The organism is Pseudomonas sp. FFPRI_1, assembly GCF_055384485.1.
Window position 1 is genome coordinate 6665078 of sequence record NZ_AP029168.1, and the last position, 225391, is coordinate 6890468.

Consider the following 225391-nt stretch of genomic DNA (forward strand, 5'->3'; position numbering starts at 1 on the left):
TGGTGGTATCGACGCCCACCAGTTTCGACTCGGCCCCCAGGGCCGCCACCCACTCGGACAAGGCTCCACCAGCACTGACCCAACGCTGCGGCAACTCATCGGCGGTGGCCCATTGGCTCACCAGCAATCCGGCACAGAACGCAATGGCGCTGGCTCTCAGGCGCATAAGAACATTTCCTTGATAGAGGTGAAGCCCGCAAGGCAGCTGTCCATGTGACATGCCAGGCAGAGCAGGCATCGAAATGAGCAAGTGCCCCATGACGAGCGAGGCGGCCATTTGATAATTGTTTTCATTTGGCCGTCAAGCGTCGACATGTTTCATTCTGCAGTCACGGAAAAACTGTGACAGCCTGAGCGCAGAGCCGTTGGAACCTGAGGATAGCCATGAAATTTCTTTGCGCCGCAAGTGATCTGCCCGAGGCCGGCAGCCGCGGTTTCCAGCTCGGTGGGGTGAAGCTGTTTGCCGTACGCCGCGAACATCAGGCCTATGTGTATGCCAATCGCTGTCCACACCGCGGCGTCTCCCTGGAGTGGCAACCCGACCAGTTCCTCGATCCCAGCGCCAGCCTGATCCAGTGCGCCACCCACGGCGCGCTGTTTCTGATTGAAAGTGGCGAGTGCGTGGCCGGCCCCTGCGCCGGCCAGTTCCTGGAAGCCATCGACTGTCGCGAAGACAGCCAGGGAATCTGGGTCGACCTCTAGCCTTCGAGCAACACCTCAAGACGTCGGTCGATGCAGACCTCTTGTGCGGTCAGGCGAACGCCGTAGGCCAGCACTTCGACTCCCGCCGCCACAGCCTCCCGCAAGGCAGCCGCATACCCCGGGTCGATTTCCTGCGCCGGACGCACTGCCTCGATCCCCGAAAGGTTGACGCAATACAGCTGCACCGCGCGTACGCCGTCCCGGGCCAAGCTCGCCAACTCGCGCAAGTGCTTGGCTCCGCGCTGGGTCACGGCATCGGGAAACGCCGCCACCGCCGAGCCATCGAACCCCAGGGTGACGCTCTTGACCTCGACATAGGCCGGCCCTTCCGGGTAATCCAGGCGAAAATCGATGCGACTGTTCTCTTGCCCATAGGGCACTTCGCGCTTGAGCCCGCTGAACCCGTTCAATTCGCTGATCAGCCCGGCCCGCAGCGCCTCCTCAACCAGCGAATTGGCCCGCGCGGTATTCACGCAAGCCAGCCGCCCCTGAGGCGTCTCACTGATTTCCCAAGTGCCCGGCAGCTTGCGCTTGGGATCATTGGAACGGCTGAACCAGACCTGGCCGCCTTCGACCATGCAGTTGAACATCGAGCCGGTATTGGGGCAGTGGATGGTCAACTGTTCGCCGCCAAGGGTTTCAATATCAGCCAGGAAACGTTTGTAGCGACGCAGCAGACGCCCTTCTTCCAGGGGAGGATCGAAGCGCATCAGCCTTGCCAACTCTGCAGGCCGCGGGCAATGCGCTCCACGGCTTCCTGCAGGCGCTCCAGGCTCTGGGTGTAGGCAAATCGCACATGATGGCCGGCTTGATGGCGACCAAAATCCAGCCCCGGCGTGAAGGCCAGATGCTCGGTCTCCAGGAAGTGCCGGCAGAAGGCAAAGGCATCGCCGCCAAAGGCACTGATATCGGCGTACAGGTAAAACGCCCCCTCGGGTTCTACGGCAATGCCGAACCCCAGCTCGCGCAAGGCGGGCAGAAGGAAATCGCGACGCCGGCCGAATTCGGCACGACGCTCTTCCAGAATGCTGATGGTTTCCGGCTCGAAACAGGCCAGGGCGGCATACTGGGCCATGCTCGGCGCGCTGATGTAGAGGTTCTGCGCCAGCTTCTCCAGCTCACCGATGGCCGCCGGCGGCGCCACCAGCCAACCCAGGCGCCAGCCGGTCATGCCGAAATACTTGGAGAAACTGTTCAGGACAAAGGCACTGTCATCGACTTCCAGCACGCTGGCAGCATCCGTGCCATAGGTCAGGCCGTGATAGATCTCGTCCACCACCAAATGCCCATTGCGCGCCTTGACTGCAGCGGACAGGCCAGCCAGCTCGTCGCGACTGAGCAGGGTGCCCGTCGGGTTCGCCGGTGAGGCCACCAGGGCGCCGACGCTGTCTTGATCCCAATAGCGCTCCACCAGGTCCGGTGTCAGTTGGTAACGCACGTCCGGCCCCACCGGAACCAGTTGCGCAGCCCCCTCCACCAGACGCAGAAAGTGCCGGTTGCACGGATAGCCCGGGTCTGCCAGCAGCCAATGCTTGCCCGGGTCCACCAGCAGGCTGCTGGCCAACAGCAAGGCGCCGGAACCACCGGGGGTGATCATGATCCGCTCGGGGTCGATATCCAGGCCATAACGCTGTTGATAGAAGCCGGAGATCGCCCGCCGCAACTCGGGAATTCCGCGCGCCGCGGTATAGCGGGTCTTGCCCGCACTCAATGCCGCCTGCCCGGCCTTGATGATCGGCTCGGCCGTGGTGAAGTCCGGTTCGCCGATCTCCAGGTGAATCACATCATGCCCGGCGGCCTGCAACTCATTGGCGCGGGCCAGCAGGGCCATGACATGGAAAGGTTCGATAGCGCGACTGCGCGCACTGTAGGGCAGAGCCATTAGCCTTCCTTCAATTCGAGTGGGGAGCAAAAGTCCGATTCTACCCATCTGGCGAAGTCCGGGAGAACCCGAGGCCATATGAGCGGTCTGTTGCCTTGCGCCAACAGGTGCCCACATAACCTGCAGACTTGACTAAAATCAATGATTGAACGAACCGATCAGCAAGCCGCGTCGGACTTTTCCCGTCCTTGTGAGCCAGGCAGCACATAGGCTCGACAACCGGGAGTAGCGCGCTCTGGTTTGATCTGGTAAGTTCGCCCGCTTGCAGCCGCAGGGCCGGCAAGTGTCGGAGATGGAGCAATCCTGCGCAATGGATTACAAGAGTAGAGGCGGTCCATTCATGCCCACCCAAGCAAAGCAACAGATTCAATCGATCAGCGGTTTTGAACCTTATGTTGAAACTGCGGGCGAAGAGTACATGGGCAAGCCCATGCGCGAGCACTTCACCAAGATCCTGAACAAGTGGAAACAGGACTTGATGCAGGAAGTCGACCGCACTGTTGATCACATGAAAGACGAAGCAGCCAACTTCCCCGACCCGGCCGACCGCGCCAGCCAGGAAGAAGAGTTCAGCCTTGAACTGCGTGCTCGCGATCGTGAGCGCAAGTTGATCAAGAAGATCGACAAGACCCTGCAGTTGATCGAAGACGAAGAGTACGGCTGGTGTGAATCCTGCGGAGTCGAGATCGGTATCCGCCGCCTGGAAGCCCGCCCAACCGCCGACATGTGCGTCGACTGTAAGACCCTGGCGGAAATCAAGGAAAAACAGGTCGGCAAGTAATCGCCAGCCTGAACCTGAAACGGAGCGTATACACGCTCCGTTTTCGTTTCTGCCTTCCCCCGCCTCCCTGACAGCATCGTCACCACGGGGCCAGACGAAGTAACATCCGCTCCATGACTGCCTCCACATCCTCTGCATATATCGGGCGCTTCGCGCCTACTCCCAGCGGCTACCTGCACTTCGGCTCGCTGGTCGCCGCCCTGGCCTCCTATCTGGACGCCCGCGCCGCCGGCGGGCGCTGGCTGCTGCGCATGGAAGATCTCGATCCGCCCCGGGAGGAACCCGGCGCCCAGGCAGCCATTCTCAAGGCCCTGGAAAGCTACGGTTTCGAGTGGGATGGCGAAATGATCCGCCAGAGCGATCGCCACGATGCCTACGCTGCAGTTCTCAACCGCCTGTTCAACCAGGGGCTCGCCTACGCCTGCACCTGTTCGCGCAAGCAACTGGAGCCCTACCAGGGCATTTATCCCGGGCTGTGCCGCAACCTCGGCCACGCCCAGGACAACGCGGCGATCCGCCTGCGGGTACCGGAGCTTGAATACCGCTTCATCGACCGGGTTCAGGGCGAGTACCGCCAGCATCTGGGTCGGGAAGTCGGGGACTTCGTGATCCGTCGTCGGGACGGCCTCTATGCCTATCAACTGGCCGTGGTGCTCGATGACGCCTGGCAGGGCATCACCGATATCGTTCGTGGCGCCGACCTGCTGGACTCCACACCACGCCAGCTGTACCTGCAGGAGCTGCTGGGACTGCCACAGCCACGCTATTTGCACGTGCCCCTGATCACCCAGCCGGACGGCCACAAGCTGGGCAAGTCCTATCGTTCGCCGCCCCTGACCGAGGACCGGGCACCGCCTCTGCTGCTGCGGGCCCTGCGAGCACTGGGCCAGAAACCGGGCAACGAACTCGAGGGAGCCCCCGTGACACAGATCATGAGCTGGGGCGTCGCCCACTGGGATGCGAGCCTGATTCCACGCACACTGAGCGTGCCGGAAGCGCAATTAAGCTGACGCCCCTTGCAGCTTGGCGCCCATCCGTTACCATCGCCGCACGTTTTCGGGCACGCACACAATAAAGAGAGGCCGAGATGTACATCTATCGCTTGGTCCTGCTCCTGGTAGTGGGGATCTATCTGTTCTCCCCCGCCATCATGGATTGGTGGATCGATGCTACTGGCGCCTGGTATCGCCCGTATCTGCTCTGGCTGATTCTGATCGTCGTGACCTTCATCCTGCAGAGCCAAAAAGATGCCGATGAGCTTTAGCCTGACCCAGATGATCCTGATCAGCGCCGCCTACTTGCTGGTGCTGTTCGGGGTGGCCTGGATCAGTGAGCGCGGCATGATTCCACGCTCGATCATTCGCCACCCGCTGACCTACACCCTGTCCTTGGGGGTCTACGCCAGCGCCTGGGCGTTTTACGGCACCGTGGGCCTGGCCTATCAGTACGGCTATGGCTTCCTCTCCAGCTACCTGGGGGTGTCCGGGGCCTTTCTGCTGGCACCGGTGCTGCTGTATCCGATCCTCAAGATCACCCGTACCTATCAGCTGTCGTCCCTGGCGGACCTGTTTGCCTTCCGCTTTCGCAGCACCTGGGCCGGCGCGCTGACCACCATCTTCATGCTGGTAGGGGTCCTGCCCCTGCTGGCCCTGCAGATCCAGGCCGTGGCCGACTCCATCGGCATCCTCACCCATGAACCGGTACAGCATCGCGTGGCGCTGAGCTTTTGCGCCCTGATAACCCTGTTCACGATTTTCTTCGGCTCGCGACACATTGCCACCCGGGAAAAACATGAAGGCCTGGTATTCGCCATCGCCTTCGAGTCGGTGATCAAGCTGATCGCCATCGGCGGCGTCGGTCTCTATGCGCTGTACGGGGTGTTCGATGGCCCGCAGCAACTCGAGCTCTGGCTGCTGCAGAACCAGACCGCCCTCGCTGCGCTGCACACCCCGCTGCAGGAAGGCCCATGGCGCACCTTGCTGCTGGTGTTCTTCGCCTCGGCGATCGTGATGCCGCACATGTATCACATGACCTTTACCGAGAATCTCAACCCCCGCGCGCTGGTCAGCGCCAGCTGGGGACTGCCGTTGTTCCTGCTGCTGATGAGCCTGGCAGTGCCATTGATTCTCTGGGCCGGGCTCAAGCTCGGCGCCACTACCAACCCGGAATACTTCACCCTGGGCATCGGCATCGCCGCCAACAGTCCGGCGCTGGCCTTGCTGGCCTATGTCGGCGGCTTGTCGGCCGCCAGCGGCCTGATCATCGTCACAACCCTCGCGCTCTCGGGAATGGCCCTGAACCACCTGGTGCTGCCGCTTTATCAGCCACCTGCGGAGGGCAACATCTACCGCTGGCTGAAATGGACCCGCCGCGCCCTGATCGTCGCCATCATCATGGCCGGCTACGCCTTCTACCTGCTGCTGGGGGCCGAACAGGACCTGGCCAACCTGGGGATCGTGGCCTTCGTCGCCACCTTGCAATTCCTTCCTGGCGTGCTGTCGGTGCTGTATTGGCCAACCGCCAACCGCCGCGGCTTCATCGCCGGGCTGCTGGCCGGGATTCTGGTATGGCTGGTGACCATGTTGCTGCCGTTGATCGGCAATCTGCAGGGCTTCTATATCCCGCTGCTGAACATGATCTACGTCCTCGACGACACCAGTTGGCACATGGCAGCCATCGCCTCCCTGGCGGCCAACGTGCTGATGTTCACCCTGATCTCGCTCTTCACCAACGCCAGCAGCGAAGAAGCCAGCGCCGCCGAAGCCTGCGCGGTAGACAACGTACGTCGCCCGCAACGCCGGGAGCTGCATGCCGCCTCGCCCCAGGAGTTCGCCACGCAACTGGCCAAGCCGTTGGGCGCCAAGGCCGCGCAAAAGGAAGTGGAACAGGCCCTGCGCGACCTCTACCTGCCCTTCGATGAACGCCGGCCCTATGCGCTGCGGCGCCTGCGGGACCGTATCGAAGCCAACCTGTCCGGCCTGATGGGGCCGAGCGTTGCCCAGGACATGGTCGAAACCTTCCTGCCCTACAAGGCTGGCGGTGAAAACTACGTTACCGAAGACATTCACTTCATCGAAAGCCGGCTTGAAGACTACCACTCGCGCCTGACCGGTCTGGCCGCCGAGCTCGATGCCCTGCGCCGCTATCACCGGCAGACCCTGCAAGAGCTGCCGATGGGCGTCTGCTCCCTGGCCAAGGACCAAGAGATCCTGATGTGGAACAAGGCCATGGAAGAGCTCACCGGCATACCGGCCCAGCACGTGGTGGGCTCGCGCCTGAGCACTATCAGCAATCCGTGGAAAGACCTGCTGCAAGGCTTCATCAACCTGCCGGACGAACACCTGCACAAGCAGCACCTGGCCCTCGATGGCCAGACCCGCTGGCTGAACCTGCACAAGGCGGCCATCGACGAGCCCCTGGCCCCGGGCAACAGCGGCCTGGTGCTGCTGGTGGAGGACCTGACCGAAACCCAGACCCTGGAAGACAAGCTGGTGCACTCCGAACGCCTGGCCAGCATCGGACGCCTGGCCGCTGGGGTCGCCCACGAAATCGGCAACCCGATCACCGGTATCGCCTGCCTGGCGCAGAACCTGCGGGAAGAACGTGAGGAAGATGGCGAGCTGACGGAAATCAGCGAGCAGATCCTCGAGCAGACCAAGCGCATATCGCGCATCGTCCAATCGCTGATGAGCTTTGCCCATGCTGGCAGCCATCAGCACAACGACGAAGCAGTGTGCCTGGCCGAAGTCGCCCAGGACGCCATCGGCCTGCTGGCGCTGAACCGGCGCAATTTCGAAGTGCAGTTCTTCAACCTGTGCGATCCCGACCACTGGGTCGACGGGGATCCGCAACGGCTTGCCCAGGTCTTGATCAACCTTCTTTCCAACGCCCGCGACGCCTCCCCTCCCGGCAGCGCCGTACGCGTCAAGAGCGAGGCTTTCGAGCACACGGTCGACCTGATCGTGGAGGACGAAGGCAGCGGTATTCCTAAGAACATCATGGACCGATTGTTCGAACCGTTTTTCACCACAAAGGACCCTGGGGAAGGCACCGGTCTGGGCCTTGCGCTGGTCTATTCCATCGTTGAAGAGCATTATGGACAAATCACCATCGACAGCCCGGCCGATCCTCAAAGCCAACGCGGTACCCGTATTCGGGTGACTTTGCCGCGTCATGTCGAAGCGACGTCCGCTGTGAACTGAGACCGTCGAGAGAATTGAATCAATGCCGCATATTCTGATCGTCGAAGACGAAACCATCATCCGCTCCGCCCTGCGCCGCCTGTTGGAACGCAACCAGTACCAGGTCAGCGAAGCCGGCTCAGTGCAGGAAGCCCAGGAACGCTTCAGCATCCCCACGTTCGACCTGATCGTCAGTGACCTGCGCCTGCCAGGCGCCCCGGGCACCGAACTGATCAAGCTCGGCCAGGGCACACCGGTGCTGATCATGACCAGCTACGCCAGTCTGCGCTCGGCCGTGGACTCGATGAAGATGGGCGCGGTGGACTATATCGCCAAGCCTTTCGATCACGATGAAATGCTCCAGGCAGTGGCCCGCATCCTGCGAGATCGGCAAAGCGCCGAGAGCGCGCCAGCGGAACGCCCTGTGGGCAAGGCCGGTGCGGTCGCAGACAAGGTGGGTGCCAGCAACAGCAACGGTGAAATCGGCATCATCGGCTCCTGCGCGCCCATGCAGGATCTGTACAGCAAGATCCGCAAGGTCGCGCCCACGGACTCCAATGTGTTGATCCAGGGCGAGTCCGGCACCGGCAAGGAATTGGTGGCACGGGCGCTGCACAATCTGTCCAAGCGCGCCAAGGCGCCGATGATCTCGGTGAACTGTGCGGCCATTCCGGAAACCCTGATCGAGTCCGAGCTGTTCGGCCACGAGAAGGGCGCGTTCACCGGCGCCAGCGCTGGCCGGGCCGGCCTGGTAGAGGCCGCGGACGGCGGTACGCTGTTCCTCGACGAGATCGGCGAACTGCCACTGGAAGCCCAGGCACGCCTGCTGCGGGTTTTGCAGGAAGGCGAGATCCGCCGCGTGGGCTCGGTGCAATCGCAAAAGGTCGATGTGCGCCTGATCGCGGCAACCCACCGTGACCTGAAGAGCTTGTCAAAGATCGGCCAATTCCGTGAAGACCTGTATTACCGCCTGCACGTGATAGCCCTGAAGTTGCCAGCCCTGCGCGAACGCGGCGCCGACGTGAATGAAATCGCCCAAGCCTTCCTGGACCGTCAAAGCGCGCGTGTTGGTCGCTCGGACCTGAAGTTCGCCGCCGACGCCGAACAGGCCATCCGTCATTACTCCTGGCCGGGCAACGTGCGCGAGTTGGAGAACGCCGTCGAGCGCGCGGTGATCCTGTGTGAAAGCCCGGAAATCTCTGCCGACCTGCTGGGGATCGATATCGAGCTGAGCGATCTGGAGGACGATGACTTCGTCGGCCTCGCGCCACAGTCAGGCAGCACCAGCCACGAGCCAACCGAAGACCTGTCTCTGGAAGACTATTTCCAGCATTTCGTCCTCGAACACCAGGACCACATGACCGAGACCGAACTGGCTCGCAAACTGGGCGTCAGCCGCAAATGCCTCTGGGAACGCCGTCAGCGCCTGGGCATCCCCCGCCGCAAAAGCGGAGTCGCCAGCGAAAGCTGAACCGAGGCTGTCGAATCCACGAGTAGATTCGACAAAATGAAAAAAACTGTTACCGCTGCAATTCCACGTAACAAAAGCCGGGACTAAAGGTAACGAAGCCCCGGTTTTTTTTGCCCTGAAAAACACCTCGACTCGCACCTAACCCCTTGTTTTATTGGGGATCACAAAAGTTGGCACGACACCTGCTATATGCTTAGTACAAGAACAATAACAAGCAATGCACAAGACAATAAAAATAAGACGAATCGACTCACGCATAATAAAAACAACACGGCGGAGGCGCAGCTAACTGATTCTTTTGGAGAGGCGTTGTATTTGGGGCGTGCCCCACAACCAGGCCGAGAACAACAAAAACTGCCCTAAGGCAGAGCCTGAACTGGTTGGATCGAAAGGTCATTGCAACTCAGCGATCAAAGCAATCCGTTTGCTCTTGGCTCCCGATTGGGAGGGTCACACTGGGTTAACCAGGTGACAAGGGCGTTTAACAAAAACAAGAAGCCCGAAACCAATAATAAAAATAGAGCACGCAACTATTCTGGGGGAGCTTCGGCTCCCCTTGTGGTTTCCGCCATTCGCATTTTTGCCTTCATGCCCCCCGCCAACCGCCCTAGACCAAGGCTTGGCGCCGACCTACACAAGTAACGGCAGCTTCCTACACCATCCTTCGACTAAATGCTAGAATCCCCGCCCATCATGCGGTCATTCTTCGTTTTGGCCGAACATTCCTTCAAACAGTGCATCCCATGCTGAAGAAGCTGTTCCAGTCATTCCGTTCTCCCTTGCGTCGTACGCAACACAAACGCAGCACGCCTGAAGTGCTCAACAGCAGCCAACATTCGCTGCAACGTGCCCAGTTCAGCCGGTATGCGGTGAATATCGTCGAGCGCCTGCAGAACGCCGGCTACCAGGCCTACCTGGTGGGTGGTTGCGTGCGCGACATGCTGCTCAATATCACCCCCAAAGACTTCGATGTCGCCACCAGCGCCACACCGGAACAGGTCAGGGCCGAGTTTCGTAACGCGCGGATCATTGGCCGCCGGTTCAAACTGGTGCACATCCACTTCGGTCGCGAAATCATCGAGGTCGCGACCTTCCGCGCCAACCACCCGCAAAACGAAGACGACGAGGACAGCAACCAATCCTCGCGCAACGAAAGCGGGCGGATCCTGCGGGACAACGTCTACGGCACCCTGGAAGATGACGCGCAACGCCGCGACTTCACCATCAATGCCCTGTATTACGACCCGGTCAGCGAGCGCATCCTCGATTACGCCAATGGCGTACACGACATTCGCAACAACCTGATCCGCCTGATCGGCGACCCTCGGCAGCGTTACCAGGAAGACCCGGTGCGGATGCTGCGGGCCGTACGTTTCGCAGCGAAACTGAACTTCGGCATCGAGAAGCACACGGCCTCGCCGATTCGCGAGTTGGCGCCCATGCTGCGGGAAATCCCTTCGGCGCGCCTGTTCGAGGAAGTGCTCAAGCTGTTCCTTTCCGGCTACGCGGCCGACACTTTCGAAATGCTGGTGGACCTGCAACTGTTCGACCCGTTGTTCCCAGCCAGCGCCGAAGCCCTGGAGCACAACCCGACCTACACCCACACGCTGATCAGCGAAGCCCTGATCAACACCGACCTGCGGATCAAGCAGAACAAGCCGGTGACCCCGGCCTTCCTGTTCGCTGCCCTGCTCTGGCCAGCCTTGCCGGCCCGAGTGCTGCGCCTGCAGGATCGAGGCATGCCACCGATCCCGGCCATGCAGGAAGCGGCTCACGAGCTGATCGCCGAACAGTGCCAGCGCATCGCCATTCCCAAGCGCTTCACCATGCCCATCCGCGAGATCTGGGACATGCAGGAACGCCTGCCACGGCGCAGCGGCAAACGCGCCGACCAGTTGCTGGACAATCCACGCTTCCGGGCCGGTTACGACTTCTTGCTGCTACGTGAAAGCGCTGGCGAGCAGACCGACGGGCTGGGTGAATGGTGGACCGACTACCAGGACGCCAACGACGCCGAGCGCCGCGAGATGATCCGCGACCTGAGCGGCAAGGATGACGCCAGCGGTGCGCCACGCAAGCGCCGGCGCAGCAGCGGTGCCAAACGCAAGCGTGCGGGCACCTCAAGCGCCTCCGGCGAGTAATAGATGGAACAGATCTATATCGGCATGGGCAGCAACCTGGCGGCCCCTGAAGAACAACTGCGCAGTGCCATCGAGGCCCTGGCGCAGTTGCCCGACAGCCAACTGCGCGGGGTATCGGCGTTTTATCAAAGCGACTCCCTGCTTCCTGGCCAACCGCGCTACACCAACGCGGTGGCGGCGCTGGCCAGCAGCCTGCAGCCGCTGGCCCTGCTCGATGCCTTGCAGGCCATCGAAAACCAGCAAGGCCGCGAGCGCAATGAGCGCTGGGGGCCGCGAACTCTGGATCTGGACATCCTTCTGTTCGGAGATCGACTGATCGACGAACCCCGGCTCAAAGTCCCTCATTACCACATGCAAGCCCGCCCCTTTGTCCTCTACCCGCTGGCTGAACTTGCCCCCGCCGACCTGCAACTGGCCGACGGGCGCAGCCTGCAGGAACTGCTCGCCGCCTGTCCTTTTGTCGGGCTCGAACGCCTGGCCTGACCGCTGAAACGCATCAGTAACGGCGGTAACACTCGCAGCGTAACAATGCGGTAACACATCTAATTGACTTCCCGAGTTCTCCTCACGACTATAGGCGTCCCGTTGCCGCCATCACGGCGTTAAAGGGCGCAATTCAAGCGAGGCTTGTTCGCGGTGACCCCAGGAAACGCAGGCAGAGACAGCTGTGCGGCAGCGGTGACAGCCGCTGGCCTAGCCCCTCTTCTGAGCACAGAATGATGTGCCCGCCCTCCAGGCGCGATCCCGGAACCGTCTTCAAGTCCCTTGGAACCAGGCTGTATAAGCACGACAAAAGACCGTGCGCCTGAATAACGAAGAATCACGCGCGTTACTCGCAGTAGTTTCCAAAGCGCCTGAATGAGGACCCCTTTTCATGCCAGACATCACTCTGACCACCCTGCAAAGCCTCAAGCAGAAAGGTGAAAAAATCACCATGCTGACCTGCTATGACGCAACCTTCGCCCACACCTGCTGCGAAGCCGGTGTCGAAGTCCTGCTGGTAGGCGACTCCCTGGGCATGGTGTTGCAAGGACACGACAGCACATTGCCGGTCAGCAACGCCGACATGGCCTATCACGTCGCAGCGGTGAAACGCGGCAACAATGGGGCGCTGATCCTCGCCGACCTGCCTTTCATGTCCTATGCCACCACCGAGCAGGCGCTGAGCAGCTCGGCGCAACTGATGCAGGCTGGCGCGCACATGCTCAAGATCGAAGGCGCGGCCTGGTTGGCAGACTCTGTCCGCCTGCTGCACGAGCGTGGCGTACCGGTCTGCGTGCACATGGGGCTGACGCCACAGACCGTGAATGTGCTGGGTGGCTATAAAGTGCAAGGCCGCAACGAAAGCCAGGCCCGGCAAATGCGCGCAGACGCCATAGCCCTGGAACAGGCGGGTGCGGCCATGCTGCTGCTGGAATGCGTCCCCAGTGAGCTGGCGGCGGAAATCACCCAGGCGGTGAAGATCCCGGTAATCGGCATCGGTGCCGGCAGCGCCACCGACGGCCAGGTCCTGGTGATCCACGACATGCTGGGCCTGTCCCTCAGCGGCCGCTCACCCAAGTTCGTGAAGAACTTCATGGCGGGCAAAGACAGCATCCAGGCCGCACTGCGCGCCTATGTCGAAGAAGTCAAAGCCGTAACCTTCCCAGGTGCCGAACACGGGTTCTCTGCATGAATACAGTCAAGACCGTACGCGAGCTGCGGGCCGCAGTCGCCCGCGCTCGCAGCGAAGGCAAACGGATCGGCTTCGTGCCGACCATGGGCAACCTGCACAGCGGCCATGCCGCACTGGTGGCCAAAGCCGCCCAGCGGGTGGACTTCGTGGTGGCCAGTATCTTCGTCAATCCGTTGCAGTTCGGTGCTGGCGAGGATCTGGACAAGTACCCTCGCACCCTCGCCGCCGACCAGGAAAAGCTGCTCCAGGCCGGTTGCCATCTACTGTTCGCCCCCAGCGTCGAGGAGATGTACCCCGACGGCATGGCCGGGCAGACCCGGGTCAGCGTTCCACAGCTCTGCGAAGGCTTGTGCGGCGCCAGCCGTCCCGGGCACTTTGAAGGTGTAGCGACGGTGGTCAGCAAGCTGTTCAACATGGTGCAGCCGGATCTTGCGGTGTTCGGCCAGAAGGACTACCAGCAACTGGCGGTCATTCGCGCCCTGGTGCATGACCTGAACATGCCGATCCAGATCATTGGCGAGCCAACCGTACGGGCTGCCGACGGCCTGGCCTTGTCTTCGCGCAATGGCTACCTGAGTGAAGAACAGCGCGCCATCGCCCCGGTGCTGTACCGCAGCCTGAGCCAGATCGCCCAGGCCATCCGCGACGGCGAACGCGACTATCCGAAGCTTTTGGCCGAACACCAGCAACTGCTCGAAGCGGCAGGCCTGCGCCACGACTACCTGGAGATCCGCCAGGCTCAGAACCTGCGGCCAGCCGTTGCCGAAGACCGTGACCTGGTGATTCTGGTAGCCGCCTACCTGGGCGCTACCCGGCTGATCGACAACCTGCATCTGAACCTCGACACAGCGGCCTAACCCCTGATTGCCCGAACGCAGAGCTTCGGGCAAACTGCCGCCGGCTGGGGCCCGCAGCCGTTACCGCGAGCCCCGGTCGAAAACCTGATCAAGGGAAAGTCCCATGCCAGCCCACCTGTTCAAGGCCAAGCGGCATCGCGCAGCAATCCCGGCTCAGGTTGCCTGGATCCATCCCCCGACTTCTCTACACTGAAAACGCCATGCTGAGCTGTTCTGCCTCACAGGTACAAAATAGTACCGGCCACAGGTCGGACAAAGCCAAGACAGAACGGCACGCTGGAGTTACTGTTATCGCCCTGACTGATTAATCGTATCAGCACCGGGCTGACCGAACCGGGTCCTTGGGACCGAGCAGGACGTTCCGGGCTTTTCAGTGTCCAAAAGGCAGTTCAAGCAAAAGGAAAACCGCAGCGATGGCGTACTACCGCACTCCTCACGACGTTACCGCTCTGCCCGCCTGGCAAGCGTTGCAAGACCACCGCCAAGCCATGCAGGATTTCAGCATGCGCGAGGCGTTCAATAGCGACCCACAGCGCTTCAGCCAATTCACCCTGAGCAGCTGCGGCCTGTTTCTCGACTACTCGAAGAACCTGATCACCGGTGAGACCCGCGACCTGCTGGTCAACCTGGCCAAGGAAGTGGGCCTGGCCGATGCCATCAAGTCCATGGTTACCGGCGAGTTGGTCAATGCTTCCGAAGGGCGTCCAGCCCTGCACACCGCGCTGCGCCGGCCAGTGGGCGACAAACTGTCGGTCAACGGCGTCAACGTGATGCCGGAAGTGCACAAGGTGCTGAACCAGATCACCGAGCTGGTGGGACGCATCCATGACGGCCTGTGGCGCGGCTACACCGAGAAGCCCATCACTGATGTGGTGAACATCGGCATCGGCGGCTCCTTCCTCGGCCCGGAACTGGTGTCCGAAGCCCTGCTGTCCTACGCCCAGAAAGGCGTGCGCTGCCACTACCTGGCCAATATCGACGGCAGTGAGTTCCATGAACTTTCGGCGAAGATCCGTGCTGAAACCACACTGTTCATTGTCTCGTCCAAATCCTTCAACACCCTCGAGACCCTGAAGAACGCCCAAGCGGCACGGGCCTGGTACCTGGCTCAGGGCGGCTCCGAGGCCGAACTGCACCGACACTTCATCGCGGTGTCGAGCAACAACGCAGCGGCGGTAGCCTTCGGTATTCGTGAAGAGAACATCTTCCCGATGTGGGACTGGGTCGGCGGACGCTACTCGCTGTGGTCCGCCATTGGCCTGCCAATCGCCCTGGCCATCGGCATGTCCAACTTCAAGGAGCTGCTGTCCGGTGCCTACACCATGGACCAGCACTTCCAGAGCGCGCCATTCGAACAGAACATGCCGGTGCTGCTGGCTCTGCTAGGCGTGTGGTACGGCAATTTCTGGGGTTCGCAGAGCCATGCGATCCTGCCGTACGATCACTACCTGCGCAACATCACCAAGCACCTGCAGCAACTGGACATGGAATCCAATGGCAAGAGCGTGCGCCAGGACGGCACCCCGGTTGACACCGATACCGGGCCAGTGATCTGGGGTGGTGTCGGCTGCAACGGGCAGCACGCCTACCACCAGTTGCTGCACCAGGGCACCCAGCTGATTCCGGCCGACTTCATCGTGCCGATCGTCAGTTTCAACCCGGTGGCCGACCACCACCAGTGGCTGTACGCCAACTGCTTGTCCCAGAGCCAGGCCCTGATGCTGGGCAAGACCCGCGCCGAAGCCGAAAGCGAGCTGCGGGAAAAGGGCATGAGTGAGGCCGAGGTGGCCAAGCTCGCGCCGCACAAAGTCATTCCTGGCAACCGCCCGAGCAACACCCTGGTGGTGGAGCGCATCAGCCCGCGGCGCCTTGGCGCTCTGGTGGCGCTGTACGAACACAAGGTCTTCGTGCAAAGCGTGATCTGGGGCATCAATGCCTTCGACCAGTGGGGCGTGGAGCTTGGCAAGGAACTGGGCAAGGGCGTCTACAACCGCCTGACCGGCAGCGACGAAAGCCTCGCTGACGATGCCTCGACCCAAGGCCTGATCAACTACTTCCGCGGTCGTCACCGCGGCTGATCGACCTTGTCTGTCCCGGGAGCCGGTACACCGGCTCCTGTCAGGGCCCTGCCCTGCCCCCCTTGAACCTTCCTGACACTTGTGCGCACCCTTATGACTTGTCGCAAAACAAGAATAAGGATCCGTCATGTTCGATATCAGCACTTTTCCGAAAGCCGATGCCGTCCGCCGGGCGGCGCAAATGAGTCAGGACGACTACCAGCACCTCTACCGTCAATCCATTGAACAGCCCGATGCGTTCTGGGCTGAACAAGCCCGGCGCTTCCTGCACTGGAGCAGCCCCTGGGACAGCGTGCACAGCCACGACATGCGCACCGGCGAGGCCAGCTGGTTCCGCGGAGGCAAACTCAATGTCAGTGAGAACTGCATCGATCGTCATCTGGAAAAACGCGGCGATCAGGTGGCGATCATCTGGGAAGGTGATAACCCCGACGAGGCTATCCGCATCACCTACCAGCAACTCCACGACCATGTCTGCCGCCTGGCCAACCTGCTGAAAGGCCGTGGCGTGAAGAAAGGCGACCGGGTCTGCATCTACATGCCGATGATTCCCGAGGCGGCCTACGCCATGCTCGCTTGTACCCGGATCGGTGCCGTGCATTCGGTGGTATTCGGCGGTTTCTCGCCGGAAGCCCTGCGCGACCGGATTCTCAATGCCGATTGCCACACCGTGATCACAGCCGACGAAGGCGTGCGCGGTGGCAAGCTGGTACCGCTGAAGAACAACGTCGACAAGGCCTTGCTCAGCTGCCCGGACGTCAGCAGCGTGGTGGTGGTCCAGCGCACCGGCACGCCGGTGAACTGGGTGCAGGGCCGCGATATCCACTACCAGCAGGCCATGGTCACCGCCAGCACCGAGTGCGCGCCCGAGCCGATGGACGCCGAGGACCCGCTGTTCATCCTCTACACCTCCGGCAGCACCGGCAAACCCAAGGGCGTGCTGCACACCACCGGCGGTTACCTGTTGCAAGCCGCCCTGACGTTCAAGTACGTGCTGGACTACCGCGACGGCGAGGTCTTCTGGTGCACCGCGGACGTCGGCTGGGTGACCGGCCACAGCTACATCCTCTACGGACCACTGGCCAACGGCGCCACCACCCTGATGTTCGAAGGCGTGCCCAACTACCCCACCACCTCGCGTTTCTGGGAGGTGGTCGACAAGCATCAGGTGAACATTTTCTACACCGCGCCCACTGCCTTGCGGGCCTTGATGCGCGAAGGCAACGAACCGGTGCAGCGCACCTCCCGCAGCAGCCTGCGCCTGCTGGGCAGCGTCGGCGAGCCGATCAACCCGGAAGCCTGGGAGTGGTATTTCAATGTCGTGGGCGAGCAGCGCTGCCCGATTGTCGACACCTGGTGGCAGACCGAGACCGGCGGCATCATGCTCAGCCCCCTGGTCAGTGCCCAGCAGATCAAGCCCGGCTGCGCCTCGACCCCGATGTTCGGCGTGCAACCGGTACTGCTGGACGACCAGGGCAAGGAAATCCACGGTGCCGGCAGCGGCATTCTGGCGATCAAGGCCAGTTGGCCGGCACAGATCCGCAGCGTCTACGGCGATCCCAAGCGCATGGTCGAAACCTACTTCGCCCCCTACCCCGGGTACTATTTCACCGGCGATGGTGCACGTCGCGACGAGGACGGCAGCTACTGGATCACCGGGCGTATCGATGACGTGATCAACGTTTCCGGGCACCGCATCGGCACCGCCGAGGTGGAAAGCGCCCTGGTACTCCACGACAGCATCGCCGAAGCGGCGGTGGTGGGTTACCCCCATGACCTCAAGGGGCAAGGGATCTACGCCTTTGTCACCCCCATGCAGGGGGTCGAACCCGACGAGGCTCTGCAAAAGGAACTGCTGGCCCTGGTCAGCCGCGAGATCGGCAGTTTTGCCAAGCCGGAGCTGATCCAGTGGGCACCGGCCTTGCCGAAAACCCGTTCCGGCAAGATCATGCGGCGTATCCTGCGCAAGATTGCCTGCAACGAACTCGACACCCTGGGCGATACCTCGACCCTGGCAGACCCCAGCGTAGTGGACGGTCTGATCGACAAGCGCCTGAACGCTTGAAACCGGCGCGGCCCAGGCCGCGCCCCCTTTTCAATTCCTGTGCCGAGTTGTCATGGAATTCATTCGCAGCCGTATCGAAAGCCAGGTCATGAGTTTGTCCGGCCTCTCCCTGGGCCAGCTCGACCTGGAAAATCCCAAGGGTGATCCCGGCCTGTTCGGGCCGGGCTCCGTCAGTTGGCAAGTGCACGCCGACTTCGGCAGCATGCTGATCGGCGGCATCAGCGCCCTGCTGATGCAGGCCCTGCACCCTCTGGCCCTGGCCGGCGTCTGGGACCACTCGAACTTTCGCCAGGACATGATCGGCCGCCTGCGCCGTACAGGGCAGTTCATCTCCGGCACCACCTTCGGCGCCCGTCAGGACGCCGAGTGGCTGATCGACAAAGTACGCACCATTCACCTGCAGGTCGTGGGCACGGCGCCCGATGGTCGCCCCTATGCCGCCAGCGATCCCGACCTGCTGACCTGGGTGCACGTGGCTGAGGTCAGCAGCTTTCTGGCCGCCCACTTGCGCTACCTCAATCCCCACCTCTCGGGGGCCGACCAGGACCGCTACTACGACGAGATCGCCCTGATTGCCGAGCGCCTCGGCGCCCGGGACGTGCCTCGCTCACGGCGCGCCATCGCCGATTACCTGCAGGCCATGCGCCCGCAACTGCTCTGCGACCAACGCAGCCGCGAAGTGCTGCGCCTGCTGCTCGCCGCGCCGGCGCCCAGCCGCCTGGCCAAGCCCTTTGGTGCCTTGATGATGCAGGCCGGGATCGACCTGCTGCCGGACTGGGCCAGCCACATGCTCGAGGTCAATCAGAACCCGCTGCAACGCCAACTGATCCGTGCCAGCGTCAAGCGCAGCACCCCCATGCTGCGCTGGGCCGTGCGCGACAGCTCGGTGCACAGGGCGAGACGGCGCATGGGCCTGTAACTCGCCGACCGGCCATGCACAACACGACCGACCGGTTCGCGATTGGCCGGCCCTTAGCGTTGTGTGCAACCATGATTTCCCCTACTTCGTGCACCTGCGCAGGACGGCAAGCCCAGCTCGACGCAGGTCCCCGTCACCGAGAACAAGGCCCCCATCATGCAAGACGTCGTCATCGTTGCCGCCACCCGCACCGCCGTGGGCAGTTTCCAGGGCTCCCTGGCAAACATTCCCGCCGTTGACCTGGGCGCCGCGGTCATTCGCCAACTGCTGGCCCAGACCGGCATCGACCCGGCCCAGGTCGACGAAGTGATCATGGGCCAGGTGCTCACCGCCGGCGCCGGGCAGAACCCCGCCCGCCAGGCCGCGATCAAGGCCGGCCTGCCCCACGCCGTGCCCGCCATGACCCTGAACAAGGTCTGCGGCTCTGGTCTCAAGGCCCTGCACCTGGGCGCTCAGGCGATCCGCTGCGGCGATGCCGAAGTGATCATCGCCGGCGGCCAGGAAAACATGAGCCTGTCCAACTACGTGCTGCCCGGCGCCCGCACCGGCCTGCGCATGGGCCACAGCCAGATGGTCGACAGCATGATCAGCGACGGCCTGTGGGACGCCTTCAACGACTACCACATGGGCATCACCGCCGAGAACCTGGTGGAGAAATACGGCATCAGCCGTGAAGCCCAGGACGCCTTCGCCGCCGCCTCCCAGCACAAAGCCGCCGCGGCCATCGAGGCCGGGCGCTTTGTCGACGAGATCACCCCGATCCAGATTCCCCAGCGCAAGGGCCAGCCGCTGACCTTCGCCACCGACGAACAACCGCGCCCCGGCACCACCGCCGAGGCCCTGGCCAAGCTCAAGCCGGCGTTCAAGAAAGACGGCAGCGTCACCGCCGGCAACGCCTCGGCGCTGAACGACGGCGCCGCCGCGGTGATGCTGATGAGCGCCAGCAAGGCCCGGGCCCTGGGCCTGCCGGTACTGGCGACAATCGCCGCCTACGCCAACGCCGGCGTCGACCCGGCGATCATGGGCATCGGCCCGGTCTCGGCCACCCGCCGCTGCCTGGACAAGGCCGGCTGGACCCTGGACCAGCTGGACCTGATCGAAGCCAACGAAGCCTTCGCCGCCCAATCGCTGTCGGTGGCCAAGGAACTTGAGTGGGATGCGAACAAGGTCAACGTCAATGGCGGCGCGATTGCCATCGGCCACCCGATCGGCGCCTCGGGCTGCCGGGTGCTGGTGACCCTGCTGCACGAGATGATCAAGCGCGATGCCAAGAAAGGCCTGGCGACCCTGTGCATCGGCGGCGGCCAGGGCGTGGCATTGGCAATCGAACGCTAACCTGCAAAACCCGCCCCCTGTAGGAGCTGGCTTGCCAGCGAAGGCGTCCGTGAGATCGCTTTTGCCAGCAAGCTGGCTCCTACAGGCAAGGCATCCGTGAGACCGCTTTCGCCAGCAAGCTGGCTCCTACAGGCAAGGCGTCCGTGAGACCGCCTTCGCCAACAAGCTGGCTCCTACAGGCAAGGCGTCCGTGAGACCGCTTTCGCCAGCAAGCTGGCTCCTACAGGCAAGGCGTCCGTGAGACCGCCTTCGCCAGCAAGCTGGCTCCTACAGGCAAGGCGTCCGTGAGATCGCTTTCGCCAGCAAGCTGGCTCCTACAACAGGCGGGACGCTGGTAAACTGCCGCGCCTCACTCCTCAGCTCCAAGGCGCCTCGCATGTCCTCCTTGAATCAGGCGCTGCGCGCCGCCCTCGATCACCGCCAGGACCTGCTCGCCGAGCTGCATCAGCAAGGCACCGACTGCTATCGCCTGTTCCATGGCAGCCAGGAAGGCGCCGCAGGCCTGACCATCGACCGCTATGGCCCGCAATTGCTGGTACAGAGCTTTCACCAGCCCCTGGAGCGCGATGACCTGCTGCAACTGCATGAGACCATCAATCAGCGGCTGAACCTGCCGACCCTGCTGGTCTACAACGATCGCTCCCGGGGCAACTCGCGCATCGACCGTGAAGACCAGGTATACCGTGCTGAAGATCCAGCCCTGGCAGACCTGGTCGGCCACGAATGGGGCCTGAACTATCGGGTTCGCGGCCGTCACGCCGGGCAGGACCCCCTGCTGTTTCTCGATCTGCGCAACGCTCGTGGCTGGGTCAAGCAGCACAGTGCCGGGAAAAGTGTGCTCAACCTCTTCGCCTATACCTGCGGCGTCGGCCTCAGTGCCGCGGCCGGAGGCGCCCGGGAGGTCTGCAACCTGGACTTCGCCGAAGGCAACCTCGCGGTAGGACGGGAAAACGGTCGGCTCAATCCGCAGTTGCCCGAGATGCAGTTCGTGCAATCGGACTATTTCCCGGCGATTCGCCAACTGGCCGGCCTGCCCATCAGCCAGCGACGCGGGCAGAAGCTGCCCAGCTATCCACGCCTGGAACAACGCCAGTACGATCTGGTGCTGCTCGATCCGCCCGCCTGGGCCAAGAGCGCCTTCGGCACCGTCGACCTGCTGCGCGATTACCAGAGCCTGCTGAAACCGGCGCTGCTGGCGACCGCAGAAGGTGGCGTACTGATCTGTTGTAACAACCTGGCCAAGGTGGGGATGCAGGACTGGCGTGAACAGGTGCTGCGCTGCGCCGAGAAAGCCGGGCGGCCGGTGCGTGAGTGCCAGGTCCTGGCTCCGGCTGCGGACTTCCCTTCCCGGGACGGACAGCCACCGCTGAAAACCCTGATCCTGCAACTTTGATCAAGAGCAGGAAATCTGAACAATCCTGAAGTCTGCAAGGGTTTCGGAACCGTAAACGCGTGCCATACTCCAAGACACTTCCGATTCAGATAGATGAAGCCTCGCATGACCAAAGGATTGATTCGCGCCGTTGGCGCCTTGTTGACCGCTCTCGCCCTTTACAGTCTGCTGGGTTTCCTGATTTTGCCGGGCATTGCCTTGCGAGTGGCCAATCAGCAATTGGCCAACTACGCCACGACCCCGGCCCATATCCAGCGGATTGAACTCAACCCCTTCAGCCTGGAGCTGACCCTCTGGGGCCTGAACATCGGTGAACCGGGCAAGGAGCAGGTGGCCTTCGAGCGCCTCTACGCCAATCTGCAACTGGACAGCCTGTGGACCCGCGCCCTGCACCTGGCAGACGTCGAGCTGGATCAGCCCAAGACCGAAATCCTCTTCGACAAGGAAGGCAAGCTCAACCTGCTGGCCCTGTTCAAGCTGCCCGCCAGCGAACCGACCCCGAGCGACCCCGATGCCAAGCCGTTCCCGGTGCGTATCGAACGCATCAAACTGGCCGGTGGCTACCTGCACTTCCAGGACCTGCGCCCGAGCGAACCCATCGAGTTCATCTACAACAAGCTCGATTTCGAATTGAAGAACCTCAGCACCCTGCCCGACGACAGCGCCGACATGACCCTGGTGGCCACCGGCCCCGAGGGCGGCCAGATCGACTGGAGCGGCAACTTCAGCGTAACGCCGCTGACTTCCGAGGGCACACTGAAGGTCACCGACGGCAAGATGAAAGCCTGGTGGCCCTATGTCCGTGACGCCGTGCCCCTGGTCCTTGAAAACGGTGTGGTGAATCTCAGCACTCACTATAAATTCAGCCTGGCCAAGGAAACCGAACTGCTGCTGGACAACACCTCGCTGAGCATTGCGCCATTCGCCATCCAGGCCCCGGATGGCCGTCCGCTGGCTCGCCTGGAGCGCCTGGATGTCAGCGAAACCACAGTGGACCTGGCCAAGCAGCAAGTGATCGTCGGCAAGATCCGCAGCCAGAAGTTGGAGACCTGGGCCGCCCGTGAAGCTGACGGTCAACTGGACTGGCAGAAACTCTTCGCCAGTCAGCCCGCCAAGCCGGCCCCCAAGCCCGAGCCAGCCACCGCCGAACCACCCAAGGAGCCGGCGCCGCCCAGCAAGCCTTGGCAGGTATTGCTCAAGGACGTCGAACTGCGCAATTACCAGGTGCACCTGGCCGACCGCCAGGTCAAGCCGGCGGTCGCCCTGGAGCTGGGTCCGCTGAACCTGGACCTGAAGAATTTCGACAGCCTCAACCAGTCGCCCTTCAGCCTCAAGCTCGATACCGGCCTGGGCAAGCAAGGCAGGATCAGCGCCAATGGCGAGGTCAACCTCAACCCGATCACGGCCAAGCTCAAGGTCCAGACCAAGGATATCGACCTGCGCGTCGCCCAGTCCTACATCAGCCCCTTCATTCGCCTGGAACTGCGCAGCGGCATGCTCGGCAGCGACCTGGCAGTGGACCTGAAGAAAGTCGAACCGCTGACCTTCAGCGTCACCGGACGGGCCGAGGTGGAGCAACTGCACACCCTCGACACCCTGAAGAACCGGGACTTCGTGAAGTGGCAGAAAGTCGTGGTCGAAGGCCTCAACTATCAGCATGACGACAGCCTTTCGATCACCCGTATCAACCTGACCCAGCCCTATGCGCGCTTCATCATCAACGATGACCGCACCACCAACGTCGACGACCTGCTGATTCCCCAACCGGCCAGTAACGCCCCCAAGAGCACGGCCAAGGCCCCCGCCAGCCAGGGCAAGGCGCTGGGCATCCATATCGGCGGCATTGCCATCAACGACGGCTCGGCCAACTTCGCCGACCTGACCCTGACCCCGAACTTCGCCACGGCCATCCAACAACTCAACGGCCAGATCGGCACCATCGACAGCCGCCAGTCCAAACCCGCCGACGTGGACGTCAAGGGCAAGGTCGACCGCTATGCACCCGTGACCATCAAGGGCAGCGTCAACCCGTTCGACCCCATGGCCGCCCTGGATATCGCCACCAGTTTCAAGCGTGTGGAACTGACCACCCTGACCCCTTACTCCGGGAAGTTCGCCGGCTACCGTATTCGCAAGGGGCGCCTCAACCTCGACCTGCACTACATGATCACCAAGGGCCAGCTCAAGGCCGAGAACAAACTGGTGGTGGAGCAATTGCAGTTGGGTGAGAAAGTCGACAGCCCGGATGCCGTGGACCTGCCGATCCGCCTGGCGGTGGCCCTGCTCAAGGACACCGACGGCAAGATCTCCATCGAGCTGCCGATTTCCGGCGACCTGAACAACCCGCAGTTCAGCGTGATGCCGATTGTCTGGCAGACCTTGCGCAACCTGGTATTGCGCGCGGCAGAAGCGCCCTTCAAGTTCATCGGTGGCCTGATCAGTGGCGGTGGCTCGGAAGACTTGAGCAGTGTTTCCTTTGCGCCGGGCTCCAGTGAATTGAGCAAGGAATCGGAGTCGGCACTGACCACCCTGGCCAAGGCCCTCAAGGAGCGCCCGGCCCTGCGCCTGGAAATCGAAGGCACCAGCGCCCAGAGCAGCGACGGTCCGTTGATTGCCCAGCAGCGTCTCGAGCGTGAATACCAGTACAACTACTACAAGATCCTCCAGCGCCGTGGCGACAAGGTGCCAGCCCAGGCCTCCCTGCTGCAGGTGCCGGACGGCGAAAAAGCTCCGCTTCTGGAAGGCATCTACCGCACCCGCCTGAAGCAGCAGCCGCCCGCCGAATGGGCTCAGCTGAGCCGTGACGAACGCAGCGCCAAACTGCGTGAAGGCCTGATCAAGTTCTGGGGCGCCAGCGATGTGCTGCTGCGCCAACTGGGCCAGGAGCGTGCCAGCAGCATCAAGGACTTCCTGGTGGACAAGGGCCAGTTGGCCGATGACCGGGTCTACTTCATCGATGCCAACCTGGGCCAGGCCGAGAGTGACGGCCGAGTGATCACGCCCCTGCACCTGGACAGCGAATAAGACCAGCGCCGAGCCGGACCAAAGGCTTTCCCGCGCCCAATAGAACAGGCCCCGGCACAATGTACCGGGGCCTGTAATGATCACGTCCCTGTGATCTTCCGCATGAACCCTTGAAAGAGGCGGCAGACGTATTACCTGGCTCGTCTGCCGCCCCCTCTCCCTGTCCAGGCGAGAAGCTTGCGCCTTATTCGGCTTTCAGGCCGTCAGCGGAAACCGCCTTGACGCCTTTGATTTTCTTGGTGATAGCCACGGCGGTTGCCTTTTGTGCTTCGGTGACCGCCACGGTGGACGACAGCGACACGACGCCCTTGTTGGTTTCGACCTTGATGTCAGTGCCAGGAATGCCTTTCTCGGTTACCAGATCGCTTTTCACTTTGGTGGTGATCCAGGTATCGGAGGTGGCCTCTTTGGCCTTGGTCACTTCACCGGCAGCCACAACCATCGGCGACTGGGTGCTTTGAGTGGTCTGCGCAAAAGCCACGTTGGCCATGGTCAGGGTCAGAGCGGTAGCAGTTGCAGCAGCGATAGCGAACTTCTTCATACGAGTAACTCCTGTTCTTTTAGAAAGCCTGCGCCGTGTCCTGGCAACAGGGTTATCAGGGATGTTGCAGGGGCTATGCCAAGTTTTGATCGATAAAAATATTCATATAAATCAATAAGTTATGAATATTTTAAATTTCCTGAATCATGCAAATTGCATGACCACCCACCAATCTGCATGCAAGTTGCGGGTTTTGCCGTTGCTGTCGAACCGCTCCGTTGCCCTCACCTGCGGGTGCTCCCTCAAGCGCCATCTGCGCCACAGCCCTTGGGCGCGTAGTCCGCCTCCACCGTGGTGCTGCAGGTCCAGCCGGATGTCGCTGAGCGGGTCAGGGTCAGGTTCTTGTTCAGCACCGGGCCCGGTGCATTGAGAATGGTGCAGGCAATGCTGCCTTCGCCGGTGGCGGCGGTCCCCTCGGCACTCATCCGGCAATTGGACGTCAGCGCCGTGCCGCCGGCCAGGACCAGGGTCGGATCGGTCCCCTGGTTCAGCAGGTCCTCGACATTGACCTTGAGGGCCGAGGCCTCGGCCAGCGCGGCGATCACCTTGGCTCGTGCCTGATACTTGGAATACAGCGGCATGGCCACGGTTGCCAGAATGCCGATGATGGCCACCACCACCAGCAGTTCGATCAGGGTAAATCCGCATTGCTTTTTCATGGGCTGCCTCCTGGCATGAACGAAAGTTGCATGAACAGTCAGCTCAAAGCACGCCCTGTGCCAGGGCACAGCCCTTGTAATCCGGGCCCTGGAGAGGCGATAGCCGATGGCCTTGAGCGCAAGGAGTTGCACAAACTGACAAATTTCGTCACCCAGTGCCCCTCTCCGGCAGGTACCCGGCAGCTAGGCTTGAGCAGGTGCCCGGCAGTCAGGCCTGTACCCCGGCAAGGAACGTACGGGGACATTGGCGATCTATCACCCGCTCGATGACCCAGGGGCATCCCGGCCCGCAATCCACAGTTTCTACAAGGATCGAACCATGGCGGTAAAAGCACCTGCAGCCAGTGTCTATCTCTGGCAAGGCACCGACAGCCAGGGCCACACCACTAGCGGTGAGCTGAGCGCCACGAACCCGGCCCTGATCAGGGCGCAATTGCGGCGACAAGGCATCACCCCTGCCTGGGTCCGTCGCAAGCCCAGGGGCTGGCCCCGCCTGGGCCAACGGATCAAGGCTCGGGATATCGCGCTGCTCACCCGGCAGCTGGCAACCCTGATGCAGGCGGGCGTGCCGCTGCTGCAATCCTTCGACATCATCGCCGAGAGCTTCGAACAGCCCCTGATGCGGCAGTTGCTGAGCAGCCTCAAGCGCGACATCGAAGCAGGGTCCAGCCTGGCCACTGCGCTGCGCAGGCATCCGCGCCATTTCGACGAGCTGTATTGCAACCTGGTGGATGCCGGCGAACAGGCCGGGGCCCTGGACACCCTGTTGGAGCGAGTTGCGAGCTACAAGGAAAAGAGCGAGAACCTCAAGGCTCGCCTGAAGAAAGCCATGGTCTATCCCCTGGCGGTGATCGGTGTGGCCATCGTGGTCAGCAGCATCCTGTTGCTCAAGGTGGTTCCCCAGTTCCAGAGCCTGTTCGCCGGGTTCAATGCCGAGTTGCCATGGCTGACCCAGCGGGTCATTGCCCTCTCGCAGAGCCTCCAGCGCCAGGGTGGCCTGCTACTGCTGGGCAGCCTGCTGGCCGGGTTCGGGGCGCGCCTGGCCTATCGGCGCTCTGCGCGCCTGCGCGACATCCTGGATGCGCGCCTGCTGCAATTACCCCTGGCCGGCCCGCTGCTGCACAAGTCCGCGGTGGCCCGCTACGCCCGCACCCTGGCCACCACCTTCGCTGCCGGCGTGCCCCTGGTGCAAGCCCTGGAGTCGGTGGCCGGGGCCAGTGGCAACAAGGTCTACAAGCAAGCGGTGGAGCGCATTCGCCAACAGGTCGCGAGCGGCATGCAATTGAACTTTGCCATGCGCACCAGCGGCGTCTTCCCTACTATGGCGATCCAGATGACCGCCATCGGAGAGGAATCCGGGACCCTGGATCATCTGCTGGAAAAGGTCGCGGTGCATTATGAGGCCGAGGTGGACAACCTGGTGGACAGCCTGACCAGCCTCATGGAGCCTTTGATCATGGTCATCCTGGGCGGTATCGTCGGCGCCCTGGTGGTTGCCATGTACCTGCCCATCTTTCAACTTGGTACAGCGATCTGAACATGTCCCTGACTGAAGTCCTGACCCTTTACCCCATGGCATTCGTGGCGTCGGCCCTGGTGCTGGGGCTGATCGTCGGCAGTTTTCTCAATGTGCTGGTCTGGCGCCTGCCGAAGATGCTCGAGCGTGATTGGCGCGCCCAGGCCCTCGAAGTACTGGGCCTGGCGCCTGAACCGCCGAGCGCGCCCTACAACCTGATGCAGCCCCACTCCCAGTGCCCCCACTGCGCGCAGCCGATTCGCCCCTGGGAGAACATTCCACTGCTCAGTTACCTGTGGTTGCGTGGCCGTTGCGCGCACTGCAAGGCCGGCATCAGCCCGCGCTATCCGCTGACCGAACTGGCCTGCGGCCTGATCTCGGCATTAGTGGCCTGGCATTTCGGCTTCGGCTGGCCCGCAGGCCTGTTGCTGGTGCTGAGTTGGGGGCTGCTGGCCATGAGCCTGATCGACGCCGATCACCAACTGTTGCCGGACGTGCTGGTCTTGCCGCTGCTCTGGCTGGGGTTGATCGTCAACAGTTTCGGTTTGTTGGCCAGCCTTGGCGACGCCTTGTGGGGAGCAGTGCTCGGCTACCTGTTCCTGTGGTCGGTGTTCTGGCTGTTCAAGCTGCTGACCGGCAAGGACGGCATGGGCCACGGCGACTTCAAGCTGCTGGCGTTGCTCGGCGCCTGGGGCGGCTGGCAGATTCTGCCGCTGACCTTGCTCCTGTCGTCCCTGGTGGGCGCCATCCTCGGCACCGTCATGCTGCGCCTGCGCCAGGAAAAGACCTCGACCCCGATCCCCTTTGGGCCCTTTCTGGCTATTGCCGGCTGGATTGCCATGCTCTGGGGTGGTCAAATAACCGACTTCTATTTGCAGTTTGTCGGTTTCCAATGACTCGCTCCGTTGTTACACCCTGGACCCTCGGCCTCACTGGCGGCATTGGCAGCGGCAAAAGCGCTGCCGCCCAGCACTTCATCGACCTTGGGGTGCATGTGATCGATGCCGATCACGCTGCCCGCTGGGTGGTGGAACCTGGCCGCCCGGCCCTGGAGCAGATTGCCCGGCACTTCGGTGACGGCGTGCTGCAAGCCAATGGTCAGCTGGACCGTGCGGCCTTGCGCAAGCTGATCTTCGAAGTCCCCGAGCAGCGCCGCTGGCTGGAGGCCCTGCTGCATCCGTTGATTGCCGAAGAAATTGTCAACCACCTGGCCCGCGCCGAGTCGCCCTACGCGATCCTGGTGTCGCCCCTGCTGATCGAATCCGGCCAGTCGCGCATGACCCAGCGGATCCTGGTGATCGATGTGCCGCAACAATTGCAGATCGAGCGTACCCTGCAACGCGACCAGATCAGCGAACAGCAGGTCCAGGCCATTCTCCAGGCCCAGGCCAGCCGAGAAGAGCGCCTGCGCCATGCCGACGATGTGCTGGTCAACGACCGCGACCACGCCTGGTTGCGCAGCGAGGTCGAACGCCTGCATCACTTTTACCTAACTTTGCGTGGAGGCCAGTCATGAGCCAACCCTTGACCGTCGAATGCCCAACCTGTGGCGCCCCTGTGGAATGGAATGCAGCCAACCTCAACCGGCCGTTCTGCTCAGACCGCTGCAAGCTGATCGACCTGGGGGCCTGGGCCGCCGAGGAACACAAGATTCCGGTAAGCCCGGATGCCGAGGATGACCTGTTCTCGGAAGAACTGCCGCCCCGCGCCCACTAAGGGCGTCACCCGGCGCCGGTCAGGGCCGCATGAAGCTGTAGTCCTGATCGTCGTCGAGGTTCTCCGCAAGAAACTGCAACTCGTCCGCCAAGTCCTCGATGCTGCGTACACTCTTGCTCTGCTGCACCACCGCGCTGAGCAGGGCACGCAGGCTCAACCCCGGCTCAAACCCTTCCTGCTGGGCGTTATGCAGGCTGTCGCGCACTTCCTGTCGAGCCCACTGGTAGACACTCATGACCGCACTCCCAAGATTTTTGCCGAGCATGCAGCGCGCTCGAAAGCTCGGGATTGATATGGATCAAGGACGCCGATCCTCGTCTTTCCAGGGTGCCGAGAGGTAGCGGGTGCGATTGAAGGTTTCCAGCCATTCCGGGCAGAACACCACCAGCGCGCTGATCACCATGCCGTTGATGAACGCCTCGGGGAAAATGATCATCCACAGGTAGCCGACAAAATCCTCCAGCCATTCGGGCATGGCAAAGCGCTCGTCGATCCACAGCAACCCCAGGCCGCAAAGCAGGCACAGCAGTGCCGACAGTGCCGCGGCAAAGAACCCGGAACAGAAGATGTACACGAAGGGGTTGCGCGGCTGTGCCCGCTCCACCAGCCAGGCACAGCCCTCGGTCACCGCCACCGGCAACAGGATCAGCAACACGCCATTGACCCCCAACGCCGCCAGATCCTGGCGTCCCAGCGCCAGCAGCCCCAGTTGTGCCGTCAGCCCGCCAACGATTGCCAGCGGCCAGTCCAGCAGCAGGGTCACTGCGGTCATGCCAATGAAGTGATAAGACACCCCGGTATCGAAGTCCCGCCGCACCAGCCATAGCAGAAACAGGGCGAACACGGTCCCGAACAGCAAGTGTTGCCGGCGACTGTCGGTGAACAGCTCGACCCAGGGCGCCCGCAGCACCGCCCAGATCAGCACCGGCACATAGAGCAACCAGCCGATGCTCAGGCTTTGCGGCGACAGCAACGCCGAGCTGATCATGGCTGAAGCCGCTCCAGCGCCTCGGCCAGTTGCCCGGCGGTGGAATACTCCTGCCGAGAGACCAGGCGGCCTTCCTGCAGTTGCAACCACAGGACCTTGTCATCGGCTGCGGGGTAACGCGGGGCCACACGGCCGTCGCGATCGAGCATCACCCGGTAGGGATAGTCGCGCATGGCCGGTACCGCGAAGAGCTTGGCAATCAGTGTCGGCATGCGCTGGATATCCGCGACAAAGACTCCGTGGCGCCCCTGCAGATAGCCTTCGGGCTGGTCCTTGAGTGCGGCATTCACCACCTTGGCCGCGTCCATGCTGCGTGCCACCAACAGCACCTGGATCTGGGAGTCGAGGCTGTAGGCCTGGTCGAACTGATCCAGCAAGGTCCAGGGCGCCAGACGCTCGCCAACCTCGAGGGCCTGGACCCACAACGGCAACAGGCCCAGCAACAGAATTGACCAGCGCTTCACGGCACACTCCTTATTGATCGATTGGACGGCGAACAGTCTACACCGCCCGTTGGCAGGCTCCAGCAAGGGGGACCAGGAGTCCCTGGAAGGTTTTTCCTGGCCCGTGGTATTTAAGGTCATATTTGAGCGCTAAGATGGATCGTATGGATGACTCAGATTTTTTGCGCCTGCTTACCATCCAGGCCGAACAAGCCAACGCGTTTCTGTCCAATGCCCGCAAATGGGAGCGTGAGCGTTGGGTCTGCCAGCGCCTGCTGCAAGGGCTGAACATCCCCTACCGCAATGACGAGTTCACCGCCGCCGGCCAGGAGCCGCCGGATGTGTTGTTCCGCGACGCCAGCTTCGAAGTGTTTTTTGTTCTCGATGAAGGCCGACGCCTCAACGATGAATGGCGCGACGAACTGCAACGCAGGCGCAGTGCGTTCTCCCTGAGCCAGTTGGTGCGGCGCGAGGCCAAGCCCAAGCGCATCCCGGCCAACGAACTGCTCCTGCGCCTGGCGCCGACCCTGCGCAAGAAGGCCCATAACTACAAGGAGCGGGGCATGAACCTAGGCGAGCTGGACATCATCGCCTTTGCCGCCCTCAAACGCGAAGTGCTGGACCTCAACAGCCACTTCCCGCCCCCTACCGAGTACCTGCGCCAGGGCTGGCGCTCGCTGTCCCTGGTGGGACCGACCTTCGCCCGCGTGCTGTTCGCCCATCCGGATGCGCCGGAGTTCCTGCGCAGCAACCTGGGGCGCAGCATCCTCTTCGACGTGGGCATCAGCCTGTAGACACGCACCATTCCCCTTTCGTGGGCATGGCGCAATCGGTCCGGCAATGGTAAAAAAGCGCTTGCCTGCCAACATCCGGAGCTCATCAGCGAGCGCCACGCGGCAGCGGCTATGCTGCGTTGCAAGTGCAGACAATACTGCGCTGTAACATTCCTTCGAGTTGCAACGTCTACCTGACGAGGCCTTTTATGAGCAGCCGCCTGAACCCCGACGACCAACGCCATGTCGAAGAATACCTGCAACTGCCCCAGCACCGAGTCGAGCGCCGGCCCTTCCGGCCGTGGATGCTCCTTGTGGTGGTGGTCGTGGTGACGGTCGCCTTGGGCCTGTTGAGCCGTTTTATCAGTTACCTGACGCTATGAGCTGCTTCGCGCTCGCTCGGTTGACTGCCCCGATTTCTTTTAGCCTTGCGAGATATCCCCATGACTCATCGTATTGTCATCGTTGGCGGCGGCGCCGGCGGCCTGGAGTTGGCGACCCGCCTGGGTAAGACCCTGGGCAAGCGCGGCACCGCCAGTGTGATGCTGGTGGACGCCAACCTGACCCACATCTGGAAACCGCTGCTGCATGAAGTGGCTGCCGGCTCACTGAACTCCTCCGAAGACGAACTCAACTACGTCGCCCAGGCAAAATGGAACCACTTCGAGTTCCAACTGGGCCGGATGAGCGGGCTCGATCGTCAACAGAAGAAGATCCAGCTGGCTGCCACCTACGACGAAGAAGGCGTGGAACTGTTGCCGGCTCGCGAGCTGGGCTACGACACCCTGGTGATCGCCGTGGGCAGCACCACCAACGACTTCGGCACCCAGGGCGCGGCCCAGCACTGCCTGTTCCTCGACACCCGCAAGCAGGCCGAGCGTTTCCATCAGCAACTGCTCAACCACTACCTGCGCGCTCACGCCGGGCAGAGCGATGCGGTGGAGCAGATCAGCGTGGCCATCGTCGGCGCCGGTGCCACCGGTGTGGAACTGGCAGCGGAGCTGCACAACGCAGCCCACGAACTGGCCGCCTACGGCCTGGACCGGATCCTCCCGGAGAACATGCACATCACCCTCATCGAAGCCGGGCCCCGGGTGTTGCCAGCACTGCCCGAGCGCATCAGCGGGCCAGTGCACAAGACCCTGGAAAAGCTTGGGGTCAAGGTCCTGACCAACGCCTCGGTCAGCGAAGTGACCGCTGACAGCCTGATTACCGCCGATGGCCAGACCATCCCCGCCAGCCTCAAGGTGTGGGCCGCGGGTATCCGCGCGCCGGGCTTTCTCAAGGATATCGACGGCCTGGAAACCAACCGCATCAACCAGCTCCAGGTATTGCCGACCCTGCAGACTACCCGCGATGAAAGCATCTTCGCCTTCGGCGACTGCGCCGCGTGCCCGCAACCGGGCAGCGATCGCAACGTGCCGCCACGGGCCCAGGCCGCGCATCAGCAAGCCTCGCTGCTGGCCAAGTCACTGAAGCTGCGTATCGAAGGCAAGGACCTGCCGACCTACAAGTACACCGACTACGGGTCCTTGATCTCGCTGTCGCGCTTCTCGGCGGTGGGCAACCTGATGGGCAACCTCACCGGCAGCGTGATGCTCGAAGGCTGGCTGGCGCGGATGTTCTACATCTCCCTGTACCGCATGCACCAGATGGCGCTGTATGGGGTGTTCCGCACGGCCATGCTGATGCTCGGCAGCCGGATCGGGCGAGGCACCGACCCACGCCTGAAGCTGCACTAAGCACCTGAAACCAGTACGCCCCGGCAACCAGGGTCACGCGGGGCGTATTGGCCGTCGAGCGAAATCGCCGAGAGATGCACCTACAGGCAATCGTCCAGGAAGCCCACCACGGTGCCCATGCAGGCAACCCGTTCCTCGACATGAGGCATGTGGCTTGAATGTTCGAACAGCGCCCAGCGGATATCCGGTATTTTTTCCAGATAGGGCCTGAGCACTGTTGGGGTCGCCTCATCGTAGCGTCCGGAGATCAGCAGAGTCGGCACCTTGATGCGTTGCAGGCGCTCGACAATGCTCCAGTCCTCCAGGTTGGCCAACAGCGGGAAACTCTCGGCCCGATGGGCCACATCGCCCCTCTCACCGGCGCCCTGTCCTCTGGCGAACATGCGCGCCACCTCCTCAGGCCATGGCCGAAGCCTGCAGACGTGCCGCTCGAAATAGACCTGCACCGCCTGCACATACTCCGCACTGCGCAGCGTTCCCGCCTGTTCATGGCGAACCAGCGTCTGCTGGACCTCTTCCGGTAAGGCCTCACGCAATCCTTGGGTCTGCTCGGTCCAGGTGCGCCAATCGGCAGGTGCATTGGCAATGATCAGGGCACGCAGGCCAGCGGGAGCCAATACTGCATGCTCACTGGCCAACGCGCCTCCCCAGGAATGCCCGAGCAGTGCGTAATCGTCACTGATGCGCAAGTGATCCAGGAGATTGTCCAACTCCTCGAGAAACAGCCCGACCGTCCAGAAATCCGCGGACCTATCCAGCGGATGAGTGGAATAACCGCTACCCAGGTGATCGAACTGAATGATTGCCCGCCCACTGGCGGCCACATCCTTGAAGGCATCCACCGTGTCATACGTGCAGCCCGGACCACCGTGGAGAATCACCAGAGGCGTGAGGCCGTTTTGCAGGTCTCCCGTGACCCGGTACCAGGTCCTGTAGGCGCCGAAGGAGGCATAGCCGTCCTTTGGTGGTTTGCTTGGATTCATTGCACATCGCTCCCTGATTGCGATCACCCTGTGTCGTTCGATCTTTTGTCCTGTGCCCAGCATTCCCTTGGGGAGCGCCGGCGGTGCTTGCCTCAGTTGTCCAGCAAGCGATAGTGGACCGCCCGAACCACGGCCTGGACCCGGTTCTTTGCGCCCAGCTTGTGCATCGCGGATGTCAGATGCAGATTGATCGTGGCCACCGAACGCTGCAGACGTTCGGCAATGTGTGCTGAGGTCATGCCCTCGGCAGCCCATTTCAGGCATTCGCGCTCACGCCGGGTCAGATGAACCGGATAGCCGCGAAGGCTTTTACTGAGCTGTGGATAGAGGTGTTCCTGCAGCGCATGCGAAAGAAGTGTGAAGTGGCTCAGAGCCTGTTGCAGGTCACCCAGGGCGACCCGGGTACTGCCTGAACGCAAGCCGGTCAGGCTGGCAAAACCACCCCGAGGCAGGTGGATCGGCACCGTCATCCCGTGAGCCATCTGGTGATGCTGCAGGTAACTCGATACAGGATCGTGTTGCTGCCCCATGACCTGACGCAAGACCGTGGGCGCTTTGGGTTTATAGGACCAGATAAAGGGTGAAGTGCTGTCCAGCGCGACCTGCTGAACCGGGTCGATATGGTAATAGCCCTCATCGCACCAGAGCTCCAGCCAGTCCCTGGGGGTATTGCAGACCATGGCGCTGGGAATGATCAGCTCGCCCTCATGATCGAAGGGCACCGGGCTGTAGTCGTAGACCAAGGCATCGAACCCCAACTCCGAGGCCAGTGCCATGGTCCCCGTCATCCGTTCGTGCACGGTGTTTCCGAGAATCAGCTGGGCGTTTACGTCCGCGAGCCTGCTCTGCATCCTTTGCGTTTCCTTACTGTCCGATCCTTAACAGTTGGCGCCTAGAATGCCACGCTCACCGGCAACGGGCCAGGCAAAACCTATAAGAACTACTAGGTTTGGCGACACCCCCATCTCGACGCTGGCCGCGGGACACCTCTTGGCACAGCATCGCCCCTTCCCCGCTTGCCCCGTCCCTGCCCCTGTCCAATCGCTCGGCACAAACAGCGCTGCTGGCCATCCGAAGGTCGGTAGCACATATGCCTGCCTGTCCCTGATCTGCTCGAATGCAGTGTCATGCCCCGCCCATGTGCGGCGCCGTGCATCGCTCATTGCAGACAAGGACACATGCCATGCAGATGCCCCAGACCCTACAGATCCGCAACGGTGAAAAAGCCCCTCTTTCCTTCTCCCCCGAGGAATACGCACGACGCCTGAAGGCTCTGCGCGACTACATGGCCGAACAGGAGATCGATGCTGCGTTGTTCACCTCGTACCACAACATCAACTACTACGCCGGCTTCCTGTATTGCTCCTTCGGTCGTCAGTACGCCTTGGTGGTGACCCAGGACCGAACGGTGCTGATCAGCGCCAATATCGATGGCGGCCAACCCGGGCGGCGGGCAGTCTGCGATGCCCAGGTGGTCTACACCGATTGGCAACGGGGCAACTTCCTGGTTGCGGTCAAGCAGGCCCTGCCCCAGGTCACACGACTGGGGCTGGAGTTCGATCACCTGACCCTGCCCAGCCACCAGGCCTTCGCCGAACTCTTTCCCCAGGCCCATCTACTGGACATCGCCGCCCCTTGCATGACCATGCGCATGCTCAAGTCCACTGAAGAGCAGGTGCTGATCCGCCACGGTGCGCGCATCGCCGACATCGGAGGCAGCGCCGCCATCGACGCCCTGCAGGACCAGGTACCGGAATACGAAGTCGCGCTGCATGCCACCCAGGCCATGGTGCGAGAGATTGCCCGGACTTTCCCCGCAGCCGAACTGATGGACACCTGGACCTGGTTTCAATCGGCAATCAATACCGATGGCGCCCACAACCCAGTGACCTCGAGACGGGTCAGCCCGGGCGAGATCCTCAGCCTCAACTGCTTTCCGATGATCGCCGGCTACTACACCGCCCTGGAGCGCACGCTGTTTCTCGGCCATTGTCCGGACGACTACCTGCGGTTCTGGGAAATCAACGTCAAGGTGCATGAGGCCGGGCTGCGGTTGGTGCGCCCTGGGATGCGCTGCTGCGACATCGCCCGGCAGTTGAACCAGATCTATCTCGAGCATGACCTGCTGCAATACCGCACCTTCGGCTACGGCCACTCGTTCGGCATCCTCAACCACTACTACGGTCGGGAAACCGGCCTGGAGTTTCGCGAGGACGTGGAGACGGTACTGGAGCCCGGCATGGTGGTGTCCATCGAGCCCATGATCAGGTTGCCCGAAGGCCAGCCCGGGGCCGGCGGCTATCGAGAGCACGATATTCTCATCGTGCATCCCGCAGGCGCGGAAAACATCACTCGGCTGCCCTATGGCCCGCAGCACAATATTATCCGCCGCTGATCGGCGCCCCTGGCTCCGGGTCGCGACCAACGCTGTTGCAAGGCCGGTAGGCCACTCACTGCCGGCCTCTCTGACAACGGTCATCGACACCACCGCACAACGATCCTGCGTCTGGCGAGTGGCCCTGCCCCTTGCATCTCCTGGGGTATTCAGCCACCGAGTGCAACACAGAGAAACGGGCTCAGCCGGACCGCTTCACTCATACGTCAGCTTGAACGTCATCGCAGCCATGAAACTGCCCACGCCTATCGTGCGCTCCTTCAAGGCTTCGGGTTCCCCCTGAAGGTAGGCCAGGAAGGAGATCTCGTTGCTGCCGTCCTTCATCAGTACACCGGCAGGGTGAGTCTGGTACAGCGGCAACGGCGTTCCGTCCGCTCGCTCCAGGCCAATGGCCACGCCTGTGGCCAGCTCGGCAGTGCCGTCCATGGAGACTGTACTGCTGAGTTTCAGCAATCCTGGCAGCCCCGAACTTTCTGTGCCGTCGAAATAGAGACTGACCTGGTTCTTGCCCAGTGTCGTGTCGCAGCCCTCCAGATGCAGCACCACCGGCTGCCCCTGGGTGCGGGTCCGCCGATACAGGTCGCGAGTGGCCACACTGGGAAACTCCAGCCTGACCAAGGCATCGGCAGCCCTGAGGGTGCAGGGCTCGGCCACCAGCCTGCCAGCAAAGAACATGTTTTTCGGTTCTGCTTTCGCAGGCACCGCCAAGACCAGGACAACGGCCCCCACGACCAGCCAAGCCATGGCACGCAGGTATGGATTCAGGCTGTACATGGCCGCTCCTAATAGACTTCGGCGATCAGCAGCGCGCTGGCGCTGAAGGCGTCATCGATCAGCTCGGCGCCGCTCTTTTTCACTGGCACAGCCGCCAGTTCCAGAGGTTGACCAATGCTGTCGATATCGATTTTCTGCGCCACGTTCAAGGGGAAGATCCTGTCCCCCAGCATTATCTTGATGCCCAGCCCGGGTATCGAAGTCTCGATCGCGTTTTCATCGAATTCGACTTTAGCGACGATGGTCAACTGCATCTTCCAGACCACTCCAGACGCACGCTCCTCGCACTGGATCTGAAAGGGCACCGGTTCCCGATAGTTGCTGCCATCGATCTTGCTGATGGCGATATTGCCCTTGAACTGGACATCGATACGTTTGTCGTCGCTGATGGTGCAGGGCGGAGCCTCGACCAGATTGCCCTTGAACAACAGGTTCTCCTGCGCCGCCGCCTGCTGCGGCAGGATCGCCAGCAACAGCCACAGCGTCCATCCGCCAAGCTGCTGCCCGATCAGTCGATAGCCGTTCATTGATACTCCATCACCAAGGTTGCCCCCAGGCTGAAAGGCTTCGCCAGGACCTGGCTGCCGGCGCGCTTCACCAGCACGGCGGTCAGCTCCGGCGGTGCATTGGCCGGGAAGTCGAACCAAGTGTTGATGGGGAAATTGTTGCTGCCGCGCCTGACGGCCACTCCCAGGTTTTCATTGCCGGGGACGCCCAGGACCGTACTGTCGAAAACCGCCCCGCCACCGACTTTCCGTACCTGCATGCGCAGGCCATAACCCGCGGCTTTTTTGCAATCCGGCTTGTAGTCGATCGCTATCGGGTTGTTCTTGCCATCGACATCACGGGTCTTCATGGTGCCGAAATCCACACCGACCGGGCTGCCATTGTTTATGGTGCAAGGAATCGCCGCGCGGATAGCGCCCTTGACCGTCAGCGTAACGTCGGCCATGGCCGCAGTGCTCCCCTGCAGCGCCAAGAGGGCTGCTGCCAGCCATCGGCGATCAGTGATCATGCGCGCTCCTCAGTCATAGCTCAGATGGAAATTCAGGCTGGCGTGAAAATGCCCGGGGACCAGAGGCTCGGCCGTGCGCTCGGGAATCACGTAGTAGGTCAGCAGGTCGCTGCCAGGTGAGACAAACCAGCTATGCCGCGGACCTGCGAGGCGGATGTGCCGCTTGCGCTGATCGGTAACTCGCAGGCCAAAGCCCCCCGCCCCCGATACCTTGACCAGCTGCGGATTGGCCGAGTCGGCCACGGCCGTCAGCCTCAATCCCATCACCGGCTCGATGGTGCTCCAGACCAGGGTGCCACCCGGCCCCTCGCGGCTGCCGCCCTGGGTTCTGAGGCAGCCACGCAGCCTCAGGTGCACTGCCACCGGCGTGCCCTGGTCACCGAGCCTTTGCAGGCTGGCGGTACCCAGTGCTCCCAGCCAGACCTCCTGATACGCCGAGCTCATGTCCAGGTGACACGCGCTTTCCATCAACGCACCACTGACCTGCAGCAACGCCTGGCGATCATCGACCGAACCCTCATCGGCACGGCCCGACGCTGTCGTTCCGGCCAGCAGCAGGAACAACAAGGCTGCAGTTGTGCCCGGCCCCATCCTTGCTGAATCCATCAGGGAGCCTGCCTCTTGTCGGTTAGTCGGGGTCATGGTGGCTAGTCTGAATTCTTCACCGGATGAGCCGTGCAATGCCCTGCACGACACTCAAACTCCAGCAGCGGCCGACCGCCGTAGTCGTTGACGTAGGTCAGCACCGGCTTGGCCCCCAGGCTCTTGGCGCTCACCCCCAGCATCATCTGGCCCTTGGGTTCGATCATCAGCGGCTGAAAGCCTTCGGCGGTCTTGCCGTTACGGCGGCTGCTGGCGTCGATCAGGGTGACGAAATAGGGCGTCGGGTTGCTCACTTGATAGCGGTCGCCCTGCAGTGTCAGGGTGATCTGCTCCTGCCAGGGCGCCGTGCCGGAACCGATGCCACGGGCAATGGGCGCCGGGCGATAGAACAGCTTGATCCGGGTTTGCAGGGCAATTTGCAGCGTGTTGGATTTATCGCTGCGCGGCGGGACCTCCCGCAGGTTGAAATAGAACAGCGACTCGCGGTCCTGGGGCAACTGGTTCAATTGCGGCAGCCCCTGGATCTTGACCTGGCTGTTGGCGCCCGCCTCCAAGCGCTGAATGGGCGGCAACACCACCAGCGGGCTGGTGATCTTTTCTTCCTGTGCATTCTCGATCCAGGCTTGCGCCAGGTACGGCAATTGATTGTTCTGATTGCTGATGCTGAGACTGACGGATTTCTCCTCCCCGGAAAAAACCACCCGGGTCCGGTCCAGGGACACGGCGGCCTGAACCGAGGGCATAGCCCACAGCATCAGCCAGGCCAGCAGTAACGGCTTGTTCGAATAAATCCTGTTCATGGTAGGCATCTCTTGGTTATCCGTTGAGTGGAGAGGAGGAGGCAGACGAGGCCGATGGCAGGCACAGCAGCTGGATTTCGGACTCTGCGCGGGGGTCCAGTTCCGGCAGGGTGAATGCGCACTGGGCAACTCCGTTCCAGTGCAGGGCCATGGTTTCGCCGGCCTTCATGCCACTGAGGTACACCTGGCCATCCTCCCCCATGATTCCGGTGTCCTGGCCGCGGCGATTCTTCACCGTCGCACCGAACGGTGGCGCGCTCTGGTCAGCCAGATGCACCATGACCATGGCCTTGGCACCGGCGATGATGTCGAAACTGCGATAGCCGATGGCCCCTTCGGTCAGGGTGATCTGGGTGACCGACTGGGTGGCTTCCACGTCGTCCGCCAACTGGTCCAGATCGATGCTTGCCTGATTGCGGTAATAGCTGTTGAGGTCGGTGATGACCGCACTGCCAAAACCATTGGTACGGGTCGAGGCGCCGTTGCCGCGCACCGGCACATTGGCCACGCCCTGGGTGTCCACCAGCAGGCGAGTACCTCCCGGCATGCCGGTGCGATGCAGTGCGCCCCCCTGCGCAGTGAGGGTTGCGCCGCCCTGGAGCGACAGCCCGGCAGAGCGGTATTGCCCGGTCTGGTAGCTGGCACTGGCCACGACCTGGGCCTGGCTGCCCTCGTGGGTCAGGTAACCGCTGGCGGTCTTGCCCGAACGAGCAGTACCGGCACTGAGCGAATAGCTGTTGCGCTCATCCACGCGGTCGTAATAACTCAGGTTGTGGGTGGTTTCGGTACGACTGGTAGCGGCGCTATAGCTGTAGGAAGCCCCATCCCCCCAGGGCATGCTCAGGGACAGATACGCCCCATCATCGACCCGGCCATAGGTCTGGTTGCGATAGGCCGTCAACGACAGGCTCAGGTTCTTGACCCAGCCCAGATCGAAATAACGTGATACCGACAGGCTGTAGCGGTCGCTTGGCGCACTGCTCCAGTAGGTCTGATGGTTGTAGTCCAGGTACAGGCTCAGGTTCTGGTCGCGGAAATTCTTGTTGAGCGAAACCTTGTACATTTCCTTGCTCTGGTTGATGGGCCGACCGCTGCGCCGGGCATCGATGAACTCGTTCATGCTCATGAAGTTCTCTTCGGAAAAGCGATAGCCAGCGAAGGTCACCTGGCTGTCGTACTCTTCGAAACGCTTCGAGTAGCTGACGCGATAGGACTTGCCCGATAGGCTGCTGGCCTGGGGCAAGTTTGCGTTGGACTGGGTCACGTCCACGGAGATCGCCCCCAGTACGCTCAGGTCGCGACCGAGGCCCAAGGCCAGTGAGGTGTAGTCCTGGGCACCCAGGCCACCGCCATACAGCGACCAGCCGTTACTGACGCCCCAGGAAAACTCGCCGGAGGCGAAGCTGGGGCCGTCCATGCTGTGATCCCAGTCCGAAGGTTTGCCGAACGCCATCTTGTAGCGCACCGTGCCTGGCCGGGTCAGATAGGGAATGCTCGCCGTATCGACCTGAAACTCCTGGAGACTGCCGTCCTGCTCCTCGACCCGCACATCCAGCTTGCCGCTCACGGCGTTATTCAGGTCCTGGATACGGAAGGGGCCTTGGGGCACTTGGGTGTCATACAGAACCCGCCCCTGTTGCTTGACCAGGACCCGGGCGTTGGTTCGGGCCACACCGCGGATCTCCGGCGCATAACCTCGCAGGTTGGGCGGCAGCATCCCTTCGTTGGTCCCCAGGCTCGCGCCGGTGTAGCGGAAGCTGCCAAACAGGTTCGAGTTCAGGTAGCCCTCCCCCAGGGTCAAGTCTGCCCCCAACCCGGGAATCGCCCGCAAGGCATAGAAACGACTCCAGTCGAAAGTTCGCGTGGATGGCTGTCCGGCCCCCCGCTGCATTTGCATTTGCCAGTCAGCACGCATGCGCCAGGCCCCGAGGTTGAAACCCGCGGTGCCATTGCCGGACAGTTCATGGCTGGAACCTTGGGAGCCACGGCGCTCGGTGGTCAGGGCGTTGAAGTTGTAATCCAGCAAGATCCCGGGAATGCCGTTGTCCCAGCGCGAAGGCGGATCCCAGTTGGCTGCCGTGTATTCCAGGGCCTCCTGGGGAACGCTGAGATACAAGACGCCACGTCCAAGATCGCCACGCACCAGCATGCCGGGGATGCTGCCAATATCCAGGCAAGCACCTTGGTGCGACCATTTCAGGGCCGGGAGCAACCTGGGCTTGAGCCCCAGATCCTGTACCAGATCCGGCGTGAGGCAAGCCACGCTGCCTTGGGGATCATCTTCGGGGGCAATGAACTGCACTGGACTTTCCGGCAACGACTCCTGATTGACTTGAAGCACCAGGCGATACTGCCCCGGCATGATGAAGTTGGCCTTGGAAAACAGCCCAAGATCAATATGCTGTTGATCCTGAAGATCCAGAACATCAGTATTGAATTGAAACTCTTCGGCGGCACTAGCCACGCCGGTAACACACCACAAAGTAGCGGCAACCAATACCCTGTGTTGGCCCACGAGACTAACTTCCTTCGTGACTTCAAATAAAACCGGCACTCACGATCAGAAGTGGTGAATTCTGAGTCTGATCGTGGCGTGATAATCACCAGCATTGAGCGCACTGCCACTACCGGCCAGCGTCAGCGAATAGTTGAGCGCCCTGTTTCTGGCAATCACTTCATTGCCCTTAAGTGGAACGCCAGGAATAACCAGGTTTCCGAATTGATCTTTTATCTGTATGGCAATGCCCTTGGCCGTGCCTTGAGTAATGAAGTACTGACCATTACCGTCACCTTCAAACACCAGGGCGAAAGATTTGAATACCGAGTCGTTGACCCGAGCATTGCTCGAACCACAATTGATGATTGAAATAGTCAGCGGCTGTTGAGTCGAAGCCTCACCATTGACCAACCCATGGATCGGCGTTGGCATCATGCGGATGGCCTGATATTGATTGTCTATACGTATGGCACAGGCCGCATCGAAGATTGAGCCAGACATATGCATCCGCCCCTTGAGCCACTCTTCACCTTCAACAGCAGACGCCTGGGGCTGGGCGCAAAGACCCAGGAACACGGCGATCCCCGGAACTATCATCGAGCGACTCATAAAATCTCCCGGGCGCATCCGAGGCCCTCATGCGTAGAGGGCCTCAGGACCTAGCTGGGCCGCTGCAACTTACTGATAGGCCAACTTGAAGCTGGCCGTCGCATCGAAGTCGCCGACGCCGATTTCAGCAGGCTTGGCGGGATCCTCTCCCTTCACGGGTTGCATATCACCCTGCAGGTAAGCAGTGAAACGCAGTTCGCTGCTACCGTTGGCCAACGCCTGAGCGTCCGAGGCAGTACCCAGTTTGATCAGCACGCCTTGCTGGTTGGCGATCGCCAGGCTGGCCCCCGAAGCACTTCCCTTGAGCGCCAGCAGGCCATCAGTAATCGAGTTCGGGCCGTCAAAAGTGGCGGTGGCGCTTTTCAGGGACTCCAGGTCACAGCCACTCAACTTGATGGAGAATGGCTGCGGCGCAGACTTGCCTCCATCTTTCAGATCTCGGGCAGAGATGGGCTGCAACTGGAAAGACTGGGAGCCGCTTTCACCCGCCACAATAGAGCAAGGCGCATCGTGAATGCTGCCGGAAAACTCTATGACGCCACTCCTTCCATCATTTGCCATGCTGAAGCCTGAAACAGAACCAAGAACAATTGCGGCAACAGCAGCCGCCATCTTGCTGAATGTCATTATGAGGTCCTTAACGAATACCCTTTAAGTTGAATGGCAACAAAAAAACAACCACAGGCGTTAGGGCAAACCAAGTAAAACCAAACTTGATCACCCGCGAGTTAGTTCATCTTTAGTGCTGGTTATTATTCTATTTTTATCAAAATGAAATTAAGATAAGACAAATTCGATAGGAGACTAGGAAATTTCCTAGTCCCGACTTCGCCCACCTTAAACATGCTTCAGCCACCCTCCGCCCACCTGCGACACGGTGGTCGAACAAGAAGGAAACAGGTGGCAAGCAGCGATGAGGCGCCAGGTCCCAATAGGCCCAGCAACGATAAGGCCAGGCGGCCTCTAGATCAGTCGTCGATCAACAGCAGGTCGACTGCCCGCACAACCTGCCGTGACCAGGACTCAGGGAATCAGTGAGTTGCGCTTGGCGAACTCCGCCAGGCCGACCTGCGATCCCAACCCGAGCTTTTGCAGCAACCGGGTCTTGTAAGTGCTGACGGTTTTGTTGCTGAGAAACAGCTTTTCACCGATCGCCTTGTTGGAGTAACCCTGAGCCAGGTATTGCAGCACGATCATTTCCCGATCGGTCAACAAACCGATCTGTTCAACCTCGGACTTCTGCTGCATCGGCGGAGCGGACACATCCTGGGCCATTGACGGATAGAAAGTGTATCCGGCCAATACGGCATTCAATGCCACCACCAGATTGCTCAGGTCCTCTTCCTTGTTGACGAAACCACGGGCGCCCAACTGAATGCAGCGCCTGCAGAAACTTTCCACCGACTGCGAGGTGAGCACCAGTACTTCAGTGCGCAACTCCAGGGCCTTGATGCGGGCAAGCACCTTGAGCCCATCGAGCTTGGGAATACCGATGTCGAGGATTACCACATCCGGCACATGCTCACGCACGAGTTCGAGGGCATCCAGGCCATTATCCGTTTCGGCCACCACACACATATCGTTCTTTTCCAACAAGACCTTAACGGCAAGCCGAACAACAGGGTGGTCGTCAACTATCAATACGCTGTGCATACAGTGTTTTCACCTTAATAGCTTGGCTCTCGGCCAAGTGTTGCTGCTGGTAGAAATATACTTTATCGGACACCACCCAGATTAAACTTTCATACCCACTCAAACATGAGTACAGCAGGTGTTGTGTCAGCAAAATGCGTGACTTCCACCATAAAGTTCAGCACCTGTGGCTCAAACTCCGAAGGCTACTGCTGATATGCCATTCCGTCCCTGAGGCGCAGATTCTCGACAAACTCACTAGGACACAAGCGGTTATCGATTCTCACCTAACGAATCAGACGGTCTGATTTTTCACTAAGAAATTTCCTGCGACATATGGGGATACTCCTAATGGACCTTGCTCGGGAGCCTTAAGCAAGATGGCCGGTAAACAACGAAGTGAGCCGGCCATGCAAGACCTTGTAGTTCTGGTGCTGGAAGATGAACCGCTGCAGCGACTGGTCACCGTTACCGCCCTGAAAAAAGTCATGTCCGGGCAGATCCATGAAGCCGCAGACGGTCAAGAAGCCCTGGCGCTGCTGGAGGCGTGCACCAAGGTGGACATCGCCATCTGCGACTTGAAAATGCCGGGAATGGATGGCCTGGCCTTTCTGCGCCACGCCAGCCATAGCGGCAAGTTGCACTCGGTGATCCTGTGCAGCCAGGTCGACCCGCTGCTGCGTCAGACCACAGTGTCGATGATCGACCGCCTGGGCCTGAATTTCCTCGGCGACCTGGGCAAGCCCTTCGACCTGGAGCGCATCACCCGCTTGCTCACCTGTTACCAGGCACAGCGCAACGATAGGGCCAAGCCCCTGGAAAAGGCCGAACTGCCGAGCCTGGCCGACATGATCCGCGGCCTGGATAACGGTGAATTCGAGGCCTACTACCAGCCCAGAGTCGCGCTCGACAGCGCTACGCTGCTGGGTGCGGAAGCCCTCGCCCGATGGAACCACCCACAACTGGGAGTGCTGCCCCCCTCACACTTTCTCTACATCATGGAGCATCACAACCTGCTCGAGCGGCTGTTCTGGCAACTCTTCGATCAAGGCCTGTCCTTGCGGCGCGAACTGGCAGACAAAGGCATTTCCCTGAACATGTCCTTCAACCTGCACCCCTCACAACTGGCCTCCCAGACCCTGACCGAGTCGATTGCCTCCCTGCTTGAACTGTTCCAGGTCCCTGCCGGCAGCATCACCTTCGAAATCACCGAGACCAGCTTGCTCAGCGCCCCGGCCAGCAGCCTGGAGAACCTGGTACGCCTGCGCATCATGGGCTGCGGGCTGGCCATGGATGATTTCGGCGCCGGCTACTCCTCCCTCTATCGCCTGTGCGAGTTGCCCTTCAGCCAGATCAAGCTGGACGGGACCTTTGTACGTAAGATGCATCAGCCAAGGAGCAGCGCAGTCATCAGCTACACCGTGGCCCTGGCCCGTGCCTTGGGGATGACCCTGGTTATCGAAGGAGTGGAAACGCGAGAACAGCAAGAGCGCCTGATAAAGCTCGGTTGCTCGATGGCCCAGGGTTTTCTGTTCGCACGGCCCATGCCAGAAGGGCACTTCAGCGCCTATTGCCTCAACTGAAGCGGTCTCGACGAGGGCTGACAGTTTACAACCGACCGGTCAGGCGATAACACAGGGCCATTGTCGGCACATCGCCTACTCGGTGCGCCTGGCTCTTTGACTTCTGATCATTCTTTCCTGACAAACATCTGAAGCGCTCATGCATTTACGACTTATCTGGCTCTTTATCTGCCTGGCGATCACCGGCGCTCAACTGGCTGCGGCCGACACACCTTCGCAGCCCAAGACGCTTTACAGCCCGCTGCTTCTCGACCAGAAAGATCTGGCTATCGAAGACAAGGACTGGCGCTGGCTACGCCATAAGTCCGAGCTGAAAATTGCGGTGGCTGCCACAGGAACGGCGCCACTCTATGTGAGCTACCACGACAGCAACTACGAGGGTATTACCGCCGACGTCACGGCCCTGATTGGGCAGATGCTCGGCCTGCGCATCAAGGTCGTGCCCTTTCGCACCCAGGAGGACGCCCGGCTAGCCCTGCTGGCCGGTGATATCGATGTCATCGCCAGCTACCACTCGGGGGCGACAACCGATCCCATCAGCTACACCCGGCCCTTCGCCGAAAGCCCCTTGGCGCTGTTCAAGCGCAACGACGAGCAGCGTAACTCTCCCGCTGATCTGGCCGGCCTGCGCATTGCCGTCACCCTGGAACACAGCGTCGAGATGCAGGAGCGCTTTCCCCACGCGCGATTCACCATCTACCCCAGCCACGACGAAGCGATAGCTGCAACAGCGTTCGGCCACACCGATCTGTACGCCGGTGACCTGCTCAGCGCCTATTTTCGACTCAACCGGTCCTACTACGGCTATCTCAAGTTCGAGCGTTTCGCCGGTTTGAAGAAAGCCGGCTACGCCTACGCCTTGAAAGGCAGCAACCTGCGCCTGCAACGAATACTCGATCAAAGCATCAACGCCCTGGGCAAGGACAAGCTCAGAAGCCTGAGCCGACGCTGGGTAGGCAGAGGCTTCCTGCCAACGGATGAAAAAGTACCGCTCAGCACAGACGAATCGCGCTGGATCGCACGCCACCCGGTGGTACGGCTGATGATCAACGATGACCTGGCCCCCGTGGCATTCTTCGATGCCAACGGGGTCTTCTCAGGTATCACCGCCGAGCTGCTGGAAGTGATTGCCCAGCGTACGGGCCTGCATTTCCAGGTCACCGCCCGCAACGGTGCGTACCCCCAGCAAATAAAGGCATTGCAGGACTCGGAGGCGGACCTGGCGATCATGACCAACAGTGCGCAACGACAGGAAAACCTGCGTTTCACTCGCCCCTTTCTCACCAGCCCGTTCGTCATGGTCACAGCAGCCGACAACAACGGTAAGGCATTGCCACCCGGGGACCTGGTCGGCAAGCGTCTGGCGATTCCCTCCGGGCACGTTACCTTGCAATACGTACGCGATCTCTATCCCGACACCGAGGTGATTGAAGCCGGCGCCTCATTGGACGCGATGAACATGGTGTACGAAGGCAAGGCTGCAGCCGCCGTGGTAGCGATGCCCACTGCCCGCTACTACATTGTCCGGCTGTTTCAAAACCGCCTGGCCATTGCCGACCTGATCCATAGCAACCCGGCAAACGCCAGTTTCGCCTTGCGTCGCAGCGATCCGGAACTGCAGTCCATTCTCGACAAGGCCCTGCTCAGCCTGCCCGCCGACGACCTGAATGCGATCGCCAGTCACTGGCGCTCGCCACCGGGCATGAGTGGCGAAACCTGGCGTGACTATCAACTGATGATCACCGAAATCATTACTGGTGCGGCGCTGCTGCTCCTGCTGACGATGACCTGGGTGCTGTACCTGCACCGCCGGATCAAGACCGAGAAACTGCTCAATGACCAGTTGCGCTTTGTCGAGGCCCTGACTGAAAGCATGCCCCCCGCCCTCTATGTCCGCGACATCGAAGGGCACATGCTGTCCTGCAACCTCAGCTACCTGCAAAGCATCGGCCTGACTGCCGAGCAGGTCCTGAACAAGACAGTGCAAGCGCTACCCAAGGAGAATTTCTCGGCAGAGTCCGACCTGCACCAGAGCTACTTGAAGGCAATCAATGAAGGCACGACCGTCAAGTCGGTGTACGCGATCCAACTGCAGGGCAAGGATGTCTGGATCGATCACTGGATCCAGCCATTCCAGGACTCCCACGGCATCACCAAAGGGGTGATCTGTGGCTGGCTGGACATTACCGAGCATCGCCATCTGGTTCAGGAACTGAAGAAGGCAAAAAACCTCGCCGACCAGGCCAGCCGGGCCAAGACCACATTCCTGGCGACCATGAGCCATGAAATTCGCACGCCGATGAATGCGATCATCGGCATTCTGGAACTGGCACTCAAACGTGCCGACGATGACCAGATCGAACGCTCCAGCATCGAAATTGCCTACAGCTCCGCCAGGAGCCTGCTGGAACTGATCGGTGACATTCTCGATATCGCCCGCATCGAATCCGGACGGCTCAGCCTCTCGCCCAAGCGCGCCAACCTGCGCGAGCTGGTGGAGTCGGTTGTCCGTGTCTTCGAAGGCCTGGCGCGACAGAAGCGCCTGAACCTGATCCTCGAGATCGACGCCACCATCAACGGTGATGTGCTGGTGGACGGGATGCGCTTCAAGCAGATCCTTTCCAACCTTATCAGTAACGCGATCAAGTTCACCGAAGAGGGCTTCATCAAGGTGGCCCTCACCGGAGATCTGCTGGAGGATGCCTTGTTGCAGGTCAGGCTCAGTGTCGAGGACTCCGGGATCGGCATCTCCCCAGCCGACCAGGAGTGCCTGTTCCAACCCTTCGCCCAGGTCGAGCGCAATGTGCAGAATGCAGACGGCACCGGCCTGGGCCTGGTGATCTGCCGCTCGCTGTGCGCGATGATGGGCGGCCAGGTGACCATGACCAGCTCGCTGGGACAAGGCACCTGCATTGATGTCGAACTGCGCCTGCAGACACTGGAGCGCATCGCCCCATCCGAACGCCCGAACCCGAGCAAGATCCGGCACATGTACCGCCTGCAGATCCTGATAGTCGACGACCATTCGGTGAACCGTGAGGTGCTGCAACAGCAATTGAGCTTCCTCGGCCATGATACCGTCGAGGCAGCCAACGGTCGGGATGCCCTGGAGCTCTGGCGCCAGCAGGCGTTCGATCTGATCATCACCGACTGCCACATGCCCATCATGAATGGGGCTGATCTGACCCAGGCGATTCGCCACGACGAGCGCCAGAGCGCCTGCGCACCGACAATGATCATCGGCCTGACCGCCGATGCCCAGCCCGAAGAAGTGGAGCGCTGCATCCTGGCCGGGATGAACGAATGCCTGATCAAGCCCATCAGCCTGGATGAGCTGGAACGGCGCCTGCAAACCATAAGCCTTGCTGACGACGAACAGGAGGAGCTGCCAACGTTGCCGGCACCGCCAAAGAAAGGCTTTGGCGCGCCTCGGGTGTTCGACCTGGAGTCGCTGCACTCGCTGGTGGGCGGCGAACCGACGATGCTGCACCACATCCTGAGTGAACTGCTCACCAACAATCGCTTGGATTTGCAAAGCCTCACGACCCTGCTCGAGGAGCAGGCAACGGCGGAGCTTGCAGAGTTGGCCCACCGCATCAAAGGCGCCGCGCGGGTGGTGAAAGGCGAGCAGTTGGTAGAAAGCTGTCGCCAACTGGAAGATGCCTGCCTGAGTCCCGAGCTTTCCCTGGGCATGATCACGGAATGCGTGGCACAGGTAGTACAGGCAATCGAGACCCTGGAGCAACGCCTTCTGGAGCAACAGGAAATCTGGGCGGAACCGTCCATCCCATGAACGACACGGAAACTGGCTCGCCCTGCAGCGTCCAACCTGCTCATCGCCACGAGGCATTTTTTGCGGGCAAACGAAAAAGGGCACCTCGAGAGGTGCCCTTTTTCGTGAATATGGTCGGGGTAAGGGGATTCGAACTCCTGACATCCTGCTCCCAAAGCAGGCGCGCTACCGGACTGCGCTATACCCCGGTAAAAAAAAGGCACCTTCGAGAGGCGCCTTCTTCGAACAGCGCTTTTGGCCTCTGTTCTTAAGATTCAATCCCAGCGAACTGGTTTCAAAAATGGTGGGTCGTGTGGGATTCGAACCTACGACCAATTGGTTAAAAGCCAACTGCTCTACCAACTGAGCTAACGACCCAAAAATGGTCGGGGTAAGGGGATTCGAACTCCTGACATCCTGCTCCCAAAGCAGGCGCGCTACCGGACTGCGCTATACCCCGGTTTGAAATTGGCTCCGTGACCAGGACTCGAACCTGGGACCCAATGATTAACAGTCATTTGCTCTACCGACTGAGCTATCACGGAACTACATATTTCAAGTTACAACTTCTTGCTTCCATCCTCTTCGACTTGTCCGTATCGCTACGTTCATGTCTCTGAGGCGCGCTATTTTACAATCTTAAAACTACCTGTCAACCCCTTAAATTGCTTTTAAGACAATGATTTGCGACTTCATTGCCGGTTTCTTCTAGATCAGAAAAAACCTCGGGGGTGACTGACTGCGGGGCGCACTTTACAAGCCTTTTCCTTACAGTTCAACGCCCTAGTGAAAAAAAAAGGCCTCGCAATGCGAGGCCTCTTTATCAATGCACCGTTTCCGGCTCAGGCGAAGACGATTTCGTCGTCCTGTACTGAAGCGGTGACCGTGGCTCCGGGCAGGAACCCACCGGAGAGGATCATCTGCGCCAACGGGTTCTCGATCCAGCGCTGAATCGCCCGTTTCAGCGGCCGAGCGCCATACACCGGGTCGTAACCCACGGCGATCAGCTTGTCCAAGGCCTCGTCGCTCAGTTCCAGGCTCAGCTCGCGCTCCGCCAGACGACTGCGCAGGCGACCCAACTGGATCTGGGTGATGCCGGCGATCTGATCCCGCGCCAGAGGCTCGAAGATCACCACTTCGTCGACCCGGTTGATGAACTCCGGCCGGAAGTGGGTGGACACCGCGTCCATCACCGCTGCCCGTTGTGCCTCGCGATCCCCTACCAGCTCCTGGATCTGCGCCGAGCCCAGGTTGGAGGTCATGACGATCACCGTGTTGCGGAAATCCACGGTGCGCCCGTGGCTGTCCGTCAGCCGGCCATCTTCCAGGACCTGCAGCAGGATGTTGAACACATCCGGGTGCGCCTTCTCGACTTCGTCCAGGAGGATCACCGAGTACGGCTTGCGACGCACGGCTTCGGTCAGGTAGCCGCCCTCTTCATAACCGACATAGCCTGGTGGCGCACCGATCAGACGAGCCACGGAATGTTTCTCCATGAACTCGGACATGTCGATCCGCACCATGGCCTCTTCGGTATCGAAGAGGAATTCCGCCAGGGCCTTGCACAGCTCGGTCTTACCCACGCCGGTCGGGCCGAGGAACATGAACGAACCGCTGGGCCGGTTCGGGTCGGACAACCCGGCCCGGGAACGGCGCACAGCGTTGGCCACCGCCACCACGGCTTCGTTCTGGCCAATCACCCGCTCGTGCAGCAGGCTTTCCATCTTCAACAGCTTGTCGCGCTCGCCTTCGAGCATTTTCGACACCGGGATGCCGGTCCACTTGGACACCACTTCGGCAATCTCTTCCTCGGTGACCTTGCTGCGCAGCAACTGGTTCTCGCTGTGGCCGTGCTGGTCGACCATCTGCAGGCTGCGCTCCAGATCGGGGATGACCCCGTACTGCAGCTCGGCCATGCGGTTGAGGTCGCCCTTACGCCGCGCGGATTCCAACTCCTGCCGCGACTGCTCGATCTTCTGCTGGATCTGCGCCGAGCCCTGCACTTCGGCTTTTTCCGAGGTCCAGATTTCTTCCAGGTCAGCGTACTCACGCTCCAGGCGCACAATCTCTTCCTGGAGTTTCTCCAGGCGCTTGAGTGCCGCCTCGTCATCCTCTTTCTTCAGTGCCTGAGATTCGACCTTCAGTTGAATCAGGCGCCGCTCCAGGCGATCCAGCACTTCCGGCTTGGAGTCGATCTCCATGCGGATGCGGCTGGCGGCCTCGTCGATCAGGTCGATGGCCTTGTCCGGCAATTGCCGGTCAGTGATGTAGCGATGGCTGAGCTTGGCAGCAGCGATGATCGCGCCATCAGTGATCGCCACCTTGTGGTGCACCTCGTAACGCTCTTTGAGGCCACGCAGGATCGCGATGGTGTCTTCTTCGCTGGGCTCGTCCACCAGCACTTTCTGGAAGCGCCGCTCGAGGGCCGCGTCCTTCTCTATATATTGGCGGTACTCGTTGAGCGTGGTGGCACCGACGCAGTGCAACTCGCCACGGGCCAGGGCCGGCTTGAGCATGTTGCCTGCATCCATCGAGCCTTCGCCCTTGCCGGCGCCGACCATGGTGTGCAGTTCGTCGATGAACAGAATGATCTGCCCTTCCTGTTTCGACAGCTCGTTGAGCAGAGACTTCAGGCGCTCTTCGAACTCACCACGGTATTTGGCACCGGCAATCAATGCCCCCATGTCCAGGGACAGCAGGCGCTTGCCTTTCAGGCCATCGGGCACTTCACCGTTGATGATCCGCTGGGCCAAGCCTTCGGCGATGGCGGTCTTACCCACGCCAGGCTCACCGATCAGCACCGGGTTGTTCTTGGTCCGGCGTTGCAGCACCTGGATGGTCCGACGGATTTCGTCGTCACGGCCAATCACCGGATCAAGCTTGCCGTCTTCGGCGCGCTTGGTCAGGTCGACGGTGTACTTGTCCAGGGCCTGACGCGACTCTTCGACGTTGGCGTCATTCACCGCCTCGCCGCCGCGCAGGTTGTTGATGGCGTTTTCCAGGGCCTTCTTGCTCACGCCCTGGCCCAGCAGCAACTTGCCGAGCTTGCTGTTTTCATCCATGGCCGCCAGCAACACCAGTTCGCTGGAGATGAACTGGTCACCTTTCTGCTGCGCCAGGCGATCGGCCTGGTTGAGCAGGCGTGCCAGGTCCTGGGACATGTTCACGTCGCCAGTGGGGTTCTGGATTTTCGGCAATTGGTCGAGCTCTTTGCTCAACTCCTTGCGCAGGCTGTTGACGTCAAAGCCCACTTGCATCAGCAAGGGCTTGATCGAGCCACCCTGCTGTTCCAGCAGCGCCTGCATCAGGTGTGCAGGTTCAATGGCCGGATGATCAAGACCAACCGCCAGAGATTGAGAATCGGATAAGGCCAGCTGTAACTTGCTGGTTAATCGGTCTATACGCATTAGTCACCTTCCTTTTGAGCAGGCCGGAGCGATGGACACACCTAAATAGAGAAACCTGCCAGATGCTTCTCTAGATGCGGTCGATTCTGGGAGATTCAAGCACCAGTTGCTTGACACAGGTCAGATGAGTCTAGCGCTCAAGCCAGATAAGGGAGGCAAAGCGCCCCGTGCGCGGGCTGCGCCGATAGGAAAAGAAGCGCGGATCGCTCACCGTGCAGTAGCCGCCGCCATAGACCGCAGTCACCCCGCGGGCGGCCAGGCGCAGGCGCGCCAACTGATAGATGTCAGCCATGAAACGCCCGGCATTGCTGCTCGGCACAAAGGCCTGTTCGGCGGCCGGCAGTTGGCCGACGAAGGCTTCACGCACCTCGGCCCCCACTTCAAAGCGCTCGGGCCCAATGGCCGGCCCCAGCCACACCAGGACCTCGGCGGGAGGTGTATCCAGGCTGTCGAGGGTGGCCTCCAGCACGCCCGCCGCCAACCCGCGCCAACCAGCATGGGCCGCAGCGACTCGGGTACCGGCGCGATTGCAGAACAGTGCCGGCAGGCAGTCGGCGGTCATTACCGCACACGCCACGTCCGGGGTGGCGGTCCAACTGGCATCTGCTGTAGCGACTGTGGAGGGATCGGCATGGGCCACGGCAATTCCGTGGACCTGCTGCAACCAGGCCGGGGTGATGGCGAAATGCTCGGTCAGGCGCCGACGGTTCTCGGCCACTGCTTGCGGATCGTCCTCAACATGGTCACCCAGGTTGAGGCTATCGAACGGCGCCAGGCTGACGCCGCCCGTTCGGGTGGTGACACAGGCCTTGACCCCGGCCGGCGCGGGCCAGTCTGGAGTCAGCCAGTCATTCATCCGATAAACGCCTCACGGTCCTGCTTGAGCAACGACAGCAGCCAGACGAAATCGTCTGGCAGCGGCGATTCCCAGCTCATGCGGATACCGGTGGTCGGATGATCCAGCTCCAGGAAGCGTGCATGCAGCGCCTGGCGCGGGAAGTTCTTCAACGACTCGACCATGGTCTGGCTGGCCGCCGGCGGAATGCGGAAACGACCGCCGTACGCAGGGTCGCCCACCAACGGGAAGTTGATGTGGGCCATGTGCACCCGGATCTGGTGGGTACGGCCGGTTTCCAGCTTGACCCGCACATGGGTATGGGAACGGAAGCGCTCCAGCACCCGATAGTGGCTGACAGCCTGCTTGCCACCTTCCATCACCGCCATGCGCTGGCGCTGCTGGCCGTGACGACCGATCGGGGCATTGATCTTGCCCCCGGCGGTCACTACGCCAATCACGATGCACTCGTAGATGCGGCTGACGCTGCGGCTCTGCAGCTGGGCTACCAGTTGGGTCTGCGCCTGGATGGTCTTGGCCACCACCATCAAACCGGTGGTGTCCTTGTCCAGACGGTGGACGATACCGGCCCGCGGTACATTGACGATGTCGGGGACATGGTGCAGCAGGGCGTTGAGCAAGGTGCCATCGGCGTGGCCGGCAGCCGGGTGCACCACCAGGCCCGCAGGCTTGTTGATCACCAGGATCTCATCGTCCTCGTAGACGATGTCCAGCTCGATGTCCTGGGCGATCCACTCGCCCTGGGCCTCCTGCTCGGCAGTCAGTTCGAGAATGGCGCCGCCGTGGACGATGTCTCGCGGGCGAATGACCGCCCCGTCCACCGTCAGGCGGCCGTCCTTGATCCAGGCGGAAAGGCGCGAGCGCGAATGCTCAGCGAATAGTTGGGCGGCGACTTGATCGAGGCGTTGACCGCCCAGTTCGGACGGCACCTCTGCGCGAAGTTCAATTTTATCGGACATGCTCGGACTGGGCGTCGGCACAGCCTTTGGTTTCGGCTGCGCGCTTGTGGTTAAATACGGCGTCTTTTGCCCCGAGGCTTTCAACGGGGCGCTCATCATAACAGGACGGCCCCGCCCAAGACAGCGGCCGTCATAGGGACGCAAGCCGCCATGCAAGTGAAACACCTGCTGCTGATCGCCATCCTCGCACTGACCGCTGCTTGCTCATCGAAGGAAGTCGTTGACGAAAACCTGAGCGAAGTCGAGTTGTACCAGCAGGCGCAGACCGACCTGGACAACCACAGCTATACCAGCGCCACTGCCAAGCTCAAGGCCCTGGAATCGCGCTATCCCTTTGGTCGCTACGCCGATCAGGCACAGCTCGAGCTGATCTATGCCAACTACAAGAACGCCGAGCCGGAAGCTGCCAAGTCCGCCGCCGAGCGCTTCATTCGCCTGCACCCCCAGCATCCGAACGTGGACTACGCCTATTACCTCAAGGGCCTGACCTCGTTCGACCAGGACGTCGGCCTGCTGGCGCGCTTCCTGCCACTGGACATGACCAAGCGTGACCCGGGCGCGGCCCGCGACTCCTACAACGAGTTCGCCCAGCTCACCAGCCGCTTCCCCAACAGCCGCTACGCGCCAGACGCCAAGCAGCGCATGATCTACCTGCGCAACCTGCTGGCGGCCTACGAAATCCACGTGGCCGACTATTACCTGACCCGCCAGGCCTATGTCGCCGCCGCCAACCGTGGCCGCTATGTCGTGGAAAACTTCCAGGAAACCCCTTCCGTGGGTGACGGCCTGGCGGTGATGACCGAGGCCTACCAGCGTCTGCACCTGGACGAGTTGGCCGCCACCAGCCTGGAAACCCTGAAACTCAACTACCCGAACCACCCAAGCCTGGTGGACGGTCAGTTCGTGCCAAGCGTGGCCGAGGCGGACAACCGCTCCTGGCTGAGCAAGGCCACCCTGGGCCTGATCGAATCCCGTCCACCGCTGCCGCCGGGAGAAACCCGCGCCAACCAGGACGTGATGAAGCAATACCAGGATGCCAAGGATGCGATTCCCTCGGAGCTCAAGCCTAAAGACAGCAATGGCGACGCCATCGAAGAGGAAGAACACGAAGCTGCCGGCAACAACAGCGACCGCTCCTGGTTCAGCTACATGACCTTCGGCGTGTTCGACTGATACCGACCGCAGGCATGAAAAAGGGAGACTTGAGGTCTCCCTTTTTCATGCCTGGACCTTTCATGGGCCTGTGCGACCGACGGGCGCTTGGCTAAACTGCCGGATCTTTCACCACAAAGCTGGTTGCCATGGTTCGTCTACTGTTCTGGATCGCTCTGATTGCCGCTGCGGTATGGTTCTGGCGCAAGTTCAAGCGCCCTGCCTCGCCCCCCCGCACCTCCCACGAACCGGCCAGCACCCCCATGGTGCGCTGCGCCCATTGTGGCGTGCACCTGCCGCAAGACCGGGCATTGGGCCTGTCACAGCAATGGTATTGCAGCCAGGCGCACTTGGAGCAAGGCCCGACCAACCAGGATCGCTGATGCCTGGGGCAAGGAACTCAAGGGTGAAAAACAGCGTCTGACACGGACCATCCACGGCCTTGGTCAGCGCATGAACCGGCTCGTCGCCCGTCTTCTCCCCTTGCCCTCCCCGCCACAGGACCTGTCCTGTGGTCCCGGGACACCTGAAAGACCACTCCTCGCGCACAATTGGCTACACAATAACCAGCACCGTCTATACACCCCTCCACCATTGAACCGGCCAGCTTCGAGCCCATGCGCAGCTGCTTCGCCCTGCCCCAACGGCACATGCGGGCGCCAATACCCGGGCCGCCCCCAGTACCTGGCGTCCAGCGCAATCGCCCCGGCGAGCCTAGACTTCAACTCTCGCGCACAAGACCGGCGTCGTTCCCCGCCGCTCATTCACGGATGAAGATTGCTGCCACCATGAATCCACTGCAGACGGTGCTGGTGGTCGATGAGGCCACGGAAATCCGCGCCCTAGTGGAAATCACCCTCGGCCGGATGCGCCTGCTCACCCAGAGTGCACGCACCCTGCAGGAGGCCCGGGCGCGCCTGGCTCAGGAGCGCTTCGATCTGTGCCTGACCGACCTGCAACTGCCGGACGGCAGCGGGCTGGAGTTGCTGCAACACATCCGCCAGTGCCATCCCGGCCTGCCCGTGGCGGTGCTGAGCAGCAGCGCCAACGATGAAATCACCGCCAGCGCCCTGCAAGCCGGGGCCTGCGACCTGCTGCACAAGCCTCTGGATCTCAAGCACCTGCGGGAACTGGTGGGCGATACCCTGAAACGACGGCCATGCTCCACGACCGCCCCACAACTGCTGGGAAGCTCGCCCCCCATGGAGGCTCTGCGCCAGCATATCGACAAGCTGGCCCGCAGCCAGGCGGCGGTCTATATCAGCGGCGAGTCCGGCAGCGGCAAGGAGCGCGTGGCCCGTCTGCTCCACCAGCTGGGCCCCAGGGCCCGGCAGCCGTTCATTCCGGTCAACTGTGGCGCCATTCCTGGCGAACTGATGGAGAGCGAGTTCTTCGGGCACTGCAAAGGCAGCTTCAGCGGCGCCATCGCGGATCAGCCGGGGCTGTTCCAGGCGGCTCACGGGGGCACTCTGTTTCTCGACGAGGTCGCCGACCTGCCCCTGGGCATGCAGGTAAAACTGCTGCGGGCACTGCAGGAAAAGTCGGTGCGCGCCGTGGGCAGCCAGCAGGAAAAAGCGGTCGACGTGCGGGTTCTGTCAGCCACCCACAAGGACCTGAAGCACGAGGTCGCGGCCGGACGTTTTCGCCAGGACCTCTATTACCGTTTGAATGTCATCGAACTGCAGGTGCCGGCCTTGCGTGAACGCCGAGGAGACATCGGGATACTGGCGCGGCATATTCTCCAGCGCCTGGCCCGCGACAGCGGTAGCCCGGCTGTCCAACTGCGCCCCGAAGCACTGCAAGCCCTGGAGCAATACGGATTTCCCGGCAACGTGCGGGAGCTGGAGAACCTGCTGGAGCGGGCCCAGACCCTCTGCGAAGGCCCCTGGATAGAGCGCGACGATCTGCATTTGCCAACGCCGGAAAGCCCCGGCACCAGCGCCTCGTCAACCGCCCCCAGGCTCGACCTGGCACTGCACCTGCAGCAGGTGGAGCGCCAGTTGCTGCTCCAGGCCCTGGAGCAGACCCGCTGGAACCGCACAGCGGCGGCTCAGCGCTTGAGCCTGTCGTTTCGTTCAATGCGCTATCGCATGAAGAAGCTCGGGCTGGATTAGAGCCGGCCCTCGGGCGCATAGGGCGCAGGGTCGATAATCGGCGGGCGCCCCAGCAGCAGGTCGCAAAACAGCTGGCAAGAAGCGGGCGCCAGTACCAGGCCGTTGCGGTAATGCCCGCAATTGAGCCACAGGCCGGAAAACCCCGGTACTGGCCCGATATAGGGAATGCCTTCCGGAGAGCCCGGGCGCAAACCGGCCCAGTGCCCCACCACCTCGGCCTGGGCCAGGGCCGGAATCAGCTCCACGGCGGATGCCTTGAGGCTGTCCAGGGCCGATTCGGTCGGAGTCTTGTCGAACCCCTCATGCTCTAGGGTACTGCCCACCAGGATGTGACCATCGCGCCGGGGAATCGCATAGCGCCCCTTGGCCAAAACCATGCAGGAAAGGAAGTCGGCGGCGCATTTGTAGAGGATCATCTGCCCCTTGACCGGTTCCACCGGTAGCTCCAGCCCCAGACTGCCCAGCAATTCGCCGCTCCAGGCGCCGGCACAGAGCACCACCTGATCGGCATGAATCTCGCCCAGCGAGCTGTGTACGCCGATGACTCGCTGACCGTCACGGATGAAACCGCTGACCGTGCATTGCTCGTCAATATGCACATTGGGCAAGGCCATCAAGGCGGCCTTGAGGGATTTGACCAGTCGCGGATTGCGCACATTGGCCACGTCAGCCATGTAGATCGCCTGCTGGTAACCGCGCCCCAGCACCGGCACCGCATCATGCACGGCACAGATATCCACGCTACTCAGAGGGCGGCCTTCACGCTGCGCCCACTCCAGGGCCTGGGCCTGGTCCTCCAGGTCCAGCCAGTAGAGCCCGGTGGTATGCACCTCTGGATCAACCCCGGTGGCACTGAACAGCTGCGCCGCCAGCTGTGGATAAAAATCCTGGGACCAATGGGCCAGGGCGGTGACCGCCGGGCTATAGCGCCATGGATAGAGAGGCGACACAATCCCGCCTCCCGCCCAGGACGACTCGCGTCCCAGCCCCGCACGCTCCAGGAGCCGCACCTGCAGGCCCTGTGAGGCCAGATTGAAGGCGCTGAGCAGGCCGATGACCCCGCCGCCCACCACCAGCACTTGCTGTTGTTTAGCCATAGTCCGATCCAATCATGAGAAAGACAGAGGGCGCCGCAGCCCCCGAACAGATAATCAGCGCCCCCAGCAATCCTTCGCCGTCACACCTTCGGCCTGGCCGCTGACGCCAATGGCGCCGGTCTGGTCGAGGGTGAAGCTGCCGCACTTGTCAGCGGCCATCAGCCCATCGGCCTTCGGCGTCGCGGTCAGCGAGAAGCCTGTGTCGGTCAAGGTCGGGGTGATGCTGTAGTACTCGTTGCCGGCACTCAGGTCCGCAGCCCCGGTATAGACCCCGGCCTTGGAGTAGTGACGCTCGAGCTGCTGGGCCTGCTCGGTGAGCAGCACTGCGATCTCGCTGCGATGGGGCTTCTTCAGGTATTCGGTGAGGCTGGGGAGGCTCAAGGTAAGGACCAGACCGATGATCGCAATCACGATCATGATTTCGATCAGGGTAAAACCTTGGTTGGATCTGCGCATGGTCAAGAATCTCGCTTACTGGATTTGTCGCCACAGGATGCGCCGGCTACCACCGCCGGGCCTTTCCACCAGGGTGCTGATGCCGCCACTGGAGTCACTGATGATCTTGCGGGCGCCATTGCTGGCAACGCCGCCGAGGCTGGGCACGGAGCCGATGAACCGTACCCCGCTGGAGGGCTGGTCCTGGTCATCCACGACACCGTCGCCATTGGTGTCGAGCACCGCGGCGTCGAGCATCTTACCGCTGAACGCCTCCAGCTCGATCAATTTCCCGCTTGCGGTGCTTGAACAAGGGTCATCGGCCTCCAGTTGCACAGTGCTGAACACCAGCCGCCCCGCCACCAGGGTTGCTTCCCTCAGCACCCGCTCCCCGGTGAACAGGTTGTCCTGCGCCAGGGGCAGGTACCAGCCGCGCTGCACCGGATAATTCACTTCGTTGCGGGTACTGCGCAAAAAGTTGCCGGCCGGCGCACTGAAACCGGCCTCGAGGCCCTGAACCTGCAACTGCCCTTCGGTTATCCCGCCCGAACTGCCCTCGGCATCCCACACCCCATAGAACCCCTGCCGCGCCCGGCTTTGCTTGTCCCCTGTCTCGTTGAGCTTGCCGGTGCCGAACAGCAGCAGCTTGCCGCCCCGGGGATGGTCCAGCAGCTGCGGCGCCACACTGATCGGCTGGCGGGCTCCGCCGGGGGTGCTGAACAATGGTTGCCCGGCAAATGCCAGGCCCCAGTGGGCGCTATCGGCGCTTCCCAGTTCGAACTTCCACATCCGCCCCTTGAGATCACCCGCGTACGCCGCCTGCACTTCGTTACGCGCATTGACCCGGAGACTGACGGACGACAAACCATTGTCCGGTTGATCGTCGATGACGATCTCGCGAATCAGCGAGCCGTCTCGCAGGTCCAGTACATACAGCGCAGCCACCCCGGAGTGGCTGCCGTAACCATTGCCGATAAAGGCCGCCCAGCGGCCGTCGGCCAGGCGTGCCACCTGGGCACTGGCGTAGGCATAACCCAGGTCATTGAAAGGATGATTGGCCTGCGCCTGGGCCGGAGCACTGACTTCCCACAAGGCGTCGGGACGGTTGCCGTGGAGCACGTCGAACAAGCGCACGGCAAACACACTCTTGCCGCCCGCGCCGGCGCCTGCAAGAGCCAAGGTTTGCCAAGCTCCGTCTAGCTGCGCGTCAAATACCGCCACGGGGCCATCCACCAGAAACCGGTGCCGCTCGCCCTGGCGATACCTCTCATCGGCCACCTGGGCCAGACCGCCGAGCGCACTGGATGGCATATAGGCATAAAGACGTGCGCCGCTCTCAGGATCCAGCACATTGAAGAAGCCGTCGTTGGCATTCACCAGCAGGCGGCTGGCCATTTCCGTGAGCTTGTGCGCCAGGTAACGGCTGTAATCAGCGTCGGCCGCAGAATCAGCGGCATTGCGCTGGCTCGGGGATGCCAGCACCAGTGGTGAATGAACGATGTCGCCCAGCACTTGGCGCCGCAACCTGAGCCCGGCAATGGGTTGCCCCTGACTCCAGCGCAGGATGTCGGCGCCGCCGACTCCTGGCGGCAACGACAGGTCAAGTTCAGCACGCTGGGCCGCCGACAGCTCGCCATGGGCCAGGCGCACCGGACGACGGCTGGCGTTGTTCCAGGTTTGAAAGGTTCCCGGCGCCGCCTCGGCAATCAAGGTGGTATCGGTGCTCCACAAGGGCAAGCGGCTATCCACCGCCCCCTTGGAGTCGATCCCGTAGGCGCGGATCGTGCCATGCCAGTCACTCGGATCGTACTGGCTCTGGTAATAGCGTCCGGCAGCACTGTCCAGCACACCGCCGCCCGCGCTCACTCCATGGGCAACGCCCTCCCCCAGAACCCCTGCCAGCCTCTGCTCGAGGTTGGCCCGGGCCTGGAAATACTCACCCTCGCCGTAATTCGCGGCGTCCATCAGCAACGGGCTGCGAGGGGAGAAACCCACGGTAAAGGTGTTCAGGTACTGCCGAGGAAAATCCACGGCCGCCCAACTCTTGCCGGCCTTATCCACCCCGCTGCCGCGCAGGTCGATATCGAAGGCGAACTTCGCCAGGTCATCGAGCAGCAGCGCCTGGCCTTCACGCTCGACGCCATCGTTGCCAATCCCGTCCCAGTTGGGCAGGCGCCCTTGCCCCTGGGGATCGTTGAGAGGGAACTGCCGATCATGATCAGCGATGCCGGCACTGATCACTACGCCGTAGTTTTTCTGACAACGGTACTGGATAGGGCTGCTGTAGAGCGCAGGCGAAAGGTTGTAGTAAGGCACCATGCCCCGCAGGTAGCGGGTGATTTCGTAGTAGGTTTCCGCCAGGGGCGTATGGCCGCCAGCCTTGAGGCCGATGATGGCGGCCAGCAGCGCCTGGTAGTTGGCCTCGGCCTGGGCAGTACTCAGCCCCCCGGCGTTGGCGGACAGGTCACTGACAGGGCGCGCGATGTAGCCTCCAGGCCCGGGATCGCCGGCAATTGGCGGATTGAAGGTCGCCAGTCCAAGGCGCAGCGAGCGATGCCGGGTCACCAGGGCCGTTGCCAGCTTGCGCGCAACGCTCATCCGGTCATCGCCGGGTATGGAGCCGTCGGTGAAGTCTCGTTCACGGCCCTGGGCCCGCTCCAGCAACCAGGCCAGGTAATCTGCGGAATAAAGAGTCTTGCCCCCGCCCACCGGATCGGGAAGCTGCAAACAGCGGAGCCCACGCTGCGGGTCATGGAAACTGTGGAAGCCCGCCCGGCAGCCCGACTCGCTGAGTGCGGACAAGGGAATGTCCGCCCCCTCGAGTCGCTGCCCCTGGCGGCACTCGCCCGGCTCTCCCCCGCAGCGCCAGACCGGAGACCGTGCCTGGGTCGGATCGAACTCCCGCGCATAGACAATGCTGTTCATGCCCTGGGAATCATCCAGCACCAACATCACATTCGGCGCCACCGCTGCCGCCCCCAGCAGCGGGGTGCTGGAGGGACTGAAAGCCTGGACCGGCAACCCCGCACCAAGGCTCAACAGCGCGCCCACCACCCCCTTGAGGACGATCCGCAGCCAATCGGGAATCGCCTCAATACTTGGCATAGATACTTTCCAGCACGGCGCGTGAATGCCCGGCCAAGCCAACGGCAGTCACTCGATACAAGGTCGCCGGGGTATTGCTGGGCACGTTGACCGCGTCCAGCGAGGTGCCAAGATTCTGCACCCCATAAAACCCCTCACCCGTAGCAACCCAGAGCACCCCGGACACCCCGTTCACCCCCTCGGCACTGACCAGCGTGGATTCGGCAGGCGGAGCACACCGGGGCGCTCCAGCACACGCCGCCAGATGAAAGTTCTCCTGCTGGACCGCTCCCTCTCCCACTCGCAGCGCCGCCTCCGCAGCCTGGAATGCGCGATGCTGCAAGGTCAGACTGGCCGCCATCTTTTCCTGCAAGCTGGCGTTCTGCATGGAGGAAAGGCCGATCATCGTCAGCAGCAACAGAAATACCAGGCTGACCAGCAATGCCATGCCGCCTTCCCTCGCACCTGCCAAACCGGATGGGCAACTCATCAGGGCAACCTGTTGCGCAAGGCTGCCGCCACCGTGAAACTCTGTGGCCGTACGCGGCCTTCGGGGTCGGCCAGGGTCAGGTGCAAGCGCACGCTGCGTATGCGTGCCGGGTCCCCCGGATTGCGGCTGTAATGGGAGGCAGCAATGTCCGTTGCGCTACGGGCCATGCCGAAACTCACCTCGAACGTCTCGACGTTATCGAGCAGCACCGCCTGCTGCTTGCCCAGACCGCTGCCCAAAAGCAGTTGATGGTTCTTGAAGCTATAGAAAAGCCGGCGCAGCGCGAACACCTGCTCGGCCCCCGTAGCACCATGGGCACCCGAGTAAACGACGGCGCCCCGCTGACAATCGGTAACCAGGCTCCAGGTCGGGATGCCACCCTCCTCGCCAATATCGGCAGTGACCAGGGTCAGCTTCTGTTCGCCTTGGTCCCACTGAACCGGGGTCATCCCAAAGCGGGAGAACTCCTTTGCCGTACTGGCATCGGTAATGGTTCGCATGCAACCGGCCAGGCCCGCCATGCGAATCTCCTGGAGCATCTTGCTGAGCACAAAGCGAGCATCTTCCTGCAGGACGGCCGAGGCATTCTGGCTGAGGTAGGTGTTCTTCGCCGCGATGAATACCTGGGCCACCCCGAGCACCACTACCAGGCTCAAGGCCAGCGCCAGCATCATCTCCACCAGACCGAAGCCCTTGCTGCCAGGATTCATGGCCCTCCTCCCGGCTCCGCCGCCACCCGGCTACTGAGTTCCAGGCTACGCGGGTTGCCCGCGCGGCCTTCGGCACGGGAGTCATCCCAGGTGATGCGCACGGTGTAGACCCGCTGGCTGAAGCTGATGCTGCCCTTGGCATCGGGGCCGCCAAAATTCGCCACATTGCGGGCGAAGTCCTGCAGGTCCTGGTCGCGAATGTTGCCAGGATTGCCGTCGGTGGGGGCCTCTGCCGTGTAGTCGGCCGCCGCATTGGCACGGATCCGGTCCAGCATGTCATAGGCAATGAAACTGGCCTGGGTGCTCATCCGCGCGCTATCGGTGAACTGCAATGCCTTGATCTGCACGGCCGCCGCTCCCAGCAGCCCCACGGCGAGAATCAGCAATGCCACCAGCACCTCGATCAGGGTCATGCCGTCCTGTGCATGCCGCTCCTTCATTCGCAGCCCCCCACCACGACCACCCGCCCATTGAGACAGACATTGATCACCCGACGCTGCTGATCCAGCTCATAGACGATGTGCAATGCGCGCTCTGCCGCCAGTCCGCCGTGGCGATTGAAATCAATGCTGTCGAGTCTTGAGGTTAGCGTCAGAGTCGCCCCAGGGCTGATGGCCGGAACAACCCGCAATACATTGCCCGCGGGCTCGCGACCGGTGTACACCGTCAACCCGCGGCTCCAGTCCCCACTTTCAGCAACGGGGCGAATCCGGGTGGCCTGGCCACGGCTGATCGCCTCCAGGCGCGCATAACTCAGGGCCTGGCGCAGCTGCTGGGCTTCGCTATCGGCGCGGTTACGCTGCACGGTGGTGCGATAGGCCGGCAGCGACAGCCCGAGCAGCAGGCCCGCAACGGCCAGGGCGATGAGCAACTCCAGCAAGGTGAAACCCTTTGTACGCAAATTCATGGCCGGCCTTGAAAGCGTCTTCGGCTATAACAGGCAAGCGCCTCGATCAGTCATAGACCGGCACTTCGGCAATTTGCTCAATGCTCACGCACGGATCGCGTGAAAGCGCCATTCCCAGGGAGGGGAGGACCATGCATGAAAAGGGCTTCAGCCTGATTGAACTACTGACCGCAATGGCACTGCTGATGCTGTTGCTGCCGCCAGCCAGCGCGGCCTTCAGCGAACTGCTGCATTCCCAGCGCCAACAGGACAGCGCCCAGATGCTCGCCAGCGGCCTGCGCAGCGCCAGGGCCGCAGCGATCCTGCATCAGCGCACGGCACTGATCCACAGCCTGGAAGGCGACTGGAGCCGCGGCTGGCGAATCGTTCTGGATATCAGCGGCAAGGGCGCACAAGACCCGGAGAACCCGCTGCTGATCGAACGCCAGAGCGGTGGGCAAGTGATGATAGTGGGCAACCGCCCGGTGCAGGATTTTGTACGCTTCAGCGCCCAGGGCAACCCGTTGCTGCCCGGTGGGGCCTTCCAGGCCGGCACGCTGCATGTCTGCCAGGCCGACCAGGAATACAGCCGTCATCAGGTGGTGCTATCACGCAGTGGCCGGGTCAGCCTGCGCAGCGAGTTCGCCGAGCAGGCCCTGTGCGCGGGATCGGGCTGATCAGAGCAAGGAACGAACCCGCAACTCCTTGGGCATGGAGAAGGTGATGTTCTCTTCACGACCGGCCAGTTCATCGGCGCCGGTGGCGCCCCAGGCCTGCAACTGCTGGATCACCCCGCGCACCAGGACTTCCGGGGCCGAAGCCCCTGCGGTAATGCCGATGCGCTCGACACCGTCGAACCAGCTGCGTTGCAGGTCTTCGGCGCCGTCGATGAGGTAGGCCGGGGTGGCCATGCGTTCGGCCAGCTCACGCAGGCGGTTGGAGTTGGAACTGTTGGGGCTGCCCACCACCAGCACCACATCGCACTCGTCGGCCAGTTGCTTGACCGCATCCTGGCGGTTTTGCGTGGCATAGCAGATGTCATCCTTGCGCGGCCCGCCGATGGCCGGGAAACGCGCACGCAAGGCGTCGATCACCCGGCTGGTGTCATCCATGGACAAGGTGGTCTGGGTCACGAACGCCAGGCGCTCGGGGTTGCGGACCTGCAGGTCGGCCACGTCCTTTTCATCTTCCACCAGGTAGATGGCGCCACCGTTGCTGGCGTCGTACTGGCCCATGGTGCCCTCGACCTCGGGGTGGCCGGCGTGACCGATGAGGATGCACTCACGACCGTCGCGGCTGTAGCGCGCCACTTCGATATGCACCTTGGTCACCAGCGGGCAAGTGGCGTCGAAGACCTTGAGGCCACGACCTGCCGCTTCACTGCGTACCGCCTGGGAAACGCCGTGGGCACTGAAGATGACGATGACGTCATCCGGTACCTGGTCCAGCTCTTCGACGAAGATCGCCCCACGATTGCGCAGGTCTTCGACGACAAATTTGTTGTGCACCACTTCATGGCGCACATAGATCGGCGGCCCGAAGACCTCCAGGGCACGATTGACGATTTCGATCGCCCGGTCCACACCGGCGCAGAAGCCACGGGGGTTGGCGAGTTTGATTTGCATGCTGTGCCTCGTGTCTTGCGCGCAAGAAGTAACGAAAACGGTAGAAAACTACATGTCGGAGCGAGCGTATCGACGATGCTGCCTGGCCAGTCGGCGTTGAAGCCAACGCCTGGCACACATCGCGAGCCAGCTCGCTCCTACAGGATCAAAGCGCCTTGACGTCGATGATCTCGACATCGAAGGTCAAGGTCTTGCCCGCCAACGGGTGGTTGAAGTCGACGGTGACCTGAGCGTCATCGAAGGCTTTGACCACGCCAGGCAATTCAGTGTTCGCCGCGTCGTTGAAGATCACCAGCAAGCCTTCCGACAGTTCCATGTCCTGGAACTGCGAGCGCGGGATGACCTGCACGTTCTGCGGGTTGGGCTGGCCAAAGGCGTTTTCCGGCTCGATGGTCAGGGTGCGCTGGTCACCGGCCTTGAAACCGAACAGCGCCGCTTCGAACCCGGGAAGCAGGTTGCCATCGCCGACCTTGAAGGTCGCCGGAGCCTTGTCGAACGTGCTGTCCACGGTGTCGCCGTTTTCCAGGCGCAGTGCGAAATGCAAAGTGACTTCCGTGTTCTGACCGATGCGTTGTTCAGCCAATACCTGTTCAGTCATGAACGGTTTCTCCGGTTTTCTTGCTCTTGAACATATCCAGGGCCAGCATCACCGCGCCGACGGTGATGGCACTGTCGGCGAAATTGAATGCCGGGAAGTACCAGCGGTTCTGCCAGTGCACCAGGATGAAATCGATCACATGGCCCAGGGCGATGCGGTCATACAAGTTGCCCAGGGCACCGCCCAGCACCAGGGCCAGGGCGATGGCCAGCCAGGTCTCGTTGCGCCCCAGGCGCTTGAGCCAGACCACCAGCACCGCACTGACCACGATCGCGATCAAGGCGAACAGCCAGCGCTGCCAGCCGGAGCTGTCAGCCAGGAAGCTGAAGGCCGCGCCGGTGTTGTAGGCCAGGGTCCAGCTGAAGTAATCAGGAATGATCACGATCTGCTGGTACATCTCAAGCTTGCCTTCGAAGTAGAACTTGCTGGCCTGGTCGATGACCAGAACCAGCAAACTCAACCAGAGCCAGCTCAACCGTCCGAAACGGCCAACGGCATTAGGCATAGTGACGGACCTCGCCAGTGCCGCTGATGTTGTCGACACAACGACCGCAGATTTCCGGATGCTCCGGGTTCACGCCGACGTCTTCGCGGCAATGCCAGCAACGGGCGCATTTCGGGAAGGCCGACTTGACGATCTTCAGCTTCAGGCCACTGACTTCGGTGACCACCGCATCCGCCGGCGCCTGCTGCAAAGGTGCAACGCTTGCAGTGGAGGTGATCAGGACAAAGCGCAGCTCGTTGCTCAGCTTGGCCAGGTCGGCGCTCAGCGCCTCTTCGGCAAACAACGTCACTTCGGCTTGCAGGTTGCCACCGACGGCTTTGGCCGCACGCTGGATCTCCATCTCTTTGTTGACCGCCACTTTCACTTCCATGATGCGGTCCCAGTAGGCACGACCCAGCTCGAAGCCTTCCGGCAGCTCGGTCAGACCTTCGTACCAGGTGTTGAGCATGACCGATTCGTTACGCTCGCCCGGCAGGTACTGCCACAGTTCGTCGGCGGTGAAGGCAAGGATCGGCGCGATCCAGCGCACCAGCGCTTCGGAGATGTGGAACAGCGCGGTCTGGCAGGAACGGCGCGCCTTGCTGTCGGCGCCAGTGGTGTATTGGCGGTCCTTGATGATGTCGAGGTAGAAACCACCCAGCTCCTGCACGCAGAAGTTGTGGACCTTGGAGTAGACGTTCCAGAAGCGGTATTCGCCGTAATGCTCTTGCAACTCGCGTTGCAGCAGCAGGGTACGGTCCACTGCCCAGCGATCCAGGGCGAGCATTTCGTCAGCCGGCAGCAGGTCGGTGGCCGGGTTGAAACCGGTCAGGTTGGAAAGCAGGAAACGTGCGGTGTTACGGATACGCCGATAGGCGTCCGCACTGCGCTGCAGGATCTGCTCGGACACGGCCATTTCGCCGGAGTAGTCGGTCGAGGCGACCCACAGACGCATGATGTCGGCGCCCAGGGTGTCGTTGACCTTCTGCGGCGCGATCACGTTGCCCAGGGATTTGGACATCTTGCGGCCGGACTCATCGACGGTGAAGCCGTGGGTCAGCAGCTCACGGTATGGCGCGTGATTGTCGATGGCGCAACCGGTCAGCAGGGACGAGTGGAACCAGCCGCGATGCTGGTCCGAACCTTCCAGGTACAGGTCGGCACGCGGGCCGGTTTCGTGGCCCATCGGGTGCGAACCGCGCAGGACGTGCCAATGCGTGGTCCCCGAGTCGAACCAGACGTCGAGGGTATCGCTGATCTTGTCGTACAGCGGCGCTTCGTCGCCCAGCAGTTCGGCGGCGTCCATCTTGAACCACGCCTCGATGCCTTCGACTTCAACGCGCTTGGCAACTTCTTCCATCAGTTCGACGGTACGTGGGTGCAGCTCGCCGCTTTCCTTGTTCAGGAAGAACGGGATCGGCACGCCCCAGTTGCGCTGACGGGAGATGCACCAGTCTGGACGGTTGGCGATCATCGAGTGCAGACGTGCCTGGCCCCAGGCCGGAACGAACTTGGTGTCTTCGATGGCTTTGAGCGAGCGCACCCGCAGGGTGTCGCCACTGGCCGGCTCTTTGTCCATGCCGATGAACCACTGCGCGGTGGCGCGGTAGATCAGCGGAGTCTTGTGGCGCCAGCAGTGCATGTAGCTGTGGCTGATGGTCTCGGTGTGCATCAGCGCACCGACTTCAGTCAGCTTTTCAACGATGGCCGGGTTGGCCTTCCAGATGAACTGGCCGCCGAAGAACTCCAGCGACGGCGCGTAGACACCGTTGCTCTGCACCGGGTTGAGGATGTCGTCGTTGACCATGCCGTACTTCTTGCAGGTCACGAAGTCGTCCACACCGTAGGCCGGGGCGGAGTGAACCACGCCAGTGCCGGCGCCCAGTTCCACGTAGTCAGCCAGGTAGATCGGCGACAGGCGGTCGTAGAACGGGTGACGGAAGTTGATCAGGTCCAGTTCTTGACCGGTGGTGGTCGCGATGACCGAGCCTTCAACGCCATAGCGCGACAGGCAAGACTCGACCAGCTCTTCAGCCAACACCAGCAGCTTGTCGCCGATATCGACCAGTGCGTAAGTGAATTCCGGGTGAACGTTCAGCGCCTGGTTGGCCGGGATGGTCCACGGGGTGGTGGTCCAGATCACGATCGAGGCAGGCTTGCTCAGCGACGGCAGGCCGAACGCGGCAGCCAGTTTGGCCTCGTCGGCGATCGGGAAGGCAACGTCGATGGTCGGGGACTTCTTGTTCTCGTACTCGACTTCCGCTTCGGCCAGTGCCGAACCGCAGTCGAAGCACCAGTTCACAGGCTTCAAGCCCTTGAACACGAAACCGCCCTTGACGATTTCAGCGAGGGCGCGGATTTCGCCGGCCTCGTTCTTGAAGTCCATGGTCTTGTAAGGATTGGCGAAGTCGCCGAGCACGCCGAGGCGGATGAACTCGGTCTTCTGCCCTTCGATCTGCTCGGTGGCGTAGGCACGGCACAGTTCGCGGGTCTTGTCCGCGCCCAGGTTCTTGCCGTGGGTCACTTCAACCTTGTGCTCGATCGGCAGACCGTGGCAGTCCCAGCCCGGAACGTAGGGTGCGTCGAAACCCGAAAGGGTTTTCGAGCGGATGATCATGTCCTTGAGAATCTTGTTCAGCGCGTGACCGATATGGATCGTGCCGTTGGCGTACGGAGGGCCGTCGTGCAAAACGAACTTCGGACGATCCTTGCCAATTTCGCGCAACTTTCCGTACAGGCCAATGCTGTCCCAACGCTGCAGAATCTGTGGTTCGCGCTGGGGCAGGCCGGCCTTCATTGGGAAGGCGGTGTCCGGAAGGTTTAGCGTGGCTTTATAGTCGGTCATTTAAGGCTCTTCATTAGCGATTGGCGCTATGGATACGTGCCACTTGGGCACGGGCGGCGGCAACATCCGCATTGATCGCCGTCTTCAACGCCTCCAGGGAGGCGAAACGCTGCTCTTCACGCAGCTTATGGTGGAAAACCACCGTCAAACGCCGGTCATACAGATCGCCGGCAAAATCTAAAAGATGAACTTCCAGGTGGGCCTTGCCATCACCTGCGACCGTAGGCCGGACGCCGATATTGGCGACTCCCGGCCAGATCTTGCCGCCGATCTCGACACTCACCAGGTACACCCCGGAAAGCGGCACGCGACGGCGTTTCAATTGCACATTGGCAGTGGGCGTGCCCAATTGGCGCGCCAGCTTCTGCCCATGCAGGACCCGCCCGGCAATCCGGTACGGACGACCGAGCAGACGCTCGGCCAGAGCAAAATCGGCGGCGGCCAGCGCATTGCGGACCTGGGTACTGCTGACCCGCAGGCCATCGAGCTCTACCGTTTGCGCAGCCTCGACGGTGAACCCGTGGGCGATGCCGGCCTGCTGCAGGAACTCGAAGTCGCCGACCCGGTCGCAACCGAAGCGGAAGTCGTCACCCACCTCCAGGTGCTGCACCCCCAGGCCGTTCACCAGAATCCGCTCGACGAACTCGGTGGCGCTGAGCTTGCTCAGGCGCTGGTTGAACGCCAGGCACAGGACCCGGTCAACGCCCTCCTCGGCCAGCAACTGCAACTTGTCCCGCAGGCGGGCCAGGCGGGCCGGCGCGGTCTCGGGGGCAAAGAATTCACGCGGCTGCGGCTCGAAAATCACCACGCAGCTGGGCACGCCCAACTCGAGCGCACGTTCACGCAGCCGGCCCAGGATAGCCTGGTGACCACGGTGAACACCGTCAAAGTTGCCAATAGTGGCGACGCAGCCCCGATGCTGGGGGCGCAGATTGTGGAGGCCTCGAACCAGCTGCATAACGCGCTTCTTGCTCATAAAGTGGTCGATTATAACCACACCCGGCGGTCAACGACAGGCAGCACCGTCACCCGAAGTGATCGAACCGACAAAACCAGTGCCTGCCTGGTGCCAACGACTCAAGAGTCGTCAGTTCAAGGCCTTGCGATTGAAGTGCCGCAGGCGGAAGCCCAACAGCGCCAGCATGCCGAAATAGGCCACTACTCCCGCGACTACCAGTCCCCCCAGGCGCAGGAAGCGTTGCAGCATGTGCCCCTGATCCCAGGCCGGCATGAAGTGCATCAGGCCCAGCAGTACCGCCGACATCACCGCCACCGCCACCAGAAGCTTCAGGGTAAACAGCCCCCAACCCGGTTGCGGCTGGAACATCTGCTGCTTGCGCAACTGATAGAACAACAGCCCGGCATTGATGCAGGCCCCGGCGCTGATGGCCAGGGCCAGCCCGGCATGCTTGAAAGGCCCAATAAATGCCAGGTTGAGCAACTGAGTGACGATCAAAGTGAAGATGGCGATTTTCACCGGAGTGCGGATGTTCTGTTGCGCATAGAAGCCCGGCGCCAGCACCTTGATCACGATGATGCCCAGCAGGCCCACGGCGTAGGCCACCAGGGCCCGCTGGGTCATGGCGGCATCGAAGGCGCTGAACTCGCCGTACTGGAACAGCGACACAGTCAGCGGCTCGGCAAGAATACCCAGCGCCAGGGAGCAGGGCAGCACCAGGATGAAGCACAGGCGCAGGCCCCAATCGAGGATCCGCGAATACTCGTGGCGATCCTTGCTGGCGTAGGTCTTGGCCAGGGTCGGCAACAGGATGGTCCCCAACGCGACACCCAGCACGCCGGAGGGCAGTTCCATGAGGCGGTCGGCGTAATACATCCAGGACACCGAACCCGCCACCAGGAACGAGGCGAAGATGGTGTTGATGATCAAGGATATCTGGCTCACGGAAACCCCGAGGATCGCCGGCAGCATCTGCTTGAGCACCCGCCAGACCCCGGTATCCCGCAGGTTCAGGCGCGGCAGTACCAGCATGCCGATCTTCTTCAGGTGCGGCAGCTGATAGAGCAGTTGCGCCAGGCCGCCGGCCAGCACCGCCCAGCCCAGGGCCATCACCGGCGGATCGAAATACGGCGTCAGCCACACCGCGAAGATGATCATGCTGACGTTGAGCAGGGTCGGTACGAAGGCCGGCACCGAGAAACGGTTCCAGGTATTGAGGATCGCTCCGGCCAGGGAAGACAGCGAGATCAGCAATATATAAGGAAAGGTCACCCGTAGCAGGTCAGTGGTGAGGCTGAACTTTTCCGGCGAGTCGACAAAGCCCGGGGCCGTAGCCCAGATGACCCAGGGCGCGGCGACGATGCCCAGGGTCGTGACCAGCGCCAGCACCAGGGTCAACAGGCCCGAGACATAGGCAATGAAAGTGCGCGTGGCCTCCTCCCCCTGCTGGCTCTTGTACTCCGCGAGGATCGGCACAAAGGCCTGGGAAAAAGCCCCTTCGGCGAAGATCCGCCGCAGCAGATTGGGCAGCTTGAAGGCGATGAAAAAGGCGTCCGTGGCCATGCCGGCACCGAAGGTGCGGGCAATGATGGTGTCACGTACAAACCCCAGGACCCGGGAAAGCATCGTGATGGAACTGACGGCGGCCAATGACTTGAGCAGGTTCATGAAAAGGTTTTGCGCCTTGTAGATAAACAGCAGGCGAACAGACACCTACTTATGCGATACTCCGCGCCGCAACAGCACAGAGCCAAAGCTCGCGAGTTTACAGGTCAAGCGCCGGAAATAAATATCCCGCCTCTTCAGATCGACCACTCAGCGGAACGCATCACCCGCCCTTGACAAGACTTCAACTCATCGGCATGATTCGCGGCCTATTTTGTTTGCTATTTCCCAAAAAGTCTTTCGAGGAGCTCGACGGTGGCCAACACACCTTCCGCCAAAAAACGTGCAAAACAGGCTGAGAAGCGTCGCAGCCACAACGCCAGCCTGCGTTCCATGGTTCGTACCTACATCAAGAATGTAGTTAAAGCCATCGACGCAAAAGACGCTGAAAAAGCTCAAGCTGCTTACGTTCTGGCCGTGCCAGTTATCGACCGCATGGCCGATAAAGGCATCATCCACAAGAACAAAGCTGCTCGCCATAAAGGTCGTCTGAATGGCCACATCAAGGCTCTGAACCTTGCTGCTGCAGCCTAAGCGACACGCTTGTTAAAAAACCGACCCAAGGGTCGGTTTTTTATTGCCTGCCATTTGACCACCCCAACAAGCCAGCCCCACTACCACCGAGACCGGCCCGCCAACACTCAGATGATCACTGATGAGGCCACGGTAGGATTGGGATCGCCGTCACCGCATTCTGCGGGCTGCCCTCGATCAGCCGATCGCTATAGACCAGGTACACCAGGGTATTGCGCTTCTTGTCGAGAAAACGCACCACCTGCATGGTCTTGAATACCAGCGACGTGCGCTCCTTGAACACCTCATCGCCATCCTTGAGCTCACCCTTGAAGGCAATCGGCCCCACCTGGCGACAGGCAATGGAAGCCTCGGCGCGATCCTCCGCCAAGCCCAGGCCACCCTTGAGCCCACCCGTCTTGGCCCGCGACAGATAACAGGTCACACCCTCGACCTTGGGATCATCGAACGCCTCGACCACGATCCGGTCATTTGGCCCGACAAACTTGAACACCGTGGATACCTGGCCAATCTCTTCAGCCGACACCATGAACGGCATCGCCAGGAACAAACCCAACAATCCTTTTGCTACGCGCATTCGCTTTTCCTTACGCCACTTACACCAGAATCAGATTATCGCGGTGAACCAGCTCCGGCTCAGCCATGTAACCCAGGACAGCGACGATCGCATCAGACGGCCGCCCCATGATCTTTTGCGCCTCGAGCGCACTGTAGTTGGCCAGGCCACGAGCGATTTCGCGACCATCAGGCGCCACACAAACCACCATTTCGCCGCGACGGAAGCCACCCTGGACCTGCTTGACCCCCACCGGCAGCAAACTCTTGTTGCCCTGGGACAGGGCCGATACCGCCCCGGCATCCAGCACCAGGGTGCCACGAGTCTGCAGATGCCCGGCCAGCCACTGCTTGCGCGCCGCCAGCATGCCGCGCTCCGGCGACAGCAGGGTCCCCAGACGCTCGCCAGCCTTGAGCCGATCCAGCACCCGCTCCAGACGCCCACCCACAATGATGGTATGGGCCCCGGAACGCGCCGCCAGCCGCGCCGCGCGCAATTTGGTCTGCATACCGCCACGCCCCAGAGCGCCGCCCGTACCACCCGCCACCGCATCCAGCGCCGGATCATCCGCCCGCGCCTCGTAAATCAGCTGGGCATCGGGATTGCTGCGCGGATCAGCATCGAACATGCCATCGCGATCCGTGAGAATCACCAGCAGGTCAGCCTCCACCAGGTTGGCCACCAGCGCCGCAAGCGTGTCGTTATCGCCAAAGCGGATCTCATCGGTTACCACGGTGTCATTCTCATTGATCACCGGGACGACCTTGAGATCCACCAGCGCCCGAAGAGTACTGCGGGCATTGAGGTAACGCTTGCGGTCCGAGAGATCGTCATGGGTCAGCAGAATCTGCGCGGTATGCCGGCCATGCTCGGCAAAGCTCGACTCCCAGGCCTGCACCAGGCCCATCTGGCCAATAGCCGCGGCCGCCTGCAGCTCATGCATCGCACTCGGTCGTGCGGTCCAGCCCAGGCGACTCATACCGGCCGCCACTGCACCAGAGGAAACCAGCACCAACTCAACGCCAGCCTCATGCAAGGCCACCATCTGCTCGACCCACACGCCCATTGCCGCGCGATCCAGCCCCTTGCCATCCGCCGTCAGCAGTGCGCTGCCGATCTTCACGACCCAGCGTTGCGCACCCGTCACCTTGCTCCGCATCTTATTCAACCTTTGCCAGCGAGCGACGCGACCGAGCGCCACTCATGGGGTTATTCGTATTTAGACCTGCAGACACCAAAACGCCGCTCAGATGAGCGGCGCCTTGAAAGCTGGCTGACAGCGATGATAACACCGCATCAAACCAGATAAACCGTCTTCGCAGGCCTGCCTGCGCCCACAGAATCAGTCGCGAACGTAGATGATTTCCGGACCATCCTCATCATCCACATCTTCTTCATCCCAATCGTCGTCACCGATGTCATGAACGCTCTTCACGCCGCTGCGGCGCAGGGCACGCTGGTCGTCCAGAGCCTGCAACTGTGCACGAGCCTCGTCTTCGATGCGCTGATCCAGCTCGGCCAGTTCGTCCGCGAAGACCGGGTCGGCCGCCAGGCGATCAGCACGATCTTCCAGGTAGCGCATGATGTCGCGACTCAGGCGCTCGGTGCCGTCCTTGGAGATGGCCGAGATCACATACACCGGCCCCGTCCACTCCAGGCGATCAACGATTTCCTTGACCCGCTCTTCATGCTCTTCCTCAAGGATCTGATCGCACTTGTTCAGCACCAGCCAGCGCTCACGCTCAGCCAGGGACGGGCTGAACTTGACCAGCTCATTGACAATCACCTCTGCCGCATCCGCCGGGCTGCTTTCATCCAGCGGAGCCATGTCTACCAGGTGCAGCAGGATACGCGTGCGCGCCAAGTGCTTGAGGAAGCGAATCCCCAGACCCGCACCATCGGACGCACCCTCGATCAGACCCGGGATATCGGCAATTACAAAGCTTTTCCAACGATCGACACTGACCACACCCAGGTTCGGCACCAGGGTGGTGAATGGATAATCCGCCACCTTCGGCTTGGCCGCAGAAACCGAACGAATAAAGGTACTCTTGCCGGCATTCGGCAAGCCCAGCAGACCTACGTCGGCCAACACCTTCAATTCCAGCTTGAGATCACGCTGCTCGCCCGGCTTGCCCGGCGTCGTCTGACGCGGAGCACGGTTGGTACTGGATTTGAAACGGGTGTTGCCCAGCCCGTGCCAGCCGCCCTGCACCACCATCAGGCGCTGACCCGCCTTGGTCAGGTCGCCAATGACTTCCTGAGTCCCGGCATCGATGATCGTGGTACCCACCGGTACCCGCAGTTCCAGGTCTTCACCCTTCTTGCCGGTGCAGTCAGTGCTGCCGCCGTTGGAGCCACGCTCGGCATCGAAGTGCCGGGTGTAACGGTAATCCACCAGGGTATTGAGGTTTTCGTCGGCGATCATGTAGATCGAACCGCCATCACCCCCATCACCACCGTTGGGTCCACCGTTCTCGATGAATTTTTCCCGACGGAAACTCATGCAGCCATTGCCGCCGTCGCCAGCTTTTACTCGGATCGAAACTTCATCAACAAACTTCATAATCAAACGCCTCTCGCCGCACGGACGAGCTGAAAAAAATCAAGACATAAGACTCTTGCAAAAATGAGCGCAGCGACCTCAATCAACGACCGAAACATCCAACGCTGGCAGCCCATACAAACAGTTTTGCAAGAGACTCATCCCACAAACGAAAAAGCCCCGTCGCGAGACAGGGCTTTTCCAGCGATCGCGCAATTAAGCTGCGACGACGCTCACGTAACGGCGGTTGAACGCGCCCTTTACTTCAAACTTGATCACGCCTTCGATTTTCGCGAAGAGGGTGTGATCCTTACCCATGCCAACGCCGTAGCCAGCGTGGAATTGGGTGCCGCGCTGACGCACGATGATGTTGCCCGGAATGATTTTCTGGCCGCCATACATCTTCACGCCAAGGCGTTTGGCTTCTGAGTCGCGACCGTTACGGGTACTACCACCAGCTTTTTTGTGTGCCATGAGTTCAATTCTCCTAGTGAGGAATTAGGCTGTAATTAAGCCTGAATACCGGTGATTTTGATCTCGGTGAACCACTGGCGGTGGCCCATACGCTTCATGTGGTGCTTACGGCGACGGAACTTGATGATGCGGACTTTATCGTGACGACCTTGGGAGATCACTTCAGCCTTGACGGTTGCGCCAGCAACAACAGGTGCGCCGATGTTCACGTCGTCGCCATTGGCAACCAACAGAACGCGGTCAAAAGTCACGGATTCGCCGGTGGCGATTTCCAGTTTTTCGATCTTCAGGTATTCACCTTCAGCGACCTTGTATTGCTTACCACCGGTAACGATTACTGCGTACATGGTATTTCTCCGATAATCCTGCTCACCCAGCTCTTTATAAGAAGAGGTATTGGCTGGCATGGCTGCATGGGGCTGGAACGGCCCAAGTGCAATTGCGTAAGGCAGGTGCTGCCCAGGAAGTTCAGGGTGCGCGATTGTACGCAAGGCACAATAGCGATGCAAGTGCCGTTCAGGCGGCGCGAGGCGGTGCCCAGGTCAGTGCCGGGGAGGTTAATGGTGCACTGAAACCAGACTTAAACAGCCATGAATGACTATATCCCAGTGTTTTACCCTGGCAAATTCAGGCCGGCCGGGGCCTTGACCAGCCCGGACCGCGCCTTGACACCTGCCAACGCGGGTCCTAGCATGCCGCGCAACCCTTCTGGAGCACCTGTCGCTGATGCAACCCCAAGCTTTCTACCGCGCGGTGGCGGACGATTTTAGCGCCGTCGACGGCATCATCAAGAAACAGCTGACTTCCCGAGTACCGCTGGTATCGAAAATCGGCGACTACATCACCTCGGCCGGAGGCAAGCGCCTGCGTCCTCTGTTGGTGTTGTTGTGTGGCAAAGCCCTGGGTCGCGAAGGCGATGACCTGCGCCTGCTGGCCGCCACCATCGAATTCCTGCACACCGCCACCCTGCTGCACGATGACGTGGTCGACATGTCCGGCATGCGCCGTGGCCGCTCGACCGCCAACGCCATGTGGGGCAACGCTCCCAGCGTGCTGGTGGGTGATTTCCTGTACTCGCGCTCCTTCGAGATGATGGTCGAACTGGGCTCCATGCCGGTCATGCGCATCCTTTCCCAGGCCACGCGGATCATCGCCGAAGGCGAAGTCCTGCAGCTGTCCAAGGTGCGTGACGCCAGCACCACCGAAGAAACCTATATGGAAGTCATCCGCGGCAAGACCGCGATGCTCTTCGAAGCCTCGACCCACAGTGCTGCGGCCCTCGCCGGCGCCACCGAGGAACAGGCGCAAGCCCTGCGCACCTTTGGCGACCACCTGGGCGTGGCCTTCCAACTGGTCGACGACTTGCTGGACTACCGCGGCGACGCCGAGACCCTGGGCAAGAACGTCGGCGACGACCTGGCGGAGGGTAAACCGACACTCCCGCTGATCTACACCATGCGCGAAGGCACCCCGGAACAGGCCGCCCTGGTTCGCCAGGCGATTCAGAAAGGCGGTATCGAGGACCTGGAAAGCATTCGCGAGGCGGTTGAAGCCTCAGGCTCCCTGGAATACACCGCGCAGTTGGCCCGGGACTATGTCGCCCGCGCCATCACTTGCCTGCAAGCCCTGCCACCCAGCGAATACCGCGACGCCCTGGTAGAGCTGAGCGAGTTCGCCGTCGCCCGTACTCACTGATCCCGCCTCGGCTCCTGCCCAGTGCAGGAGCCGGCCAGCCGGGCAGCTCCCCGCCCCCCCTCCCGTGCAAAACCCTATATAATGTGCGCTTTTAGCCATCCTGACTTTGAGGAGCTTAAGTGAGCACTTTGCCACCCTGCCCAAAATGCAATTCCGAATACACCTACGAGGACGGCACCCAGCTGATCTGCCCTGAGTGCGCCCACGAGTGGTCCGCCAGCGGCGAAGCCGAGGCCGCATCCGATGAAGCCGTGAAGAAAGATTCGGTCGGCAATGTGCTGCAAGATGGCGACACCATCACCGTGATCAAGGACCTCAAGGTCAAGGGCACCTCCCTGGTGGTCAAGGTCGGAACCAAGGTCAAGAACATCCGCCTGTGCGATGGCGACCACGACATCGACTGCAAGATCGACGGCATCGGCCCGATGAAACTCAAGTCCGAGTTCGTCCGCAAGGTCTGAAGCCGCTTCCCTCCCGCGCCTGGCGTGGGAGGGCTCCCCTACGCTGCCCCCCTCCCCCATTGCGACACTCCCCCAGCCCTTGCTAGCAAAAAGCCAGGCGGTTTGATCGAAAACAATTTCTGCACAGAAAAAAGCAGAAACTGCCAATAGGCACTTGCTATTCATTGAATAAGAATTATTCTCATTGAACCCCCATTCAAGGAGATGACCCCATGACTTATTTGATTGATGCCTGGCTGGACCGGCCACACCCTTACCTGCGGATCCTGCATCGGGAAACCGGTGAAGTCTGTGCGGTATTGGAAGAGGAAGCCCTGAGCGAGCTGCAGGACCAGGGAGATCTGGACCTGAATGGTTTGAGCTCCAGCGAGCCACTGGTGCTCAAGGAGCTGGTGCGCAATCTGTTTTTGTTCTGCTACGCCAGAGCCTTGCGGCCGACCGGCACTGATGGCCAGGGCCTGAGCGCCAAAATTCGCCTATGAAACCGAAACCGACCAAGGGGCCAGCTTGCTGGCGATGAATCGACCACGGACGCGGTCCCTCCATCACCAGCAAGTTGGCTCCTGCACGAATTACAGAACGTCCAGCAGCTCGACGTCGAACACCAGAACGCTGTGCGGCGGGATGCTGCCCACACCCTGTGCGCCGTAAGCCAGTTCGCTCGGCACATACAGACGCCATTTGCTACCGGCGTTCATCAATTGCAGAGCTTCGGTCCAGCCAGCGATCACGCCGCCTACCGGGAATTCAGCAGGCTGGCCGCGATCGTAGGAACTGTCGAAGACAGTACCGTCGATCAGGGTGCCGTGGTAGTGAGTGCGCACGCTGTCTTCACGGGATGGCTTGGCACCTTCGCCCTGGGTCAGCACTTCAAACTGCAGGCCGGAAGCCAGAGTGGTGATGCCTTCACGCTTGGCGTTTTCAGCCAGGAATGCCAGGCCGGCACCAGCCGCCGCTTCGGCCTTGGCCGCTGCTTCAGCTTGCATGATCTCGCGGATGACCTTGAAGCTGGCGGACATTTCGTCCTGGCCCACACGGCTTGGCTTACCGGCGAAAGCGTCGGTCAGGCCGGCCAGAATCGCGTCCAGGCTCACGCCCGGTGGCGGGTTGTCGCGCAGCTGGTCGCCCAGCTGGCGGCCGATGCCGTAGCTGACGCGGGTTTCGTCGGTGGACAGATTTACTTCGGACATGACACTGCTCCGCTGTGCGGACGGCTCGAGAAAGGCCGTGGGTACACAGCGCCTTCCGGAGCGCCCGGAACCAAAAGGGCGAGCAGACTAGCACAGAAGCCCGGCACGGTTCACCGCACGCGGGCTTCAGCCGCCCGAGTGCAGGGCAATGGGCACTTTCAGGCTTTCTTCGGCGCTGGCGGACAAACCGCACATCTCGTCGTGCACCGAGGTGTGGATCAGGTTGAACGGCAGCTTGGGAAAGGATTGCAGCACTTCCCGGGCATGCTCCACCGAGCGCAGGTGGAAGGTCTGGCCACGTGCATCATTCAGTGGGTACGCCGCGCCATGCATGCGTGCCTCGAGCAGGTAGATCCCGCCTTCCAGGGAGATCAAGTTCAGTTCATCGACCTTTCCGGCAATCGCATAGGCATTCATTTCCTGCAGGTTCATGAGTGCACCTCGTGCATGTTGAGCCCCTGACCGTTACAGGGATATGCCCCGGCCAGGAAAAGCACAAGCCACAAACAACACCGCCCGTCCGTTTCGCAACGGCCGGGCGGACTGCAGTCGACCGGCGAGGACGGTCAGTGCTTGGTCAGCTTGTCCAGATACCCCATGGCAAATGCCGAAATCACGAAAGTCATGTGGATCACCACGTACCACAGCAGGTACTCGGTCGGAGTATTCTTGGCATCCATAAACACTCGCAGCAGATGGATCGACGAGATCGCCACAATGGACGCCGCCACCTTCATCTTCAACGACGAAGAATCCATCTTGCCCAGCCAGCTGAGCTTTTCCTTGTCCTCGTCGATGTCCAGCTGCGATACGAAGTTCTCGTAGCCGGAGATCATCACCATCACCAGCAGGCCACCCACCAGCGCCATGTCGATCAATGACAGCAGGACCAGGATCAGCTCGGACTCGGCCATGGCGAATACGTTGGGGATAACGTGAAAGACCTCCTGGAAGAACTTCAATGCCAACGCCAACAGGCCCAGGGACAAACCGAAGTAGATCGGCGCCAGCAGCCAGCGTGAGGCATACATCGCATTTTCGATAAAACGTTCCATTGAATCTCGCACCTGGTAAAAAACGGCGGCGAGTATATCAGCGCTCCCAAAGCCCATAAACCACAGGAAATCCCCCGCAACACGGGTTTTTCCGGACGTTTTTTCTGCTAGTGTCCAAGGCGTTCCTACCGCTCACCGATATTGGACAGGAAGACCGGAAAATGGATTTGCGATTGCCTTTGGCCAGCGTCGGCCTGGCTGTGGCGCTGCTGCTCAGCGGCGGCTGTTCGCCCAGCGATGAAAAGCAACAGGCCAGCCTGGAAGAGAGAACCAGTGCCTTCGAGAAATCCCTGGACGCCATCCAGGATCCCAAGCTCAAGGACGCCGTGGCCGACCTGGGCGGCTCACTGCTTCTCCTGGAACGGGCGCAACTCAAGCTCGCCAGCAAGCCGATCGAGACCGAGTACGGCGAGGACAGCCTGGCCCTGCTCAAGCACTACCCCACGCCACAAGCCCTGGTGGACACCTACGTCAATGGCCTGTTCGTGCTGCGCAAGTCCTCCAACTCGGACTACCTGACCGACCTGCAACCGGTTTTCCCCTTCAGCTTCAACATGCCGGCGCAGTTCCCCTTTCCCCATGGCCTGGAGTGGCAGTCAGTCACCCTGAGCAACAAGAAAGTCATCGCGTTTCAACCCGAATGGTCGGAAACCGACCCGGGGATCCAACTGAGCCCTTCCAGCTCCAACCTGACCAATCCAGATGACTTGACCGTGACCTATCCCTTTATCGAGGGCCTGGAGGTCGAGAACAAGAACCAGCCCCAGCCGCTCTCTCTGCAGGGCAAGCTGGAGGTGATCGCCCCCGGTCGTGTGCTCGACTTCGAGCTGACCAAGGCCGACATCGGCAAGCCCCGTCAGGACGGCAACATCAGCCTGACCTTGCTGTCGCTGGACAAGAACGTCGCCGAAATCGAGCTGAGCAACAGCGCGCCGCTGCCCGAAGAGGCCAATGATGCCTCGCTCAACCCGCTGCTGGCACAAGCCCGCGACAGTAGCGGGCAGATCCTTTCCCGCTCCGGTTCAATCAACGAAGACGCACCGCAGATTGCGTTCTACCGGCAACAATTGGCGCAGATGCAGAAACAGAAAAGCTGGAGCGATGCCTTCGAGAAACAACTGGAGGACGAGCAGAAGGCGTTCGACCAGCAACACACCCATCATTACGCCAAGGTCTATTTCAATGGCTTGATCGACAAGCTGGAGGTCGCCGTACTCGATTTTTCCCAGGCCAGCGTCACTCGCAAGGACCTGGACCTGCCCGTACGGCGTTTCGACCGCAGCACCACAGACAAGAACCTTCAGCTGTTGCCAGTGCCCGTGGTGGTGTATGACGACCAGGCCGCCAGTTATCTCAAGGGCGCGGAGCTCGACGAAGAGGCACTGAAAGACTCCGTGACCATCAGCCAGTCAGTGGACGACGCCAGCGCGGCACGCATTGAATTCAGTCACCCGCGAACCTTCAATGACGAGCTGCTGGGCTCGGAGTTCAGTAGCGGTGACACACCGCTGACGTTCTTCACCCAGGATGACAAAGGCCAGCGCAGCAAGCCGATCGAGCTACCGGACGAAGCCTTTGAAATCGACCCTATGCGCGGCGTCATCACCTACGACCTGAACCTGTTCCCGGAAACCCCGGCGTATGCCGTCGGCTCCATTCCGCTGTACCTGGCCAGCATCGAGAAAAAGACCCTCAGCGCCCAGCAGTTGCCCAAGGGCCTCGAGCTCAAGGGCAACGCCCTGATCGTCGACCAGAAACTCTTCCCCGCCGACGCCTGGCGCTTTTACGCCAAGGATGCCAGCGGCCAGTACCTGAAGGAGATTCTGGCGGTCAGCCACAACGCGCCGAACGGCGGCCCGGCGCTGTTCGATGTGCACTACTTCTATGGCCAGCCCAGCCAACTGGAGACCTACGAACGCAGCGAACTCAACACCGTGGAATATGGCTTCGAGGTCAAGCTGGACAAGCTTGAACCACAAAGCCCTGCCCCATAGGCCTCAATGCTCGGGTTGGAACTGGAAGCTGCGACCGCGTTCGCCATTGATCTGCCGCAACTGGGCCTGCAGATGCAGGCACCAGATCTGCGGATCATCGGCCAGCTGATAGCCGTGGGTGGTCAGGCTTTCAACGATCGAATCGAGGATCGACTCAGCCACCACCGGCCCACAGAACGGCCCTTGGGATTTGATTGCGGAGGGTTGCTCACCTGCCATTCCGGCGGCGAAGAGAAGGGTCCACATCCCGTTTTCTCCCGCCAGGGGGCGGACGCAGCATTCGATACGGGTGACCAGGCCAAGGCATTGGCGAGTGAGACAAAGGTTGCGCGACATGGCGGCGACCCTCGGTAGATCCACTGTTCAGCCTTCAGCAGAGGGCTGTTTCGATCCAGCGACGACTGTCGTTCTCCTTGCCCTGAGAATAGAAGAAAAGCCTGATAAACAAAGTTGACCGATCCAACAGGCGCCGAATGGTCTATTTTGAAAAATTGGCGTCAGCACGCTGGCGCCAACGGCGAGGGACCAGGCCCTCGCCGTTGGCCAGACTCAAGCCGGCTTGGTGTCCGCCAGCGCTTCTTGCGCCTGCTCCTTTTCCGCTTCCTTGAGCTCCTCTTCGCTGATCATCTCGGCAATTACCCGCAAGCGCTCCACCACTCGCGCGTTGACACTGCCCTCGGGGAACTGCCCTTCGGCGTCCGGCTCGCCGGCCGGTTCGCCCACCAGCAGGCTCAGCGCCTCATCGGCCTGACGCACCGCATACACATGGAATTGCCCGGCACGCACGGCCTGCAGCACCTTCTCGTCGAGCATCAGGGTGGCGACGTTGGCCTGAGGAATGATCGCGCCCTGCTCCCCAGTCAGGCCCCGAGCTTCGCATAGACGGAAGAAGCCCTCGATCTTCTCGTTGACCCCGCCAACAGCCTGCACTTCACCGAACTGGTTGATCGAGCCGGTAATGGCAAAGCACTGCTTGAGCGGTGTCTTCGACAGCGCCGAGATCAGCGTGCAGGCCTCGCCCAGCGACGCACTGTCGCCGTCCACATAACCGTAGGACTGCTCCAGGGCAATGCTTGCGGAAATCGCCAGGGGGAATTCCTGGGCATAACGACTGCCCAGGTACCCGGTGAGGATCATCACCCCCTTGGAGTGGATCGGCTGGCCAAGGTTGACCTCGCGCTCGATGTCGACAATGCCGCTGCCGCCGGGATAGACCGTGGCGGAAATCCGCGCCGGCACGCCGAACGCCGAATCCCCCACCTCCAGCACCGTCAGGCCGTTGCATTTGCCGACCGCGGCACCATCGGTGTCGATCAGGATGATGCCCGCCAGCATGTCATCGAGAATCCGTGCCGAGACCCGCCCGGTGCGGGTGGCCTTGGCCTTCAGCGCACGCTCGATATGCCCGGCGTCGGTCATTGCATCCGAGGCCAGGTGACGAATGAAGTCAGCCTCGCTGACCAGTTGGAACAGGTCGCCGATACGCGCCGACAAACGCCCCTGATGCTCCGCCAGGCGCGCGCTGTAGGTAGCCAGTCGCGCCACTGCATCCGCCGTCAGTGGCGCCATGCCCTCCTCCGAGGTGCGGGTCTTGAGCAACTGGGCGAACTGCTCCAGGCTCTCGTCCACCATCGGGATGTCTTCATCGAAATCCACCAGCACCCGGAACATCTCCTGAAAGTCCGGATCCAGGTCCTGCAGCGTGTAGTACAGCTGGCGGGCACCGATGATGATGACCTTGACCTGCAGCGGAATCATCTGCGGCGTCAGGGTCACGGTGGCCAAGCGGCCCATCTCGCCCAGGGGCGACTCCATCTTCAGCTTGCGTGATTGCAACGCACGCTTGAGGGCATCCCAGACAAAGGGTTCGCTGAGCATCTTCTCGGCTTCCAGGATCAGGAAGCCGCCGTTGGCTCGGTGCAGCGCCCCCGGGCGCAGCTGGCGGTAAGTGGTGTAGAGCGCGCCCTGGTCGGTGCTGTATTCGATCCGGCCGAACAGGTTGTCGTAAGTCGGGTGGGGTTCGAACACCACCGGAGCGCCACCGCTGGCCGGGTGCCCAACCACCAGGCTCGGGCAATACTGCTCTTCAAGCAGCTTGCGCGCCACGGCATCGGTCTTGCTGTCGTCCACCAGTTGCTCGACCACGGTCTTGAGCAGGTAGACCTGCATCGCCTGCAAGTAGCCGCAGACGGCCGCGTTCTCTGCGTATTTCTCGGACAGCGGCGCGAGCAGCGGCTGCAAGGCCAGGGTGATGGTTTCCTCGTTGAGCTGGCGCAACTGGTTGCTCGACTCGCGCTTCCATTGCGGCAGGCTCGCCAACTCTTCGTTGAGGCGCTCCTCCAGGGCGGAAATGTCTTCGTGGAAACGCTCGCGATCAGCCTCCGGCAACTGGGCGAACTCGGCTTCATCCAGGGCCTTGCCTTCGAACATCGGGGTGAAGGCGATGTTGCTGCTGTCACGGTACAGCGCCACGTCCTTTTCCAGGGCCAGGCGCTCGATCACATCCAGGGCACGGTCGTAACGCTGGTTGAAGGCGCGGTCGATGGCGCTCTTCTTCTGCTGATAGGACGGGTGCTCGAAAACCGCGGGAAAGGTCGCCAGCAGGTTGTCGATCAGGCCGTTGATGTCGGTGATGAAACTGCCCGCAGCACCGGCCGGCAGCTCCAGTGCCCGGGGTTCCCGGGGCTCGTCGAAGTTATTGACGTAGACCCAGTCGGACGGTGTCTGCAGGCGCTTGCCTTCGGCCTTCAGGTAGCGTTTGACGAAGGAGAAGCGGCCAGTGCCCGGCTCGCCCATGACAAATACGTTGTAACCGGGGCGCGGCATGGCCACGCCGAATTGCAAGGCCTCGACCGCGCGTTCCTGGCCGAGCACACCGCGAAAGGGCTCCAGATCATTGGTGGTCGAGAAGCTGAACTGTTCAGCAGAGAAAGGACGGGTCAGCGCTTCAGGCGCTAGACGCAAGCTGGCAGCAACAGGATCAGGCATCGGGCTTCCTTACATCAGGCGGGGCGAATGACGGCATTCTGGCGCCGGGTATGCCCGGCTGGCAAGGCACGCCTCGGGGGAAAGCATAGCCAAGGTGGAGGACGCCACCGATGCCAAGTAAAACCGGCTGTTTCATGCATTGTTTTGTAAATAGTTACGGAACCCAAGGAACCTGCCTAAACTCCAAACTGCGCGGCTGGATAGATAACCGGCCCACTGGTGCCGGCATGGGCCAGTCTCCCTGTCCATTGGTATGCACACAAAGAGAACAACGCTATGAAACGGATTCTTCTCGGTACTCTTTTCACCGCTGTATCCCTCAACGCCATGGCCCAGGCCCCAGGCGGCCCGGATTGCGGCTGGGGCAACATGCTGTTCGAAGGCCAGCGAGGCACTCCGGCGCACTTCCTGGCATCCACCACCAACGGCACTTCCGGCAACGCCACCTTCGGCATGACCTCCGGCACCAACGGCTGCTCGACCAACTCCGCGCTGACCTACGGCGGTAAATCCTGGTTCGCCATGAACGGCATGATGAACGAGCTCTCCGAAGACATGGCCAAGGGTCAAGGCGAAGCCCTGACCACCTATGCCGTGGTTCTCGGCGTGGCGCCTGAAGACCGTGAGCACTTTGCCGCGGTAACCCACGAGCACTTCCAGCAGATCTTCAGCAAGGCTGACGTGACCGCGGAAGATGTGCACACCAATACCCTGGCCGTGCTCAAGAGCGATGCGCGCCTGGCCAAGTACGCAACCCCCGCTTAAGCTCGACCCACCCGCTCCTCACGAGGAGCGGGTTTTGTTTTCCGGACCTTGCCCATCTTGGGTCTTTGTATTTCCGACTTAAGTTGCCCACCATGCTCAAACGCCTTGCCTACCTGGCGCTCTGTGTCTGCGCCCCGTTGTATGCCGCGCCCCAGATCGATCCTCAACGTTTGCAGCAACTGGCCAATGACCCCTTCTGGATCTCCATAGGTCATTACGAAACAGCCAAGCTCGGTGGCTGGCGCAGTTACGTCAGCGACCCGAAGTTCTTCCTCGCTCCCGACGGCGCCCATCATCCCGACGCGGAGCTCGCAGCGACGCTGAAAGCCCTCTACGCTCCCGCCGATGCAGGCGACCGACATGCGCAGTGCGTCTACCCATCGCGCACCCGCTGGTTGAAGGCGCAACTGGGCCTGAACGATGTGCCCCAGGTGGAATGCGCCGAGTTCAAGCAGTGGTTCAAGGATGTCTCGCCCCACAGCACGGTGATGATCTTTCCCGCGGCCTATCTGAACAGCCCCTCGTCGATGTTCGGCCACACCCTGCTGCGCATCGACCAGGCCGACGTGCAAAGCAACAACACCGCCTTGCTCAGCTACGCGATCAACTTCGGTGCCTACATCGAAGGCTCGGACAACAGCATCCTCTACGCCTGGAAAGGCCTGATGGGCGGCTACCCCGGGCTGTTCGCCCTGGTGCCCTACCAGGAGAAACTCTCGGAATACCGCAGCCTGGAAAACCGTGACCTATGGGAGTACCGCCTGAACCTGACCCAGGCCGAAACCGAGCGCATGGTGGAGCACGTCTGGGAATTGAAGCAGATCAAATTCGACTACTTCTTCTTCGATGAGAACTGCTCCTACCGCCTGCTTGAACTGTTGCAGGTGGCCAGGCCCAGCCTGCGCCTGACCGAGCAGTTCCCGCTGACTGCGATTCCCACCGACACGGTCAAGGCGGTCAAGGACGCCGGGCTGGTGGAGCGCATCGACTATCGCCCGTCCCGGGAGCGGGAGCTGCTCAGTCGCGCCCAGCCCCTCAACCCGGAGGAACAGCAATGGGTGCTCAAGGTCAGCGCCGATCAGAAGCAGCTGCAGGCCCCTGAACTCAAGGCCCTGCCCCGGGATCGCCAGGCGCTGATCGTCGACGCCGCCTACCGCCTCGAACGCTACCGGGCCAACGGCCTGGAGCGCGACCCGCAGCGCTCGCAGCGCAGCTTCGAGCTGCTGCGGGCGATCAACCAGAACCCGGCGCCGGAGCTGCAGATCGAACGGCCCGGCCTGCCGGAAGACGGCCATCAGTCGCGCACCTGGCAACTGGGGGTCGGCACCCGGGACGACAAGGCCTTTGCCGAGTACGGCCTGCGCATGGCCTACCACGACCTCAATGACAACGCCGAAGGTTTCCCCCTCGGGGCGCAGATCGAGATCCTGCAGATGAAGCTGCGCCAGTACGAAGGCAACCACTGGCAGTTGCAGCAACTGGATCTGGCGACCATCCGCTCCCTGACGCCGCGCAACGAGCTGCTGCAGCCCTGGTCCTGGCAGGTGACCGGCGGCTTGGAGCGAGTGCCGGGCAAGCATGACGATGAAACCCTGGTCAGCCATGTGAACGGCGGTGCCGGCGGCACCTGGCAACTGGGCGAGGACACCCTGGGTTTTGTCCTGGGCACGGTGCGGGTCGAGCACAACGCTGACTTCGCCGGTTTCATCGCGCCGGCAGCCGGCTTCAACTCCGGGTTGCTGTGGAAAAACCCGCTGGGCAACTTCAGCCTTGAAGCCAAGGGCGACTACTTCACCAATGGCGAGGTACGCCGCAGCCTGAGCCTCAACCAGCAGTGGGAACTGTCGCGCAATCTGGGCCTGCGCCTGAGCGCCCAACGGGAATTCAGCCAGCTGGCCAGCCCGGTCAACGAAGTGATGCTTGAGCTCAAGTGGTATCACTATTAACGGCAGCTGCGAGGGTCAAGCTGCTAGCGACAAGGTTTTCACGCGTCACCGACAATCGCCCTTCTAGACTTCACGCATGTGAAGTCTGGGAGTTCCTCGATGTGGCGTTACGCTTGGGCATTGCTGGCACTGGCCCTGATCGGTGGTTGTGAGTCGAACCACGAGTATTTGCTCAAGCAAGGCTATCCGCCGGCCTTTGCCGACGGCTTCGATGCCGGTTGTGTCAGTGGACGCCAGGCGGCGGGGTCCATGAGCGGGGAGTTTCGCAAGGACGTGCCGCGCTACCTCAAGGATCCGCAATACGCCGAAGGCTGGGACGATGGTTTCCGCCAATGCCAGGCAATGCTGGAGAATCAGGACCGCAACGACTATCGAGAACGGCACTGGGACGAACGCGAACGAGCCTGGCAACAGGAAAAGGACCGCGACGCGGCCCGCGCCTATCGCTCGCAGTAGGTCGTTTTCAGGTATCCGTCCGGGGCCCAAGCCTGCAACCATGGTCCGCCCTCCCTGCAAGGAGCACCACCATGAGCCGAGCCTTCGTCAATGAGGATCAGGCCGCTGACCAGGTCGAGCAGCCCGTGGAGCGGCAGATCAGCAGCCATCCCAATTACGTCACGCCCCAGGGGCTCGCCGAGCTCCAGGCCAAAGTCGCCCAGTTGCATGAACAGCACGGGCAGCAAAGCGATTTGGCAGACAATGCCGACAAGCAGCGCCTGGCGGAACTGGAACGCGACCTGCGTTACTTCTCCCAGCGCCTGCACAGTGCCCAGGTGGTGACTGCGGCCACCCGCACCGACAAGGTGCAGATCGGCAGCCGGGTGACCTTCGCCGATGAGCAGGATCAGCAACAGCGGGTGCAATTGGTCGGGGAGGATCAGGCAGATGCAGCCAGGGGGCTGATCAACTGGGCTTCGCCCCTGGGTCGCGCCCTGCTGGGGGCACAACCCGGTGACGAAGTGCTATGGCAGCGGCCGGTCGGGGATCAGGTGATTGAAATCATCCGTATCGAGCCGGCCTGAAGCACCTCAGACCACGCCCTGGGCGAGCATGGCATCGGCGACCTTGACGAAACCGGCGATGTTCGCGCCCTTCACGTAGTTGATCCGGCCGTTCTCTTCACCGTAGTGAACACAGGCGTGATGGATCGACTGCATGATGTTGTGCAGCTTGCTGTCCACTTCACCGGCAGTCCACAGCAAGCGCATGGCGTTCTGCGACATTTCCAGCCCGCTCACCGCCACGCCACCCGCGTTGGACGCCTTGCCCGGGGCGAACAGAATGCCGGCATCGATGAAGATATCCACAGCCTCCAATGTAGTAGGCATGTTGGCGCCCTCGGCGACACAGGTGCAGCCGTTGCGCAGCAGGGTACGGGCCGCCTCCGCGTCCAGTTCGTTCTGCGTGGCGCAGGGCAGTGCGATATCGCAGGCCAGGTCCCATGGGGTCTTGCCGGCACGGAACTCCAGGCCGAAGCGGCCCGCCAGTTCGCTGATGCGCCCACGGGTGACGTTCTTGAGCTCCAGCACCGCCAGCCATTGCTCTTCGCTCAGGCCGGACTCGCAGTACAGGGTGCCTTCGGAGTCCGACAGGGAAATCACCTTGCCTCCCAGGTCCATGACCTTGCGGGCAGCGTACTGCGCCACGTTGCCGGAACCGGAGATCGCCACGCGCTTGCCTTCAACCCGGTCACCACGGCGCTTGAGCATTTCCTCGGCAAAGTACACACAGCCGAAACCGGTGGCCTCTGGACGAATCAGGCTGCCGCCGTAGCTGATGCCCTTGCCGGTCAACACTGAGGTGAACTGGTTGCTCAGGCGCTTGTACTGACCGAAGAGGAAGCCGATTTCCCGGGCGCCAACACCGATATCGCCGGCTGGCACATCCACATCAGCACCGATATGGCGGTACAGCTCGGTCATGAACGCCTGGCAGAAGCGCATCACTTCAGCGTCGCTCTTGCCCTTGGGGTTGAAGTCCGAACCGCCCTTGCCACCGCCCATGGGCAGGGAGGTCAGGGAGTTCTTGAAGGTCTGCTCGAAGGCGAGGAATTTCAGCACGCCCATGTTAACCGAGGGATGGAAGCGCAGGCCGCCCTTGTAGGGGCCAATGGCGCTGTTCATCTGGATGCGGAAGCCACGGTTGACCCGAACCTTGCCCTGATCGTCGACCCAGGACACGCGAAACACCACGGTGCGTTCCGGCTCGCAGATCCGCTCGAGAATGCCGGAGCTCAGGTAATGCGGATTGGCTTCGAGAAACGGCCAGAGGCTGCGCAGTACCTCTTCCACCGCCTGATGGAATTCAGGCTGGTCCGGGTCGCGCTTTTTCAGGCGGGCGAGGAAGTCTTCGACGGATTCGATCATGGGAAGTCTCGGCAAATTTATTGTCGTTAAAGGGAGATTTGCCCGGGACTTTATCAATTCAACCCGCACCGCGACAGCGCAAAATGTCGCAGATATGAATTTAAATGGTGCAATAAATATAAATAGCCCGGTTTTGCAGGTGTTTTACGCACTGAATTGGTGACAAAAATTGACTGTTTTGCACTCACTTTGAACGTTGCCCCGCGCTGGAAAATTAACCGTCGAGGCTTCTGCCAGGCATAAAAAAACGGAGCCCGAAGGCTCCGTTTCTTTCAAGCAGCGACCCGATCAGGCCAGCTTTTTGTGCCGTACCCGGTGCGGTTGCGCGGCGGCTTCGCCCAGGCGTTTCTTGCGATCGGCTTCGTACTCGGTGTAGTTGCCTTCGAAGAACACCGCTTGGGAATCGTCTTCATAGGCCAGGATGTGAGTGGCCACGCGGTCCAGGAACCACCGATCGTGAGAGATCACAATGGCGGCGCCCGGGAAGTCCAGCAGGGCTTCCTCCAGGGAACGCAGGGTTTCAACGTCGAGGTCGTTGGACGGTTCGTCGAGCAGCAGGACGTTGCCGCCCTCCTTCAGGGTCAGGGCCAGGTGCAGGCGGCCACGCTCACCACCGGACAGGTCCTTGACGAACTTCTGCTGGTCGCCGCCCTTGAAGTTGAAGCGACCGACATAGGTACGCGACGGGATCTCGTAGTTGCCGATGCGGATCTGGTCGGAACCATCGGAGATCTGCTGGAACACGGTCTTGCTGCCGTCCAGGTCTTCGCGGCTCTGGTCCACGCACGCCAGTTGCACGGTTTCACCGACTTCGATGCTGCCCGAATCCGGTTGTTCCTTGCCCATCAGCATGCGGAACAGGGTCGACTTACCGGCACCGTTACCGCCGATCACGCCGACGATGGCGCCCTTGGGCATGGAGAACGACAGGTTGTCGATCAGCACGCGATCGCCATAACCCTTGGTGACGTTCTTGAACTCGATGACCTTGTCGCCCAGGCGCGGACCGGCCGGGATGTAGATCTCGTTGGTTTCGCTGCGCTTCTGGAATTCCTGGGATTGCATTTCCTCGAAGCGCTGCAGGCGAGCCTTGGATTTCGACTGGCGGGCCTTGGCGCCTTTGCGCACCCACTCCAGCTCTTCCTTCATGGCCTTCTCATGGGCCGACTGCTGCTTGGACTCCTGGGCCAGACGATCGGACTTGGCTTCCAGCCAACCCGAATAGTTGCCCTCGTAAGGAATGCCCGCGCCGCGGTCGAGCTCGAGAATCCAGCCGGCCACATTGTCCAGGAAGTAACGGTCGTGCGTGATCGCAACCACGGTGCCCGGGAAGTCGTGGAGGAAGTGTTCCAGCCAGGCGACGGAGTCGGCGTCCAGGTGGTTGGTCGGTTCGTCGAGCAGCAGCATGTCGGGGGCCGACAGCAGCAGGCGGCACAGGGCCACACGGCGCTTCTCGCCACCGGACAGGTGCTCGACCTTGGCGTCCCAGGCCGGCAGGCGCAGGGCGTCAGCCGCGACTTCCAGCTGGCGCTCCAGGTTATGGCCATCGCTGGCCTGCAGGATGGCTTCCAGCTTGGCCTGTTCGGCCGCCAGCTTGTCAAAGTCGGCATCCGGGTCGGCATAGGCCGCGTAGACCTCGTCCAGGCGAGCCTGGGCGTCCTTGATCACGCTGACGGCTTCCTCGACCACTTCACGCACGGTCTTGGACGGATCCAGTTGCGGCTCCTGGGGCAGGTAGCCGATGTTCAGGTCCGGCATCGGGCGGGCTTCGCCCTCGAACTCGGTGTCGACGCCAGCCATGATTTTCAGCAGCGTGGATTTACCCGAACCGTTGAGGCCGAGCACGCCGATCTTGGCGCCGGGGAAAAATGACAGGGAGATGTTTTTCAGGATTTCCCGCTTCGGCGGAACAACTTTTCCCAGCCGATGCATGGTGAAGACGTATTGAGCCATGGTGAACCTAGCGTCAGTGACTGATGAATAGAACGGGCCGGGCCCGGGCCAGGCCATGCGCTGCGCCGACATTGACCATGATCAATACCGGCGGGCGGAAAAAGCCTGATTGTCTGGAGCTGGAACGCTCCCGCGTAACCGGCAAAACTACCTCAATGCACGATCCAGGTCCAGCCAAGCAGGACTGGCACTTTGCCACAACTCAAGGCATGCTAGCCGCCCTTCGGGCGTCCGGCTTATAGTGCACGTCGCGCCAGCCCAGCCAAACCGCAGGATCACAGCTTGTTCAACGTCATTCCGCCACAGCCCGCGCGCGCCACAGCCCCTGGGCCGGCCTATCCTTTGCGCGGCACACTCAAAGGCGCACTGGCAACGCTGGTGCTGTTGCTCCTGGCCCTGTTGTTCTGGCAGTTGCTGGATCAACTGCAGCAAACCCGCAAGGACCAATATCAACATGCCATCGACTACAGCGCCGACCTGGCCGACCACCTGAGCCTGAACCTGGCGCTCAATGCCCAGATTGCCCTCAACCTGCTGCCCATAGTCGAAGCCCCCCAGGATGCCCAGCAACAGCAGCAACTGCTGCACAAGCTTCAGCGCTCCCTGCCGGACGTGCGCAGCTTTGCCCTGCTGGACGCCAAGGGCCAGATCCTCGGCGACAGCGCTACCGACAGCCAGGATGCTCCCTGGCTCGCTGATCTGGTCCAGCGCAGCCGTTCCCAACGTTATTACTACAGCAACCCGGCCGACGGCTCGGTGGTGCATGTGCTGCTGCGGCAGGCCAGTGGCGCGAGCCACGGCTTCTGGGTCCTGCGCATGGCCCCCAGTTTCCTGCAGACCCTGGTGCGCCAGAGCGAGGAAGGCTTCAAGCCGACCTGGGTGATCGAGAATCGCCTGAGCCGCCAGGTGATCAAGCGTGACGAGCGCAGTACCCCCACTCCGGGCATGCTGGACCCCGACGAAGTGGCCAGCAGCGTCCTGCTGGTCCCCCTGAGCAACAGCGACTGGCAGCTGCGCGGCCTGTTCGACGAGCGCGCGGTGATCGAGGAACTGCTGCCGGCCTTTATCGGCAAGTGCCTGCTGGGCCTGGCCTTCTCCCTGCTGCCGGTGATTGCCCTGCTGAACATGCGGCGCCGCCAGCGCCAATTGCATGAGGGCCGGCGGCGCTACCAGGACATTTTCGAAGGCACCGGCGTAGCCCTGTGCGTCCTGGACATCGCCGGGTTGCCGGGGGTTCTCGAAAAACATCACCTGCACAACAGCGACCAGCTCAAGCAGTGGCAGAACGACCACCCGGACCACCGCCGCCAGTTGCTGCAGGAACTGCGCATCACCGAAGTCAACCAGGTGGCCCTGCGCCTGCTCAATGTCGAATCCAGCGACCAGGCCTGGCAACTGTTGATCGAGGGCTGCCCGAACAATGGCAACGCCATCGGCAGCCAGTTGCTGGAAGCCGTGGTCAGCCAGCAGAAACAGCTGGAGCTGGAAATCAAGCTCGGCGACGCCCAGGGCCACGACCAGCACCTGTGGCTGGTACTGCGCCTGCCGGAAGACTTGGCCGACTACAACGCAGTGATCCTCAGCATCAGCGACATCACCAGCCGCAAGCTGATCGAGCTGTCACTGCTGGAGCGCGAAGGCTTCTGGTCGGATGTGGTGCGCACCGTACCCGATCACCTGTACGTGCAGGACGTGATCAGCCAGCGGATGATCTTCAGCAACCACCACCTGGGCCAGACCCTGGGCTACAACAAGACCGAACTGCACCAGATGGGCGAGTACTTCTGGGAGATCCTCCTGCACCCGGAGGACGCCGATCTCTATCACCGCCTGCGCCAGGAACAACGACATTCGGCCTATGCCCAACTGCTGCAATGCCAACTGCGCTTTCGCCATCGCAGCGGTCAATGGCGACGCTTCGAAATCCGTGAACAGGCCCTGGCCCGGGATCGCTACAACCAGGTGACGCGGATCATCGGTGTAGCCAAGGACATCACCGACCAGATCGAGGCCAGCGAATCCCTGCGTGACAGCGAGCAACGCTACCGCATGCTCGCCGAAAGCATCAGCGACGTGATCTTCTCCACCGACAGCAAGCTCTCGCTGAACTACGTCAGCCCTTCGGTGCACGCGGTGCTTGGCTACGACGTGGAGTGGATTTTCCAGAACGGCTGGCAGTCGACCATTGCCAACCCGCAGCAGTTGACCGGCATCTATACCCTGATGGACCGAGTCAGCAAGGCTCTGGACAAACCCGAGCAACTGGCGCAACTGCGCAGCCAGGTGCAGACCCAGCTGTTCCTGTTCGACTGCCTGCGGGCCGACGGTCGCAAGATCCCCATCGAACTGCGCCTGGTGCTGGTCTGGGACGAACATGGCGCCTTCGAGGGCGTGCTCGGCGTGGGTCGCGACATCAGCCAGCAGCGCCGAGCAGAGAAAGACCTGCGCATGGCGGCCACGGTATTCGAGCATTCGACCTCGGCGATCCTGATCACCGACCCCGCCGGCTACATTGTCCAGGCCAACGAAGCCTTCAGCCGGGTCAGCGGGTACGCGGTTTCCCAAGTGCTCGACCAGCTGCCGAACATGCTCACCGTGGATGACCAGCAGGAAGCCCACCTGCGCTATGTGCTCAAGCAGTTGAACCAGCACAGCACCTGGGAAGGCGAAGTCTGGCTCAAGCGCCGCAATGGCGAGCACTACCCGGCCTGGGTCGGGATCACCGCAGTGCTCGACGACGAAGGCGACCTGGCCAGCTACGTGTGCTTCTTCAGCGACATCAGCGAGCGCAAAGCCAGCGAACAGCGCATCCACCGCCTGGCCTACTACGACGCCCTGACTCACCTGCCCAACCGCACCCTGTTCCAGGATCGCCTGCACACCGCCCTGCAATCGGCCGAACGGCAGAAGTCCTGGGTGGTGCTGATGTTCCTCGACCTGGACCGTTTCAAGCCGATCAACGACTCCCTGGGCCATGCCGCCGGCGACCGCATGCTCAAGGAAATGGCCACTCGCCTGCTGGGCTGCGTCGACGATGACGACACCGTGGCGCGCATGGGCGGCGACGAGTTCACCTTGCTCCTGCAACCGCGCGCCAGCCGCGACATAGCCCTGAACCGGGCAATCCACGTGGCCGAGCAGATCCTTGCCAGCCTGGTGACGCCATTCGTCCTGGAAGGCCGCGAGTTCTTCGTCACCGCCAGTATCGGCATCGCCCTGAGCCCTCAGGACGGCAACGAACTGAGCCAGTTGATGAAGAACGCCGACACCGCGATGTACCACGCCAAGGAGCGCGGCAAGAACAATTTCCAGTTCTACCAGGCCGACATGAACGCCAGCGCCCTGGAGCGCCTGGAACTGGAAAGCGACCTGCGCCATGCCCTGGAACAGGAAGAGTTCGTGCTGTATTACCAGCCACAGTTCAGCGGCGACGGCAAACGCCTGACCGGCGCCGAGGCGCTGCTGCGCTGGCGCCATCCGCGGCGTGGGCTGGTGCCGCCGGGAGATTTCATCCCGGTCCTCGAAGAACTGGGGCTGGTGGTGGATGTCGGCGACTGGGTGATCAGCGAAGCCTGCCGCCAGCTCAAGGCCTGGCACCAGGCCAAGGTGCGGGTGCCAAAGGTTTCGGTGAACATCTCGGCCCGGCAATTCTCCGACGGCCACCTGGGCATGCGCATCGCCACCATCCTCAAGGACACCGGCCTGCCGCCTGCCTGCCTGGAGCTGGAGCTGACCGAGAGCATCCTGATGCGCGAAGTCAGCGAAGCGATGCAGATCCTCGACGGCCTGAAGAACCTCGGCTTGAGCATCGCGGTGGACGACTTCGGCACCGGCTACTCCTCGCTGAACTACCTCAAGCAGTTCCCCATCGACGTGCTGAAGATCGACCGCACCTTCGTCGATGGCCTGCCGTCCGGCGAGCAGGACGCGCAGATCGCCCGGGCCATCATCGCCATGGCCCACAGCCTGAACCTGGCGGTGATCGCCGAAGGCGTGGAGACCCATGAACAACTGGATTTCCTCCGCGAGCACGGTTGCGACGAAGTCCAGGGCTACCTGTTCGGCCGCCCGATGCCGGCCAACCGCTTCGAAGCCCAGTTCAGCAACGACGCCCTGTTCATGTTCGATTGACCCCGACCCTCTGTAGGAGCCGGTTAGCCGGCGAAGGCGCTCTCAGGGGCCTCTTCGCTGGCAAGCCAGCTCCTACGGAAGCTAAGCCGTGACGTGAAGGCCACTTGTCTGCGACATGATGTCCTTTCATATGCCATCTAAAACCCATTGGGTTAGAATGCCTCCCTTTTCTGCCCCCGATCCTTGAGGACCGCCATGTTCAGCCGTGATTTGACTATTGCCAAGTACGACGCCGATCTCTTTGCCGCCATGGAGCAAGAAGCTCAGCGTCAGGAAGAGCACATTGAGCTGATCGCTTCGGAAAACTACACCAGCCCTGCGGTGATGGAAGCTCAAGGCTCGGTGCTGACCAACAAGTACGCCGAAGGTTATCCGGGCAAGCGCTACTACGGCGGCTGCGAATACGTCGACGTGGTTGAACAGCTGGCCATCGACCGCGCCAAGGAGCTGTTCGGCGCCGACTACGCCAACGTCCAGCCTCACGCCGGTTCCCAGGCCAACGCGGCCGTGTACCTGGCCCTGCTGCAAGGCGGTGACACCATCCTGGGCATGAGCCTGGCCCACGGCGGCCACCTGACCCACGGTGCCAGCGTTTCCTCCTCCGGCAAGCTGTACAACGCCGTTCAATACGGCATCGACGCCAACGGCCTGATCGACTACGACGAAGTCGAGCGCCTGGCCGTCGAGCACAAGCCGCAAATGATCGTGGCCGGCTTCTCCGCCTACTCGCAGATCCTCGACTTCCCGCGTTTCCGCGAGATCGCCGACAAGGTCGGTGCCTACCTGTTCGTCGACATGGCCCACGTGGCCGGTCTGGTCGCCGCTGGCGTCTACCCGAACCCGGTGCCATTCGCCGACGTGGTGACCACCACCACCCACAAGACCCTGCGCGGTCCACGTGGCGGCCTGATCCTGGCTCGCGCCAACGCCGACATCGAGAAGAAGCTCAACTCCGCCGTATTCCCGGGTGCCCAGGGCGGCCCACTGGAGCACGTGATCGCCGCCAAGGCCATCTGCTTCAAGGAAGCACTGCAGCCTGAGTTCAAGGCTTACCAGGAACAAGTGGTGAAGAACGCCCAGGCCATGGCCGAAGTGTTCATCGAGCGCGGTTTCGACGTGGTGTCCGGTGGTACCAAGAACCACCTGTTCCTGCTGTCGCTGATCAAGCAGGACATCTCCGGTAAAGACGCTGACGCCGCTCTGGGCAAAGCCTTCATCACCGTGAACAAGAACTCCGTGCCAAACGACCCACGCTCGCCGTTCGTCACTTCCGGCCTGCGCTTCGGTACTCCGGCCGTGACCACCCGCGGCTTCAAGGAAGCCGAGTGCAAGGAACTGGCCGGCTGGATCTGCGACATCCTGGCAGACCTCTCCAACGAAGCGGTGATCGACGCCGTACGTGAAAAGGTCAAGGCCATCTGCAAGAAGCTGCCGGTATACGGCGCTTAATCAGCCCGCAGATCGCAGCCCCAAAAAAGCCCGGCCCCGTGCCGGGCTTTTTCATGCCCGCAAGACCACCACCAGCCGCAACCACCCGCTCGCGCCTGAAACGAGCCACGGCCCCGGAACAGACGCAACCCTGGCTACTCGCAACAGGCTTGCAACCCGAGCGCCCAATCTGCCGGGGCAATGGCCTGGATTTACCGGACAGGCGCCAAAGGTCGAACAACTGGTAAGACCGGTCATGCCAATTTTTATATTTCCTCTTGTAAACCCGCAAAACCCGAGCGTAGACTGCGCCTGCACTGGACATACCGGTAAGACCACAATAATTAAGTCCTCCATCCGCAATGCCTCCCAGGCTCGCGGCAGACAGGACACCGACCAGGATTCCTCCCCATGCTCAGATGGTGCTCGCGTTCGATTTTCCTCCAGGTTGTTCTCGGACTGATGCTCGGCATCGTTTGCGGACTCACCCTTCCCGAATACTCCTCACAGCTCAAACCGCTGGGCGACGGCTTTATCAAGCTGATCAAGATGCTGATCGGCCTGATCGTGTTCTGCGTGGTGGTCAGCGGCATTTCCGGTGCCGGCGACCTGAAGAAAGTCGGCCGCATCGGCCTGAAATCGGTGATCTACTTCGAGATTCTCACCACCATCGCCCTGGTGATCGGCCTGATCATGGCCTTCAGCACCGGCATCGGCAGCGGCGCCAACATCCACCTGGAGCAGTTGTCCACGGCGGACATGGGCGACATCGCCCAGCGCGGCCAGCACATGCACACCACCACCCAGTTCCTCATGGACCTGATTCCCACCTCGGTGATCGGCGCCTTCGCCGAGAACAACATCCTCCAGGTGCTGCTGTTCTCGGTGCTGTTCGGCAGCGCCCTGAACCTGGTGGGCGAGGCGGCTTCCGGCATCTCGCGCCTGATCAATGAGTTGAGCCACGTGATCTTCCGCATCATGGGCATGATCGTGCGCCTGGCGCCCATCGGTGTGTTCGGCGCCATCGCCTTCACCACCAGCAAATACGGCCTGGATTCGCTGCAGCACCTGGGCAGCCTGGTGGGCCTGTTCTACCTGACCTGCTTCGCCTTCGTCGCGGTGATCCTGGGCATTGTCATGCGCGTCTCGGGCCTGCGCATGCTGCCCTTCCTCAAGTACCTGCGCGAAGAACTGCTGATCGTCCTCGGCACCGCCTCTTCCGATGCCGTGCTGCCGCAGATCATGCGCAAGCTGGAGCACCTGGGGATCGGCAGCTCCACCGTGGGCCTGGTGATTCCCACCGGCTACTCGTTCAACCTGGACGGCTTCTCCATCTACCTGACCCTGGCCATTGTCTTCATTGCCAACGCCACCGGTACGCCGCTGTCGATGTCGGACCTGCTGACCATCCTCCTGGTGTCGCTGATCACCTCCAAGGGTGCCCACGGCATTCCCGGTTCGGCCCTGGTGATCCTGGCGGCGACCCTGACCGCGATCCCGGCGATTCCGGTGGTGGGCCTGGTGCTGGTGCTGGCAGTGGACTGGTTCATGGGCATCGGCCGCGCCCTGACCAACCTGATCGGCAACTGCGTGGCGACCGTCGCCATCGCCCGCTGGGAGAAGGACATCGATGTGCAGCGCGCCAACAAGGTCCTGAGCGGTCAGCAAGGCTATGCCTTCCAGCCGCGTAAACCCCTGGCAGCCGCCCACCAGCAGGAATTTTGATCCAACCTTGTGCCTGCCCCGGGCAGGCACAACAATCAGCGCGCACACTTCGCGCTACCGACAGTTCATGGAGTCAACAGTGATCAGCTCGTCAACGGTTGTGAATTCAGTGGTAGAAAAGCTCCGGGCCGCCCTGGCCCGTGGCCAGTGGCGCTCCGGCGACATGCTGCCTGGGCAACGTGAATTGGCCGAGCAACTGGGCATCAGCCGTCCCAGCCTGCGCGAAGCGGTGATCGTCCTGGAAACCCTGGGCCTGGTGCGCTCCATGCCCGGCAAGGGCGTGGTGGTGCTGGAAGCGCCCCTGGACGAAGCACAGAGCAGCGACTCGGTGGCCGGCGCCAGCCTCGAAGATGTGCTGCAACTGCGCTACACCCTGGAGCCCTTTATCGTCGGGCTGGTGGCGCAATCCATCAGCAGCAAGGAAGTCGGCCAGTTGCGCCTGACCCTGATGGACATGCGCGAAGCCCTGGAGGCCGGCGACAGCGAGGCTGGGGTCAACGCCTACATCGCCTTCCACGAAGAGCTGTTCACCCTGACTTCCAACCCGATCTTCCAGAACGTGGTGCAGCAGACCAGCAATGCCCTCAAGCAAAGTGCGCAGATCCTGCGTAACTCGCCGGAGCACCTGGCCGAGCGCCTGGAGGAAAATGAAGCGGTGGTGCGGGCGATCCGCAACAAGAACAGTGCCCTGGCCAGCGCCGAGATGCGTCGGCACATCCTCCAGGAAGGCCAGCGCATGGGCATCGAACTGAATATTCCGGACGATCACCTGGGCCCCAACGCCTCGTAATCACCCCCGTGTCAGCAACTGGACTGGAGACAGGCCATGGTCAGCTACGCCCTGAAAAACAACCCCTTCACCCGGGTGGCCAGCCTGCCCCGGCGGCCGTGCGGCGAAAAGAAACTGCTGGTCGATGACGTCTACCCGCAGATCTTCGACGCCATTCTCGAACTGCGCATCGCCCCCGGCAGCCGCTTCACCGAGGACAGCCTGGGCCAGGCCTTCGGCGTCAGCCGCAGCATCATCCGCCAGGTGCTGGCACGCCTGTCGCACCAGCAGGTGATCATCCTGCGGCCCAATCATCGGCCCCAGGTAGCGGCGCCGGATCAGGAGCAGACCCGGCAGATCCTGCACGCCCGGCGCCTCACGGAAATCACCTTGGTACACCTGGCCTGCCAGCAACCCCGGCAGCAGCTGCAGCCCCTGCGTCAGTTGATCGCCCGGGAGCGCGAGGCCATCGAGCGTGATCAGCGCGGACCGGCGATCCGGCTTTCCGGGGAGTTTCACTTGCAACTGGCACAGATCGCCGGCAACGGGCCCCTGGCCCAGTTCCTCGGCAGCCTGGTGCCGCTGACCTCCCTGGCCATCGCCCAGTTCGGAGGCCTGGCCCGCCACTCCTGTGCCTGGCAGGAGCACTCAGCCCTGGTCGACGCGTTGCAGGCGGCTGACGCCAGCAAGGCCGAGAGCCTGATGAACCAGCACCTGGATCATCTGCAGCTGCGATTGCTGGGCGACCTGTAGCAGCCGGCTGGCTGGCGCAACCTACTGCGCCAGCATCCGGGCGAACCCTTCGCGGATCTTTGCTTCCGGCAGGTCATCGGCGATGAACACCATTACGCTCTCTCGCCCCTCCTCTGCAGCCCACTCGGTGTCCCAATCGAAACCGTAGAGCTTGAGCACGCCCTGGAACACCATGCGCCGGGGTTCATCGATGATGTTCAGTACGCCCTTGTAGCGCAGCAACTGCTTGCCGTGGTCTTCCAGCAGCTCATTCATGAATTCGCTGAGGCGGTCCAGGTCCAGGGGCTGCTCGGTGCGCAGCACCAGGCTGGAAATCCGATCCACCGAGGGAGCCTTGCTCACTGGTCGCAGGCTGATGCCGCCGCCCAGATCGGCATTGAGGTTGAAGCCGCGGACATCCAGCAGCTCGGCCAGGTCGATCCTGCCGTGCTCCACCACCCGGATAGGCGCCCGGCGGTTGATCCGGGTCAGGCGCTGGCTGAGGGCTTCGAACGTTGCCTCGTCCACCAGGTCGCGCTTGCTCACCAGCAGCCGGTCGGCAAAGCCGATCTGTGCCTGGGCAATGGTCTGAGTCAGGTGGAACTCGGCGTGCTTGGCGTCCACCAGGGTGATGATGCCGTCGAGGAGGTAGCGCTCGCGCAGCTCTTCATCGATGAAGAAGGTCTGGGCCACCGGCGCCGGATCGGCCAGCCCGGTGCACTCGATCACCAACCGGTCGAAGGCGATCTCGCCGCTGTCCAGGCGCTCCAGCAGCAAGTACAGGGCCTTGGTCAGGTCAGTGTGGATGGTGCAGCAGACGCAACCATTGGACAGGGTCATGACCTGTACCGGCTCGTCCCCCAGCAACTGGGTATCGATACCGGCGTCGCTGAATTCGTTTTCGATCACGGCGATTTTCAGGCCGTGCTCGGCCTTGAGCAGGTGGCGCAGCAAGGTGGTCTTGCCGGCGCCGAGAAAACCGCTGAGCACGGTGACGGGAATAGGATTTTGCAAAACAGGATCTCCCACGCATAAAACGCAGGAGCCGGCTTGTCGGCGATGGCGTCCGAAGAATCGCTATCGCCGGCAAGCCGGCTCCTACCTGGGTGTGGCTCAAACGCTGTGTTTCAACAGCACTTCGGACCGCCCTTGCCGCCGTACCGGGCTTCCTGGCGTTCACGGAAGAACGCCTCGTACGACATCACCGGCTTGTCCGGGTGCTTGGTTTGCATATGCTCGACGTAGTTGTCGTAGTCGGGCATGCCGACCATCAGGCGCGCGGCCTGACCGAGGTATTTACCGAGGCGACTCAGGTCATTGAACATGCTTGCAATCCTCTCTTACGCGTCCGGCACGGCCTGATAGGGCGCTTCTTTATCCGTACGCTCCTTGCTGCCCCAGGCCGCAATACCGACCTTGAGCGCATAGAACAGGATGCTGAACACCACCAGCAGGAACAGCGCGGTCAGGGTCGCGTTGGTGTAGGCGTTGAAGATCACGTGCTGCATCTGCGTGATGTCCTTGGCCGGCGCGAGGATCTGTCCATTGGCCAGGGCGTCGCTGTATTTCTTCGCCAGCGACAGGAAGCCGATCGCCGGGTTGGCGTCGAACAGCTTGATGAAGCCCGCGGTGGTGGTGCAGATCAGCAGCCAGACGGCCGGTAGCAGGGTCACCCAGATGTAGCGCTGGCGCTTCATCTTGATCAGGACCACGGTGCCGAGCATCAGGGCAATACCGGCGAGCATCTGGTTGGAGATGCCGAACAGTGGCCACAGGGTGTTGATGCCGCCCAGCGGATCGATCACGCCCTGATACAGCAGGTAGCCCCACATGGCCACGCAGCCGGCAGTGGCGATCAGGTTGGCGGTCCAGGACTCGGTGCGCTTGAGCGCCGGAACGAAGGAGCCCAGCAGGTCCTGCAGCATGAACCGTCCGGCACGGGTGCCGGCGTCCACTGCGGTGAGGATGAACAGCGCTTCGAACAGGATCGCGAAGTGGTACCAGAACGCCATGGTGTTCTCGCCCGGCAGGACGTGGTGAAGGATCTGCGCGATCCCCACCGCCAGGGTCGGGGCACCACCGGCACGGGCCAGGATGGTGTTTTCGCCGATGTCCCGGGCCACCGCCTGCAACTGCTCGGGGCTGATGACGAAGCCCCAACTGCTGACGGTCTGGGCCACTGACACCACGTCAGAGCCGACAATCGCCGCCGGGCTGTTCATGGCGAAGTACACGCCCGGCTCGATCACCGAGGCCGCGACCATGGCCATGATCGCCACGAAGGACTCCATGAGCATGCCGCCGTAGCCGATGTAGCGGGCGTTGGATTCGTTATCCAGCAGCTTGGGCGTGGTCCCCGAGGAGATCAGCGCATGGAAGCCGGACACCGCGCCACAGGCAATGGTAATGAACAGGAACGGGAACAGACCGCCCTTCCACACCGGGCCGGTGCCGTCGGTGAACTGGGTCAGGGCCGGCATTTTCAGCTCGGGCATGGTGATCAGGATGCCGATCGCCAGGGCGATGATGGTGCCGATCTTGAGGAAGGTCGACAGGTAGTCGCGGGGCGCCAGGATCAGCCACACCGGCAGCACCGCAGCGACGAAACCGTAGCCGATCAGCATCCAGGTGATCTCGATGCCGGTGAAGGTGAACATCTTGCCCCATACCGGATCGGCCGCGACCTGGCCCCCCAGCCAGATCGAGCCCAGCAGCAGCACCACGCCGATCAGCGAGATCTCGCCGATGCGCCCCGGGCGGATGTAGCGCATGTAGACGCCCATGAACACCGCGATCGGGATGGTCGCCATCACCGTGAAGATGCCCCACGGGCTCTCGGCCAGGGCCTTGACCACGATCAACGCCAGCACCGCGAGGATGATGATCATGATCAGGAAGCAGCCGAACAACGCAATGGTCCCCGGAACGCGGCCCATTTCCTCACGGACCATGTCGCCCAGGGAACGGCCATTGCGCCGGGTGGAAAGGAACAGCACCATGAAGTCCTGTACCGCACCGGCCAGGACCACCCCGGCAATCAGCCACAGGGTGCCGGGCAGGTAGCCCATCTGCGCCGCCAGGACCGGGCCCACCAGGGGACCTGCGCCAGCAATGGCCGCGAAATGGTGACCGAAGAGGATGTGCTTGTTGGTCGGTACATAGTCCAGACCGTCGTTGTTGACCACCGCAGGCGTGGCCCGACGCGGGTCCAGCTGCATCACGTTGGTGGCGATGAACAGACTGTAATACCGGTACGCCACCAGATAGATGGCCACAGCAGCCACCACAATCCACAAGGCGTTGATCGCCTCGCCACGACGCAATGCAACGACGCCGAGGGCGCACGCTCCCACGATTGCCAGCAGTAGCCAGGGTATATGGCGTGCCAGGCTATTATTGTTTTTCATTTTTATATTCCAGCCAGGTTGGACACAAAGATCGCGTTCCGAGTGTAGCGCTACTGCTACCAAAGACCACCCCCCACGTTGGTCTAGAGCCTTCTTTTAGCTGATGAGGCGGTTTTTTCTCGGAACGAATTCAGTTGAAGACAGGGCGTGATGAATACCCGGGACCGCGTTGGCAGAAAATCAGTGCGGCCGTGAACAAGGCGCCGCGAGGATCCTCTCGCCCATGCCCAGGCCCGGTGTTGTTCGGACCGCCTGAACGTGCCTCCCGTCCCAGCTCCGGCGCTGGCGGTAGCGACAGCGATAAACCGGGGTCTATAGTCAGTGCACCACGCAGAGGGCCAGCCCATGAGCGAACAACACGCCGACCGTCGACGTTTCAAGCGCATCGCCTTCGATGCGCAGACCGAACTCAGCCAAGGCACCCACCGCTGGCCGGTGCGGTTGCTGGACCTGTCCCTCAAGGGGCTGCTGATCGAACGACCCGATCCCTGGCCGGGCGACCCAGGGCGTCCTTTCGAAGCTGACATCCACCTCAGCCCCGACGCCGATGTGCGCATGGACGTGCAATTGGCCCATGACGACAACGGCCAGTTGGGTTTTGTCTGCCTGCACATTGGCCTGGAGTCGATCGAGCATCTCAGGCGGCTGATCGAGCTGAACCTCGGGGACCCGGAAGAACTGGAGCGCGAGCTGGGGGCGTTGATCGATATCTGATCAACCCCCTGTCGCGTGCGTCTCAGGGAAACAGTGACGGATCGGGAAAATCGCTTTCCGTGTCCCAGTAGCCGGCTTGCTGGCGCGAGGCCTCCGTCCACTGGCCGTCGACGAAACGGAAGGTGCGATAGGTGGTGATGAATTCCTCGTTCTGCGCCGAGGACGCGGACGACACCTGCTGGATGCTCTCGGTGCCCCCGTCGCGCGCTGGAACGATCTGCCAGGCGGCCTTGCCGGTCTGCGCCAGGATCAGTGGCAGCCGCTCGCCGTTCTCCCCCTGACACAACACCGGATCAAGCTGGCGCTGCTCGGGCATCAGCACTTCGCTTGCCGGGCCGCTGTAGCTGCCCATCGGCGCGGTCTGGTCGATGGTCAGGAAGAACGCCGGGGATGGCAAGCCGTTGAGTGGTGCCTTCTCCACCGTTGCCATGGGATAGCCCAGGGATTTCTCCGCCAGCACCTCACCGCTGTCGGACACCCAACGCGCCTGAGCCCCCAACGGGGCGACCGGAGGATCCTCCCCGGGCTCGGCAAAAGCGTCGACATCCAGCCCGCTGCCCCAACTGTCGGCGTGCAACTGCGGGGTGATGCGCAAGTCCTCCAGCACCTCCAGCACCGAGCCGTCCCCCACCAGCACCTGCTGCGCCACCCGGTAGCCCTCAGGCACCTCGGCCTGCTGCGCCAGGGCCAGCCCGGCACTGCAGAACAACCCCATCCCCAGTGTCCAGCCTTTCAATCGGCTCATGCTCATCATCTGCTTCCTTTCCTGAGGGCCCGGCGTGATTATTCGAAAAGCGCATCCAACGCCTGTTCCAGGCGGGTCACGGCAATGATCTTCAAGCCCGGCGGCGACTCCTTGGGGGCGTTGCCCTTGGGCACGATAGCCCGTTTGAAGCCGTGCTTGGCCGCCTCTTTCAAGCGCTCCTGGCCACTGGGCACCGGGCGCACCTCGCCGGACAGCCCCACCTCGCCGAACACCAGCAAATCATGGGGCAGCGGACGGTTGCGCAGGCTCGACATCACTGCCGCCATCAACGCCAGGTCGGAAGCGGTCTCCAGCACCTTGACCCCGCCCACCACGTTGAGGAACACATCCTGGTCATGGGTGGGAATGCCGCCATGGCGGTGCAGCACCGCCAGCAGCATGGCCAGGCGGTTCTGGTCCAGGCCCAGGGTGACCCGGCGCGGGTTGGCCAGGTGACTGTCATCCACCAGCGCCTGGACTTCCACCAGCATCGGCCGGGTGCCTTCCCAGGTGGCCATCACCACACTGCCCGGCACCTCTTCCTGGGCACGTGTGAGGAAAATCGCCGAAGGATTGGAAACCTCCTTCAAACCACGGTCGGTCATGCCGAATACACCCAGCTCGTTGACCGCGCCGAAACGGTTCTTCACCGCCCGCAGCAAACGCAGGCGCCCGTCGGACTCGCCCTCGAAATACAGCACGGTGTCCACCATGTGCTCCAGCACTCGCGGCCCGGCCAGGGCGCCTTCCTTGGTCACGTGGCCGACGAGGAAGATCGCCGTGCCGCTCTGCTTGGCATAGCGCACCAGCAAGGCGGCGCTCTCGCGTACCTGGGACACACCGCCCGGGGCCGATTGCAGTTGCTCGGTGAAAATGGTCTGGATCGAGTCGATCACCATGACCTTGGGTTTTTCCACCCGGGCCGTGGCGATGATGGTTTCGATGCAGGTTTCGGTCATCACCCGCAGTTGATCCTGGGGCAGGCCCAGGCGCCGGGCGCGCATCGCTACCTGCTGCTGGGATTCCTCACCGGTGACGTACAGCGCCGGCATGCGCGTGGCGATGTTGCACAGGGTCTGCAACAGGATGGTCGACTTGCCGATCCCCGGGTCGCCGCCGATCAGCACCACCGAACCGTCCACCAGGCCACCGCCCAGCACCCGGTCGAGTTCGCCGGACGCGGTAGAGAAACGCGGAATTTCCTCGACGCTGACTTCCGCCAGGGTCTTGATCTGCGCCTGCTGCCCGGCCCAGCCGGTGCGCCCGGCAGGCGCCGCGGCGCCGCCGCTTTCGATCATGGTCTCGGTCAGGGTGTTCCAGGCCCCGCACTCGCCGCATTGCCCGGCCCATTTGGGAAAGGTGGAGCCGCACTCGGTGCAGCCGTACATGCGCTTGGCCTTGGCCATCTGAACCCCCGGCAAAAACCGCGATGATAGCGCAGACAGGACGGATCAGTGCGGCGCGACGGTGCGTATCTGCCCGCTGGCCAGGCGCGTGGCGCTATTGCCCAGGGGATCCTCGGCATTCAGGTCGGCGCCTTTGGCCGCCAGTGCGTCCAGCAGCTCGGCGCGCTTGAACAGGCCGGCGTACATGGCCGCCGTCTGCCCGGCACCATTGCGCTGGTCGGGGCTGCAATCGGCGGCCAGCAGGCGTCGGGCAATCTGCACCTCGCCCTTGAAGATCGCCCCCATCAAGGCCGTGTTGCCGCGCTTGTCCTGGGCGCAGGCGTTGGCCCCGGCGGCCAGCAGGCGCTCCACCGCCAGGCCCTGGCCGTGATAGGCGGCGAGAATCAGCGCGGTGTAGCCCTTTTCATCCTGGGTATCGAGGGAGTAACCGGCCTCGATAAAGGTGTTGAGCATTTCCACATCGCCACGGCGGGCGGCATCGAAATAGTAGTTTTCCAGCTGGACCTTGACCGCCACCGGGTCGGCGGGCTGGGCCTGGACAGCCAGGGCCCAGGCCAAGGTCAGCAGCGCAATGAACAGGCGCATGGCGCACCTCCGTCTGTCTTGAAAGCGTAGGAGCCGGCTTGCCGGCGAAGGGGCCGCCCGATACCGCGCGGTGTCCGTGTTCGCCGGCAAGCCAGCTCCTACAAGGGGTGAAACATCAGTCGTTGAGTTTGGCCGCCAGCGCCTTGACCCGGCCCAGGTCACCCTTGGCCACCTTGGTCACGCCGGTGCCGTATTCAGGGTCGGCCTTATAAAGGAAGGACAGCATGATGTGCTTGCTCTCGTCATCGGTGGTGGCCAGGGAGCCGCCGAAGCTGTCGATCAGGTCCTGGCGTTCCTTCTTGCTGAGGGAGCGGTACAGATCACCGGCCTGCTTGAAGTTCTGCTCGCGCTGGATCTTCGCCTGCTGGGTGCTGCCCGACAGAGCCATCTGGCTGTAGCGCGCAGTCTGCGGCTCTTCGCGCGGCATCAGGCGGCTTGGCTGGTAGTTGACCCCGGTGCTGGTGTGGCCCAGGTTCATCGCGCCGTCCTGGTTGCCGTTGTTCACCGGGTTCTTCGGTGCGTTGATCGGCAGTTGCAGGGCATTGGCGCCGATGCGGTACATCTGGGTATCGGCATAGGAGAACACCCGGCCTTGCAGCAGGCGGTCTTCCGACGGCTCGATGCCCGGCACCAGGTTGGCCGGGGCCATGGCCACTTGCTCGGTTTCCTGGAAGACGTTGGCCGGGTTGCGGTTCAACACCATCTGCCCGACTTTGCGCTCGGGCACATCCGGCCAGATCTTGGTGGCATCCAGCGGGTCGAAATCAAACTTGGCCAGGTCTTCGGGTTTCAATACCTGGACATACAAGTCCCACTTGGGAAAGTCCCCTTTATTAATGTGGGTTACCAAGTCATTAGTCATATGGCTGTAATCGCGGCCCTGGACCTCTACCACTTGTTTCGGGTCGAGATTCTTCAGACCTTGCAGGCTCTTCCAGTGAAACTTCACGTAGTGCACTTCGCCCTTGGCGTTGATCAACTTGTAGGCGTGCACACCATTACCGTCCATTTCCCGGTAACTGGCCGGAGTGCCGGAGTTGGAATACAGCTCGGTCAAAGTACGGGTGGCTTCGGGAACATGGGAGAAGAAATCGAAACGCCGCGAGTCATCGTCAAGGTTGGTGCGCGGGTCCGGTTTGAATGCGTGCACCATGTCCGGGAACTTGATGGCATCACGAATGAAGAAGGTCGGAAAGTTGTTGCCCACCAGGTCCCAGTTACCGTCTGCGGTATAGAACTTGGTGGCAAAGCCGCGCGGATCACGCAGGGTTTCCGGGGAGTGGTTGCCATGCACCACTGCCGAGAACCGCACGAACACCGGGGTTACTTCTCCGGCGGCGAAGACCTTGGCACGGGTCAGGTCGCTGAGGTTGTCGGTCACGGTGAAGGTGCCGTGGGCGCCGGTGCCGCGAGCATGCACCACCCGCTCTGGAATGCGCTCGCGGTCAAACCGCTGGAGTTTCTGGATCAGTTGCACATCCTGCAGCAGCACCGGGCCGGTGGCGCCCGCGGTCTGTGAATTCTGGTTATCGCCCACTGCCGCGCCGTTGTCGCGGGTCAGCGTGGCGGCCTGTACGGAAAGGGAAAGCATACTGGCGGCAAGCACGCCGAGTACGCGTCGCTGGGCAAGATTCCCAAGGCCAAGAGAAGCGGTCATGTTGTATTCCTCTAGTTATATAAGGCGCATCTCGATGCGCCTGCTAGAGGCTAGTGGCTAAATATTTGAAAGATAAATAGAAAGGCCGTAACCGCTCGATTGAGAGAATGTTCTGGTTATATCGTTGGATGCGGGGTATATCGCGCGCGATCTGATGGCACTTTAATAAACTATTTGCCTCTTTGTCGGTCGATAACCCCGCGAGCTGTAAAAAGTTGTTTCGGCAAAATGCTTTTTGCTGAATTACACTGCCGTAACCAACCTCATCTGTAGCAAGGAATAACCTATGGGCGTGTTAAGTGAATTCAAGGCCTTCGCGGTCAAAGGTAATGTGGTCGACATGGCCGTCGGTATCATCATCGGCGCCGCCTTCGGCAAGATCGTTTCGTCCTTTGTCGGCGACGTGGTCATGCCGCCAATCGGCCTGCTGATCGGTGGGGTGAACTTCGCGGACCTGGCGGTCACGCTCAAGGCGGCTGCGGGCGATGCGCCGGCAGTGGTCTTGGCGTACGGCAAGTTCATCCAGAGCATCATCGACTTCATCATCATTGCCTTCGCCATCTTCATGGGGGTCAAGGTGATCAACCGTCTCAAGCGCGAAGAGGCCGTGGCCCCGACGCTGCCGCCGGTGCCGACCAAGGAAGAAGAGCTGCTGGGAGAGATCCGCGATCTGCTCAAGGCTCAGAACAACAAGCCCTGAGGCTGATCCTGCAATACAACAACGGCGCCCTGAAGGCGCCGTTTTCATTACCAGTAGTTTTCCACCGCCACCTGCCCCGGGCGCCGGGTCAGGCTCAGGCTCATGCCCCGCTGCTTGAGCAGCGCGCGGGTGTCGTCGATCATCTGCGGGTTGCCGCAGAGCATCACCCGGGAGTGCTCGGGGCTCAGCTCCACACCGGCGGCACGCTCCAGTTCACCGTTGTCGATCAACTGGGTGATGCGCCCGTTGAGGCTGCCCGGATGCTGCTCGCGGGTCACGGTGCTGATGAATTGCAGCTTGTGGGCAAATTCCGCCAGGTATTCGCGCTGGGGCAACTCGGCGAGCAGTTGCTGATAGGCCAGCTCCCTGGCCTCGCGCACGCTGTAGACCAGGATGATGCGCTCGAACTTCTCCCACACCTCGAAGTCCTGGAGGATCGACAGGAACGGCGCAATCCCGGTGCCTGTGGATAACAACCAGAGGTCGCGGCCATCGACGAAACGGTCCAGGGTCAGGTAGCCGAAAGCCTGGCGATCCACCAGCAGGCTGTCCCCCACTTCCAGGCGGCTCAGCTCGCTGGTGAACTCGCCACCGGGCACCACGATGGAAAAGAACTCGAGAAACTCATCGAACGGCGACGACACCATGGAATAGGCGCGCCACACCGTGCTGCCATCGGCCTTGGTCACCCCGAGGCGGGCGAACTGCCCGGCACGAAAGCGAAAACCCGCATCCCGGGTGGTGCGCAGGGTGAACAGGCTGGAGGTCAGGGGCTGGACCTCGAGCAGGGTCTGGCGGGTGTACTTTTCTTCACTGGCAGTCATGACAGGCTCCACAAAACCGATGCGCTAGTGTCCCGCAAAGCGCCGCGCAGAAACACCGGCGGTTTGTAGTGGCATACAGCGCGGGCAATCAGCGACAAAAAAACGTACCATTTAGCCCCGCTTCGAACAGCCCGCGCCGCCGCTGTCCGAGGGTTCCCGTGCGCTCGACAGCCCCCACCGCCGGGACATTCACCGATTACCTAGAGTCCGCCCCATGCCCCTGCTTGCAAGCCCCTTCGCCCAGCTCGACCTGATCCGCCAGCCCGAACAGCAGAACGAGCCGCTGCAAGCCTTCGATGCGGCGGACGAATACCTGCTCAACCACCTGGCCGAGCAGCAACCGACCAGCGACACCCGGGTGCTGGTGCTCAACGACAGCTTCGGCGCCCTGGCCGCAAGCCTTTTGGGCAAGGTCCAGGTCTGCAGCAGCGGCGATTCCTACCTCGGCGCCCTGGCCCTGGAAAAGAACCTGGTGCGCAATGGCCTGCCCTTCGACGCCCTGCGCGTGGTGCCGGCCAGCGAAACCTTGAGCGGGCCGTTCGACCGGGTACTGATTCGCGTACCCAAGACCCTGGCCTTGCTGGAAGAGCAACTGATCCGCCTGCAGGGGCAACTGGCCCCCGGCGCCCAGGTGGTGGCGGCGGCCATGGTCAAGCACCTGCCCCGTGCGGCTGGTGATTTGCTGGAGCGCTACATCGGCCCGGTCCAGGCTTCGCTGGCGGTGAAAAAGGCTCGCCTGCTGATTGCCACGCCGCAAGACAAACAGCCCGTCGTGTCGCCCTACCCGACCCGCTATCGCCTGGAACAGCCGGCCATCGAACTGCTCAACCACGCCAACGTGTTCTGCCGTGAAGGCCTGGACATCGGCACCCGCGCCTTCCTCCCGCACCTGCCGCAGAACCTGGGCAACGCCCGGGTCGCGGACCTGGGCTGCGGCAACGGCGTGCTGGCCATTGCCAGCGCCCTGGACAACCCCCAGGCCCATTACACCCTGGTGGACGAATCCTTCATGGCGGTGCAGTCGGCCCGGGAAAACTGGCAGGCCGTGCTGGGCGAGCGCGAAGCCGAGATGCGCGCCGGCGACGGCCTGGCCGGGCAAGCGCCACAGTCCCTGGACGTGGTGCTGTGCAACCCGCCGTTCCACCAGCAGCAGGTGGTGGGCGACTTCCTCGCCTGGCGCATGTTCCAGCAGGCCCGGGAAGCCCTGGTGGTGGGCGGCGCGCTGTACATCGTCGGCAACCGCCACCTGGGTTACCACAGCAAGCTGGCGCGGCTGTTCCGCGGCGTCGAGCAAGTGGCGGCAACCCCCAAGTTCGTGATCCTCAAGGCCCGCAAGTAAGGGTTCGCCGAAACACCGCGGCCTTCTCCACAGGCAAAAAAAACCCTCCACCAGGGAGGGTTGAAACCGTGCCGCAAGGCAACGGGATGGGATGATCAGTGGGTGCTAAGGCCGGCGGCGCTCATGAACATGCGCATCAGGCTGGCCACCACGAACAGGGCCAGGACACTGCCGCCCCAGATCATTGCCAGCCAGCCCAGGCGTTGCCACAGCGGCTTCTTTTCCGCCTGTTCGATTTCCTGCAAAGAGTGTTTACCGCTCATGATTTCACCTCCTGCCTAACCCGAATTCCCGTAGCAGCTGGCTTGCCAGCGAAAGCGACGGCAAGCCGGGCACAAGGCTCAAGGGCCTGTTCGCCGGCAAGCCGGCTCCTACCTAGTGATAACCGTCTTCGTGGGTGACCTTGCCGCGGAACACGTAGTAGCTCCAGAAGGTGTAGCCCAGGATGAACGGGATGATGAACAAGGTACCCACCAGCATGAAGCCCTGGCTCTGCGGCGGCGCGGCGGCGTCCCAGATGGAGATCGACGGCGGCACGATGTTCGGCCACAGGCTGATGCCCAGGCCGCTGTAGCCGAGGAAGATCAGCACCAGGGTCAGCAGGAACGGCGTGTAGTGGGCATTGCGGGCCACGGCGCGCAACAGACCGTACATGGTCACCAGCACCAGGATCGGCACCGGCAGGAACCAGAACAGATTCGGCAAGGTGAACCAGCGTGCAGCGATCTCGGCGTGGGCCAGCGGGGTCCAGATACTGACGATGCCGATCACGGCCAGCACGACATAGGCCAGGGGCCGAGCGATGTCATGCATTTGCTGCTGCAGCTTGCCCTCGGTCTTCATGATCAGCCAGGTGCAGCCGAGCAAGGCATAGGCCACCACCAGCGCCAGGCCGCAGAACAGGGTGAAGGGGGTCAGCCAGTCCAGGGAGCCGCCGGCGAACTGACGGTTGACCACCGGCAGGCCATCGATGAACGCCCCCAGGGCCACGCCCTGGAAGAAGGTCGCTGCCACCGAGCCGCCGATGAAGGCCTTGTCCCAGATGTGGCGCTTGTCTTCCTTGGCCTTGAAGCGGAACTCGAAGGCCACACCGCGGAAGATCAGGCCCACCAGCATCAGGATCAGCGGCAGGTACAACGCCGAGAGCACCACCGAGTAGGCCAGCGGGAAGGCGCCGAACAATGCCGCGCCGCCCAGTACCAGCCAGGTTTCGTTGCCGTCCCAGACCGGGGCGACGGTGTTCATCATCACGTCACGGTCGCGGTCGTCCTTGACGAACGGGAAGAGAATCCCGATCCCCAGGTCGAAGCCGTCCATGACCACGTACATCATGATGCCGAAGATGATAATCACGGCCCAGAGCAGCGGAAGATCAATACCCATGACTCAGTTCCCCTTGTTCAGGCGGGTGCCGTGGTCGGCATCGTGGTCATCGTCGGCTGCGGACAGCGGACGGGCCGGGGTACGTTTCTGCCCGGGACCACCGTGGCTGGTTTCGGCACCTTCGTTGGTGACCGGGCCTTTGCGCACCAGGCGCATCATGTAGCCGATCCCCACGCCGAACAGCGAGAAGTACACCACCACGAACAGCGCCAGGGTGATGCTCATCTGCACAAAGCTGTGCCCGGAAGAGGCGTCCGCCGTGCGCATCAGGCCGTAGACCACCCACGGCTGACGGCCGATCTCGGTGGTGAACCAGCCCGCCAGGATCGCGATCAGCCCGGACGGGCCCATCCACAAGGTCAGGTACAGGAACGGCCGCGAGGTGTAGAGGGTGTCGCGCTTGCGCAGCCAGACGCTCCACAGGCCGGTGAAGATCATCAGCATGCCCAGGCCCACCATGATCCGGAACGACCAGAAGACGATGGTCGAGTTGGGCCGGTCCTCGGGCGGGAACTCCTTGAGCGCCGGCACCTGCTTGTCCAGGGAGTGGGTGAGGATCAAGCTGCCCAGGTAGGGGATTTCCACCGCGAAGCGGGTTTTCTCGGCCTTCATGTCCGGCCAGCCGAAGAGAATCAGCGGGGTCGGTTCGTTGCCGACGTTTTCCCAGTGACCTTCGATGGCGGCGATTTTCGCCGGCTGGTGCTTGAGGGTATTGAGGCCGTGGAAGTCGCCGATCACCGCCTGCACCGGCGCCACGATCAGGGCCATCCACATGGCCATCGACAGCATGCGACGAATGGCCGGGTTGTCCCGCCCGCGCAGCAAGTGCCAGGCTGCGGACGAGCCGACGAAGAACGCCGTGGCAACGAACGCGGCTACAGCCATGTGCGCCAGGCGGTAGGGGAATGACGGGTTGAAGATCACCGCCAGCCAATCCACCGGGATCACCTGGCCGTTGACGATTTCATAGCCTTGGGGGGTCTGCATCCAGCTGTTGGACGAGAGGATCCAGAAGGTCGAGATCAGGGTGCCGATGGCCACCATGATCGTGGAGAAGAAGTGCAACCGGCGCCCGACCTTGTTCCAGCCGAACAGCATGACCCCGAGGAAACCGGCTTCCAGGAAGAAGGCCGTGAGCACTTCATAGGTGAGCAAGGGGCCGGTGACGGAGCCGGCAAAGTCCGAGAAGCGGCTCCAGTTGGTGCCGAACTGGTAGGCCATCACCAGGCCGGAGACCACGCCCATGCCGAAGTTGACGGCGAAGATCTTCGACCAGAAGTGGTAGAGATCGCGGTAGGTGTCGTCGCGGGTCTTCAGCCAGAGGCCTTCGAGCACCGCCAGGTAGCTCGCCAGGCCGATGGTGATCGCCGGGAACAGGATGTGGAACGAGATGGTGAACGCGAACTGAATTCGGGCGAGATCTAGAGCCTCTAAACCGAACATAAGCTTTCCTCTGTCAGGTAATACCGGCTGCCGGCCAGAGGCCTGCACCCACTGCCCCCACGGATATGGAGTGCGGCGAATTCGGATTCGTTCTTTTTTAAACCATCGCTACGCAGGGATTCTGGCACTTGGGCCACCATATCAACCTTTGCAAAAGGTTTTGATCTGGATCAAGCAACGTTGAAAGAGTAGTCCTAAATTCGCCGCGCAACTCTGTGGTTATTTGCCGCGTGACAGCTTGCCTCACCCTGTCAAAACCGGGCTTTTCCCGGACATTTCCGCCTTAATGCGCAGGATCGCCGCCACCTTGGTGTCCATCGCGAGCGGCGATGGCGGGCACCGCCAAGGACCCGGCAAGATTTCCCCGGAAAACCGAGATAGATGCGCGGCTAACGAATTTTCCGCCAGCTGCAACCATTGGTTACATCTTGGTGATAATCTCGTTTCACTCCCCGCTCAGATTTGCCTCCAGATGCCCAGCCAAGACCCTCTGCTGCTCCGTCACCATCGTCCGTTCATCGCGTTCTGGCTGGCGCGGATCTTCACCGCCAGCGGCTTCCAGATGCTCACCGTGGCCATTGGCTGGAACCTCTATCAGCTCACCGGCAACGTGCTCGACCTTGGCCTGGTGGGGTTGGTGGAATTCGCCCCGCGGGTGCTGTTCATGCTGCACACCGGGCATGTGGCCGACCGCTACAACCGGCGCCGGGTGGCGGCCATCTGCCAGTCGCTGCAGGCCTTGATCGCCCTGGCCCTGGCCATCGGCAGCCTGACCGACAACGTCACCCGGGAAATGATCTTCATCCTGGCCTTCCTCCTCGGCGGCGCCCGCTCCTTCGAAATGCCCACCACCCAGGCCCTGTTGCCGAGCATCGTGCCCAGCGCGCTGTTTCCCCGGGCGGTGGCCGCCGCGCAATCGGCGCAACAGTCGGCGACCATCGTCGCCCCGGCCCTGGGCGGCTTGCTGTATGCCTTCGGCAGCGTCTGGGTCTACGGCCCCACGGTGGTTCTGTACCTGATCGCCTGCCTGCTGATGCTCAACCTGCCGGCTCGGCAGACCCCATTGAACAAGGGCAAGGCCACCCTCGACTCGCTGCTGGCGGGCATCCGCTTCATCCGCAGCCGCCCGGATATCCTCGGCGCCATTTCCCTGGACCTGTTCGCCGTGCTGCTGGGCGGTGCCACCGCGCTGTTGCCGGTGTTCGCCAAGGACATCCTGCTGACCGGCCCCTGGGGCCTGGGACTGTTGCGTTCGGCGCCAGCGGTGGGGGCCTTGCTGATGTCGCTGTGGCTGGCGCGTTTTAGCGTCGAGCGTAAGGTCGGGCGGGTGATGTTCACCGCGGTCGGGGTATTCGGCGTGGCCACCATCGCCTTCGGCCTCTCGACTTCGTTCTGGTTTTCCCTGGCGGTACTGGTGGTGCTGGGAGCGGCGGACATGATCAGCATGGTGATCCGCGCCTCCTTCGTGCAGCTGGAAACCCCGGACGAAATGCGCGGCCGGGTCAGCGCGGTGAACGGCCTGTTCATCGGCGCCTCGAATCAGCTGGGGGAATTCGAATCCGGAGTCACCGCCCACTGGTTCGGCACGGTGCCGGCGGTGGTGCTGGGCGGGGTCGGCACGCTGCTGGTGACCGGGGTCTGGATCAAGCTGTTCCCGACCCTGGCCCAGCGGGACCGGATGATCGAGCGGGTCGAGCAATCCAAGGCCTGAAGCCGCGCCGGGCTGGCGCGGCCAGGTTCAAGCCTCAGTGGCTGGGCTGAGCCTCAGCAGCGGCTCGCCATTTCGCCGCCTCCAGCAGGTCGCAACCATCCTGGGTCAGGACATAGAGCACGTCGATGATGTGCGGGATGTCCTTCACATCGCCGTGGCTGAAGTTCAGGCAGCAGAGGGTTTCCAGCAGATTGGCAGCCGTGCGCATGCGTTGCTCGGCGGCTTCGTGCAGCGCCTCAGGGGAGGCATTGGCGTTGATAAAAAACACACCTGGCCGGCTTATGTTGGATTTAAGCGGCACATAGTGAGCAGCAGTTTCCGGGGTATTCATCATTAGATCCTTCTTTATGAATGACCGCCCCAATCGTGACCAAACGATGGGTGGCGGACTGTGCACAGGTTGGTCAACCGGGAAGAAGGCACCCGGCACACCCGAAGGTGTCCCGCGCACAGCCCACCATTAAGCGTGCGGACACGAAAAAGTGCCTGCAAACCAGGGTGGCGCGTGCGCCTTCTAATTTCGGGTGACCAAACCCGGCCGCTGAATTGGCAGCGACGGCGCGAACTATAGGGGTGATGGGACGGGCGGTGCAAGAAGCGGCTGGTTAGCCTTTGTTACCCGCTCACAAGCCCCGCGCCCGACTCCTTGCCGAACCGAGCTGCGACAGAGAAACGCCCCGTAGGGGGCCTCGTAACAGGTTGTTGATCATTCTCTGCAATACAAAACCGCTACGACACGTGTAAGGTATCGCCTTACACTCGCACCCCATGATCAAGTCCTTTCAGCACAAAGGCCTGCGCGCCTTCTATGAAACCGGATCGACTCGTGGAATACGGGCTGAGCATGCACGCCGGCTGGCCCGCCAGCTGTCGTTCATGGATCACGCCAGCGAACCGGCCGGGCTCGACCTGCCGGGCTGGCGGCTGCACCCACTCAAGGGCGACCTGCACGGCTATTGGTCCCTGGTGGTGTCCGGCAACTGGCGAGTGATCTTTCGTTTCGTAGGTTCGGATATCGAACTGGTCGATTATCTGGACTACCACTGAACAGGAGGCAGGATCATGCCCATCCACAACCCGCCCCACCCCGGTGACACCCTGCGCCTGGATGTCTTGCCCGAACTGGGCATCAGCGTGACGGAGCTGGCGCGGCATATCGGCTACGCCCGCCCGCACCTGTCCAAGGTGTTGAACGGCCATGCGCCGATCCGTGCGGAACTGGCGGTCCGCCTGGAACGTGCCGGGATCGGCAAGGCCAAGGTCTGGCTGGCGGTGCAGGCCGATTACGACATCTGGCACACCGAGCAGGAACTGCAACCGCTGATCGAGCCCATCGCGGCCCATGTCGACTGAGCCCTAGACCAGCAACTCCGCCGCCACCTGGGCGCGCTTGGCGCGCCCGCACAGCGCTTCCACCAGGGCCAGGGCAAACGCCAGGGCGGCGGCGGAACCCTGGGCGGTGATGCAGTTGCCGTCCACCACCACCGGCTGATCGACAAAGGTGCAGCTCAGCAGCTGATGGCTGGCGCTGGGCAGGCAGGTCATGCGCCTTTGGCGCAGCACGCCGAAGGCTTGCAAGGCCAGGGCGGGGGCTTCGGCGATGCCGGCGAACAGGCGCCCCACTGCCGCCTGATCCTTGACCAGTTGCTGCAGCGGTTGATGGGCCGCCAGGTGCTGGGCGCCCACCGCGCCGCCGGGCAATACGATCAGGTCGAAGTTCTGGGCCAGCACATCCACCAGCATGGCGTCGGCGGTCAATCGGGTGCCCCGGGCGCAGGTGAGCATGCGCCGGCCTTCGACGCTGGCCGCCAGCACTTCGACTTCGGCACGGCGCAGTACGTCGATCAGGGTCACGCTTTGCAGGTCGTCGATGCCTTCGGCAAGGGTGACCAGGGCTCTGAAGGTCATGGGGATGACTCCGCGTGGAGGTCTTTAGAGCTTAGTCAGCTTTGCCGGCTGCCGTTCAGGGCGCCATCACTTGATATAGATCTGTGCGCCCAGGCTGTTGCCCGGGGCGTTGAGCGAGGTGTTGCGGAAGCTGAAGGTGCCCTCCTGCTTGCCCGCCAGGTCGAAGACATAGATATAGCCGACGGTGGTCCCCGAGTTGCCGCAGGGCACATAGCTGGAGCCGTCCTCGCACACCGGCGAGCGGGTGCCATCGACCTCGAAACCGTCCAGGTTCACATGGGGCTCGCGGCCGTAGCCGATCTCCAGCACATAGACCTTGATGTTCGGGCCGTTGTGATCGCACTCGGTCCGTTCACGGCCGTCGGAAACATCCTCCAGGCCGCAGGAAGGTGACAACACCTTGAGAATCTCCACCCGGCTCAACGGCGCCGCCGAGCGCGCCATGGCCGGGGCCGCCAGCCAGCAGGCTGTTGCGCCGAGCAATGCCAGGGCTGTCATTTTCATTGTGCTGCGCATAAATCCCCCCTAAAACCAGGGCGCAGTATGCGCTACTTGCCAGCGGTGCAAAACATCGCCGACGATCGCAGCCATTGGCCCACGCTGCTGGTATGATGCGCGGCTTTTTCCGACCCAGAGCAAATCCGCAGGCACCTTATAAAGTCTGTGCTTTGCTGTTGGAGTCGATACATTCACGGCGCCCGGCGGCGCCACGGGGAGCAGACATGCTGGAAAGGCTGTTTCAACTCAAGGCACACAACACCAACGTGCGCACCGAGATTCTTGCGGGCGTGACCACCTTCCTGGCCATGGCCTACATCCTTTTCGTCAACCCGAGCATTCTCGGCGAGACGGGCATGGACAAGGGCGCGATCTTCGTTGCCACCTGTCTGGCGGCGGCCATCGGTTCCACCGTCATGGGCCTGATCGCCAACTACCCGATCGCCCTGGCGCCGGGCATGGGCCTGAACGCCTTCTTCACCTACACCGTGGTCCTGCACATGGGCCACACCTGGCAGGTGGCCCTGGGTGCGGTATTCATCTCGGCGGTGCTGTTTTTCATACTGTCGATCTTCAAGATCCGCGAATGGATCATCAACAGCATCCCCCTGCCGCTGCGCTCGGCGATTGCCGCCGGTATCGGCCTGTTCCTAGCGCTGATCGCCCTGCATAACGCCCAGATCGTGGTGGGCAACGAGTCGACCCTGGTCGGCCTGGGCGACCTGAGCAAACCGGCGCCTATCCTCGCGGCCCTGGGCTTTGCCCTGATCGTCGCCCTGGAAGCCTTGAAAGTGCGCGGCGCGGTGCTGATCGGTATTCTCGCGGTGACCATCGTCTCGATTCTCATGGGCGTCACACCGTTCGGCGGCGTGACCTCGATGCCACCGTCCCTGGCCCCGACCTTCCTGCAACTGGACATCAAGGGCGCCCTGGATATCGGCCTGATCAGCGTGATCTTCGCCTTCCTGTTCGTCGACCTGTTCGACAACTCCGGCACCCTGATCGGCGTCGCCAAGCGCGCCGGGCTGATGGGCAAGGACGGCCACATGCCGAAAATGGGCCGGGCGCTGATCGCCGACAGCACCGCCGCCATGGCCGGTTCCCTGCTGGGCACCTCGACCACCACCAGCTACATCGAATCCGCGGCGGGCGTGAGCGCCGGCGGCCGCACCGGCCTGACCGCCATCGTGGTGGCGATCATGTTCCTGCTGGCGCTGTTCTTCTCGCCACTGGCGGCCAGCGTGCCGGCCTTCGCCACCGCACCAGCCCTGCTGTTCGTCGCCGTGCTGATGACCTCGGGCCTGGCGGAAATCGACTGGGAAGACATCACCGTCGCCGCTCCCGTAGTGGTCACCGCCCTGGCCATGCCGTTCACCTATTCCATCGCCAACGGCATCGCCTTCGGCTTCATCGCCTGGACCGTGATCAAGCTGCTGTCGGGCCGTGCCCGTGAGCTGAACGCGCCCCTGGTGATCCTGTCGATCCTGTTCGTGATCAAGCTCGGTTACCCCGCATGACTTTTGACGCCGCAAGCTACACCACCCAGTTGAATGACAAGGTCACGCGCTTGCGTGACCTGCTGGCCCCGTTCGATGCGCCCGAGCCCCAGGTCTTCGACTCGCCCCTGCAAAACTTCCGCCTGCGGGCAGAGTTCCGCCTGTGGCGCGAAGCCGGTGAACGGCACTACGCGATGTTCTCCCAGGACGACAAACGCACGCCGATCCTGATCGAGGAATTCCCCATCGCCAGCCAGCGCATCAACCAGTTGATGCCCCAGCTCAAGGCCGCCTGGCAAGCCAGCGCGCCCCTGAGCCACAAGCTGTTCCAGGTGGAGTTCCTCACCACCCTGGCCGGCGACGCGATGATCACCCTGTGCTACCACCGCCCCCTGGACGAGCATTGGCACAAGGCCGCGAGCCAGCTGGCAGCCGACCTCAAAGTCAGCGTGATCGGCCGCTCCAAGGGCAAGCGCGAAGTCATCGGCCAGGACTACGTAGTGGAAAAGCTCGACGTTGGCGGGCGCACCTTCAGCTACCGCCAGCCCGAAGGCGCCTTCACCCAGCCCAACGGCACGGTGAACCAGAAGATGCTCAACTGGGCCTATGAAGCCCTGGGCGAGCGCCAGGACGACCTGCTGGAGCTGTATTGCGGCAACGGCAACTTCACCCTGCCCCTGGCCACCCGGGTGCGCAAGGTATTGGCCACCGAGATCAGCAAGACCTCGGTAAACGCCGCCTTGAGCAACCTCAGCGAAAACGCGGTGGATAACGTCACCCTGGTGCGTTTGTCGGCCGAAGAGCTGACCGAGGCCCTGAACGAAGTTCGGCCGTTCCGCCGCCTGCAGGGCGTTGACCTGAAGAGCTACGAGTTCGGCAGCGTGTTCGTCGACCCGCCCCGGGCCGGCATGGACCCGGACACCTGCGAACTGACCCGGCGCTTCGACAATATCCTGTACATCTCCTGCAACCCGGAGACCCTGGCGGCCAACATCGCCCAGCTGCACGACAGCCACCGCATCACCCGGTGCGCGCTGTTCGACCAGTTCCCCTGGACCCACCATATGGAATCCGGGGTTTTGCTGACCCGCCGCTGATTTGCCGTGCAATAGCCAACAGCCGTCCTCGTGACGGCTGTTTGCATTCTGCCGCTCTCCCCCTCCGTAGGAGCCGGCTTGCCGGCGAAGGAGCCCTTGAGTCTTGCGCTAATCTGGCCGACGCCTTCGCTGGCAAGCCAGCTCCTACAAGGCCAAACCAGACGCCACGCCCCTCTCCGTAGGAGCCGGCTTGCCGGCGAAGAGGCCCTTGAGCCTTGCGCCAATCTGGCCGACGCCTTCGCTGGCAAGCCAGCTCCTACAGGGCCAAACCAGACGCCACGCCCCTCTCCGTAGGAGCCGGCTTGCCGGCGAAGGGGCCCCTGAGCCTTGCGCTAATCTGGCGGGCGCCTTCGCTGGCAAGCCAGCTCCTACAGGGCTAAACCCGACGCCACGCCCCCTCCGTAGGAGCCGGCTTGCCGGCGAAGGGCCCTTGAGTCTTGCGCCAATCTGGCCGACGCCTTCGCTGGCAAGCCAGCTCCTACAGGGTTAAACCCGACGCCACGCCCCCCTCCGTAGGAGCCGGCTTGCCGGCGAAGAGGCCCTTGAGCCTTGCGCTAATCTGGCGGGCGCTTTCGCTGGCAAGCCAGCTCCTACAGGGGGCGGTACGGCAATGGGGTTCAGCCCAGGGGGCGGAAGTAACCGGCCAGTTGCTGCAGGTCCTGTTCGTTGAGCAGGCCGGCGTAGTACTTGAGCTGGATACGCGCCAACAGGTAGGCGTGCCGGGCATCCGCCAGGTCGCGGCGGGCGGTGAACAGTTGTTGCTCGGCGTCCAGTACATCCAGGTTGACCCGCTCGCCGCCGTGCACGCTTTTCTGGGTCGCGGTCACCAGGGCCTCGGCGGAGCTGACGGCCATTTCATAAGCCCGGACCTTAGCCGCGGCGCTGGTATTGAGGTTGAACTGCTTGCGCAGTTCGTTGAGGGTGGTGGCGGTCTTGGCATCCAGTTCGAACTGGGCCTGGGACAGCTGGCTGGCCGCCTGGCGGGTCGAGGCCGATACCGAGCCACCGGCAAACAGCGGCAGGCTGACCTGGATGCCCACGGTGTTGGTGTCGTACTTCTGGTTGTAGGAGCTTTCCGAATCGGAGCTGGTCTGCCGGCTGCTGGCGTACAAACTCACCTTGGGCAGGTGCCCGGCGCGCTTGCGCTCCACTTCGTACTCCGCCACTCGCAGTGCCTGCTGTTGGGACGCCAGGTCCGGGTTGTTGGCCATGGCCAGGTCGCGCCAGCTGTCGAAGCGATTGGGCAGCAGCGGCTGGATCTGGAACTGCCGGGTCAGCGGGTCCAGTTCGTCGATCTGCAACGGTTCGCCGACTATGGCTTGCAGCTCGCGCAGGGCCGCGTCCTGCTGGTCCTGGGCCTCGATCTCCTGCGCCAGGGCCAGGCTCAGCCGAGCCTGGGTCTCCAGCACATCGGTGCGGGTGCCCTCGCCGCCCTTGAGCAGGCGTTGGTTGAGCTGCAAGCGTTCGGCGTAGGCACGCTTCTGCGCCCGGCTCAGTTCGATGCGCTCCTCGGCCAGCAACGCCTGGCTGTAGGCACTGAGCAGGCGCACCGCCAGTTCCTGGCTCTTGCCGCGAAAGCGTTCGTCGGAAAACAGCGCCTGGGCCGAGCCCTGGCGGTAGCGCGCATAGGCTTCATAGTCCAGCAGCGGTTGCTGCAGGGTCAGGGTCGAGGCGTAGCTGCGGTAGTCCCGATCATTGGTGACATCACCGCGAACGGTCTCCTGGGTCACTTCGGACTGGTTGCGCGAATTGTTGTAGCTCCAGGACAGGTTCGGCAGCAGCCCGGCACGGCCGATGGCGCGGTTCTCTTCCCCGGCATCGCGTTCCTTGATCGCCGCCTGGAAGGTCGGGTCATTGCGCAAGGCCAGGTCATAGGCATCGAGCAAGCCCAGGGCCTGGACCGACGGGCTGCCCAACAGGCACAGCAGGGGCAGGTAGCACCAGGCTCGAATCATTCTTCCACCAACGCCATGTGAGTCCGGTCCAGCAGGGGCTTGAACAGGTAATTGAGCATCGAGCGTTCGCCGGTACGGACAAAGGCTTCCACCGGCATCCCCGGGCGGATCTGCAAGCCCTGCAACTGCTGCATGCCCTGGGCGCTGACCGTGGCGCGCAAGGTGTAGTAAGGCTCCTCGGTGCGCTCGTCCACCTGCCGGTCGGCGGACACCAGGGTCACCTCCCCCGGCACCCTGGGCGTGGTGCTCTGGTTGAAGGCCGAGAACATCAGCTCCACCGGCAGCCCCGGGTGCACCTTGTCCACCAGTTGCACCGGCACCCGCGCCTCCACCAGCAGCGGTTCGTCCTGGGGCACGATATCCATCAGCGGCTGGCCCGGCTTGATCACCCCACCTTCGGTGTAGACCTCCAGCCCCACCACCACCCCGGCGGCCGGGGCGCGCACCTGGCTGTTGGCCAGTTCGAACTCGGCGGACGCCAGGCGATTGCGCAGGTCTTCGGTACGGATCCGGGTATCGGCCAGCTGGCTGCGCAGGTCTTTCTGGAAATCCTCGGTGGACTGGCGGATGCGCAGGCGCAGTTCGAGGATCTGCCGCTGCAACTGGCCGATGCGGCCGAAGTCCTCGGCGATCGAGCCGTCGATCTGCGCGTACAGGCGCTCGCTGTCCAGCAGCCGGTTGCGCGGGATGTAGCCGTCCCGCGCCAGTTCCCGCAGGCCTTGCAGCTGTTCGTTCAAGGCACTGCGCTGTTGCCGCTTGCTGGCCTGGGAATCCCGAGTACCGCGCAACTGCGCCTCGGAGCCGGCGATGGTCTCGGCGATCCCCTGTTGCTCCATGCTCAGAGCCTGGCGCCGGCTGCTGAACAGTTGCCGCTGCAGGGCCAGGCTGGCGGCCACGTCCGGCTCGCTGGCCAGGGCCTGGAGCTGCGGGTCGAAGACGATATCGCTGGCGCCATCGCGCTCGGCATTCAGCCGCGCTTCGCTGGCCAGGGAACCCAGGTACTGGCTGCGCAGGGATTGCATCTGGGTGCGCAGCGGCGTCTCGTTGAGGCGCAGCAGCACCTGCCCGGCGCTGACCCGGTCACCTTCCTTGACCTCGATCCGCTCGACGATGCCGCCGCTCTGATGCTGCACGGTCTTGCGATGGCCCGAGACCATGACCTTGCCCGACACCGCCACGCCCTTGTCCAGTGGCGCCAGGGCGGCCCAGCCGATGAACCCGGCAAAGCCCCCCAGCACCAGGATCCAGCCCAGCCGTGAATACTTCCTGTCGTCCAGAGACAGCACATTGCTGGCGGCCGGCCCGGTGACCGGCGCCGCAGGGGCTGTGGATAAACTCGCCTTCATGCTTTTTTCCCTTCGCCGCCGGCCACGCCCAGGCGGTAGTTCATGTTCAGACTGGTTACCGGGTTGCTCGCCGGATTGCTCATCGGTACAGCCGGCGGCGGCGCGGCCTTGGCCTTCTGGTTCGCTTCCAGCACCCGCGCCGTCGGGCCGTAGGCCTGCAACTGGCCGTCGCGCAGGATCATCAACTGGTCGGTCAGGGTCAGCACGTTGGGCTTGTGGGTGATCAGCACCAGGGTCCGCTGCCGTTGCTTGAGCTGGCTGATGGCCTGCAACAAAGCCTGCTCACCGGCTTCATCGAGGTTGGAATTGGGCTCGTCGAGGACGATCAGCGCCGGCAGGCCGTACAGCGCCCGGGCCAGGCCGATGCGCTGGCGCTGGCCACCGGACAACCCGGCACCGCCCTCGCCAAGACGCGTGTCATAACCCTGGGGCAGTTGCAGGATCAGCTCATGCACCCCGGCCATTTGCGCGGCCTGCAGTACCTGATCCGAATCCAGTTGGCCAAACCGCGCGATGTTCTCGGCGATGCTGCCAGCGAACAGCTGGATGTCCTGGGGCAGGTAGCCGATATGCGGGCCCAGTTGCTGCTTGTCCCACTGGGCCAGGTCGGCGCCATCCAGGCGCACCTTTCCCGTCAGGGGCGTCCAGGCACCCACCAGCAGCCGGGCCAGGGTCGACTTGCCACAACCGGAAGGGCCGATCACCCCCAGCACCTGGCCGGCCTCCAGGGTGAAACCCAGGTTGCTCAGGGCCGGGCGCCGGCTGCCCGGGGCACAGGCGCTCAACTGCTCGACGCTCAACTTGCCCTTGGGCGTCGGCAGGCTCATGCGCGCCGGGCGCGGCGGGTTGGCCTGTAACAACTCGGACAAACGCTCGTAGGCCAAACGCGCCGAGCTCCATTGCTTCCATACCGCAATCAACTGGTCGATGGGGCTGAGCACCCGGCCCATGAGGATCGAGCCGGCGATCATCATCCCCGGGGTGATCTGGCCCTGCACCGCCAGCCAGGCGCCCAGGCCCAGGACCAGGGACTGCAAGGCCATGCGCACGCCTTTGGACCAGGCGCTGATAGTGGCGGTCTTTTCGCTGGCCAGGTTCTGCTGGGCCAGAAAGCCCTGGTGGCCGACAAACCAGCGCTCGCGCAGGGCGCCGAGCATGCCCATGGCTTCGATCGCATCGGCATTGCGCAGGTTGGCCGTGGCCTGCTGGCTGGTGATGATCGACAACTGGCTGGCCTGGGCCAGCGGCGCCTGGCAGATGTGCTGGTTGATCCAGGCCAGCACCACCAGCAGCACGGCGCCGGCCAGGGCCAGCAGGCCGAGCCAGGGGTGAAAGAGGAAGATCACCAGCAGGTAGACCGGAAACCAGGGCGCATCGAAAAACGCGAACAGGGCGTTGCCGGTGGCGAACTGGCGCAGCGCGGTGAGGTCGTTCAAGGCCTGGCCGGCGGCCTGGGGGCTGCCCTTGAGCTGGGCTTCGAACGCCGCGTCATACACCCGCTGGTTCAGGCGCATGTCCATCTGCGTACCGAGGTGGATCACCACCTGGCTGCGCACCCATTCCAACGCGCCCATCAGGCCGAACAGGCCGAGGATCATCAGCGTCAGCATCAGCAGGGTCATCTGATTGCCCGAGGCCAGCACCCGGTCGTAGACCTGCAGCATGTACAGGGCCGGGGCCAGCATCAGCAGGTTGATCACCGCCGAGAACAGGCCGATGTTGAAGAAGCCGCCCTTGTAGGCCGTCAAGGCCGCCAGCGTCTCGGAAGCGGCAAGTAGATTCGGCCTGCTCATCAAGGTGTCCTGTGGAGAGTTTAGGGATACAGGGCCTTCCGCTCAGGCAGAGCGGAACGACAAGAGGCGCGCCCGATGCGTTGACAGGCACCACGGCGCTCCCCAGAATTTGCCACCGCCGCCGCCCTGGCCTTCGAAAACTCGGGCGACGGAGGTGAGTCAAGCGAACGAATGGAAGAGCAATCTTTCATTCGTTTTTTTATGCCTCAAGCAGCCATTCAGGCGGCCAGCGCCCAGTCCTGGGCCACGTCCTGCACACCCACCAGGCCGACATCGGCAGCGGCTGCGGCAGCCGGGTTGACGTGGGCAACGCCGGCAGCAGCCAGGTCGTCGAAGGTGGAGTTCACCGACAGGCTTGGGTCGATGGCCTTGAGCAGGGCATCGATCTCGCCGGCCAGGGCCGAGCTGTCGCCGCTCATCAGGCCGTAGACCACCTTGTGCACTTCACCCGCGCGGCCTTCTTCTTTCAGGCTGTTGAGGCCCAGGTTGGTGAAGCTGACTTCCTGGCTGACCAGGTTGTAGTTGCTGCCCGAACCGCCGGCGAGGGTGTCGCCCAGGGAGATCGTGTCCACCGAGCCCCACAGGGTGTGGCTCGGGTTGCTGAACAGGGTGTAGTGCAGGTTGCCGTCGGCGACGAAGGCGGCGTCGCTGGCGGTGCTCTTGATCGCGTACTGGGTGCCGTCGAACGGGCCCGGGTTGAAGCCACCGGTGTTGGTGCCATCAACCACCTGGCCTGGGCGGTGGTTGACGTCGCCGAAGTAGGCCGACCAGTCAGTCAGGTATTGCGCAACAGTATTACCGCCGTAGGTAGCGCTGTAAGAGATCGAAATGCTCATGCAAAACTCCAATACATTAGGGGGGTCATGTCCGCAGCACGCCAGTGCCTGCTGCGGTTTTGCCCATCAATGGGCAAAAGCGGTCAGAACTGGTATTCCACGGTGCCCTGCAAGGTTCGGCCGCGGCCGAGGGTGAAGGCCAGGACATCACCCATGGGCACCAGGTAGGCACGGTCGGTGACGTTTTCCATCGCCAGGCGCAGGGTCAGTTCGTCGGTGGCACGGTAGCTGCCGTACAGGTCGTAGACGGTGTAGGGCTTCCAGTCCGCGGGGTAGACGCTGGTGGTGGTGCGGGTGTTGCTGCCACCTTCCGAGTAGCCCGCGCTGTAGCGGGCCCGGGCGCCGATATCCAGCTTGCGCTCGAAGAACCGCGCCCCCAGGGTCAAGGTGCCGCGGTCCATCGGCATGTGTTCGGCCGAGCCGAGGATCGCGCTGCAATGGCTGGCGTTGTTGGCCTGCGTATCCGGGCGCATGCCGACCACCGGGGCGCGGCCGGCCGTGCTGTTCTTCACGGTCTGGGTCACGCCGCCCAGCCACGCGGTCTTCGAGCAGAAGTCGTTGCTGCCGATCATGTGGGTGTAGGCAAGCTGCCCGTAGGCACGTCCGGCATCGTAGTCGAGCTGGTACTCCACGCCCTTGAAGCGGGTGTCGCGCAGGTTGTTGACGTAGGCACTGTTGCCGATCCCCGCCATGCCGTAGCCCGGCGGCTGCACCCCCATGTTCATGAAGATGAAGTCTTCGACGCGGGTGTCGAAATAGGCAACCTTGATCCCTAGCCGATCTTCGGCGAACCAGAGGTTTTCCTTGAGCACATTGACCCCGGCTTCCCAGGTGGTGGAGCGCTCCGGACGCAGGAAGGGGTTGGGGTACATGCTCTCGGCGCCACCGCCGTGGGGACGACCGGTAATCAGGGTCTCGGTGACCGCCGGCGGGCGCCAGCCCTTGCCGTAGCTGGTGAACAGTTGCAGCCATTCCACGCCGGGCTTGATCGCCAGACCAAAGGTGGGCGAGAAGCGCCCTTCTTCGGTATCCACGTCATAGTTGACCGGCACCGTGGTTTGCCGGGTGGTTCCCAGAATGAAGGTGCGGGTATTGATCCCGGTTTCACCCCGCAGCCGGTAACGGTCGTAGCGCAAACCGGCATTGAGGTTCAGCCAGCCGTCGTAGTCGAAATCCAGGCGGGTGAACAGGCTGCCCAGGGCACGATCGCCCTCGGGGGTCATGCTGGCCGCGGGCGATGCGCTGACTGCCGAGCCCTTGGGTACCGGCTGGCTGGAATCGGGGCGGACCTTGTCATAGAAGAATTCCAGGCCGTAATTGGCCTTGAGCGTGGCCAGCTCGCTCAGCGCGAAAGTCGAGGTGTTCTGCGCCTGCGCCCCGTAGGTATCGGTCTGGTAGGTGATCGAGTAGCCAGGGCTGCTGCGGCGGGTCAGGGTGCTCTGGTCATTGGTGTTGTCGACGTAGTAGAGCTTGGCCTTGAAATCGATCAGCGGGTTGTCCGGGGTGTAGCTGTAGTCGAGGCCGAAGTTCTGCGAACGCACATCGCTGCTGCCAAGCTTTTCCCAGAGCTGGTCCTTGTTTTCGGTGTTCATCATGTTGGCGTCGTTGTAGGACACCTGGGTGGTCAGGTAGCTCAGCTGCAGGCGCTGGTCCTCGGGCAGGTTGAGCCCCAGCTTGACCAGGCGCGAGCGCATCACGGAAGCGGAATAGGCCACCTTGGCGTTCTTCACCCGGTCATTGATCGACGGGTCCATCCAGCTCCCGGTCCGCAGTTCGCCAATGCCGCCCTTGGTCCCCGGGTTGTAGTCGCCCAAGTGCCGCTCACTGGCAGCCAGCAGCATGTCCCAGACCTCGGTGCCGATCGCGAAGGCGCTACTGCCGATGAAATGGGTACCGTTGCTGCGCCCGCCCAGGCCAGTGGTGACACGAATCCGGCCGCCAATCTCCTGCCCGGGCTTGAGCAGGTCGCGGGCCTCGACGGTGCGAAAATTGGCGATCCCGCCGATCACTCCGGCACCGCCCATGGTCGAAGTGGCGCCCTTCTCCACCACCACTTCGGAGAGCAGCTCCGGATCGACATAGAGAGTGCCGTTGCGCTGCTGGTGGCCGCTCTGCTGATAGTTCTGGCGCATGCCGTCCACCGACATGTTGACCCGGCCATAGTCCTGGATCCCGCGAATGTTCACCGACAGGCCCGGGTCCTGCTGGCTGACTGCGGAATACACGCCGGAGGTTTCCTCCAGCATGTCGGCGGCGTGCCGCGGCGGGTTGCGATCGAGCTGCTCGCGGCCGACCACGCTCACCGAACGTGGCGCGCTGTACACCCAATCGCTCTGGCGGCCTTCGAGGTTGCCGGAGATGGTGGTGGGGGTCAGGGCCAGGGCGCCCTCACGCCCGGTTTCCACCCGGCTCAGGGTCACCTGGCGCTCGCCGGTGAAGCGGTACTGCACCGGTGCATTGCCCAGCAGCCGGGCCAGGCCTTCCTCGGCGCTGTAGCGTCCCTTGAGCGATGAGCTGTGCAAGCCATGCAGGCGCAGGCTGTCGAACAGCACTTGCACCCCCGCCTGCTCGGCAAACGCCAGCACTGCACTGCCAAGGGCCTGGGCAGGAATATCGAAGTCCAGCTGGCGTTGCTGCAAGGCGCTCTGCGGGGCACTACCCACAGACTCTGCCGCGTGCAGCAAATTGCCTCCTGCCAACAGTCCTGCTACGCCCAAGTGAATGGCGAGCGCCAAACGACTTGCGGCGTGAACTCCAGTACGACTGCCTACCTTCATGTTTCCCATTCCTGCGCTGGCTATTCTTGTGTATGCGAATGCATCTCAATTAGCTAGACGTGCCAGGCAGGAAAACTCAGTAAGGTTTTTTCCGATTATTTTTCAGAAGAGCAGAAAAAGGCCTGCAGGCCTCAATAAATCAGGCTGACCCCGGCCAGGTCGAAACGCTGCACCTGCAGCTCCCGGGTCAGGGTATCCAGGGCGGTATCGAGCATGTCCAGGGGAAATACCCCGCTGACCTGGCGCTGGGCCAGGTCGTTGCTGCTCAGCACCACGCGCCCGGGACGGTAGCGATTGAGGCGCTCGATGACCACGGCCAGGGGCTGACGATCGAACACCAGGACCCCGCGTCGCCAACTGGTGGCCCGCTGCAGGTCAAGCCCGTCCAGGGCCACCACCCCCGCTTGCGGGTCGTAACGGGCACTTTGCCCCTCCTGCAGCACCCGCTCGGAAGGACCGCTCTGTGCCGGGGAGTCCAGGCTCACGGCAACACTGTGCTGCAAGACCCCGACCCAGGCTTGCTGCTGATTTTCCCGGGTGACCAGGAAACGCGTGCCCAGGGCCCGGGTCTGGCCGCCGGCACTCTGCACGATGAAGGGCCGGCGCTCCTCACCGGCCATGGGCGCCACGTCGAATACCGCAGAGCCGGCCAACAGTTGGACCGTCCGCTGCTCGGAGCTGAAGTCGAGGCGAATGGCACTGGCCGAGTCCAGCTCCACCGTGCTGCCATCGGCCAGGTGCACAGTGCGGACCTCGCCTTTGCCGGTCAGGTAGTCGGCCTGCAGGTAGACCAGCGCCTGCGGTCCTTGCAGCCAGCCCAGGGCGACCACCAGGACCAGGGTGACGGCACTGGCCAGGCGAGGCAGCCGGCGTCGCCGGCGGGGGCGCGCCTGGGGCTGGGCCGCTGCCGGTTCATGGGCCTTGCGGCGGGGCGAGGCGCAGCCCAGCTCAGGATCCAGGCGCAAGTCTGCCAAGGCGTCCCAGGTCTGCCGGGCAAAAGCCAGGGCTTGGCCATGGCGCGGGTCGGCCTCCTGCCACTGGGCAAGTTCGGCCTGCGCGGAAGGGCTCAGCCCTCCCGCCTGCAAACGCACCGCCCAGTCGGCGGCGGCCTCGGTGATACTGCGCTCTTGCGGACCCTGGCTATTCACGTGTGAATCTCGATTTCTCGTTATATATAAGCAGTGACGTCTGACCCCGGTTTTTACGGTAATTCACTCGTCGGCCGACCGACCGCCGGTAGCCTGCAGCCGCTGCATCACATACGCCAGCGCCCGGGACAAATGCTTTTGTACCGAACTGTCGGAGATATTCAGGTGCCGGGCCACCTCGGCGTGGGTCATGCCTTCGATACGGTTCAGGCGAAAGATTTCCTGGGTGCGCGGGGGCAGTTCCATGATCGCCTGTTTCAATGCCATGCGCTGCTGCTGCGCCATCGCCTGAGCCTCCAGCCCGGCCACTTCATCCTCGATGTCGGCCAGTACTTCATGGGGCACGGTATCGGTCTTGCGCCGTGCTTCCTGCCGGACGTGGTCGATCAGAAGATTGTTCGCCGTGCGGTAGAGATAGCCCTGGGAGTTGTCGATACGTTCGCCACGGGTCTGCTCCGCCAGGCGCAGGAAACTCTCCTGGACCAGGTCAGCAGCCAACTGAGGGTCCCGTACCCGGCGTGCCAGGTACCCGCGCAGGGCAGCAGCATGCTTGAGAAACAGTCCCTTGAGATCCACGTCCGACAAACCGACTCCCTGGAACATGAAGGAAATTGCCGGGCATCTTAAGGCCAGTCGAGAATGATTTTCAATTGATATAAGCACGCGACAACACGCCGCTCCCTCCGACCTGCAAAACCGCCCCACGCGCTCGGCGGTTGATCGCTGGTTGAGCAGCCGAAAAGCGTCCGTGCGATTACCGCACGCTTAATAGTCGCCCCCGCTCGCGCTTATCGTCGGCCAATTGACCAAATTAACCAGTTAGTACAATTTACCCCCACGGCGTTGTCCCTCCCCCGCAACGCCCACAATAACAACGGAGAAATATCCCATGCGTCCTATCGTTCTGGTGCTCAACGGCCCGAACCTGAACCTGCTCGGCACCCGCGAGCCAGCCACTTATGGCCACGAGACCCTGGCGGACCTCTCCGCCCTGTGCGGCCGCGCCGCCGAGGAACTGGGCCTTGGGGTGGAGTTTCGCCAGACCAACCATGAAGGCGAACTGCTGGACTGGATTCATGCCGCCCGCGGTCGCTGCGCCGGGATAGTGATCAACCCCGCGGCCTGGACCCACACCTCGGTGGCGATCCGCGACGCCCTGGTGGCCAGCGAGCTGCCGGTGATCGAGGTGCACCTGTCCAACGTCCACGCCCGCGAGCCGTTTCGTCATCATTCGTTTGTCTCGGGGATTGCCCTGGCAGTGATGTGCGGCTTTGGCAGCCACGGCTATCGCCTGGCGCTGGAGCACTTCAGCCTGCGCTTCAAGGAGCAAGGCGTATGACCCGGCACACAGGCGTGCTCGCCGGATTGATTGGCGCCGGCATCCAGGCTTCGCGCACCCCGTCCCTGCATGAACATGAAGGTGATGCCCAGGGCCTGCGCTACCTGTACCGGTTGATCGACCTGGACCCATTGCAGCTCGACAGCAGCGCCCTGCCCGACCTGCTGAGCGCTGCCGAGCGAATGAACTTCACCGGCCTGAACATCACCTTCCCCTGCAAGCAGAGCATCCTGCCCCTGCTCGACGAGCTGTCCCCGGAGGCCCGGGGCATCGGCGCGGTCAACACCGTGGTGCTCAAGGACGGCAAGCGTGTGGGCCACAACACCGATTGCCTGGGGTTTGCCGAAGGTTTCCGCCGCGGCCTGCCGGGGGTTGCCCGCCAGCACGTGGTGCAGATGGGGGCCGGCGGCGCCGGGGCAGCGGTGGCCCATGCGCTGCTCAGCGAAGGCGTGCAGCAACTGACTCTTTTCGACGTGGAAAGCCTGCGCGCGCAAAGCCTGGCGGACAACCTCAACCAGCACTTCGGGGCCGCTCGGGCCCGGGCCGGAAACGACCTGCCCGGCACCCTGGCCAACGCCGATGGGCTGGTCAACACCACGCCGATGGGCATGGCCAAGTTGCCCGGCATGCCGGTGCCGGTGGAGCTGTTGCGGCCCGAGTTGTGGGTGGCGGAGATTGTCTATTTCCCCCTGGAAACCGAACTGCTGCGCAACGCCCGCGCCCTGGGTTGCCGCACCCTGGATGGCGGCACCATGGCGGTGTTCCAGGCGGTCAAGGCGTTCGAGCTGTTCAGCGGCCAGAGCGCCGATGCACAGCGCATGCTCGCGCATTTCCACAGCATGAACGGCTAAAGCGCCAGGCCAGGCATGACCCGGCCGCCGCAGTCACCGACTGCGGCGGCCGAAAGTGCCGCCCAGGGTTACTCGGACTTGAGCTGCAAGCGTGACAGCAGGCCGATCAGCAGCACGTTGAAGAGGATCATCAGCGCGCTGCCCAGAAGCCCCACCACACTGATCAGCGCATTGGGCAGCCAGTCGAACAGGCTCAAGCCGCTCAGGGACAGCAATCGCTCGCTGAACCAGAAAGCGTCGACCACGATCATCAGGATCAGGATCAATTTCAACGTCGGAACAGGGTTGCCCATGGTGCTTTCCTTGTCTGATGGAACGCCTATGCCTGCACAGGTGAGTGTCAGGCTTGCAGGTAGCGTAGAACCGATTCGCAGATCATTTCCCGGTGGCGTTGCTTGATGCTCTCGTCCGGCAGGTCGATCTGGAAGATCTCGCCGAAGGTGTGGCGGTTCGACACCCGGTAGAAACAGAACGAACTGATCAGCAAATGCACATCCAGCGGGTCCAGGCCGCGGCGGAACACCCCGGCCTGCACGCCACGCTCGAGGATCTCGCCCAGGGCATGGAGGATGGTGTTGTTCATCGCCTTGATCACCCCGGACTGCTTCACGTACTCGGCCTTGTGGATATTCTCGATGCTGACGATGCGCACGAAATCGACGTTGCGGTCGTGGTGGTCGAAAGTGAATTCCACCAGCCGGCGAATCGCCTCCTGCGGCGCCAGTTCCGCCAGGTGCAGGCGGCTCTCGGTGCTGCGGATATCGCCGTAGAGTTTCTCCAGGACTTCGACGTACAGCTGCTCCTTGCTGCCGAAGTAGTAATAGATCATGCGCTTGGAGGTGTGGATGCGCTCGGCGATCGCGTCCACGCGGGCACCGGACAGCCCCTGCTGGACGAACTCGACAATGGCTTCTTGAAGGATGTTCTCGCGGGTCTTTTCCGGGTTGTTCTTGCGACTCTTGCGCGGCTCGAGGGCGGGCTCGGCGGGCGCAATGGAGCGTTCACGGGTCATTGTCATTCTGGGCTCACGGCCATCATTGCACACGCGGGCGATTATGGGCCGCGTCACCCCGCGAAAGAAAGCACGGAGGCGGTGCTTGGCCACCGCCGATTACCAAACACCTACAACTTGGCCTGACGCACCGCGCCGCTGCGGGACTTGGCCATGGCCGCCAGGCGCACCGCGACGTTGGCCGCGCCATAACCGGCGTAGCCGTTCTTGCGCTGGATGATCTCGAAGAAGAAGCGCCCCTCGAACGGCTCGGTGTAGACATGGAACAGCTCGCCGCCCTGGGCATCGCGGTCGTACAGGACGTTGTAGTAGGCCAGTTCGCTGAGGAACTCGTCATCGAAATCGAAACGCGCCGCCAGGTCGTCGTAGTAGTTGAGGGGAATATCCAGCAGCGGCACCCCGGCCTCCTTGGCACGACTGACCTCGGCGAAGAGGTCGTCGCAATCAAAGGCAATGTGATGCACCCCCGAGCCGCGATAACTGGACAAGGCATGGGAGATGGCCGTGTTACGGTTCTCCGAGATGTTCAACGGCAGGCGGATCGAGCTGCAACGGCTGCGCAGGGCGCGGCTTTTCACCAGGCCATAGGGGTCGGGCAGCACCACTTCATCGTCGGCGGTGAAGTCCAGCAGGCACTTGTAGAACAGCACCCAGCTGTCGAGGCTGTCCGCCGGCAAGGCCATGGCTATGTGGTCGACCCGCTTGAGGCTGCCCTTGGCCTGCGCGCCGTCGAACAGGTTGAAGTCAGTGTCGTACCAGGGCTGGCCGCCCGGCTGCTGGTCCACCAGGTAGATCAGGCTGCCGTCGGGCTCGCGCACGGCGGCCAGTTCCAGCTCGTTGGGCCCCACCAGGCCGCGATAGGGCTGGCCCTTGTAGGCCACCGCACGCTGCAGGGCCTTGGCACTGTCCTTGACCCGGATTGCCGTGGCACACACCGAAGGGCCGTGGGCCTCGAAGAAGCTGTGGGCAAAGGAATAGGGTTCGGAGTTGAGGATCAGGTTGATGTCGCCCTGGCGCATCAAGCTCACGCTTTTGGAGCGGTGTTGCCCGGCCCGGGCAAACCCCAGGCGCTCCAGCCAGCCACTCAGCTTGGCCCCCAGGGCCTCGTCCACCGCGAATTCGAGGAACTCGGTGCCGTCATAGGCCTCGGCCGGAGGCGGCGCGAACAGGGTGTCGAGGTTGGCCACCGGTTGCGCCTCCTGGTGCAGGCGCTCGCGGGTCTTTTCCTCCAGGTACAACAGGGAGCGCAGGCCGTCGGCGGCGTTGGCCCGTGGCGGCGCGGCGCGAAAGCCGTCATTGAAGATCTCCAGGGACAAGGGGCCGGTGTAGCCGCTCTTGATGATCGGTGCCAGGAACCCCGGGAGGTCGAATTCGCCCTGCCCCGGGAAGCAGCGAAAATGCCGGCTCCACTCCAGTACGTCCATGGCCAGGATCGGTGCGTCAGCCATCTGCACGAAGAAGATCTTGTCCCCCGGGATCTCGGCGATCGCCGAGGGGTCGCCCTTGAGCGACAGGGTATGGAAGCTGTCCAGCAACACCCCGAGGTTGGGGTGGTCGGCACTGCGGACAATGTCCCAGACCTGCTGGTAGGTGTTCACGTGGCGGCCCCAGGCCAGGGCTTCGTAGCCTATGCGCAGGCCGCGCACCGCCGCGCGTTCGGCCAACTGGTGCAGGTCATCGACAATGATCTGCCGGTCCCCCAGGCTATCGGCCGCGGCATTGCTGCACACCAGCACCAGGTCGGTGCCCAGTTCCTGCATCAGGTCGAATTTGCGTTCGGCGCGCTCCAGGTTGCGCGCCAGGCGATCACGACGGCAGCCCTCAAAATCCCGAAATGGCTGGAACAGGGTGATGGCAATCCCCAGGTCGGCGCACATCTGCCTGATTTCCCGCGGGCTGCCGTCGTAGTAGAGAAGGTCGTTCTCGAAGATTTCCACTCCGTCGAACCCGGCCGCGGCGATGGCTTCGAGTTTTTCCGGCAGGGTGCCGCTCAAGGACACGGTGGCAATGGAACGCTGCATGATTCAACTCCCGGATGAAAACGGCCGGTGCACCCGTGCCTTTATTGGATTGCCGCGGATTATTCCACACCGCCCCTCAAAGTGTACGAACCAGTTAGTTTTGTGTTCGATTATCGAACAAAATGCGGATTGGCGAATTGACGATTTTTCAGCCACTGCGCACCATCGACAGCACATTGAGCCGGCCCCACAACCTCCGGCTTCAATCACCCAGACCCAGAACACACCATAAAAATTTCAAAAATCGGGTACACCCTCATGCTTGCACTCAACGCCCCGCACTGCTGCACATCCCGTAGGCTCATGCCTGGAGCGACCTCGATCGGCCCCTGGAGCAACACGCCCCAGCCCTGAGCTGATGCGTCGAGACGACAGCGTTCGCCTGCCCAACTCAAGCGGCAACGACGAACCTACCCAGCCGGTCAATCAGCACGCCCTCGCTGACGATTGATCACGCGCCCTTGAGTTCCGACGAGCCCTGGCTCGTCAGTCACTGAACGGATGGCCTACATGATTCCTTCCCAAAGCTCTCGCATTGCCCCGAGCCTCAGCGTTGCCGGCGGCATCGGCGACAAGATCCGCGGCGCCATGGCCGTCGGCAAGACCCGCTGGGGCATGCTCGCCCTGGTGTTTTTCGCCACCACCCTGAACTACATCGATCGCGCCGCACTGGGCGTGATGCAGCCGATCCTGGCCAAGGAAATGAACTGGACGGCGATGGACTACGCCAACATCAACTTCTGGTTCCAGGTCGGCTACGCCGTGGGCTTCGTGCTGCAGGGACGATTGATCGACCGGGTCGGCGTGAAGCGCGTGTTCTTCTTCGCCGTACTGCTCTGGAGCCTGGCCACCGGCGCCCATGGCCTGGCCACTTCGGCGGCGGGCTTCATGGTCTGCCGGTTCATCCTCGGGCTGACCGAGGCCGCCAACTACCCGGCCTGTGTGAAGACCACGCGCCTGTGGTTCCCGGCTGGCGAACGGGCCGTGGCCACCGGCATCTTCAACGCCGGGACCAACGTCGGCGCAATGTTCACCCCGATGCTGCTGCCGCTGATCCTGCATGCCTGGGGCTGGCAGGCGGCGTTCCTGTGCATGGCGGCACTGGGCGGCGTGTGGCTGTTGTTCTGGGGCCTGAAGTACTTCAACCCGGAAGATCATCCCCGCGTCAAAGCTTCCGAGCTGGCCTACATCCAGCAGCAGGTGGAACCCGAACCGACCCGCGTGCCCTTCAGCCGCATCCTGCGCATGCGCGGCACCTGGGCCTTCGCTATCGCCTACTCGCTGACCGCACCGGTGTTCTGGTTCTACCTGTACTGGCTGCCGCCCTTCCTCAACCAGCAGTACAACCTGGGGATCAACGTGACCCAGATGGGCATCCCGCTGATCATCATCTACCTGACCGCCGACTTCGGCAGCGTCGGCGGCGGCATCCTCTCCTCGTTCCTCATTGGCCGAGGGATGAACCCGATCAAGGCGCGGCTGCTGTCGATGTTCCTGTTCGCCTGCTGCATCATCGGCGTGATCATGGCCGCCGGCACCGCCAACCTGTGGCTGGCGGTGTTCGCCATCTCCCTGGGGATCGGCGCGCACCAGGCCTGGACCGCCAACATCTGGAGCCTGGTGATGGACTACACGCCCAAGCACATGATGAGCACGGTGTTCGGCTTCGGCGGCATGTGCGCAGCCATCGGCGGCATGTTCATGACCCAGATCGTCGGCCACATCCTGACCGCGACCAACAACAACTACACCCTGCTGTTCACCCTGATCCCGGCCATGTACTTCATAGCCCTGACCTGGATGTACTTCATGGCCCCGCGCAAGATTCCCCACGTAGAAGACTGATGCTCCGCCTTGCGCAGGCCCGGTGGCGGGCCTGCGCTTTTTTTTGCCCGCAGTTCTGCGCTCCCGGGCTCAACCCCGCCGCTGTTGCCAGGCCGCTGCCAGCCCGCTGAGGCAAATCACTGCAATACCCAACTGGGTGATCAACGACGGCGCGTGGCCAAACAGCAGCCAGCCCAGCAACCCGGCGAAGACAATCTGGCAATAGCCGAACGGCGCCAGCAGGGCCGGCGCCGCATGGCCAAAGGCCCGGGTCAGGAACAGATGGGCACTCATGCCGCACGCGCCCAGCGCCAGCATCAGCAGGCCATGGACAAAGCCCGGGGTCTGCCAGAAGAACGGCACCAGGGCACTCATCACCAGGGTGTTGCACAGCCCGGCGAAGAAGTTGCTGGTGGTGGGGCTGTCATGCTCGGCCAGCTTGCGGGTCAGCAGTTGATAGAAACAGAAGAACAGCGCCGAGCAGAACGGCAGCAACACTGCCGGGGTGAAGAGTTCGCCTCCCGGATGGACGATGATCAGCACCCCGATAAAACCGCAGATCACCGCCAGCCACTGGCCCCGGGTCACCTGTTCGCCCAGCAGCGGCACCGACAGCGCAGTGACCAGCACCGGGGCAAGAAAGTTGACCGCCGTGGCCTCGGCCAGGGGAATGAACAACAGCGCCGAGGTGAACAGCAAGCTGGTGCTCAACAGGCACAGGGCTCGCAGCAACTGCAGCAGCGGGCGCTGGCTGCGCAGCACCCGCAAGCCTGATTGCGGCAGGAAGATCCCGGCCATCAGCAGGGTATGGATCAGGTAACGGGCCCAGACCACCATGATCACCGGGAAGAACCCCGAGAGGTATTTGGACAGGGCATCGTGGCTGGCGAACAGGAAGGTCGCCAGAACGATCAGCACAATGCCCTTGAAGGGGTGGTTGGTCCCGGAGAGGGGCGTGCTGCGGATCATGGGCATTCCTTGGGAACAATGGGAGAAACCGTTTCGCCGGCCAGCCGGCTCCTACGGGGCATACCTCCCTCCTGTAGGAGCCGGCTGGCCGGCGATTGCCCTGCTGCGGATTCAGATCCTGGCGAGCAGCGCCCGGGCTTTATCCAGGGCCATCTGGGCCCGCTGCAAGGCACTCACACCCTGCTCCAGCAACTGCAGCGTGGGGATCTCCAGGCTCAGGGGCAGGTTGTCCGGCAAGCACTTGAGCAAGCCCGGCAGATCGCAATCGCCGTCCCCCGGGAAACGTCGCTCGTTGCGCGCCTGGCGCAAAATTTCCTGCATATCCTCCGGACGAGGGCCCGCAACGTCGCACAGCTGGGCATAACGCAAACGCGCCGGAGCGACCTTCGCCAGATCCTCCAGACGCGATGCCGAACGATCGAAATGGAAGGCGTCCACCAGTACGCAGCCGTTGCTGCGACCGGCGTTCTCCACCACCCGTACCGCTTGCTCCAGGTTGCGCGCGTCGGTCCAGGGCATGAACTCCAGATGAGGGTGCAAGCCGTACTGCACCGCCAGATCGCACAAGGCGGCAAAGTTATCGGTCATGCGGGCTTCATCCGGGTCATTGCCCGCCACCAGCAACTCGCTGGCGGCAAACTCGGCGCCCACTGCCAGCACGCCCTCGAAGTCCTTGATCCGGGTCTGCGGCTTGAGCCGCAGGATTTCCACATCCAGCACCCGCACCCCGGTATCCCGCAGTCGGGCCAGGGTCTGGCGGCGCAGGTCGGCATCCGCCACCAACGGGAAATGCCGTTCTTCCGGGGTGGCCGGGACCAGTCGCAGGCCGACATGGCTGTAGCCGGCCTGCGCCGCCACCTCGACCATCTGCGGTGGGGAAAGCTCCAGCACGGTCAGGCTGGCCAGGGAGAAAATCCGCTCACTCATCCTTTGTTCACTCAATCAGGGTTGGGGTGCAGGCGCGCCCAGTGGCGGCGGCCTGACGAATAGCTTCAACCAGCGCCAGGGTCCGCCCGGCATCGGCAGCACTCACCAGGGGCGCAACCTCTCCCCGGGCCACCTGGACAAAGTGCTGCAACTGCAGGCGCAGGGCTTCGCCCGGGGCGCAGGCTTCCTCTTGCATCAGCAACGGCTCATGCCAACCGGCCCCGGCTTCGGCGTAGTGCCAGCGCTTGAGCTGGGGAATGCTCAAGGCGCCTGCGGTCCCGGACAGCAGGTAACAGGGCTGGTCGGCCTGGCGCGGGTACGCGGGGTTTTCCCCGGAATCCAGCTCCCAGCTCCAGGGCGCGGCCGCGGCATCGGAACCGGTCAGGCTACCCAGGGCACCGTTGTCGAATTGCAGCAGCACCGCGGCACAATCCTCGTTGGCGTAGCCGCGCACGCTGTTGCTGGTGATGGCCTGAACCTGGCGCACCTCACCACACAGGTAGCGCAGCAGGTCGAGGTCGTGGATCAGGTTGGTCAGCAACATGCCGGCCCCGGCTTCGCGGCGCCAGGGAATGTCGAAATAGCGCTCGGGCTTCTGTAGCTGCCAGAGCGCGGTGACGTTGGTCAGTTGCCCCAGGGCGCCGCTGCGCAGCAGTTCATGGGCGCGGGCGATCAATGGGTTGTGCCGCCGGTGATGGCCCACCAGCACCGGCACCCCGCAAGTACGACTTGCCGCTACCAGTTCCCGCACTTCATCCAGGTGCACGCCTACCGGTTTTTCCAGCAGCACCGGCACGCCAGCGGCCAGGCAATCCAGGGCGGTAGTGACGTGGAGGTTATTGGGGTTGGCAACGATCACTGCATCCGGGCGAATTTCCCGCAGCAGGCTCTGGTGATCGGCAAAATGCGGCACCTGCCATTGCCCGGCGATTGCGGCCGCCTGGGGGCCGGGGTCGGCCACCGCGCAGAGACAGGCCTCGGCCAGGGTCTTGAGGTGTTGATAGTGCTGCTGCCCCATATTGCCGACGCCGATCAGGGCGATGCGCAGTGGCGTGCTCAATGGAAGATCCTCTTGTGATTGTTATTGGGACACTGAATTTCAAATATTTAGAACTCAGTTCCACTTTCATACAAGAGGGAGAAAAAATACTGTCCGATTATCGAACGGCTTTGCACGCTACCGCTGGCAAGCTGCATCGACAGCGGCCACAAGCCGAGGCCTGTGAAGCCGCTGCCGCAAGCGCTGAACGGCGGTGCAACAGCCGCAGCGATATCAGGGTCACCACCAGCCCTGGAGCCTTACCTCAGTGGAACAGCTCGGAGGCCTGGCTGGCGGCCGACAGTTCCTCGGCAAACTGCAGCAGCAGTGGCGCCAGTTCATGCAGCCGCGCCAGGGGCAGGCGCGCGCTGGGGCCGGCGACGCTGAGCACGCCTACAACCCGGCCATCGATGGGATGGCGCACCACCGCGGCAATCGCCGAGGTGCCTACCGCAGAGCTTTCCTCGACCCAGGCGTAGCCCTGCTCCCGGGCCAGGCGCAAACGCTCCAGCAGCTCGATGTTCGAACGCGGTGCATTGGGGCCCAGGTCCGCCGGGGTTTCCACGCGCTGGCGTTCCACCAGTGACAAGGCCTCGGCATCACTCAGGGTGGCCAGCCAGGCGTGCCCGGAAGCGGTGTAGAACAACGGCGCCTCGCGGCCCATGTCCGGGTCGTAGCGCAGCCCGGAACGCGCGCCCTGGGACTTGGCGATCCAGGTCTGGCGCTCGCCTTCGATCACCCCCAGGCGCACCAGCTCACCGGACTCCTGGGCCAGGCGATCGAGCACCGGCTGGACAATGTCGGCGCCGCTGGCGGACAGGTAACGAAAGCCCATGGCCACCAGCCGGGTGGACAGCTGGTAGCGCAGGTTGTCCGGATTCTGCCGCACATATCCCAGGCGAATCAGCTCGGCCAATAGACGGTGGGTGGCGCTCTTGGGGATTTCCAGCTGCTCGGCCAGGGTCTGCAGCGGCAGGCCGCGGGGATCAGCGGTAAGACGTTCGAGAACACTGAAGACGCGTTCGATTTGACTGCCAGCCATGGTCGGGTCCCGACAAAATTTGGCCGATTCTAGTGACAACGGGCCGGTTGGGAAACTGCCGGGCGGGGTTCGATTACCGCCCGAAATCGGCGCGACCGAGCCTTATGCCCGGCACAACGCCTTGTGCGCAGGTTAGCCGAGCTCGTATATTTTTTGGAACCGATTTCCACAATACCAATTGCCGCGACAGAGCCTGAACTCGATTTTCCGGGCATTTTCTGGCCGGCCGCGCTGTCCAACGCCAACGACACTCAAAGCCCCGCCTACCCGGCTGCGCTGTTTTATCCACAGGGAGAATGCCCATGCCTCACTCCGTAGATTGCCCAGTCCTGACCCACGCGGGCCTGCACATGCCCAAGCTGGGCCTCGGCACCTGGCCGATGCTCGATGCCGAATGCACTCGCGCCGTGGAACAGGCCCTGGAGCTGGGTTACCGGCACATCGATACCGCCCAGGCCTACAACAACGAAGACGCCGTGGGCCAGGCCCTAGCCAACACTCCAGTGCCCCGGGAGCAGATCCACGTCACCACCAAGGTCTGGTGGGACCAGCTGCAACCCGACGCCATGCGCCACTCCCTGGAGCGCAGCCTGAAAGCCCTGCAAACCGACTACGTCGACCTGTTCCACATTCACTGGCCCAGCAGCGACTGGGAACTGGAGCGCAGCATCGAAACCCTGGTGTCGTTCAAGGAACAGGGGCTGGTGAAACACATTGGCGTGGCCAACTTTCCCCTGGCCCTGCTGCGCCGGGTGATCGAAGGCTGGGGCGCGCCGCTGTCGGCGATCCAGGTGGAATACCACGTGCTGCTGGGGCAAAGCGGCCTGCTGGACTATGCCCGCAGCCGCGACATGGTGCTGACCGCCTACACACCGCTGGCGCGCAACAAGGTGTCCGAGGTGGCCGAGATCCGCCAGATCGCCGCCAAGCACGGCGTGCTGCCGACCCAGGTGGCGCTCAAGTGGCTGCTGGACCAGGACAATGTGGCGGCCATCCCCAAGGCCAGCAGCCGGGCCAACCAGCTGGCCAACCTGGAATCCCTCAAGGTCCAGCTGGACGACGAGGACCGGGCGCTGATCGCCAGCCTGCCCAAGGATCAGCGCCAGGTCAGCCCGGACTTCGCTCCGGTGTGGGACCACTTCGACCGCTGAAACGAAGCGCTCCCTGATACCGCGACGCGGCGTCAGGGAGCGGCTTCTCGATCGCCGGCCATCCCGGGCTTAGCGGTGTTTCAGAAATCGAAGAACACCGTCTCGCCTTCACCCTGAATGCGGATATCGAAGCGATAGGCGCGCTGGCCATTGACCTCGCAGGGGTGGGCCAGCAGGGTTTCCCGGCGCGGCGGCTGTTCGATCAGGTTCAGTACCGGGCACTGGGCATTGGCTTCCGGTTCATCGGCAAAGTACAGCCGGGTGTGCAGGTGGATATTGATCCCCCGGGCAAACAGCGACAGGTTGATGTGCGGCGCCATGGGCACCCCCGCCGCATTGTTCACCACACCCGGCTTGACGGTATTGAGGGTCCATTCCCCGGCATCGAAAGTGGTGGCGGTGCGACCAAAGCAGTTGAAAGACTTTTCCGTATCGAACACCGGGTCATAGACCCCGGCGTGGTCGGCCTGCCAGAACTCCAGGAACGAATCCCGCACCAGGTGGCCATTGCCGTCGTAGACGTGGCCGATCAGCAGGATCTGCTCGCCCGGCGCATCGGGCTTGGCCATCTGGTTCCAGATTTCCTCGGGGCGTGGCAGATTTCCCGCCGCCGCCAGGGCCAGGCCGATATGGACATAGGGGCCGGCCGTTTGCGAGGGGGTTTCAGGCAGCAGTTGAACAGGCATGGCAGGCTCCTCAGCAGTTCTCGAAGTGGGTCTTGCGCTGGCCGCGCAGCACGATGTCGAAGCGGTAGGCCAGGCAATCCATGGGATTGGCACTGCCCATGTCCAGGCGCGCGATCAGGCTCTGCACCGCATCCGGGTTGGCAATGGACTTGACGATCGGGCACAGCGGGATCAGCGGATCGCCTTCGAAATACAGCTGGGTGATCAGCCGCGTGGCGATCGACGGACCACTGATGGAAAAGTGAATGTGCGCCGGGCGCCAGTCGTTGGGGCCGTTGCGCCAGGGGTAAGGGCCGGGCTTGATGGTGCGGAAGCTGTAGTAGCCGTCACGGTCGGTAAGGGCCCGGCCGACACCACCGAAGTTCGGGTCCAGGGGCGCCAGGTAGCGGTCGTTCTTGTGCCGGTAGCGGCCGCCGGCGTTGGCTTGCCACATCTCCACCAGGGTATGGGGAATGGGTTTGCCGTACTGGTCGCAGACCCGCCCGGAAACGATGATCCGCTCGCCCACCGGCAAGCCGCCGTTGTTGAAGTTGAGCAGCAAGTCGTTATCGAAACGCCCGGTGCGCAGGTGGGAAAAGTCCGGGCCGCCGGTTTCGCTGGCCGATTGTGGAATGCTCACCAGCGCCTGGCGCGGGGAGCGGGTGACCGAGGTCTTGTAGTCGGGAGTCAGGGCCTTGGGGTGCCAATTACGGTCGCGAATCACGAAGCGACTGTTGTCTGCATCAGACATGTCGATCTCCTGTTGTTTGATTTATGGAGCGCAGCCGACGCAGTTTCAAACAAAGCAGGAAGGTGGAACATTGAAAAGCCGCCCCCTATCCATAACCAAACAGTTATGGATAACGTCCCTCGCGATAGGCGATCCCGACTTCCCGCAACACCTCCACCGCCCATTGCCCGGCCAGGGACAACGGCAGGCTGGTGTTGCTGGAAATACCCACCGAGCCTCCGGGCTCGCGCAGGCCCAGGTCCAGTTCCAGCAGCTCAGCGTTGGCCAGGTCCAGGCGCACGGCATCCAGGGGCGCAATCCACAAGGCATCGCTGGACAGCGTATAGCGCCGGCTCAGGGCCACCGACAGGGTTTCCAGGCGTTGCTGCGACAGGGCAATGCCGCACTGCACAAACAGGCTGTCGGCGTGCTTGCGGATGCTGGTGCCGGCCAAGGGCAGCACCAGCGGGTAGACACTCACGGCATCGCGATCCAGCAGGCCAGCCGCCAACGGATGCCCGGGCCGCGCCACCAGGGTCATGGATTCGCTGTACAGGTGCTCGAAGCTCAGGCCCTGGATCTCCGGACTCTCGGTCATGCGCCCCACCACCAGGTCCAGATCGCCCACCCGCAGCTGCGAAAGCAGATAGGCACTGGGACCGGTCACCACACTCACCGTCAGCGCCGAATGGCGCTGGTGCAGGCGTCGCATCACCTCGGGCAGCAGCAGGCTTTCCACGGTGGACAGCACGCCGATACGCACCAGCCCGGCGGCATATTCGCCGCCCCGCAGGCTGTTGACGCCTTCACGCAGGGCTTGCACCGAGGGCCCGGCATAACGCAGGAAAGCCCGGCCAGCCTCGGTCAGGCTGAGCCCGGCCTTGCTCCGGGCAAACAGCCGGGTATCCAGCAAGGCTTCCAGCTCCTTGAGGGTTTTCGACATCGCCGGCTGGCTTACCGCCAGCACATCGGCGGCCCGGGCCAGGCTGCCCTGGCGGGCCATTTCAAGAAAACACACCAGGTGACGGAATTTGATGCGGGTATCGATGTTCAATAGGGGGCCCCGAATGTGTCTGGACCGGATCGATCCGGCTGCGGGCCATGGTAGCGTGGGCAAAATTCCCTGACGACCGGACTGGCGCCGGCTCACGCCAGCCACAACACTGATCTGCAGAAAAAAACGAGGATTCCCCCATGCTTTGGAAAAAAGGCCGGCGCAGCGACAACGTCGTGGATGCGCGAGATGACAGCAGCGGTGGCGGCGGTGGCGGCATGCGTTTTGGTGGGGGCAAGGGCTTGAGCCTGACGGCGATCATGCTGATCGTCGGCATCGGCTGGGCCACCGGCCAGGACCCGTTGCAGATCCTCGGCCAACTGCTGGGCCAGGGCGGCCAAAGCACCCAGACTTCGGCGCCGGCCACCCCCCAGGCGCGCAAAGCGCCCCCGGCCAATGACGAGCAGGCGGAATTCGTCCGCGCGATCCTCGGCGACACCGAAGACACCTGGGGCCAGATCTTCCAGCAGGCCGGCCGCCAATATCAGCCGCCCAAGCTGATTCTGTTCCGTGGCCGGGTCAACTCCGCCTGTGGCGCCGCCACCTCCGCCAGCGGGCCCTTCTACTGCCCTGCCGACCGGCAGGTATACCTGGACATGGACTTCTTCCGGGAAATGGCCCAGCGCTTTTCCGCTGCCGGAGACTTCGCCCAGGCCTATGTGATCGCTCACGAGGTTGGGCATCACGTTCAGACCCTGCTCGGGGTCTCGGCGAAAATGCAAGCCGCACGCCAGCAAGGCCGGCAGATGGAAGGCGACGGCGGCTTGCTGGTGCGCCAGGAGCTGCAGGCCGACTGCCTGGCCGGGGTCTGGGCCTACCACGCCCAGCAACGCCTGAACTGGCTGGAGCCCGGAGATGTTGAAGAAGCCCTGAACGCCGCCAACGCCATCGGCGATGATCGCCTGCAGCAGCAAGGCCAGGGCCGGGTGGTGCCGGACTCCTTCACCCACGGCACCTCCGCGCAGCGGGTGCGCTGGTTCAAGACCGGGTTCAGCCAGGGCCAGGTCGGCCAGTGCGATACCTTCGCCGCCAAGAGCCTGTAGATGCGCTGGCTGCTGGCAACGCTGCTGTGCCTGGGCTGCTTCAGTGCCCAGGCCACGGAACATGGGGTCAAGGTTCTCAGCCCCGAACGCCTGACCCTGGGTAGCGGCGAGCTCGCGTTGGGCCTGAGCCAGGATTGGCGCCAGCCACTGCCCCAGGTGCAGCGGGCCCTGATCATCGTTCATGGCCGGCTGCGCAATGCCCAGACCTACCTGCGCAGCGGCGAAACCGCCGCCGGGCAGGCCGGGCAAAGCGTCGCGACACTGGTGATCGCCCCACAGTTTCTCAATCAGAGCGATATCGCCCGTCATCAGCTGCCGGACCCGCTGCTGCGCTGGAAGGGCAATGACTGGATGGCCGGCGAGCCCGCTACCGGCCCACTGGCCATCAGCTCCTATGCGGTGCTGGATGCCATCCTCCAGCGGCTGCAGGACCGCCAGCTCTTTCCTGCACTCAAGGAAGTGGTGATCGCTGGCCACTCCGGCGGCGCCCAGGTGGTGCAACGCTATGCCCTGACCACCGGCAACCATCCGGAGCTGGAAAAAGCCGGAATCGGCCTGCGCTACGTGATCGCCAATCCGTCGTCCTACGCCTACTTCGACCCCTCGCGCCCGGTGGCTTTCGAGCCGGCCAGTTGCCCAGGTTTCAATGACTGGAAATACGGCCTGCAGCACCTGCCGGCCTATGCGCTCGGCAAATCTGCGGCGCAGCTGGAACAGGGCTATGTGCAGCGCAACATCACCTACCTGCTGGGCCAGCAGGACATCGACCCCAACCACCCGGCCCTGGACAAGAGCTGCGCCGCCGAGACCCAGGGCGCGTATCGGCTGGTTCGCGGGCACAACTACTTCGACTACCTGATGCGGCGTCATCCGCAAGGCTTGCCACAACGGCTGGTGGAAGTGCCCGGGGTCGGGCATGACGGCGACCGGATGTTCACCTCGCCCGCGGGGCAGGCGGCGCTGTTCCAGTAGGAGCCGGCTTGCCGGCGAAGGCCCTCAGGCCGACAGCAGTTCGCGCAGCTGTGCGCAATCGCGCGCATGCCAGTCGGTCAGTTCCGGCCAGGGGTTGTCCGGCAGGTTCACCAGTACCGTGCGCGTCCCCGCAGCCCGCCCGCAGTCCAGGTCGAAGCGGTAGTCACCAACCATGACCATGCGCTGCGGTGCCACATCCCAGGCTTCGGCAAGCTTCAGCAAACCACCGGGGTGGGGTTTGGGCGGGGCTTCGTCGCGCCCCAGTACATCGGCCTCGGCAAAGCAGTCCGCCAGGCCGATGGCTTCCAGGGTCACATGGGCCAGCTCCCGGGCATTGCGGGTCAGGATGCCCAGGCGATAACCACGCCCGGCCAGTTCGCGCACCAGCTCTACCGCCCCCGGCGCCGGGCGCGAACCCAGGGCCAGGTCGCGCTCGTGCTCCAGCAGCCAGGCGTGCTTGGCCGCGGACTCATCCGCCGGCAAGGCCGCCAGGTGAGTGAGGATGTCGTCCTCGGGAGGAATCGACAGTGCCTGGCGAATCGCCGCGAAATCATGCACGGCGATGGTCAGGGTGCCGTCCATGTCGAAAACCCAGTGTTCAATGTCTCTAAGGCTCATGCCCAATCCTTGCGGTGACGGATCAACCCTTCCTGAGTCACCGAGGCTACCAGCTGGCCGGCACGGTTGAACACGCTGCCCCGGGAAAAACCCCGGGAATTGCCGGCCCAGGGGCTGTCCATCGCATACAGCAGCCAGTCATCAGCCCGCAGGTCGGCATGGAACCACAGGGCGTGGTCGAGACTGGCCACCTGCATGTCCTTCTGCCACACCGACTTGCCGTGGGGCAGCATCGAGGTGGTCAGCAGGCCGAAGTCCGAGGCATAGGCCAACAGGTACTTGTGCAGCGCCGGGTTGTCGGCCAAGGGCCCGTCGGCGCGAAACCACACGTATTTGACCGGGTCCATCGGCTGCGGGTTGTAGGGGTCCTTCTCGGTGACCGGGCGCACTTCGATGGGTTTGGGGCACAGCAGTTTCTCGCGCATGTGCTCGGGAATCAGGTGCGCGCGCTGCTGGGTGATCTCCAGTTCGGAGGGCAGGTTTTCCGGGCCGACCACCTGGGGCATGGTGATCTGGTGTTCGAAACCTTCCTCGTCGTACTGAAAGGACGCACTGCAGGTGAAGATCGGGTTGCCCTTCTGGATCGCGGTGACCCGACGGGTGCTGAAGCTGCCGCCGTCGCGTACCCGGTCCACCTGGTAGACCACCGGCAACCCGGCATCGCCAGGCCTGAGGAAATAACCATGCAGAGAGTGCACGTGGCGCGCTTCCTCGACCGTCTGGCTGGCCGCGGACAAGGACTGGCCGAGTACCTGGCCGCCAAACAACTGGCGAAAACCCAGGTCCTGGCTGCGGCCGCGAAACAGGTTTTCCTCGATGGCTTCCAGGGTCAACAGGTCGACCAGATCATCCAGCACGTCACTCATTCAGACTCTCCTCACACAGAGCAAAACCGCGCAATCTCGGCTGCGGCGGTCATATCGATTAGGGTCAAGCACTTCATCGGCACATTCTAAACGTGCGCGCTTGCTATCCATGCAAGGTTTCCAACCATTGTTCGCGGGTGATGCGGTACAGCACATGCTCGCGCAGAGGGTGATCGCCGGCGAGGTTCGGGTGCTCGAAATCTTCCTCGGCGGCGTGCTGCATGCCAATCGCCTGCATGACCTTCTGCGACGGCAGGTTGCCCAGGGTGGTGAAGGCCACCACCTCATCCAGGGCCAGCCGGTCAAAGGCACAGCGCAGCGCCGTCCAGGCCGCCTCACTGGCGTATCCCAGGCCCCAGTGCTCACGCGCCAGGCGCCAGGCGATTTCCACTGCCGGGGTGAACGACGCCTCGAAACCGACGACGCCCAGGCCGGTAAAACCGATGAACGCGCCAGTGTCCTTACGTTCTAGGGCCCAGACCCCGAAGCCGTGCTCGGCAAAATGCCCGCGTATCCGCCCGATCAGCGCGGCACTCTCCAGGCGGCTCAGGGGCGCCGGGAAATAACGCATGACCTGAGGATCGGCACACATCGCCGCAAATGCCGGCAGATCATCGTCACGCCATTGGCGCAGCAACAGGCGCGCGCTTTCAAGTTGCAGTATCGGCTCCATCGGTGCCCTCCGTTTCCGTGGGTGCAAGTCTACATCGCTGGTAGGATCCTTCACGGGTTCATCCAAGAAAATGCCATGACACTGCCGCTGATCTACCACGACGACTACAGCCCCGAATTCCCTGCGGACCATCGCTTCCCGATGGACAAGTTCCGCCTGCTGCGCGACCACCTGGTGGACAGCGGCCTGACCCGTGATGCCGACCTGCTGCGCCCGCAGCTGTGCCCGGCGGATGTCCTGGCCCTGGCCCACGACCCCGGCTACATCGAGCGCTACCTGCAAGGCGAGCTGTCCCGGGAAGACCAGCGGCGCCTCGGCCTGCCCTGGAGCGAAGCCCTGGCCCGGCGCACCGTGCGCGCCGTCGGCGGTTCCCTGCTGGCCGCCGAACAGGCCCTGGAACATGGCCTGGCCTGCCACCTCGCCGGCGGCACCCACCACGCCCACTACGACTACCCGGCAGGGTTCTGCATCTTCAACGACCTGGCGGTGATCAGCCATTACCTGCTGGAAAGCGGGCGCGTGGGCCGGGTGCTGATCTTCGACTGCGACGTGCACCAGGGCGATGGCACTGCACGGATCCTGCAACATACCCCTGACGCGGTGACCGTCTCGTTGCACTGCGAGAAGAACTTCCCCGCCCGCAAGGCTCAGAGCGACTGGGACATCCCGCTGCCCATGGGCATGGGCGACGCCGAGTACCTGCAAGTGGTGGACGACACCCTCAACTACCTGCTGCCCCTGTATCAGCCGGACCTGGTGCTGTACGACGCCGGGGTCGACGTGCATCGGGACGACGCCCTGGGCTACCTCAAACTCACCGATGCCGGGGTGGCCGAGCGCGACGAACGAGTCATGCGCCATTGCCTGGGCCGGGACATCCCGGTGATGGGCGTGATCGGCGGCGGCTACAGCAAGGACCGCCAGGCCCTGGCCCGGCGTCACGGCATCCTCCACCACAGTGCGCAGCGAGTGTGGACCTCAGCAGGTTGTCACTGATGTGCACGCCGTACCCGCACTGCCTGTGGCACCTCCTGTGGATAACCTGCCCCCTCCCCTGCGGCCCTTGTCACCGGGCCCAGCAGCGGGGTGTCTTTCGCTTGATCGACTTGCTGACGCGCAAGGCCCGGGTGTCGTTGTTGCGCAATCTGCTGCCCGACGCCAGGGCTCCCCTCAAGCGGCCTTCTGGACGGGGAGCGGGCCAACCAGGCGCCCCCGTGCGGCGTTGGCATCAGTGATCCACACACTGCTGGGCACCACCGAATAAAAGCTTCAAGAACCTGCTGGCGGTGCCTTATCATTTCTCAAACTTCATCTCCAGATAGCACTGCACTCCAGTACTGGAACTCATTTAAAACAGGATCAAGACAATGCGATTCTTAATAACTGGCGGTGCGGGATATATTGGCTCGCACACATTATTGGAGTTACTTCAGTCCGGCCACGAGGCAGTAGTACTTGATAACTTGTGCAACAGTTCCATGCAGTCAGTGCAGCGAGTCCAGGAAATAACCGGACGCGAAGCTTTTTTTATTCAAGGTGATGTTTGCGATCGGGCGACCCTTGATCGTATTTTTTCCGAACATGAAATTGATGCCGTTCTACACTTCGCCGGACTGAAGGCCGTAGGAGAAAGTGTCCAGCAGCCGTTGACGTACTACCAGAACAACGTGAGTGGCAGTATTACCTTGTGCCAAGCCATGGCCGCAGCAGGTATATACCGTTTGGTATTCAGTTCCTCCGCAACAGTCTACGGCGACCCGACACAAATACCCGTTGTCGAGACATGCCCGACGGGAACACCGACCAACCCCTATGGCAACTCCAAGTTGATGGTGGAGAAGATGCTGCAGGACCTGGTTGCATCCGACCCTCGCTGGTCTGTGGCCTTGCTGCGCTACTTCAATCCGGTGGGTGCCCATCAGAGTGGCCAGTTGGGTGAAGATCCCAATGGCGTTCCGGAAAACCTCCTGCCCTACATCGCTCGTGTTGCCGTAGGGAAACTCCAACAGCTCTCTATTTATGGCAACGACTACCCCACCCCGGATGGAACGGGAGTTCGTGACTACATCCATGTCGTCGATCTCGCCAAAGGGCATCTGGCAGCCCTGAACTATATTTCCGAACATACCGGAGCCAACGTCTGGAACCTCGGCACCGGAGTTGGTTACTCAGTAATGGACATGATCCAGGCCTTTGAGAAAGCGTCGGGCCGCGCCATCCCTTACACCCTCTCTCGGCGTCGTCAGGGAGACATTGCAGAATGCTGGTCAGATCCATCCAAGGCACTTGCCGAGTTGGGCTGGAAGGCCGAACTGGGGCTGCAGGACATGATGGAAGACACTTGGCGCTGGCAGTCCAACAACCCAGATGGCTACAAGTGAACGTTTGATTGAAGTGGCGCTGATCGGCACTAGTGCAACGCCTAAGAACCCATGGGTAGGGCTGGCCGGAAGGTGCCCCTCAGGGCATCAACCCTCATCCCTGAAGAGCGGGACAAACGGAAATACCCTGCCGGCCGGCCCCTCGATCAGCATGACGACCATCGGCCTGCCGGGACCGGGTTGCCCCTGGGTTGCACACATGTGAAAGCCGCTGGCTTTTTTCGGGTTCTCATCACCTGCATGCACGACGCCCCGAGCCTTCCAGTACTGCGCCCAGAAGGCCTGATCAAGCCGTTCATCGAGCCCCGAAGAACATCGGGGCAGGGGATGGCTTGGACAAGCCCTGGCTCGGCACGGCCCGCCCCCAGATTGCAGGACGTAGCGGGCCTGGACGTCATCAGGTTGTCACTCAATCCTGGACGCCTTACCCACATTCGCTGTGGAACCGCTTGTGGATAACCTGAGCGAAAGGTGCTGAAGCCCTCGCCACCCGTGGCCTGCAGCTAACCGCTTAGTTTTTGACCAAGCCTTGCGCCCCACCCTGAACCACTCACGGCATTACCCCCAATCCCTGGGGAACCGCTTGTGGATAACCTGAGCAAAAGGCCTTGCAGCCCACGGCAGGCAAGGCCTGCAGCAACCTGTATGTTTTTTGATCAACAAACAGCACTGGCACAACCCCTGACCTGACCACAGGCACAGAAGCCGAGCACTTGCGCCCCCTCCGACACCGCTGGCCGCCTGTCATCAAGGTTTCACTCTGCTGTGAATGCCTTACCCCCAATCCTTGGGGAACCGCCTGTGGATAAGCTGAGCAAAAACCCTCCCAGCCCAGGCCGTACAAGGCCTGCACAAAAGTGATCATTTTTCGACCAAGCACTCGTGCATTACCCCCAATCCCTGGGGACCCGACTGTGGATAACCTGGGCAAAACCCTTTGCAGCCCAGGCCACGCGGGAGATGCAGCCGGTCGTCTATTTTCTGATCAGCGGCAGCGCCTGCACCTCGGGTAGAATGCCCGGCCAAATCCCCAGTACCGCTTCCCGCCATGACCCGATCCCGCTCCCCTCTCCCCCACAGCGTCGCCATTATCGGTGGCGGCCCGGCCGGCTTGATGGCCGCCGAGGTCTTGAGCCAGGCCGGGATCCAGGTCGACCTGTACGACGCCATGCCTTCGGTGGGCCGCAAATTCCTCCTGGCCGGGGTCGGCGGGATGAACATCACCCACTCCGAGGCCTATCCGGCCTTCCTTTCCCGCTACGGCGAACGCGCACCACAGATGGCCCCCCTGCTCCGCGAATTTGGCGCCGATGCGCTGTGCCAATGGATTCATGGCCTGGGCATCGAAACCTTTGTCGGCAGTTCCGGCCGGGTCTTCCCCACCGACATGAAAGCCGCACCGCTGTTGCGCGCCTGGCTCAAGCGCCTGCGCGATGCTGGGGTGGCGATCCACACTCGCCACCGTTGGCTCGGCTGGAATGCCGACGCCAGCCTGCGGGTGCAGCACCCTGAAGGGGAAAGCGCGGTGAATGCCGATGCGCTGCTGCTGGCCCTGGGTGGCGGCAGTTGGGCACGCCTGGGCTCCGACGGCGCCTGGCTGCCCCTGCTGGAACAGCAAGGCATCCGGATCGCACCGCTGCAACCGAGCAACTGTGGGTTTGACGTGGGCGGCTGGAGCGAGTTGCTGAAAAGCAAATTCGCCGGAGCGCCCCTGAAGAATGTCGCCATTGGCCTGAACGACGACGTTCCCCGCCTGGGGGAATGCGTCATCACCGCCAGCGGCATCGAAGGCAGCCTGATCTACGCCTTGTCGGCACCGATCCGCGAAGCCATCAACCGGCATGGCCAGGCAACCGTCCATATCGACCTGCTGCCCAGCAAGCCCCGGGACAAGGTTCAAGCCGCCCTGGCCAAGCCCCGTGGCTCACGATCGATGGCCAAGCACCTGCAGAGCCAGTTGGGTATCGAAGGGGTGAAGGCCGCGTTGCTGCGGGAGTTGACGGACGCCGACACCTTCAATGATCCGGCGCGACTGGCGGCGGCAATCAAGGCACTGCCCCTGTCTCTGGTGAAGCCCCGCCCACTGGACGAAGCCATCAGCAGTGCCGGTGGCGTGCCCTTCGAAGCCCTGGATGAGCGCCTGATGCTGCAGCAACTGCCTGGGGTGTTCTGTGCCGGCGAAATGCTCGATTGGGAAGCCCCTACCGGTGGCTACCTGCTGACCGCCTGCTTTGCCAGCGGCCGCCGTGCCGGGTTGGGAATACTGGAGTGGCTGCGGCGCAGGCCATAAACAGCTTCGCCGGCAAGCCGGCTCCTACGGGGAATTGCAGGAGCCGGCTTGCCGGCGAAGAGGTCAGCGCAATATCAGATCAAGGCTTGCGCTTGCGCGGCCCAGTGTTGAACGCCGGGACCTTGCGTACCGGTTTCGCCGCCGGCGCTTCGGCTACCTCACCACTGTCCACCCACTTGCCCAGGTTGCGCTTGCCGCCGCCACCGGAGGCCTTGGGTTTCTTCGGCTTCTTCGGTTTCTTGACTACCTGGCCACTGGCGTCGGTTTCCGGGACTCGGTGCTCGGGGGAGAAGTCCGCTTCCTCGTGGCGTTTCAGGGTCTGGCGGGTGAGCATCTCGATCGCCGACAGCAGGTTGACCTCGTCAGCACAGACGAGGGAGATCGCCTCGCCGGTGGCACCCGCACGTCCGGTACGACCGATGCGGTGGATGTAGTCCTCGGCCACGATCGGCAGGTCGAAGTTGACCACCAGCGGCAGGTCCTCGATGTCCAGGCCGCGGGCCGCCACGTCGGTGGCCACCAGGATCTGGATCTCGCTGGCCTTGAACCGATCCAGGGCACGCTGGCGCGTGGCCTGGGGTTTGTCGCCGTGGATGCCGTCGGCGTTCACGCCCTGGCCCTGGAGCTTCTCCACCAGTGCGTCCACGCCGTTACGGGTCTTGGCAAACACCAGAACCTGCTTCCAGCGGTTCTTGCGCAACAGGTGGCTGAACAGCTCCGGCTTGCGCTTCTTGTCCACCGGCACCACCCATTGCTTGACCGTGTTGGCGGCCACGTTGCGTGGGCTGACTTCGATGCTCAGCGGGTCGTTGAGCATCTGCCCGGCCAGTTGGCGGATGGCGTCGGAGAAGGTGGCGGAGAACAGCAGGGTCTGGCGCTTTTTCGGCAGGGCGGCATAGATGCTCTTGAGCTCTTCGGAGAAGCCCAGGTCCAGCATGCGGTCGGCCTCATCGAGCACCAGGGTCTGCAACTGGTTGAACTTCACTGCGTTCTGCCGGAACAGATCCAGCAGGCGCCCCGGGGTTGCCACCAGCAGGTCGATGCCTTTGCGCAGCTTCATCATCTGCGGGTTGATGCTGACCCCGCCATACACCGCGTAGGTGCGCAACGGCAGGTGTTCGGCGTACTGGCGCACGCTTTCGTGAACCTGCTCGGCCAGCTCCCGGGTCGGCACCAGAATCAGCGCACGCACCGAGTTGCTGTCGACCTTGGGCCCTTGCAGGGTCAGCAATTGCAACAACGGCAGGGCGAAACCGGCAGTCTTGCCGGTGCCGGTCTGGGCTGCGGCCATCAGGTCACGCCCCCCCAGCACCGCCGGAATGGCTTGGGCCTGGACCGGGGTCGGGGTCTGGTAGCCAAGGGTTTCAAGGGCGCGCAGCAAGGGTTCGATCAGGCCAAGGGTGGCGAATGTCATGGGGGGTACCGTAGGAAAGATTCGGCGCAGGGACGCAATGGGCGGCAGTTTACCCTAATTCAGGAGCACGCTCGTCGCCGGCCGCTGGCGTCTCCCTGTGACTTGCTGGTGTATGCTTGCCCGCGCCATTAGCGCCAGAATACAGCGCAGCAGTCGCCCGAAAATCCGGCGCACGACGCAAGCTGATACCCCCCCGATTGCCTTGTCTCCCAGGAGCCCATCTGCATGGATAGCGAAAACCCCTTCCAGGCCCCCACAGCCGAACTCTTGGCCGAAAAGCCAGTTGCCCGGAATCTGAGCCTGTACAGCATCCCGGCCATTGGCCTCAGTACCTTCATCGGCAGCTCGGTGGCGGGCGCTTATTTCATCAGCCAGAACCTCAAGGCCATGGGCCGCGAGAGCGAGGTGAACAAAGCCTGGGCCATGGGCATCGGCCTCCTCGTGGCCATGAGCGTGGCCGGCTTTTTCCTGCCGCAAAGTATCCCCGCGGTGGTCTTTGTCCTGCCGCCGATCTATGGGATGAATGCCTACGCGCGCCAACTGTTCGGCCCCCAGGTGGAGGAGCACAAAGCGAGCAACGGGCGCTTCGTCTCGCTATGGCGAGTGGCGGGCATCAGCCTGCTGTTTTCCCTGGCCATGGTGGCGGTGCTGGTTGCCGTGGTGCTGCTGACCGGCATCGAGTGACCCCGGTCATCTGACCGCACGACGCCTGGCCATGCCCGGCGTTTTTCAGCCTGCGAGCCTGGCCTCCCACAGGCTGGGCGGGTGCATTCGAAACGTTTGAGCGGGCCCCAGCCATCAGCCCTCGCCCCCGACAAGCCCCATTCTGCTCCGCCTTCCTGACTTTGCAGCGGCAAGTTCCCTAGGACCGGTACTAAAAGCCCGGCCTTCGATGTACGGCGCCGACTCCCCTGCCTATGATGCCCACCGCCGGCACAACTCCTTATCCACATCCTCAGCGCGGACGCTTTAGCGGTCCTGTTCGCCAGGTTTTGCGCCGCGCTGAGACCGTCCAGGAATGGTTATGTCGAGCTTCAGATTGAACCCCTTGTGCCGCGCTACCCGTCTTTGGGTCACCCGCCTGGGAACAGCACTGTTGTTGCCACTCAGCAGCCCGCTGCTGGCAGGCGCAGTCCCTGCCGATGCCGCACACACGCACAATGAACAGATCATCACCGGTCACTTCATTAATCTCCAGGCACTGACCGCCAACCCGATGCAGCGTAGCGGCGTCGAAGTCGGAACCGACCTGCTGCTGCAGGAAACCGGAATGCGCATCCGCAGCCTGGTGGCCCAGCAGGACGATACCTTCAAGGACCTCAAGGTCATGAGCGGCCAATTGGAAGGCCGCGCCCGCTCCCTGGCCCCACCCGGGGAAATGATCCTGGTCACCCGTGGCGACGGCAGCTTCATTGCCCTGCTCCCCGACGCCGGCGCAATCATTCGCGGCAACGCCAGTGGCGAACAGTCGCTGATCCGCTCTGAAGAGCACCTGGGCCAGCCTGGAAGCGGCACCGACTCTGAACAAAACAGCAGCGAGGAAACGGTCCATGAACTGGAAACCCTGAGCGGCCAACGCAGCCTGCAACTCAACCGCAACGCCCAGGGCGAAACCATCATCGACGTGCTGGCGGGTTTCTCACAAGTGGCGGCCAACTACATTGGCGATCACGAAGCCTACGCCCTGGGCCAGATCGCGACGGTCAACAGAGCCTTGAAACAATCCCAGGTCCAAGGCGTGCGCCTGCGCCTGGTGGGCACCCAGGTGATTCCCGGCGACTACCCGATTACCGCAAGCTCCGGCGGAACCCTGGGCCAGGTCAGCACCCTGTTCGCCGAAGGCATGAAGCAGTACAGCCCAGACCTTGTGGCCGCCTTCGTCAAAGGGACTCCAGGAGTGGACACCGCCTTAGCCTGGGGCTATGTCGGTGGGCGCTATACCGTCAACGCCATCAGGTCATCCGCGGCCTTGCGCCATGAGATCGGCCACAACGCTGGGGGCAATCACTGCTCCGATGGCAGCAGCTATAAGTTCGGCCACAACAACGGCACCGTCGGCAGCATCTTGTGCGGCAACCACATTGGCTATTACTCCAACCCCGATGTGAAGGACATCCGCGGCGTGCCCGTGGGGGATGCGCGCACCGCCAACATGGCCCGGGTATGGCGCGAAAACGCAGCGAAGATGTCCGCCTATAGCCCGGCCGTCGTGCCCCTGGCCGAAGAGCAGGCGAGCAAGATCCTAGATCAGACGATCGACCTTGCAGCCAAACAGTGGCACTACTTCCCGATCGATGTGGCGCCCGGCACCGAACGCCTGGTGTTCACGGTGACCAATGGCCAACGTACCGAATACACGGGGAACTCGCAGCTGCTGATCAAGTACGCAAGCCAACCGAGCCTCAGCGACTACGGCTATCGCTCCCAGGAAAACTCAGGCCCATCCTTGGCGGTCAACACGCCTCGTGCGGGCCGCTGGTACCTGGCCCTGCGCACGAACAACAATCAAACCGCCTCCGACCTGGTTCTGGAAGGCTTCAGCTATGCGCACCAGAGTGAAACCGCCCAGGCCCGCTACCTGAAACTGGTTGCCAGCTCTTCAGTGGACGGCAAGGACACTGCCAGCGTGGCGGAATTGCTGCTGGCCGACGCCAAGGGCCAATCGCTGCCACGCGACAGCTGGCGCATCCACTCCACCAGCAGTGCCGGAGCCGGCGCGGCTTCAGGCGCCCAGGCCATCGATGGCAACCCCAAGACCTACTGGAGCTCGGCCGCGAACGCACGTTATCCCCATCAGATCATCATTGATCTGGGGGCCGAGCGGCGCTTCTCGCAACTGCATTACTTGCCTCGCCAGGACGCGGGCCAGGCAGGCAACATCAAGGGCTACCAGGTCTACGCCAGCAACAGCCCGAGCGGCGCCTGGGACTTGCTCGCCGATGGCCAGTTCAACGCAGACAATGAAGTCAAGGCGGCTTCGCTCAAACCTGTGCAAGCGGGTAAATCACCGATAGCCGTCATCAGTGGCAAGACCACGGCCAATGCCGGCGAAAAGATCGTTCTGGACGCCTCCGCTTCCAGCGATCCGCAAGGAAATGCCTTGAGCTTCGCCTGGGAAGCGTCGCCCAGGCTGGACTTCAGCTTCGACGGTTCAAGCGTGTCGTTTATTGCCCCAGAGCTGGCTGAAGATACCCGCTATCGTTTCACCCTGACCCTGAGCAACGGCAAGCTGAGCAGTACCCGGACCCACGAGATATTGATCAAGGGCCAGGCCGCCACCAGCCACTGCAAGGCTGAATGGGAAGTCGGCGCCATCTACGTGAGCAACGATGTGGTGCAATGGCAAGGTCGTCAGTACCAGGCGCGTTGGTGGACTTCAGGCAGCGAACCGGGCAACCCAGCCTTCACCGGCCCTGATGGCGGCGGCAAGGTTTGGCGCGACCTCGGCCCCTGCCAGGGCGGCGGGGATAAACCGACCGAGCCACCGGTGGAAACGGTCAAACCTCCGGTAGCGATCATTGGCGGTGCCACCCAAGCCCAGGGGGGCGAAGTGGTCTACCTCAACGCCACGGCCTCCAGTGACCCGGCCGGCCTGAAGCTGAGCTACAGCTGGAAAGTCAGCCCCGGCGTCGGTTTCGAAGCGGCAGGCCCCCTGATGAAGTTCGTCGCCCCGAAAATCGATCAGGACGTGACTTATCGGGTCAGCCTGACGGTGAGCAACGGCAAGCTCAGCGTGACCCGGGACCACAGCGTGCGGGTCCTGGCCGATAAACCGGTGCCGCCGGCGGGATGCCAGGGCCCCTGGAGCGCGGGCGACACCTATGTCACAGGCAGCAAGGTCAGCCATAACGGGCGCTTCTACATCGCACGCTGGTGGACCCGAGGCAATCAGCCGAATGCCAGTACCGTCGGCCCGGACAACAGCGGCAAGGTCTGGCGCGATGGCGGTCCTTGCAACGGATGACCGCTGGCGCCCGGTCTCCGGGCCGGCCGCCAGCCCCTAAAACCTGAGGCGCCACCAAGGGACCTGCGCATCCGCCAGGTCCCTTGAACGCTGCCAGTACCTGGCCTCACTTGTGCAGAGCGCGCCATGCATGGCGCGCCTTTTTTCCTGCTGCCCCTGGCCAATAAATTCCGTTGGCTGTACTTGTTTCCGCCCCCCGCTTGGCCTCACTCTCAGGCGCGCCGTCCTGGCGCCCTCGCACACCTGTGCGAACACTTTCCGATGGAGATTTCAATGCTCAAGACCGCCCTGTCCGCATGGATGCTAGCGGGCCTTTCAATCGTCAATGCGCAGGCCGCCGAGAACATCGGCTTTCGCGAAATCGACCTGGCCCAGTCCGCCGAGAACCGAGCCCTGCATGTCGCCCTCTGGTACCCGACCGCCAGTACCGAGCCGGTTGTCTCGACGGGGGAAAACCAGGTCTTCTTCGGGGGGCCGGCCATCCTCGATGCACCGGTTACCGGGCAAGCACATCCTTTGGTGGTCCTGTCCCATGGCTATCGCGGCAATTGGCGAAACCTCAGCTGGCTGGCGACGGAGCTGGTGCGCCAGGGATATGTCGTCGCCGCTCCCAACCACCCGGGCACCACCTCGTTCGACACGCGCCCGGAAGAGGCGGCAAGACTCTGGGAACGCCCCCGCGACCTCAGCCGAGTCATCGACCACTTGACCCAGAACCCGGCCCTGGCTGGCCCTGTCCAAGGTGATCGGATCGCGGCCATCGGCCACTCGCTGGGGGGCTGGACCGTCACCGCCCTGGCCGGCGCACGCTACAGTGCGCAACGTTTGCGCGAGGAATGCCAACTGCACCCGAGCCCAAGGATCTGCGGCCTGGCCCCCGAGCTGGGCATAGCTCCTGAACAGCAACCGCTGCTTGGCCAGGACCTGCGCGACCCGCGCGTCAAGGCCTTCGTCTCGCTCGACCTGGGCTTCGCCCGGGGCTTCACTGCACAGAGCCTGGCGAGCATCGAGCAACCGATACTGGTCATGGGAGCCGGGGTCGATATCAATGGTGACCTGCCGTTCCAGATGGAGTCGGCCCACCTGATCGCCCAGCTCCCTCAGGACCTGGTGAGCAGTGAAAAGATCGCCGACGCCAGCCACTTCAGCTTCATGCAGAAGTGCAAGCCGGGGGCCGTTGCTCTGCTCGAGAAAGAGGCACCAGGCGACGAAATCATCTGCCAGGACGGTGACGGGCGCAGCCGCGAAGCTATTCACCGGCAGGTCGCCGACCGGGTCAGCACGTTCCTGGCCAAGGCGATCCCACCCCAATAATCCGCCCCTGCGCCTGGCCCGCCGGGGTCAGGCGGTTTCCTGGGCCACCGCTTTCGGCTTGGGCTTGCGCCACTGGGGCAAACCGATCAGCACCACGGCGCTGATGATCACCACCATGGCCAAGGCCTCTTCGAGGCCGATGGTTTCGCCGACGAACACGATCCCCAGCAACACCGCGACGGCCGGGTTGACGTAGGCGTAGCTGGTGGCCGCCGCCGGACGCACATGCTTGAGCAGGTACATGTAAGCGTTGAAGGCGATGATCGAGCCGAAACCGATCAGGTAGATCAGGGCCAGCCAGCCTTCCAATGGCGGAACCGCCTCCAGGCGTTCACCACTCAGGGCACTGCCGATCAGCAACACCACGCCCCCCACCAGCATCTCCGCTGCACTGGCCATCGCCCCCTGGGGCAGCGGCAAGTGCTTGCTCCACACCGAGCCGAACGCCCAGGCCGCCGCCGCGAACAGCAGCAGGCCCGCGCCCAGCGGACTGGACTGCAGGTTGGACCCCAGGTTGAGCATGCCGATGCCGATCATCCCAAGGGCGATGCCGGCCCATTCCAGGCGCGTGTTGCGCGCGCCCCAGAAATACCCACAGAGCAAGGTGAACAAAGGCACCGTGGCCACCGCCAGCGCCGCGACCCCGGAGGTAACGCCGGTGTGCTCGGCCACCGTCACCGCGCCATTGCCACAGCTGAGCAGCAGCACGCCGATCGCCCCCGCCGCCTTCCACTGCGCCCAGGTCGGCGCCGGCACTCCGCGCCAGCGCAGGAAGGCGTACATCAGGCTACCGGCGATCACGAAACGAATGCCCCCCAGCATCAACGGTGGCCAATACTCGACACCGATCCGGATCACCAGGTAGGTCGAGCCCCAGATCACATACAGGGCGAAGAAGGCAGCAATCAGGGGCAGCGGAAAACGGCTTTGGCCAGGCATGGGGACGGCTCGAACGCAGGCAGGAGGGGAGACTTATTCTAAAAAGCCGACCAACGGAAATTAAGTTACAAAACCTGTTTATAAGACCCATACACTTTTCAAAGCATGGAGATCAGGGCTATATACCGTGCTTTCGAAAGTCAGCCTGGGTTGGGGAATTTTCCATGGACAAGTACGACCGCATGCTCCTTGCCAGCCTGCTGGAGAACGGCCGGGCGAGCTACGCCGAGCTGGCACGCAAGGTCAACCTCTCGGCACCGGCGGTGGCCGAGCGCGTGGCCAAGCTGGAAGCCAGCGGGGTGATCATCGGCTACCAGGCCAAGGTCGACATGAGCAAGCTGGGGCTGCCGATCCAGTGCGTGATCGAACTGCGCCTGGCCCAGCATGGCAACCAGAAGGTCTACGACGAACTGATCCGGATTCCCCAACTCACCGAATGCCACCGGGTCACCGGCGACCCCTGCGTGATCATGCAGGCCGCGGTGGGCTCGATGCCGGAGCTGGAGGAGTTGATCAACCGTGTGGCCCAGTTCGGCTTCAGCAAGACGTCCATCGTGCTGTCCAGTGCCATCGAACGGCGCGTGCCCCTGGGGCAGTTGGAAACCCTCGATAGGTGATCCATCCCTGCTCGTCACCGGCCACCGTCTTACCCCCAATCCCTGGGGAGCCGCCTGTGGATAACCTGAGCAAAAGCCTCGGCAGCCCCAAGTACGCAAGGCCTGCAGAGAACTGGCTGTTTTTTGCTCAGGGGGAAGCGCCGCGGCCTGGCAACTTCAGCCGTGACTAAACCCCTGCAGGCCTGACAGCCCGAACAAGGTACGAACCTGCAGCAGCGGCTACAGCGGGCCAGTGCTCAGCAACCGCGATGGCGCTTGAGGTGCTCGGGCACCTTGGCCGCCGGGACCTTCTGCAGCTTGCACAAGAAATCATGGGACAGCGCCTGCAAGCCATGGGTGTGCCGCAGCTCGGTGGCCAGGTGCGCCACCAGGTTGGCCGCCATCTCGGCATCGGCCATGGCCCGGTGCGCCTGGCCGGTGTGAGGCAGGCCGGCATAGGCGGTCAGGGTACCCAGCTTGTGGTTCGGTGCCGCCGGCATCAGGCGCCGCGCCAACAACAGTGAGCACGCGAAATTCTGCAGCCGGGTGCGCTTGATCCGCCCCAGTTCAAAATCCCAGAACTTCTGGTCGAAGGCCGCGTTGTGCGCCAGCAACGGGGTGATACCGACGAACTCGTTGACCTCATTCATCACCTGTTCCGCTGGCGGGGCACTGCGCAGCATGGCGTTGCTGATGCCGGTCAGTTGTTCGATAAAGGCCGGCACGCGCACGCCGGCATTCATCAGGCTCTGGTAACGCTCGACAATGCGCCCCTGCTCAAGGATCACCACGGCGATTTCCGTGGCCCGGCAACTGCTGCTCGGGGAGATCCCGGTGGTTTCAAAGTCGATGACGGCAATGCGTTCCAAACCTGTGCTGCTCCGTAGGAAAATTGATCAGTTTTTAAGCAGCAACGCGCCTTCGATCGGCACATAGCGGGTGGCTGCGCGGATCAGCGAATTGGCAGTCAGGCCCGGCACCCCGTAAGCCACCGCGCTGACCCCGTGCTTGCTGATGATGCGCTCCAGCAGCAGGTCGAAATCACCGTCGCCGGAAGCCAGCACCACTTCGTCGACATGGGCGGCGGCGTCCATGATGTCGATGGTGATGCCCACGTCCCAGTCACCCTTGGCCGAACCGTCGCTGCGCTGGATGTAGGGCTTGAGCTTTACCGTGAAGCCCAGGTTGCGCAGGATCTGCTGGAACTGCTGCTGCTTGCTGTCGCCACGGTCGATGGCATAGGCATAGGCCTCGACGATCTGCCCCTGCTTGCTGATGTCCGCCCACAGGGCCGCGTAGTTGAAGTGACAACCATAGGCCTGGCGAACGGTGTAGTAGAGGTTCTGGACGTCGGCGAACACAGCGATTTTTTTCACCGCTAATCCTCATGGCGCAGCAGCGCAGGGGCTGGATCGGGCCTTGGGCCCCGAAAAGTCGCCCAGTATGCCAGCCACGAGGATTGTTCCGCGAATTATCGGTCCGGGGCAGCGACCTGCCCCGGACCGACGGTGCATCAGACGAAGGAGTCGTCGTCGGAGAAGAACGAGCTGTCGTCGTTGTCGTAGTCGGCGTTGCTGAAGCCGCCCTGGTCGTTGCTGCCCCAGGAGTCGTTGTTGGCCAGGCGCTGGTCGTCATTGCCCCAGCCGCTGTTGTCGCTGGCCGGTGCTGGTTCTTCCTTGATGACCTCGACCACCTCTTGAGGTTGCTGGTTGTTGTGGAACAGGCTGCTGATGCCCTGGGCCAGCATCACCCCACCGGCGACACCGGCGGCGGTTTTCAAGGCGCCACCAAGGAAGCTGCTGCCCGCTGCTGCCGGAGCCTGCTGGGGCGCATAGTTCTGCTGCGGGGCGCCATAGTTCTGCTGGGCTGCACCGAAGTTCTGCTGGGGCGGCGCGCCAAAGGAAGAACGGGGCGGTTCGCGCCAGCCTCCACTCGTCGCCGGCGGGGCGCTGGGCGCTGGAGCCGGCTGCGGCTCGCGAGAACCGCCGAAGATGCTCGACAGGAAGCCGCCAGCCGATGCAGGAGCTGCAGCCGGCGCCTGGGACCTGGCCTGTTGCAGCTCGGCCTGCAGTTGCTGGACCTGCTGGGTCAGTTGCTTATTCTGTTCATCGAGGCTCTTGAGGGCGGCCTCCTGCACCAGGATCGCCTGGGTCATGAAATACCCGGCCGCAGGCTGGCGGGTCAGATGCTCCTTGATCCGCGCCTCGGCCTGGGCATCACGCGGGGCTGAATCCGTTTCGGCTTGCTGCAACCGTGAAAACAGTCCATCGATCAGGGTTTGCTCTTCGTTGTTCATGGCGACCTCTTTAGATTGCCGGTAAAAAACCGCTCCGCGCCCGAAGGGGCGACGGCACGCACCAGTTATGGGGCTGGTGCGACGACTTTCAATGGTCTTTACCCAAGGTTTACGTTTGCTCCGCAGGGGCCTGCATCGGTTAAAGTGTGCAACCGCTTCGTCACCTGCGATCTTCATCGATGAATCCGTTAGATGTTCTGCGCGACTCCCTGTATTTCTTCCAGCGCAACCTCGGCCAGATCGCCCGGTTGTGCCTGCCTCTGGTGGTTCTCGAGGCGCTCCTGCAACAAGGGGTGAGCAGCGCCCTGGGGGAAAACACCTTCCCCGGCTACAGCGTGATCGTGGGCCTGCTGCTGTACCCGCTGTATACCGGTGCCTTGATTCTGTTTCTGGATGCCCGAACCCGGGGCGAATCACCACGTACCCGCGACCTGCTGGCCATGGCCCTGACCCTGTGGCCACGCTTTGCCCTGCTGACGGCGGTCAGCACGCTGTTGATCCTGCTGGGGCTGTCGCTGTATTTCCTGCCGGGGCTGTTCCTGATGGTGGTGCTGGCCTTCGCCGAGTACCTGCTGGTGCTCAGGGGCATGGCGCCGCTGGCGGCCATCAGTGAAAGCCTGCGCCTGAGCCGCGGGCATTTCTTGCGCATTCTGCTGTGCATCCTCGCGGTGATGGCCCCGTTGTGGCTGCTCAAGGGCGCCAGCGACGCGGCTTATCCCCAGCCGCTCAACCCGATCCTGTCGCTGGCCATCGACAGCGCCTACAGCTTCTTGCAACTGTTCACCAGCGTGGTGCTGTACCGCCTGTTCATGCTGGTCAGCGAGCAGGCGGACAAGCGCTGATGCCACCTGCGGCCGCTCTGCCCCTTGGGTGACGGCCGCGCTCTCGGTTATGCTCCGGCGCAATCCTGCAACGCCATAAGCCGAGCCGATGATCCGTCTACTTCGCGTCACCCTGTTGAGCCTGCTGCTGATCGGCACCCTGCTGATCGGCCTGATCTACAGCCTGACCTGGCGCCCGGAGACCCGGGAAACCCTGGCGGTCAGCTGCAGCGCCGAGGCCGCGCCGCTGGTACCGGGCCAGGCGCTGAAGGTGATGACCTGGAACCTGCAGTACCTGGCGGGCAAGCGCTACGTATTCTGGAACGACCAGGCGCGAGGCGAGGATGAGCAGCCCACCGTCGCAGACATGGCCTTCAGCCTCGACGAAGTGGCCCGGGTGATCCGTGACGAAAAACCCGACCTGGTGCTGCTGCAGGAAGTCGACAACGGCGCCAAGGCCAGCGCCTACCAGGACCAGCTCAAGCTCCTGCAGGAACGCCTCACCGATCTGTATCCCTGCAGTACCCAGGCCTATGACTGGAAGGCTGACTTCATCCCTTCCCTGCATATCTTCGGCAGTGTCGGCCGGCAACTGGCGACCCTCAGCCGCTACCGCATCGAACACGCCGAACGCCTGCAATTGCCGGTGGCTCCCCACAACATCCTCCAGCGCCAGTTCCAGCCCAGGGATGCCCTGCTGCTGAGCTACCTGCCCCTGAGCGACGGCGGCCAACTGGTGGCCCTGAACACTCACCTGGAGCGTGCGCGCAGGGCCGATGAGACCCAGCAGAAGCAGGTCACGGCCATCTCCAAGGTGCTCGACAAGCTGGAGGGCCGCGGCACGCCCTGGCTGATCGGCGGCGACTTCAACCTGCTGCCCCTGGGCCAGTACCAGCGCCTGAGCGAAGGGCAACGCGCGCCCTACAGCGCCGACAGCCCCCTGCACCTGCTGTGGGACAAGTACCCGATGATCCCCAGCAACACCCAGGCCAGCGGCGTCGACCGGGCCCGCTGGCTGACCCATTACCCCAATGACCCGAGCCTGGATGGCCCGGACCGTACCGTCGACTACCTGTTCTACAGCCCGCGCCTCAAGCGGGTCGAGTCCCGGGTGCGCCAGGACGATACCCTGCGCATCTCCGATCACCTGCCGGTACTCGCCCGCTTCCTGCTCCCGGCCCAGTAACCCCACTCGCCAGGCGCAGGGTGAAGAACGCTACTTGCGCGGTTTGGCCCGGGCTGTCGCTTCGGCGATCAGCGGGTCGTCCGGCCAGTAATGCTTGGGATAACGGCCCTTGAGATCCTTCTTGACCTCGGCGTAGGTACTGCGCCAGAAGTTCGCCAGGTCCTGGGTGACCTGCACCGGACGCCGCGCCGGGGACAGCAGATGCAACTTCACCACTTGCCGCCCGCCGGCGATGCGCGGGGTGTGCGCCAGGCCGAACAGCTCCTGAAGGCGTACCGCCAGAATCGGTGGCTGCTCGCTGTAGTCGAGGCGGATCGATGACCCCGAAGGCACCGTCAGATGATGCGGCGCCAGTTCGTCCAGGCGCTGCGGCAAGGGCCAGGGCAGCAGGTTGTGAACAATGCTGGCCAGCTCCAGGTTGGCGAAGTGGCTGAGTCGCGAGACCTTGCCCAGGTAAGGCTGCAACCACTGCTCCAGGCCCTTGAGCAGGGCCCCATCACTGACATCCGGCCATTGGCTTTCATCCTTTTCGCTCAATTCCAGCTGCCGCAGCAGGGCCACCCGGGCCTGCCATTGGCGCAACTCCGGGGTCCAGGGCAGCAGTTCCAGGCCCTTGCGCCGCACCAGATTGACCAGGGCCTGGCTACGAGCGGACTCATCCAGGCCATTGAGCGGCTCACGGCTGAGCACCAGCTCACCGACCTTGCGCTGACGCTCGGCCCGCAGCACGCCCTCACGCTCGTCCCAATCCAGCTGGTCGACGCTGCGCACCTGCTCGGCCAGCACGCTGTCGAACAAATCCGGATCGAAGTCCGCCGCCAGGTAGATACGCTCTTCGCGCTGGCCCTGGCGACTGCCCAGATCGGCAATCACCAGCCAGGGCTGCTTCATCAGGTTGTCGGTTTCGCTGAACAGCGCCGCGCGCCCGTTGGCCAGACGGTATTCGGCACCGCCAGGACGTCGCTGCAGGGCCACCCGGTCGGGATAGGCCAACGCCAGCAAGGCGCCGAGCCAGCGCGGATGCTCAGGGTCGGCCACCGCCTGGTCGGCCGGCCCGCGCAGATAACCACGGTACTGCCGTGCCAGTTGCCGCGCACGCTGCACGCCGCCCTGGGCGCCACGGGCCGCACGCGCCTCGCCCGACAGCAGTACCAGGCGGCTGTGCAGGTCGGCACCGGCACCGCGCAGGATGTCGCGCTCGCCCAACAACGCAGCGACGTCACAGGCCATCTGCGCCAGCCCCAGGGACTGGCCACGCAGCAGCAGGTGGGCGATGCGCGGATGGGCCGGCAGCTCGGCCATCGCCTGGCCGTGGCGATTCAGGCTGCCGTCGTCGTTCAAGGCGCCGAGGCGACTCAACAGATCCTGAGCCTGGGCGTAGGCAGCGCTGGGGGGCACGTCCAGCCACACCAGTTGGTTCGGGGTCACGCCCCAGCGCGCCAATTGCAGGGCCAGGCCCGCCAGGTCCGCCTGAAGGATTTCCGCACTGGCGTAGGCCGCCAGTTGCTCCTGTTGATCCGCCGACCACAGGCGGTAGCACACACCGGGCTCCAGACGCCCGGCGCGACCGGCGCGCTGGGTGGCGCTGGCCCGAGAGATGCGCTGGGTATCGAGACGGGTCATGCCACTGCCGGGATCGAAGCGCGGCACCCGGGCCAAACCCGCATCGATCACGACACGCACGCCATCGATGGTCAGGCTGGTTTCGGCAATGTTGGTGGCCAGCACCACTTTGCGCTTGCCCGCCGGAGCCGGGTCGATGGCCGCGCGCTGGGCCGCCAGGTCCAGCTCGCCATGCAACGGGCACAGCAGGATCTCGCTGCGCTCCCCCAGGGAGTCGGCCAGTTGCTGATGCACCCGGCGAATCTCTGCCTGCCCGGGCAAGAACACCAGCAGGCTGCCGCTCTCATCATTGAGGGCTTCGAGCACCGTCTGCACCACCCTGGGCTCGATGAACTCGCCGGGCTGGAAGGGCCGCCCCCAGCGTTGAGTTACCGGGAACATGCGTCCCTCACTGCGCAGGATCGGCGCGTCATCGAGCAACGCGGACAAGCGCTCGCCCTCCAGGGTCGCCGACATCAGCAGGATCTTCAGCGGCTGCTCATCACGAAACAGTTCGCGACCATTCAGGCTCAGGGCCAGGGCCAGGTCGGCGTCCAGGCTGCGTTCGTGGAACTCGTCGAAGATCAGCAGGCCCACCCCTTCCAGGGCCGGGTCATCCTGCAGGCGCCGGGTGAGGATGCCTTCGGTCACCACCTCGATGCGGGTGCGCGGGCCAACCTTGCTGTCCAGGCGAATGCGGTAACCCACGGTCTCGCCGACCTTCTCCCCCAACTCGCTGGCCAGGCGTTCGGCGGCGGCGCGGGCGGCCAGGCGCCGTGGTTCGAGCATGAGGATGGTCTGTCCGGCCAGCCAGTCCTGGTGCAGCAGCGCCAGGGGCACGCGGGTGGTCTTGCCGGCACCGGGCGGGGCTTCGAGCACCGCTTCATGGCGCGTCGCCAAGGCGTCGCGCAGTGCAGGCAAAACTTCATCAATTGGCAAAGAATTCATGCTGGCTCCAAAACAGAGGCGCGAGTATAACGGCGAACTGCCTGGGGTTAATCATGGTCTGAAGGCTGATCGACAAGACTCATGCCCCCCGCTTCCTTACTCTGTGCCTTCGTGCTTGCTAGGAGATATCCATGCGTATTCCCCACCGTGTCATTGGCGGCATCCTGGTGACCACCCTGTTGACCCAGCTCACCGCCTGCGGCTCGATCTTCTTCCCTGACCGACGCGGCCAGATCGATGGCAAGATCGATCCACTGGTAGCGGTCCTGGATGCCGTGGGCCTGCTGTTCTATGTGATTCCGGGGCTGATCGCCTTTGGCGTCGACTTCGCTACCGGGGCAATCTACCTGGAGCCGGGCAAGACCGCGCAGATCGCACCGGAAAAACTCCAGCAGGCCATCGGCGCCGACGGCAAGGTCGACAACCGCAAGCTGCAGGCGATTCTCGAAAGCGAGCTGGGCGGCAGCTTTCCCCTTGACGACCCGCGCCTGATCCAGCACAAGGGCAGCGTGCAGCAATTGGCCCTGTATGGGCTGCAGCCCGCCGCCTGACCACTTCGTTCAAGGAACCTGCCACACATGATCGCTAGCTCGGAACACGCTCGGCTATTGCGCCTGGCCACACGTGCCTCGGTCACCGTGGCCGGGATCCTGATCGTGACCAAGGCCGTCGCCTGGTGGCTCAGTGGCTCGGTGAGCATGCTGGCGGGGCTCACCGACTCAGTGCTCGACGGCTTCACTTCCCTGCTCAATCTGCTGGCAGTGCACTACGCCCTGCGGCCGGCCGATGAGGATCACCGCTACGGCCACGGCAAGGCGGAATCCCTGGCGGGCATGGCCCAGGCGCTGTTCATCGCCGGCAGTGCGGTGTTGATCGCCTTTCAGGCGGCCGAGCGCCTGCACAGCCCCGAACCGGTGGGTGCGCCCTGGCTGAGCATCGGGGTGATCGTGCTGTCTCTGGTGCTGACCGTGGCGCTGCTGATCCTGCAGCATCGAGTGATCCGCGCCACCGGTTCCAACGCCGTACGGGCCGACTCGCTGCACTACCGCTCCGACTTGTTGCTCAACGGCAGCATCCTGCTGGCGCTGGTGCTGGCCGCCTTCGGCTGGCACCAGGTGGACGCCTGGTTCGGCCTGGGGATTGCCGTCTACATCCTCTGGAGTGCGGTGCAGATTGCCCGGGAGAGCTTCTCCGTGCTGATGGACGAGGAACTGCCTCCCGATGTCAGCCAGCACATGCTGGAACTGGCCTGCAGCGTTCCCGGCGTGCTCGGCGCCCATGACCTGCGCACGCGGATCTCCGGCAGCCGCTGGTTTGTCCAACTGCACCTGGAACTGCCTGGCGAGCTGACCCTGTCAGTGGCCCACGGCCTCAGCGACCAGGCCGCCGAGGCGATCCAGCAGGCCTACCCGCGAGCCGAGGTGCTGGTGCACGCCGACCCGCAGGAAGTGGTCAAGGCCGCCAGGAGTCAGTAGGTCACCTGATACCCGCGCGAACTCAGGCAGTTGCCTTGGGCCTGACGGTAAGCCTGGACCACCTCGGCAGCCGGCTGATAGGTCACGCTGGCGGGATCGAAGCCACTTTGCTGCACAGCCCAGCGATAACAGTCATAGCGGTCCTGGTCGACCTGCTGCGGGGGCTGGCCGTTGACCGGGTAAGCCAGGACATCATAGCCATTGCCGCTGGGTTGCGGGTTCGGGGGCGGTAGGTTCGCCGGGGGCTCGACCACCACGTACTGCTGGGTGTTGGCTTCATAGGTGTAGTAGGCCCCGGCTGCGAGGAAGAACAGCGCACTGCCTATCCACACTTCCCGTGCGTAATCGGGCAGGTAAGCCACGCGAATGCCATAAGGCGGACGCACCACCACATAGCGCGGACCTTGTGGGCGATACCAGTAGCCCCCCGAGAAGAAGTAATCCTGGCCACGGTATGGCACCCGATAATTGCGCTCGGGGAAACGGTCGATCACATAGCCCGGACGGTACTGCGGCCCCGGCCCCCAGCCATTGCCATGACCGTCGGGACGACCCGGCCAGCGATAGTCATTGGGGTGGCCATTGTCGGGACGCGAGCCGGGCCCGCCGGCTTGCCAATGCTGGTTGTAGTCGTTGCGCCGCGGAATGTCCTTGTAGTAGCCACGCTGAGGCTCCTGGGTCTGGCGCACGGTGTCGGGGCGGCTCTGGATCGGCAAGTTGGGCGTCGCTTGCGGCTGCGGTGCTGGTGCCGGTCGCCCCTGCTGGTTGGGATCATGCTGGGGCCGGTTCTGCCACTGCCCTCCCGGGTTCTGCTCATTGTGTTCGAACTGCCGGCTGTTCTCGCCACGAATGATTTCATTCTGTGGACGCTGCTGCGGCGCCGGTTGCGGACGCTCGGGAGCGTTGGCCGGATGGCCTTGATTATTGCCTCCCCGGCCTTCAGGGGCATGCTCACGCTGCCCGCCGGACGGACCACCCTGCTGGGGAGGACGTCGCTCGTCCCGCTCATCGGCAAGGACCTGCGCGCTGACGCTCACGCACAACAAACCAACACCTGCCAAACGCCAGATGCGCGACTTCATGCTATTCCTCACTGCGGATGGGAGCCTGTACATAAGACTGAAAAAGCCTGGGGCGGTTCTGCTAGAGATTATCAGTCACGAGACTTATTTCGCAGGCAATAAAAAAGGGCGGCCCGTCGGCCACCCCTTGAGATTTTGTCCGTGCTCGACGCTTTTGACGCCGGCTCACCTCACGCCGTCTTGTGGACAGTGTGTAGCCCGGGGGCCGGCCCAACCCTGTGGGATTGGCGGCCGCGGCAGGCCTGATTCGGCGGGCCGCAGTGGACTCTATGTCCGGGCAGTGATTCTGGTGATAAGCATAGGCCTGGGCCGGCGACAGAGGATTGCTAAGATTGCTTTTCAAATCACCTATTGCGCAATTTTTAACTCAAGATAGATAATTCAACGCAATACTTATGATAAAGGCCTGATTGATGAGCAAACTTGACCGCTATGACCTGAGCATATTGGCGGAATTGCAGCGCGACGCCCGCATCTCCAACCAGGAACTGGCCGAGCGCATCGGCCTCTCGCCCTCCCCCTGCTCGCGCCGGGTCAAGCAACTGGAGGACGACGGCTATATCTCCCGCCAGGTTGCCCTGCTGGACCGCAAGATGCTCGGCCTCAGCCTGACCGCCTACGTGCTGATCGGCATGGACCGACACACTCCGGAGCGTTTCGAGAACTTCGAAGCAGCAATCCGCAGCCTGCCCCAGGTTCTGGAATGCAGCCTGGTGACCGGGATGGACGCCGACTATCAGCTCAAGGTCGTGGTACCGGACATGGATCACTACCAGAAGCTCCTGCTGGGCCACCTGACCCGCATCGACGGGGTGACCAGCGTGCGCTCGAGCTTCGTGCTCAATCAGGTGCTCAACAGCACTGAATTGCCGCTGACTCATCTGCGTAGCTGATCTTCAACCCGGCGCGCCCTCGGCGGCCTGTTGCTCATCAGGGCGCTTTCGTTGGCAGGTGGCGCCCGGCCGTTGCTGCACACAAGCGCTTGCACAAACGAGACAGCCCTTGGGCTGTGGCGACGTAACGCATGCAGATCAATGCCCGGCATTCGTCCCTTGGCGTATACTCGCCCGGCATTTTTTTGCCCTGCCTGCAGTGGAGATGATCGATGGATCCAGCAGTATTCGAAGAGTGGATGATGACCGGCCTGGTCAGCATTCTGATCCTGTTCATGGGGTTCATCGTCTGGGACCTGGCCAAGAAGTCCAAGGCCGGGCGCTTCGGCTCGTTCATCCTGTTCTTCGTGCTGGGCCTGGGCGTGGCCGCGTTCATCATCAAGAGCGTGGTGATCGGCTTGATCGAATCCGGCGCTCTATAGCCGCGCCGGAACCTCCTTCCACTGACCCTGATCCAGGCCTTCCAGGGTCCAGTCGCCGATCCTGACCCGCACCAGGCGCAAGGTCGGCAGGCCCACCGCCGCTGTCATGCGGCGTACCTGACGGTTGCGCCCTTCGCGAATCACCAACTCCAGCCAGCCAGTGGGCACGCTCTTGCGAAAGCGTACCGGCGGGTTGCGTGGCCACAGCTGCGGCTCTTCCAGCAAGCGCGCCTCGGCCGGCAGGGTCATGCCATCGTTGAGCTCCACGCCGTCACGCAGGCGCTGCAACTGCTGCGCATCGGGCTCACCTTCTACCTGCACCCAATAGGTCTTGGCCAGCTTGTGCTTGGGATCGGCGATCCGCGCCTGCAACTGCCCGTCATTGGTCAACAGCAGCAGGCCTTCGCTGTCGCGATCCAGGCGTCCGGCCGGGTACACACCGGGAACCGCAATGAAGTCCTTGAGCGTCGCCCGGCCCTCACCGTCGCTGAACTGGGTCAGCACATCGAAGGGCTTGTTGAACAGGATCAGCTTCGGCTCGGCCGGAGCCGCCTTGGCCACGCGCTTGGCCGGGGAAGAGGAAAACGGTTTCGCGCCAGGACGACGGGAAGCGGGACGGGACGGACGGGACATGGCGAGAGGAACATTCAGCGATCAGGACCGACAATGCTAGTGGCCTGATCGCCAAATGACCATGGTTCAAACACTCAACGGAACGGTGGCTCGTCGAAACTGCGCAACTTGCGCGAGTGCAGGGAGTTGAGTTCGCTGCGCATCAGGTCCACGGCCTCGATGCCGATCTTCAGGTGCTGGCTGACCGCCCGCTCGTAGAAAGCGTTGGCCGCCCCCGGCAACTTGATCTCACTGTGCAGGGGTTTGTCCGACACACACAGCAAGGTGCCGTAGGGCACCCGCAGACGATAGCCCTGGGCGGCGATGGTGCCGCTTTCCATGTCCACCGCCACGGCCCGGGACAGATTGATCAACGGACGCTCCTCGGCCCAGCGCAATTCCCAGTTACGGTCGTCGTAGGTCAGGACCGTGCCGGTGCGCAGGCGCTTCTTCAGTTGCTCGCCCTTCTCTCCGGTGACGTTGGCCGCGGCCTGTTGCAACGCCAGCTGGACTTCGGCCAGGGCCGGAATCGGGATGTTCGGCGGCACCACCCGATCGAGAATGCCGTCACGGCGCATATAGGCGTGAGCCAACACGTAGTCGCCGATGGTCTGGGACTGCCGCAGGCCGCCACAGTGGCCGATCATCAGCCAGCAATGAGGGCGCAGTACCGCCAGGTGGTCGGTGATGTTCTTGGCGTTGGACGGGCCGACACCGATGTTCACCAGAGTCACGCCGTGACCGTCGCTGGCCTGCAGGTGATAGGCCGGCATCTGGTAGCGGTGCCAGACCACCCCGGCAGCAATCGCCGAGGCCTCGCCGTGATCCATGCTTTTCTCGATGATCACGTTGCCCGGCAGGACCATGCGCACAAAACGCGGATCACTGCGCAGCTGCTCCAGGCCATGGACGATGAACTGGTCGACGTAACGATGGTAGTTGGTCAGCAGGATCCATGGCTGCACATGCCGCCAGTCGCTGCCGGTGTAGTGCACCAGGCGACGCAGGGAAAAGTCCACGCGTGCGGCATCGAACAGCGCCAGCGGCAGCGGATGGGTGTTCTCCCAATCGTAGAGGCCATCGGCGATGCCATCGGTAGCCGCCGACAGGTCGGTGCTCGGAAAGACCCGAGCCAGGGCCGCGGCGGTCACTCCGGAGCCAGCCAGCTCATCACCCTGCTCCACCACATAGGGATAAGGAATGTTCTGTTCGCTGACGCCCACTTCCACCGTGACGGTGAAGTCGTGCATCAGCGGCACCAACTGCTCGAGCAGGTAGTTACGGAAGGCGGCGGGATGAGTGACGGTGACACTGTAGGTGCCCGGCAGCTGGACCTTGGCATAGGCCCGGGTAGTCTGTGGGACTTCACCCTGGCAGCGGTAGGTCAGACGCAACTCGGGGTAGCGAAACAGCGCCCGCTGTTCGGCATCCGGCTCGGCCCGATCCTTGAGGTAGCGCTTGAGTGCCTGGCTCAGCGCCGTGGTGGCCCGCTCATGCAAAGCGGCAAGCCGATCCACGGCTTGCTCGGCGGTTTGAACGACAATAAAAGCTTCGGTCACGATAAGCATCCTGTGTTCTGATCTTGCAGGCGTTCATCTTGCCTGCAACGCCGTCCCACGGAAACCACGGAATCACTGCCGGAGCCGGCTTGCCAAAAATGGCCCCCAGAAAGGCCTCGCCAAGGCAGACGCGGCTTTCATTGGAAAGCCGCTGCCACCGGGTCAGAAGCCTTGAGGGGTGGAACGGGCGACGATGGCGGCCACATCCAACCCTCGTGGCAAGGTGCCGTAGACCCGGCCACTCTGGCCACCCAGGCGACTGGCAATAAAGGCATCGCTGACCGTCGCATTGCCAGCCTCCAGCAGCAGCTTGGCCTGCAAGCCCAGGGCAATGTCCTCGGTCAGTTGCCGGGCCCGGTACTGGATCTCGTCGGTGTCCTTGAAACCCGCCTTCAGGCCGGCGATGTGCGCCGCCAGGTGAGTGTCGCCATGGCCATCGCCCAGCTCGGCAAACAGGGCATCCAGCACCCCGGGTTCTTTCGACAGGGCCCGCAGCACGTCCAGGCACTGCACGTTGCCCGAACCTTCCCAGGTGGAGTTCACCGGTGCTTCGCGGTACAGCCGCGGCAGGATGCTGTCCTCGACATACCCGGCGCCGCCCATGCACTCGGCGGCTTCGTTGATCATGGCCGGGGCACGCTTGCAGATCCAATACTTGCCCACCGCCGTCACCAGCCGCGAGAACTTCATTTCCTGGGCGTCATCCTGGTGATCCAGGGCCCTGCCCATGCGCATGCTCAGGGCCAGGGCCGCTTCGCTTTCCAGGGCCAGGTCGGCCAGCACGTTCTGCATCAGCGGCTGTTCGCTGAGCACCCGCCCGCCCACGCTACGATGGGCACAATGATGGCTGGCCTGGGTCAGCGCCTGGCGCATCAGTGAGCTGGAGCCGACCATGCAATCGAAACGGGTCATGGCCACCATCTCGATGATGGTCGGTACGCCACGCCCTTCCTCGCCGATCATCCAGGCCAGGGCACCGCGAAACTCCACCTCGCTGGAGGCGTTGGAGCAGTTGCCGAGCTTGTTCTTCAACCGTTGAATGTAGAACTGATTGCGACTGTCATCGGGGCGATGGCGAGGCAGGAGGAAACAGGTCAGGCCTTTTTCGGTCTGGGCCAGGGTCAGGAACGCATCGCACATCGGCGCCGAGCAGAACCACTTGTGCCCCACCAGTTCATAGGCCTGCCCCGGCCCCGAGGCGCCCACCGGATAGGCCCGGGTGGTGTTGGCACGGACGTCGGTGCCGCCCTGCTTCTCGGTCATGGCCATGCCGATGGTCAGCCCGGCCTTGTGCTGCATGCCGACATTGCGCGGGTCGTACTGGGTGGCAAGGATCTTCGGCAGCCATTGCTCGGCGATATCCGGCTGCAGCTTCAGCGCCGGTACACAGGCAAAGGTCATGGTCAGCGGGCAGCCGCTGCCGGCCTCGGCCTGGCTGTGCAGATAGGTCATGGCGGCCCGGGCGACATGGGCACCCGCCTGCGGATCGGTCCAGGGCAACGAGGTCAGGCCGCCTTCGATCGCGGCCTGCATCAGCTGGTGGTAGGCCGGATGGAACTCCACCAGGTCGATCCGGTGACCGAAACGGTCATGGCTGGCGAACACCGGCTTGTTCTGATTGGCCAAGAAACCCGCTTCCATCAACGGACCGCCGGCCAGGGCGCCATAGGCATCGACCCGCGACTCGGCCCAGCCGCCATCGAAGCGCTGCATCCATTGCTGCAGCGGCAAGTCGATCCGATAGAGGTTGGCGCCGTCCAGGGCGGGCGGTTGATTGGTGACTTCGTGGGTTTCAGCGAACTGGTGGAGGTTCATCGCGGGGCTCCTTCAGGGTGTGCCAAGACCCCAGTTAAGCACCCGCTCCGGCGCGAACAAAGTGGCATATCCGCCTAAATGTCGGCGCTTTCACCCTGCTCCGCGTGCAGCACGCATTTCGCCAACAGCGCTTGCAATGCCTCGAATTTCACCGGTTTGCCGAGGTATTCCCCATTTGCCACGCCCCCCTCAGTACCGGGAATGCAGGCCTGCAGGATGGGCAGGTGACGATAGCCGGGCAATGCCTGGGCCTGCAGACGGAAGGCCCCCAGTTGCGCGCTGGAGAACTGGCCATCGATCAACACGGCACTGATGGACTCACGCCCCAGCAGTTGCAGCGCATCCGTGGGATTGTCTGCGGTGCGCACCCGGTAGCCGAGCTTGAGCAGCATGCCCCGCACTACCAATTGATCGACATCGTTGTCATCCACCAACAGCACCGTGCAATCGGGTGGCAAGCGTCGGTGGACGGCCACTGGTGAGCGCTGGAGCGGTTCCTGGGCGTCGAACTCCACCTGCAGGCGGAAACAGCTGCCCCGGCCGGGGCTGGATTCGTGGGTCAAATGCCCGCCCAGCAGTTCCACCAGCTGCCGACAGATGGCCAGACCGATGCCCAGGCCGCCGTACTCCCGGGTCATCGAACCGTCGAGCTGGAAGAAGCGCTGGTACAGGGTCGCCTCATCCAGATTGACGAAGCCGATGCCGCTGTCGATCACTTCGAAAGTCAGGCTCACCCGTTCCGCCGTGATGCCCCGGGTGACCACCCGCAACACCACGCCACCGGACAGGGTGAACTTGACGGCGTTGTCCAGCAGGCACTCCAGGCAATGGCTGAGCTTGCAGCGATCACCTTGCAAACGATCGGGCAGCTCGGGCCCCAGGTCGATCTGAAAGGACAGGGACTTGGCGGCGGCGCTGGCGCCGAACTGAGTCTGCAACACCGTCAGCAGCGAACGCAGACTGAATGGCTGGCGCTGGGCGCTGAGCTTGCCGGCCTGCAGTTCGGTAAGAGTCAGAATGCCATTGACCATGCGCATCATGTCCCGCGCGGAACCAGCGGCGGTCTGCTGGTACTGCTCCAGCTCCGGGTCCAGCTCCAGGGTCTGCATCAGCTCCAGGGAGCCGATGACGCCGTTCATCGGCGTACGCAGCTCATGGGTCAGGGTCGCCAGGAACTCATCCTTGAGGCGGTTGCTGTGGGCCAGTTGCTGGTTCAGCAGTTCGAGCTTCTGCCCGGCCTCCTGCAGGGTCTGGGCCTGCTGTTCGCGCATGGCGTTGATCCGGTCGGCCAAGGCCAGGGACAACAGCGCCACCTCGATCGCCGAGCCGATCTGGCTGGCGTACATGGTCAGGAACACATTCGGCAGGTAACCCAGAACCATCAGGGTATTGATCACCCCTCCGAACAGAAAGGCCGACCAGGCGATGATGAAGTAGCGCGCCACCCGCAGCCCGCGGCACCAGGCCACGATCCCGGCCACATAGATCACCACCGTGAACAGCAGCGCCAGGGTGGTGGCCAGGCGCAAGGCCAGGGCATAGCTGGTCATCAGCGACAGGGCCATGACCACGGCACCGAACACCATCAGCGCCAGCAGTACGCGGTCGACCCAGGGACTGTGACGGGAAGTCTGCAGGAAGCTGCGGGCGAACTGACTGCCAAACAGACCCGCCGAGCCGATGAAGAACGGCGTCGCGGCGTTGGCCCACCAAGGGCTGTTGGGCCAGAAGTATTCCACTGCAGCGCCGTTGACCGACAGTTGATAGAGGCCGAACGAGGCGATGTAGACGATGTAGTAGAGGTAGCTGGTGTCGCGCACGCTGAGGTAGATGAACAGGTTGTACACCAGCATGCCCAGCAGCACACCGTAGATCAGCCCCAGGATATAGAGCCGCACCGGCTGGGCTTCCAGGTAGGCGGTACTGGACCAGAGGCTCACCGGTGCCTGGATCGAGCCTTCGCTGGCCAGGCGCAGAAACACGGTCTTGTGTTCATGGGGGGAAAAATTCAGGTTGAACAGGTAGTTGTTCTGGCGGATCTGCCGGCTGTCGAAGGGCAAGGCATCGCCGGTACGTCCTGCCAGCCGATAGCCGCCGGCCTCATCGGGGACGTAGAGTTCAAGGTGATCCAGGGGCGGGTAGGCCAGTTCCAGCAACCAGCTGCGTTGCGCGGCCGGATTGGCGGGGCGGTAGTCGAGGTCGATCTTCAACCAGAATGCCGAACGTGAATAACCGGCGTTGAGCGTGTCTTTATCGTGAGGCTTGAACTGTTCAGCCAAAGGCCCCGAGCTGACATCGGCGATCGTCGCTTTACCACCCGTGTCTTCGAGCACTTGCATCACTCGGCCCAAGGGCAGGCGTTGAGTGAACTCGTCGAACTCAGCGGCGCCAACCAGCATCGGCAAGCTCAACAGCAACATCAGCAAATAGCGCATAAAGCCCCAGCGTGGCTTGTCCGGTGGTGTCAGGAAGTCCCCCATTTCCCTTGAGCAGACGTAGAACCGGCATGACCTGTTATTGATTTGAATCCACTCTAGCATAGCCGCTGATGGCCATTGAACACCATTGAAAATTTTAGTCTAAAGGCTCTAGAACGGGCCTCTCAGCGCAATCCAGCGGGCTAGAGCTGTTGCACCGATGAAGAGACTCGGCGATGGCAAAGCAGCAGGTCCTGTTCCACGCCAGGCACCGCGAAAAAAATCGTTTGGTGGTAAGCTCGCCGCCCATGAATATCTACAGCTCTCGCCCCGTTGTCCTCTGTCTCTCCGGCCACGACCCCAGTGGTGGCGCCGGCTTGCAGGCAGATATCGAAGCCCTGCTGGCCCAGGGTTGTCATGCAGCTCCGGCTGTCACCGCGCTGACCGTGCAAGACACGGTCAACGTCAGCGATTTCCGTGTCCTGGATCGCGAGTGGGTATTGGCCCAGGCCAATGTCGTGCTCAACGACTCCAGGGTCGCCGCGGTCAAGCTGGGCATGCTCGGTTCCCTGGCAATGGTCGACACCGTCGTCGAACTGCTGCAGGCCCATCCGCACCTGCCGATGATCTGCGACCCAGTGCTGCGCGCCGGCGGCGGCGGCCGCCTGGGCAAGGACGAAGTGGGCTATGCCATGCGCGAGCGCCTGCTGCCCCTGGCCACCATCGCCACCCCCAACCTTCCTGAAGCCCGAATCCTTGCCGAACTGCCTGAAGGCAGTGCCGACCAGTGCGCTGAAAAACTCCTGCCCTTCGTCAAGCACCTGCTGATTACCGGCGGCCATGGCGATGAACATGAAGTGCACAACCGTCTTTACAGCCGTGACGGCCTGCGCGAAACCTATACCTGCCAGCGCCTGCCGGGCAGCTACCATGGTTCCGGCTGCACCCTGGCCAGTGCCCTGGCCGGGCGCCTGGCGCAAGGTGAACAGCTGGCCAGCGCGGTGAAGTCCGCCCTCGACTACACCTGGCGCACCCTGCGCGATGCCGAGCAACTGGGCCGCGGCCAGTTTGTCCCGCGCCGCTTGCCATTGGATTTCTGCTCGTAATGTCATGAGGCCCGCTCAATGAAACTACGTGGTCTGTACGCCATCACCGACAGCCAGCTGTTGGCCGGCAAGTTCCTGAAGTACGTGGAGGCAGCGCTGGATGGCGGTGTCACCCTGTTGCAGTACCGCGACAAAAGCGACGACCAGGCTCGCCGCCTGCGGGAAGCCGAAACCCTGCTCACCTTGTGCGAGCGCTACAAGACTCACTTGATCATCAACGATGACGCCGAGCTGGCGGCGCGCATTGGTGCCGGCGTGCACCTGGGCCAGACCGACGGCCCGCTGACTCCGGCACGGGCCCTGCTGGGCCGCCAGGCGATCATCGGCGCCACCTGCCACGCCCAGTTGCCCCTGGCCGAGCAGGCCGCCAAGGAAGGCGCCAGTTATGTCGCCTTCGGTCGATTCTTCAACTCCAACACCAAGCCAGGGGCCCCGACGGCCAGCCTGGAACTGCTGGACCAGGCCCGGGCCAGCCTGCACCTGCCGATCTGCGTGATCGGTGGCATCACCCTGGACAACGCCGCTCCGCTGGTCGAGCACGGCGCCGACCTGCTGGCCGTGGTCCATGGCCTGTTCGGTGCCGAGAGCGCCGCAGACGTGACTCGCCGCGCCCGCGCCTTCAATGCCTTGTTCGATCGTTGAATAGCCATCTGCTGACTTTTTGAGAGCCCAATCATGTCTCGTTCCGAAACCCTGTTTGCCAACGCCCAGAAACACATCCCCGGTGGCGTCAACTCTCCCGTGCGCGCCTTCAAGAGCGTGGGCGGCACCCCGCTGTTCTTCAAGCACGCCGAAGGTGCCTACGTCACCGACGAAGACGACAAGCGCTATGTCGACTATGTCGGCTCCTGGGGGCCGATGATCCTCGGCCACAGCCATCCGGACGTGCTCGACGCGGTGCGCAAGCAGCTGGAGCACGGCCTGTCCTATGGCGCCCCGACCGCCATGGAAACCGAAATGGCCGACCTGGTCTGCGCCATCGTGCCGTCCATGGAAATGGTGCGCATGGTCAGCTCCGGCACTGAAGCCACCATGAGCGCGATTCGCCTGGCCCGCGGCTTCACTGGTCGCGACAGCATCATCAAGTTCGAAGGCTGCTACCACGGCCACTCCGACAGCCTGCTGGTCAAGGCCGGCTCCGGCGCCTTGACCCAAGGCGTGCCAAGCTCCGCCGGGGTCCCGGCAGCCTTCGCCAAGCACACCCTGACCCTGCCGTTCAACGACATCGGCGCAGTGGAAAAAATGCTCGCCGATGTCGGCCAGGAAGTAGCCTGCATCATCGTCGAGCCGGTGGCCGGCAACATGAACTGCGTACCACCGGCACCGGGCTTCCTGCAGGGGCTGCGCAGTCTGTGCGACCAACACGGCGTGGTGCTGATCTTCGACGAAGTGATGACCGGTTTCCGCGTGGCCCTCGGCGGTGCCCAGGCCCATTACGGCGTGACCCCTGACCTGTCTACCTTCGGCAAGATCATTGGCGGCGGCATGCCTGTAGGCTGCTTCGGCGGCAAGCGCTCGATCATGCAACACATCGCGCCCCTGGGCCCGGTCTACCAGGCGGGCACCCTGTCCGGCAACCCGCTGGCCATGGCCGCAGGCCTGACCACCCTGCGCCTGATCAGCCGTCCGGGCTTCCACGCCGAACTGAGCGACTACACCAGCCGCCTGCTCGAAGGCCTGCAACAGCGCGCCGATGCCGCCGGCATTCCCTTCGTCACCACCCAGGCCGGGGGCATGTTCGGCCTGTACTTCAGCGGTGCCGACGACATCGTGACCTTCGAGGATGTGATGGCCAGCGATGCCAACCTGTTCAAACGCTTCTTCCACCTGATGCTGGAAGGCGGCGTGTACCTGGCACCGAGCGCCTTCGAAGCCGGCTTCACCTCGATCGCCCACGGCGAAGCCGAGCTGCAATTGACCCTGGATGCGGCAGAGCGCGCATTTGCTGCCTTGAAGTAAGTGCTGTACGACTGGCGTGGTGATGCGCTACGCCAGTCACGTGCTTTACTCGAACTTTTCTCCTGCCGAATCAGCAAAAACGCCCGAAACCACCGGATATCGCGGCCACGCAGCAGAAAAACGAGTAAAGACTTTGTAAGGTTGGCCCTGCTTATTTCATAATGCGCGCTTATTGGACCCCTCGCCGGGTCCGCGCGCCCCTCAGAGGTAAGTCGATTCCCATGAACCGCACCGGCCGCGCCCTGACATTGGGCTGCCTGTTGCTCCTTCAGCCCCTGCTCGCGCACGCACAAGAAGCAGGCGGCAACTCGTTGTTGATCCCAGCGATGGGTCGCTGCACCCTCGATCCCCAGGCACAGGAACAGGCCGAGGCGCTTGCCGCCTGCCAGAAGGCCGCTGATGAAGGGGATGCCCAGGCGCAATACGAGCTGGGTGAGTTCTACTATGAAGGCAAAGGCGCGCCGCAAGACCTCAATCAAGCCCTGAGCTATTTCGAGAAAGCCTCTCTGCAAGGCCATGCCCAGGCGCAATTCAAGCTGGGCACCATGTTCTTCCATGGCGAAGGCGTACCCGCCAACAACGTCCAGGCCTACATCGTGCTGAAGATGGCCGCGGTCAATGGCGCCGAAGACGCCCTGGACACCGCCGACGAAGTCGCCGAGCACATGCAGCGCGATGAGCTGGAAGTCGCGACCCAGGTCCTGGGGCAGATTTTCCGCAAGTACCTGATGGAACTGCAGAGCGCCGATGGGCGTTCGCCCTTTTCTCCCCTGCCGTAAACCTCTGCGTCCCTGCTGACCGACGAGCCGCAGCCAGGCTTATTTTTCAGGCATTGGCATCGGGAATGGCATGACGTTGCTCATGCCCCGGGCTTCACTGATCTTCGGCGTACCCAGGCGCTCCACTTCATCGATGCGCACAATCGAATGCATCGGCACAAAGCTGCGCACCACACCTTCGAACTGGGCCTTGAGCTTTTCCTCGCTCGGATCGACGACCACCTGCGTGCGCTCGCCAAAGACGAACTCTTCCACTTCCAGGAAACCCCACAGATCGCTCTGATAGATCTGCTTGGCGTACATTTCGAACACCTGGCCCTGGTTGAGGAAAATCACCTTGTAGATTGGAGCTTCACGTTTGGTCATGGTGGGCGGGTAACACATCGGGGGACAAAAATAGGGCGCGAACTATAGCATAGCTACCCGATGCTCAGTGCTAGGAACCTGTGGGCATGGCCCCTATAATGCGCGGTTCTTTGAATCACGTGATGACCCCGTCCATGGCCAAGAAGTTATACATCGAAACCCACGGTTGCCAGATGAACGAGTACGACAGCTCGCGCATGGTCGATCTGCTGGGTGAACATCAGGCCCTGGAAGTCACCGCCCGCGCCGAAGACGCCGACGTCATCCTGCTCAACACCTGCTCCATCCGCGAGCGGGCCCAGGACCGGGTCTACTCCCAGCTCGGACGCTGGCGCGAGCTGAAGCTGGCCAACCCGGAGATGGTGATTGCCGTCGGTGGTTGCGTGGCCAGCCAGGAAGGCGCGGCCATCCGTGACCGAGCCCCCTATGTGGACGTGGTCTTCGGCCCACAGACCCTGCACCGCCTGCCGGAAATGATCGACACCGCCCGCATCACCAAACTGCCGCAGGTGGATGTCTCGTTCCCGGAGATCGAGAAGTTCGACCACCTGCCCGAACCGCGGATCGACGGCCCCAGTGCCTATGTCTCGGTCATGGAGGGCTGCAGCAAGTACTGCACGTTCTGCGTCGTGCCCTATACCCGTGGCGAAGAGGTCAGCCGGCCCTTCGACGACGTGATCGCCGAAATCATTCACCTGGCGGAAAACGGTGTCCGTGAAGTGACCCTGCTGGGCCAGAACGTCAATGGCTACCGCGGCCAGACCCACGACGGGCGCATGGCCGACCTGGCCGAACTGATTCGCGTGGTCGCAGCGGTCGACGGCATCGAACGGATTCGCTACACCACCTCGCACCCCCTGGAGTTTTCCGACAGCCTGATCCAGGCCCATGCCGAAGTGCCGGAGCTGGTAAAACACCTGCACCTCCCAGTGCAATCGGGCTCCGACCGCATCCTCGCGGCGATGAAGCGCAACCACACCGCCCTGGAGTACAAGTCGAAGCTGCGCAAGCTGCGAGCCGCAGTGCCCGGCATCTGCATCAGCTCGGACTTCATCGTCGGCTTCCCCGGCGAAACGGAAAAAGACTTCCAGCAAACCATGAAGCTGATCGAGGACGTCGGTTTCGACTTCTCCTACTCCTTCGTCTATAGCCAGCGCCCGGGCACCCCAGCCGCCGACCTGGCTGACGAGACGCCGGAAGCGCTGAAGAAGGAGCGCCTGAATGCCCTGCAACATCGCCTGAACCAGCAGGGGTTTGAAATCAGCCGACAAATGGTCGGCTCTACCCAGCGCATTCTGGTCACCGACTATTCCAAGAAAGACCCTGGAGAACTGCAGGGGCGGACCGAGAACAACCGGATCGTCAACTTCCGCTGCGACAATCCCACGCTGATTGGCCAGTTCGCCGACGTGCACATCGACTCGGCGCAACCCCACTCGCTGCGCGGCTCGCTGCTCGCCTAGGAACCGCTCGCCACCGAACCAGGCGGGCCGGGGCCTGGCGGACCAGTGACAGTGCCCAGCGGGCCGCCATCAGTGGCACGCCGGGGCGAGGGCAATAGCCCCCAGAGTCATTGCGCCGCATAAGAGCTTTCGCACCCAGGCTGCTGGCGTTATCCTTGAATTCATCTTAATTGCCGTTGGGCGGCTAAAAAACGACCTTGAACGCACCCATAGAACCTCATCGCTTCATCCTCGAACCCTTCGAGGCTCGCCGCTTCGCCAATCTGTGCGGGCAATTCGACGAGCATCTGCGCTTGATCGAACAGCGCCTGACGATCGAGATCCGCAACCGCGGCAATCAGTTCGAACTGATCGGCGAACCCAAGCACACCACCTCCGCGGAAAATCTTCTGCGCCGTCTCTACCGGGAGACCAAGGGCACCGAGCTGTCGCCGGACCTGGTGCACCTGTTCCTGCAGGAATCCGCCGTGGAAGAACTGGATAACCCACCCGTCGCCGACGCCGCCGTGGCCCTGCGCACCAAGAAAGGCATGATTCGCCCTCGCGGGTTGAACCAGCAGCGCTACGTCAAGGAAATCCTTGGCAACGACATCAACTTCGGCATTGGCCCGGCCGGTACCGGCAAGACCTATCTGGCCGTGGCTTGCGCCGTGGATGCCCTGGAACGCGAGCAGGTGCGTCGCATCCTGCTGGTGCGCCCAGCCGTTGAAGCCGGTGAAAAGCTCGGTTTCCTGCCCGGCGACCTGGCACAGAAAATCGACCCGTACCTGCGCCCGCTGTATGACGCGCTGTATGAAATGCTCGGTTTCGAGTACGTCGCCAAGCTGATCGAACGTCAAGTGATCGAGATTGCGCCGCTGGCCTACATGCGCGGCCGCACCCTGAACAACAGCTTCATCATCCTCGACGAAAGCCAGAACACCACCGTGGAACAGATGAAGATGTTCCTCACCCGGATCGGCTTCGGCTCCACGGCAGTGATCACCGGTGACATCACCCAGGTCGACCTGCCCAAGGGCACCAAGTCCGGCCTGGCCCAGGTGATCAACGTGCTCAAGGATGTCCCAGGCATCAGCTTCACTCACTTCATGCCCAAGGACGTGGTGCGCCACCCACTGGTGCAACGCATCGTCGAGGCCTACGAGCGTTTCGAGCTCGACGCCGCCCAGGCTCCTGCCGACAGAGGCAACCGTCACGATGCTTGAGCTTGATCTGCAGCGTGCCAGCCAACAGCCGGCCCCCAGTGATGAACAGTTTCGCCAATGGTGCGAGCTGGCCCTGCGCCAGCGCACGGCCGACTCGGAGCTGACCATCCGCCTGGTGGACGAAGCCGAAGGCCGTGAGTTGAATCACACTTGGCGTCATAAAGATTACGCCACCAATGTGCTGTCATTTCCCGCCGACGTACCGGATGAGCTGTTGGATATCCCCTTGCTGGGAGACCTGGTGATCTGCGTTGCGGTGGTCGAGCGCGAAGCCGCCGAACAAGGCAAGGAATTGCAGGCCCACTGGGCTCACCTGGTGATTCATGGCTGCTTGCATCTGCTGGGCTACGACCATATAGATGACGACGAAGCCGAAGAAATGGAAGCACTGGAACGAACGTTGCTTGCAGAGCTGGGTCATCCCGACCCCTATGCAGATGACGAAAACTGATCAACAACCCCCTGTAACAACCAAGGATTCAGAGCAATCGCTATGAGCGAAGATCGATCGAGCAACGGGCAAAAGTCATGGCTGGGCAAACTGACCCAGGCTTTTGCCCATGAGCCGAAAAACCGTCAGGAACTGCTGGAGTTGCTGCGCGAAGCCCATCAGAACAAATTGCTGGACAGCGAGGCGCTGGCCATCGTCGAGGGCGCCATCCAGGTGGCTGACCTGCAAGTCCGGGACATCATGGTCCCGCGCTCGCAGATGATCAGCATCAAGGCGACCCAGACGCCCCGGGAGTTCCTGCCCGCGGTCATCGACTCCGCGCATTCGCGCTACCCGGTGATCGGTGAAAGCCATGACGACGTGATGGGCGTCCTGCTGGCCAAGGACTTGCTGCCACTGATCCTCAAGGAAAACGGCGACAGCTTCAACATCAAGGACCTGCTGCGCCCGGCGACCTTCGTCCCCGAGTCCAAGCGCTTGAACGTGCTGCTGCGCGAGTTCCGCGCCAACCACAACCACATGGCCATCGTCATCGACGAATACGGCGGCGTGGCGGGCCTGGTGACCATCGAGGACGTGCTGGAGCAGATCGTCGGCGATATCGAAGACGAGCATGACGTCGAGGAAGACAGCTACATCAAGCCCCTGCCCAGCGGCGATTTCCTGATCAAGGCGCTGACGCCGATCGAGAACTTCAACGAGTTCTTCGACAGCGAGTTCTCCGATGACGAGTTCGACACCGTTGGCGGCCTGGTGATGAGCGCCTTCGGCCACTTGCCAAAACGCAATGAAATCACTGAAATCGGCGCGTATCGGTTCCGTGTGCTCAATGCCGACAGCCGACGGATCCATCTGCTGCGCCTGACTCCCATTTCCCGCTGAGGGAAAGGCTCATCAGCATTGCTGCGCACCGGACTATCGCCCTGGGATCTGCAACCCGATCCCGGGCGATAAACCTCGGAACGCGAGCGAATGGAACAGCACTGCATGATCCGAAGCTCCTCTGAACCCCGACCACCATTCTCCTCGTGCCTTGCTCGGCACGACACAGGAACGAGCTGATGAAACGCCTCTTGCAGCGCGCAACCCGTCCCGGCTGGCCCGGCAACCTGCTGGCCATGGCTGCTGGCGCCATCACCACCCTGGCCCTGGCCCCGTACAACATCTGGCCACTGGCGCTGCTGGCGGTGGGCATGTTCTATGCCGGGCTGCGCGAGCTGAGCCCACGCCAGGCCCTGGGGCGCGGCTGGTGCTTCGGCTTCGGCCTGTTCGGCGCCGGCACCAGCTGGATCTACGTCAGCATCCATACCTACGGCGGCGCGTCAGCCCTGCTCGCCGGCCTGCTGATGCTGGCCTTCATCGCCGCCATCGCCTGGTTCTTTGCCCTGCCGGCCTGGCTCTGGGCCCGCTGGCTGCGCCGCAACGAAGCCCCACTGGCCGACGCCCTGGCGTTTGCCGCCTTGTGGCTGGGCCAGGAAGCCTTTCGCGGCTGGTTCCTCACTGGTTTCCCCTGGCTCTACTCCGGCTACAGCCAGCTCGATGGCCCCCTGGCCGGGCTTGCGCCGCTGGGTGGCATCTGGCTGATCTCCTTCTCCCTGGCCCTGACCGCCGCGCTGCTCTACAACCTGCCACGACTGTTCAAGGCCGGACGTAAAGGCTTCATCGTGGCAGGCCTGGTACTGCTGGCTGCACCTTGGGCAACCGGCCTGGCACTCAAGGGCCACGCCTGGACCAGCCCTTCGGGCGAGCCGCTGTCGGTCGCGGCCATCCAGGGCAATATCGAACAAAGCATGAAATGGGACCCGGCAGAGCTCAACGCCCAGCTGGCGCTGTACCGGGACATGAGCTTCGGCAGCAAGCGAGTGGACCTGCTGGTCTGGCCAGAAACCGCCGTTCCGGTGCTCAAGGAGTCGGCCGAGGGCTACTTGACGATGATGGGCAGCTTCGCCGCCGACCGTCACTCCGCCTTGATCACCGGGGTACCGGTGCGCCAGCTGGTGCACCATGAAAAACGCTACTTCAACGGCATCACCGTGACCGGTGAAGGGGATGGCACCTACCTGAAGCAGAAGCTGGTGCCGTTCGGCGAATACGTGCCTCTGCAGGAACTGCTGCGCGGACTGATCGACTTCTTCAACCTGCCGATGTCGGACTTCGCCCGCGGCCCGGCCGACCAGCCGCTGCTGCAGGCCAAGGGGTATCAGATTGCGCCATTCATCTGCTACGAAGTGGTCTACCCCGAGTTCGCCGCCGGCCTCTCGGCCCGCAGCGACCTGCTGCTGACCATCAGCAACGACACCTGGTTCGGCACCTCCATCGGCCCCTTGCAGCACTTGCAGATGGCCCAGATGCGGGCCCTGGAGGCCGGCCGCTGGATGATCCGCGCCACCAACAACGGGGTCACCGGCCTGATTGACCCATTCGGCAAGATCACCGTGCAGATTCCCCAGTTCGAACGCGGCATCCTGTATGGCGAAGTAGTCCCCATGCACAACCTGACGCCTTACCTGCAGTGGCGCTCATGGCCACTGGTAGTGCTGTGCATTCTGCTGTTTGGCTGGGCCCTGCTGGCCAGCCGCATTGCCAAGACCGTCTGAGCATGCTGGTCGGTGGCCCGGTTCCTTGCGAGCCGGGCGCCGGCTCTCAGCGATAGAAAAGCCGATAACCCAACTGGCCTACCGCTTCATTGAGTAACTGGCCGCTCTGCCAGATCGACTTGAACTCCGGCATCCAGCCCCCCAGCGGGCGGGCGTTATCCACCCCCAGGAAGCCTACTGGCGCCGGCACCACCACAAACCCCGCCTGCTCGAAGCTCCACGCCGCGCGAGGCATGTGCCAGGCCTGGGTCACCACCACCACGCGCTTGACCCCCTGAGGCTGCAACACCTGCGCACTGAACTGAGCGTTTTCCCAGGTGGTGCGGCTGCGGCCTTCCTGCCAGCGCACATTCACCCCAAAGTCGCCGAGCATTGATTCAGCCATCAGCGCCGCCTCGGTGGGCGGCGTGCCGTAATGCAAACCGCCACTGGTCAATATTGGCAGCCCGGAAGCCTTGGCCAATCGTGCCGCGTAGCGCTCGCGCTCCAGGCCCACCCCGGTAGGCTGGTCAGAACCCCAGGCCGGATCTCCCCGCTCACGGCCCGAGCCCAGGACCACGATTGCATCCGCCTGCTCGGCGAGGCTCGCCCATTGGCTCTGTGGCAGAGGCGGCAACTGTTCAAGCCCCCTGGCGCCCCACTCCACCATGACTGGCAGGCTCATCAGCCAAAAGCCGCCCAGTCCGAGGATAAAGCAGCAACGGGCCAGTCTGGGCCGTGAGCGCCGCAGGCACCAGGCAAGCAGAAGCAGCAGCAAGAGAATGCCGGGGGGGAGCAGTAACTGTTTGATGAAATAGCGAAAAGGCATCGAGCATCTCCAGAAGATGCCCGAAGCCTAAAGGGGATATCCATCCTGCAACAACCGATGCGAAGCAATTTTGCATTCGAGGCCCTCGGAAGCGGCCTCCATCGACTCAATGAAGAGTCCCTGGATCTACTTGAACTGCCGGGAGCGGACCTTCACCGACTCCTTGACGGGCGCCTGATCCTTCAACCAAATGATCTTGGCAGAACGAGGCGCCTCCTGATTTTGCAGACTGCCCAGTACGTTGATCTGCATTTCCCGCTGGCTGCGCGCCAGGTAAGCCCTGATCAACTCGAACTCGGCATGACTCAAACCCCGTAGCTCCAACTCGACAGGCCGCTCATTGCGCAGTCGATTCGCAGTATTTACCGCATCCAGGGCTAGAGCCAGTCGATTCAGCAGCCTTTCATACACCTCCGGCTCTGTTACTTTTCGCTGCGATTCAAGCATCCGTTCACCTCATCGAAGATAAGACTCACTCCCCTTTTTCAGCTTAGCCGGGCCGCTGGAAGCAACGCGCCGCCGCGACCAACGGCCCGCTCGAGCAATCAGGGTTTCCCTCGGTAGAGCGCGGTCATGTATGCTACGGCGCTTCCTGTAACTCCACTTCCAGCTCCATCGGGCACTGCAATCGGCGTATTTGGCGCCATCACCACCCGACGTTGCGTTGAAGAGGATTAGGCCACCCCTAGTCAATACAAAAGTAGCCATGCACGAACACTATCAGCCCCGTGAAATCGAAGCCGCCGCCCAGTCGTTCTGGGATGAGCAAAAGTCCTTTGAAGTCAGTGAACAGCCAGGCAAGGAGACTTACTACTGCCTGTCGATGTTCCCTTACCCCAGCGGCAAGCTACACATGGGGCACGTGCGCAACTACACCATCGGCGACGTGATCTCCCGCTACCAGCGCATGCAGGGCAAGAACGTCCTGCAACCCATGGGTTGGGACGCCTTCGGCATGCCGGCGGAAAACGCCGCGATGAAGAACAACGTCGCCCCGGCCAAGTGGACCTACGAAAACATCGCCTACATGAAGACCCAGCTGCGCAGCCTGGGCCTGGCGGTGGACTGGTCCCGCGAAATCACCACCTGCAAGCCGGATTACTACCGCTGGGAACAATGGCTGTTCACTCGCCTGTTCGAGAAAGGCGTGATCTACCGCAAGAACGGTACCGTCAACTGGGACCCGGTCGACCAGACCGTACTGGCCAACGAACAGGTGATCGACGGGCGCGGCTGGCGCTCGGGCGCGCTGATCGAGAAGCGCGAAATCCCGATGTACTACTTCAAGATCACCGCCTATGCGGATGAGCTGCTGGAGAGCCTCGACGACTTGCCGGGCTGGCCCGAACAGGTCAAGACCATGCAGCGCAACTGGATCGGCAAGTCCCGCGGCATGGAAGTACAGTTCCCCTACGATCAGGCGTCCATCGGCGAAGCCGGCGCCCTGAAGGTCTTCACCACCCGTCCGGACACCCTGATGGGCGCGACCTATGTCGCCGTGGCGGCCGAACACCCTCTGGCCACCCTGGCGGCACAGAACGATCCTGAATTGCAGGCGTTCATTGCCGAATGCAAGGGCGGCAGCGTCGCCGAAGCCGACATGGCGACCCAGGAAAAGAAAGGCCTGCCCACCTCGCTGCTCGTCGAACACCCGCTGACTGGCGAGAAACTCCCGGTCTGGGTAGCCAACTACGTGCTGATGCATTACGGCGATGGCGCAGTAATGGCCGTACCGGCCCACGACGAGCGGGATTTCGAATTCGCCACCAAGTACAGCCTGCCGATCAAGGCCGTGGTGCGCACCAGTGCCGGCGATGAAACTCCGGCACCATGGCAAGACGCCTATGGCGAGCACGGTGAGCTGATCAACTCCGGCACCTTCAACGGCCTGGACTTCCCGGGCGCGTTTGACGCCATCGAAGTCGCTCTGCTGGAAAAAAACCTCGGCCAGTCCCGCACTCAGTTCCGTCTGCGCGACTGGGGCATCAGCCGCCAGCGCTACTGGGGCTGCCCGATCCCGATCATTCACTGCGACAGCTGTGGCGACGTACCAGTCCCCGAGGACCAGTTGCCGGTGATCCTGCCGGAAGACGTAGTACCCGACGGCGCCGGTTCGCCCCTGGCCCGCATGCCCGAGTTCTACGAGTGCAGCTGCCCGAAATGCGGCAAGCCGGCCAAGCGCGAAACCGACACCATGGACACCTTCGTCGAGTCCTCGTGGTACTACGCCCGCTACGCGTCACCACACTATGAAGGTGGCCTGGTAGATCCGGCGGCGGCCGAGCACTGGCTGCCGGTGGACCAATACATCGGCGGCATCGAGCACGCGATCTTGCACCTGCTCTACGCGCGCTTCTTCCACAAGCTGATGCGCGATGAAGGACTGGTCAACTCCAACGAACCGTTCAAGAACCTGCTGACCCAGGGCATGGTGGTGGCCGATACCTACCATCGCACCCTCGAGAACGGCGGCAGGGACTACTTCAACCCGGACGACGTGGATGTCGAACTCGACGCCAAAGCCAAGGTCATCGGCGCCAAGCTCAAGGCCGACGGCCTGCCGGTGGAAATCGGTGGCACGCAGAAGATGTCGAAGTCGCTGAACAACGGCGTCGACCCGCAATCGATGATCGAACAGTACGGCGCCGATACCTGCCGCCTGTTCATGATGTTCGCCTCGCCGCCCGACATGAGCCTGGAATGGTCCGACTCCGGTGTCGAGGGCGCACACCGCTTCCTCAAGCGCGTCTGGCGCCTGGCCCAGGCCCATGTCGGTCAAGGGCTGCCGCAAGCCCTGGATGTGCCGTCGCTGAACGATGAGCAGAAAGCCATCCGTCGTTCCATCCACCTGGCCATCAAGCAGGCCAGCCAGGATGTCGGCCAGCACCACAAGTTCAACACCGCCATTGCCCAGGTGATGACCCTGATGAACGTCCTGGAAAAAGCCCCGCAAGGCAGCGAACAGGACCGTGCATTGCTGCAGGAAGGCTTGCAGGCCGTAGCCCTGTTGCTGGCCCCGATCACACCGCACATCAGCCATGAGCTGTGGACCCAACTGGGTCAGCAAGGTGCCATTATCGATGCTGGCTGGCCCGTGGTGGACGCAAGCGCCCTGGTCCAGGACAGCCTGCAACTGGTGATTCAGGTCAACGGCAAGCTGCGTGGCCAGATCGAGATGCCGGCCAGTGCCAGCCGTGAAGAAGTCGAGGCCGCGGCCCGCAGTAACGAAAACGTGCTGCGCTTCACCGAAGGCCTGACCATTCGCAAGGTCATCGTGGTACCGGGCAAACTGGTCAATATCGTCGCCAGCTAATTGGATCAGGCGCCCGATCCGGGATCGGGCGCCGAACAAAACCTCCAGGGCCACAAGGTTGGCCCATATGGTTTCAAGGGGAGCAACACATGATCAAACGTAACCTGCTGGTGATGGGCCTGGCCTTGCTGCTGAGCGCCTGTGGCTTCCAGTTGCGCGGCACGGGAACCCAGGAGCTGACCATCAAGGAGCTCGACCTGAGTGCCCGGGACGCCTATGGCACCACGGTGAAGCTGCTGCAACAGCAACTGGAAAGCAGTGGCGTGCGCATCCATGCGGGCGCGCCCTACAAGCTGGTATTGCTCAGCGAGCAGGCCAGCCAGCGCACGCTCAGCTATACCGGTGGCGGCAGCTCGGCCGAGTACGAGATCAGCACCACGCTGAACTACGAGATCCTGACTCATGACAACCTGCACCTTCTGGGCGACAAGCTGGAAGTGCAGAAGGTCTTCCTGCACGACGGCAACAACATCACCGGCTCCGACCAGGAGTCCGCCGAAACCCACAAGGAAATGCGTCGCGACCTGGTCCAGCGCATGCTGATCCGCCTGCAACTGCTGACTCCGGAGCAACTTGCCCAGCTGCAAGCCACCGCAGAAGCCAAAGCCAAGGCAGACGCCGACGCCCTGGAAGCGGCACGCAAGGCTGAAGCGAACACCCCGCGTCAGTCGCCTCTGGAACTGCCGAACCAGTAAGCCTCGTGGGGCGCGCAAGCGCCCCGCTGGTCCTCGCCTATGAAACTTGCCCCCGCCCAACTCGGCAAACACCTGCAAGGCACCCTCGCCCCGGTCTATGTGATCAGCGGCGATGATCCTCTGCTCTGCCAGGAAGCCGCCGACGCCATTCGTACTGCTGTTCGCCAGCAGGGTTTTGACGAGCGCCAGGTATTCAGCGCCGATGCCAACTTCGATTGGGGCACCCTGCTGCAAGCCGGTGCCAGCATGTCGCTGTTCGCTGAAAAGCGTCTGCTGGAGCTGCGCCTGCCTTCGGGCAAGCCGGGGGACAAGGGCGCTGCGGCACTGATCGAGTATTGCTCGCGCCCGGCAGAAGACACGGTGCTGCTGATCAGCCTGCCCAAGCTCGATGGCAGTGCGCAGAAGACCAAGTGGGGCAAGGCACTGGTTGAAGGAGCCCAGACTCAGTTCGTGCAGATCTGGCCAGTGGATGCCAACCAGCTCCCGCAGTGGATTCGCCAACGCCTGTCCCAGGCGGGACTCTCCGCCAGCCAGGATGCGGTGGAACTGATCGCCGCCCGGGTAGAAGGCAACCTGCTGGCTGCAGCCCAGGAAATCGAAAAGCTCAAGCTGATGGCTGAAGGCGGACAGATCACTGTCGAAACCGTACAGGCCGCCGTGGCCGACAGTGCTCGCTTCGACGTGTTCGGGCTGGTGGACGCCATTCTCAATGGTGAGGCCGCCCATGCCTTGCGCATGCTTGAAGGCCTGAGGGGGGAAGGCGTTGAGCCTCCGGTCATTCTCTGGGCCTTGTCCCGGGAATTGCGACTACTGGCCAACCTGGCCCTGCAGTTCAGCCAGGGCACGCCTCTGGACAAAGTGTTCAGCCAGGCTCGCCCTCCTGTCTGGGACAAGCGCAAACCCCTGATGAGCAAAGCGCTGCAACGCTATTCCGCACAGCGCTGGGCGCAATTGCTGCTCGACGCCCAGCGCATCGATGCGCAAATCAAGGGACAGGCCAGCGGCTCCCCATGGAGCAGCCTGAGCCGCCTGTCACTGCTGATGGCCGGCCAACGCCTGGCCCTGCCGGCCGAATAACCCTCGGCAAGATCCTCGCCGACACTCTTCGGACATGGGCAGGACTGGACAACAGCCCGACTCTGGCCGATGATCTGCGCCGCAGCACCCACTCTCCTCATGAAGCGAGCACACCCGATGAGCAAGCCATCCAAGCATGGCCCCAACAAGGCCAAATCCATCATTGCCCAGCCACTGTTCCGCAGCCGTCAGGAACGACCCGCCAAGGGCAAAGGCAGCTACCGCCGCGAAGCCTTCCAGTCTAAAAGCTGGGAGGCTTCTTACTTTCTGGCTGCCTGAAGCCCAGACCCCCACTGGCATGATAAGGTCTGCACCTGATTGTTATTCTCTCTGGACCCGTGCATGCCCTTTTGTCTTTCCCGTCGTTGGCACATGCGCCAACTGATCGCTGCCTCCAGCCTTGTTCTGCTAGTCGCCTGCGCGGAAAAACCCACCGCCGCCGACGCCCAGCCGCTGCCCACCCTCCAGGCAGCCCCCCTTGCCGCGCCGGCCACTGTCGCGCCCTTGACGGCCGACAACCTGGACATCCAGCCTGCCCAGACCTTCGACGAGTGGTTGAGTGCCTTCCGCAGTGAAGCCTTGAACGCCGGAATTCGCGCCGATGTATTCGACCGTGCCTTCGCTGGCGTGACCCCGGACATGGCCGTGATCAAGGCGGACCGCAGCCAACCCGAGTTCAGCCGCCCGGTGTGGGAATACCTCGACGGCGCACTGTCCCCGGTAAGGGTACGCAAAGGTCAGGCGCTGCTGGTCCAGTACGGCGATATCCTGCAACGAATCGAACAGCGCTATGGCGTGGATCGCCAGGCACTGGTGGCGGTCTGGGGCATGGAGAGCAATTTCGGCGATTTCCAGGGCAACAAGTCGGTCATCCGCTCCCTGGCGACCCTGGCCTACGAAGGGCGCCGCCCAGCCTTCGCCAACAGCCAACTGATCGCCGCGCTGCAAATCATTCAACAGGGTGATATCCAGCCAGAGAAGATGCTCGGTTCCTGGGCCGGAGCCATGGGCCAGACCCAGTTCATTCCCACCACCTACAACACCCACGCCGTGGACTTCGACGGCGACGGCCGCCGGGATATCTGGAACAGCCCCGGTGACGCCCTGGCGTCGACCGCACACTACCTGCAGAGCTCGGGCTGGCAAAAAGGCCAGCCATGGGGCTTCGAAGTGCAGCTCAACAGCGGTTTCGACTATTCCCTGGCTGATGCCTCCACCCGCAAGACAGTGGCTGAATGGATGCGCCTGGGAATGACCCCGGTCAATGGCAAGGCACTGCCTTATGGCTCGGACCAGTTGTCCGCGTCCCTGTTGCTGCCTGCCGGCTACCGGGGCCCGGCGTTCCTGATCCTGGACAACTTCCGCGCCGTGCTCAAGTACAACAACTCATCGTCCTACGCCCTGGCCGTGAACCTGCTGTCCGAGCGTTTCGTCGGTGCCGGCCTGATCAGCGGTAGCTGGCCCAAGGACGACCTGCCCCTGAGCCGTTCCGAACGCATCGAGCTGCAGACCTTGCTCAGCGCCAGGCAGTACGACGCCGGCAACCCCGACGGGATTATCGGTGCCAATACCCGCAAGGCCATTCGCAGCGCCCAGCAAGCGCTGGGCTGGCCCGCAGACGGCTATCCAACCCACAAGCTGCTGGACAGCCTGCGCAATCGCTGAAGGGCCGGCCGGTGCAGCCCTTCTGCACTGGCCCAGCCTTACTTGAACACTACATCCTGGGCCAGGGTCAGCTCCCTGGCACCCGCATCCAACCTGACCAAAGCCCCTATGGGCAAGGTCAGATTGGGGTCGCAATGACCACTGCGCCATCCGGCCAGCACCGGAATCTTCAGCGGCTCGAAGGTCTGCCTGAGCAGGCCGCACAGCGCAGTGAAATCCACACCTGCCACATCCCCTACCAACACGCCACGCAGCTTGTCGAGCTTGCCTGCCAGGCGCAGGTGATTGAGCAGGCGGTCGATCCGATACAGCGGCTCGTTGATGTCCTCGAGAAACAGGATGCTGCCATCGGAATTGATTTCAAACGCAGTGCCCAGGGTACTGGCAATCATCGACAGGTTGCCCCCCAGCAGCGGCCCCTGTGCGATACCCGGCTCCACCGTGGTCAAGGGAAAAGCCACAGGATGGGGCAGCAGGCTGCCGGCCCTGACCTGGCCCCTGAGCAGATTGAAAAACGACGCCTCGGTCGGCGGCTGCTTCTGCCCCAGCAGGTCGGCATTGAGCATCGGCCCGTGAAAGCTGACAAATCCCGCATAACGGTTGATCGCCAGGTGCAGGGCGGTGATATCGCTATAGCCGACAAAGGGCTTGGGATTGCGCCTGATCAGGTCGAAATCGATCTTGTCCAGCAAGCGCGGGCTGCCATAGCCTCCACGCAGGCACACAATGGCGTCGATTTCGCTGTCGGCAAAAGCCCCGTGCAAGTCATTCAGACGGACCTCGTCACTGCCAGCGAGATAGCCTTCCTGCTGCCCGACACCGGGGAAGATACGCAACTCGTAACCCCGTGAACGCATCCATTGGAAGGCTTTTTCGGTATCCAGCGCTGCCGGACCGGCGGGCGCAATAAGGCCGATAACGCCTTCACCAGCCAACGCCGGTACTGGCAGATGAGCATGAAGGGCAGCAGTCGGTTGGATGGGCATGCAAGTTCTCCCTGTGTGGATTCACCCAAGCACAGTAGCCATGAATGCCGCGAAACAGAAGAGCTGAAACAGCCGGGAAGGCAAGAAAGCAGCGCAAGCCGCAGAGGTGCTCGGATGAGCCGGGAAACTGCCCGCAAGACTCAGGCCTTGCGGGCAGGAAAATCAGGAAACCAGGCCTTCGCGGGCCAGTTTCGCTTGCTCGTCGGCGTGGTAGGAAGAACGTACCAACGGGCCGGAAGCAACGTTCTTGAAGCCCATCCGGTAACCCTCTTCGGCGAACCAGGCAAAGGTGTCCGGGTGCACGAAGCGCTGTACCGGCAAGTGATTGCGGGACGGCTGCAGGTACTGGCCAAGGGTCAGCATGTCGATATCGTGCTCGCGCATGCGCTTCATGACCTCGATGACCTCATCGTCGGTCTCGCCCAGGCCCAGCATCAGGCCGGACTTGGTCGGTACATGAGGCACCAGCTGCTTGAATTTCTGCAGCAAGGTCAGCGACCACTGGTAGTCCGAACCCGGGCGTGCAGCCTTGTACAGGCGCGGCACGGTTTCCAGGTTGTGGTTGAAAACATCCGGCGGGGTAGCCGCGGTGATTTCCAGAGCTACATCCATGCGACCGCGGTAGTCGGGCACCAGGGTTTCCAACTGCACGTTCGGCGACAGCTTGCGGATCTCGCGGATGCAATCGGCAAAGTGCTGGGCACCACCATCGCGCAGGTCATCGCGGTCCACCGAGGTGATCACCACGTACTTCAGGCGCAGGTCGGCGATGGCCACTGCCAGGTTCATCGGCTCATCGACATCCAGAGGCTTCGGACGACCGTGGCCCACGTCACAGAACGGGCAGCGACGGGTGCAGATGTCGCCCATGATCATGAAGGTCGCAGTACCGCCGGAGAAGCACTCCCCCAGGTTCGGGCAGGACGCCTCTTCGCAGACGCTGTGCAGCTTGTGCTTGCGCAGCAGTTGCTTGATCCGATCGACTTCCGGAGACACCGGGATGCGCACGCGAATCCAGTCGGGCTTCTTGGGCAGTTCGGTGGTCGGAATGATCTTAACCGGAATGCGCGCGACCTTTTCCGCACCGCGCAATTTGACGCCGGCTTCAACTTTCGGACGGGCCGCTCGCTCGGAAATATCCAGCGTCGGGATCAGGGTTTGAACAGCGTCTTGCGCAGTAGTCATATCAGTCGATTCCGCCCGTTAGGGTCGTCTGCTCAGCATAGTCGAGGTGTTTGACGAGCTGCGCACGCAGCCGGGCACTTACCTCGGCAAAATCAATCGGCCCTGCATGGTCGCTCAGCTGGGTCATGGCCAACCCGGCATAACCACAGGGGTTAATCCGTCGAAACGGCTGCAAATCCATGTCCACGTTCAAAGCCAGCCCGTGAAAGGAGCATCCGCGACGGATACGCAGGCCCAGCGAGGCGATCTTCGCCCCATTGACGTAGACCCCCGGCGCATCGGGCTTGGCCGCCGCAGGCACGCCATAGCTGGCCAGCAGCTCGATCAGGCACAGCTCCATCCGGCTCACCAGGTCGCGCACGCCAAAACCCAGGCGACGCACATCCAGCAACAGATAGGCCACCAACTGGCCCGGACCGTGATAAGTCACCTGGCCGCCGCGATCCACTTGCACTACCGGGATCTCTCCCGGTAGCAGCAGGTGTTCGGCCTTGCCTGCCTGGCCCTGGGTAAAGACCGGCGGATGCTGTACCAGCCAGATTTCGTCCGCGGCATCGGTACCGCGTTCATTGGTGTAGCGCTGCATGGCCTGCCAGACCGGCTCGTAAGCCATCTGGCCAAGCTCACGAAAGCCCAGCGTCTGTGGCATCACAGCACCATGTGGACGACACCGGTAGCACGCAGGGCACTATTGATATCACGCAGTTGGTCTTCACCGGTGGCGGTGATGTGCAGTTGTACCGTGGTGTACTTGCCGTTGCTGCTCTGACGCTCGGCCAGGGACTTGATGTCCAGGGTGGCGTACTTGGCAAGGATCTCGATCACGGTGTCCTTGAAGCCGACAACCGTGTCACCGATCACCTTGATCGGATAGTCGTCGACGGGAAATTCAATCTTGTGCGACTTAACGTCAGTGTCTGTCATGGCAGTAACGGCCTCGTAAGCCGTGGCGACGAACACGACCCCCGCTCTACTTCAGAGCGAGGGCCATGCGGGTCGACAATATCAGTTGAACAAGCCGTAGAAGAATAGACGGATGCTATCCCACATGCGGCGGAAGATACCACCTTCGTCGACCGCTTCCAGAGCAATCAAGTCGGCGCTGTGCACCACCTTGTCGTCCAGCTTCACTTCGACCTTACCAATCACGTCGCCCTTGGCGATCGGCGCGACCAGTTGCGGGTTCATGGTCATGCTCGCAGCCAGTTTCTTGAGCTGGCCTTTAGGCATGGTCATGGTCAGATCTTCAGCCAGGCCGGCCTTGACCTGATGGGTAGTGCCCTTCCAGACCGGAGCCTGGGCCAGCTCGGTGCCCTTCTGGTAGAAGGTCTGGGTTTCGAAGAAACGGAAACCGTAGGTCAGCAGCTTCTGGGTCTCGGCAGCACGAGCTTGTTCGCTGTTGGTGCCGAACACCACGGCGATCAGGCGCATGCCGTCACGTACCGCCGAAGACACCATGCAGTAGCCGGCTTCGTCGGTGTGGCCGGTCTTCAGGCCATCAACGGTCTTGTCGCGCCACAGCAGCAGGTTGCGGTTGGGTTGCTTGATGCCGTTCCAGAAGAACTCTTTCTGCGAGTAGATCGCGTAGTGGGCCGGATCTTCATGAATGATCGCGCGAGCCAGTACCGCCATGTCGTGGGCCGACGAGTAGTGCTCGGGGTTCGGCAGGCCGGTAGGGTTCATGAAGTGGCTGTTGCTCATGCCCAGGTCGGTTGCCGTCTTGTTCATCATGTCGGCGAAGGCGTCTTCGCTGCCGGCGATGTGCTCGGAAACCGCGACGCTGGCGTCGTTGCCCGACTGGATGATGATGCCGTGCAGCAGGTCGCTGACGGTGACTTGCGAGCCGACCTTGATGAACATCCGCGAACCGCCGGTACGCCAGGCGTTCTCGCTGACGGTCACCGGATCGTTCTCGCCGATCTGGCCGCGACGGATTTCCAGGGTCGCGATGTAGGCGGTCATCAGCTTGGTCAGGCTGGCCGGCGGCAGACGCTGGTCACCATTGTTCTCCACCAGCACGTTACCGCTGCTGGCATCCATGAGCACATAGGATTTGGCAGCCAGTTGCGGTGGCGACGGCATCGCTTCGACCGCCCAGGCGGCGGGCGTGATGATCAGCGGGACAAGCAGGCACAGGCGTTTGGCAAAGGTGGTGATGTTCATCCGTCTCTCGAAGTTGCTAATGGAAACTTGCCCTAGGGGCAAAACTATTTCAGACAGCCTTCTGAAGGGCTATCGCGTGTGCAGTTGCTCACTCACTGGCCCTTGCCGGGCTTTTGTTGTTCGACGAGCCAACAACCCGGGTCCGCCCCCCAATACCGCAAGCGGACCTTCAATCTTCAGTACTGCTACTCGGCAGTGACCACGCTCGGCTGGCCCAGGTTGGCCAGGCGCACGCTGTTCTGTGCTTGCTGGGCCTCACTCGGCGTACCGAATGGCCCCAGGCGCACTCGGTGCAGCGTCTGCTGGTTACGCACGATCGAGCTGATGAACACCGGGGCGCTCACCATTCCGCTCAGTTTCGACCTCAACAGCTCGGCAGCGTCCGGGTTGGCGAAGGCGCCCACCTGCAGATACTGGCCAGAAGCTGCTGCGGTGTTTTTCACTTGTACGGGAACCACAGCTGCCGCGTGCTGCTGGGGCGGCGGAGTCCATTGCTCGACCGTGCCGGCCGAAGCCGTGATCACCGGAGCGTTGTTCTGCGCCACTTGCGGCTCATTGAGCATCAACGGCGCCGGACGCCCGCGCTGGGCCCACCACTGCTGCGGATCGATGCCCTCGACCTTGACCCGCGCAGTGCCGGTTTCGGCGTAACCGAGCTTCTTCGCTGCTGCGTAGGACAAGTCGATGATCCGGTCGGAATAGAACGGACCGCGGTCGTTGACCCGCAGGACCACACTGCGGTTGTTGTCCAGGTTGGTTACCCGTACATAACTGGGCAGCGGCAGGGTCTTGTGCGCGGCACTCATGCCGTAAAGGTCGTAGACCTCGCCGTTGGCCGTGTTCTGGCCATGGAACTTGGTGCCATACCAGGATGCCGTGCCGGACGCGACGTAGTTCTTGGATTCCTGGATAGGGAAGTAAGTCTTGCCCAGAACCGTGTAGGGATTGGCCTTGTAGGGGCCGGTGTGCAGGGTCGGAGTGGCGTCGGGAATCCGCGACACGTCGACATCCCACCAGGGCGCGCCATCCTTGTGGGCACGGTTGACATCCAGGCCCGGCATCGAACGCACCGCGCTGGAAGACTTCTGCTGCGGCGAGCGGCTCGTCGAGCAACTGACCACCAGCAGGGACAACGCGGCAAAAGCCACCAGCTTCAGGGGTTTTGGAATTGGCATTGCCAGCATTACTTGACGCCCCGTGCTTGGACCAGCTGTTCAGACAACTGATGTACGGCCATGGCGTACATCACGCTGCGGTTATAGCGAGTGATCGCGTAAAAATTCTTCAGGCCCATCCAGTATTCCGGGCCATTGTCACCTTCCAGACGGAAAGCGGTGACCGGCATATCATCGCGCAGCGCATCATGACTCGACCACCCCAGGGCCCGCAACTCCCCGACGGTCTTGGTCGGCTCGATACCCGTGGTCAGGCCCTCATCCACACGATCGCCGCGCACATCGGCGCGGCTGACCACCGGCTGGCCGGCCACCCAACCGTGACGCTTGAAGTAACTGGCCACGCTACCGATGGCATCGTCCGGATTGGTCCAGATATTGATGTGCCCGTCACCGTCAAAATCCACCGCGTAGGCGCGAAAACTGCTCGGCATGAACTGTGGCAGCCCCATGGCGCCCGCGTAGGAGCCCTTGAGGCTCAAGGGGTCGAGCTGCTCTTCACGGGCCAGCAGCAGGAACTCGCGCAACTCCTTGCGGAAGAACTCGGCACGTGGCGGATAATCGAAACCCAGGGTCGATAACGCGTCGATCACCCGGTAATTACCGGTATTGCGGCCAAAAAAGGTTTCAACCCCGATGATCGAAACGATGACCTGGGCCGGCACCCCGTATTCCTGTTCGGCACGGGCCAGCACGGCTTCGTGCTGACGCCAGAAATCCACACCGCGGGCGATGCGCGCGTCGGTGAGGAACATCGGGCGGTATTCCTTCCACTGCTTGACCCGCTCGGCAGGCCGCGAAATGGCGTCAAGAATCGACTGCTTGCGCTCGGCCTCGCGGAACACGCCCATCAGCTGTTCCCCGGCGAAACCATAGTCCCGAGTCATTTCACCGACGAATTCGGCCACCTGCGGCGAACCTTCGTAATCACCGGCGAACGCGGATTGCGCTGCACCAAGGATGCTTACCAGACCGACCCACGGCGCATGCCGAGCGGCCCAGCCACGCATTACTTGCATTGAGTTCTTCACCTTAATCAAACCTGCGCGATCCACTTGCGATGGGTATGGATCGACATCAAAACCCCAAACGCTGACAGTAGCGTCACCAGCGAAGTTCCTCCGTAGCTAATGAACGGCAACGGAACCCCCACCACCGGCAACAAGCCACTGACCATACCGATGTTGACGAAAACGTAAACAAAAAACGTCATGGTCAGGCTGCCCGCGAGCAACTTGCCGAACAGCGTTTGCGCCTGGGCAGTGATGACCAGGCCGCGCCCGATCAGCAGCAGGTAGATCAGCAGCAGGGCGCAAATACCCACCAGGCCGAACTCCTCGCCCATGACCGCGATAATAAAGTCGGTGTGGCTTTCCGGCAAAAAGTCCAGGTGCGACTGGGTGCCGAGCAGCCAGCCCTTGCCAAACACGCCGCCGGAACCAATGGCAGCCTTGGACTGGATGATGTTCCAGCCGGTGCCCAAGGGATCGCTTTCCGGGTCGAGGAAGGTCAGGATCCGCTGCTTCTGGTAGTCGTGCATGATGAAGAACCACATGGCGATGGCCACCGGCACCGCCGCCGCCAGCACGCTGAGGATCCAGCGCCAGCGCAGCCCGCCCATGAACAGCACGAAGGTGCCCCCGGCCAGGATCAGCAAGGCCGTACCCAGGTCTGGCTGGCGCACGATCAGGATGAAGGGAATGCCGATCAGCACCAGGCTGATCCCCACATGCTTGAGATGAGGCGGCAGGGTGCGCTTGGACAGGTACCAGGCGATGGTCGCCGGCATGATGATCTTCATGAACTCAGACGGCTGGAAGCGAATCACCCCCGGGATGTTGATCCAGCGGGTCGCACCCATGGCGTTGTGGCCCATGACGTCCACCACCACCAGCAGCACCACGCCGAACACATACCCCAAGGGGACCCAGCGGGCCATGAAGCGCGGCTCGAACTGGGCAATGACGATCATCGACACCAGGCCGATGCCAAACGAAGTGGCCTGCTTGGCCAGCAAGTCCCAGCTCTTGCCACTGGCGGAATACAGCACGAACAGACTGCCGGCAGCCAGGGTCAGCAGCAGGATCAGCAAGGGGCCGTCGATGTGCAGGCGCTGCAGCAGTGTGGCACGACGCCGCATCACGTCTTCACTGGAGAGGATGCGGTCAAAATTACTCTTCACGGGCCGTAGCCTCCGTGCTGACAGGACTGGTGAACTCGGGCTTGAGCTGGCCGTCCTGGCCGAGAAGCCAGGCATCCATCACCTGACGCACTACCGGGGCTGCAACACCGGAACCCGACTCACCGTTCTCGACCATCACCGAGACCACGATCTTGGGGTTTTCTGCCGGAGCGAAGCCGACGAACAGGGCGTGGTCGCGGTGCCGTTCCTGAACCTTGGAGCGGTCGTACTTCTCACCCTGCTTGATCGCCACCACCTGGGCGGTACCACTCTTGCCGGCAATCCGGTACGGCGAACCGGCCGCAGCCTTGCGGGCGGTACCCCGGGCACCATGCATCACCTGCTGCATGCCGTGGTTGACCTTCATCCAGTCCGAGGGGTCACGCAGGACAATATCCGGCATCGGGTTGTGATCCACGGGCTTCTCGCCCTCGATGCTCTTGGCCAGGTGCGGACGATTCCAGCGGCCCTTGTTGGCCACCAGTGCCGTGGCCTGGGCCAGCTGCAGCGGCGTCGACTGCATATAGCCCTGGCCGATTCCGAGAATCAGGGTTTCCCCCGGGAACCAGGCCTGACGCCGGGTGGCGCGCTTCCACTCGCGAGTCGGCATCAACCCCGGGGACTCCTCGAACATGTCCAGCGAGACCTTCTGGCCTATCCCGAACTTGTTCATATAGGCCGAAAGCCGATCGATGCCCAGCTTATGGGCAAGGTCGTAGAAATAGGTGTCGTTGGACCGCATGATCGCGGTGTCCAGGTCGACATAACCGTCACCGGTACGGTTCCAGTTGCGGTACTTGTGATCGTAATTGGGCAGCTGGTAGTAACCCGGGTCGTAGACTCGGGTCGAAGCCGTGACCACCCCGGCGTCCAGCCCGGCAATCGCCACCGCCGGCTTGATGGTGGAACCCGGCGGGTAAAGGCCACGCAATACCCGGTTGAACAGCGGCCGGTCGATGGAGTCGCGCAGTTCGGCATAGGCCTTGAAACTGATGCCCGTGACGAACGGGTTGGGATCGAAACTCGGCTGACTGACCATTGCCAGGACTTCGCCGGTGTTCGGGTCCAGCGCCACCACGGCACCCCGGCGCCCACCCAGGGCCAGCTCGGCAGCTTCCTGCAGTTTGATGTCCAGGCTCAGAACGATGTCCTTGCCGGGAATCGGATCGGTACGCTTGAGCACTCGCAGTACCCGCCCCCGGGCGTTGGTCTCAACCTCTTCGTAACCCACCTGGCCATGCAGCTCCGACTCGTAGAAACGCTCGATGCCGGTCTTGCCGATATGGTGAATACCCGCGTAGTTCACCGGGTCCAGGGACTTCTGCTCCTTTTCGTTGATCCGCCCCATGTACCCCACAGAGTGAGCAAAGTGCGCCCCCTGAGGGTAATGCCGGACCAACTGGGCAACCACCTCCACCCCAGGCAGGCGGAACTGGTTCACCGCGATGCGGGCGATCTGCTCTTCCGTCAGCTCGAACAGGATCGGCACCGGCTCAAATGGCCGCCGCCCCTGCTTCATGCGCTTTTCGAACAGCACCCGGTCTTCCGGGGTCAGCTCCAGCACCTCGACAATCACATCGAGCACCTGCTGCCAATCGCCGGAACGCTCTCGGGTCATGCTCAGGCTGAAGCTGGGACGGTTATCGGCCACCACCACACCATTGCGGTCAAAAATCAGCCCGCGAGTGGGAGGAATAGGCTGCACATGAACCCGGTTGTTCTCCGACAGGGTCGAGTGATAGTCGTACTGGATCACCTGCAGGTAATACAGCCGGGCAATCAGCACCCCGATCAGGCAAACCACCATAATGGCGCCGAACACGACCCGGCCACGCACCAGACGGGCGTCTTTTTCGTGGTCCTTGATACGGATCGGCTGGGACATTAGGGGCGCGGGCTACTTGTGGTAAGGGTGCCCGGACAGCACGGTCCAGGCACGATACAGTTGTTCACCGATGAGAATCCGCACCAGCGGGTGCGGCAAGGTCAGCGGCGACAGCGACCAGCGCTGATCCGCCCGTGCGCACACCTCAGGCGCCAGCCCCTCCGGGCCGCCGACCATGAAGTTCACGGTTCGCGAATCCAGGCGCCAGCGATCCAGCTCCACCGCCAGCTGCTCGGTGCTCCAGGGCTTGCCGTGCACCTCGAGGGTAACGATGCGCTCGTTCTGCCCGACCTTGGCCAGCATGGCTTCGCCTTCCTGGCGGATGAAGCGGGCCACGTCGGCGTTCTTGCCCCGGGTATTGAGCGGTATTTCCACCAGCTCCAGCGCCAGCTCGGATGGCAGGCGCTTGGCATATTCGTGCCAACCTTCTTCCACCCACTTGGGCATGCGTGAACCGACAGCGATCAGACGCAGGCGCACAACCGCCCCTTATTCCTGGTCTTTGTTGAGCTTGTTGAAGTGCTCGTGGCCGACTTCAGGGCTGTGGTGCTTGCCATCGGCGGCACGGCTCTGCTCGGCACCTTTCCACAGACGCTCGAGGTCGTAGAACTGACGGGCATTGGAAGTCATCATGTGCACGATGACGTCGTCCATATCCAGCAGGACCCAGTCGCTGTCGCCCTTGCCTTCTTCACCCAGCGGCTTGACGCCCTGGGCTTTGACCGACTCGCGCACCTTGTCCAGCATCGCGCCGATCTGGCGGTTGGAGGTACCGGTGGCGATGATCATGTAGTCGGTGATGCTCTGCTTGTCACGTACGTCGATCACCAGTACGTCCTGAGCCTTGACGTCTTCCAGGGCCGCTACGGCAACCTTGACCAGCTCTTCGCCCTTGAGGGGCTCACCACTGATGACTTTTTCCGGCAGCGGTGCACTTTTGAAGGTGCCTTTGCGCTTTACTTTGTTTACGTCGTTGTTCGTCATATAAAACTCGTTTTGCTCGTATGTTCGGGCGCTTCAATACACGACTGTTCGTGCCTTCAAGCGCGCCGCTTTAGTTCGACGCACGGTAAAGTCCGTGCGCATCGATGTAGGCCAGAACCGCGTCAGGCACCAGGAAACGTACCGACTTACCGCTGGCCAGCAGTTGACGGATCTGGGTGGCAGACACCGCGAGCGGCGTCTGCCAGACGAATGCAATGTGTCCCCCCGGCCCCTTGAGGGCCAATGGGTCGCTCACCGAACGCGCCGCCAGCAGGTTGCGCAGGGCATCCGGCGGCTCGCTGTCGGCATCCGGGCGTTGCAGCACCAGGATGTGGCAATGCTGGAGCAACTCCTCCCAGCGATGCCAGGTGGGCAGGCCGCAAAAAGCGTCCCAGCCCAGTAACAGAAACAATTGGTCATCTGCGGCCAGCTCGGCCCGCATCTGCTCCAGGGTGTCGATAGTGTAGGACGGCTTGTCCCGCTTCAGTTCACGATCGTCCACCACCAGAGGGGAGACGCCCGCCACTGCACACTCGACCATCGCCAGACGGTCGAGCGCCGACACCTGCGGTGTATCCCGATGAGGCGGCCTGGCACTGGGTGTCAGGAGCAGCTCATCGAGCTGCATGGATTCCGCCACCTCCAGCGCGCCACGCAAGTGGCCGATATGCACTGGATCGAAGGTGCCGCCCAGCAGACCGATACGTTTGCCCATCAAGTGCGCACGTGACCGTCGCCGAAGACCACATATTTCTCGCTGGTCAGCCCTTCCAGACCCACCGGGCCACGGGCGTGCAGCTTGTCGGTAGAGATGCCGATCTCCGCGCCCAGGCCGTATTCAAAGCCGTCGGCAAAGCGCGTCGAAGCATTGACCATCACCGAGCTGGAATCCACTTCGTTAAGGAAGCGCCGGGCGTCACTGAAGTTCTCGGTGACGATCGCATCGGTATGGTGCGAACCGTAGGTGTTGATGTGCTCGATGGCTTGCTCCAGGTTATCCAGCACCCGGATCGAAAGAATCGGCGCAGTGTACTCGGTACGCCAGTCTTCTTCAGTGGCTTGCAGCACATCGCCCCCCAGGATCGAACGGGTCTGGGCACAGCCCCGCAGTTCGACGCCCTTGTCGCGATAGATTGCGGCCAGCGGCGGCAATACCCGATCGGCAATGGCAGCGTGCACCAGCAGGGTTTCCATGGTGTTGCAGGGGGCGTAGCGATGGGTCTTGGCGTTGTCGGCGATACGGATCGCCTTGTCCAGGTCCGCCGCCACGTCGATGAACACATGGCAGACGCCGTCCAGGTGCTTGATCACCGGAACCTTGGCATCGCGGCTGACCCGCTCGATCAGGCTCTTGCCGCCACGCGGCACGATCACATCGACGAACTCGGGCATGGTGATCAGCGCCCCTACCGCGGCGCGGTCGGTGGTTTCCACCACCTGCACCACATGGGCCGGCAGATCGGCAGCCGCCAGGCCCTGCTGAATGCAGGTCGCAATGGCTCGATTGGAATTGATCGCCTCGGAACCGCCCCGCAGGATGGTGGCGTTGCCCGACTTCAGGCACAGGCTGGCGGCATCGATGGTCACGTTCGGCCGTGACTCGTAGATGATGCCGATCACCCCCAGGGGCACGCGCATCTTGCCCACCTGGATGCCCGAAGGCAGGTAGCGCATATCGCGGATCTCACCGATGGGGTCAGGCAGCTTGGCCACCTGACGCAGACCTTCGATCATTTCATCGATACGCACAGGCGTCAGCGCCAGGCGATCCAGCAGCGCTGGCTCCAGACCATTGGCCCGGCCATTGGCCAGATCCTGCTCGTTGGCTGCCGTCAGTTCCGGTCGCGCCGCGTCCAATGCATCGGCAGCCGCCAGCAGCGCACGGTTCTTCTGTGCGGTGGTAGCGCGGGCGATCACCCGGGAGGCCTGGCGGGCAGCGCGACCCAAACGGGTCATGTAGTCAAGAACGGACTCAGTCATGGTCTGGTGTGGTCTTGGCAAAGAGGAAAGCGGCTGATTATAGCTGTCGCGCCCGCCCACGGACAGCGGTCACGGGCGGATGGTCGAAATACTCGTGGTTCAGCCTGAATTAAGCCTGGAGTTGTTATGATTCCGTCACATTTTCCGCCATAACCCTGCGCCCCATGTCCATCCTGACCCCCGCGAAACTGCCCAAAGCCCTGCCCGACTGCTTTTTCGACCGTGATGCGCAGCTTCTGGCCCGCGAACTGCTGGGCAAAGTCATCCGCCATAAAGTCGGCGAGTTGTGGTTATCCGCGCGAATTATCGAAACCGAAGCCTATTACTGCGAGGAAAAAGGCAGCCACGCCTCCCTCGGCTACACAGAAAAGCGTAAGGCTTTGTTTCTGGATGGCGGGCACATCTATATGTACTACGCCCGAGGTGGTGACTCGCTGAACTTCAGCGCCCAGGGCCCCGGCAATGCGGTACTGATCAAGTCCGCCTACCCCTGGGTCGACGACGTCTGCGGGCCTGCCAGCCTGGCGCAAATGCTCTTGAACAATCCCGACAGCGCCGGCCGGCCACGATCTTCACAGAAGCTCTGTGCCGGCCAGACACTGCTGTGCAAGGCCCTGGGCCTGAAAGTCCCTGACTGGGATGCGAAACGCTTCGATCATGAAGTCCTCTTGGTCGAGGATGTAGGCGCCGCCGTACCGCACATTCTGCAGACCACTCGCCTGGGCATCCCCCACGGGCGCGACGAACACCTGATGTACCGCTTTGTCGATGCCGCCTATGCCCCCTACTGCACACGGAACCCCCTGCGCCGCGGCCAAGTCGAAGGCCGTGATTACCTCAGCCTCGACTGACGCCCCAGCACCCGCCAGACACTGACAATGGAGTTGAATCTATGGGCCCATGGCTCGACAGCGTAACCGCCTGGCTGACCACCCATCCAGAGTGGCTGGCCGCCGCCGTCTTCATCGTGGCCTGCATAGAATGCCTGGCAATCGCCGGCCTGATCGTCCCGGGTACCGTGCTGCTGTTCGCCATAGCCGTGCTGGCCGGCAACGGCGCGCTGTCTTTGGGGGAAACCCTGCTGCTGGGCCTGCTCGGCGGCTTGCTGGGGGACGTGGTGTCCTACGTGCTGGGACGACGCTTTCATCAGAGCATCCGCCGCCTGCCAGGCCTGCGCCAGCATCCAGAGTGGATCAGTGGCGCTGAGTCCTATTTCCAGCGCTATGGCATTGCCAGCCTGCTGGTAGGACGCTTCATTGGCCCGCTGCGGCCAATGCTGCCGATGGTCGCGGGCATGTTCGACATGCCTTTTCCGCGCTTTTTCGCCGTCAGCCTACTGGCTGCCACCGGCTGGTCGGTGGCGTACCTGCTCCCTGGCTGGGCCACAGGCGCTGCAATTCGCCTGCCATTGCCGGAAGGTTTCTGGCCCCAGGCCGGGATCGTCATCGCCAGCCTGGCCGCGTTGATTGGCCTGAGCGTCAACAGCAGCCTGCGCCGTCATCGCCGGGCGACCCAGCTCATGTCCGGCCTGAGCCTGCTGCTCCTGGTCGCGCTGTTCAGCGGCTTTCCCTACCTGACCCAGTTTGACCAGGGACTGATCGCCCTGGTGCAGGAGCACCGCGAGCCAGTCCTGGACAAGATCATGGTGATGGTCACCCAGATCGGCGAATTTCGCGCCATGTTCATCCTCAGTGCGGTGCTGACCCTGTTGCTGCTGGCATTGCGTCAATGGCGCCAGGCGATATTTGCCGGTGCAACCCTGATGTGCACGGCCCTGGCCAACACCGGTAGCAAATGGTTTTTCGCCCGGCTCCGCCCCGAGGTGCTGAGCGAACCGCTCACCAGCTTCAGCATGCCCAGCGGACATTCTTCAGGGGCCTTTGCGCTGTTCCTGACCCTGGCGGTGCTGGCCGGTCGCGGTCAGCCACCGCGCATGCGCCTGACCTGGCTGCTGCTGGGCTGCCTGCCGGCCGCGGCAATCGCCTTGTCCCGGGTTTACCTGGGCGCCCATTGGCCCACCGACATCCTCGCGGGCACCTTGCTGGCAGTCTGTGTCTGCGCCGCCAGCCTGACCTTGATTCAGTGGCGATGCCCACTGCCGCCGATGCCGGCCAAAGCCTGGTGGCTGCTGTTGCCAGTGATGCTACTGATGTGCGGGTTCATGGCCATGCGGCATCTGCCCCATGCCCTGCTGCGGTACGCCTATTGAGCCGTGATGAGAGGGCAGCCGCTCAGGCGAAGAGCTCGCCCTGCAACTCATCCAGCAGCACCTGAATGGCATCGAGCCGCTGTTGCGGCTCATCCAGTTGCAACAGGTCGATCTTGTCCCGCTCGGAAAAGGGCAGCAGGTAGGCCAGTTGATTGGCCAGGGACAACTGGCCCCGGGCTTCGACGCCCATGTCGAGGGCCTCGACCATCGGGTGCTCGGCCAGGGCCTTGAGCAGCGCGATCAAGTCGGCGTCCTCGTCCTGCAGCGGCTGCTCCTCAGCCTCCTCCAGCCACTGCACCTGCGCCACCGTCAACTGGTCCTTCTGCACCTCGCTGCTCAGGACTCGAAAGCGCCGACCGCCCTTGACCCGGATCCCCAGGAGCCCGTTGCCCTGCTGATGAAAGTCGGTGATCAGTGCCTCGCACCCCACCAAGGCAAAGCCCGGTGCGGCCGCACCGACCTCGTCGCCCTCCAGGATGCACACCACCCCGAAACCGCTGCCCTGCTTCATGCAGCGGCCGATCATGTCCAGGTAGCGGGCCTCGAAGATCTGCAGATCGAGGACGCAATCAGGGAACAACACGGTATTCAGCGGAAACAGCGCCAGGCTCATACACCCATCCTTAAACCAGCAAAGACACCGCCAACGGCAACAACACCGCCGTGGCCACGCCCATCAGACTCATCGCCAACGCCGCAAAGGCGCCGCACTCCTCGCTTTCCTGCAAGGCCACCGAAGTGCCCACCGCATGAGCGGTCATGCCCAGGGCCATGCCTCGTGCTTCAGGCGCATGGACTCCCAGGCGGTTGAGAATGCCCGGGCCGAAGATGGCCCCGATCACGCCCGTGATCAACACGAACACCGCCGCCAGCGCTGCGACACCGCCAATCTGCTCGGCCACCAGCATGGCGATCGGTGAAGTCACCGACTTGGGCGCCATGGTCATCAGGATCATGTGCTCGGCGCCAAACCACCCGCCCAACAGTACCCCCAGACTGGTCGCCACCACCCCACCCACCACCAGCGTAGTAAAAATCGGCCAGAACAATTGGCGAATGCGCCGCAGATTGAGGTACAGCGGCACCGCCAGGGCTACCGTGGCGGGCCCCAGCAAGATACTCAGGATCTCCGTGCTCTTGCGGTATTCGGCATAGCTCAGGCCACAGCCGAGCAGCACTGTGATCACCAACAACATGGACACCAGCACCGGCTGCAGGAACATCCAGCGGGTCTTCTCGAAGGCCGCCAGCACCAGTTGATAGGCGCCAAGGGTAATGCCAATGCCGAACAAGGGGTGGTGAATCACCGCCGCCCAGGCACCCTGCCAATCGATAATCATGGGCGCTCCTCGCGCCGGGCCTGGCGCTTGACCAGACGCTGCATCAGCACCCCGACAAAGGCCATGGACACCACCAGCGACAGCACCAGCGCGCCGGTGATGGCCCAGAAATCCGCGGCGATATCCCGGGCATAGACCATCACCCCAACGGCAGGCGGCACCAGCAGCAACGGCAGGTAGCGCAGCAAGCTGCTGGCCGCCAGGTTCAACGGTTCGCCCACTTCACCGCGTACGATCAGGAATACCAGCATCAGCAACAGGCCGATGATCGGTCCCGGAAGCACGGGCAACAGCAAATGATTGAGCGCCGTCCCGAGCAATTGGAACAGCACCAGCCATGTCAAACCGCGTAACAACATACCGCCTCTCCAGCCAGGACCCGTCGCGCATTATAAGCACGCAGACGCTATGGATCGGCATTCGCCAAAAGCATGGATGTTTACCAGGCCAGATCGCCATGATGATCTAGAGTGGAAGTTTCAGACCGCGAAACGCTGCGTCGAATACTAAAAAATCGTTGAACCAAGGAGAGTGTCAATGCCCTATGTTCCTGTTGCAGAGCTCAAAGATTATGTCGGGAAGGAACTGGGACGTTCCCCATGGCTCACCATTGACCAGGAGCGTATCAACCTGTTTGCCGAGGCCACCGGCGACTTCCAGTTCATTCACGTGGACCCGGTCAAGGCGGCACAAACTCCGTTCGGCAGCACCATCGCCCATGGTTTCCTGACCCTGTCGCTGATCCCCAAATTGATGGAAGACATCCTCGTGCTGCCCCAGGGCCTGAAGATGGTGGTCAACTATGGCCTGGACAGCGTGCGCTTCATCCAGCCGGTGAAGGTCGACTCCAAGGTACGACTCAAGGTCGACCTGACCGAAGTCACCGAGAAGAAACCCGGCCAGTGGCTGCTCAAGGCCACCGCCACCCTGGAGATCGACGGCCAGGAAAAACCCGCCTACATCGCCGAACCCCTGTCGCTCTGCTTCGTCTGAAATACCCCCTGATGCGAAACAGCTCACGCTGTTTCGCTCAACCTCTCTATATATAAGCCACACCGCTGCGGCATACTCGGTCCCCTAATTATCCGGAACCCGTTATGCGCCCACTTGCACCCCTGGTTTTGACCCTTTTGCTCAGTGCCTGCGGAGACGGCGAGTCATTGTTGCCGCCCGATGCCCGTCTGCCGGACGGCGGGCGCTACCGCGGTGAACTGGTCAACGGCCTGCTGCAGGGTCAAGGGCGCATCGACTACCCCAACGGCAGCTGGTACGCCGGCCAGTTCGACAACGGCCAATGGCATGGCCAGGGGGAGTGGCACGGCAGCAATGGCGAGGTTTACCGCGGCCAGTTCCAGCAAGGCCTGTTCCATGGCCAGGGCACCCTGACCACCAAGGGCAGCAGCTACAACGGCGGTTTCAAACTGGGCCGCCGAGACGGCGAAGGGACCCTCAAAGAAGACGGCATGACCTACCGTGGCGAGTTCAAGGCCGACCTGTACTCGGGGCTGGGCCGCCTGGAGCTGGAAGACGGCAGCCAATACCAGGGCCAGTTCGCCAAGGGCAAGCCCAACGGCGAAGGCCAGCGCAGCGACGCCAGCGGCAACCAGTTCACCGGGCACTTCGTCAATGGCCAGCTGGAGGGCAATGGCACCTTCAACAGCGCCGAGGGCGACATCTACGTCGGCGGCTTCAAACACAACCAGCTCAATGGCAAGGGCCGCTATGAGAACTCCGATGGCGACGTCTGGATCGGCCAATTCAAGGAAGGCGCACTGGGTGGCAAAGGCGAACTGATCGGCGCTGATGGCAGCCATTATGTCGGCACCTTCAGCGACTGGCGCTTCAGCGGCGAGGGGCGCCTGAACCTAAGCGACGGCAGCTTTTATGTCGGCGGCTTCGACAGCGACAACTACCAGGGCCACGGAGTCCTGGTACTGCGTGACGGCAGCGTGCAGAGCGGCGTGTGGAACAACGGCCTGCGGGTCCGCGACGCCGATGGCAAGCTGCTGCCCGACCCGCTGGAAACCGCCCTGCTGGTCCAGGGGACCTTGCTCAAGGAAGCCCTCGATGCGGTGCCCGCCTCTACTGCAGCCATCGAACTCTACAGCCTGACCCTGGCCGGCGATGGCAAGCAGAGCGTCTTCCTGCGTGAGGCCGACTACGTCAGCAACATGCTCGCCAGCCGCTTCGGCGCCTATGGCCAGATCCGCCTGGTCAACCACCGCGACCATCTGATGAACCGCCCCATGGCCACCCGGGAAAACCTGCGCCGCGCCGCCCAGACCCTGGCCGCGCGCAGCGGCCCCGAAGACCTGGTGTTCATCTACCTCACCAGCCACGGCACCAGCGCCCACGAACTGGTCCTCGACCAGCCGCGCCTGGAACTGGCGGACCTGCCCGCCGACGAACTGGCCACAGCCCTGGCGCCGTTGAAAAATCGCGACAAGATCATCGTCATTTCGTCCTGCTATTCCGGCGGTTTCATTCCCGCCCTCAAGGACGAGCACACCTTGATCATGACCGCCTCCCAGGCAGACCGGGTGTCCTTCGGCTGTTCGGAAGAGGCCGACTTCACCTACTTCGGCGACGCTCTGTTCGCCCAGGCCCTGAACCAGACCGACGACCTGGAGCACGCATTCAAACTGGCGCGGGCTACCGTGGCCGAACGTGAACAGGCCGATAACTTCGAAGCGTCCGAACCGCAGATCTGGGCTCCAAAGGGCGTCATTGCACACTGGCAGCAACTGCGCAAACAGCAGGCACGAAAAGCACTGCAAAGTGTCTCTATAAGCAGCAAGGAAGCACAGAGCAACTAAGCTGAAACAGTATCAAGGGGGAATGACTATGTACTTGACGCCTCAGCACATCCTGCTCGCCGGCGCCTCCGGCCTGACCGGAGAGCAACTGCTGGATCGCCTGCTCAACGAGCCCACCATCACCCGCGTCCTCGCACCCAGCCGGCGACCACTGAGCGAGCACCCACGACTGGAAAACCCCGTCGGTGACCCCGCAGTGCTTCTCCCGCAGTTGAGTGGCAAAGTTGAAATCGCCTTCTGCTGCCTGGGCACCACCATCAAGCAGGCCGGCTCCGAGGCCGCCTTCCGCGCCGTCGACCTGGACCTGGTGGTGGCCTTCGGCAAGCGCGCACTGGAAATGGGCGCACGGCATCTGGTGGTCATCAGCGCCCTGGGCGCCGATCCCAAGTCGTCGATCTTCTACAACCGGGTCAAAGGCGAGATGGAAGAAGCCCTGAAGCAGCAAGGGTGGCCACAACTGACCATTTGCCGGCCCTCCCTGCTACTGGGTGACCGGATCGAACCGCGCCTGGGCGAACAACTGGCCGGTCCGCTGTCGCGGCTGATTCCGGGCAAGTACCGCGGCATCGAAGCCTGCCAACTGGCCCGTGCCATGTGGCGCCTGGCCCTGGAAGAACAAAGCGGTACCCGAGTCGTGGAATCGGACGAGTTGCGCAAGCTGGGCAAATGACTCCATCACTGGCGAACCGGTGCTTGCTTGCGCAGGCGCCGTTAGGCCGATCCCCCTACAACCCTCCCGTAGCCTGAAACCCCACGCCCAGCACGGTCAGCACCGACAGCGGCAACAACAGGGTATCGAGCAAGGCACTGGCCGGCAGGTCCGCCCCTGGATAGCTGGGCGCTGCGGCGCCAAAGCGGTCCATGGCGCAACAGCCGCCTTGCAACGCATACAGATCCAGGCGGGTGCCCGAATACACCACCGGCGCGCCGGGTTGTGCGGCATTCAAGGTGCGCACCGTGGCACAGCCCCCCACCTGCAGCACCACCAACAGCATCAGCAGGAATTTACTCATCACTGCTCAAATGGTGCTCGCCCCAGCGCGGCAGCATGTCCTGGGGAATATTCAGCAGGTTGAGAATCCGCGCCACGACGAAATCCACCAGGTCATCGATGGTCTGTGGCTGGTGATAGAAGCCCGGCGAGGCCGGCAGGATGGTCACGCCCATGTTCGACAGCTTGAGCATGTGCTCCAGATGGATGCTGGAATACGGCGCCTCGCGGGGCACCAGGATCAACTGCCGGCGCTCCTTGAGGGTCACATCCGCCGCGCGCTCGATCAGATTGTTGCAGGCACCGGTGGCAATTGCCGACAAGGTGCCAGTGGAACAGGGCACCACCACCATCGCCGCCGGCGAGCCGGAACCCGAGGCCACCGGCGACATCCAGTCTTCCTTGCCATAGACACGGATCTGCCCTGCCTCTGCACCGGTGTACTCGGTGAGGAAGGCCTGCATCATCTGCGGCTTGGACGGCAAGGTCACATCGGTTTCCGTGGCCATGACCAATTGCGCCGCCTTGGAAATCAGGAAATGCACTTCCCGATCCTCACGCACCAGGCAATCGAGCAGGCGCAAGCCATACTGGGCGCCCGAGGCACCGGTCATCGCCAGGGTGATGCGCTCCGGGCCGTTGTTCATTGCAACGCCTCGGCCAGCTTGCCGTGCAGACCGCCAAAACCACCGTTGCTCATGATCACCACCTGGGTCCCCGGCCCGGCCTGGCTTTTCACTTGTTCGATGATGCCTTCCAGAGAGTCGCTGACCGTCGACGGAACCGCGCATTGGGCGGCAATGGCCGCCAGGTCCCAGCCGAGATTGGCCGGCGCATACCAGATCACCTGGTCGGCCTGCTTGACGCTTTCCGGCAAACCGTCACGGTGCGCGCCCAGTTTCATGGAGTTGGAGCGCGGCTCGATGATGGCAATCACCTGCGCCTCGCCGACGCGCTTGCGCAATCCGTCCAAGGTCGTGGCGATGGCGGTCGGGTGGTGCGCAAAGTCATCGTAGATGGTCACGCCATGCACCTCGGCCACTTTCTCCATGCGCCGCTTCACGCTCTTGAACGCACTCAGCCCGGCGATGCCCATTGCTGGCACCACGCCCACATGCCGTGCAGCAGCCAGAGTGGCCAGGGCATTGGCGACGTTGTGCTGTCCGGTCAACGCCCACTCCACCACGCCCTGGCTGACACCCTCGAACATCACTTCAAAGGCCGAACCGTCTTCACTGAGCAACTTGACCTGCCACTGGCCACCGTCACCGGTGGTCTGCACCGGGGTCCAGCAGCCCATCTCGATCACCCGCTGCAACGCCGGCTCCGTGGTGGGATGGATCACCAGGCCTTCGCTGGGAATGGTCCGCACCAAGTGGTGAAACTGCCGTTCGATGGCGGCCAAGTCAGGGAAGATGTCCGCATGATCGAACTCGAGGTTGTTGAGGATCGCGGTGCGTGGGCGGTAGTGGACGAACTTCGAGCGCTTGTCGAAGAAAGCGCTGTCGTACTCATCGGCCTCGATCACGAAAAACGGCGTGTCGCCCAGACGCGCCGAAACGGCGAAGTTCTGCGGCACGCCGCCAATCAGGAAGCCCGGGCTCATCCCGGCATGCTCCAGGACCCAGGCCAACATGCTGCTGGTGGTGGTCTTGCCATGCGTACCGGCCACCGCCAGCACCCAGCGGCCCTGCAGCACATGGTCGGCCAGCCACTGCGGGCCGGAGACATAAGGCAGGCCTTTGTTCAGCACATATTCCACAGCCGGATTGCCCCGGGACATGGCATTGCCGATGACCACCAGGTCAGGCGCCGGGTCCAGCTGGGCCGGATCATAGCCTTGAGTCAGCTCGATGCCCTGGGCTTGCAGTTGGGTGCTCATGGGTGGATAGACGTTGGCGTCGGAGCCCGTAACGTGATGGCCCAGCTCTTTGGCCAGAACCGCCATCGACCCCATGAAAGTGCCGCAGATACCGAGAATATGGATGTGCATAGTCGACCTCATAAAACATCGGCGCAGGTTAGCCTAGAGGGCTGTAAATCGCACCCTTTAGCTGACGGGGAGATGCAGCCGTGGCGCCAGGCCGTGCAGGGACCCAAGGCCTGCGACTGAATGCGGCTCGCTCTGACTCCGAAGCTCGAACACCGCCTGCGGCAGCGGCCATCCGCAAACGGATGGCCGGCTCAGCGCGCGATACCGTGCTTGCGCAGCTTTCTATACAAGGTATTGCGACTGACCCCCAACTGCTCCGCGGTGTGGGTCATGTGCCAGCGCTGTTGCTCCAGTGCCGTCAATAACGCCAGGCGCTCGGCATCTTCCAGGGGGCGCTCCACTTCCCCATCGACCGCAGCGCTGACTGGCGCCGCGCGACTGTGGCGAATCAAGGGCGGAAGGTCCTCCATGCCGATACGGCCGTCCTCGCACAAGGCCGCCAAGGTCCGCAGCACATTGCGCAGTTGCCGCACGTTGCCCGGCCACGGGTAACCCAGCAGGGCCTGGCGCGCCGCCTCATCCAATTGCACCGGCTGCCCTCCCGCCTCCTCAGCCAGGAGAAAGTCCAGCAACTGGGATTTGTCGCTGCGCTCACGCAGGGCCGGCAACGCAATCTCCAGGCCATTGAGGCGGTAATACAGGTCCTCGCGAAAGCTGCCATCGCGCACCCGTTCCAATAGATCACGGTGGGTGGCACTGATGATGCGTACGTTGACCGCCTGCGGCTCGCCGCCGATGGGCACCACCAGGCGGTCTTCCAAGACCCGCAACAGGCGGGTCTGCAAGGCCAGGGGCATGTCGCCGATTTCATCCAGGAACAAGGTGCCACCGTCGGCTTGCTGCAACTTGCCGCGCATGCCTTCCTTGCGCGCCCCGGTAAAGCTGCCACCGCGATAACCGAAGAGCTCGCTTTCGATCAGGCTTTCTGGAATCGCCGCGCAGTTGAGGGCAACAAAGGCTTTTTCCGCACGCGGGCTGCCCTGGTGCACCGCCTTGGCGAATGCTTCCTTGCCGGAGCCGGTTTCGCCATTGATCAACAGCGGCACATCACGTTCGAACACGCGCAGGGCCCGACGAAAATCATTCTGCAGACCTTCATCCCCCAGGCAAATGCCGCCCGAGGCCCGTGGCGCTACAACAGCAAGCGGCGGCCGCGGCATGGGCTGCGCCGCCGGTTGCGGCTGGCCCCGCAGCAAGGCGAACAGACGACGCCCGTCCCGGGTCCGCAGCGGCCAACTGGCGCTGGCGTTGATACTGGCACGGCCCAGCAACTCATCCAGCGAGCAGTCGAAGAAACTATCCACCGGCTTGCCCAGCAGGCCGCCGCGGATGTGCCCCAACAGATTCAGGGCACTCTGGTTCACCGCGCTGATGCGCCCTTCGCCATCGAATGCCAGCAACCCCTCGCTGAACAGCCCCACCGACTCGGCCTGCAGATGAAAGCGCAACAGCCACTGGTTCTCGAAGTAACGCAGGAAATAACAGCTTTCGATCATCTTCGCCGAGAGATTGACCAGGGCCATGGTATGGAACTGGCTTTGCCGGGAGACATCCTGGCGGGCCGACGACACATCGAGCACCGCCAGCAATTCGCCATGGGGATCGAACACCGGACTCGCGGAACAGGTCAGGCCGGTGTGCCGACCACGGAAGTGCTCGCCCTGGTGAATGGTCAGTGACTGGCGCTCCACCAGGCAGGTGCCGATACCGTTGGTACCCTCCCGAGCCTCGCTCCAGTCGGCACCGAGCCAGAGGCCCGCGTGCTCGAAGATCCGGCGCTCGCTGGAGGCAGTGATGCAGTTGAGGATCACGCCCCGGGCATCGGTGAGCAGCACCGCGTGACCGGCACCGGACAATTGCTGGTGCAGGTTGGCCATCTCGGTACCGGCAATTTGCAGCACGTCCTGCAGGCGCTCGCGGCTCTCCAGCAGGCGGCCGTGCTCAAGCACGGTAGGGGCCATGGCCTGGGACGGATCGAGGTGATAGTCCTCAAGGCAGCGCAGCCAGGAGCGGGCGATCGAAGGATCGCTGCCTGGGCCCTGCAAATGGGCTTTGCCCTGGGCCACGGTCAGCACTTGCTGGGCATGCCGAGTCAGATGATTGCTGCTGTGCATTTCTTATTATTCTCCTGCTGCGCGGTCACGCGCGGACGCCATCCTGTAGCCGCTGGCGGAGGTGACGCTCGTCCTGGACGACACCCCATGAAATGGATGCAAGGTCTTGCTCGCGCCCCCCGCGGCTCTTCCCGAGCAGTGGCGGCGGCGGTAGCCCCACGAATCTGTCCGACAAGATTCGGCACGCGAACCAGCATCCTCCAGCGGCCCTGTCATTGCAATGCCGGCTTGACCCGTGAGTCACAGCTTGTGCCAGATAGGTTACAAACTGTCACTCATGGCTGTGCCGGATCCGTCACAGGCGGCTGCCATCGATACCTCACAACATCCGCAACCCCTTGATGCACAAGGCCCACGCCTCGCTGGCCCGACCTTTGCTCTACGCTTGTCATGCGCTACAGCGCGTCCTCCCCCATAAGCATAAAAGCCAGGAGATACCCACCATGCGTTACGCACACCCCGGTACTGAAGGCGCAATCGTTTCGTTCAAGAGCAAGTACGGCAACTACATCGGCGGCGAATTCGTCGCGCCCGTCAAAGGCCAGTACTTCACCAACACTTCACCGGTCAATGGCCAGCCCATTGCCGAATTCCCCCGCTCCACTGCCGAAGACATCGATAAGGCCCTGGACGCCGCCCATGCCGCCGCTGACGCCTGGGGCGCCACCTCGGTGCAGGCCCGCTCGCTGATCCTGCTGAAGATTGCCGATCGCATCGAACAGAACCTGGAACTGCTGGCCATCAGCGAAACCTGGGACAACGGCAAGGCCGTGCGCGAGACCCTCAACGCCGACATTCCCCTGGCCGCTGACCACTTCCGCTACTTCGCCGGTTGCCTGCGGGCCCAGGAAGGCAGCGCCGCGGAAATCGACGGCAACACCGTGGCCTACCACATCCACGAACCCCTGGGCGTGGTCGGGCAGATCATCCCGTGGAACTTCCCGATCCTGATGGCCGCCTGGAAACTCGCCCCGGCCCTGGCCGCCGGCAACTGCGTGGTGCTCAAGCCCGCCGAACAAACGCCACTGGGCATCACCGTGCTGATGGAACTGATCGGCGACCTGCTGCCGCCCGGCGTGCTCAACGTGGTGCAAGGTTTCGGTCGCGAGGCCGGTGAGGCCCTGGCCACCAGCAAGCGCATCGCCAAGATCGCCTTCACCGGCTCGACCCCGGTGGGCTCGCACATCATGAAATGCGCGGCCGAGAACATCATTCCGTCCACGGTGGAGCTGGGCGGCAAGTCGCCGAACATCTTCTTCGAAGACATCATGCAGGCCGAGTCCACCTTCATCGAGAAGGCCGCCGAAGGCCTGGTACTGGCCTTCTTCAACCAGGGCGAAGTCTGCACCTGCCCTTCCCGTGCCCTGGTGCAAGAGTCGATCTACGACGAATTCATGCAGGTGGTGATGAAGAAGATCGAGCAGATCAAGCGCGGCGACCCCCTGGACACCGACACCATGGTCGGTGCCCAGGCGTCCGAACAGCAGTTCGACAAGATCCTCTCCTACCTCGACATCGCCAAGAACGAAGGCGCGCAGCTGCTCACCGGCGGCAAGGTGGAGAAACTCGATGGCGACCTGGCCACCGGTTACTACATCCAGCCGACCCTGCTCAAGGGCACCAACAAGATGCGCGTGTTCCAGGAGGAAATCTTCGGCCCGGTGGTGAGCATCACCACCTTCAAGGACGAAGCCGAAGCCCTGGCCATTGCCAATGACACCGAGTTCGGCCTGGGTGCCGGGGTCTGGACCCGCGACATCAACCGCGCCTACCGCATGGGCCGCGGAATCAAGGCCGGCCGCGTCTGGACCAACTGCTACCACCTGTACCCGGCCCACGCCGCGTTCGGTGGCTACAAGAAGTCCGGTGTCGGCCGTGAAACCCACAAGATGATGCTCGACCACTACCAGCAGACCAAGAACCTGCTGGTGAGCTACGACATCAACCCGCTGGGCTTCTTCTGATCCACCCTCCCGGCGACCCAGGTCGCCGGGAGGCCTCTTGCGGCATCGCCGCGCACGCTTGACCCGTTCCGATCCGGCGCCCAGGGCCAGCCGGACGGGACACTGCTGTCGGAAGTTCTGCGCCAAAACAGTC

Annotated in this window: 207 protein-coding genes and 4 tRNA genes (1 of these 211 only partly in view); 92 read left to right on the forward strand and 119 right to left on the reverse strand. The window is 62.6% G+C overall.

What is annotated here, in order from left to right; all coding sequences use genetic code 11:
• On the reverse strand, window positions 1-166 hold the 5' portion of the coding sequence (locus tag ACZ5BO_RS29880; RefSeq protein ID WP_025131280.1) for a heme/hemin ABC transporter substrate-binding protein. Its footprint begins 710 nt before the window's first position; only the first 166 of its 876 coding nucleotides appear in the window; the start codon lies at window positions 164-166; its stop codon lies beyond the left edge, outside the window.
• A gap of 218 nt (window positions 167-384) precedes the next feature.
• On the opposite strand from ACZ5BO_RS29880, the gene ACZ5BO_RS29885 reads away from it, so the two are divergent.
• Window positions 385-702, forward strand: a complete 318-nt coding sequence (locus ACZ5BO_RS29885; RefSeq protein WP_025131279.1) for a Rieske (2Fe-2S) protein — start codon at window positions 385-387, stop codon at window positions 700-702.
• Here ACZ5BO_RS29885 and sfsA read toward each other — a convergent pair.
• Together sfsA and ACZ5BO_RS29895 are read right to left on the reverse strand one after the other, a co-directional pair.
• Entirely contained in the window at window positions 699-1412 is a 714-nt protein-coding gene (gene sfsA, locus ACZ5BO_RS29890) for a DNA/RNA nuclease SfsA (RefSeq protein WP_025131278.1), read from the reverse strand. The two genes, ACZ5BO_RS29885 and sfsA, sit on opposite strands and share 4 nt — an antisense overlap.
• The gene (locus tag ACZ5BO_RS29895) at window positions 1412-2584 is read right to left on the reverse strand and encodes a pyridoxal phosphate-dependent aminotransferase (RefSeq protein ID WP_464697263.1); all 1173 of its coding nucleotides are present in this window, start codon (window positions 2582-2584) and stop codon (window positions 1412-1414) included. Before ACZ5BO_RS29895 ends, sfsA begins: the two co-directional genes overlap by 1 nt.
• 340 nt (window positions 2585-2924) lie before the next feature.
• On the opposite strand from ACZ5BO_RS29895, the gene dksA reads away from it, so the two are divergent.
• From dksA to ACZ5BO_RS29970, 15 genes are all read left to right on the forward strand, one after another.
• Window positions 2925-3365, forward strand: a complete 441-nt coding sequence (dksA, locus tag ACZ5BO_RS29900; RefSeq protein WP_011063504.1) for an RNA polymerase-binding protein DksA — start codon at window positions 2925-2927, stop codon at window positions 3363-3365.
• A 113-nt stretch (window positions 3366-3478) separates the two neighbouring features.
• Entirely contained in the window at window positions 3479-4375 is an 897-nt protein-coding gene (gene gluQRS, locus ACZ5BO_RS29905; protein WP_464697264.1) for a tRNA glutamyl-Q(34) synthetase GluQRS, read from the forward strand.
• Window positions 4376-4452: 77 nt separating this feature from the next.
• Window positions 4453-4629, forward strand: coding sequence for a hypothetical protein (locus ACZ5BO_RS29910; RefSeq protein ID WP_003176118.1), 177 nt, complete (start codon window positions 4453-4455; stop codon window positions 4627-4629).
• Window positions 4613-7567 (forward strand): sensor histidine kinase, encoded by a 2955-nt coding sequence (locus ACZ5BO_RS29915; protein WP_025131275.1) that lies wholly within the window; start codon window positions 4613-4615, stop codon window positions 7565-7567. The genes ACZ5BO_RS29910 and ACZ5BO_RS29915 overlap by 17 nt, the downstream gene beginning before the upstream one ends.
• Window positions 7568-7589: 22 nt before the next feature.
• Entirely contained in the window at window positions 7590-9017 is a 1428-nt protein-coding gene (locus ACZ5BO_RS29920) for a sigma-54-dependent transcriptional regulator (RefSeq protein WP_025131274.1), read from the forward strand.
• 743 nt (window positions 9018-9760) lie between these two features.
• The gene (locus ACZ5BO_RS29925; protein WP_025131273.1) at window positions 9761-11158 is read left to right on the forward strand and encodes a polynucleotide adenylyltransferase PcnB; all 1398 of its coding nucleotides are present in this window, start codon (window positions 9761-9763) and stop codon (window positions 11156-11158) included.
• A 3-nt stretch (window positions 11159-11161) separates the two neighbouring features.
• Window positions 11162-11641: a 2-amino-4-hydroxy-6-hydroxymethyldihydropteridine diphosphokinase gene (gene folK, locus ACZ5BO_RS29930; RefSeq protein ID WP_025131272.1), complete on the forward strand. Its 480-nt coding sequence runs from the start codon at window positions 11162-11164 to the stop codon at window positions 11639-11641.
• A 391-nt stretch (window positions 11642-12032) separates the two neighbouring features.
• The gene (gene panB, locus ACZ5BO_RS29935; RefSeq protein WP_464697265.1) at window positions 12033-12833 is read left to right on the forward strand and encodes a 3-methyl-2-oxobutanoate hydroxymethyltransferase; all 801 of its coding nucleotides are present in this window, start codon (window positions 12033-12035) and stop codon (window positions 12831-12833) included.
• On the forward strand, window positions 12830-13690 hold the full coding sequence (gene panC / locus ACZ5BO_RS29940; RefSeq protein ID WP_025131270.1) for a pantoate--beta-alanine ligase: 861 nt from the start codon (window positions 12830-12832) through the stop codon (window positions 13688-13690). Before panB ends, panC begins: the two co-directional genes overlap by 4 nt.
• A gap of 413 nt (window positions 13691-14103) precedes the next feature.
• Window positions 14104-15768 (forward strand): glucose-6-phosphate isomerase, encoded by a 1665-nt coding sequence (pgi, locus tag ACZ5BO_RS29945; protein WP_025131269.1) that lies wholly within the window; start codon window positions 14104-14106, stop codon window positions 15766-15768.
• A 127-nt stretch (window positions 15769-15895) separates the two neighbouring features.
• Complete coding sequence (gene acs / locus ACZ5BO_RS29950) at window positions 15896-17833, forward strand: acetate--CoA ligase (protein WP_464697266.1); 1938 nt, start codon at window positions 15896-15898, stop codon at window positions 17831-17833.
• Between the two features lie 52 nt (window positions 17834-17885).
• Window positions 17886-18752 (forward strand): oxygenase MpaB family protein, encoded by an 867-nt coding sequence (locus ACZ5BO_RS29955; protein WP_025131267.1) that lies wholly within the window; start codon window positions 17886-17888, stop codon window positions 18750-18752.
• A 156-nt stretch (window positions 18753-18908) separates the two neighbouring features.
• Entirely contained in the window at window positions 18909-20087 is a 1179-nt protein-coding gene (locus tag ACZ5BO_RS29960; RefSeq protein ID WP_464697267.1) for an acetyl-CoA C-acetyltransferase, read from the forward strand.
• Between the two features lie 376 nt (window positions 20088-20463).
• Window positions 20464-21480, forward strand: a complete 1017-nt coding sequence (locus tag ACZ5BO_RS29965; protein WP_464697269.1) for a class I SAM-dependent rRNA methyltransferase — start codon at window positions 20464-20466, stop codon at window positions 21478-21480.
• Window positions 21481-21585: 105 nt separating this feature from the next.
• Window positions 21586-24504: a DUF748 domain-containing protein gene (locus ACZ5BO_RS29970; RefSeq protein WP_464697270.1), complete on the forward strand. Its 2919-nt coding sequence runs from the start codon at window positions 21586-21588 to the stop codon at window positions 24502-24504.
• Between the two features lie 184 nt (window positions 24505-24688).
• Here the strand turns inward: ACZ5BO_RS29970 and ACZ5BO_RS29975 are convergent, their stop codons facing one another.
• Both ACZ5BO_RS29975 and ACZ5BO_RS29980 read right to left on the reverse strand, forming a co-directional pair.
• Entirely contained in the window at window positions 24689-25045 is a 357-nt protein-coding gene (locus ACZ5BO_RS29975; RefSeq protein ID WP_025129139.1) for a BON domain-containing protein, read from the reverse strand.
• Between the two features lie 242 nt (window positions 25046-25287).
• Entirely contained in the window at window positions 25288-25704 is a 417-nt protein-coding gene (locus tag ACZ5BO_RS29980; RefSeq protein WP_025129140.1) for a pilin, read from the reverse strand.
• 319 nt (window positions 25705-26023) lie between these two features.
• Between ACZ5BO_RS29980 and ACZ5BO_RS29985 the strand changes: the two genes are divergently transcribed.
• The 4 genes from ACZ5BO_RS29985 to yacG are packed head-to-tail and all read left to right on the forward strand — an operon-like array spanning window position 26024 to window position 28936.
• Complete coding sequence (locus ACZ5BO_RS29985; protein ID WP_464697271.1) at window positions 26024-27241, forward strand: type II secretion system F family protein; 1218 nt, start codon at window positions 26024-26026, stop codon at window positions 27239-27241.
• Window positions 27242-27243: 2 nt separating this feature from the next.
• Complete coding sequence (locus ACZ5BO_RS29990; protein ID WP_464697272.1) at window positions 27244-28116, forward strand: prepilin peptidase; 873 nt, start codon at window positions 27244-27246, stop codon at window positions 28114-28116.
• Window positions 28113-28736, forward strand: coding sequence for a dephospho-CoA kinase (coaE, locus tag ACZ5BO_RS29995; protein WP_464697273.1), 624 nt, complete (start codon window positions 28113-28115; stop codon window positions 28734-28736). The genes ACZ5BO_RS29990 and coaE overlap by 4 nt, the downstream gene beginning before the upstream one ends.
• Window positions 28733-28936 (forward strand): DNA gyrase inhibitor YacG, encoded by a 204-nt coding sequence (gene yacG / locus ACZ5BO_RS30000; protein WP_025129144.1) that lies wholly within the window; start codon window positions 28733-28735, stop codon window positions 28934-28936. Before coaE ends, yacG begins: the two co-directional genes overlap by 4 nt.
• Before the next feature lie 19 nt (window positions 28937-28955).
• On the opposite strand, the gene ACZ5BO_RS30005 is transcribed toward yacG, so the two are convergent.
• From ACZ5BO_RS30005 to ACZ5BO_RS30015, 3 genes are all read right to left on the reverse strand, one after another.
• The gene (locus tag ACZ5BO_RS30005) at window positions 28956-29171 is read right to left on the reverse strand and encodes a hypothetical protein (RefSeq protein WP_011063525.1); all 216 of its coding nucleotides are present in this window, start codon (window positions 29169-29171) and stop codon (window positions 28956-28958) included.
• A gap of 63 nt (window positions 29172-29234) precedes the next feature.
• Window positions 29235-29924, reverse strand: a complete 690-nt coding sequence (locus ACZ5BO_RS30010) for an energy-coupling factor ABC transporter permease (protein ID WP_025129145.1) — start codon at window positions 29922-29924, stop codon at window positions 29235-29237.
• Window positions 29921-30388, reverse strand: a complete 468-nt coding sequence (locus tag ACZ5BO_RS30015; protein WP_464697274.1) for an FAD/FMN-containing dehydrogenase — start codon at window positions 30386-30388, stop codon at window positions 29921-29923. Before ACZ5BO_RS30015 ends, ACZ5BO_RS30010 begins: the two co-directional genes overlap by 4 nt.
• 143 nt (window positions 30389-30531) lie before the next feature.
• Between ACZ5BO_RS30015 and ACZ5BO_RS30020 the strand changes: the two genes are divergently transcribed.
• From ACZ5BO_RS30020 to ACZ5BO_RS30030, 3 genes are all read left to right on the forward strand, one after another.
• Entirely contained in the window at window positions 30532-31161 is a 630-nt protein-coding gene (locus tag ACZ5BO_RS30020; RefSeq protein ID WP_025129147.1) for a DUF1780 domain-containing protein, read from the forward strand.
• Between the two features lie 188 nt (window positions 31162-31349).
• Window positions 31350-31523 (forward strand): DUF3094 family protein, encoded by a 174-nt coding sequence (locus tag ACZ5BO_RS30025; protein ID WP_043274580.1) that lies wholly within the window; start codon window positions 31350-31352, stop codon window positions 31521-31523.
• Window positions 31524-31583: 60 nt separating this feature from the next.
• Entirely contained in the window at window positions 31584-32882 is a 1299-nt protein-coding gene (locus ACZ5BO_RS30030) for an NAD(P)/FAD-dependent oxidoreductase (RefSeq protein ID WP_025129148.1), read from the forward strand.
• A gap of 80 nt (window positions 32883-32962) precedes the next feature.
• Here the strand turns inward: ACZ5BO_RS30030 and ACZ5BO_RS30035 are convergent, their stop codons facing one another.
• The gene (locus tag ACZ5BO_RS30035; protein ID WP_464697275.1) at window positions 32963-33865 is read right to left on the reverse strand and encodes a proline iminopeptidase-family hydrolase; all 903 of its coding nucleotides are present in this window, start codon (window positions 33863-33865) and stop codon (window positions 32963-32965) included.
• A gap of 92 nt (window positions 33866-33957) precedes the next feature.
• On the reverse strand, window positions 33958-34716 hold the full coding sequence (locus ACZ5BO_RS30040) for a LuxR family transcriptional regulator (protein ID WP_025129150.1): 759 nt from the start codon (window positions 34714-34716) through the stop codon (window positions 33958-33960).
• A gap of 332 nt (window positions 34717-35048) precedes the next feature.
• On the opposite strand from ACZ5BO_RS30040, the gene ACZ5BO_RS30045 reads away from it, so the two are divergent.
• Window positions 35049-36260: a M24 family metallopeptidase gene (locus ACZ5BO_RS30045; protein WP_464697276.1), complete on the forward strand. Its 1212-nt coding sequence runs from the start codon at window positions 35049-35051 to the stop codon at window positions 36258-36260.
• 195 nt (window positions 36261-36455) lie between these two features.
• Here the strand turns inward: ACZ5BO_RS30045 and ACZ5BO_RS30050 are convergent, their stop codons facing one another.
• The 9 genes from ACZ5BO_RS30050 to ACZ5BO_RS30090 form a co-directional block, all read right to left on the reverse strand.
• The gene (locus ACZ5BO_RS30050) at window positions 36456-37034 is read right to left on the reverse strand and encodes a fimbrial protein (RefSeq protein ID WP_025129152.1); all 579 of its coding nucleotides are present in this window, start codon (window positions 37032-37034) and stop codon (window positions 36456-36458) included.
• An 8-nt stretch (window positions 37035-37042) separates the two neighbouring features.
• Complete coding sequence (locus ACZ5BO_RS30055) at window positions 37043-37561, reverse strand: fimbrial protein (RefSeq protein WP_464697278.1); 519 nt, start codon at window positions 37559-37561, stop codon at window positions 37043-37045.
• The gene (locus ACZ5BO_RS30060; protein ID WP_464697279.1) at window positions 37558-38049 is read right to left on the reverse strand and encodes a fimbrial protein; all 492 of its coding nucleotides are present in this window, start codon (window positions 38047-38049) and stop codon (window positions 37558-37560) included. The genes ACZ5BO_RS30055 and ACZ5BO_RS30060 overlap by 4 nt, the downstream gene beginning before the upstream one ends.
• 9 nt (window positions 38050-38058) lie before the next feature.
• Complete coding sequence (locus ACZ5BO_RS30065) at window positions 38059-38655, reverse strand: fimbrial protein (protein WP_464697280.1); 597 nt, start codon at window positions 38653-38655, stop codon at window positions 38059-38061.
• A 41-nt stretch (window positions 38656-38696) separates the two neighbouring features.
• On the reverse strand, window positions 38697-39452 hold the full coding sequence (locus ACZ5BO_RS30070; protein ID WP_025129156.1) for a fimbria/pilus periplasmic chaperone: 756 nt from the start codon (window positions 39450-39452) through the stop codon (window positions 38697-38699).
• Window positions 39453-39468: 16 nt separating this feature from the next.
• Window positions 39469-41916, reverse strand: coding sequence for an outer membrane usher protein (locus ACZ5BO_RS30075; RefSeq protein ID WP_464697282.1), 2448 nt, complete (start codon window positions 41914-41916; stop codon window positions 39469-39471).
• A gap of 96 nt (window positions 41917-42012) precedes the next feature.
• A complete protein-coding gene (locus ACZ5BO_RS30080) occupies window positions 42013-42558 on the reverse strand; it encodes a fimbrial protein (RefSeq protein WP_464697284.1) in 546 nt (181 codons plus the stop codon).
• Window positions 42559-42627: 69 nt separating this feature from the next.
• Entirely contained in the window at window positions 42628-43185 is a 558-nt protein-coding gene (locus ACZ5BO_RS30085; RefSeq protein WP_025129159.1) for a fimbrial protein, read from the reverse strand.
• A gap of 396 nt (window positions 43186-43581) precedes the next feature.
• Window positions 43582-44211 carry a response regulator transcription factor gene (locus ACZ5BO_RS30090; protein WP_025129160.1) on the reverse strand — a complete coding sequence of 210 codons (630 nt, stop codon included), beginning with the start codon at window positions 44209-44211 and terminating at the stop codon, window positions 43582-43584.
• A gap of 389 nt (window positions 44212-44600) precedes the next feature.
• Between ACZ5BO_RS30090 and ACZ5BO_RS30095 the strand changes: the two genes are divergently transcribed.
• The gene (locus tag ACZ5BO_RS30095; RefSeq protein ID WP_029978435.1) at window positions 44601-45773 is read left to right on the forward strand and encodes an EAL domain-containing response regulator; all 1173 of its coding nucleotides are present in this window, start codon (window positions 44601-44603) and stop codon (window positions 45771-45773) included.
• Between the two features lie 139 nt (window positions 45774-45912).
• Entirely contained in the window at window positions 45913-49566 is a 3654-nt protein-coding gene (locus ACZ5BO_RS30100) for a transporter substrate-binding domain-containing protein (RefSeq protein WP_464697287.1), read from the forward strand.
• 111 nt (window positions 49567-49677) lie between these two features.
• On the opposite strand, the gene ACZ5BO_RS30105 is transcribed toward ACZ5BO_RS30100, so the two are convergent.
• The 7 genes from ACZ5BO_RS30105 to rluD form a co-directional block, all read right to left on the reverse strand.
• Window positions 49678-49754 (reverse strand) — tRNA-Pro (locus ACZ5BO_RS30105).
• Window positions 49755-49847: 93 nt separating this feature from the next.
• Window positions 49848-49923 (reverse strand) — tRNA-Lys (locus tag ACZ5BO_RS30110).
• Between the two features lie 5 nt (window positions 49924-49928).
• Window positions 49929-50005, reverse strand: a tRNA-Pro gene (locus tag ACZ5BO_RS30115).
• A gap of 9 nt (window positions 50006-50014) precedes the next feature.
• Window positions 50015-50090: transfer RNA gene (locus tag ACZ5BO_RS30120), tRNA-Asn, on the reverse strand.
• Between the two features lie 297 nt (window positions 50091-50387).
• Window positions 50388-52952: an ATP-dependent chaperone ClpB gene (gene clpB / locus ACZ5BO_RS30125; RefSeq protein WP_025129162.1), complete on the reverse strand. Its 2565-nt coding sequence runs from the start codon at window positions 52950-52952 to the stop codon at window positions 50388-50390.
• 130 nt (window positions 52953-53082) lie between these two features.
• Window positions 53083-53808, reverse strand: coding sequence for a peptidoglycan editing factor PgeF (pgeF, locus tag ACZ5BO_RS30130; protein ID WP_464697288.1), 726 nt, complete (start codon window positions 53806-53808; stop codon window positions 53083-53085).
• Window positions 53805-54767, reverse strand: a complete 963-nt coding sequence (gene rluD / locus ACZ5BO_RS30135; RefSeq protein WP_464697290.1) for a 23S rRNA pseudouridine(1911/1915/1917) synthase RluD — start codon at window positions 54765-54767, stop codon at window positions 53805-53807. The genes pgeF and rluD overlap by 4 nt, the downstream gene beginning before the upstream one ends.
• 150 nt (window positions 54768-54917) lie before the next feature.
• On the opposite strand from rluD, the gene ACZ5BO_RS30140 reads away from it, so the two are divergent.
• The 3 genes from ACZ5BO_RS30140 (at window position 54918) to ACZ5BO_RS30150 (ending at window position 58033) form a co-directional block, all read left to right on the forward strand.
• Complete coding sequence (locus tag ACZ5BO_RS30140; protein ID WP_025129165.1) at window positions 54918-55940, forward strand: outer membrane protein assembly factor BamD; 1023 nt, start codon at window positions 54918-54920, stop codon at window positions 55938-55940.
• Between the two features lie 128 nt (window positions 55941-56068).
• Window positions 56069-56302: a PP0621 family protein gene (locus ACZ5BO_RS30145; protein WP_025129166.1), complete on the forward strand. Its 234-nt coding sequence runs from the start codon at window positions 56069-56071 to the stop codon at window positions 56300-56302.
• Between the two features lie 405 nt (window positions 56303-56707).
• Entirely contained in the window at window positions 56708-58033 is a 1326-nt protein-coding gene (locus ACZ5BO_RS30150; RefSeq protein WP_464697292.1) for a sigma-54-dependent transcriptional regulator, read from the forward strand.
• Here ACZ5BO_RS30150 and thiO read toward each other — a convergent pair.
• The 7 genes from thiO to ACZ5BO_RS30185 are packed head-to-tail and all read right to left on the reverse strand — an operon-like array spanning window position 58030 to window position 64756.
• Window positions 58030-59130, reverse strand: coding sequence for a glycine oxidase ThiO (gene thiO / locus ACZ5BO_RS30155; protein WP_025129168.1), 1101 nt, complete (start codon window positions 59128-59130; stop codon window positions 58030-58032). The two genes, ACZ5BO_RS30150 and thiO, sit on opposite strands and share 4 nt — an antisense overlap.
• 54 nt (window positions 59131-59184) lie before the next feature.
• Entirely contained in the window at window positions 59185-59586 is a 402-nt protein-coding gene (locus tag ACZ5BO_RS30160) for a type IV pilin protein (protein WP_464697293.1), read from the reverse strand.
• Window positions 59587-59601: 15 nt separating this feature from the next.
• On the reverse strand, window positions 59602-62670 hold the full coding sequence (locus ACZ5BO_RS30165) for a pilus assembly protein (RefSeq protein ID WP_464697294.1): 3069 nt from the start codon (window positions 62668-62670) through the stop codon (window positions 59602-59604).
• Entirely contained in the window at window positions 62657-63097 is a 441-nt protein-coding gene (locus ACZ5BO_RS30170) for a pilus assembly PilX family protein (RefSeq protein ID WP_043274581.1), read from the reverse strand. The genes ACZ5BO_RS30165 and ACZ5BO_RS30170 overlap by 14 nt, the downstream gene beginning before the upstream one ends.
• Window positions 63098-63138: 41 nt before the next feature.
• On the reverse strand, window positions 63139-63849 hold the full coding sequence (locus tag ACZ5BO_RS30175) for a PilW family protein (RefSeq protein WP_025129172.1): 711 nt from the start codon (window positions 63847-63849) through the stop codon (window positions 63139-63141).
• Window positions 63846-64289 (reverse strand): type IV pilus modification protein PilV, encoded by a 444-nt coding sequence (pilV, locus tag ACZ5BO_RS30180; RefSeq protein WP_029978436.1) that lies wholly within the window; start codon window positions 64287-64289, stop codon window positions 63846-63848. The genes ACZ5BO_RS30175 and pilV overlap by 4 nt, the downstream gene beginning before the upstream one ends.
• Window positions 64286-64756 (reverse strand): GspH/FimT family pseudopilin, encoded by a 471-nt coding sequence (locus ACZ5BO_RS30185; RefSeq protein WP_464697296.1) that lies wholly within the window; start codon window positions 64754-64756, stop codon window positions 64286-64288. Before ACZ5BO_RS30185 ends, pilV begins: the two co-directional genes overlap by 4 nt.
• Before the next feature lie 131 nt (window positions 64757-64887).
• On the opposite strand from ACZ5BO_RS30185, the gene ACZ5BO_RS30190 reads away from it, so the two are divergent.
• Window positions 64888-65412 (forward strand): GspH/FimT family protein, encoded by a 525-nt coding sequence (locus ACZ5BO_RS30190; protein WP_464697298.1) that lies wholly within the window; start codon window positions 64888-64890, stop codon window positions 65410-65412.
• Here ACZ5BO_RS30190 and ispH read toward each other — a convergent pair whose 3' ends face one another.
• The 6 genes from ispH to murJ all read right to left on the reverse strand — a co-directional run bounded on the left by ispH (window position 65413) and on the right by murJ (window position 72913).
• Window positions 65413-66360 carry a 4-hydroxy-3-methylbut-2-enyl diphosphate reductase gene (gene ispH / locus ACZ5BO_RS30195; protein ID WP_025129176.1) on the reverse strand — a complete coding sequence of 316 codons (948 nt, stop codon included), beginning with the start codon at window positions 66358-66360 and terminating at the stop codon, window positions 65413-65415.
• A gap of 145 nt (window positions 66361-66505) precedes the next feature.
• Window positions 66506-66943, reverse strand: a complete 438-nt coding sequence (fkpB, locus tag ACZ5BO_RS30200) for an FKBP-type peptidyl-prolyl cis-trans isomerase (protein ID WP_177330279.1) — start codon at window positions 66941-66943, stop codon at window positions 66506-66508.
• 7 nt (window positions 66944-66950) lie between these two features.
• Window positions 66951-67463: a signal peptidase II gene (gene lspA, locus ACZ5BO_RS30205; protein ID WP_025129178.1), complete on the reverse strand. Its 513-nt coding sequence runs from the start codon at window positions 67461-67463 to the stop codon at window positions 66951-66953.
• Window positions 67456-70287, reverse strand: coding sequence for an isoleucine--tRNA ligase (gene ileS, locus ACZ5BO_RS30210; RefSeq protein ID WP_464697299.1), 2832 nt, complete (start codon window positions 70285-70287; stop codon window positions 67456-67458). The genes lspA and ileS overlap by 8 nt, the downstream gene beginning before the upstream one ends.
• Before the next feature lie 13 nt (window positions 70288-70300).
• A complete protein-coding gene (gene ribF / locus ACZ5BO_RS30215; RefSeq protein ID WP_464697300.1) occupies window positions 70301-71245 on the reverse strand; it encodes a bifunctional riboflavin kinase/FAD synthetase in 945 nt (314 codons plus the stop codon).
• A 129-nt stretch (window positions 71246-71374) separates the two neighbouring features.
• Window positions 71375-72913 (reverse strand): murein biosynthesis integral membrane protein MurJ, encoded by a 1539-nt coding sequence (gene murJ / locus ACZ5BO_RS30220; protein ID WP_025129181.1) that lies wholly within the window; start codon window positions 72911-72913, stop codon window positions 71375-71377.
• Window positions 72914-73165: 252 nt separating this feature from the next.
• On the opposite strand from murJ, the gene rpsT reads away from it, so the two are divergent.
• Window positions 73166-73444 carry a 30S ribosomal protein S20 gene (gene rpsT, locus ACZ5BO_RS30225; RefSeq protein WP_003215870.1) on the forward strand — a complete coding sequence of 93 codons (279 nt, stop codon included), beginning with the start codon at window positions 73166-73168 and terminating at the stop codon, window positions 73442-73444.
• Between the two features lie 115 nt (window positions 73445-73559).
• On the opposite strand, the gene ACZ5BO_RS30230 is transcribed toward rpsT, so the two are convergent.
• From ACZ5BO_RS30230 to rplU, 5 genes are all read right to left on the reverse strand, one after another.
• Window positions 73560-74021: a CreA family protein gene (locus ACZ5BO_RS30230; protein ID WP_464697301.1), complete on the reverse strand. Its 462-nt coding sequence runs from the start codon at window positions 74019-74021 to the stop codon at window positions 73560-73562.
• Window positions 74022-74040: 19 nt separating this feature from the next.
• Complete coding sequence (gene proB / locus ACZ5BO_RS30235; protein WP_464697302.1) at window positions 74041-75159, reverse strand: glutamate 5-kinase; 1119 nt, start codon at window positions 75157-75159, stop codon at window positions 74041-74043.
• A gap of 183 nt (window positions 75160-75342) precedes the next feature.
• Window positions 75343-76566 (reverse strand): Obg family GTPase CgtA, encoded by a 1224-nt coding sequence (gene cgtA, locus ACZ5BO_RS30240; RefSeq protein ID WP_025129184.1) that lies wholly within the window; start codon window positions 76564-76566, stop codon window positions 75343-75345.
• A gap of 195 nt (window positions 76567-76761) precedes the next feature.
• Window positions 76762-77019: a 50S ribosomal protein L27 gene (gene rpmA, locus ACZ5BO_RS30245; RefSeq protein WP_003176049.1), complete on the reverse strand. Its 258-nt coding sequence runs from the start codon at window positions 77017-77019 to the stop codon at window positions 76762-76764.
• 35 nt (window positions 77020-77054) lie between these two features.
• Window positions 77055-77366, reverse strand: coding sequence for a 50S ribosomal protein L21 (gene rplU / locus ACZ5BO_RS30250; RefSeq protein ID WP_007924746.1), 312 nt, complete (start codon window positions 77364-77366; stop codon window positions 77055-77057).
• A 379-nt stretch (window positions 77367-77745) separates the two neighbouring features.
• On the opposite strand from rplU, the gene ACZ5BO_RS30255 reads away from it, so the two are divergent.
• The 3 genes from ACZ5BO_RS30255 to ACZ5BO_RS30265 all read left to right on the forward strand — a co-directional run bounded on the left by ACZ5BO_RS30255 (window position 77746) and on the right by ACZ5BO_RS30265 (window position 79657).
• On the forward strand, window positions 77746-78714 hold the full coding sequence (locus ACZ5BO_RS30255; protein ID WP_464697303.1) for a polyprenyl synthetase family protein: 969 nt from the start codon (window positions 77746-77748) through the stop codon (window positions 78712-78714).
• Window positions 78715-78833: 119 nt separating this feature from the next.
• Window positions 78834-79175, forward strand: coding sequence for a zinc ribbon domain-containing protein YjdM (locus ACZ5BO_RS30260; protein WP_016967028.1), 342 nt, complete (start codon window positions 78834-78836; stop codon window positions 79173-79175).
• 212 nt (window positions 79176-79387) lie between these two features.
• Window positions 79388-79657 carry a PA4570 family protein gene (locus ACZ5BO_RS30265; RefSeq protein WP_025129186.1) on the forward strand — a complete coding sequence of 90 codons (270 nt, stop codon included), beginning with the start codon at window positions 79388-79390 and terminating at the stop codon, window positions 79655-79657.
• A 90-nt stretch (window positions 79658-79747) separates the two neighbouring features.
• Here ACZ5BO_RS30265 and ACZ5BO_RS30270 read toward each other — a convergent pair whose 3' ends face one another.
• From ACZ5BO_RS30270 to ACZ5BO_RS30280, 3 genes are all read right to left on the reverse strand, one after another.
• The gene (locus ACZ5BO_RS30270; RefSeq protein WP_025129187.1) at window positions 79748-80365 is read right to left on the reverse strand and encodes an FKBP-type peptidyl-prolyl cis-trans isomerase; all 618 of its coding nucleotides are present in this window, start codon (window positions 80363-80365) and stop codon (window positions 79748-79750) included.
• Between the two features lie 126 nt (window positions 80366-80491).
• Window positions 80492-80797 carry a DUF6482 family protein gene (locus ACZ5BO_RS30275; protein WP_025129188.1) on the reverse strand — a complete coding sequence of 102 codons (306 nt, stop codon included), beginning with the start codon at window positions 80795-80797 and terminating at the stop codon, window positions 80492-80494.
• A 134-nt stretch (window positions 80798-80931) separates the two neighbouring features.
• Entirely contained in the window at window positions 80932-81420 is a 489-nt protein-coding gene (locus ACZ5BO_RS30280; RefSeq protein WP_025129189.1) for a TIGR00645 family protein, read from the reverse strand.
• A 161-nt stretch (window positions 81421-81581) separates the two neighbouring features.
• On the opposite strand from ACZ5BO_RS30280, the gene ACZ5BO_RS30285 reads away from it, so the two are divergent.
• Window positions 81582-83414: a hypothetical protein gene (locus tag ACZ5BO_RS30285; RefSeq protein WP_464697304.1), complete on the forward strand. Its 1833-nt coding sequence runs from the start codon at window positions 81582-81584 to the stop codon at window positions 83412-83414.
• Window positions 83415-83417: 3 nt separating this feature from the next.
• Here the strand turns inward: ACZ5BO_RS30285 and ACZ5BO_RS30290 are convergent, their stop codons facing one another.
• Window positions 83418-83750, reverse strand: coding sequence for a PA4575 family protein (locus tag ACZ5BO_RS30290; RefSeq protein ID WP_025129191.1), 333 nt, complete (start codon window positions 83748-83750; stop codon window positions 83418-83420).
• Between the two features lie 213 nt (window positions 83751-83963).
• A complete protein-coding gene (locus ACZ5BO_RS30295; protein ID WP_025129192.1) occupies window positions 83964-86402 on the reverse strand; it encodes a Lon protease family protein in 2439 nt (812 codons plus the stop codon).
• 276 nt (window positions 86403-86678) lie between these two features.
• Here ACZ5BO_RS30295 and ACZ5BO_RS30300 point away from each other — a divergent pair, with 276 nt between their 5' ends.
• From ACZ5BO_RS30300 to ACZ5BO_RS30315, 4 genes are all read left to right on the forward strand, one after another.
• Window positions 86679-87167: a DUF3015 domain-containing protein gene (locus tag ACZ5BO_RS30300; RefSeq protein WP_025129193.1), complete on the forward strand. Its 489-nt coding sequence runs from the start codon at window positions 86679-86681 to the stop codon at window positions 87165-87167.
• 92 nt (window positions 87168-87259) lie between these two features.
• Window positions 87260-89113 (forward strand): Lnb N-terminal periplasmic domain-containing protein, encoded by a 1854-nt coding sequence (locus tag ACZ5BO_RS30305; protein WP_464697305.1) that lies wholly within the window; start codon window positions 87260-87262, stop codon window positions 89111-89113.
• A 99-nt stretch (window positions 89114-89212) separates the two neighbouring features.
• Entirely contained in the window at window positions 89213-89569 is a 357-nt protein-coding gene (locus ACZ5BO_RS30310; protein WP_025129195.1) for a hypothetical protein, read from the forward strand.
• A 71-nt stretch (window positions 89570-89640) separates the two neighbouring features.
• A complete protein-coding gene (locus ACZ5BO_RS30315; RefSeq protein ID WP_025129196.1) occupies window positions 89641-90135 on the forward strand; it encodes a GreA/GreB family elongation factor in 495 nt (164 codons plus the stop codon).
• 6 nt (window positions 90136-90141) lie between these two features.
• Here the strand turns inward: ACZ5BO_RS30315 and gdhA are convergent, their stop codons facing one another.
• The gene (gdhA, locus tag ACZ5BO_RS30320; protein ID WP_025129197.1) at window positions 90142-91479 is read right to left on the reverse strand and encodes an NADP-specific glutamate dehydrogenase; all 1338 of its coding nucleotides are present in this window, start codon (window positions 91477-91479) and stop codon (window positions 90142-90144) included.
• Between gdhA and ACZ5BO_RS30325 the strand changes: the two genes are divergently transcribed.
• Window positions 91478-91642 (forward strand): hypothetical protein, encoded by a 165-nt coding sequence (locus ACZ5BO_RS30325; RefSeq protein ID WP_157838091.1) that lies wholly within the window; start codon window positions 91478-91480, stop codon window positions 91640-91642. The genes gdhA and ACZ5BO_RS30325 overlap by 2 nt on opposite strands.
• A 125-nt stretch (window positions 91643-91767) precedes the next feature.
• On the opposite strand, the gene ettA is transcribed toward ACZ5BO_RS30325, so the two are convergent.
• Entirely contained in the window at window positions 91768-93432 is a 1665-nt protein-coding gene (ettA, locus tag ACZ5BO_RS30330) for an energy-dependent translational throttle protein EttA (RefSeq protein WP_464697306.1), read from the reverse strand.
• 282 nt (window positions 93433-93714) lie between these two features.
• Between ettA and ACZ5BO_RS30335 the strand changes: the two genes are divergently transcribed.
• From ACZ5BO_RS30335 to ACZ5BO_RS30355, 5 genes are all read left to right on the forward strand, one after another.
• Complete coding sequence (locus tag ACZ5BO_RS30335; protein WP_025129206.1) at window positions 93715-97563, forward strand: sensor domain-containing protein; 3849 nt, start codon at window positions 93715-93717, stop codon at window positions 97561-97563.
• A gap of 195 nt (window positions 97564-97758) precedes the next feature.
• The gene (gene glyA / locus ACZ5BO_RS30340; protein ID WP_025129207.1) at window positions 97759-99012 is read left to right on the forward strand and encodes a serine hydroxymethyltransferase; all 1254 of its coding nucleotides are present in this window, start codon (window positions 97759-97761) and stop codon (window positions 99010-99012) included.
• Between the two features lie 390 nt (window positions 99013-99402).
• Entirely contained in the window at window positions 99403-100716 is a 1314-nt protein-coding gene (locus ACZ5BO_RS30345) for a C4-dicarboxylate transporter DctA (protein ID WP_025129208.1), read from the forward strand.
• Window positions 100717-100795: 79 nt separating this feature from the next.
• Entirely contained in the window at window positions 100796-101506 is a 711-nt protein-coding gene (locus tag ACZ5BO_RS30350; protein WP_025129209.1) for a FadR/GntR family transcriptional regulator, read from the forward strand.
• Window positions 101507-101542: 36 nt separating this feature from the next.
• A complete protein-coding gene (locus tag ACZ5BO_RS30355; RefSeq protein ID WP_276495490.1) occupies window positions 101543-102238 on the forward strand; it encodes a GntR family transcriptional regulator in 696 nt (231 codons plus the stop codon).
• A 21-nt stretch (window positions 102239-102259) separates the two neighbouring features.
• On the opposite strand, the gene yjiA is transcribed toward ACZ5BO_RS30355, so the two are convergent.
• The 3 genes from yjiA to ACZ5BO_RS30370 all read right to left on the reverse strand — a co-directional run bounded on the left by yjiA (window position 102260) and on the right by ACZ5BO_RS30370 (window position 105624).
• Window positions 102260-103231, reverse strand: a complete 972-nt coding sequence (yjiA, locus tag ACZ5BO_RS30360) for a GTPase (RefSeq protein WP_464697307.1) — start codon at window positions 103229-103231, stop codon at window positions 102260-102262.
• Between the two features lie 113 nt (window positions 103232-103344).
• Window positions 103345-103542, reverse strand: coding sequence for a YbdD/YjiX family protein (locus ACZ5BO_RS30365; RefSeq protein WP_007937254.1), 198 nt, complete (start codon window positions 103540-103542; stop codon window positions 103345-103347).
• Window positions 103543-103557: 15 nt separating this feature from the next.
• On the reverse strand, window positions 103558-105624 hold the full coding sequence (locus ACZ5BO_RS30370) for a carbon starvation CstA family protein (protein ID WP_025129212.1): 2067 nt from the start codon (window positions 105622-105624) through the stop codon (window positions 103558-103560).
• Window positions 105625-105969: 345 nt separating this feature from the next.
• Here ACZ5BO_RS30370 and ACZ5BO_RS30375 point away from each other — a divergent pair, with 345 nt between their 5' ends.
• Window positions 105970-106338, forward strand: a complete 369-nt coding sequence (locus ACZ5BO_RS30375) for a PilZ domain-containing protein (protein WP_025129213.1) — start codon at window positions 105970-105972, stop codon at window positions 106336-106338.
• Window positions 106339-106360: 22 nt separating this feature from the next.
• Here the strand turns inward: ACZ5BO_RS30375 and ACZ5BO_RS30380 are convergent, their stop codons facing one another.
• From ACZ5BO_RS30380 to katB, 4 genes are all read right to left on the reverse strand, one after another.
• The gene (locus tag ACZ5BO_RS30380; RefSeq protein WP_025129214.1) at window positions 106361-107089 is read right to left on the reverse strand and encodes a hypothetical protein; all 729 of its coding nucleotides are present in this window, start codon (window positions 107087-107089) and stop codon (window positions 106361-106363) included.
• A 32-nt stretch (window positions 107090-107121) separates the two neighbouring features.
• Window positions 107122-108489, reverse strand: a complete 1368-nt coding sequence (radA, locus tag ACZ5BO_RS30385; RefSeq protein ID WP_025129215.1) for a DNA repair protein RadA — start codon at window positions 108487-108489, stop codon at window positions 107122-107124.
• Window positions 108490-108534: 45 nt separating this feature from the next.
• Window positions 108535-109074 (reverse strand): ankyrin repeat domain-containing protein, encoded by a 540-nt coding sequence (locus ACZ5BO_RS30390; RefSeq protein WP_464697308.1) that lies wholly within the window; start codon window positions 109072-109074, stop codon window positions 108535-108537.
• A 115-nt stretch (window positions 109075-109189) separates the two neighbouring features.
• Entirely contained in the window at window positions 109190-110731 is a 1542-nt protein-coding gene (gene katB, locus ACZ5BO_RS30395) for a catalase KatB (protein WP_025129217.1), read from the reverse strand.
• A gap of 286 nt (window positions 110732-111017) precedes the next feature.
• Here katB and mscL point away from each other — a divergent pair, with 286 nt between their 5' ends.
• Window positions 111018-111431: a large-conductance mechanosensitive channel protein MscL gene (gene mscL / locus ACZ5BO_RS30400; RefSeq protein ID WP_025129218.1), complete on the forward strand. Its 414-nt coding sequence runs from the start codon at window positions 111018-111020 to the stop codon at window positions 111429-111431.
• Window positions 111432-111478: 47 nt separating this feature from the next.
• Here the strand turns inward: mscL and ACZ5BO_RS30405 are convergent, their stop codons facing one another.
• A complete protein-coding gene (locus tag ACZ5BO_RS30405) occupies window positions 111479-112255 on the reverse strand; it encodes a ferredoxin--NADP reductase (protein WP_025129219.1) in 777 nt (258 codons plus the stop codon).
• A gap of 214 nt (window positions 112256-112469) precedes the next feature.
• Here ACZ5BO_RS30405 and ACZ5BO_RS30410 point away from each other — a divergent pair, with 214 nt between their 5' ends.
• Complete coding sequence (locus tag ACZ5BO_RS30410; protein ID WP_464697309.1) at window positions 112470-113594, forward strand: methyltransferase; 1125 nt, start codon at window positions 112470-112472, stop codon at window positions 113592-113594.
• Between the two features lie 95 nt (window positions 113595-113689).
• On the opposite strand, the gene ACZ5BO_RS30415 is transcribed toward ACZ5BO_RS30410, so the two are convergent.
• The 3 genes from ACZ5BO_RS30415 to ACZ5BO_RS30425 all read right to left on the reverse strand — a co-directional run bounded on the left by ACZ5BO_RS30415 (window position 113690) and on the right by ACZ5BO_RS30425 (window position 116420).
• Entirely contained in the window at window positions 113690-113857 is a 168-nt protein-coding gene (locus ACZ5BO_RS30415) for a DUF2474 domain-containing protein (RefSeq protein ID WP_081818670.1), read from the reverse strand.
• A gap of 112 nt (window positions 113858-113969) precedes the next feature.
• The gene (cydB, locus tag ACZ5BO_RS30420) at window positions 113970-114977 is read right to left on the reverse strand and encodes a cytochrome d ubiquinol oxidase subunit II (protein ID WP_464697310.1); all 1008 of its coding nucleotides are present in this window, start codon (window positions 114975-114977) and stop codon (window positions 113970-113972) included.
• Window positions 114978-114980: 3 nt separating this feature from the next.
• Entirely contained in the window at window positions 114981-116420 is a 1440-nt protein-coding gene (locus ACZ5BO_RS30425) for a cytochrome ubiquinol oxidase subunit I (RefSeq protein WP_025129222.1), read from the reverse strand.
• 472 nt (window positions 116421-116892) lie between these two features.
• Here ACZ5BO_RS30425 and ACZ5BO_RS30430 point away from each other — a divergent pair, with 472 nt between their 5' ends.
• Window positions 116893-118131: an MFS transporter gene (locus ACZ5BO_RS30430; RefSeq protein WP_464697311.1), complete on the forward strand. Its 1239-nt coding sequence runs from the start codon at window positions 116893-116895 to the stop codon at window positions 118129-118131.
• A gap of 34 nt (window positions 118132-118165) precedes the next feature.
• Here the strand turns inward: ACZ5BO_RS30430 and ACZ5BO_RS30435 are convergent, their stop codons facing one another.
• On the reverse strand, window positions 118166-118462 hold the full coding sequence (locus ACZ5BO_RS30435) for a hypothetical protein (protein ID WP_019096028.1): 297 nt from the start codon (window positions 118460-118462) through the stop codon (window positions 118166-118168).
• 437 nt (window positions 118463-118899) lie between these two features.
• Here ACZ5BO_RS30435 and ACZ5BO_RS30440 point away from each other — a divergent pair, with 437 nt between their 5' ends.
• Window positions 118900-119178, forward strand: a complete 279-nt coding sequence (locus tag ACZ5BO_RS30440) for a type II toxin-antitoxin system RelE/ParE family toxin (RefSeq protein WP_025129224.1) — start codon at window positions 118900-118902, stop codon at window positions 119176-119178.
• A 15-nt stretch (window positions 119179-119193) separates the two neighbouring features.
• Window positions 119194-119484 (forward strand): HigA family addiction module antitoxin, encoded by a 291-nt coding sequence (locus tag ACZ5BO_RS30445; protein ID WP_025129225.1) that lies wholly within the window; start codon window positions 119194-119196, stop codon window positions 119482-119484.
• A 3-nt stretch (window positions 119485-119487) separates the two neighbouring features.
• On the opposite strand, the gene ACZ5BO_RS30450 is transcribed toward ACZ5BO_RS30445, so the two are convergent.
• Complete coding sequence (locus ACZ5BO_RS30450; RefSeq protein ID WP_464697312.1) at window positions 119488-120039, reverse strand: DJ-1 family glyoxalase III; 552 nt, start codon at window positions 120037-120039, stop codon at window positions 119488-119490.
• A gap of 66 nt (window positions 120040-120105) precedes the next feature.
• Window positions 120106-120555, reverse strand: a complete 450-nt coding sequence (locus ACZ5BO_RS30455) for a DUF4879 domain-containing protein (RefSeq protein WP_025129227.1) — start codon at window positions 120553-120555, stop codon at window positions 120106-120108.
• A gap of 206 nt (window positions 120556-120761) precedes the next feature.
• On the opposite strand from ACZ5BO_RS30455, the gene ACZ5BO_RS30460 reads away from it, so the two are divergent.
• Together ACZ5BO_RS30460 and trmA are read left to right on the forward strand one after the other, a co-directional pair.
• A complete protein-coding gene (locus tag ACZ5BO_RS30460) occupies window positions 120762-122054 on the forward strand; it encodes an NCS2 family permease (protein WP_464697313.1) in 1293 nt (430 codons plus the stop codon).
• Window positions 122051-123130 carry a tRNA (uridine(54)-C5)-methyltransferase TrmA gene (trmA, locus tag ACZ5BO_RS30465; RefSeq protein ID WP_464697314.1) on the forward strand — a complete coding sequence of 360 codons (1080 nt, stop codon included), beginning with the start codon at window positions 122051-122053 and terminating at the stop codon, window positions 123128-123130. Before ACZ5BO_RS30460 ends, trmA begins: the two co-directional genes overlap by 4 nt.
• Window positions 123131-123747: 617 nt before the next feature.
• On the opposite strand, the gene ACZ5BO_RS30470 is transcribed toward trmA, so the two are convergent.
• From ACZ5BO_RS30470 to ACZ5BO_RS30500, 7 genes are all read right to left on the reverse strand, one after another.
• Window positions 123748-125085, reverse strand: coding sequence for a TolC family outer membrane protein (locus ACZ5BO_RS30470; protein WP_025129230.1), 1338 nt, complete (start codon window positions 125083-125085; stop codon window positions 123748-123750).
• On the reverse strand, window positions 125082-126431 hold the full coding sequence (locus ACZ5BO_RS30475; RefSeq protein ID WP_025129231.1) for an HlyD family type I secretion periplasmic adaptor subunit: 1350 nt from the start codon (window positions 126429-126431) through the stop codon (window positions 125082-125084). The genes ACZ5BO_RS30470 and ACZ5BO_RS30475 overlap by 4 nt, the downstream gene beginning before the upstream one ends.
• Window positions 126428-128224 carry a type I secretion system permease/ATPase gene (locus tag ACZ5BO_RS30480; protein WP_464697315.1) on the reverse strand — a complete coding sequence of 599 codons (1797 nt, stop codon included), beginning with the start codon at window positions 128222-128224 and terminating at the stop codon, window positions 126428-126430. The genes ACZ5BO_RS30475 and ACZ5BO_RS30480 overlap by 4 nt, the downstream gene beginning before the upstream one ends.
• 218 nt (window positions 128225-128442) lie before the next feature.
• Window positions 128443-129060 (reverse strand): heme acquisition protein HasA, encoded by a 618-nt coding sequence (locus ACZ5BO_RS30485; protein ID WP_464697316.1) that lies wholly within the window; start codon window positions 129058-129060, stop codon window positions 128443-128445.
• An 83-nt stretch (window positions 129061-129143) separates the two neighbouring features.
• Window positions 129144-131837, reverse strand: coding sequence for a TonB-dependent receptor (locus tag ACZ5BO_RS30490; RefSeq protein ID WP_025129234.1), 2694 nt, complete (start codon window positions 131835-131837; stop codon window positions 129144-129146).
• 131 nt (window positions 131838-131968) lie between these two features.
• Entirely contained in the window at window positions 131969-132985 is a 1017-nt protein-coding gene (locus ACZ5BO_RS30495) for a FecR family protein (RefSeq protein ID WP_464697317.1), read from the reverse strand.
• A 63-nt stretch (window positions 132986-133048) separates the two neighbouring features.
• Complete coding sequence (locus ACZ5BO_RS30500; RefSeq protein WP_025129236.1) at window positions 133049-133570, reverse strand: RNA polymerase sigma factor; 522 nt, start codon at window positions 133568-133570, stop codon at window positions 133049-133051.
• A 304-nt stretch (window positions 133571-133874) separates the two neighbouring features.
• On the opposite strand from ACZ5BO_RS30500, the gene aroQ reads away from it, so the two are divergent.
• Together aroQ and ACZ5BO_RS30510 are read left to right on the forward strand one after the other, a co-directional pair.
• Window positions 133875-134324: a type II 3-dehydroquinate dehydratase gene (gene aroQ / locus ACZ5BO_RS30505; protein ID WP_025129237.1), complete on the forward strand. Its 450-nt coding sequence runs from the start codon at window positions 133875-133877 to the stop codon at window positions 134322-134324.
• Window positions 134321-135175, forward strand: coding sequence for a shikimate dehydrogenase (locus tag ACZ5BO_RS30510; protein WP_025129238.1), 855 nt, complete (start codon window positions 134321-134323; stop codon window positions 135173-135175). Before aroQ ends, ACZ5BO_RS30510 begins: the two co-directional genes overlap by 4 nt.
• Before the next feature lie 68 nt (window positions 135176-135243).
• Here the strand turns inward: ACZ5BO_RS30510 and ACZ5BO_RS30515 are convergent, their stop codons facing one another.
• The 3 genes from ACZ5BO_RS30515 to quiC all read right to left on the reverse strand — a co-directional run bounded on the left by ACZ5BO_RS30515 (window position 135244) and on the right by quiC (window position 138208).
• Window positions 135244-135468 carry a hypothetical protein gene (locus tag ACZ5BO_RS30515; protein ID WP_464697318.1) on the reverse strand — a complete coding sequence of 75 codons (225 nt, stop codon included), beginning with the start codon at window positions 135466-135468 and terminating at the stop codon, window positions 135244-135246.
• 47 nt (window positions 135469-135515) lie between these two features.
• Window positions 135516-136193, reverse strand: coding sequence for a TetR/AcrR family transcriptional regulator (locus ACZ5BO_RS30520; protein WP_025129240.1), 678 nt, complete (start codon window positions 136191-136193; stop codon window positions 135516-135518).
• Window positions 136194-136297: 104 nt separating this feature from the next.
• Complete coding sequence (gene quiC, locus ACZ5BO_RS30525; RefSeq protein ID WP_464697319.1) at window positions 136298-138208, reverse strand: 3-dehydroshikimate dehydratase QuiC; 1911 nt, start codon at window positions 138206-138208, stop codon at window positions 136298-136300.
• Window positions 138209-138718: 510 nt separating this feature from the next.
• Between quiC and ACZ5BO_RS30530 the strand changes: the two genes are divergently transcribed.
• Window positions 138719-140053 (forward strand): MFS transporter, encoded by a 1335-nt coding sequence (locus ACZ5BO_RS30530; RefSeq protein ID WP_025129242.1) that lies wholly within the window; start codon window positions 138719-138721, stop codon window positions 140051-140053.
• A 69-nt stretch (window positions 140054-140122) separates the two neighbouring features.
• On the opposite strand, the gene ACZ5BO_RS30535 is transcribed toward ACZ5BO_RS30530, so the two are convergent.
• From ACZ5BO_RS30535 to ACZ5BO_RS30550, 4 genes are all read right to left on the reverse strand, one after another.
• Window positions 140123-141001, reverse strand: a complete 879-nt coding sequence (locus ACZ5BO_RS30535; RefSeq protein WP_464697320.1) for a DMT family transporter — start codon at window positions 140999-141001, stop codon at window positions 140123-140125.
• Between the two features lie 111 nt (window positions 141002-141112).
• Complete coding sequence (locus ACZ5BO_RS30540) at window positions 141113-141928, reverse strand: sugar phosphate isomerase/epimerase family protein (RefSeq protein WP_464697321.1); 816 nt, start codon at window positions 141926-141928, stop codon at window positions 141113-141115.
• 7 nt (window positions 141929-141935) lie between these two features.
• The gene (locus tag ACZ5BO_RS30545) at window positions 141936-142988 is read right to left on the reverse strand and encodes a Gfo/Idh/MocA family protein (protein ID WP_025129245.1); all 1053 of its coding nucleotides are present in this window, start codon (window positions 142986-142988) and stop codon (window positions 141936-141938) included.
• Window positions 142989-143232: 244 nt separating this feature from the next.
• Window positions 143233-144009 carry an IclR family transcriptional regulator gene (locus tag ACZ5BO_RS30550; protein WP_464697322.1) on the reverse strand — a complete coding sequence of 259 codons (777 nt, stop codon included), beginning with the start codon at window positions 144007-144009 and terminating at the stop codon, window positions 143233-143235.
• Between the two features lie 302 nt (window positions 144010-144311).
• Between ACZ5BO_RS30550 and ACZ5BO_RS30555 the strand changes: the two genes are divergently transcribed.
• Entirely contained in the window at window positions 144312-145160 is an 849-nt protein-coding gene (locus ACZ5BO_RS30555) for an aldo/keto reductase (protein ID WP_025129247.1), read from the forward strand.
• Window positions 145161-145240: 80 nt separating this feature from the next.
• Here ACZ5BO_RS30555 and pcaG read toward each other — a convergent pair whose 3' ends face one another.
• The 3 genes from pcaG to pcaQ all read right to left on the reverse strand — a co-directional run bounded on the left by pcaG (window position 145241) and on the right by pcaQ (window position 147609).
• A complete protein-coding gene (pcaG, locus tag ACZ5BO_RS30560) occupies window positions 145241-145846 on the reverse strand; it encodes a protocatechuate 3,4-dioxygenase subunit alpha (RefSeq protein ID WP_464697323.1) in 606 nt (201 codons plus the stop codon).
• 10 nt (window positions 145847-145856) lie between these two features.
• Complete coding sequence (gene pcaH / locus ACZ5BO_RS30565) at window positions 145857-146576, reverse strand: protocatechuate 3,4-dioxygenase subunit beta (protein ID WP_464697324.1); 720 nt, start codon at window positions 146574-146576, stop codon at window positions 145857-145859.
• Between the two features lie 103 nt (window positions 146577-146679).
• Entirely contained in the window at window positions 146680-147609 is a 930-nt protein-coding gene (gene pcaQ / locus ACZ5BO_RS30570; RefSeq protein ID WP_464697325.1) for a pca operon transcription factor PcaQ, read from the reverse strand.
• Window positions 147610-147749: 140 nt separating this feature from the next.
• On the opposite strand from pcaQ, the gene ypfJ reads away from it, so the two are divergent.
• Window positions 147750-148652 (forward strand): KPN_02809 family neutral zinc metallopeptidase, encoded by a 903-nt coding sequence (ypfJ, locus tag ACZ5BO_RS30575; RefSeq protein WP_464697326.1) that lies wholly within the window; start codon window positions 147750-147752, stop codon window positions 148650-148652.
• Window positions 148653-149624, forward strand: a complete 972-nt coding sequence (locus tag ACZ5BO_RS30580) for an alpha/beta hydrolase (RefSeq protein WP_464697327.1) — start codon at window positions 148653-148655, stop codon at window positions 149622-149624.
• A gap of 24 nt (window positions 149625-149648) precedes the next feature.
• On the opposite strand, the gene ACZ5BO_RS30585 is transcribed toward ACZ5BO_RS30580, so the two are convergent.
• The 3 genes from ACZ5BO_RS30585 to ACZ5BO_RS30595 all read right to left on the reverse strand — a co-directional run bounded on the left by ACZ5BO_RS30585 (window position 149649) and on the right by ACZ5BO_RS30595 (window position 151781).
• Complete coding sequence (locus tag ACZ5BO_RS30585) at window positions 149649-150242, reverse strand: HAD family hydrolase (protein WP_025129253.1); 594 nt, start codon at window positions 150240-150242, stop codon at window positions 149649-149651.
• Entirely contained in the window at window positions 150239-151108 is an 870-nt protein-coding gene (gene tesB / locus ACZ5BO_RS30590; protein ID WP_025129254.1) for an acyl-CoA thioesterase II, read from the reverse strand. Before tesB ends, ACZ5BO_RS30585 begins: the two co-directional genes overlap by 4 nt.
• A 103-nt stretch (window positions 151109-151211) precedes the next feature.
• Window positions 151212-151781: a GNAT family N-acetyltransferase gene (locus ACZ5BO_RS30595; RefSeq protein WP_464697328.1), complete on the reverse strand. Its 570-nt coding sequence runs from the start codon at window positions 151779-151781 to the stop codon at window positions 151212-151214.
• Between the two features lie 75 nt (window positions 151782-151856).
• On the opposite strand from ACZ5BO_RS30595, the gene ACZ5BO_RS30600 reads away from it, so the two are divergent.
• The 3 genes from ACZ5BO_RS30600 to ACZ5BO_RS30610 all read left to right on the forward strand — a co-directional run bounded on the left by ACZ5BO_RS30600 (window position 151857) and on the right by ACZ5BO_RS30610 (window position 156452).
• Window positions 151857-152777, forward strand: a complete 921-nt coding sequence (locus tag ACZ5BO_RS30600; protein ID WP_025129256.1) for a histone deacetylase family protein — start codon at window positions 151857-151859, stop codon at window positions 152775-152777.
• Between the two features lie 371 nt (window positions 152778-153148).
• Window positions 153149-154162 carry a UDP-glucose 4-epimerase GalE gene (galE, locus tag ACZ5BO_RS30605; RefSeq protein WP_029978441.1) on the forward strand — a complete coding sequence of 338 codons (1014 nt, stop codon included), beginning with the start codon at window positions 153149-153151 and terminating at the stop codon, window positions 154160-154162.
• Window positions 154163-155210: 1048 nt separating this feature from the next.
• A complete protein-coding gene (locus ACZ5BO_RS30610) occupies window positions 155211-156452 on the forward strand; it encodes a TIGR03862 family flavoprotein (protein WP_464697329.1) in 1242 nt (413 codons plus the stop codon).
• Between the two features lie 79 nt (window positions 156453-156531).
• Here ACZ5BO_RS30610 and ACZ5BO_RS30615 read toward each other — a convergent pair whose 3' ends face one another.
• Window positions 156532-157866: a DEAD/DEAH box helicase gene (locus ACZ5BO_RS30615; protein WP_464697331.1), complete on the reverse strand. Its 1335-nt coding sequence runs from the start codon at window positions 157864-157866 to the stop codon at window positions 156532-156534.
• A 225-nt stretch (window positions 157867-158091) separates the two neighbouring features.
• On the opposite strand from ACZ5BO_RS30615, the gene ACZ5BO_RS30620 reads away from it, so the two are divergent.
• The 3 genes from ACZ5BO_RS30620 to ACZ5BO_RS30630 all read left to right on the forward strand — a co-directional run bounded on the left by ACZ5BO_RS30620 (window position 158092) and on the right by ACZ5BO_RS30630 (window position 163144).
• Window positions 158092-158550, forward strand: a complete 459-nt coding sequence (locus ACZ5BO_RS30620) for a hypothetical protein (protein WP_464697332.1) — start codon at window positions 158092-158094, stop codon at window positions 158548-158550.
• A gap of 340 nt (window positions 158551-158890) precedes the next feature.
• Complete coding sequence (locus ACZ5BO_RS30625; RefSeq protein WP_464697333.1) at window positions 158891-161830, forward strand: discoidin domain-containing protein; 2940 nt, start codon at window positions 158891-158893, stop codon at window positions 161828-161830.
• 273 nt (window positions 161831-162103) lie between these two features.
• A complete protein-coding gene (locus tag ACZ5BO_RS30630; RefSeq protein WP_464697334.1) occupies window positions 162104-163144 on the forward strand; it encodes an alpha/beta hydrolase family protein in 1041 nt (346 codons plus the stop codon).
• A 27-nt stretch (window positions 163145-163171) separates the two neighbouring features.
• Here ACZ5BO_RS30630 and yedA read toward each other — a convergent pair whose 3' ends face one another.
• Window positions 163172-164083: a drug/metabolite exporter YedA gene (gene yedA / locus ACZ5BO_RS30635; RefSeq protein WP_025129262.1), complete on the reverse strand. Its 912-nt coding sequence runs from the start codon at window positions 164081-164083 to the stop codon at window positions 163172-163174.
• Between the two features lie 164 nt (window positions 164084-164247).
• On the opposite strand from yedA, the gene ACZ5BO_RS30640 reads away from it, so the two are divergent.
• Window positions 164248-164700: an Lrp/AsnC family transcriptional regulator gene (locus tag ACZ5BO_RS30640; RefSeq protein WP_025129263.1), complete on the forward strand. Its 453-nt coding sequence runs from the start codon at window positions 164248-164250 to the stop codon at window positions 164698-164700.
• 236 nt (window positions 164701-164936) lie between these two features.
• Here ACZ5BO_RS30640 and ACZ5BO_RS30645 read toward each other — a convergent pair whose 3' ends face one another.
• The 3 genes from ACZ5BO_RS30645 to ACZ5BO_RS30655 form a co-directional block, all read right to left on the reverse strand.
• Window positions 164937-165548, reverse strand: a complete 612-nt coding sequence (locus tag ACZ5BO_RS30645; RefSeq protein WP_025129264.1) for a 3'-5' exonuclease — start codon at window positions 165546-165548, stop codon at window positions 164937-164939.
• Window positions 165549-165575: 27 nt separating this feature from the next.
• Window positions 165576-166055, reverse strand: a complete 480-nt coding sequence (locus ACZ5BO_RS30650; RefSeq protein WP_025129265.1) for an NYN domain-containing protein — start codon at window positions 166053-166055, stop codon at window positions 165576-165578.
• Window positions 166056-166192: 137 nt separating this feature from the next.
• Complete coding sequence (locus tag ACZ5BO_RS30655) at window positions 166193-166975, reverse strand: DUF2076 domain-containing protein (protein ID WP_464697336.1); 783 nt, start codon at window positions 166973-166975, stop codon at window positions 166193-166195.
• A gap of 179 nt (window positions 166976-167154) precedes the next feature.
• On the opposite strand from ACZ5BO_RS30655, the gene ACZ5BO_RS30660 reads away from it, so the two are divergent.
• Both ACZ5BO_RS30660 and ACZ5BO_RS30665 read left to right on the forward strand, forming a co-directional pair.
• Window positions 167155-167817 (forward strand): membrane protein, encoded by a 663-nt coding sequence (locus tag ACZ5BO_RS30660; RefSeq protein ID WP_025129267.1) that lies wholly within the window; start codon window positions 167155-167157, stop codon window positions 167815-167817.
• Window positions 167818-167905: 88 nt separating this feature from the next.
• A complete protein-coding gene (locus tag ACZ5BO_RS30665) occupies window positions 167906-168982 on the forward strand; it encodes an endonuclease/exonuclease/phosphatase family protein (RefSeq protein ID WP_464697337.1) in 1077 nt (358 codons plus the stop codon).
• 30 nt (window positions 168983-169012) lie between these two features.
• Here ACZ5BO_RS30665 and hrpB read toward each other — a convergent pair whose 3' ends face one another.
• Entirely contained in the window at window positions 169013-171532 is a 2520-nt protein-coding gene (gene hrpB / locus ACZ5BO_RS30670) for an ATP-dependent helicase HrpB (protein ID WP_464697338.1), read from the reverse strand.
• A 131-nt stretch (window positions 171533-171663) separates the two neighbouring features.
• Here hrpB and ACZ5BO_RS30675 point away from each other — a divergent pair, with 131 nt between their 5' ends.
• Both ACZ5BO_RS30675 and ACZ5BO_RS30680 read left to right on the forward strand, forming a co-directional pair.
• On the forward strand, window positions 171664-172083 hold the full coding sequence (locus tag ACZ5BO_RS30675; RefSeq protein ID WP_025129270.1) for a hypothetical protein: 420 nt from the start codon (window positions 171664-171666) through the stop codon (window positions 172081-172083).
• Window positions 172084-172110: 27 nt separating this feature from the next.
• The gene (locus ACZ5BO_RS30680) at window positions 172111-173007 is read left to right on the forward strand and encodes a cation diffusion facilitator family transporter (protein ID WP_025129271.1); all 897 of its coding nucleotides are present in this window, start codon (window positions 172111-172113) and stop codon (window positions 173005-173007) included.
• On the opposite strand, the gene ACZ5BO_RS30685 is transcribed toward ACZ5BO_RS30680, so the two are convergent.
• A complete protein-coding gene (locus ACZ5BO_RS30685; RefSeq protein ID WP_464697339.1) occupies window positions 173001-174089 on the reverse strand; it encodes a DUF6515 family protein in 1089 nt (362 codons plus the stop codon). The genes ACZ5BO_RS30680 and ACZ5BO_RS30685 overlap by 7 nt on opposite strands.
• 413 nt (window positions 174090-174502) lie before the next feature.
• Here ACZ5BO_RS30685 and ACZ5BO_RS30690 point away from each other — a divergent pair, with 413 nt between their 5' ends.
• Both ACZ5BO_RS30690 and ACZ5BO_RS30695 read left to right on the forward strand, forming a co-directional pair.
• The gene (locus tag ACZ5BO_RS30690) at window positions 174503-174982 is read left to right on the forward strand and encodes an Lrp/AsnC family transcriptional regulator (protein ID WP_025129273.1); all 480 of its coding nucleotides are present in this window, start codon (window positions 174503-174505) and stop codon (window positions 174980-174982) included.
• A 212-nt stretch (window positions 174983-175194) separates the two neighbouring features.
• A complete protein-coding gene (locus ACZ5BO_RS30695) occupies window positions 175195-175404 on the forward strand; it encodes a DUF2788 domain-containing protein (protein WP_025129274.1) in 210 nt (69 codons plus the stop codon).
• On the opposite strand, the gene ACZ5BO_RS30700 is transcribed toward ACZ5BO_RS30695, so the two are convergent.
• The 4 genes from ACZ5BO_RS30700 to ACZ5BO_RS30715 form a co-directional block, all read right to left on the reverse strand.
• Window positions 175399-175965 carry a pseudouridine synthase gene (locus tag ACZ5BO_RS30700; RefSeq protein ID WP_177330280.1) on the reverse strand — a complete coding sequence of 189 codons (567 nt, stop codon included), beginning with the start codon at window positions 175963-175965 and terminating at the stop codon, window positions 175399-175401. The two genes, ACZ5BO_RS30695 and ACZ5BO_RS30700, sit on opposite strands and share 6 nt — an antisense overlap.
• Window positions 175966-176111: 146 nt before the next feature.
• Window positions 176112-177584, reverse strand: a complete 1473-nt coding sequence (gene amn / locus ACZ5BO_RS30705; protein ID WP_177330278.1) for an AMP nucleosidase — start codon at window positions 177582-177584, stop codon at window positions 176112-176114.
• 153 nt (window positions 177585-177737) lie between these two features.
• A complete protein-coding gene (locus ACZ5BO_RS30710) occupies window positions 177738-179390 on the reverse strand; it encodes an acyl-CoA dehydrogenase family protein (RefSeq protein WP_464697341.1) in 1653 nt (550 codons plus the stop codon).
• A gap of 74 nt (window positions 179391-179464) precedes the next feature.
• Window positions 179465-181825: a hybrid sensor histidine kinase/response regulator gene (locus ACZ5BO_RS30715; RefSeq protein WP_464697342.1), complete on the reverse strand. Its 2361-nt coding sequence runs from the start codon at window positions 181823-181825 to the stop codon at window positions 179465-179467.
• A 290-nt stretch (window positions 181826-182115) separates the two neighbouring features.
• Between ACZ5BO_RS30715 and ACZ5BO_RS30720 the strand changes: the two genes are divergently transcribed.
• The 4 genes from ACZ5BO_RS30720 to ACZ5BO_RS30735 all read left to right on the forward strand — a co-directional run bounded on the left by ACZ5BO_RS30720 (window position 182116) and on the right by ACZ5BO_RS30735 (window position 185651).
• Window positions 182116-182913, forward strand: a complete 798-nt coding sequence (locus tag ACZ5BO_RS30720; RefSeq protein ID WP_464697343.1) for a hydroxymethylpyrimidine/phosphomethylpyrimidine kinase — start codon at window positions 182116-182118, stop codon at window positions 182911-182913.
• Window positions 182914-182931: 18 nt separating this feature from the next.
• Complete coding sequence (gene thiE, locus ACZ5BO_RS30725; protein ID WP_464697344.1) at window positions 182932-183555, forward strand: thiamine phosphate synthase; 624 nt, start codon at window positions 182932-182934, stop codon at window positions 183553-183555.
• Between the two features lie 33 nt (window positions 183556-183588).
• Window positions 183589-184872: a glutamate-1-semialdehyde 2,1-aminomutase gene (gene hemL / locus ACZ5BO_RS30730; RefSeq protein ID WP_464697345.1), complete on the forward strand. Its 1284-nt coding sequence runs from the start codon at window positions 183589-183591 to the stop codon at window positions 184870-184872.
• A 221-nt stretch (window positions 184873-185093) separates the two neighbouring features.
• A complete protein-coding gene (locus ACZ5BO_RS30735; RefSeq protein WP_025129282.1) occupies window positions 185094-185651 on the forward strand; it encodes a tetratricopeptide repeat protein in 558 nt (185 codons plus the stop codon).
• A gap of 39 nt (window positions 185652-185690) precedes the next feature.
• On the opposite strand, the gene ACZ5BO_RS30740 is transcribed toward ACZ5BO_RS30735, so the two are convergent.
• Window positions 185691-186017 (reverse strand): DUF1820 family protein, encoded by a 327-nt coding sequence (locus ACZ5BO_RS30740; protein ID WP_020295297.1) that lies wholly within the window; start codon window positions 186015-186017, stop codon window positions 185691-185693.
• A gap of 134 nt (window positions 186018-186151) precedes the next feature.
• On the opposite strand from ACZ5BO_RS30740, the gene miaB reads away from it, so the two are divergent.
• The 5 genes from miaB to lnt all read left to right on the forward strand — a co-directional run bounded on the left by miaB (window position 186152) and on the right by lnt (window position 191733).
• Window positions 186152-187480, forward strand: coding sequence for a tRNA (N6-isopentenyl adenosine(37)-C2)-methylthiotransferase MiaB (gene miaB / locus ACZ5BO_RS30745; protein WP_025129283.1), 1329 nt, complete (start codon window positions 186152-186154; stop codon window positions 187478-187480).
• A gap of 197 nt (window positions 187481-187677) precedes the next feature.
• A complete protein-coding gene (locus ACZ5BO_RS30750; protein WP_025129284.1) occupies window positions 187678-188685 on the forward strand; it encodes a PhoH family protein in 1008 nt (335 codons plus the stop codon).
• The gene (gene ybeY, locus ACZ5BO_RS30755; protein WP_025129285.1) at window positions 188678-189136 is read left to right on the forward strand and encodes an rRNA maturation RNase YbeY; all 459 of its coding nucleotides are present in this window, start codon (window positions 188678-188680) and stop codon (window positions 189134-189136) included. The genes ACZ5BO_RS30750 and ybeY overlap by 8 nt, the downstream gene beginning before the upstream one ends.
• Window positions 189137-189178: 42 nt before the next feature.
• Window positions 189179-190018 carry an HlyC/CorC family transporter gene (locus ACZ5BO_RS30760; protein WP_025129286.1) on the forward strand — a complete coding sequence of 280 codons (840 nt, stop codon included), beginning with the start codon at window positions 189179-189181 and terminating at the stop codon, window positions 190016-190018.
• Between the two features lie 191 nt (window positions 190019-190209).
• On the forward strand, window positions 190210-191733 hold the full coding sequence (gene lnt / locus ACZ5BO_RS30765) for an apolipoprotein N-acyltransferase (protein WP_025129287.1): 1524 nt from the start codon (window positions 190210-190212) through the stop codon (window positions 191731-191733).
• 46 nt (window positions 191734-191779) lie between these two features.
• Here lnt and ACZ5BO_RS30770 read toward each other — a convergent pair whose 3' ends face one another.
• Together ACZ5BO_RS30770 and ACZ5BO_RS30775 are read right to left on the reverse strand one after the other, a co-directional pair.
• Window positions 191780-192541: a YdcF family protein gene (locus ACZ5BO_RS30770; RefSeq protein WP_464697346.1), complete on the reverse strand. Its 762-nt coding sequence runs from the start codon at window positions 192539-192541 to the stop codon at window positions 191780-191782.
• 126 nt (window positions 192542-192667) lie between these two features.
• Window positions 192668-192988 carry a hypothetical protein gene (locus ACZ5BO_RS30775; RefSeq protein ID WP_025129289.1) on the reverse strand — a complete coding sequence of 107 codons (321 nt, stop codon included), beginning with the start codon at window positions 192986-192988 and terminating at the stop codon, window positions 192668-192670.
• Window positions 192989-193247: 259 nt separating this feature from the next.
• Here ACZ5BO_RS30775 and leuS point away from each other — a divergent pair, with 259 nt between their 5' ends.
• From leuS to ACZ5BO_RS30800, 5 genes are all read left to right on the forward strand, one after another.
• Entirely contained in the window at window positions 193248-195854 is a 2607-nt protein-coding gene (gene leuS, locus ACZ5BO_RS30780; protein WP_025129290.1) for a leucine--tRNA ligase, read from the forward strand.
• A gap of 89 nt (window positions 195855-195943) precedes the next feature.
• Window positions 195944-196549, forward strand: a complete 606-nt coding sequence (locus tag ACZ5BO_RS30785) for an LPS-assembly lipoprotein LptE (RefSeq protein WP_025129291.1) — start codon at window positions 195944-195946, stop codon at window positions 196547-196549.
• Window positions 196550-196588: 39 nt separating this feature from the next.
• Window positions 196589-197626, forward strand: coding sequence for a DNA polymerase III subunit delta (holA, locus tag ACZ5BO_RS30790; protein ID WP_025129292.1), 1038 nt, complete (start codon window positions 196589-196591; stop codon window positions 197624-197626).
• A 117-nt stretch (window positions 197627-197743) separates the two neighbouring features.
• Window positions 197744-197905, forward strand: coding sequence for an alternative ribosome rescue factor ArfA (gene arfA / locus ACZ5BO_RS30795; RefSeq protein WP_007927093.1), 162 nt, complete (start codon window positions 197744-197746; stop codon window positions 197903-197905).
• Window positions 197906-197968: 63 nt separating this feature from the next.
• Window positions 197969-199291 (forward strand): lytic murein transglycosylase, encoded by a 1323-nt coding sequence (locus ACZ5BO_RS30800; protein ID WP_025129293.1) that lies wholly within the window; start codon window positions 197969-197971, stop codon window positions 199289-199291.
• Window positions 199292-199329: 38 nt separating this feature from the next.
• Here the strand turns inward: ACZ5BO_RS30800 and ACZ5BO_RS30805 are convergent, their stop codons facing one another.
• The 13 genes from ACZ5BO_RS30805 to ACZ5BO_RS30865 all read right to left on the reverse strand — a co-directional run bounded on the left by ACZ5BO_RS30805 (window position 199330) and on the right by ACZ5BO_RS30865 (window position 211831).
• Entirely contained in the window at window positions 199330-200277 is a 948-nt protein-coding gene (locus tag ACZ5BO_RS30805; protein WP_025129294.1) for a S66 peptidase family protein, read from the reverse strand.
• Window positions 200278-200439: 162 nt separating this feature from the next.
• On the reverse strand, window positions 200440-201462 hold the full coding sequence (gene lipA, locus ACZ5BO_RS30810; protein ID WP_025129295.1) for a lipoyl synthase: 1023 nt from the start codon (window positions 201460-201462) through the stop codon (window positions 200440-200442).
• A 1-nt stretch (window position 201463) separates the two neighbouring features.
• A complete protein-coding gene (gene lipB / locus ACZ5BO_RS30815) occupies window positions 201464-202111 on the reverse strand; it encodes a lipoyl(octanoyl) transferase LipB (protein WP_025129296.1) in 648 nt (215 codons plus the stop codon).
• On the reverse strand, window positions 202111-202386 hold the full coding sequence (locus ACZ5BO_RS30820) for a DUF493 domain-containing protein (protein ID WP_025129297.1): 276 nt from the start codon (window positions 202384-202386) through the stop codon (window positions 202111-202113). The genes lipB and ACZ5BO_RS30820 overlap by 1 nt, the downstream gene beginning before the upstream one ends.
• Window positions 202387-202467: 81 nt before the next feature.
• Window positions 202468-203625, reverse strand: coding sequence for a D-alanyl-D-alanine carboxypeptidase family protein (locus ACZ5BO_RS30825; RefSeq protein WP_025129298.1), 1158 nt, complete (start codon window positions 203623-203625; stop codon window positions 202468-202470).
• Between the two features lie 185 nt (window positions 203626-203810).
• Window positions 203811-204809 (reverse strand): septal ring lytic transglycosylase RlpA family protein, encoded by a 999-nt coding sequence (locus ACZ5BO_RS30830; protein WP_025129299.1) that lies wholly within the window; start codon window positions 204807-204809, stop codon window positions 203811-203813.
• Window positions 204809-205819, reverse strand: a complete 1011-nt coding sequence (gene mltB, locus ACZ5BO_RS30835) for a lytic murein transglycosylase B (RefSeq protein WP_025129300.1) — start codon at window positions 205817-205819, stop codon at window positions 204809-204811. Before mltB ends, ACZ5BO_RS30830 begins: the two co-directional genes overlap by 1 nt.
• A gap of 17 nt (window positions 205820-205836) precedes the next feature.
• Window positions 205837-206940 (reverse strand): rod shape-determining protein RodA, encoded by a 1104-nt coding sequence (gene rodA, locus ACZ5BO_RS30840; protein ID WP_051586088.1) that lies wholly within the window; start codon window positions 206938-206940, stop codon window positions 205837-205839.
• A gap of 31 nt (window positions 206941-206971) precedes the next feature.
• Window positions 206972-208867, reverse strand: coding sequence for a penicillin-binding protein 2 (gene mrdA / locus ACZ5BO_RS30845; protein WP_025129302.1), 1896 nt, complete (start codon window positions 208865-208867; stop codon window positions 206972-206974).
• Window positions 208868-208879: 12 nt separating this feature from the next.
• On the reverse strand, window positions 208880-209347 hold the full coding sequence (rlmH, locus tag ACZ5BO_RS30850) for a 23S rRNA (pseudouridine(1915)-N(3))-methyltransferase RlmH (RefSeq protein ID WP_009051038.1): 468 nt from the start codon (window positions 209345-209347) through the stop codon (window positions 208880-208882).
• Window positions 209348-209356: 9 nt separating this feature from the next.
• The gene (rsfS, locus tag ACZ5BO_RS30855; protein ID WP_025129303.1) at window positions 209357-209851 is read right to left on the reverse strand and encodes a ribosome silencing factor; all 495 of its coding nucleotides are present in this window, start codon (window positions 209849-209851) and stop codon (window positions 209357-209359) included.
• Between the two features lie 70 nt (window positions 209852-209921).
• The gene (nadD, locus tag ACZ5BO_RS30860; protein ID WP_464697349.1) at window positions 209922-210566 is read right to left on the reverse strand and encodes a nicotinate-nucleotide adenylyltransferase; all 645 of its coding nucleotides are present in this window, start codon (window positions 210564-210566) and stop codon (window positions 209922-209924) included.
• A complete protein-coding gene (locus ACZ5BO_RS30865; protein ID WP_025129305.1) occupies window positions 210566-211831 on the reverse strand; it encodes a glutamate-5-semialdehyde dehydrogenase in 1266 nt (421 codons plus the stop codon). The genes nadD and ACZ5BO_RS30865 overlap by 1 nt, the downstream gene beginning before the upstream one ends.
• Window positions 211832-211995: 164 nt before the next feature.
• Between ACZ5BO_RS30865 and ACZ5BO_RS30870 the strand changes: the two genes are divergently transcribed.
• Window positions 211996-212682, forward strand: a complete 687-nt coding sequence (locus ACZ5BO_RS30870) for a DNA-3-methyladenine glycosylase (protein WP_464697350.1) — start codon at window positions 211996-211998, stop codon at window positions 212680-212682.
• A gap of 41 nt (window positions 212683-212723) precedes the next feature.
• The gene (locus ACZ5BO_RS30875; protein WP_025129307.1) at window positions 212724-214040 is read left to right on the forward strand and encodes a bifunctional DedA family/phosphatase PAP2 family protein; all 1317 of its coding nucleotides are present in this window, start codon (window positions 212724-212726) and stop codon (window positions 214038-214040) included.
• Between the two features lie 22 nt (window positions 214041-214062).
• On the opposite strand, the gene ACZ5BO_RS30880 is transcribed toward ACZ5BO_RS30875, so the two are convergent.
• From ACZ5BO_RS30880 to ACZ5BO_RS30890, 3 genes are read right to left on the reverse strand one after another with little or no spacing between them, the layout of a single operon-like run.
• Window positions 214063-214653 carry an LON peptidase substrate-binding domain-containing protein gene (locus tag ACZ5BO_RS30880; protein WP_025129308.1) on the reverse strand — a complete coding sequence of 197 codons (591 nt, stop codon included), beginning with the start codon at window positions 214651-214653 and terminating at the stop codon, window positions 214063-214065.
• Window positions 214654-214663: 10 nt separating this feature from the next.
• The gene (locus tag ACZ5BO_RS30885) at window positions 214664-215380 is read right to left on the reverse strand and encodes an LrgB family protein (protein ID WP_464697352.1); all 717 of its coding nucleotides are present in this window, start codon (window positions 215378-215380) and stop codon (window positions 214664-214666) included.
• On the reverse strand, window positions 215377-215739 hold the full coding sequence (locus ACZ5BO_RS30890; protein WP_025129310.1) for a CidA/LrgA family protein: 363 nt from the start codon (window positions 215737-215739) through the stop codon (window positions 215377-215379). Before ACZ5BO_RS30890 ends, ACZ5BO_RS30885 begins: the two co-directional genes overlap by 4 nt.
• Window positions 215740-215917: 178 nt before the next feature.
• Here ACZ5BO_RS30890 and ACZ5BO_RS30895 point away from each other — a divergent pair, with 178 nt between their 5' ends.
• The 3 genes from ACZ5BO_RS30895 (at window position 215918) to ACZ5BO_RS30905 (ending at window position 218866) form a co-directional block, all read left to right on the forward strand.
• Window positions 215918-216373 (forward strand): MaoC family dehydratase, encoded by a 456-nt coding sequence (locus ACZ5BO_RS30895; RefSeq protein ID WP_025129311.1) that lies wholly within the window; start codon window positions 215918-215920, stop codon window positions 216371-216373.
• 104 nt (window positions 216374-216477) lie between these two features.
• Complete coding sequence (locus ACZ5BO_RS30900; protein ID WP_464697354.1) at window positions 216478-218196, forward strand: C13 family peptidase; 1719 nt, start codon at window positions 216478-216480, stop codon at window positions 218194-218196.
• A gap of 28 nt (window positions 218197-218224) precedes the next feature.
• Window positions 218225-218866, forward strand: a complete 642-nt coding sequence (locus ACZ5BO_RS30905) for an oxidoreductase (RefSeq protein ID WP_025129313.1) — start codon at window positions 218225-218227, stop codon at window positions 218864-218866.
• A gap of 55 nt (window positions 218867-218921) precedes the next feature.
• Here the strand turns inward: ACZ5BO_RS30905 and ACZ5BO_RS30910 are convergent, their stop codons facing one another.
• The 4 genes from ACZ5BO_RS30910 to ACZ5BO_RS30925 form a co-directional block, all read right to left on the reverse strand.
• Window positions 218922-219209, reverse strand: coding sequence for a YceK/YidQ family lipoprotein (locus ACZ5BO_RS30910; RefSeq protein ID WP_025129314.1), 288 nt, complete (start codon window positions 219207-219209; stop codon window positions 218922-218924).
• Complete coding sequence (ubiX, locus tag ACZ5BO_RS30915; RefSeq protein WP_025129315.1) at window positions 219202-219834, reverse strand: flavin prenyltransferase UbiX; 633 nt, start codon at window positions 219832-219834, stop codon at window positions 219202-219204. Before ubiX ends, ACZ5BO_RS30910 begins: the two co-directional genes overlap by 8 nt.
• A complete protein-coding gene (gene mpl, locus ACZ5BO_RS30920) occupies window positions 219831-221180 on the reverse strand; it encodes a UDP-N-acetylmuramate:L-alanyl-gamma-D-glutamyl-meso-diaminopimelate ligase (protein WP_464697355.1) in 1350 nt (449 codons plus the stop codon). The genes ubiX and mpl overlap by 4 nt, the downstream gene beginning before the upstream one ends.
• A gap of 191 nt (window positions 221181-221371) precedes the next feature.
• Complete coding sequence (locus ACZ5BO_RS30925) at window positions 221372-223294, reverse strand: sigma-54-dependent Fis family transcriptional regulator (RefSeq protein WP_464697356.1); 1923 nt, start codon at window positions 223292-223294, stop codon at window positions 221372-221374.
• Window positions 223295-223737: 443 nt separating this feature from the next.
• Here ACZ5BO_RS30925 and exaC point away from each other — a divergent pair, with 443 nt between their 5' ends.
• Entirely contained in the window at window positions 223738-225258 is a 1521-nt protein-coding gene (exaC, locus tag ACZ5BO_RS30930; protein WP_025129318.1) for an acetaldehyde dehydrogenase ExaC, read from the forward strand.
• Window positions 225259-225391: the final 133 nt, after the last annotated feature.

Excerpts from the sequence above, each read along its gene's own strand:
- ACZ5BO_RS30800 (WP_025129293.1), top strand. The coding sequence starts at position 197,969 with ATGCCCTTTTGTCTTTCCCGTCGTTGGCACATGCGCCAACTGATCGCT.
- ACZ5BO_RS30095 (WP_029978435.1), top strand. The coding sequence starts at position 44,601 with ATGCAAGACCTTGTAGTTCTGGTGCTGGAAGATGAACCGCTGCAGCGA.
- ACZ5BO_RS30625 (WP_464697333.1), top strand. The coding sequence starts at position 158,891 with ATGTCGAGCTTCAGATTGAACCCCTTGTGCCGCGCTACCCGTCTTTGG.
- ACZ5BO_RS30785 (WP_025129291.1), top strand. The coding sequence starts at position 195,944 with ATGATCAAACGTAACCTGCTGGTGATGGGCCTGGCCTTGCTGCTGAGC.
- glyA (WP_025129207.1), top strand. The coding sequence starts at position 97,759 with ATGTTCAGCCGTGATTTGACTATTGCCAAGTACGACGCCGATCTCTTT.
- ACZ5BO_RS29910 (WP_003176118.1), top strand. The coding sequence starts at position 4,453 with ATGTACATCTATCGCTTGGTCCTGCTCCTGGTAGTGGGGATCTATCTG.
- ACZ5BO_RS30480 (WP_464697315.1), bottom strand. The coding sequence starts at position 128,224 with ATGAGCAGGCCGAATCTACTTGCCGCTTCCGAGACGCTGGCGGCCTTG.
- trmA (WP_464697314.1), top strand. The coding sequence starts at position 122,051 with ATGACTTTTGACGCCGCAAGCTACACCACCCAGTTGAATGACAAGGTC.
- ACZ5BO_RS30900 (WP_464697354.1), top strand. The coding sequence starts at position 216,478 with ATGCGCCCACTTGCACCCCTGGTTTTGACCCTTTTGCTCAGTGCCTGC.
- mpl (WP_464697355.1), bottom strand. The coding sequence starts at position 221,180 with ATGCACATCCATATTCTCGGTATCTGCGGCACTTTCATGGGGTCGATG.
- ACZ5BO_RS29960 (WP_464697267.1), top strand. The coding sequence starts at position 18,909 with ATGCAAGACGTCGTCATCGTTGCCGCCACCCGCACCGCCGTGGGCAGT.
- ACZ5BO_RS30370 (WP_025129212.1), bottom strand. The coding sequence starts at position 105,624 with ATGAAAAACAATAATAGCCTGGCACGCCATATACCCTGGCTACTGCTG.
- ACZ5BO_RS30695 (WP_025129274.1), top strand. The coding sequence starts at position 175,195 with ATGGATCCAGCAGTATTCGAAGAGTGGATGATGACCGGCCTGGTCAGC.
- mscL (WP_025129218.1), top strand. The coding sequence starts at position 111,018 with ATGGGCGTGTTAAGTGAATTCAAGGCCTTCGCGGTCAAAGGTAATGTG.
- ACZ5BO_RS30675 (WP_025129270.1), top strand. The coding sequence starts at position 171,664 with ATGCGTATTCCCCACCGTGTCATTGGCGGCATCCTGGTGACCACCCTG.
- ACZ5BO_RS30080 (WP_464697284.1), bottom strand. The coding sequence starts at position 42,558 with ATGAGTCGCTCGATGATAGTTCCGGGGATCGCCGTGTTCCTGGGTCTT.
- galE (WP_029978441.1), top strand. The coding sequence starts at position 153,149 with ATGCGATTCTTAATAACTGGCGGTGCGGGATATATTGGCTCGCACACA.
- ACZ5BO_RS30620 (WP_464697332.1), top strand. The coding sequence starts at position 158,092 with ATGGATAGCGAAAACCCCTTCCAGGCCCCCACAGCCGAACTCTTGGCC.
- ACZ5BO_RS30185 (WP_464697296.1), bottom strand. The coding sequence starts at position 64,756 with ATGAATTTGCGTACAAAGGGTTTCACCTTGCTGGAGTTGCTCATCGCC.
- ACZ5BO_RS30775 (WP_025129289.1), bottom strand. The coding sequence starts at position 192,988 with ATGCTTGAATCGCAGCGAAAAGTAACAGAGCCGGAGGTGTATGAAAGG.
- amn (WP_177330278.1), bottom strand. The coding sequence starts at position 177,584 with ATGCTTATCGTGACCGAAGCTTTTATTGTCGTTCAAACCGCCGAGCAA.
- ACZ5BO_RS30535 (WP_464697320.1), bottom strand. The coding sequence starts at position 141,001 with ATGATCCGCAGCACGCCCCTCTCCGGGACCAACCACCCCTTCAAGGGC.
- pilV (WP_029978436.1), bottom strand. The coding sequence starts at position 64,289 with ATGAAGGAGCGGCATGCACAGGACGGCATGACCCTGATCGAGGTGCTG.
- ACZ5BO_RS30040 (WP_025129150.1), bottom strand. The coding sequence starts at position 34,716 with ATGCAGAGCAGGCTCGCGGACGTAAACGCCCAGCTGATTCTCGGAAAC.
- proB (WP_464697302.1), bottom strand. The coding sequence starts at position 75,159 with ATGCGGAGCAAGGTGACGGGTGCGCAACGCTGGGTCGTGAAGATCGGC.
- ACZ5BO_RS30880 (WP_025129308.1), bottom strand. The coding sequence starts at position 214,653 with ATGAGCCTGGCGCTGTTTCCGCTGAATACCGTGTTGTTCCCTGATTGC.
- ACZ5BO_RS30615 (WP_464697331.1), bottom strand. The coding sequence starts at position 157,866 with ATGACATTCGCCACCCTTGGCCTGATCGAACCCTTGCTGCGCGCCCTT.
- ACZ5BO_RS30275 (WP_025129188.1), bottom strand. The coding sequence starts at position 80,797 with ATGAACCTGCAGGAAATGAATGCCTATGCGATTGCCGGAAAGGTCGAT.
- ACZ5BO_RS30435 (WP_019096028.1), bottom strand. The coding sequence starts at position 118,462 with ATGAATACCCCGGAAACTGCTGCTCACTATGTGCCGCTTAAATCCAAC.
- lspA (WP_025129178.1), bottom strand. The coding sequence starts at position 67,463 with ATGCCTAATGCCGTTGGCCGTTTCGGACGGTTGAGCTGGCTCTGGTTG.
- ACZ5BO_RS30865 (WP_025129305.1), bottom strand. The coding sequence starts at position 211,831 with ATGACTGAGTCCGTTCTTGACTACATGACCCGTTTGGGTCGCGCTGCC.
- ACZ5BO_RS30345 (WP_025129208.1), top strand. The coding sequence starts at position 99,403 with ATGCTCAGATGGTGCTCGCGTTCGATTTTCCTCCAGGTTGTTCTCGGA.
- ACZ5BO_RS30685 (WP_464697339.1), bottom strand. The coding sequence starts at position 174,089 with ATGAAGTCGCGCATCTGGCGTTTGGCAGGTGTTGGTTTGTTGTGCGTG.
- ybeY (WP_025129285.1), top strand. The coding sequence starts at position 188,678 with ATGCTTGAGCTTGATCTGCAGCGTGCCAGCCAACAGCCGGCCCCCAGT.
- rsfS (WP_025129303.1), bottom strand. The coding sequence starts at position 209,851 with ATGACGAACAACGACGTAAACAAAGTAAAGCGCAAAGGCACCTTCAAA.
- ACZ5BO_RS29970 (WP_464697270.1), top strand. The coding sequence starts at position 21,586 with ATGACCAAAGGATTGATTCGCGCCGTTGGCGCCTTGTTGACCGCTCTC.
- ACZ5BO_RS29965 (WP_464697269.1), top strand. The coding sequence starts at position 20,464 with ATGTCCTCCTTGAATCAGGCGCTGCGCGCCGCCCTCGATCACCGCCAG.
- ACZ5BO_RS30890 (WP_025129310.1), bottom strand. The coding sequence starts at position 215,739 with ATGTTGTTACGCGGTTTGACATGGCTGGTGCTGTTCCAATTGCTCGGG.
- ACZ5BO_RS30630 (WP_464697334.1), top strand. The coding sequence starts at position 162,104 with ATGCTCAAGACCGCCCTGTCCGCATGGATGCTAGCGGGCCTTTCAATC.
- ACZ5BO_RS30280 (WP_025129189.1), bottom strand. The coding sequence starts at position 81,420 with ATGGAACGTTTTATCGAAAATGCGATGTATGCCTCACGCTGGCTGCTG.
- ACZ5BO_RS30580 (WP_464697327.1), top strand. The coding sequence starts at position 148,653 with ATGCGCTGGCTGCTGGCAACGCTGCTGTGCCTGGGCTGCTTCAGTGCC.
- thiE (WP_464697344.1), top strand. The coding sequence starts at position 182,932 with ATGAAACTACGTGGTCTGTACGCCATCACCGACAGCCAGCTGTTGGCC.
- ACZ5BO_RS30190 (WP_464697298.1), top strand. The coding sequence starts at position 64,888 with ATGCATGAAAAGGGCTTCAGCCTGATTGAACTACTGACCGCAATGGCA.
- radA (WP_025129215.1), bottom strand. The coding sequence starts at position 108,489 with ATGGCCAAGGCCAAGCGCATGTACGGCTGCACCGAGTGCGGCTCCACC.
- ACZ5BO_RS29920 (WP_025131274.1), top strand. The coding sequence starts at position 7,590 with ATGCCGCATATTCTGATCGTCGAAGACGAAACCATCATCCGCTCCGCC.
- ACZ5BO_RS30440 (WP_025129224.1), top strand. The coding sequence starts at position 118,900 with ATGATCAAGTCCTTTCAGCACAAAGGCCTGCGCGCCTTCTATGAAACC.
- ACZ5BO_RS30255 (WP_464697303.1), top strand. The coding sequence starts at position 77,746 with ATGCAACCCCAAGCTTTCTACCGCGCGGTGGCGGACGATTTTAGCGCC.
- ACZ5BO_RS30640 (WP_025129263.1), top strand. The coding sequence starts at position 164,248 with ATGGACAAGTACGACCGCATGCTCCTTGCCAGCCTGCTGGAGAACGGC.
- ACZ5BO_RS30740 (WP_020295297.1), bottom strand. The coding sequence starts at position 186,017 with ATGACCAAACGTGAAGCTCCAATCTACAAGGTGATTTTCCTCAACCAG.
- ACZ5BO_RS30300 (WP_025129193.1), top strand. The coding sequence starts at position 86,679 with ATGAAACGGATTCTTCTCGGTACTCTTTTCACCGCTGTATCCCTCAAC.
- ACZ5BO_RS30365 (WP_007937254.1), bottom strand. The coding sequence starts at position 103,542 with ATGTTCAATGACCTGAGTCGCCTCGGTAAATACCTCGGTCAGGCCGCG.
- ypfJ (WP_464697326.1), top strand. The coding sequence starts at position 147,750 with ATGCTTTGGAAAAAAGGCCGGCGCAGCGACAACGTCGTGGATGCGCGA.
- hrpB (WP_464697338.1), bottom strand. The coding sequence starts at position 171,532 with ATGAATTCTTTGCCAATTGATGAAGTTTTGCCTGCACTGCGCGACGCC.
- ACZ5BO_RS30520 (WP_025129240.1), bottom strand. The coding sequence starts at position 136,193 with ATGACAATGACCCGTGAACGCTCCATTGCGCCCGCCGAGCCCGCCCTC.
- hemL (WP_464697345.1), top strand. The coding sequence starts at position 183,589 with ATGTCTCGTTCCGAAACCCTGTTTGCCAACGCCCAGAAACACATCCCC.
- ACZ5BO_RS30655 (WP_464697336.1), bottom strand. The coding sequence starts at position 166,975 with ATGAACAACGAAGAGCAAACCCTGATCGATGGACTGTTTTCACGGTTG.
- panC (WP_025131270.1), top strand. The coding sequence starts at position 12,830 with ATGAATACAGTCAAGACCGTACGCGAGCTGCGGGCCGCAGTCGCCCGC.
- cydB (WP_464697310.1), bottom strand. The coding sequence starts at position 114,977 with ATGGGTATTGATCTTCCGCTGCTCTGGGCCGTGATTATCATCTTCGGC.
- ACZ5BO_RS30070 (WP_025129156.1), bottom strand. The coding sequence starts at position 39,452 with ATGAACAGGATTTATTCGAACAAGCCGTTACTGCTGGCCTGGCTGATG.
- ACZ5BO_RS29915 (WP_025131275.1), top strand. The coding sequence starts at position 4,613 with ATGCCGATGAGCTTTAGCCTGACCCAGATGATCCTGATCAGCGCCGCC.
- pcaH (WP_464697324.1), bottom strand. The coding sequence starts at position 146,576 with ATGTCTGATGCAGACAACAGTCGCTTCGTGATTCGCGACCGTAATTGG.
- ACZ5BO_RS30460 (WP_464697313.1), top strand. The coding sequence starts at position 120,762 with ATGCTGGAAAGGCTGTTTCAACTCAAGGCACACAACACCAACGTGCGC.
- pgi (WP_025131269.1), top strand. The coding sequence starts at position 14,104 with ATGGCGTACTACCGCACTCCTCACGACGTTACCGCTCTGCCCGCCTGG.
- ettA (WP_464697306.1), bottom strand. The coding sequence starts at position 93,432 with ATGGCTCAATACGTCTTCACCATGCATCGGCTGGGAAAAGTTGTTCCG.
- miaB (WP_025129283.1), top strand. The coding sequence starts at position 186,152 with ATGGCCAAGAAGTTATACATCGAAACCCACGGTTGCCAGATGAACGAG.
- ACZ5BO_RS30660 (WP_025129267.1), top strand. The coding sequence starts at position 167,155 with ATGAATCCGTTAGATGTTCTGCGCGACTCCCTGTATTTCTTCCAGCGC.
- ribF (WP_464697300.1), bottom strand. The coding sequence starts at position 71,245 with ATGCAGCTGGTTCGAGGCCTCCACAATCTGCGCCCCCAGCATCGGGGC.
- ACZ5BO_RS30600 (WP_025129256.1), top strand. The coding sequence starts at position 151,857 with ATGACACTGCCGCTGATCTACCACGACGACTACAGCCCCGAATTCCCT.
- ACZ5BO_RS30065 (WP_464697280.1), bottom strand. The coding sequence starts at position 38,655 with ATGGATTCAGCAAGGATGGGGCCGGGCACAACTGCAGCCTTGTTGTTC.
- ACZ5BO_RS30555 (WP_025129247.1), top strand. The coding sequence starts at position 144,312 with ATGCCTCACTCCGTAGATTGCCCAGTCCTGACCCACGCGGGCCTGCAC.
- ACZ5BO_RS30475 (WP_025129231.1), bottom strand. The coding sequence starts at position 126,431 with ATGAAGGCGAGTTTATCCACAGCCCCTGCGGCGCCGGTCACCGGGCCG.
- ACZ5BO_RS30470 (WP_025129230.1), bottom strand. The coding sequence starts at position 125,085 with ATGATTCGAGCCTGGTGCTACCTGCCCCTGCTGTGCCTGTTGGGCAGC.
- ACZ5BO_RS30390 (WP_464697308.1), bottom strand. The coding sequence starts at position 109,074 with ATGCGCCTGTTCATTGCGCTGCTGACCTTGGCCTGGGCCCTGGCTGTC.
- tesB (WP_025129254.1), bottom strand. The coding sequence starts at position 151,108 with ATGAGTGACGTGCTGGATGATCTGGTCGACCTGTTGACCCTGGAAGCC.
- holA (WP_025129292.1), top strand. The coding sequence starts at position 196,589 with ATGAAACTTGCCCCCGCCCAACTCGGCAAACACCTGCAAGGCACCCTC.
- ACZ5BO_RS30165 (WP_464697294.1), bottom strand. The coding sequence starts at position 62,670 with ATGCCAAGTATTGAGGCGATTCCCGATTGGCTGCGGATCGTCCTCAAG.
- rluD (WP_464697290.1), bottom strand. The coding sequence starts at position 54,767 with ATGTCCGATAAAATTGAACTTCGCGCAGAGGTGCCGTCCGAACTGGGC.
- ACZ5BO_RS29955 (WP_025131267.1), top strand. The coding sequence starts at position 17,886 with ATGGAATTCATTCGCAGCCGTATCGAAAGCCAGGTCATGAGTTTGTCC.
- aroQ (WP_025129237.1), top strand. The coding sequence starts at position 133,875 with ATGCGTCCTATCGTTCTGGTGCTCAACGGCCCGAACCTGAACCTGCTC.
- arfA (WP_007927093.1), top strand. The coding sequence starts at position 197,744 with ATGAGCAAGCCATCCAAGCATGGCCCCAACAAGGCCAAATCCATCATT.
- clpB (WP_025129162.1), bottom strand. The coding sequence starts at position 52,952 with ATGCGTATAGACCGATTAACCAGCAAGTTACAGCTGGCCTTATCCGAT.
- ACZ5BO_RS30310 (WP_025129195.1), top strand. The coding sequence starts at position 89,213 with ATGTGGCGTTACGCTTGGGCATTGCTGGCACTGGCCCTGATCGGTGGT.
- ACZ5BO_RS30910 (WP_025129314.1), bottom strand. The coding sequence starts at position 219,209 with ATGAGTAAATTCCTGCTGATGCTGTTGGTGGTGCTGCAGGTGGGGGGC.
- ACZ5BO_RS30530 (WP_025129242.1), top strand. The coding sequence starts at position 138,719 with ATGATTCCTTCCCAAAGCTCTCGCATTGCCCCGAGCCTCAGCGTTGCC.
- coaE (WP_464697273.1), top strand. The coding sequence starts at position 28,113 with ATGACTCGCTCCGTTGTTACACCCTGGACCCTCGGCCTCACTGGCGGC.
- ACZ5BO_RS30485 (WP_464697316.1), bottom strand. The coding sequence starts at position 129,060 with ATGAGCATTTCGATCTCTTACAGCGCTACCTACGGCGGTAATACTGTT.
- ACZ5BO_RS30305 (WP_464697305.1), top strand. The coding sequence starts at position 87,260 with ATGCTCAAACGCCTTGCCTACCTGGCGCTCTGTGTCTGCGCCCCGTTG.
- cgtA (WP_025129184.1), bottom strand. The coding sequence starts at position 76,566 with ATGAAGTTTGTTGATGAAGTTTCGATCCGAGTAAAAGCTGGCGACGGC.
- ACZ5BO_RS30425 (WP_025129222.1), bottom strand. The coding sequence starts at position 116,420 with ATGTTCGGTTTAGAGGCTCTAGATCTCGCCCGAATTCAGTTCGCGTTC.
- ubiX (WP_025129315.1), bottom strand. The coding sequence starts at position 219,834 with ATGAACAACGGCCCGGAGCGCATCACCCTGGCGATGACCGGTGCCTCG.
- sfsA (WP_025131278.1), bottom strand. The coding sequence starts at position 1,412 with ATGCGCTTCGATCCTCCCCTGGAAGAAGGGCGTCTGCTGCGTCGCTAC.
- ACZ5BO_RS30875 (WP_025129307.1), top strand. The coding sequence starts at position 212,724 with ATGGGCCCATGGCTCGACAGCGTAACCGCCTGGCTGACCACCCATCCA.
- ACZ5BO_RS30720 (WP_464697343.1), top strand. The coding sequence starts at position 182,116 with ATGAATATCTACAGCTCTCGCCCCGTTGTCCTCTGTCTCTCCGGCCAC.
- ACZ5BO_RS30020 (WP_025129147.1), top strand. The coding sequence starts at position 30,532 with ATGGATGACTCAGATTTTTTGCGCCTGCTTACCATCCAGGCCGAACAA.
- katB (WP_025129217.1), bottom strand. The coding sequence starts at position 110,731 with ATGACCGCTTCTCTTGGCCTTGGGAATCTTGCCCAGCGACGCGTACTC.
- ACZ5BO_RS30665 (WP_464697337.1), top strand. The coding sequence starts at position 167,906 with ATGATCCGTCTACTTCGCGTCACCCTGTTGAGCCTGCTGCTGATCGGC.
- ACZ5BO_RS30145 (WP_025129166.1), top strand. The coding sequence starts at position 56,069 with ATGGTTCGTCTACTGTTCTGGATCGCTCTGATTGCCGCTGCGGTATGG.
- panB (WP_464697265.1), top strand. The coding sequence starts at position 12,033 with ATGCCAGACATCACTCTGACCACCCTGCAAAGCCTCAAGCAGAAAGGT.
- ACZ5BO_RS30490 (WP_025129234.1), bottom strand. The coding sequence starts at position 131,837 with ATGAAGGTAGGCAGTCGTACTGGAGTTCACGCCGCAAGTCGTTTGGCG.
- ACZ5BO_RS30715 (WP_464697342.1), bottom strand. The coding sequence starts at position 181,825 with ATGCGCTATTTGCTGATGTTGCTGTTGAGCTTGCCGATGCTGGTTGGC.
- folK (WP_025131272.1), top strand. The coding sequence starts at position 11,162 with ATGGAACAGATCTATATCGGCATGGGCAGCAACCTGGCGGCCCCTGAA.
- ispH (WP_025129176.1), bottom strand. The coding sequence starts at position 66,360 with ATGCAAATCAAACTCGCCAACCCCCGTGGCTTCTGCGCCGGTGTGGAC.
- ACZ5BO_RS30050 (WP_025129152.1), bottom strand. The coding sequence starts at position 37,034 with ATGTACAGCCTGAATCCATACCTGCGTGCCATGGCTTGGCTGGTCGTG.
- rplU (WP_007924746.1), bottom strand. The coding sequence starts at position 77,366 with ATGTACGCAGTAATCGTTACCGGTGGTAAGCAATACAAGGTCGCTGAA.
- ACZ5BO_RS30265 (WP_025129186.1), top strand. The coding sequence starts at position 79,388 with ATGACTTATTTGATTGATGCCTGGCTGGACCGGCCACACCCTTACCTG.
- ACZ5BO_RS30895 (WP_025129311.1), top strand. The coding sequence starts at position 215,918 with ATGCCCTATGTTCCTGTTGCAGAGCTCAAAGATTATGTCGGGAAGGAA.
- leuS (WP_025129290.1), top strand. The coding sequence starts at position 193,248 with ATGCACGAACACTATCAGCCCCGTGAAATCGAAGCCGCCGCCCAGTCG.
- yedA (WP_025129262.1), bottom strand. The coding sequence starts at position 164,083 with ATGCCTGGCCAAAGCCGTTTTCCGCTGCCCCTGATTGCTGCCTTCTTC.
- thiO (WP_025129168.1), bottom strand. The coding sequence starts at position 59,130 with ATGGCTAAACAACAGCAAGTGCTGGTGGTGGGCGGCGGGGTCATCGGC.
- ACZ5BO_RS30090 (WP_025129160.1), bottom strand. The coding sequence starts at position 44,211 with ATGCACAGCGTATTGATAGTTGACGACCACCCTGTTGTTCGGCTTGCC.
- ACZ5BO_RS29980 (WP_025129140.1), bottom strand. The coding sequence starts at position 25,704 with ATGAAAAAGCAATGCGGATTTACCCTGATCGAACTGCTGGTGGTGGTG.
- ACZ5BO_RS30595 (WP_464697328.1), bottom strand. The coding sequence starts at position 151,781 with ATGGAGCCGATACTGCAACTTGAAAGCGCGCGCCTGTTGCTGCGCCAA.
- ACZ5BO_RS30450 (WP_464697312.1), bottom strand. The coding sequence starts at position 120,039 with ATGACCTTCAGAGCCCTGGTCACCCTTGCCGAAGGCATCGACGACCTG.
- ACZ5BO_RS30805 (WP_025129294.1), bottom strand. The coding sequence starts at position 200,277 with ATGCCCATCCAACCGACTGCTGCCCTTCATGCTCATCTGCCAGTACCG.
- pcaG (WP_464697323.1), bottom strand. The coding sequence starts at position 145,846 with ATGCCTGTTCAACTGCTGCCTGAAACCCCCTCGCAAACGGCCGGCCCC.
- mrdA (WP_025129302.1), bottom strand. The coding sequence starts at position 208,867 with ATGTCCCAGCCGATCCGTATCAAGGACCACGAAAAAGACGCCCGTCTG.
- ACZ5BO_RS30355 (WP_276495490.1), top strand. The coding sequence starts at position 101,543 with ATGGTCAGCTACGCCCTGAAAAACAACCCCTTCACCCGGGTGGCCAGC.
- dksA (WP_011063504.1), top strand. The coding sequence starts at position 2,925 with ATGCCCACCCAAGCAAAGCAACAGATTCAATCGATCAGCGGTTTTGAA.
- ACZ5BO_RS29990 (WP_464697272.1), top strand. The coding sequence starts at position 27,244 with ATGTCCCTGACTGAAGTCCTGACCCTTTACCCCATGGCATTCGTGGCG.
- lipA (WP_025129295.1), bottom strand. The coding sequence starts at position 201,462 with ATGACTACTGCGCAAGACGCTGTTCAAACCCTGATCCCGACGCTGGAT.
- ACZ5BO_RS30825 (WP_025129298.1), bottom strand. The coding sequence starts at position 203,625 with ATGAACATCACCACCTTTGCCAAACGCCTGTGCCTGCTTGTCCCGCTG.
- ACZ5BO_RS30770 (WP_464697346.1), bottom strand. The coding sequence starts at position 192,541 with ATGCCTTTTCGCTATTTCATCAAACAGTTACTGCTCCCCCCCGGCATT.
- ACZ5BO_RS30315 (WP_025129196.1), top strand. The coding sequence starts at position 89,641 with ATGAGCCGAGCCTTCGTCAATGAGGATCAGGCCGCTGACCAGGTCGAG.
- ACZ5BO_RS30405 (WP_025129219.1), bottom strand. The coding sequence starts at position 112,255 with ATGACTGCCAGTGAAGAAAAGTACACCCGCCAGACCCTGCTCGAGGTC.
- ACZ5BO_RS30905 (WP_025129313.1), top strand. The coding sequence starts at position 218,225 with ATGTACTTGACGCCTCAGCACATCCTGCTCGCCGGCGCCTCCGGCCTG.
- ACZ5BO_RS30230 (WP_464697301.1), bottom strand. The coding sequence starts at position 74,021 with ATGCGCGTAGCAAAAGGATTGTTGGGTTTGTTCCTGGCGATGCCGTTC.
- acs (WP_464697266.1), top strand. The coding sequence starts at position 15,896 with ATGTTCGATATCAGCACTTTTCCGAAAGCCGATGCCGTCCGCCGGGCG.
- ACZ5BO_RS29885 (WP_025131279.1), top strand. The coding sequence starts at position 385 with ATGAAATTTCTTTGCGCCGCAAGTGATCTGCCCGAGGCCGGCAGCCGC.
- ACZ5BO_RS30030 (WP_025129148.1), top strand. The coding sequence starts at position 31,584 with ATGACTCATCGTATTGTCATCGTTGGCGGCGGCGCCGGCGGCCTGGAG.
- ACZ5BO_RS30060 (WP_464697279.1), bottom strand. The coding sequence starts at position 38,049 with ATGATCACTGATCGCCGATGGCTGGCAGCAGCCCTCTTGGCGCTGCAG.
- ACZ5BO_RS30025 (WP_043274580.1), top strand. The coding sequence starts at position 31,350 with ATGAGCAGCCGCCTGAACCCCGACGACCAACGCCATGTCGAAGAATAC.
- ACZ5BO_RS30455 (WP_025129227.1), bottom strand. The coding sequence starts at position 120,555 with ATGCGCAGCACAATGAAAATGACAGCCCTGGCATTGCTCGGCGCAACA.
- ACZ5BO_RS30680 (WP_025129271.1), top strand. The coding sequence starts at position 172,111 with ATGATCGCTAGCTCGGAACACGCTCGGCTATTGCGCCTGGCCACACGT.
- rpmA (WP_003176049.1), bottom strand. The coding sequence starts at position 77,019 with ATGGCACACAAAAAAGCTGGTGGTAGTACCCGTAACGGTCGCGACTCA.
- nadD (WP_464697349.1), bottom strand. The coding sequence starts at position 210,566 with ATGGGCAAACGTATCGGTCTGCTGGGCGGCACCTTCGATCCAGTGCAT.
- ACZ5BO_RS30760 (WP_025129286.1), top strand. The coding sequence starts at position 189,179 with ATGAGCGAAGATCGATCGAGCAACGGGCAAAAGTCATGGCTGGGCAAA.
- ACZ5BO_RS30055 (WP_464697278.1), bottom strand. The coding sequence starts at position 37,561 with ATGAACGGCTATCGACTGATCGGGCAGCAGCTTGGCGGATGGACGCTG.
- ACZ5BO_RS30710 (WP_464697341.1), bottom strand. The coding sequence starts at position 179,390 with ATGAACCTCCACCAGTTCGCTGAAACCCACGAAGTCACCAATCAACCG.
- rodA (WP_051586088.1), bottom strand. The coding sequence starts at position 206,940 with ATGCGGCGTCGTGCCACACTGCTGCAGCGCCTGCACATCGACGGCCCC.
- pgeF (WP_464697288.1), bottom strand. The coding sequence starts at position 53,808 with ATGAATGACTGGCTGACTCCAGACTGGCCCGCGCCGGCCGGGGTCAAG.
- ACZ5BO_RS30830 (WP_025129299.1), bottom strand. The coding sequence starts at position 204,809 with ATGCTGGCAATGCCAATTCCAAAACCCCTGAAGCTGGTGGCTTTTGCC.
- yacG (WP_025129144.1), top strand. The coding sequence starts at position 28,733 with ATGAGCCAACCCTTGACCGTCGAATGCCCAACCTGTGGCGCCCCTGTG.
- ACZ5BO_RS30085 (WP_025129159.1), bottom strand. The coding sequence starts at position 43,185 with ATGACATTCAGCAAGATGGCGGCTGCTGTTGCCGCAATTGTTCTTGGT.
- ACZ5BO_RS30430 (WP_464697311.1), top strand. The coding sequence starts at position 116,893 with ATGCCCAGCCAAGACCCTCTGCTGCTCCGTCACCATCGTCCGTTCATC.
- mltB (WP_025129300.1), bottom strand. The coding sequence starts at position 205,819 with ATGCAAGTAATGCGTGGCTGGGCCGCTCGGCATGCGCCGTGGGTCGGT.
- gdhA (WP_025129197.1), bottom strand. The coding sequence starts at position 91,479 with ATGATCGAATCCGTCGAAGACTTCCTCGCCCGCCTGAAAAAGCGCGAC.
- ACZ5BO_RS30005 (WP_011063525.1), bottom strand. The coding sequence starts at position 29,171 with ATGAGTGTCTACCAGTGGGCTCGACAGGAAGTGCGCGACAGCCTGCAT.
- ACZ5BO_RS30150 (WP_464697292.1), top strand. The coding sequence starts at position 56,708 with ATGAATCCACTGCAGACGGTGCTGGTGGTCGATGAGGCCACGGAAATC.
- ACZ5BO_RS30925 (WP_464697356.1), bottom strand. The coding sequence starts at position 223,294 with ATGCACAGCAGCAATCATCTGACTCGGCATGCCCAGCAAGTGCTGACC.
- ACZ5BO_RS30735 (WP_025129282.1), top strand. The coding sequence starts at position 185,094 with ATGAACCGCACCGGCCGCGCCCTGACATTGGGCTGCCTGTTGCTCCTT.
- ileS (WP_464697299.1), bottom strand. The coding sequence starts at position 70,287 with ATGACCGACTATAAAGCCACGCTAAACCTTCCGGACACCGCCTTCCCA.
- ACZ5BO_RS30690 (WP_025129273.1), top strand. The coding sequence starts at position 174,503 with ATGAGCAAACTTGACCGCTATGACCTGAGCATATTGGCGGAATTGCAG.
- ACZ5BO_RS29985 (WP_464697271.1), top strand. The coding sequence starts at position 26,024 with ATGGCGGTAAAAGCACCTGCAGCCAGTGTCTATCTCTGGCAAGGCACC.
- ACZ5BO_RS30295 (WP_025129192.1), bottom strand. The coding sequence starts at position 86,402 with ATGCCTGATCCTGTTGCTGCCAGCTTGCGTCTAGCGCCTGAAGCGCTG.
- ACZ5BO_RS30610 (WP_464697329.1), top strand. The coding sequence starts at position 155,211 with ATGACCCGATCCCGCTCCCCTCTCCCCCACAGCGTCGCCATTATCGGT.
- ACZ5BO_RS30170 (WP_043274581.1), bottom strand. The coding sequence starts at position 63,097 with ATGGCATTGCTGGTCAGCCTGGTATTTCTGTTGCTGCTGACGATGATC.
- ACZ5BO_RS30410 (WP_464697309.1), top strand. The coding sequence starts at position 112,470 with ATGCCCCTGCTTGCAAGCCCCTTCGCCCAGCTCGACCTGATCCGCCAG.
- ACZ5BO_RS30375 (WP_025129213.1), top strand. The coding sequence starts at position 105,970 with ATGAGCGAACAACACGCCGACCGTCGACGTTTCAAGCGCATCGCCTTC.
- ACZ5BO_RS29925 (WP_025131273.1), top strand. The coding sequence starts at position 9,761 with ATGCTGAAGAAGCTGTTCCAGTCATTCCGTTCTCCCTTGCGTCGTACG.
- ACZ5BO_RS30285 (WP_464697304.1), top strand. The coding sequence starts at position 81,582 with ATGGATTTGCGATTGCCTTTGGCCAGCGTCGGCCTGGCTGTGGCGCTG.
- ACZ5BO_RS30045 (WP_464697276.1), top strand. The coding sequence starts at position 35,049 with ATGCAGATGCCCCAGACCCTACAGATCCGCAACGGTGAAAAAGCCCCT.
- ACZ5BO_RS30270 (WP_025129187.1), bottom strand. The coding sequence starts at position 80,365 with ATGTCCGAAGTAAATCTGTCCACCGACGAAACCCGCGTCAGCTACGGC.
- ACZ5BO_RS29895 (WP_464697263.1), bottom strand. The coding sequence starts at position 2,584 with ATGGCTCTGCCCTACAGTGCGCGCAGTCGCGCTATCGAACCTTTCCAT.
- murJ (WP_025129181.1), bottom strand. The coding sequence starts at position 72,913 with ATGAACCTGCTCAAGTCATTGGCCGCCGTCAGTTCCATCACGATGCTT.
- ACZ5BO_RS30035 (WP_464697275.1), bottom strand. The coding sequence starts at position 33,865 with ATGAATCCAAGCAAACCACCAAAGGACGGCTATGCCTCCTTCGGCGCC.
- ACZ5BO_RS30100 (WP_464697287.1), top strand. The coding sequence starts at position 45,913 with ATGCATTTACGACTTATCTGGCTCTTTATCTGCCTGGCGATCACCGGC.
- ACZ5BO_RS30515 (WP_464697318.1), bottom strand. The coding sequence starts at position 135,468 with ATGGGCAACCCTGTTCCGACGTTGAAATTGATCCTGATCCTGATGATC.
- ACZ5BO_RS30445 (WP_025129225.1), top strand. The coding sequence starts at position 119,194 with ATGCCCATCCACAACCCGCCCCACCCCGGTGACACCCTGCGCCTGGAT.
- ACZ5BO_RS30175 (WP_025129172.1), bottom strand. The coding sequence starts at position 63,849 with ATGAATCCTGGCAGCAAGGGCTTCGGTCTGGTGGAGATGATGCTGGCG.
- ACZ5BO_RS30510 (WP_025129238.1), top strand. The coding sequence starts at position 134,321 with ATGACCCGGCACACAGGCGTGCTCGCCGGATTGATTGGCGCCGGCATC.
- ACZ5BO_RS30325 (WP_157838091.1), top strand. The coding sequence starts at position 91,478 with ATGGGAAGTCTCGGCAAATTTATTGTCGTTAAAGGGAGATTTGCCCGG.
- ACZ5BO_RS30290 (WP_025129191.1), bottom strand. The coding sequence starts at position 83,750 with ATGTCGCGCAACCTTTGTCTCACTCGCCAATGCCTTGGCCTGGTCACC.
- ACZ5BO_RS30885 (WP_464697352.1), bottom strand. The coding sequence starts at position 215,380 with ATGATTATCGATTGGCAGGGTGCCTGGGCGGCGGTGATTCACCACCCC.
- ACZ5BO_RS30540 (WP_464697321.1), bottom strand. The coding sequence starts at position 141,928 with ATGAGTGAGCGGATTTTCTCCCTGGCCAGCCTGACCGTGCTGGAGCTT.
- ACZ5BO_RS30140 (WP_025129165.1), top strand. The coding sequence starts at position 54,918 with ATGCAAGTGAAACACCTGCTGCTGATCGCCATCCTCGCACTGACCGCT.
- ACZ5BO_RS30160 (WP_464697293.1), bottom strand. The coding sequence starts at position 59,586 with ATGCGCAGATCCAACCAAGGTTTTACCCTGATCGAAATCATGATCGTG.
- ACZ5BO_RS30585 (WP_025129253.1), bottom strand. The coding sequence starts at position 150,242 with ATGAGCCTTAGAGACATTGAACACTGGGTTTTCGACATGGACGGCACC.
- exaC (WP_025129318.1), top strand. The coding sequence starts at position 223,738 with ATGCGTTACGCACACCCCGGTACTGAAGGCGCAATCGTTTCGTTCAAG.
- ACZ5BO_RS30380 (WP_025129214.1), bottom strand. The coding sequence starts at position 107,089 with ATGAGCATGAGCCGATTGAAAGGCTGGACACTGGGGATGGGGTTGTTC.
- ACZ5BO_RS29975 (WP_025129139.1), bottom strand. The coding sequence starts at position 25,045 with ATGAAGAAGTTCGCTATCGCTGCTGCAACTGCTACCGCTCTGACCCTG.
- ACZ5BO_RS30550 (WP_464697322.1), bottom strand. The coding sequence starts at position 144,009 with ATGGCTGGCAGTCAAATCGAACGCGTCTTCAGTGTTCTCGAACGTCTT.
- quiC (WP_464697319.1), bottom strand. The coding sequence starts at position 138,208 with ATGCAGCGTTCCATTGCCACCGTGTCCTTGAGCGGCACCCTGCCGGAA.
- gluQRS (WP_464697264.1), top strand. The coding sequence starts at position 3,479 with ATGACTGCCTCCACATCCTCTGCATATATCGGGCGCTTCGCGCCTACT.
- ACZ5BO_RS30870 (WP_464697350.1), top strand. The coding sequence starts at position 211,996 with ATGTCCATCCTGACCCCCGCGAAACTGCCCAAAGCCCTGCCCGACTGC.
- ACZ5BO_RS30415 (WP_081818670.1), bottom strand. The coding sequence starts at position 113,857 with ATGAGCGGTAAACACTCTTTGCAGGAAATCGAACAGGCGGAAAAGAAG.
- ACZ5BO_RS30820 (WP_025129297.1), bottom strand. The coding sequence starts at position 202,386 with ATGACAGACACTGACGTTAAGTCGCACAAGATTGAATTTCCCGTCGAC.
- ACZ5BO_RS30010 (WP_025129145.1), bottom strand. The coding sequence starts at position 29,924 with ATGATCAGCTCGGCGTTGCTGTCGCCGCAAAGCCTGAGCATCGGCTGG.
- lipB (WP_025129296.1), bottom strand. The coding sequence starts at position 202,111 with ATGCCACAGACGCTGGGCTTTCGTGAGCTTGGCCAGATGGCTTACGAG.